Annotated in this window: 202 protein-coding genes, 3 tRNA genes, 1 other RNA gene, 6 pseudogenes, 2 riboswitches and 3 other annotated features (1 of these 217 cut by a window edge); of the genes and pseudogenes, 147 read left to right on the top strand and 65 right to left on the bottom strand. The window is 43.1% G+C overall.

What is annotated here, in order from left to right:
• The 7 genes from BN3261_RS13000 to BN3261_RS12955 form a co-directional block, all read left to right on the top strand.
• Nucleotides 1-413, top strand: partial view of a M23 family metallopeptidase gene (locus BN3261_RS13000; protein ID WP_059086467.1) — the 3' end only. The gene continues 556 nt to the left of window position 1, outside the view; 413 of the gene's 969 nt are visible here — the last part of the coding sequence; the start codon falls outside the window, past its left edge; its stop codon occupies nt 411-413.
• Between the two features lie 255 nt (nt 414-668).
• Complete coding sequence (locus BN3261_RS12990) at nt 669-1,649, top strand: LacI family DNA-binding transcriptional regulator (RefSeq protein ID WP_059086465.1); 981 nt, start codon at nt 669-671, stop codon at nt 1,647-1,649.
• Nucleotides 1,650-2,192: 543 nt separating this feature from the next.
• The gene (locus tag BN3261_RS12985) at nt 2,193-4,127 is read left to right on the top strand and encodes a PTS sucrose transporter subunit IIABC (protein ID WP_059086464.1); all 1,935 of its coding nucleotides are present in this window, start codon (nt 2,193-2,195) and stop codon (nt 4,125-4,127) included.
• A 1-nt stretch (nt 4,128) separates the two neighbouring features.
• On the top strand, nt 4,129-5,556 hold the full coding sequence (locus tag BN3261_RS12980) for a glycoside hydrolase family 32 protein (RefSeq protein WP_059086463.1): 1,428 nt from the start codon (nt 4,129-4,131) through the stop codon (nt 5,554-5,556).
• Between the two features lie 469 nt (nt 5,557-6,025).
• Nucleotides 6,026-6,268 carry a GIY-YIG nuclease family protein gene (locus BN3261_RS12970; RefSeq protein WP_015526744.1) on the top strand — a complete coding sequence of 81 codons (243 nt, stop codon included), beginning with the start codon at nt 6,026-6,028 and terminating at the stop codon, nt 6,266-6,268.
• Nucleotides 6,269-6,564: 296 nt separating this feature from the next.
• The gene (locus BN3261_RS12960; RefSeq protein WP_059086460.1) at nt 6,565-14,127 is read left to right on the top strand and encodes a leucine-rich repeat protein; all 7,563 of its coding nucleotides are present in this window, start codon (nt 6,565-6,567) and stop codon (nt 14,125-14,127) included.
• A gap of 10 nt (nt 14,128-14,137) precedes the next feature.
• On the top strand, nt 14,138-14,899 hold the full coding sequence (locus BN3261_RS12955; RefSeq protein WP_059086459.1) for a leucine-rich repeat domain-containing protein: 762 nt from the start codon (nt 14,138-14,140) through the stop codon (nt 14,897-14,899).
• Between the two features lie 164 nt (nt 14,900-15,063).
• Here the strand turns inward: BN3261_RS12955 and trhA are convergent, their stop codons facing one another.
• The gene (gene trhA / locus BN3261_RS12950; protein WP_021652575.1) at nt 15,064-15,729 is read right to left on the bottom strand and encodes a PAQR family membrane homeostasis protein TrhA; all 666 of its coding nucleotides are present in this window, start codon (nt 15,727-15,729) and stop codon (nt 15,064-15,066) included.
• A 342-nt stretch (nt 15,730-16,071) separates the two neighbouring features.
• Here trhA and ppk1 point away from each other — a divergent pair, with 342 nt between their 5' ends.
• Entirely contained in the window at nt 16,072-18,189 is a 2,118-nt protein-coding gene (ppk1, locus tag BN3261_RS12945) for a polyphosphate kinase 1 (RefSeq protein WP_227945656.1), read from the top strand.
• A 113-nt stretch (nt 18,190-18,302) separates the two neighbouring features.
• Nucleotides 18,303-18,851 carry a stage V sporulation T C-terminal domain-containing protein gene (locus BN3261_RS12940; protein WP_044962160.1) on the top strand — a complete coding sequence of 183 codons (549 nt, stop codon included), beginning with the start codon at nt 18,303-18,305 and terminating at the stop codon, nt 18,849-18,851.
• A 75-nt stretch (nt 18,852-18,926) separates the two neighbouring features.
• Here BN3261_RS12940 and BN3261_RS12935 read toward each other — a convergent pair whose 3' ends face one another.
• The gene (locus tag BN3261_RS12935; RefSeq protein WP_059086458.1) at nt 18,927-19,490 is read right to left on the bottom strand and encodes a M15 family metallopeptidase; all 564 of its coding nucleotides are present in this window, start codon (nt 19,488-19,490) and stop codon (nt 18,927-18,929) included.
• A 72-nt stretch (nt 19,491-19,562) separates the two neighbouring features.
• Nucleotides 19,563-21,023, bottom strand: a complete 1,461-nt coding sequence (locus BN3261_RS12930) for a nicotinate phosphoribosyltransferase (RefSeq protein WP_015526739.1) — start codon at nt 21,021-21,023, stop codon at nt 19,563-19,565.
• Between the two features lie 275 nt (nt 21,024-21,298).
• On the opposite strand from BN3261_RS12930, the gene BN3261_RS12925 reads away from it, so the two are divergent.
• From BN3261_RS12925 to BN3261_RS12815, 22 genes are all read left to right on the top strand, one after another.
• Nucleotides 21,299-21,370: transfer RNA gene (locus BN3261_RS12925), tRNA-Gln, on the top strand.
• 146 nt (nt 21,371-21,516) lie between these two features.
• Complete coding sequence (locus BN3261_RS12920) at nt 21,517-22,224, top strand: acyl-[acyl-carrier-protein] thioesterase (protein ID WP_059086457.1); 708 nt, start codon at nt 21,517-21,519, stop codon at nt 22,222-22,224.
• 64 nt (nt 22,225-22,288) lie between these two features.
• The gene (locus tag BN3261_RS12915) at nt 22,289-22,990 is read left to right on the top strand and encodes an L-ribulose-5-phosphate 4-epimerase (protein ID WP_059086456.1); all 702 of its coding nucleotides are present in this window, start codon (nt 22,289-22,291) and stop codon (nt 22,988-22,990) included.
• A 204-nt stretch (nt 22,991-23,194) separates the two neighbouring features.
• Nucleotides 23,195-23,437, top strand: coding sequence for a helix-turn-helix domain-containing protein (locus tag BN3261_RS12910; RefSeq protein ID WP_015526736.1), 243 nt, complete (start codon nt 23,195-23,197; stop codon nt 23,435-23,437).
• 193 nt (nt 23,438-23,630) lie between these two features.
• Nucleotides 23,631-23,801, top strand: a riboswitch (Lysine riboswitch).
• A 185-nt stretch (nt 23,802-23,986) separates the two neighbouring features.
• The gene (locus tag BN3261_RS12900; RefSeq protein ID WP_420313732.1) at nt 23,987-25,573 is read left to right on the top strand and encodes a Na+/H+ antiporter NhaC family protein; all 1,587 of its coding nucleotides are present in this window, start codon (nt 23,987-23,989) and stop codon (nt 25,571-25,573) included.
• 178 nt (nt 25,574-25,751) lie between these two features.
• Nucleotides 25,752-26,594: a CvfB family protein gene (locus BN3261_RS12895; protein WP_021652585.1), complete on the top strand. Its 843-nt coding sequence runs from the start codon at nt 25,752-25,754 to the stop codon at nt 26,592-26,594.
• A 105-nt stretch (nt 26,595-26,699) separates the two neighbouring features.
• Nucleotides 26,700-30,167: a DNA polymerase III subunit alpha gene (locus tag BN3261_RS12890; protein ID WP_021652587.1), complete on the top strand. Its 3,468-nt coding sequence runs from the start codon at nt 26,700-26,702 to the stop codon at nt 30,165-30,167.
• A gap of 68 nt (nt 30,168-30,235) precedes the next feature.
• The gene (pfkA, locus tag BN3261_RS12885) at nt 30,236-31,225 is read left to right on the top strand and encodes a 6-phosphofructokinase (protein ID WP_059086454.1); all 990 of its coding nucleotides are present in this window, start codon (nt 30,236-30,238) and stop codon (nt 31,223-31,225) included.
• Between the two features lie 8 nt (nt 31,226-31,233).
• Nucleotides 31,234-32,628, top strand: a complete 1,395-nt coding sequence (locus BN3261_RS12880; protein ID WP_021652589.1) for a TrkH family potassium uptake protein — start codon at nt 31,234-31,236, stop codon at nt 32,626-32,628.
• A 13-nt stretch (nt 32,629-32,641) separates the two neighbouring features.
• Nucleotides 32,642-33,301 carry a potassium channel family protein gene (locus tag BN3261_RS12875; protein ID WP_059086453.1) on the top strand — a complete coding sequence of 220 codons (660 nt, stop codon included), beginning with the start codon at nt 32,642-32,644 and terminating at the stop codon, nt 33,299-33,301.
• Between the two features lie 36 nt (nt 33,302-33,337).
• Complete coding sequence (locus tag BN3261_RS12870) at nt 33,338-34,114, top strand: TrmH family RNA methyltransferase (RefSeq protein WP_059086452.1); 777 nt, start codon at nt 33,338-33,340, stop codon at nt 34,112-34,114.
• Between the two features lie 15 nt (nt 34,115-34,129).
• Complete coding sequence (locus BN3261_RS12865) at nt 34,130-34,570, top strand: NfeD family protein (RefSeq protein WP_021652591.1); 441 nt, start codon at nt 34,130-34,132, stop codon at nt 34,568-34,570.
• A 3-nt stretch (nt 34,571-34,573) separates the two neighbouring features.
• Nucleotides 34,574-35,515 carry an SPFH domain-containing protein gene (locus tag BN3261_RS12860; protein WP_015526727.1) on the top strand — a complete coding sequence of 314 codons (942 nt, stop codon included), beginning with the start codon at nt 34,574-34,576 and terminating at the stop codon, nt 35,513-35,515.
• A 26-nt stretch (nt 35,516-35,541) separates the two neighbouring features.
• On the top strand, nt 35,542-36,540 hold the full coding sequence (gene argF / locus BN3261_RS12855; RefSeq protein ID WP_021652592.1) for an ornithine carbamoyltransferase: 999 nt from the start codon (nt 35,542-35,544) through the stop codon (nt 36,538-36,540).
• Nucleotides 36,540-37,346: a biotin--[acetyl-CoA-carboxylase] ligase gene (locus tag BN3261_RS12850; protein WP_059086451.1), complete on the top strand. Its 807-nt coding sequence runs from the start codon at nt 36,540-36,542 to the stop codon at nt 37,344-37,346. Before argF ends, BN3261_RS12850 begins: the two co-directional genes overlap by 1 nt.
• Before the next feature lie 131 nt (nt 37,347-37,477).
• Nucleotides 37,478-37,846 (top strand): DUF6145 family protein, encoded by a 369-nt coding sequence (locus tag BN3261_RS12845; RefSeq protein WP_015526724.1) that lies wholly within the window; start codon nt 37,478-37,480, stop codon nt 37,844-37,846.
• A gap of 9 nt (nt 37,847-37,855) precedes the next feature.
• Nucleotides 37,856-38,824 carry a tRNA dihydrouridine synthase DusB gene (gene dusB / locus BN3261_RS12840; RefSeq protein WP_059086948.1) on the top strand — a complete coding sequence of 323 codons (969 nt, stop codon included), beginning with the start codon at nt 37,856-37,858 and terminating at the stop codon, nt 38,822-38,824.
• A 115-nt stretch (nt 38,825-38,939) separates the two neighbouring features.
• A complete protein-coding gene (locus BN3261_RS12835) occupies nt 38,940-39,890 on the top strand; it encodes a glycosyltransferase family 2 protein (protein ID WP_015526721.1) in 951 nt (316 codons plus the stop codon).
• Between the two features lie 269 nt (nt 39,891-40,159).
• Complete coding sequence (gene greA, locus BN3261_RS12830; RefSeq protein ID WP_015526720.1) at nt 40,160-40,645, top strand: transcription elongation factor GreA; 486 nt, start codon at nt 40,160-40,162, stop codon at nt 40,643-40,645.
• Between the two features lie 64 nt (nt 40,646-40,709).
• Nucleotides 40,710-42,749, top strand: coding sequence for a lysine--tRNA ligase (lysS, locus tag BN3261_RS12825; protein ID WP_059086450.1), 2,040 nt, complete (start codon nt 40,710-40,712; stop codon nt 42,747-42,749).
• 224 nt (nt 42,750-42,973) lie between these two features.
• A complete protein-coding gene (locus BN3261_RS12820) occupies nt 42,974-43,426 on the top strand; it encodes a VOC family protein (protein ID WP_059086449.1) in 453 nt (150 codons plus the stop codon).
• A 248-nt stretch (nt 43,427-43,674) separates the two neighbouring features.
• Nucleotides 43,675-44,664: a tyrosine-type recombinase/integrase gene (locus tag BN3261_RS12815; RefSeq protein ID WP_059086448.1), complete on the top strand. Its 990-nt coding sequence runs from the start codon at nt 43,675-43,677 to the stop codon at nt 44,662-44,664.
• A gap of 124 nt (nt 44,665-44,788) precedes the next feature.
• Here BN3261_RS12815 and BN3261_RS12810 read toward each other — a convergent pair whose 3' ends face one another.
• From BN3261_RS12810 to BN3261_RS12795, 4 genes and pseudogenes are all read right to left on the bottom strand, one after another.
• Entirely contained in the window at nt 44,789-45,427 is a 639-nt protein-coding gene (locus BN3261_RS12810) for a DUF1847 domain-containing protein (RefSeq protein ID WP_059086447.1), read from the bottom strand.
• 542 nt (nt 45,428-45,969) lie between these two features.
• Entirely contained in the window at nt 45,970-46,815 is an 846-nt protein-coding gene (locus BN3261_RS12805; protein ID WP_059086446.1) for a MerR family transcriptional regulator, read from the bottom strand.
• A gap of 149 nt (nt 46,816-46,964) precedes the next feature.
• Nucleotides 46,965-47,165: a helix-turn-helix transcriptional regulator gene (locus BN3261_RS12800; protein ID WP_004611564.1), complete on the bottom strand. Its 201-nt coding sequence runs from the start codon at nt 47,163-47,165 to the stop codon at nt 46,965-46,967.
• 98 nt (nt 47,166-47,263) lie between these two features.
• A pseudogene (locus tag BN3261_RS12795) lies at nt 47,264-47,697 on the bottom strand (S24 family peptidase).
• A 39-nt stretch (nt 47,698-47,736) separates the two neighbouring features.
• Here BN3261_RS12795 and BN3261_RS18415 point away from each other — a divergent pair.
• Nucleotides 47,737-47,838 (top strand): annotated as a pseudogene (locus BN3261_RS18415) (methionine--tRNA ligase subunit beta); the annotation flags it as partial.
• Nucleotides 47,839-48,238: 400 nt separating this feature from the next.
• Here the strand turns inward: BN3261_RS18415 and BN3261_RS12790 are convergent.
• The 8 genes from BN3261_RS12790 to BN3261_RS12755 all read right to left on the bottom strand — a co-directional run bounded on the left by BN3261_RS12790 (nt 48,239) and on the right by BN3261_RS12755 (nt 54,785).
• Nucleotides 48,239-49,429, bottom strand: coding sequence for a tyrosine-type recombinase/integrase (locus BN3261_RS12790; protein ID WP_002322729.1), 1,191 nt, complete (start codon nt 49,427-49,429; stop codon nt 48,239-48,241).
• 78 nt (nt 49,430-49,507) lie between these two features.
• On the bottom strand, nt 49,508-49,711 hold the full coding sequence (locus BN3261_RS12785) for an excisionase (RefSeq protein WP_004613735.1): 204 nt from the start codon (nt 49,709-49,711) through the stop codon (nt 49,508-49,510).
• 313 nt (nt 49,712-50,024) lie between these two features.
• Entirely contained in the window at nt 50,025-50,258 is a 234-nt protein-coding gene (locus BN3261_RS12780) for a helix-turn-helix domain-containing protein (RefSeq protein ID WP_003431885.1), read from the bottom strand.
• Complete coding sequence (locus BN3261_RS12775; RefSeq protein WP_003431889.1) at nt 50,243-50,683, bottom strand: RNA polymerase sigma factor; 441 nt, start codon at nt 50,681-50,683, stop codon at nt 50,243-50,245. Before BN3261_RS12775 ends, BN3261_RS12780 begins: the two co-directional genes overlap by 16 nt.
• Nucleotides 50,684-50,957: 274 nt before the next feature.
• The gene (locus BN3261_RS12770) at nt 50,958-51,593 is read right to left on the bottom strand and encodes an ABC transporter ATP-binding protein (protein ID WP_003431891.1); all 636 of its coding nucleotides are present in this window, start codon (nt 51,591-51,593) and stop codon (nt 50,958-50,960) included.
• Nucleotides 51,594-51,606: 13 nt separating this feature from the next.
• Entirely contained in the window at nt 51,607-53,052 is a 1,446-nt protein-coding gene (locus BN3261_RS12765) for an ABC transporter permease (RefSeq protein WP_110925810.1), read from the bottom strand.
• Between the two features lie 3 nt (nt 53,053-53,055).
• Entirely contained in the window at nt 53,056-54,279 is a 1,224-nt protein-coding gene (locus BN3261_RS12760; RefSeq protein WP_059086445.1) for an ABC transporter permease, read from the bottom strand.
• Between the two features lie 11 nt (nt 54,280-54,290).
• A complete protein-coding gene (locus BN3261_RS12755) occupies nt 54,291-54,785 on the bottom strand; it encodes a hypothetical protein (RefSeq protein WP_005342377.1) in 495 nt (164 codons plus the stop codon).
• A gap of 162 nt (nt 54,786-54,947) precedes the next feature.
• Here BN3261_RS12755 and BN3261_RS12750 point away from each other — a divergent pair, with 162 nt between their 5' ends.
• Nucleotides 54,948-55,634: a response regulator transcription factor gene (locus BN3261_RS12750; protein ID WP_009264276.1), complete on the top strand. Its 687-nt coding sequence runs from the start codon at nt 54,948-54,950 to the stop codon at nt 55,632-55,634.
• The gene (locus tag BN3261_RS12745) at nt 55,628-56,920 is read left to right on the top strand and encodes a sensor histidine kinase (protein ID WP_059086444.1); all 1,293 of its coding nucleotides are present in this window, start codon (nt 55,628-55,630) and stop codon (nt 56,918-56,920) included. The genes BN3261_RS12750 and BN3261_RS12745 overlap by 7 nt, the downstream gene beginning before the upstream one ends.
• Before the next feature lie 45 nt (nt 56,921-56,965).
• On the opposite strand, the gene BN3261_RS12740 is transcribed toward BN3261_RS12745, so the two are convergent.
• From BN3261_RS12740 to BN3261_RS12720, 5 genes are read right to left on the bottom strand one after another with little or no spacing between them, the layout of a single operon-like run.
• The gene (locus tag BN3261_RS12740) at nt 56,966-57,190 is read right to left on the bottom strand and encodes a hypothetical protein (protein WP_003431901.1); all 225 of its coding nucleotides are present in this window, start codon (nt 57,188-57,190) and stop codon (nt 56,966-56,968) included.
• A 43-nt stretch (nt 57,191-57,233) separates the two neighbouring features.
• Nucleotides 57,234-57,518: a hypothetical protein gene (locus BN3261_RS12735; protein ID WP_003431903.1), complete on the bottom strand. Its 285-nt coding sequence runs from the start codon at nt 57,516-57,518 to the stop codon at nt 57,234-57,236.
• 6 nt (nt 57,519-57,524) lie between these two features.
• Nucleotides 57,525-58,289, bottom strand: coding sequence for an ABC transporter permease (locus tag BN3261_RS12730; RefSeq protein ID WP_003431905.1), 765 nt, complete (start codon nt 58,287-58,289; stop codon nt 57,525-57,527).
• A gap of 15 nt (nt 58,290-58,304) precedes the next feature.
• Entirely contained in the window at nt 58,305-59,030 is a 726-nt protein-coding gene (locus BN3261_RS12725) for an ABC transporter permease (protein WP_003431907.1), read from the bottom strand.
• The gene (locus BN3261_RS12720; RefSeq protein WP_003431908.1) at nt 59,027-59,791 is read right to left on the bottom strand and encodes an ABC transporter ATP-binding protein; all 765 of its coding nucleotides are present in this window, start codon (nt 59,789-59,791) and stop codon (nt 59,027-59,029) included. The genes BN3261_RS12725 and BN3261_RS12720 overlap by 4 nt, the downstream gene beginning before the upstream one ends.
• Nucleotides 59,792-59,953: 162 nt before the next feature.
• Between BN3261_RS12720 and BN3261_RS12715 the strand changes: the two genes are divergently transcribed.
• Nucleotides 59,954-60,664, top strand: a complete 711-nt coding sequence (locus tag BN3261_RS12715) for a response regulator transcription factor (protein WP_003431910.1) — start codon at nt 59,954-59,956, stop codon at nt 60,662-60,664.
• Nucleotides 60,664-62,040 (top strand): sensor histidine kinase, encoded by a 1,377-nt coding sequence (locus BN3261_RS12710; RefSeq protein ID WP_003431912.1) that lies wholly within the window; start codon nt 60,664-60,666, stop codon nt 62,038-62,040. The genes BN3261_RS12715 and BN3261_RS12710 overlap by 1 nt, the downstream gene beginning before the upstream one ends.
• 64 nt (nt 62,041-62,104) lie before the next feature.
• On the opposite strand, the gene BN3261_RS12705 is transcribed toward BN3261_RS12710, so the two are convergent.
• The 19 genes and pseudogenes from BN3261_RS12705 to BN3261_RS12620 all read right to left on the bottom strand — a co-directional run bounded on the left by BN3261_RS12705 (nt 62,105) and on the right by BN3261_RS12620 (nt 80,496).
• Entirely contained in the window at nt 62,105-63,016 is a 912-nt protein-coding gene (locus BN3261_RS12705) for a conjugal transfer protein (protein WP_003431915.1), read from the bottom strand.
• A 16-nt stretch (nt 63,017-63,032) separates the two neighbouring features.
• The gene (locus BN3261_RS12700; protein WP_003431918.1) at nt 63,033-64,040 is read right to left on the bottom strand and encodes a C40 family peptidase; all 1,008 of its coding nucleotides are present in this window, start codon (nt 64,038-64,040) and stop codon (nt 63,033-63,035) included.
• A complete protein-coding gene (locus tag BN3261_RS12695) occupies nt 64,037-66,247 on the bottom strand; it encodes a CD3337/EF1877 family mobilome membrane protein (RefSeq protein ID WP_059086443.1) in 2,211 nt (736 codons plus the stop codon). The genes BN3261_RS12700 and BN3261_RS12695 overlap by 4 nt, the downstream gene beginning before the upstream one ends.
• Nucleotides 66,247-68,697 carry a conjugal transfer ATPase TcpF gene (locus tag BN3261_RS12690; RefSeq protein ID WP_059086442.1) on the bottom strand — a complete coding sequence of 817 codons (2,451 nt, stop codon included), beginning with the start codon at nt 68,695-68,697 and terminating at the stop codon, nt 66,247-66,249. The genes BN3261_RS12695 and BN3261_RS12690 overlap by 1 nt, the downstream gene beginning before the upstream one ends.
• The gene (locus BN3261_RS12685; RefSeq protein WP_003061368.1) at nt 68,675-69,073 is read right to left on the bottom strand and encodes a conjugal transfer protein; all 399 of its coding nucleotides are present in this window, start codon (nt 69,071-69,073) and stop codon (nt 68,675-68,677) included. Before BN3261_RS12685 ends, BN3261_RS12690 begins: the two co-directional genes overlap by 23 nt.
• Nucleotides 69,074-69,182: 109 nt before the next feature.
• Nucleotides 69,183-69,686 carry an antirestriction protein ArdA gene (locus BN3261_RS12680; protein ID WP_059086441.1) on the bottom strand — a complete coding sequence of 168 codons (504 nt, stop codon included), beginning with the start codon at nt 69,684-69,686 and terminating at the stop codon, nt 69,183-69,185.
• A gap of 17 nt (nt 69,687-69,703) precedes the next feature.
• Nucleotides 69,704-70,207 carry an antirestriction protein ArdA gene (locus tag BN3261_RS12675; protein ID WP_059086440.1) on the bottom strand — a complete coding sequence of 168 codons (504 nt, stop codon included), beginning with the start codon at nt 70,205-70,207 and terminating at the stop codon, nt 69,704-69,706.
• Nucleotides 70,126-70,422, bottom strand: a complete 297-nt coding sequence (locus BN3261_RS17380) for a hypothetical protein (RefSeq protein ID WP_005339688.1) — start codon at nt 70,420-70,422, stop codon at nt 70,126-70,128. Before BN3261_RS17380 ends, BN3261_RS12675 begins: the two co-directional genes overlap by 82 nt.
• Before the next feature lie 99 nt (nt 70,423-70,521).
• A complete protein-coding gene (locus BN3261_RS12670; RefSeq protein ID WP_005339691.1) occupies nt 70,522-70,995 on the bottom strand; it encodes a GNAT family N-acetyltransferase in 474 nt (157 codons plus the stop codon).
• Between the two features lie 206 nt (nt 70,996-71,201).
• On the bottom strand, nt 71,202-71,798 hold the full coding sequence (locus BN3261_RS12665; protein WP_006857107.1) for a VanZ family protein: 597 nt from the start codon (nt 71,796-71,798) through the stop codon (nt 71,202-71,204).
• Between the two features lie 143 nt (nt 71,799-71,941).
• The gene (locus BN3261_RS12660; RefSeq protein WP_003060793.1) at nt 71,942-72,163 is read right to left on the bottom strand and encodes a hypothetical protein; all 222 of its coding nucleotides are present in this window, start codon (nt 72,161-72,163) and stop codon (nt 71,942-71,944) included.
• Nucleotides 72,164-72,277: pseudogene (locus BN3261_RS17760) on the bottom strand (DUF3789 domain-containing protein); the annotation flags it as partial.
• A 33-nt stretch (nt 72,278-72,310) separates the two neighbouring features.
• A complete protein-coding gene (gene mobT, locus BN3261_RS12650; protein WP_059086439.1) occupies nt 72,311-73,507 on the bottom strand; it encodes a MobT family relaxase in 1,197 nt (398 codons plus the stop codon).
• A 149-nt stretch (nt 73,508-73,656) separates the two neighbouring features.
• On the bottom strand, nt 73,657-74,148 hold the full coding sequence (locus BN3261_RS12645; protein WP_235812382.1) for a hypothetical protein: 492 nt from the start codon (nt 74,146-74,148) through the stop codon (nt 73,657-73,659).
• A complete protein-coding gene (locus BN3261_RS12640) occupies nt 74,141-75,532 on the bottom strand; it encodes an FtsK/SpoIIIE domain-containing protein (protein ID WP_059086438.1) in 1,392 nt (463 codons plus the stop codon). Before BN3261_RS12640 ends, BN3261_RS12645 begins: the two co-directional genes overlap by 8 nt.
• A gap of 98 nt (nt 75,533-75,630) precedes the next feature.
• The gene (locus BN3261_RS12635; RefSeq protein ID WP_010723735.1) at nt 75,631-76,395 is read right to left on the bottom strand and encodes an MBL fold metallo-hydrolase; all 765 of its coding nucleotides are present in this window, start codon (nt 76,393-76,395) and stop codon (nt 75,631-75,633) included.
• 101 nt (nt 76,396-76,496) lie between these two features.
• Nucleotides 76,497-76,880, bottom strand: coding sequence for a YdcP family protein (locus tag BN3261_RS12630; protein ID WP_059086437.1), 384 nt, complete (start codon nt 76,878-76,880; stop codon nt 76,497-76,499).
• 15 nt (nt 76,881-76,895) lie between these two features.
• On the bottom strand, nt 76,896-77,222 hold the full coding sequence (locus BN3261_RS12625; protein ID WP_059086436.1) for a YdcP family protein: 327 nt from the start codon (nt 77,220-77,222) through the stop codon (nt 76,896-76,898).
• Between the two features lie 223 nt (nt 77,223-77,445).
• Nucleotides 77,446-80,496 (bottom strand): SrtB-anchored collagen-binding adhesin, encoded by a 3,051-nt coding sequence (locus tag BN3261_RS12620; RefSeq protein WP_059086435.1) that lies wholly within the window; start codon nt 80,494-80,496, stop codon nt 77,446-77,448.
• A gap of 406 nt (nt 80,497-80,902) precedes the next feature.
• Here BN3261_RS12620 and BN3261_RS12615 point away from each other — a divergent pair, with 406 nt between their 5' ends.
• The 14 genes and pseudogenes from BN3261_RS12615 to BN3261_RS17980 form a co-directional block, all read left to right on the top strand.
• A complete protein-coding gene (locus BN3261_RS12615) occupies nt 80,903-81,112 on the top strand; it encodes a DUF6462 family protein (protein ID WP_235812381.1) in 210 nt (69 codons plus the stop codon).
• Entirely contained in the window at nt 81,102-81,329 is a 228-nt protein-coding gene (locus tag BN3261_RS12610) for a DUF6462 family protein (protein WP_059086434.1), read from the top strand. Before BN3261_RS12615 ends, BN3261_RS12610 begins: the two co-directional genes overlap by 11 nt.
• 14 nt (nt 81,330-81,343) lie before the next feature.
• Nucleotides 81,344-81,694, top strand: coding sequence for a TnpV protein (locus tag BN3261_RS12605; RefSeq protein WP_059086433.1), 351 nt, complete (start codon nt 81,344-81,346; stop codon nt 81,692-81,694).
• A gap of 42 nt (nt 81,695-81,736) precedes the next feature.
• Nucleotides 81,737-81,916, top strand: coding sequence for a hypothetical protein (locus BN3261_RS12600; RefSeq protein ID WP_055225720.1), 180 nt, complete (start codon nt 81,737-81,739; stop codon nt 81,914-81,916).
• A 48-nt stretch (nt 81,917-81,964) separates the two neighbouring features.
• Nucleotides 81,965-82,297, top strand: a complete 333-nt coding sequence (locus BN3261_RS12595) for a single-stranded DNA-binding protein (RefSeq protein WP_235812380.1) — start codon at nt 81,965-81,967, stop codon at nt 82,295-82,297.
• Nucleotides 82,298-82,443: 146 nt separating this feature from the next.
• Complete coding sequence (locus BN3261_RS12590) at nt 82,444-82,650, top strand: helix-turn-helix domain-containing protein (protein ID WP_005341250.1); 207 nt, start codon at nt 82,444-82,446, stop codon at nt 82,648-82,650.
• 15 nt (nt 82,651-82,665) lie between these two features.
• The gene (locus tag BN3261_RS12585) at nt 82,666-85,461 is read left to right on the top strand and encodes a DNA methyltransferase (RefSeq protein WP_059086432.1); all 2,796 of its coding nucleotides are present in this window, start codon (nt 82,666-82,668) and stop codon (nt 85,459-85,461) included.
• A 228-nt stretch (nt 85,462-85,689) separates the two neighbouring features.
• Nucleotides 85,690-86,586 (top strand): DUF6414 family protein, encoded by an 897-nt coding sequence (locus tag BN3261_RS12580; RefSeq protein WP_059086431.1) that lies wholly within the window; start codon nt 85,690-85,692, stop codon nt 86,584-86,586.
• Nucleotides 86,587-86,593: 7 nt separating this feature from the next.
• Nucleotides 86,594-88,480, top strand: a complete 1,887-nt coding sequence (locus BN3261_RS12575; RefSeq protein ID WP_059086945.1) for an AAA family ATPase — start codon at nt 86,594-86,596, stop codon at nt 88,478-88,480.
• Between the two features lie 217 nt (nt 88,481-88,697).
• A complete protein-coding gene (locus tag BN3261_RS12565; protein ID WP_059086429.1) occupies nt 88,698-89,207 on the top strand; it encodes a DUF4365 domain-containing protein in 510 nt (169 codons plus the stop codon).
• A complete protein-coding gene (locus BN3261_RS12560) occupies nt 89,204-90,361 on the top strand; it encodes a hypothetical protein (RefSeq protein ID WP_059086428.1) in 1,158 nt (385 codons plus the stop codon). The genes BN3261_RS12565 and BN3261_RS12560 overlap by 4 nt, the downstream gene beginning before the upstream one ends.
• A 276-nt stretch (nt 90,362-90,637) precedes the next feature.
• A complete protein-coding gene (locus tag BN3261_RS12555; protein WP_005339370.1) occupies nt 90,638-90,946 on the top strand; it encodes a type II toxin-antitoxin system RelB/DinJ family antitoxin in 309 nt (102 codons plus the stop codon).
• Nucleotides 90,943-91,281 (top strand): type II toxin-antitoxin system RelE/ParE family toxin, encoded by a 339-nt coding sequence (locus BN3261_RS12550; protein WP_059086427.1) that lies wholly within the window; start codon nt 90,943-90,945, stop codon nt 91,279-91,281. Before BN3261_RS12555 ends, BN3261_RS12550 begins: the two co-directional genes overlap by 4 nt.
• 86 nt (nt 91,282-91,367) lie before the next feature.
• Nucleotides 91,368-91,469 (top strand): annotated as a pseudogene (locus BN3261_RS17980) (DUF6462 family protein); the annotation flags it as partial.
• Between the two features lie 78 nt (nt 91,470-91,547).
• Here BN3261_RS17980 and BN3261_RS12545 read toward each other — a convergent pair.
• Both BN3261_RS12545 and BN3261_RS12540 read right to left on the bottom strand, forming a co-directional pair.
• Nucleotides 91,548-92,129, bottom strand: a complete 582-nt coding sequence (locus BN3261_RS12545) for a TetR/AcrR family transcriptional regulator (RefSeq protein ID WP_059086426.1) — start codon at nt 92,127-92,129, stop codon at nt 91,548-91,550.
• Entirely contained in the window at nt 92,116-92,766 is a 651-nt protein-coding gene (locus tag BN3261_RS12540) for a DUF3786 domain-containing protein (protein ID WP_199874117.1), read from the bottom strand. Before BN3261_RS12540 ends, BN3261_RS12545 begins: the two co-directional genes overlap by 14 nt.
• A 227-nt stretch (nt 92,767-92,993) precedes the next feature.
• Between BN3261_RS12540 and BN3261_RS12535 the strand changes: the two genes are divergently transcribed.
• The 11 genes from BN3261_RS12535 to BN3261_RS12480 all read left to right on the top strand — a co-directional run bounded on the left by BN3261_RS12535 (nt 92,994) and on the right by BN3261_RS12480 (nt 103,493).
• Nucleotides 92,994-93,368, top strand: coding sequence for a GntR family transcriptional regulator (locus tag BN3261_RS12535; RefSeq protein ID WP_015526677.1), 375 nt, complete (start codon nt 92,994-92,996; stop codon nt 93,366-93,368).
• Nucleotides 93,369-93,370: 2 nt separating this feature from the next.
• Nucleotides 93,371-94,219, top strand: a complete 849-nt coding sequence (locus BN3261_RS12530) for an ABC transporter ATP-binding protein (protein WP_059086424.1) — start codon at nt 93,371-93,373, stop codon at nt 94,217-94,219.
• Nucleotides 94,216-94,890 (top strand): ABC-2 transporter permease, encoded by a 675-nt coding sequence (locus tag BN3261_RS12525; RefSeq protein WP_059086423.1) that lies wholly within the window; start codon nt 94,216-94,218, stop codon nt 94,888-94,890. The genes BN3261_RS12530 and BN3261_RS12525 overlap by 4 nt, the downstream gene beginning before the upstream one ends.
• A 155-nt stretch (nt 94,891-95,045) precedes the next feature.
• Nucleotides 95,046-96,404 (top strand): MATE family efflux transporter, encoded by a 1,359-nt coding sequence (locus BN3261_RS12520; protein WP_015526673.1) that lies wholly within the window; start codon nt 95,046-95,048, stop codon nt 96,402-96,404.
• Nucleotides 96,405-96,551: 147 nt separating this feature from the next.
• Nucleotides 96,552-96,726, top strand: a riboswitch (cobalamin riboswitch).
• A 136-nt stretch (nt 96,727-96,862) separates the two neighbouring features.
• A complete protein-coding gene (locus tag BN3261_RS12510; RefSeq protein WP_015526672.1) occupies nt 96,863-97,792 on the top strand; it encodes an ABC transporter permease in 930 nt (309 codons plus the stop codon).
• A gap of 15 nt (nt 97,793-97,807) precedes the next feature.
• Nucleotides 97,808-98,671, top strand: a complete 864-nt coding sequence (gene nikC / locus BN3261_RS12505) for a nickel transporter permease (RefSeq protein WP_021650926.1) — start codon at nt 97,808-97,810, stop codon at nt 98,669-98,671.
• Nucleotides 98,652-99,443, top strand: coding sequence for an ABC transporter ATP-binding protein (locus tag BN3261_RS12500; protein WP_015526669.1), 792 nt, complete (start codon nt 98,652-98,654; stop codon nt 99,441-99,443). The genes nikC and BN3261_RS12500 overlap by 20 nt, the downstream gene beginning before the upstream one ends.
• A 9-nt stretch (nt 99,444-99,452) precedes the next feature.
• A complete protein-coding gene (locus BN3261_RS12495; protein ID WP_059086421.1) occupies nt 99,453-100,391 on the top strand; it encodes an oligopeptide/dipeptide ABC transporter ATP-binding protein in 939 nt (312 codons plus the stop codon).
• A 29-nt stretch (nt 100,392-100,420) separates the two neighbouring features.
• On the top strand, nt 100,421-101,989 hold the full coding sequence (locus BN3261_RS12490; RefSeq protein WP_059086944.1) for a nickel ABC transporter substrate-binding protein: 1,569 nt from the start codon (nt 100,421-100,423) through the stop codon (nt 101,987-101,989).
• Between the two features lie 3 nt (nt 101,990-101,992).
• On the top strand, nt 101,993-102,745 hold the full coding sequence (locus tag BN3261_RS12485; protein WP_059086420.1) for a class I SAM-dependent methyltransferase: 753 nt from the start codon (nt 101,993-101,995) through the stop codon (nt 102,743-102,745).
• Between the two features lies 1 nt (nt 102,746).
• Entirely contained in the window at nt 102,747-103,493 is a 747-nt protein-coding gene (locus tag BN3261_RS12480) for a class I SAM-dependent methyltransferase (protein ID WP_059086419.1), read from the top strand.
• Nucleotides 103,494-103,504: 11 nt separating this feature from the next.
• On the opposite strand, the gene BN3261_RS12475 is transcribed toward BN3261_RS12480, so the two are convergent.
• Nucleotides 103,505-104,278, bottom strand: a complete 774-nt coding sequence (locus BN3261_RS12475; protein ID WP_110925807.1) for an alpha/beta hydrolase — start codon at nt 104,276-104,278, stop codon at nt 103,505-103,507.
• Nucleotides 104,279-104,482: 204 nt separating this feature from the next.
• Between BN3261_RS12475 and BN3261_RS12470 the strand changes: the two genes are divergently transcribed.
• The 4 genes from BN3261_RS12470 (at nt 104,483) to BN3261_RS12455 (ending at nt 108,642) form a co-directional block, all read left to right on the top strand.
• Entirely contained in the window at nt 104,483-105,358 is an 876-nt protein-coding gene (locus BN3261_RS12470) for an FKBP-type peptidyl-prolyl cis-trans isomerase (RefSeq protein WP_059086418.1), read from the top strand.
• Nucleotides 105,359-105,432: 74 nt separating this feature from the next.
• On the top strand, nt 105,433-106,827 hold the full coding sequence (locus BN3261_RS12465; protein ID WP_059086417.1) for a hypothetical protein: 1,395 nt from the start codon (nt 105,433-105,435) through the stop codon (nt 106,825-106,827).
• A gap of 90 nt (nt 106,828-106,917) precedes the next feature.
• Nucleotides 106,918-107,922 carry a U32 family peptidase gene (locus BN3261_RS12460; protein ID WP_059086942.1) on the top strand — a complete coding sequence of 335 codons (1,005 nt, stop codon included), beginning with the start codon at nt 106,918-106,920 and terminating at the stop codon, nt 107,920-107,922.
• 237 nt (nt 107,923-108,159) lie between these two features.
• Nucleotides 108,160-108,642 carry a GNAT family N-acetyltransferase gene (locus BN3261_RS12455; protein WP_021650238.1) on the top strand — a complete coding sequence of 161 codons (483 nt, stop codon included), beginning with the start codon at nt 108,160-108,162 and terminating at the stop codon, nt 108,640-108,642.
• 118 nt (nt 108,643-108,760) lie between these two features.
• Here the strand turns inward: BN3261_RS12455 and BN3261_RS12450 are convergent, their stop codons facing one another.
• Nucleotides 108,761-109,780 carry a LacI family DNA-binding transcriptional regulator gene (locus tag BN3261_RS12450; protein ID WP_059086416.1) on the bottom strand — a complete coding sequence of 340 codons (1,020 nt, stop codon included), beginning with the start codon at nt 109,778-109,780 and terminating at the stop codon, nt 108,761-108,763.
• Between the two features lie 394 nt (nt 109,781-110,174).
• Between BN3261_RS12450 and malQ the strand changes: the two genes are divergently transcribed.
• Both malQ and BN3261_RS12440 read left to right on the top strand, forming a co-directional pair.
• The gene (gene malQ, locus BN3261_RS12445) at nt 110,175-111,683 is read left to right on the top strand and encodes a 4-alpha-glucanotransferase (protein WP_015526658.1); all 1,509 of its coding nucleotides are present in this window, start codon (nt 110,175-110,177) and stop codon (nt 111,681-111,683) included.
• 276 nt (nt 111,684-111,959) lie between these two features.
• Nucleotides 111,960-112,589 (top strand): metal-dependent hydrolase, encoded by a 630-nt coding sequence (locus tag BN3261_RS12440; protein WP_059086415.1) that lies wholly within the window; start codon nt 111,960-111,962, stop codon nt 112,587-112,589.
• A 164-nt stretch (nt 112,590-112,753) separates the two neighbouring features.
• Here the strand turns inward: BN3261_RS12440 and sstT are convergent, their stop codons facing one another.
• Both sstT and BN3261_RS12430 read right to left on the bottom strand, forming a co-directional pair.
• Complete coding sequence (sstT, locus tag BN3261_RS12435; RefSeq protein ID WP_059086414.1) at nt 112,754-113,962, bottom strand: serine/threonine transporter SstT; 1,209 nt, start codon at nt 113,960-113,962, stop codon at nt 112,754-112,756.
• A 235-nt stretch (nt 113,963-114,197) separates the two neighbouring features.
• The gene (locus BN3261_RS12430; RefSeq protein ID WP_059086413.1) at nt 114,198-115,553 is read right to left on the bottom strand and encodes an MATE family efflux transporter; all 1,356 of its coding nucleotides are present in this window, start codon (nt 115,551-115,553) and stop codon (nt 114,198-114,200) included.
• Nucleotides 115,554-115,791: 238 nt separating this feature from the next.
• Between BN3261_RS12430 and BN3261_RS12425 the strand changes: the two are divergent.
• Nucleotides 115,792-116,946 (top strand): annotated as a pseudogene (locus BN3261_RS12425) (FprA family A-type flavoprotein); the annotation flags it as partial.
• 106 nt (nt 116,947-117,052) lie between these two features.
• On the opposite strand, the gene BN3261_RS12420 reads toward BN3261_RS12425, so the two are convergent.
• Together BN3261_RS12420 and BN3261_RS12415 are read right to left on the bottom strand one after the other, a co-directional pair.
• On the bottom strand, nt 117,053-118,888 hold the full coding sequence (locus BN3261_RS12420; RefSeq protein WP_059086411.1) for an amylosucrase: 1,836 nt from the start codon (nt 118,886-118,888) through the stop codon (nt 117,053-117,055).
• Nucleotides 118,889-119,049: 161 nt separating this feature from the next.
• Nucleotides 119,050-120,078 carry a LacI family DNA-binding transcriptional regulator gene (locus BN3261_RS12415; RefSeq protein WP_059086410.1) on the bottom strand — a complete coding sequence of 343 codons (1,029 nt, stop codon included), beginning with the start codon at nt 120,076-120,078 and terminating at the stop codon, nt 119,050-119,052.
• Nucleotides 120,079-120,375: 297 nt separating this feature from the next.
• Here BN3261_RS12415 and BN3261_RS12410 point away from each other — a divergent pair, with 297 nt between their 5' ends.
• The 9 genes from BN3261_RS12410 to queF all read left to right on the top strand — a co-directional run bounded on the left by BN3261_RS12410 (nt 120,376) and on the right by queF (nt 129,940).
• Nucleotides 120,376-121,314, top strand: coding sequence for an ABC transporter permease (locus BN3261_RS12410; protein WP_015526649.1), 939 nt, complete (start codon nt 120,376-120,378; stop codon nt 121,312-121,314).
• An 11-nt stretch (nt 121,315-121,325) separates the two neighbouring features.
• The gene (locus BN3261_RS12405; protein WP_015526648.1) at nt 121,326-122,222 is read left to right on the top strand and encodes a carbohydrate ABC transporter permease; all 897 of its coding nucleotides are present in this window, start codon (nt 121,326-121,328) and stop codon (nt 122,220-122,222) included.
• A 70-nt stretch (nt 122,223-122,292) separates the two neighbouring features.
• Nucleotides 122,293-123,924, top strand: coding sequence for a type 2 periplasmic-binding domain-containing protein (locus BN3261_RS12400; protein WP_412667932.1), 1,632 nt, complete (start codon nt 122,293-122,295; stop codon nt 123,922-123,924).
• Nucleotides 123,925-123,976: 52 nt separating this feature from the next.
• On the top strand, nt 123,977-125,500 hold the full coding sequence (locus BN3261_RS12395) for a glycoside hydrolase family 32 protein (protein ID WP_059086409.1): 1,524 nt from the start codon (nt 123,977-123,979) through the stop codon (nt 125,498-125,500).
• Between the two features lie 122 nt (nt 125,501-125,622).
• Nucleotides 125,623-127,278: a YecA family protein gene (locus tag BN3261_RS12390; protein ID WP_059086408.1), complete on the top strand. Its 1,656-nt coding sequence runs from the start codon at nt 125,623-125,625 to the stop codon at nt 127,276-127,278.
• 273 nt (nt 127,279-127,551) lie between these two features.
• Entirely contained in the window at nt 127,552-128,001 is a 450-nt protein-coding gene (gene queD / locus BN3261_RS12385; RefSeq protein ID WP_059086407.1) for a 6-carboxytetrahydropterin synthase QueD, read from the top strand.
• A complete protein-coding gene (gene queE, locus BN3261_RS12380; protein ID WP_059086406.1) occupies nt 127,998-128,666 on the top strand; it encodes a putative 7-carboxy-7-deazaguanine synthase QueE in 669 nt (222 codons plus the stop codon). Before queD ends, queE begins: the two co-directional genes overlap by 4 nt.
• 19 nt (nt 128,667-128,685) lie before the next feature.
• Nucleotides 128,686-129,402 (top strand): 7-cyano-7-deazaguanine synthase QueC, encoded by a 717-nt coding sequence (gene queC, locus BN3261_RS12375; RefSeq protein ID WP_256164017.1) that lies wholly within the window; start codon nt 128,686-128,688, stop codon nt 129,400-129,402.
• A gap of 43 nt (nt 129,403-129,445) precedes the next feature.
• Entirely contained in the window at nt 129,446-129,940 is a 495-nt protein-coding gene (gene queF / locus BN3261_RS12370; RefSeq protein WP_059086405.1) for a preQ(1) synthase, read from the top strand.
• A gap of 85 nt (nt 129,941-130,025) precedes the next feature.
• Here queF and BN3261_RS12365 read toward each other — a convergent pair whose 3' ends face one another.
• Both BN3261_RS12365 and BN3261_RS12360 read right to left on the bottom strand, forming a co-directional pair.
• Nucleotides 130,026-131,105 (bottom strand): NAD(P)H-dependent flavin oxidoreductase, encoded by a 1,080-nt coding sequence (locus BN3261_RS12365; RefSeq protein ID WP_059086404.1) that lies wholly within the window; start codon nt 131,103-131,105, stop codon nt 130,026-130,028.
• A gap of 268 nt (nt 131,106-131,373) precedes the next feature.
• Nucleotides 131,374-131,793, bottom strand: a complete 420-nt coding sequence (locus tag BN3261_RS12360; RefSeq protein ID WP_059086403.1) for a PPC domain-containing DNA-binding protein — start codon at nt 131,791-131,793, stop codon at nt 131,374-131,376.
• 335 nt (nt 131,794-132,128) lie between these two features.
• Here BN3261_RS12360 and BN3261_RS12355 point away from each other — a divergent pair, with 335 nt between their 5' ends.
• The 4 genes from BN3261_RS12355 (at nt 132,129) to BN3261_RS12340 (ending at nt 135,154) form a co-directional block, all read left to right on the top strand.
• Complete coding sequence (locus tag BN3261_RS12355; RefSeq protein ID WP_059086402.1) at nt 132,129-132,455, top strand: L-rhamnose mutarotase; 327 nt, start codon at nt 132,129-132,131, stop codon at nt 132,453-132,455.
• Between the two features lie 34 nt (nt 132,456-132,489).
• Complete coding sequence (locus BN3261_RS12350; RefSeq protein ID WP_015526635.1) at nt 132,490-133,539, top strand: uroporphyrinogen decarboxylase family protein; 1,050 nt, start codon at nt 132,490-132,492, stop codon at nt 133,537-133,539.
• 14 nt (nt 133,540-133,553) lie between these two features.
• Entirely contained in the window at nt 133,554-134,369 is an 816-nt protein-coding gene (locus BN3261_RS12345; RefSeq protein ID WP_059086401.1) for a methyltetrahydrofolate cobalamin methyltransferase, read from the top strand.
• Nucleotides 134,370-134,515: 146 nt separating this feature from the next.
• Nucleotides 134,516-135,154, top strand: coding sequence for a corrinoid protein (locus tag BN3261_RS12340; protein ID WP_015526633.1), 639 nt, complete (start codon nt 134,516-134,518; stop codon nt 135,152-135,154).
• 120 nt (nt 135,155-135,274) lie between these two features.
• Here the strand turns inward: BN3261_RS12340 and BN3261_RS12335 are convergent, their stop codons facing one another.
• Nucleotides 135,275-136,522, bottom strand: a complete 1,248-nt coding sequence (locus tag BN3261_RS12335) for a uroporphyrinogen decarboxylase family protein (protein WP_110925806.1) — start codon at nt 136,520-136,522, stop codon at nt 135,275-135,277.
• A gap of 219 nt (nt 136,523-136,741) precedes the next feature.
• Between BN3261_RS12335 and BN3261_RS12330 the strand changes: the two genes are divergently transcribed.
• From BN3261_RS12330 to BN3261_RS12260, 15 genes are all read left to right on the top strand, one after another.
• Nucleotides 136,742-139,045, top strand: a complete 2,304-nt coding sequence (locus BN3261_RS12330; RefSeq protein WP_059086400.1) for an extracellular solute-binding protein — start codon at nt 136,742-136,744, stop codon at nt 139,043-139,045.
• A gap of 167 nt (nt 139,046-139,212) precedes the next feature.
• Nucleotides 139,213-140,805 carry a response regulator gene (locus tag BN3261_RS12325; protein ID WP_059086399.1) on the top strand — a complete coding sequence of 531 codons (1,593 nt, stop codon included), beginning with the start codon at nt 139,213-139,215 and terminating at the stop codon, nt 140,803-140,805.
• Nucleotides 140,806-140,808: 3 nt separating this feature from the next.
• The gene (locus tag BN3261_RS12320; RefSeq protein ID WP_015526628.1) at nt 140,809-142,617 is read left to right on the top strand and encodes a cache domain-containing sensor histidine kinase; all 1,809 of its coding nucleotides are present in this window, start codon (nt 140,809-140,811) and stop codon (nt 142,615-142,617) included.
• Nucleotides 142,614-143,621, top strand: a complete 1,008-nt coding sequence (locus BN3261_RS12315; RefSeq protein WP_059086398.1) for a sugar ABC transporter substrate-binding protein — start codon at nt 142,614-142,616, stop codon at nt 143,619-143,621. Before BN3261_RS12320 ends, BN3261_RS12315 begins: the two co-directional genes overlap by 4 nt.
• Nucleotides 143,622-143,776: 155 nt before the next feature.
• Nucleotides 143,777-145,333: a sugar ABC transporter ATP-binding protein gene (locus tag BN3261_RS12310; protein WP_059086397.1), complete on the top strand. Its 1,557-nt coding sequence runs from the start codon at nt 143,777-143,779 to the stop codon at nt 145,331-145,333.
• The gene (locus BN3261_RS12305) at nt 145,321-146,361 is read left to right on the top strand and encodes an ABC transporter permease (RefSeq protein ID WP_015526625.1); all 1,041 of its coding nucleotides are present in this window, start codon (nt 145,321-145,323) and stop codon (nt 146,359-146,361) included. Before BN3261_RS12310 ends, BN3261_RS12305 begins: the two co-directional genes overlap by 13 nt.
• Nucleotides 146,358-147,383, top strand: coding sequence for an ABC transporter permease (locus BN3261_RS12300; RefSeq protein ID WP_059086396.1), 1,026 nt, complete (start codon nt 146,358-146,360; stop codon nt 147,381-147,383). Before BN3261_RS12305 ends, BN3261_RS12300 begins: the two co-directional genes overlap by 4 nt.
• A gap of 84 nt (nt 147,384-147,467) precedes the next feature.
• The gene (locus tag BN3261_RS12295) at nt 147,468-148,724 is read left to right on the top strand and encodes a sugar ABC transporter substrate-binding protein (RefSeq protein WP_015526623.1); all 1,257 of its coding nucleotides are present in this window, start codon (nt 147,468-147,470) and stop codon (nt 148,722-148,724) included.
• 138 nt (nt 148,725-148,862) lie between these two features.
• Nucleotides 148,863-149,612 (top strand): alpha/beta hydrolase family protein, encoded by a 750-nt coding sequence (locus tag BN3261_RS12290; protein WP_059086395.1) that lies wholly within the window; start codon nt 148,863-148,865, stop codon nt 149,610-149,612.
• A gap of 240 nt (nt 149,613-149,852) precedes the next feature.
• Nucleotides 149,853-151,223 carry a putrescine aminotransferase gene (locus BN3261_RS12285; protein WP_015526621.1) on the top strand — a complete coding sequence of 457 codons (1,371 nt, stop codon included), beginning with the start codon at nt 149,853-149,855 and terminating at the stop codon, nt 151,221-151,223.
• Between the two features lie 178 nt (nt 151,224-151,401).
• Nucleotides 151,402-151,746, top strand: a complete 345-nt coding sequence (locus BN3261_RS12280) for a P-II family nitrogen regulator (RefSeq protein WP_059086394.1) — start codon at nt 151,402-151,404, stop codon at nt 151,744-151,746.
• 144 nt (nt 151,747-151,890) lie between these two features.
• Nucleotides 151,891-153,297, top strand: coding sequence for an APC family permease (locus BN3261_RS12275; protein WP_059086393.1), 1,407 nt, complete (start codon nt 151,891-151,893; stop codon nt 153,295-153,297).
• Between the two features lie 529 nt (nt 153,298-153,826).
• Nucleotides 153,827-154,227: a sequence feature (most likely nonfunctional fraction of RNA operon), on the top strand.
• A 245-nt stretch (nt 154,228-154,472) separates the two neighbouring features.
• A tRNA-Asn gene (locus tag BN3261_RS12270) sits at nt 154,473-154,545 on the top strand.
• 208 nt (nt 154,546-154,753) lie between these two features.
• Nucleotides 154,754-155,323 (top strand): NUDIX hydrolase, encoded by a 570-nt coding sequence (locus tag BN3261_RS12265; protein WP_021652971.1) that lies wholly within the window; start codon nt 154,754-154,756, stop codon nt 155,321-155,323.
• 6 nt (nt 155,324-155,329) lie between these two features.
• Nucleotides 155,330-155,890, top strand: coding sequence for a flavin reductase family protein (locus BN3261_RS12260; protein WP_015526817.1), 561 nt, complete (start codon nt 155,330-155,332; stop codon nt 155,888-155,890).
• A 92-nt stretch (nt 155,891-155,982) separates the two neighbouring features.
• Here the strand turns inward: BN3261_RS12260 and BN3261_RS12255 are convergent, their stop codons facing one another.
• Nucleotides 155,983-156,804, bottom strand: coding sequence for a Cof-type HAD-IIB family hydrolase (locus BN3261_RS12255; protein WP_059086392.1), 822 nt, complete (start codon nt 156,802-156,804; stop codon nt 155,983-155,985).
• Between the two features lie 273 nt (nt 156,805-157,077).
• Between BN3261_RS12255 and BN3261_RS18290 the strand changes: the two are divergent.
• The 3 genes and pseudogenes from BN3261_RS18290 to BN3261_RS12245 form a co-directional block, all read left to right on the top strand.
• A pseudogene (locus tag BN3261_RS18290) lies at nt 157,078-157,182 on the top strand (sugar O-acetyltransferase); the annotation flags it as partial.
• Between the two features lie 107 nt (nt 157,183-157,289).
• Complete coding sequence (gene hydF, locus BN3261_RS12250) at nt 157,290-158,591, top strand: [FeFe] hydrogenase H-cluster maturation GTPase HydF (RefSeq protein WP_059086391.1); 1,302 nt, start codon at nt 157,290-157,292, stop codon at nt 158,589-158,591.
• Between the two features lie 98 nt (nt 158,592-158,689).
• Nucleotides 158,690-159,382 (top strand): hypothetical protein, encoded by a 693-nt coding sequence (locus tag BN3261_RS12245; protein WP_059086390.1) that lies wholly within the window; start codon nt 158,690-158,692, stop codon nt 159,380-159,382.
• Nucleotides 159,383-159,581: 199 nt separating this feature from the next.
• Here the strand turns inward: BN3261_RS12245 and BN3261_RS12240 are convergent, their stop codons facing one another.
• Nucleotides 159,582-161,345: an ABC transporter ATP-binding protein gene (locus tag BN3261_RS12240; protein WP_059086389.1), complete on the bottom strand. Its 1,764-nt coding sequence runs from the start codon at nt 161,343-161,345 to the stop codon at nt 159,582-159,584.
• A complete protein-coding gene (locus BN3261_RS12235; RefSeq protein ID WP_059086388.1) occupies nt 161,342-163,108 on the bottom strand; it encodes an ABC transporter ATP-binding protein in 1,767 nt (588 codons plus the stop codon). Before BN3261_RS12235 ends, BN3261_RS12240 begins: the two co-directional genes overlap by 4 nt.
• A gap of 320 nt (nt 163,109-163,428) precedes the next feature.
• Between BN3261_RS12235 and BN3261_RS12230 the strand changes: the two genes are divergently transcribed.
• The gene (locus tag BN3261_RS12230; RefSeq protein ID WP_021652963.1) at nt 163,429-164,304 is read left to right on the top strand and encodes a LysR family transcriptional regulator; all 876 of its coding nucleotides are present in this window, start codon (nt 163,429-163,431) and stop codon (nt 164,302-164,304) included.
• A 32-nt stretch (nt 164,305-164,336) separates the two neighbouring features.
• Here the strand turns inward: BN3261_RS12230 and BN3261_RS12225 are convergent, their stop codons facing one another.
• Entirely contained in the window at nt 164,337-166,496 is a 2,160-nt protein-coding gene (locus tag BN3261_RS12225; protein WP_059086387.1) for a SulP family inorganic anion transporter, read from the bottom strand.
• A gap of 205 nt (nt 166,497-166,701) precedes the next feature.
• Between BN3261_RS12225 and mnmA the strand changes: the two genes are divergently transcribed.
• Both mnmA and BN3261_RS12215 read left to right on the top strand, forming a co-directional pair.
• Nucleotides 166,702-167,790, top strand: a complete 1,089-nt coding sequence (mnmA, locus tag BN3261_RS12220) for a tRNA 2-thiouridine(34) synthase MnmA (RefSeq protein WP_059086386.1) — start codon at nt 166,702-166,704, stop codon at nt 167,788-167,790.
• Between the two features lie 261 nt (nt 167,791-168,051).
• The gene (locus BN3261_RS12215; protein ID WP_059086385.1) at nt 168,052-169,359 is read left to right on the top strand and encodes an O-acetylhomoserine aminocarboxypropyltransferase/cysteine synthase family protein; all 1,308 of its coding nucleotides are present in this window, start codon (nt 168,052-168,054) and stop codon (nt 169,357-169,359) included.
• Nucleotides 169,360-169,536: 177 nt separating this feature from the next.
• On the opposite strand, the gene BN3261_RS12210 is transcribed toward BN3261_RS12215, so the two are convergent.
• The 4 genes from BN3261_RS12210 to BN3261_RS12195 all read right to left on the bottom strand — a co-directional run bounded on the left by BN3261_RS12210 (nt 169,537) and on the right by BN3261_RS12195 (nt 173,415).
• On the bottom strand, nt 169,537-170,394 hold the full coding sequence (locus BN3261_RS12210) for a polysaccharide deacetylase family protein (protein ID WP_059086384.1): 858 nt from the start codon (nt 170,392-170,394) through the stop codon (nt 169,537-169,539).
• Between the two features lie 548 nt (nt 170,395-170,942).
• A complete protein-coding gene (locus BN3261_RS12205) occupies nt 170,943-171,761 on the bottom strand; it encodes a sensor histidine kinase (RefSeq protein WP_059086383.1) in 819 nt (272 codons plus the stop codon).
• The gene (locus BN3261_RS12200; protein WP_059086382.1) at nt 171,758-172,690 is read right to left on the bottom strand and encodes a hypothetical protein; all 933 of its coding nucleotides are present in this window, start codon (nt 172,688-172,690) and stop codon (nt 171,758-171,760) included. Before BN3261_RS12200 ends, BN3261_RS12205 begins: the two co-directional genes overlap by 4 nt.
• Nucleotides 172,690-173,415, bottom strand: a complete 726-nt coding sequence (locus BN3261_RS12195) for a LytR/AlgR family response regulator transcription factor (RefSeq protein ID WP_059086381.1) — start codon at nt 173,413-173,415, stop codon at nt 172,690-172,692. The genes BN3261_RS12200 and BN3261_RS12195 overlap by 1 nt, the downstream gene beginning before the upstream one ends.
• 336 nt (nt 173,416-173,751) lie before the next feature.
• Here BN3261_RS12195 and BN3261_RS12190 point away from each other — a divergent pair, with 336 nt between their 5' ends.
• From BN3261_RS12190 to BN3261_RS12180, 3 genes are all read left to right on the top strand, one after another.
• Complete coding sequence (locus tag BN3261_RS12190; RefSeq protein WP_059086380.1) at nt 173,752-174,507, top strand: fibronectin type III domain-containing protein; 756 nt, start codon at nt 173,752-173,754, stop codon at nt 174,505-174,507.
• A gap of 209 nt (nt 174,508-174,716) precedes the next feature.
• Nucleotides 174,717-175,520 (top strand): leucine-rich repeat domain-containing protein, encoded by an 804-nt coding sequence (locus BN3261_RS12185; RefSeq protein WP_059086379.1) that lies wholly within the window; start codon nt 174,717-174,719, stop codon nt 175,518-175,520.
• A gap of 216 nt (nt 175,521-175,736) precedes the next feature.
• Nucleotides 175,737-176,363: a hypothetical protein gene (locus BN3261_RS12180; protein WP_059086378.1), complete on the top strand. Its 627-nt coding sequence runs from the start codon at nt 175,737-175,739 to the stop codon at nt 176,361-176,363.
• A 118-nt stretch (nt 176,364-176,481) separates the two neighbouring features.
• On the opposite strand, the gene BN3261_RS12175 is transcribed toward BN3261_RS12180, so the two are convergent.
• Entirely contained in the window at nt 176,482-176,868 is a 387-nt protein-coding gene (locus BN3261_RS12175; protein WP_265191075.1) for an ATP-binding protein, read from the bottom strand.
• Between the two features lie 134 nt (nt 176,869-177,002).
• Nucleotides 177,003-177,140 carry a hypothetical protein gene (locus BN3261_RS17755; protein WP_173739664.1) on the bottom strand — a complete coding sequence of 46 codons (138 nt, stop codon included), beginning with the start codon at nt 177,138-177,140 and terminating at the stop codon, nt 177,003-177,005.
• A 311-nt stretch (nt 177,141-177,451) separates the two neighbouring features.
• On the opposite strand from BN3261_RS17755, the gene BN3261_RS12170 reads away from it, so the two are divergent.
• The 21 genes from BN3261_RS12170 (at nt 177,452) to BN3261_RS12070 (ending at nt 199,911) form a co-directional block, all read left to right on the top strand.
• Nucleotides 177,452-178,765 (top strand): hypothetical protein, encoded by a 1,314-nt coding sequence (locus tag BN3261_RS12170; RefSeq protein WP_059086376.1) that lies wholly within the window; start codon nt 177,452-177,454, stop codon nt 178,763-178,765.
• Between the two features lie 35 nt (nt 178,766-178,800).
• Nucleotides 178,801-180,162, top strand: coding sequence for a zinc ribbon domain-containing protein (locus BN3261_RS12165; RefSeq protein WP_059086375.1), 1,362 nt, complete (start codon nt 178,801-178,803; stop codon nt 180,160-180,162).
• A 1-nt stretch (nt 180,163) separates the two neighbouring features.
• On the top strand, nt 180,164-180,520 hold the full coding sequence (locus BN3261_RS12160; RefSeq protein WP_059086374.1) for a hypothetical protein: 357 nt from the start codon (nt 180,164-180,166) through the stop codon (nt 180,518-180,520).
• Between the two features lie 15 nt (nt 180,521-180,535).
• Complete coding sequence (locus BN3261_RS12155) at nt 180,536-182,137, top strand: WG repeat-containing protein (RefSeq protein WP_059086373.1); 1,602 nt, start codon at nt 180,536-180,538, stop codon at nt 182,135-182,137.
• A 351-nt stretch (nt 182,138-182,488) separates the two neighbouring features.
• Complete coding sequence (gene eno / locus BN3261_RS12150) at nt 182,489-183,838, top strand: phosphopyruvate hydratase (RefSeq protein ID WP_059086372.1); 1,350 nt, start codon at nt 182,489-182,491, stop codon at nt 183,836-183,838.
• Between the two features lie 70 nt (nt 183,839-183,908).
• Nucleotides 183,909-184,142: a preprotein translocase subunit SecG gene (secG, locus tag BN3261_RS12145; protein ID WP_021652956.1), complete on the top strand. Its 234-nt coding sequence runs from the start codon at nt 183,909-183,911 to the stop codon at nt 184,140-184,142.
• A gap of 155 nt (nt 184,143-184,297) precedes the next feature.
• Nucleotides 184,298-186,589, top strand: coding sequence for a ribonuclease R (rnr, locus tag BN3261_RS12140; protein WP_059086371.1), 2,292 nt, complete (start codon nt 184,298-184,300; stop codon nt 186,587-186,589).
• Nucleotides 186,590-186,600: 11 nt separating this feature from the next.
• Nucleotides 186,601-187,071 (top strand): SsrA-binding protein SmpB, encoded by a 471-nt coding sequence (gene smpB / locus BN3261_RS12135; protein WP_021652954.1) that lies wholly within the window; start codon nt 186,601-186,603, stop codon nt 187,069-187,071.
• A gap of 54 nt (nt 187,072-187,125) precedes the next feature.
• On the top strand, nt 187,126-187,617 hold the full coding sequence (locus BN3261_RS12130) for an acyl-CoA thioesterase (RefSeq protein ID WP_021652953.1): 492 nt from the start codon (nt 187,126-187,128) through the stop codon (nt 187,615-187,617).
• A 150-nt stretch (nt 187,618-187,767) separates the two neighbouring features.
• Nucleotides 187,768-188,793, top strand: coding sequence for a hypothetical protein (locus BN3261_RS12125; RefSeq protein WP_022426542.1), 1,026 nt, complete (start codon nt 187,768-187,770; stop codon nt 188,791-188,793).
• Between the two features lie 14 nt (nt 188,794-188,807).
• A complete protein-coding gene (gene pyrH / locus BN3261_RS12120) occupies nt 188,808-189,503 on the top strand; it encodes a UMP kinase (RefSeq protein ID WP_021976283.1) in 696 nt (231 codons plus the stop codon).
• 44 nt (nt 189,504-189,547) lie between these two features.
• Nucleotides 189,548-190,099 (top strand): ribosome recycling factor, encoded by a 552-nt coding sequence (gene frr / locus BN3261_RS12115; RefSeq protein ID WP_015526785.1) that lies wholly within the window; start codon nt 189,548-189,550, stop codon nt 190,097-190,099.
• A gap of 66 nt (nt 190,100-190,165) precedes the next feature.
• A complete protein-coding gene (locus tag BN3261_RS12110; protein WP_015526784.1) occupies nt 190,166-190,873 on the top strand; it encodes an undecaprenyl pyrophosphate synthase in 708 nt (235 codons plus the stop codon).
• Between the two features lie 3 nt (nt 190,874-190,876).
• Entirely contained in the window at nt 190,877-191,671 is a 795-nt protein-coding gene (locus BN3261_RS12105) for a phosphatidate cytidylyltransferase (RefSeq protein WP_015526783.1), read from the top strand.
• A gap of 11 nt (nt 191,672-191,682) precedes the next feature.
• Entirely contained in the window at nt 191,683-192,825 is a 1,143-nt protein-coding gene (gene dxr, locus BN3261_RS12100; RefSeq protein ID WP_059086370.1) for a 1-deoxy-D-xylulose-5-phosphate reductoisomerase, read from the top strand.
• Nucleotides 192,826-192,835: 10 nt separating this feature from the next.
• Complete coding sequence (rseP, locus tag BN3261_RS12095) at nt 192,836-194,113, top strand: RIP metalloprotease RseP (RefSeq protein ID WP_286188484.1); 1,278 nt, start codon at nt 192,836-192,838, stop codon at nt 194,111-194,113.
• A 157-nt stretch (nt 194,114-194,270) separates the two neighbouring features.
• Nucleotides 194,271-195,095 (top strand): outer membrane protein assembly factor BamD, encoded by an 825-nt coding sequence (locus tag BN3261_RS12090; RefSeq protein WP_059086368.1) that lies wholly within the window; start codon nt 194,271-194,273, stop codon nt 195,093-195,095.
• An 80-nt stretch (nt 195,096-195,175) separates the two neighbouring features.
• The gene (locus tag BN3261_RS12085; protein ID WP_059086367.1) at nt 195,176-196,450 is read left to right on the top strand and encodes a peptidoglycan-binding protein; all 1,275 of its coding nucleotides are present in this window, start codon (nt 195,176-195,178) and stop codon (nt 196,448-196,450) included.
• 222 nt (nt 196,451-196,672) lie between these two features.
• A complete protein-coding gene (locus BN3261_RS12080; protein ID WP_059086366.1) occupies nt 196,673-197,731 on the top strand; it encodes an FUSC family protein in 1,059 nt (352 codons plus the stop codon).
• Between the two features lie 84 nt (nt 197,732-197,815).
• A complete protein-coding gene (locus tag BN3261_RS12075) occupies nt 197,816-199,084 on the top strand; it encodes a M18 family aminopeptidase (RefSeq protein WP_022426517.1) in 1,269 nt (422 codons plus the stop codon).
• Nucleotides 199,085-199,101: 17 nt separating this feature from the next.
• Nucleotides 199,102-199,911 carry a Cof-type HAD-IIB family hydrolase gene (locus BN3261_RS12070; RefSeq protein ID WP_015526778.1) on the top strand — a complete coding sequence of 270 codons (810 nt, stop codon included), beginning with the start codon at nt 199,102-199,104 and terminating at the stop codon, nt 199,909-199,911.
• A 182-nt stretch (nt 199,912-200,093) separates the two neighbouring features.
• On the opposite strand, the gene BN3261_RS12065 is transcribed toward BN3261_RS12070, so the two are convergent.
• Nucleotides 200,094-201,038, bottom strand: a complete 945-nt coding sequence (locus tag BN3261_RS12065; RefSeq protein WP_021652936.1) for an AEC family transporter — start codon at nt 201,036-201,038, stop codon at nt 200,094-200,096.
• Nucleotides 201,039-201,191: 153 nt separating this feature from the next.
• Here BN3261_RS12065 and BN3261_RS12060 point away from each other — a divergent pair, with 153 nt between their 5' ends.
• From BN3261_RS12060 to ilvC, 3 genes are all read left to right on the top strand, one after another.
• Nucleotides 201,192-202,232 carry a tyrosine-protein phosphatase gene (locus BN3261_RS12060; RefSeq protein WP_059086365.1) on the top strand — a complete coding sequence of 347 codons (1,041 nt, stop codon included), beginning with the start codon at nt 201,192-201,194 and terminating at the stop codon, nt 202,230-202,232.
• Between the two features lie 164 nt (nt 202,233-202,396).
• Nucleotides 202,397-202,894 (top strand): acetolactate synthase small subunit, encoded by a 498-nt coding sequence (gene ilvN / locus BN3261_RS12055; protein ID WP_021652933.1) that lies wholly within the window; start codon nt 202,397-202,399, stop codon nt 202,892-202,894.
• A 97-nt stretch (nt 202,895-202,991) separates the two neighbouring features.
• A complete protein-coding gene (ilvC, locus tag BN3261_RS12050) occupies nt 202,992-204,011 on the top strand; it encodes a ketol-acid reductoisomerase (protein WP_059086364.1) in 1,020 nt (339 codons plus the stop codon).
• A 163-nt stretch (nt 204,012-204,174) separates the two neighbouring features.
• On the opposite strand, the gene BN3261_RS12045 is transcribed toward ilvC, so the two are convergent.
• The 4 genes from BN3261_RS12045 to BN3261_RS12030 form a co-directional block, all read right to left on the bottom strand.
• Nucleotides 204,175-205,071, bottom strand: a complete 897-nt coding sequence (locus BN3261_RS12045) for a LysR family transcriptional regulator (RefSeq protein ID WP_059086363.1) — start codon at nt 205,069-205,071, stop codon at nt 204,175-204,177.
• Between the two features lie 86 nt (nt 205,072-205,157).
• Nucleotides 205,158-205,231 (bottom strand) — tRNA-Pro (locus tag BN3261_RS12040).
• Between the two features lie 134 nt (nt 205,232-205,365).
• Nucleotides 205,366-205,764: a hypothetical protein gene (locus tag BN3261_RS12035; protein WP_059086362.1), complete on the bottom strand. Its 399-nt coding sequence runs from the start codon at nt 205,762-205,764 to the stop codon at nt 205,366-205,368.
• 644 nt (nt 205,765-206,408) lie between these two features.
• The gene (locus BN3261_RS12030; protein WP_059086361.1) at nt 206,409-208,679 is read right to left on the bottom strand and encodes a glycoside hydrolase family 3 C-terminal domain-containing protein; all 2,271 of its coding nucleotides are present in this window, start codon (nt 208,677-208,679) and stop codon (nt 206,409-206,411) included.
• Nucleotides 208,680-208,936: 257 nt separating this feature from the next.
• Here BN3261_RS12030 and BN3261_RS12025 point away from each other — a divergent pair, with 257 nt between their 5' ends.
• The 18 genes from BN3261_RS12025 to BN3261_RS17855 all read left to right on the top strand — a co-directional run bounded on the left by BN3261_RS12025 (nt 208,937) and on the right by BN3261_RS17855 (nt 230,416).
• Complete coding sequence (locus BN3261_RS12025) at nt 208,937-209,617, top strand: VanZ family protein (protein ID WP_235812378.1); 681 nt, start codon at nt 208,937-208,939, stop codon at nt 209,615-209,617.
• Between the two features lie 148 nt (nt 209,618-209,765).
• Nucleotides 209,766-210,039: a binding site (T-box leader), on the top strand.
• A 97-nt stretch (nt 210,040-210,136) separates the two neighbouring features.
• A complete protein-coding gene (locus BN3261_RS12020) occupies nt 210,137-211,792 on the top strand; it encodes a 2-isopropylmalate synthase (protein ID WP_173722725.1) in 1,656 nt (551 codons plus the stop codon).
• Between the two features lie 123 nt (nt 211,793-211,915).
• Nucleotides 211,916-213,862: a DUF2142 domain-containing protein gene (locus BN3261_RS12015; protein ID WP_059086360.1), complete on the top strand. Its 1,947-nt coding sequence runs from the start codon at nt 211,916-211,918 to the stop codon at nt 213,860-213,862.
• 486 nt (nt 213,863-214,348) lie between these two features.
• A complete protein-coding gene (locus BN3261_RS12010; RefSeq protein ID WP_059086359.1) occupies nt 214,349-215,182 on the top strand; it encodes a cell wall hydrolase in 834 nt (277 codons plus the stop codon).
• A 216-nt stretch (nt 215,183-215,398) separates the two neighbouring features.
• Complete coding sequence (gene thrC, locus BN3261_RS12005; RefSeq protein ID WP_059086358.1) at nt 215,399-216,889, top strand: threonine synthase; 1,491 nt, start codon at nt 215,399-215,401, stop codon at nt 216,887-216,889.
• 82 nt (nt 216,890-216,971) lie between these two features.
• Nucleotides 216,972-217,149, top strand: a non-coding RNA gene (ssrS, locus tag BN3261_RS17360) — 6S RNA.
• A gap of 59 nt (nt 217,150-217,208) precedes the next feature.
• Nucleotides 217,209-218,267 carry an aldose epimerase family protein gene (locus BN3261_RS12000; protein ID WP_059086357.1) on the top strand — a complete coding sequence of 353 codons (1,059 nt, stop codon included), beginning with the start codon at nt 217,209-217,211 and terminating at the stop codon, nt 218,265-218,267.
• Nucleotides 218,268-218,302: 35 nt separating this feature from the next.
• Nucleotides 218,303-218,890 (top strand): GNAT family N-acetyltransferase, encoded by a 588-nt coding sequence (locus BN3261_RS11995; RefSeq protein ID WP_059086356.1) that lies wholly within the window; start codon nt 218,303-218,305, stop codon nt 218,888-218,890.
• Nucleotides 218,891-218,915: 25 nt separating this feature from the next.
• Nucleotides 218,916-219,809, top strand: coding sequence for a YihY/virulence factor BrkB family protein (locus tag BN3261_RS11990; RefSeq protein WP_059086355.1), 894 nt, complete (start codon nt 218,916-218,918; stop codon nt 219,807-219,809).
• Nucleotides 219,810-219,856: 47 nt separating this feature from the next.
• Nucleotides 219,857-220,078: a binding site (T-box leader), on the top strand.
• Nucleotides 220,079-220,172: 94 nt separating this feature from the next.
• A complete protein-coding gene (gene pheS, locus BN3261_RS11985; RefSeq protein WP_044962388.1) occupies nt 220,173-221,192 on the top strand; it encodes a phenylalanine--tRNA ligase subunit alpha in 1,020 nt (339 codons plus the stop codon).
• 66 nt (nt 221,193-221,258) lie between these two features.
• Nucleotides 221,259-223,676: a phenylalanine--tRNA ligase subunit beta gene (gene pheT / locus BN3261_RS11980; RefSeq protein WP_059086354.1), complete on the top strand. Its 2,418-nt coding sequence runs from the start codon at nt 221,259-221,261 to the stop codon at nt 223,674-223,676.
• Nucleotides 223,676-224,284, top strand: coding sequence for a histidine phosphatase family protein (locus BN3261_RS11975; protein ID WP_021652918.1), 609 nt, complete (start codon nt 223,676-223,678; stop codon nt 224,282-224,284). Before pheT ends, BN3261_RS11975 begins: the two co-directional genes overlap by 1 nt.
• A gap of 295 nt (nt 224,285-224,579) precedes the next feature.
• Nucleotides 224,580-224,792 carry a ferrous iron transport protein A gene (locus tag BN3261_RS11970; protein WP_044962386.1) on the top strand — a complete coding sequence of 71 codons (213 nt, stop codon included), beginning with the start codon at nt 224,580-224,582 and terminating at the stop codon, nt 224,790-224,792.
• A gap of 144 nt (nt 224,793-224,936) precedes the next feature.
• Entirely contained in the window at nt 224,937-226,598 is a 1,662-nt protein-coding gene (locus BN3261_RS11965; RefSeq protein ID WP_059086353.1) for a MotA/TolQ/ExbB proton channel family protein, read from the top strand.
• 14 nt (nt 226,599-226,612) lie between these two features.
• Complete coding sequence (locus tag BN3261_RS11960) at nt 226,613-227,707, top strand: OmpA family protein (protein WP_022427215.1); 1,095 nt, start codon at nt 226,613-226,615, stop codon at nt 227,705-227,707.
• 6 nt (nt 227,708-227,713) lie between these two features.
• Nucleotides 227,714-228,253, top strand: coding sequence for a hypothetical protein (locus tag BN3261_RS11955; RefSeq protein WP_059086352.1), 540 nt, complete (start codon nt 227,714-227,716; stop codon nt 228,251-228,253).
• Nucleotides 228,254-228,312: 59 nt separating this feature from the next.
• A complete protein-coding gene (locus tag BN3261_RS11950) occupies nt 228,313-229,641 on the top strand; it encodes an IS200/IS605 family element transposase accessory protein TnpB (RefSeq protein ID WP_059086351.1) in 1,329 nt (442 codons plus the stop codon).
• Between the two features lie 415 nt (nt 229,642-230,056).
• Complete coding sequence (locus BN3261_RS17855) at nt 230,057-230,416, top strand: hypothetical protein (RefSeq protein ID WP_059086350.1); 360 nt, start codon at nt 230,057-230,059, stop codon at nt 230,414-230,416.
• Nucleotides 230,417-230,686: the final 270 nt, after the last annotated feature.

Genomic DNA, 230,686 nt, shown 5'->3' with positions numbered 1-230,686 from the left:
TTACGGAGGATTCCATTATGGAATGGCCGGTCAGAGGAACGGTTCTTGTGGATTACAATATGGATGAAACCGTATATTATCCGACTTTGGATCAGTATCGTGTGAGCTCTGCCATTGCTTTGCAGGCAGTGGAGGATGCGCCGGTGTATGCGGCGGCAGATGGCCAGGTGCTTTCTGTTGTACAGGATGCCTGTACGGGAACGACTGTGACTATGGAGCTGGGAAATGGTTATCAGGCAGTATATGGGCAGCTGAAGGACCTTACTGTGGCAGAAGGTGACACAGTAAAGGAGGGCGAAGTGATCGGAAATATCAGCGCACCTACCAAATATTATTCTGTAGAAGGCCCGAATCTTTATTTTGCAATGAAAAAGGATGGCGTGCCGGTAGATCCGTTTGAATATCTGGAATGACAGGGAAAACCGAAAAATAGATATGCCGGGGAGATTTTTAGGAACAGAGTATGGAGGATACGGGATGGGAGGTATATGCATCCCGTATCCTCTGTGTTGTGAAGCGTATTAGTGAGAACGGAGTGAGCAGTAATAAAAATTTCCATTTACATAGGAAAAGAAGCTTTTTTACCGGAAAGAAACCGTGTATAATCTATATTATAAATATGCATACAAGGACAGATATAACAGGACAAAAGAAGAGGTACATAAGTTATGAACATTAATGAAATAGCTAGGCTTGCCGGAGTTTCCAGAGCTACGGTATCCAGATATCTGAATAATGGATATGTCAGCAGTGAAAAAAAGGAAGTCATCCGCAGGGTGATCCAGGAGACAGGATATCAGCCATCCTCCCAGGCACAGACACTGCGGACCAAAAAAACCAGTCTCATCGGTGTCATCCTTCCAAAGATCAATTCAGATACCATAAGCCGTGAGGTGACAGGGATCAGTGATATTCTTACACGGAGAAGATATCAGCTTATTCTGGCCAATACCAATAATGATGTGGAAGAAGAGCTGAAATACCTTTCTCTGTTTAAAGAACGTCAGGTGGACGGAGTGGTTTTTATTGCTACCATGTTTACCAGAAAGCATAAACAGATGCTGAAGGATTATAAGGTACCGATCGTGATCCTGGGACAGCATCTGGACGGATATCCATGTATTTATCAGGATGATCATAAAGCAGCTTTTCAGGTCACGGAGAAGCTGGCGGAGAAGGGGAAAAAGTTTGCCTATATCGGCGTTACAGATAAGGACGAGGCAGTTGGTGCCTGCAGGAAAAAGGGTTTTATGGATGCTATCCATAAAGCTAAGCTGGAGGTCGTGCCGGAGAGGATGAAGATCGGAAGCTTTACCATGGATTCCGGGTATGAGATGGCGAAGGAGCTTTTTGAGGAGGAGCCTTCCATAGATTCTCTTGTGTGTGCTACGGATACTATGGCGGTGGGAGCCATGACTTATTTGAAGGAGATCGGGCTTCGCATTCCCGAGGATGTTCAGATCGCAGGGATTGGGGATGGAGTTCCGGGTAAGATCGTGGAACCGAAGCTGACAACGGTACATTTTTATTATAAGACCAGCGGAATGGAGGCAGCAGCCATGCTGGCTGATCTTATTGAGAACGATACCGGGATCAGCAAGGAAATAAAAATGGGATGTGAGCTTGTGGAACGGGAATCTCACAGGTAACAGAGAATATCCTCGCAGACAGAGGAAGAAATTATAAGTTATTGTGGAACAGGAGCAGATCTTTTGGGAGAAAAAGACCTGCTTCTTTTTTGTGTGGTGCTGTGTTATGGCTGAGCAAACACAGAAAAATGCCAGATTTTTTCTGCGATACCTTGACTGGTTTGTCTGTTTTGCATCTGTTCTTATGGAATATGTACAATTTTGACCGAAGAAATTTGTGCGATGTTGCGGATTTACAAATAATAATGCAGTAGTTATAATACAAGTAAGATATGAGAACGATTCCACATAAGAACACAAGCAACGACATAAAACAAACCATTGAAAAGTGCTAAAATCATCAAAAAACTTAAAAAAATGGAAAGATTACCGTTCCTTGTATGAATAGATATATGAAATCAATCTCATAAATAAATGAAAAACAATGGATCAGAGATAATAAATCCCGGGAAGTTGAAGAAAGAACAGACAGATCTGATCCGAAGAAAGGGAAAGCAGAAAGAGATGACTGTCCGGGAACAGTAGCAGAAAAGGAGGAAGGACATGGATTACAGAAAGACAGCACAGGAAATCTATGATCATGTAGGAAAGAAAGAAAACATCATTTCCGCGGCGCACTGTGCAACAAGGCTTCGTCTGGTCATTGCGGATAATGACAAGGCGGATAAGGAATATGTAGAGAATATCGATGGTGTGAAGGGCGTGTTTTTCGCACAGGGACAGATGCAGATCATCCTGGGAACAGGAGTTGTAAACAAAGTTTATGATGAATTTATCCAGATCGCCGGAATATCAGAGAGTAGTAAGGATGAGCTTAAGAAGGTGGCAGCATCCAAGGCTAATCCGATACAGAGACTGATCAAGACACTGGGAGACATTTTTGTCCCGATCATCCCAGCTATCGTAGCCAGCGGATTTTTGATGGGAATCATGGAAGCCCTGAACTTCATGGTAAACAACGGCTTCCTGAATATTAACACCAATGGTTCCATTTATGTATTTGCACAGCTTTTCAGTAACACAGCGTATACATTCCTGCCGATTCTTATCGCTTACAGTGGTGCGAAGGTATTTGGTGCCAACCCTTATCTGGGTGCGGTTATCGGTATGATCATGATCCATCCAAATCTGCAGAATGCCTGGACTGTTGCAACAGAGGGTGTGCAGGCAACGCAGAAGGTATGGTTTGGACTTTACTCCATTGACATGGTGGGATATCAGGGACATGTGATCCCGGTTATCATTGCAGTATGGGTACTGGCACAGATCGAGAAAAGACTTCATAAGATCGTACCTGCAATGTTCGATCTTTTTGTAACACCACTTGTCAGTGTTTTTGTAACCGGTTATCTTACACTTTCCATTATCGGACCGATCTTCGTAGCTGTTGAGAACGGACTTCTGGATGGAATCCAGTGGCTGATCGCACTGCCATTTGGAATCGGAAGCTTTATCATGGGTGCCTTTTATGCACCGACTGTTGTTGCTGGTGTTCATCACATGTACACTATCATTGACCTTGGACAGCTGGCCAAATTCGGCGTTACCTACTGGCTGCCACTTGCATCTGCAGCTAACATTGCACAGGGTGGTGCAGCTCTTGCTGTAGGCCTGAAATCCAGAAATCAGAAGATCAAATCCATGGCTGTTCCTTCTGCCTTAAGCGCATGCATGGGAATCACAGAGCCGGCAATCTTCGGTGTAAACCTCCGCTTCGGAAAGCCGTTTATCATGGGCTGCCTGGGTGGTGCATGCGGAGCACTTTTTGCCTCCATTAGCAGTCTTGGTGCCACAGGAACAGGTGTTACCGGTATCTTCGGAATCCTGCTGTGCTTGAATAATCCGGTTTCTTATATACTCATGTTTGTCATCGCATTTGGTGTGGCTTTTGTACTCACATGGATGTTCGGATATAAAGACGAGGTACAGGAAACAGCTGGGAAAAATATTGAAACAGAGAAAAAGGCAGGTGCTCCGGCAGAGAATGCTGAGATGAAATCTGCGGAGAAAAAAACAGCTGAGAGCGGTGTGCAGACCCTCTACAGCCCGCTTGAGGGAACTGCAATCCCGCTTTCAGAAGTAAAGGATGCAACCTTTGCATCTGAAGTCCTTGGAAGGGGCATGGCAGTGATTCCGTCCAAAGGTGAAGTAAAAGCACCCTGTGACGCTACGGTTTCTACAATTTTTGACACAAAGCATGCCATCGGGCTTGCGACAGAAAGTGGTCTGGAGCTGCTGATCCATATCGGCGTTGATACCGTTGAGCTTGGCGGTAAATTCTACACCGCTCATGTAAAGGACGGTGACGTGGTCAAAAAAGGCCAGACACTGATCACCTTTGATATGGATGCTATTAAGGCAGCCGGCTATGATGTGACCACACCGCTGATCGTAACCAATACCGATGATTATGAAGAAGTAAAAATGTTTGCAGAAGGAACAGTAAATAATGGTTCTGAAGTACTGGAGGTAAAATAAAATGAGTTCTCTGACCAAGGTACTTGCAGAGGAAGTGCGAAAAATCGAGGAAACGGCAGCAGTTGATAGGACGATGCAGACAAACCGTCTGACCCATCATCTGATGCCGCCTGTGGGATGGCTCAATGACCCGAACGGATTATGCTGGTACAAGGGAAGATATCATGTGTTTTTCCAGTATTCTCCGTTTGAGGCCAACGGTGGACTGAAATTCTGGGGACATTACTCCAGTGAAGATATGATCAGCTGGAGATATGAAGGGGTTCCGCTTCTGCCGGACAGCATTTATGACTGTCATGGTGTTTACTCAGGCTCTGCCATTGCGGAGAAAGATAAGCTTCATCTTTTCTACACAGGAAACATCAAGATGGATGGAGATTATGATTATATCAATAACGGAAGGCAGTCCAGCACTCTTCATGTGGAGAGTGCGGACGGCCTTCATTTCGGAACAAAGGAGGTTGCAGTTTCCTGCGAGGATTATCCGGAGAATTACACCTGTCACATCCGTGACCCGAAGGTCTGGAAGGAGGGGGAAGAGTACCGGATGATCCTTGGCGGCCGTCAGAAAAGCGACCATGGCGCCGTACTTTTTTACAGATCCGAAGATCTGAAGAACTGGAAATTTGACGGTGAGCTTACTACAGAAAAGGCATTCGGATACATGTGGGAGTGCCCGGATTTTTTCACTCTTGAGGGACAGGAGGTGCTTTCTGTATCTCCCCAGGGACTGACCAGAGAAGAGTTCCGTTTTCAGAACATCTATCAGTCCGGATACTTTATCCTGAAGGATGGAAAGCCGGAGGAAAAAGCTTTCCGGGAATGGGACCACGGCTTTGATTTCTATGCACCCCAGACATTCCAGGATGGAAAGGGCAGACGGATCCTGATCGGCTGGATGGGAATGCCGGATGCAGATGAGGAGTATGTGAATCCTACAGCAGAGAGCGAAGGCTGGCAGCATTGCCTGACTGTTCCAAGGGAAGTTACGTATAAAAACGGAATGCTTTATCAGTATCCGGTGGAAGAACTGAACGGGCTGAGAAAGACTGGCGTTTCTGCCAGCGGTTCCAGCGCGGAGATTCCGGTGAATGGACCGTTTGATCTGGATGTTCAGGTAAAAGGTGAGCAGGGTAAAGTAAGCCTTGGGGAAAATCTCTTCCTGGAATATCAGGACGGAGATGTGATCTTAACTCTCTCCGAGAAGGCCGGTGCCGGACGAAAGGTACGTAAGGCGCATGTTCCGTCCGGTGTGATCGAAAGCATCAGAGTTCTTGCGGATACTACAGCTGTGGAGATTTATGTGAATGGCGGAGAGGTTGTTTTTGCTACCAGATATTATCCGGAAACGCAGGAGCAGGCTGTGAAGTTGGAGGCTGTGGAGTGTGATGGGAAGATTTATGTGCTGAAGAATTATGTGATGGAGTAGGCTGGGCTTATTGATCGTGAAATACAGCAAGATCAGAATACGAATACCTATAGAGCAGCTATGCAGTGAATTCCATATTCACAGAAATAAGAAATGACCGTATAATAAAGCAGGTGGGAAAATCCGCAGCCGGAATCCCAGCCTGCTTTATCTTTGTTATAAGTGAAATACATGAATTGTGCCGGCTGCTTGAGTATAGAAGGATGGCTGCTGAAGAAATGTTGGTGGCTGTCTTTACATAGAAAGAATGCGGCCGACTGGATGTTTGTTTTACAGGAGAGGAAATATCACGGAAGACAGATCACACTGTCCAGAAAAGTGTTCAGATATTTGTTTTACAGGAAGGCAAATCAGAAAAGTGTTCAGATATTTGTTTTACAGGGAGGCAAATATCAGGGTTGATGTTACTGAAGATGTACTGGCATTTGGCATTGTATTGCATAAATTTTTTACAGAAGAGGAGACTGCTATGAACTATACATACATCGTGCAGTGTGCAGACGGCACGCTCTACACCGGCTGGACAAACTGCCTTGTCAGGCGGATGAAAGCCCATAATGAAGGCAAAGCAGGCGCCAAATATACCCGGGCCAAAAGGCCGGTGAAGCTGGTGTATTACGAAGGCTTTGCCACAAAGGAGGAGGCCATGAGCCGGGAATACCGGATCAAGCAGCTGACCAGGGAGAAGAAGCTGGAGCTGATGAAGTTTTGAAACTGTCGGAAATCTTTTCAATTCCGGATGCAGACCCGTCACTGGAGCTGAAGGCAGTCATGCTGAATATCAATAAGAGTAGTTCAATAAGAGCGAAAAGTTCTGTACGATACCAATACCAGAGCTTTTCGCTTTTTTTTGTATACACGGCAGGCGAACAGCTGCAACGGAGGCAGAAAAAGAAGCTTTATGATAATAAAAATCAAATATTTGGAATTGTATGAATATTGTGAATATGGTAGAATAAACACAAAAATCAAAGAACTCAGTCAGCTGAGAAGAGGAAAGGAAAGAGGATGAAAAAGACAAAAGATTTCTGTCTCCGGCTTATGTGCTGTTTTCTGTTTCTGGGGTTATTTTGCGGAACAGAGGTTTTTGCAGCAGTTCAGGAGGGTAAGCCAGGAGAAACATTTTCCGGGGAATATGCAGTTATCATTAACACAGATACCACAAATCCCGGAAATACGGGAACCTTGCAGTTTGACGGGACATCGGCACAAGCGGCGGACTTTGAAGCAGAAGATTATGCAGTCGTGCAGGGTGGAAGCAATGCATCGGCGCAGGCGGCAACAGAGGGAATTGCGGGAGAGGCAGCAGATGTGGGGCAGGTACAGAGTCTGGAGGATGATCAGCTGCAGGCATACATGCAGGATGATCAGCCGATGCTGACTGCTGTACAGGCTGCGGCGACTACCTATCAGGTAGGTGAAGAAAAGTACATATATAGAACTAGCGGCCATGATACATATGGAAAAACATATGTCTGCATCGGAGTTGGGGAACACTGCTATGTGTGGATGGATAAGACCATGAAGGCAGATTACGATACCGCAGGGAAAACAGCTCTGATCGCTGCGGATATGGCAGCTGTCTACGATGGTCAGCCTTACCGTATCCTTAACCAGCTCTGTGCAGGTGATTTTCCGGCACAGGATGGCTCAGGCAAGCTGTCGATCCTGCTGGAGTCTTTAAGTAGCGCCAGCGGTATGTATATGTATGATGAAGGGATCACAGCGATCCATATCAACACACCGTCAGCATCCTCTTATGTTTCGGGGGAGATGTCAAAGCGAAATGGCCTTCTTGTTCATGAGGGACAGCATGCAATCCTCTGGCTGAAAACCGGATTTATGAGTACCGGCAGATATTCGTGGCTGAATGAGGGCCTTGCAGTGGCTGTCATGGACTATCTTTGGGGAGGAACGGACAGCAGCGGCTGGCTGAATGGTATTGGAAGTAATACGGCCATCCGTTCAGGGGCTTCGCTGATCTACGAGAATTACCGGGATGACAATGCACAGGACTATGGAATGCCGTATCTTTTTGTAAGATATGTTATCGACCGGATGGCAGGAAGCTATCAGCCTATGAAGGTGCTTCCAAAATTTTATACGATCGATGCTTCTTCTCTCAGCTGTGAGCAATATCTGGAGAAAGTAACCGGAGTTTCTTTTAAGGAGCTTATGGCGGATTTTTATACGGCAGTTGCAGCCGGTGAGAGCTCCGGTAAATACAGCTTTTACGGGGATACCATTGCTGCGGCAAAGGCAGCGACATTCCCGGTTTATGCAGGAGATAGCAATGAAAACCATACATTGCCGGCAGCATCGGCAATCCTGGTGAAGCTGTCGAACGGTAAGTTTACCGTTCCGACGGATGGCTCCGCAGGGATTGTTTATCGTATCATTGGAAGCAGAAGCTCTTCCCTTGCACCGGCAGAGGGAGATGGTACGTTTTCAAATCCATATAAGATATCTTCGATCGATGATCTTAATCTGATCCAGGCAAACCAGGGAGCATACTATCGTCTGACAAAAAATATCAGTACAGACGGAAGGACAAATTTTTCGGCATCGTATTTCAGTGGGACGCTGGACGGAGCCGGTTTCACAATAACCGGTCTCCAAAAACCTCTGATCCAGCAGAATGCAGGAACGATAAAGGATCTGAATATTGTTGCGGATTTTGATTATGACAGTCATGATATCCATGGTGTTGTGGCACAGTATAATACTGGTAAGATCCAGGATTGCAGGGTAACCGGAACGGTAACAGGACATATGGGCTCTACCAGTTCCATGAGCCATCCGGCTTTTGGCGGGATTGTCGGAGAGAATGAGGTGGCCGGTACTATCAGCGGCTGTTCGTCCGGAGTAAATATTTCCATATCCATGACAGCTACAGACAGCTATGTTGGTGGTATTGCAGGAGTAAACATTGGTACTATTGAAAAATGTGTTGCAGGAGGAAATCTTTCTGTCACACAGGCTAACGGAAATTCTTATCAGGTTTACCTTGGAGGCATTGCCGGCCGGATCGAACAGTTTGGAAACATGGGCGGATATGTGAAACAGTGTGCTTTTACAGGTACGCTTCGCGTGACTGGCGGAACAGCAGTTACAGGTCAGATCTGTGCACAGGTAAATGCAAATGTACTCAATTCTGCTATCGGTCTGAATGGACATGTTTCGGATTGTTATGGTAAAAACGGCCAGGGAGCGCTCATCGGGACAAACACGGAACAGACGCTTACAACAGGCGGTGTTCTTACAGCAGAGCAGATGAAGGATCCGAACTCATATAAAGGCTGGAGCTTTGACGGAGACTGGCAGATTTCCAAGGATGGACTGCCGGAACGTGCAGATGCATCGGCGATCAGATCACTTTCTGTTTCCCGTGTACCGACAGCGTGTTACGTGGGAGAGGTTCCGGCGTACTGGGGGACGCTTATTGTTAATAATTCTACATCAGTAACGATCACGAAGGATATGATCACCGGATTTGATAATTCGGAAACAGGGACAAGGGAACTGACGATCAATTATAAGGGAAAACAGACCAGCTGGTCAATGACAGTCAAAAAACCATCTGCCAGTGATATTACAAGTATTGTGCTTTCCGGGCGTCCGAAGACGACATACAGTGAAAACCAGAAGTTTGATCCTTCAGGCGCCAGCTTTTTTGCCACAATAGGTGGACGTTATGTATATATTTACAGTGGCTTTTCCTATGATAAAACAGGTCCGCTGAAGCCTGCGGATACATCCGTGATATTCAATTATTTTGGAAAAGAAATTCCGGTAAATATTACGGTGACAGCCAGAAAAGCAACGAAGCTTTCCGTGCTTGCAGCACCGGCAAAAACTCAGTTTACAGTTGGGAACACGCTGGATCTGTCCGGTGTGAAACTGCAGATCACATATAATGATGGGACGCAGACTCCGATATTTAAAGCGGATGAGCTGGAGAAATATGGTGTTCATGTTGCTTTTGGAAAGAATGGATCTTTTACAACGGTTGCAGCAGATAAGGTTCTGGAAAGTGCTGACAGCGGAAGTACGATCGTATTTTATGCGACGGATAAACTGCCGTCAGAGTATGGCTCGGTAGTTGTGGCGTCATCGACGATCACGGTGCGGAGTCCGCTGACTGTACCGGCACTGGATTTGTATGTCAGTGCAGGAAAAAGTGCGGCGCAGTATCCGTGCACAGATAATGTGACTGGTGGAAGTGGAACGTATGCGACTACAGTAATTGAGGAAAAGCTGCCGACAGGATTGAATCGCACGAATCTGCCCGGAGGAAAATATAATGCTTTTAGCTATACAGGTGTTGTTACGGCGTCAGCCGGAGATTACAGTTCACAGTATAAGATCAGCGATACAGAGACACAGGAGAGTATTCAGGTGACTGTGACGATCCATGTGGTTCCTTCTGATCAGGCTGCATTTTACAGTTTTGTGCTTAAGAAGGTGGAAAATCCTGGACTGAAGCAGGATGTTATCGGTGCGATCGGGGAGGATACGATCGTTCTTCGGGTGCCGAGTGGGACGAATGTTACAGAATTGAAGCCTTCGATTGATTATGGCTCAGGCATGGGAACTGAACTTCCTTCAGGATTCTGGAATGGTTCGAAGCATGATTTTACCAGCCCGGTTGTATATACGCTTACAGCGCCGGATGGGGTTACAAAGAAGTCTTATACGGTAAGTGTGGAATTTTATGATGATACTTCGGAGGAAGTACAGTCTGGTGACGAGATCCTTTCACCGGTTGATAATACGAAGATCAGCTGTAAGGACAGCGAAGAGATCACCCTTAAAGGCTGGGCGGGAGACAGCTCAAAAGAGATTTCTCTTTTCAAATATGTGGTAAATGGAATCAGTTATACTACATCTGCAAATAGCACTACACAGACAATTCCAAATGCCAGAGCATATGAAGTGAAAATTTCCGGAAGCAGCTTGAAGGAAGGAAATAATACTCTGGAAATCTGGGTGATGTATGCTGATAATTCAGGCACCGGAAGCGGTGGCACTTTAAAGAAACTCGGCACCAGAACTGTTGTTAAGGAAGGCCACAAAGCAGTGAAAGACGCAGCGGTAGCAGCTACCTGTGAGACCGCAGGAAAGACAGAAGGAAGCCATTGCAGCGTCTGCAATACAGTAATAAAGGCTCAGACTACAGTGGCGGCATTAGGTCACAACTGGGACAGCGGAAAAGTGACAAAGGCAGCGACCTGCACTGCAACCGGAACAAAAACTTACACCTGCAGCCGATGTAAGAAGACCCGAACAGAAACAATCGCGGCAACCGGCCACAAAGAAGTGAAAGATGCAGCAGTAGCGGCCACCTGCGAAACAACCGGAAAGACAGAAGGAAGTCACTGTAGTGTCTGCAACACAGTGATCAAAGCTCAGACTACAGTAGCAGCATTAGGTCACAGCTGGGACGGCGGAAAAGTGGCAAAAGCAGCCACCTGTACCGCCGCTGGAACGAAGACCTACACCTGCACTCGGTGCAAGAAAACATGCACAGAAACGATCGCAGCCACAGGCCACAAGGTAGTAAAAGACACAGCGGTAGCAGCCACCTGTGAGACAACCGGAAAAACAGAAGGAAGCCACTGTAGCGTATGCGGAACTGTACTCAAAGCCCAGACCACAGTGGCAGCGTTAGGTCACAGCTGGGACGGCGGAAAGATAACAAAAGCAGCAACCTGTACCGCAGCCGGAACGAAGACCTACACCTGTACTCGGTGCAAGAAAACACGAACAGAAACAATCGCAGCTACAGGTCATAAAGCAGTAAAGGATGCAGCCGTAGCAGCCACTTGCGAGACAACCGGAAAGACAGAAGGAAGCCACTGCAGTGTCTGCGGAACTGTACTCAAGGCTCAGACCACAGTGGCAGCATTAGGCCACAGTTGGGACAATGGAAAAGTAACAAAGGCAGTGACCTGTACCGCAGCCGGAACAAAGACCTACACCTGTACCCGCTGCAAGAAAACACGAACAGAAACAATCGCAGCCACAGGTCACAAGGCAGTGAAAGATGCAGCAGTAGCAGCCACCTGCGAGACAACCGGAAAGACAGAAGGAAGTCATTGCAGCGTCTGCAATACGGTAATAAAGGCTCAGGCCACAGTGGCAGCATTAGGCCACAGCTGGGACGGCGGAAAGATAACAAAGGCAGCAACCTGCACCGCAGCCGGAACAAAGACCTACACCTGTACCCGCTGCAAAAAGACACGAACAGAGACAATCGCAGCCACCGGCCACAAGGCAGTAAAAGACGCAGCAGTAGCAGCCACCTGCGAGACAACCGGAAAGACGGAAGGAAGCCATTGCAGCGTCTGCGGAACTGTACTCAAGGCTCAGACCACAACAGCAGCGTTAGGCCACAGCTGGGACAATGGAAAGGTAACAAAGGCAGCCACCTGTACCGCAACCGGAACAAAGACCTACACCTGTACCCGCTGCAAGAAAACACGAACAGAAACAATCGCAGCCACAGGCCACAAGGCAGTAAAAGACGCAGCGGTAGCAGCCACCTGTGAGACAGCAGGAAAAACAGAAGGAAGTCACTGCAGCGTCTGCAACACAGTACTCAAAGCGCAGACTACAGTGGCAGCGTTAGGCCACAGCTGGGACGGCGGAAAGATAACAAAAGCAGCAACCTGCACCGCAGCCGGAACGAAGACTTACACCTGTACCCGCTGCAAGAAAACACGCACAGAAACCATAGTAGCCACAGGCCACAAGGTAGTAAAAGACGCCGCGGTAGCAGCCACCTGCGAGACAACCGGAAAGACGGAAGGAAGCCATTGCAGCGTATGCGGAACTGTACTCAAGGCCCAGACCACAGTAGCAGCGTTAGGCCATGATTACGGAGAGTGGAAAACAATAAAGGCTGCAACTTATACAGAACCGGGACAGGCAGAAAGAGTTTGCAGGAGAAATGCATCACACAAAGAATACAGACAGCTTCCGGTACTGGAAAAAGCGAAGATTGATCTGTCAGCCTGCAGCATTCAGTTGTCAGAACAGACCTATGTATATGATGGAACCGAAAAAACACCGACAGTAACCATCACTTACAACGAAAAAACACTGACAGAAGGAAAAGACTACCAGGTATATTTCGCAGATAATGTAAATCCAGGAACAGCAAAGATCACCGTGATCGCCAAAACCGACAGCGATTATACAGGAACAGCCACAATAACCTTTGAGATTCGAAAATCACTTCCGGAAAATGCAACTGTGATCGAACCGGGCGCATTCAGCAACTGTACAAACCTGGTGGATCTGAATATCAAAGAAAACGTAACAGAAATAGGCGACAACGCATTTGCAGACAGCAAAAATCTGCAGAATATCTATTTCTACGGCAACAGCCCGAAACTCGGAAATAATATCTTCAAAAATGTAACTGCAACCGTATACTATCCATACACAGACAAAACCTGGTCCCTGGATATCCTCCGGGATTACGGCGGAAATATTACTTGGGTACCATGGGATCCAAAAACAGGCAGTCCGGCAAAACGAAGCCTTGCACTGTGCGATATCAGGATCACAGAGCAGAAATACACCTATGACGGAACCGAAAAAACACCGGAAATGGTTATCATGGATGGAAACTATACACTGCAGAAAAATACAGATTACACCGTAAAATGCAGCAATAACATCAATGCGGGAAATGCAGAACTGGAGATCACAGGAGCCGGAAATTACAGCGGAACCTATAAAGCAGGATTCCTCATCGAACAGACAGAGCCGAGCCTGAAATTTGACAAAAAAACAATAACTGTAAAATACGGCACAAAACCATTCCTCTGTGTGTTGTCTGAAAAAACAACAGACGGAACCATAACCTACAGCTCCAGCAATCCTAAAGTTGCTGTCGTAGATCCGACCACCGGTAAAGTAACCATCAAAGGCGGAGGAACCGCAGCGATCATGGCATACGCTGCAAAGGGAACTAATTATACCTCCGGTTCTACATTCTGCACCATCAAAGTAACGAAACGTAGCAATACCATCAAAGCATCCAATATCCGGCGTACCTGGTATGCAAAAGCCAGAAAGATCAGCATCAATGCAAAAGCTTCCGGAAAAGCTCCGCTGAAATATTCTTCCAGCAGTAAATCTGTAAAGGTAGACAAACAAGGAAGGATCACCATTGCGGCAAAATTCACCGGCAGTGCAAGGATCACGATCCGTTCTTCCGCCACAGCAGGATATAATGCCGCCACAAAGAGCATTACAGTTACAGTTGATCCGGCAGGAACTACCCTGACGACGGCAAAGAACCTGTCCGGCAGAAAAGCGCAAATCACATGGAAGAAAAACCGATACGTGACCGGATATGAGATCCAGTATTCCGTAAACAAAAATTTCAGATCCGGCAGCAAAAAAACAGTGTCTGGAGTATCCAAAACGAAATACACGCTGACAAAACTTCAGAAAAACAAAACGTATTACGTAAGGATCCGCACATACAAAAAATCAGGAACAAAGAAATATTATTCTTCCTGGAGCAAGGTAAAAGCAGTAAGGATCAGAAAGTAGAGGCATGGAAATGAGGATAAATAAAAAAATACTTGCAGGGCTTACAGCTGTCAGTATGCTGACCTGCGGGATATGGATGGAAAGTGTTTTTGCGGCGGATACATTCAGTGCGGAGGAGTCAGCAGAAGTTGTATCGGATACTGTAACGGATCCGTCGGCAGAATCCATTACAGGGACTGAAACAGGAGAAGCTCCGGCAATGGACGCAGCAGAAAGTCCCGAAGCAGAACCGGAAAATAAATCTGAGATCTCAGAGACACCAGACATGTCAGAGGAACCGGCAGCACCGGATGATCTGGAGACACAAGATACATCAGAAATACCGGAAGAAACAGAGCTTCCGGAAAATGAAGAAGCGGACATTCCGCAGGAAATGCTCCCGGATGATCAGGAAACTCAGCCGGAAGCAGCATTTGAGGAGAGCGCAGCATCGGAAGATATGGAAACAGAAACCGATCCGGCAGGAGAAAAGAGTGGTTTTTGCGGAGCGGAGGAGAATACCGTATCTTGGAGCCTTGATGAAAACGGAGTTCTCGAGATCGCAGGACAGGGAGCCATGAATGAATGGCAAAATGAGGAAGAAGTCCCCTGGAATGGATACCGCGACCAGATAACAGAGGTTCGGATCGAGGAAGGCGTTACCAGCATCGGAGCTTATGCATTTGCAGACTGCAAAAATCTTGTAAAGCTTGACATTGCGGACAGCGTTCAGACTATAGGTGCATTTGCATATTTTAACTGCAGTGGCCTTTCCACACTGACCATCGGCTGAGATCATCGGGATCACAGGCCGGATCAGGTATAATAAGAAGCCCCGGAACACGAGGCAACTTCAGAGAAGTCATAACTTCAACTTCCTGAGGTCTGCCCGTATTCCGGGGCTTTAAGTTTTGCAGATATTCGAGGAGGCTTTTATCCATCTGACTACAGAGTAACTCAGTGGATTGCCATACCGGCTACGAAGAAATACATTACAACAAAATGGCACACACTTCCCAGCATCACAAAAACATGAAATACTTCGTGGGAACCGAAATTCTTATGCTTCGCATTGAAGATCGGAAGCTTCAGAGCATAGATCACACCGCCGATGGTATAGATGATACCGCCGGCAAGGAGCCATCCGAAGCCTGCGCGGGGCAGATTGTGGAAAATCGGAACAAAAGCAAGTACACACAGCCAGCCCATTCCAATGTAGATCACAGAGGAAAGCCATTTCGGGCAGTTGATCCAGCAGCCCTTGAGGATCATTCCGATGATGGCAACAGTCCATACGAGGGCACAGAGGATATAGCCGATGCGTCCGTGGAGAACGATCAGGCATACAGGAGTGTAGCTGCCGGCAATCATCACAAAGATCATCATGTGATCCATTTTTTTCAGACGGCGGTTCACCTTGGCTGTAGAGTTTACGGAATGGTAAAGTGTGCTTGCCAGGTAAAGAAGGATCATGGTAAGGATAAAAACACTTACTGCAAAAACATGGAGAACGTCTGCGCTTCTGGCCGCCTTCACGATCAGCGGAGTGGCTCCGGCCACGGCAAGAAGCATGCCGATTCCGTGGGTTATGGCACTTCCCGGATCTTTTAATTTAAATTTCATATAAAAACACCTCCTGCAAAAAAACTGCTGTTTATATCATATGGACAACTTCATGATCAGTTCATCAATGATGGATCATAGTGACGTTTCACGATATAGCAATGTAGAAATTGATAAAATAACATGTAGTATTCAAAACTACATATCAAGTATATGAATACTATACCACTATTATTCAAAAATGCAACCCCTAATTTCAAAAAAAATTTTATCAGGATTTTACAAAGTCTTGTTATGGAATAAACATTCGATCAGTATACTTGTATGCAAACCGTGAAGAGAGAGCATTCATGAACCTGCATTCAGGCAAATCTGGATGCCTGCTTGATATGATACGGATAAATACAGACAAAGTCGGCCGAAAAAGAAAAATACATGGCGACGCAGGAGGAAAAAATGGCAGATACAATATACATGAACAGGGAATTATCCTGGCTGAAGTTTAATGAAAGGGTACTTGAGGAGGCTGAGAATCCGGAAAATCCGCTGTGTGAACGCCTCACATTTGCGTCTATCTATCAGAGCAACCTGGATGAATTTTACATGGTACGTGTGGGATCTCTGGTGGATCAGATGCTTCTGGCAAAGGATATCCGTGAAAATAAAACCAATATGACGCCGGAGGAACAGCTGGACGCGATCCTTGCCAGAACAAAAAAGCTGAACCGGAAAAGAGATGTTGTTTATGAAGAGATCATGGAAAATCTGGAACAATACGGCGTACATATGCTGAATTTCCATAAGATCGAAAAAGAGGACCGCAATTATCTGGAACGCTATTTTGAAGCAGAGGTGGCTCCGGTTATTTCTCCATCTATCGTCGGAAAAAGACAGCCGTTTCCATTTCTCCGGAATAAGGAGATCTATGCGGTAGTAGTTCTGGAAACAAAAAAAGGAAAAGAAAAGCTGGGTATCATTCCGTGCAGCAGTACAGGTATCCTGCGACTGATCCCGGTTCCGGGAAAAACCGGCACCTACATGCTGTCTGAAGAACTGATCCTTCACTTTGTTTCAAAAATCTTCAAGGGCTACCACATCAAGGCAAAGTCCCTGCTTCGTATTACCAGAAATGCGGATATTGACGCAGATGCTCTTTATGATGAAGATCTGGATTACCGTGAGTTTATGGTAGAACTGATCAAGGCAAGAAAGAAACTGGCACCGATCCGCCTGGAGCTGTCAAGAGAAATGGACGGAGATGTTGTTGAAACACTTTGCGAGTATCTGGAAGTGGACAAGAATTATGTGTTCCGGGGAGATATACCGCTGGATCTTTCTTTTGTATTCCAGATCCAGGACGGCCTGAGAAAAAGAACAGAGCTTTTTTATGAAAAAAGAATTCCTCAGAAATCTCCTCTGTTTAACAGCCACGAACCGATCCTTGACCAGATCGCGAAAAAGGACCGTTTTCTTTCCTACCCATATGAAAGCATCAAGCCGTTTCTTACAATGCTCCATGAGGCTGCCAATGATGAGGATGTAGTTTCCATTAAGATGACACTTTACCGTGTGGCAAAACAGAGTAAGGTTGTGGAAGCTCTGATCGAAGCAGCAGAAAACGGAAAGGAAGTTTTCGTTCTGGTGGAGCTGAAGGCACGTTTTGATGAGGAGAACAATATCGGATGGTCCCGACTTCTGGAGGATGCAGGCTGTCATGTGATCTACGGTCTGGACGGCTATAAGGTACACTCCAAGCTTTGCCAGATCATGAAGAAAAAAGACGGAAATGTGGAATATTATACACAGATCGGAACAGGAAACTACAATGAAAAAACAGCCCGTCTGTATACAGACCTTTCTCTTATGACTGCGGATCCGAAGATCGGAACGGAAGCGGCCAGAGTGTTCCAGGCACTGGCAATGGGAGAAACTGTTGAAGATATGGAGCATCTTCTTGTGGCACCAAGATGTCTTCAGAACAAAGTGCTTGCCATGATCGATGAGGAGATCGAGCATGCGAAGGCCGGAGAACAGGCATATATCGGTCTGAAAATGAATTCTCTGACAGATAAACGTATTATGAGCAAGCTTGTAGAAGCATCCTGTGCAGGAGTACACATTGATATGGTGATCCGTGGTATCTGCTGTCTGATCCCGGGAGTGAAAGGACAGACAGAAAATATCCACATTATCAGTATTGTAGGACGTTTTCTGGAGCATTCCCGTATTTATATTTTCGGAACACAGGAGAGAGCAAGGATCTATATTTCCTCTGCAGACTTTATGACAAGAAATACTCTTCGTCGTGTAGAAGTTGCGGCGCCTATCGAGGATCCGGATATCCGTATGCAGATCCAGGAAATGTTTGTGACAATGCTCAGTGATAATCGAAAAGCAAGGATCATGAACAATAAGGGAAATTATAAGATCGAACCATCCGATAATGCTCCGCTTAACTCTCAGGAAGTATTTCTGCAGCAGGCATACGACAATGCTGCTCCTGCAGCGACAGATAAATAAGAGATTTTTATGCATATTTCTCCCAGTTTTTCGCATAATAACCATATGAAAAACAAATAGTTAACATAACATTGACGTACAATGAACAGAAAATACAGGAGGAATTCAGGAAGATGAAAGCAACGGGAATTGTTCGCAGGATCGATGATCTGGGCAGGGTTGTGATTCCAAAAGAGATACGAAAGACACTGCGGATCAAGGAAGGAACGCCACTGGAGATTTTTACAGACAGGGAAGGACAGATCATCCTGAAAAAATATTCGCCCATTGGAGAGCTGAATACGTTTGCTGCGGAATATGCAGAAGCGCTGGTACAGACCACCGGACTGACTGCCTGTATTACAGATCGTGATCAGGTCGTGGCGGCATGCGGCAGCGGAAGCCGGGAACTGGAAGGAAAAGAGATCAGTTCTGATCTGGATGCAGTCATTGCCGGCAGGAAAGGCAGAATGGTCAGTCAGGACAGCAGGGAAAATATATCAGTCATTTCCGACGCTATGGATTCATTTTGCCAGAAAATGATACAGCCGATCCTGTGTGCGAGTGACGCCATTGGAGCAGTGATTCTTCTGACTAAAAGTGAAAAAACAGCACTGGGAGACACAGAACGTGCCCTTGTCCGCACAGCAGCCGGTTTTCTTGGCAGACAGATGGAGCAGTAAAAGTGCATCAGATGTACAGAAAAATGTGTGCAGATCAAGATATAAACATCAGATGCAGATGCCAGGAGCAGCAGATCAGGGAGGGTGCGGACACCGGGAAGGAAAGCAGTGGTATTCTTCCAGAGTCAGATTTGTGATAGTGAGCCAGGAAGCCAGAGGTTTGGTCACATAGCGGATGTGCCATGGCTCGTAAGGGATGCCGGTGATCTCCTCTTTGTTTTTTGGGTACCGGAGGATAAAACCATAGAGCGGAGCGTTCTTTTTCAGCCAGCGGCCTTCTCCTGTTGCGGAAAACCTTTCGGAGAGCTCCATATGGATGGAAGGGCAGGATACATCCAGAGCAAGTCCGCTCTGGTGCTCACTTGTTCCTGGCTCTGCAACGAAAGGACTTCCTGTAAAAAGCTCCTTCTGTCGCTGGTAGGAACGATATCCGGAAACTGCCCACAGGTTCAGACCGCATCTGTGACAGGCATGGAAAAGCTGGGAAGCGGCTTTTGCAGCCTGATACTCCAGAAGCCGCTTCGGATCTCCCGGTGCTGCTTCAAATGGAAGTCCGATATCGATAAGATGTTCCGGCACAAAGGCTTCCGGCAGAGGATGCTCCCTGCTGATCAGCCGGGTATAAAATTCTCTGTGCAATAAAAACCCTCCTTTCCTTATCCATAAGCTTATGATAAGAAAGGAGGGTTTATGAATGCTTATTTCTGTTTATCAGAGCTCTTTTTCACTCATTTCTTCCAGGAGAGCCTTCTTCATGTCATAGAGTGACTGGGAGAGATCTACATAAACCTTCTGCGGATTAACGAAACGTCTGGATTCATCCCACAGTGTGTTCTGCTCCTGTTTGCAGTAGTCGCGGAGTTCCATGACAGATGGAGACTTGTAAACGCTCTTACCATCTTTAATTACCGGAACAAGGAGCTCACGGAGTTCGTAGGTTCCGCCAAGAACCTTGGTCTTTTTCCAGGTGTCAACCGGGTCAAAGATCACCATAGTTTCTTCCGGATCGAATTTCTCATCTGCAAGGCAGATCAGATCGGCCTTGATCTTGCCGGTCTTCTTGCTGTAGATACGGTATACAGTCTTGTTGCCCGGGTTGGTAACCTTTTCTGTGTTTTCGGAAAGCTTGATCTTCGGCTGGAAGGCATCGCTGTCAGCGTCCTTTACAGCGGCAAGTTTGTATACGCCGCCGAATGCCGGATTGTTATCGGCTGTGATCAGCTTGGTTCCGACGCCCCAGGAATTGATCTTGGCATCCTGGGCCTTCAGGCTTTCGATAAGATATTCATCAAGATCGCTGGATGCGGAAATGGTAGCATCATCGAAACCGGCAGCAGCCAGCATCTTGTAAGCTTTTTTGGAAAGATATGCAAGATCACCGCTGTCGATACGGATTCCATAATTCTTCAGCTGGATACCTTCCTCACGCATCTCCTCAAATACACGGATCGCATTGGGAACACCGGATTTCAGGACATCGTAGGTGTCAACCAGAAGAGTACAGGAATTCGGGTAAAGTCTCGCATAGGTCTTAAAGGCTGTGTACTCATCCGGGAAACTCATGATCCAGGAATGAGCATGTGTTCCGAGAACCGGAACGTTAAACATCTGGCCGGTCAGTACGTTGGAAGTACCGGCACATCCGCCGATCACTGCAGCTCTGGCACCGAAGATTCCGGCGTCCGGACCCTGGGCACGGCGAAGACCGAATTCCATGATGGGATCGCCCTTGGCTGCGTGGCATACACGTGCTGCCTTAGTGGCAATAAGACTCTGATGGTTCATAATGTTCAGGATGGCCGTCTCTACAAGCTGAGCTTCCATGATCGGTGCGATAACCTTGACCATCGGCTCTCTCGGGAAGATCACGGTTCCCTCCGGAATTGCGTAGATATCACCGGTGAATCTGAAGTTGCTCAAATACTCAAGGAAATCATCCTCAAAGATGCCAAGACTTCTCAGATAGGTAATGTCTTCTTCTGAGAAACGGAGATTTTCGATGTATTCGATCATCTGCTCCAGTCCTGCACAGATGGCAAAACCGCCATCGCACGGATTGTTGCGGTAGAACATGTCAAAGACAACAGTCTGGTTGGTAGGGTTTTTGAAATATCCCTGCATCATGGTAAGCTCATAGAGGTCCGTGAGCAGAGTAAGGTTATTTGCTCGCATAGCGTTCTCCTTTGGATGCCTCCGGATATTGTGACCGGAGGGAAATACACGGTTGTTTCCGCTCTTTTTATTATACGGCTTATTATAACACAAAGGAGTGGATTGTAAAATTTTTTTTACTGCGTAAACCCGCATATAATAAGGAGTTTTAACAGCAGTTTAAGAAATTTTGAAAAAAAATAAAAAAAATTAAAAAAAGGGGTTGCAATTTCAAAAAAGCTGTTATATAATAACATCCGTCGCAAGCGATAAGGCAAGCGAAAAACAAAACACATAGGGCTATCGCCAAACGGTAAGGCAACGGACTCTGACTCCGTCAGTTCAAGGTTCGAATCCTTGTAGCCCTGCTTCTTAAGTACCTCAGTTGCGAGGTACTTTTTTTGTACTCAAAAATAAGAAGATATTCGCAATCCGCTGCGCCCCAAAAAAAACAAGTGCGTTTCTTCCTGCCAAGTGTTACAATAAAGTATAGACAGTATGACAGGAGGCATGAATGAGTTACAGTTTTGAGAGTCGAGTAAGATTCAGTGAGATCGGAGAAGATGGATGTCTGACGTTGCCGGGAATTCTGGATTATTTTCAGGATTGCTGTACCTTTGAATCCGAGCAGACAGGAGTCGGTATGGAAGTATTAAAGGAACAGAAAAGAGCCTGGGTACTTTCTGCATGGCAGGTGATCGTGAAGCGGTATCCGAAGCTTGGTGAAAATATAAAAGTAACAACAATTCCTTATGGATTCCGTGGATTTATCGGAATGCGTAATTTTATTCTTGAGACAATGGATGGTGAGAAGCTGGCATGGGCCAATTCCTACTGGTCCTTTATCAATACAGAAACCGGTCTTCCGGAAAAGCTGACACCGGCAGATACAGATCCCTATGATCTGGGCGAAAAAATAGAGATGGATTATGCACCAAGAAAGATTGCGCTTCCGAAGGAACGGGAAGTGCAGAATGCTTTTTCCGTACAGAAGCATCATCTGGACACCAATCATCATGTGAACAACTGTCAGTATATCCGGATGGCAGCGGATCATCTGCCTGAGGATTTTAAAGTTGGTCAGCTTCGTGTTGAATATAAACGTCAGGCAGTACTGGATAATGTTATCATTCCGGAAGTATATATGACAGAAAATAAAGAAGCTGTAGTTCTCAACGCGGAGGATAAAGAACCTTACGCAGTAGTTGAGTTTACAAAATAAATACAGGCGGTAGAGATTAGTACATCGTTTTTGAAACAACTATACCGTAAAAGGAGGGCGCGCTATGCTTGAAAAATTAAAAGAAGAAGTTTACAGAGCAAATATGGATCTGCCCAAATATGGTCTTGTTACCTTTACATGGGGAAATGTCAGCGGGATCGACAGGGAGCAGGGACTTTTTGTGATTAAGCCAAGTGGTGTGGATTATGACAAGCTGACACCGGAAGACATGGTAGTGGTAGATCTTGATGGAAATAAAGTAGAAGGAAGATACAATCCATCCTCTGATACACCGACACATGCAGTTCTTTACAGAGCGTTTTCGAATATCGGCGGCATCGTACATACCCACTCATCCTGGGCAACAAGCTGGGCGCAGGCAGGCAGATCGATCCCGTGTTATGGAACCACACATGCAGATTACATTTACGGAGAAGTACCATGTGTGCGTAATCTGACCAAAAGAGAGATCGAAGAGGCATATGAGAAGAACACGGGAGTTCTTATTGCTGATTATTTCAAAAACAAAGATTATGAAGCAGTACCGGCTGTGCTGTGCAAGAACCACGGACCTTTTACCTGGGGTAAGGATGCTCATGAGGCAGTTCATAACGCAGTTGTTCTTGAGGAGGTTGCCAAGATGGCATCTCGCTGCGAGCTGATCAATCCGGATGTAAAACCGGCACCGCAGGAGCTTCAGGATAAGCATTACTACAGAAAACATGGTGCAAATGCATATTATGGTCAGGTAGGACAGGAAGACTGATCAGAAGAAAAAACAGTTTGACCCGATGGTGGATCGTCAATATCCGCCTGAGTGGAAATGCCGCGGAACAGTACCGCGGCATTTTTTGTCGAAAAATGCAGAAAATGTCAGATTTGCTGACCTTTAACACAGGTGCCGCCGAAATATATGCTAATGTCAAGAAAAATGCAGAACATTAACACATTTATTAAAATAGGTGGCAGGATGAAAATATACACTTATCAGGGAAAAAAGAACGTTTCCGGAGAAAAAATACGCCAGATGAGGAATATGAAACGGATGTCGCAATCTGCGCTGGCAGCAAAAATGCAAGTAGAAGGAGTGATGCTGGAGCGTGACAGTATCAGCCGGATCGAAGGAGGAGAACGTTTTGTGGCAGATTATGAACTGCGGGTGTTTGCAAAGGTGCTGGGAGTGGATGTGAAGTGGCTGCTGAATGAGCAGTAAATAAGGCAATATTGGATTACAGTTCGCTGGTAATATTCTGCGAAGCGTGTTACTGAAAACGGAGTGAAAAGTAACAATATTGGTCTGAATGGCAGGAATCTGTGTAAACTACTTGATATTTATGTCGGAAACTGCTACAGTATAAAGAAAAAAAGATGGCCGGGAAGTCCTGCGGAGGGCAAACGGTCACGGATAAGAAGATAGAGGCGCGGATTTTATCAGTATTTATGGATGCAAGGCCCTGGCAGGCTGTTCATAAAGAAAGGAAAATTTGCCGAAGTGCTCTGGAAGGCCAGATGACAGGGTGCTGGGATAACGCAGAATATGCGTTGTACTGTCACGGATGTGGAGCGCTATCGGTAGCACTTCGGGAGATCTGCATTTAATATGCTGAATGGAGATTTTCTGACGGGCTATTAGTTAAATAAGGATTATTTAACCGGAGGTGTTCTTAAGAAGAGACAGCCTCCGTTTTTTTGTCCCCGAAAAGGGAGGAGAAAAATGAGTAAAAAAGCAGGAACAGCATTGTCTGTTATGGCAATGGTATTCATGGGCGCACTGGCAAGTCCCCTGACTGTGCTGGCTGCGGATGCGGAGGAGACTTACCAGCCTGCTCTGTATGCAACGATCTGGGCACTGCTTCCACCTCTTGTTGCGATCGTCCTTGCACTGATCACAAAAGAAGTATACAGTTCTCTGTTTGTGGGAATTGTAGTAGGAGCACTGATCTATTCCGGATTTAAATTTGAAGGAACGGTAACACAGATTTTTGAGGGAGGAATCATCAAGGTTCTTTCTGACAGCTATAACGTAGGTATCCTGATCTTCCTGGTAATCCTGGGATCTGTGGTATGTATGATGAACAAGGCCGGCGGCTCCGCCGCATTCGGACGATGGGCCAGCAAAAAGATCCACACACGTGTGGGTGCAGAGCTTGCAGCGATCATCCTTGGAATCCTGATCTTCATTGACGATTATTTTAACTGCCTGACAGTAGGAAGCGTTATGCGTCCGGTAACTGACAGACATCACGTATCCAGAGCGAAATTTGCATACCTGATCGATGCAACAGCTGCTCCGGTATGTATCATCGCACCGATCTCATCCTGGGCAGCAGCAGTCAGCGGATTCGTAAAGGGACAGGATGGACTTGCGATTTTTGTAAGAACCATCCCGTATAACTTTTACGCGATCCTTACGATTGTAATGATGGTTGGCATGGTACTGATGAAAACCGAGTTTGGTGCCATGAGAACACATGAGATCAATGCTCTGAACGGAGATCTTTATACAACATCTGCAAGACCGTATGAGAATGCAACGGATGATGAGACACCGAATCCGAGAGGAAAGGTGATCGATCTTGTGATTCCGATCGTTGTGCTTGTTATCTGCTGTGTCATCAGTATGATCTACACAGGAGGATTTTTCAGCGGAACAGATTTTGTTACCGCATTTTCACAGAGTGATGCCTCTACAGGCCTTGCAATGGGAAGTGCTTTTGGTCTGGTGTTTGCCATTATTTTCTATATGATCCGCCGTGTGGTCAATTTCAGAGACTGTATGGGATGCATCCCGGAAGGCTTCAAGGCTATGGTACCGGCGATCATGATCCTGACCTTTGCATGGACACTGAAGGCTATGACAGACTCACTTGGTGCAGCGGTATTCGTAGAAGAAGCAATGCGTTCTGTTGCCGGTGGTATTGAAGTTATCCTTCCGGCCATTATTTTCCTGGTTGGATGTGGACTTGCATTTGCTACAGGTACTTCCTGGGGAACCTTTGGTATCCTGATCCCGATCGTTGTTGCGGTATTTGAGAAATCCAGTCCTGAGATGATGATCATTTCCATGTCCGCCTGCATGGCAGGTGCAGTTTGCGGAGACCACTGCTCACCGATCTCCGATACAACGATCATGGCTTCCGCAGGAGCACAGTGTGATCATGTGACTCACGTTTCCACACAGCTTCCGTATGCGCTCCTGGCTGCGGCAGTATCTTTTGTAACTTATATTGTTGCAGGCTTTGTAAAAACAGCATGGATCGCTCTTCCGGTGGGAATCGTGCTGATGCTGATCGTACTTTTTGTCATTAAAATGATGAACCCGATGCCGGTTGAGAAACCAACAGAATAACAGACTGACCCAATGTGGGGACAGATTCCCCCATGAATGGCAAATAAAAGGCAGTGACGGAAAGAAATTTCCGAAGCTGCCTTTTTTGTGCTTTCTATAATAATTCTCTTATGTTATAATGCAGGACAGACAGCAAATAGTAAATGATCATATATAGTTTTAAGGAACAGGAGTAAGAATGATAGAATTAGGTAAAAAACAGAAATTACTGGTTGTAAAAACCGTGGATTTCGGAATATATCTTGGAGAGGACCGAAACGCACCTCAGAATGAGCGGGTGCTTCTTCCGTCCAAACAGGTACCGGAAGGAACCAAAGCAGGTGATGAGATCGAAGTATTCATCTATAAGGATTCCCAGGACAGACTGATCGCAACTACCCGTGAGCCGATGCTTCAGGTAGGACAGACAGCAGTCCTTAAGGTAAAACAGGTTACCAGGATTGGTGCTTTTCTTGACTGGGGACTGGAGAAGGATCTTCTTCTTCCGTATCATGAGCAGACCAACCGGGTCCGTGAAGGCGAGGAGTGTCTGGTAGCTCTTTATGTAGATAAGAGCAGCAGACTCTGTGCAACCATGAAGGTGTATCATTATCTTTCCACCAGAACTCCTTATGTACCGGGAGATTCGGTAAAGGGGCGTGTCTATGAGATCAGTGGGAATTTCGGCGTTTTTGTTGCGGTAGATGATAAATATTCCGCTCTGATCCCGGCACGGGAGGCAACAGGCAAGTACAGACCGGGAGCTATTCTTGATCTTCGTGTCACAGAGGTGAAAGAGGATGGCAAGATGAACGTCAGTGACCGCCAGAAGGCTTACATCCAGATCAATGAGGATGCAGAGAGCGTATTCAGCGTGATCGAGGAATTTGCAGGGGTGCTGCCATTTGATGATCATGCCTCACCGGAAGTCATCAAGAGAGAGTTTGGCCTCAGTAAGAACGCATTCAAGCGTGCAGTCGGTCATCTGATGAAGGAAGGAAAAGTAGAGATCCGTGACAAGAGGATCTACATTAAAAAATAACAAGGTGTTGACCGGCTCCGGATCAGACACGCTCCGGCACGTTCAGAGAAAAGTGCAGAGCGGGGAGGATCCGGAGCCCTGTTTTTTACGATAAGGAGAATAAATTTGGAGTTTACACATTTACATGTCCATACAGAATACAGCCTTCTGGATGGCTCCAATAAGATCAAAGAATATGTAGCCAGAGTAAAAGAGCTGGGTATGGACAGTGCGGCGATCACCGATCATGGCGTTATGTATGGTGTAATCGATTTTTACAGGGCTGCAAGAGAAGCCGGGATCAATCCGATCCTCGGATGTGAGGTTTATGTGGCTCCGGGCTCCCGTTTTGACAGAGAAGTGGGAAGTGGGGATGACCGTTATTATCATCTGGTCCTGCTGGCTGAGAATAATCAGGGATACAGCAACCTGATGAAAATTGTATCCAAGGCATTTGTGGAAGGGTTTTATTACAAGCCACGTGTGGATCTGGAGCTTCTGGAAAAATATCACGAGGGTATCATTGCCTTAAGTGCCTGCCTGGCGGGAGAGGTTGCCAGATATCTTGCACGTGGAATGTATGAGGATGCCAAGATCGCGGCATTACGTTATCAGGATATTTTCGGAAAAGGAAATTTCTTTCTGGAGCTTCAGGATCATGGGATCCCGGAGCAGCAGACTGTAAACCAGCAGCTTCTCCGTATGCACAGAGAGACGGGGATCGATCTGGTTGCCACCAATGATGTGCATTACACTATGGCAGAGGATGCGGAACCACATGATGTTCTTCTTTGTCTGCAGACTCAGAAAAAGCTCAGCGATGAGAACAGAATGCGCTATGAGGGCGGCCAGTATTATGTGAAATCGCCGGAGGAGATGGCGAGGCTTTTCCCATATGCGCTAGAAGCGTTGGAAAACACGCACAGGATCGCGGAGAGATGTCATGTGGAGATTGAATTTGGTGTGACCAAGCTGCCGAAATATGATGTGCCGGATGGACTTACCTCCTGGGAATATCTGAACAAGCTTTGTCATGAGGGACTTGAGCAGCGTTATCATCCGGTAACAGAGGAGCTGAAAAAGCGCCTGGATTATGAGCTGTCTACGATCAAAAACATGGGATATGTAGATTACTTTCTCATTGTATGGGATTTTATCAAATATGCCAGGGACAACGATATCATGGTCGGTCCGGGACGAGGCTCTGCCGCAGGAAGCCTGGTTGCCTATACACTTGGGATCACCCAGCTGGACCCGATCCGGTATGATCTGCTCTTTGAACGTTTCCTGAATCCGGAGCGAGTATCCATGCCTGATATCGATGTGGATTTCTGCTTCGAACGGAGACAGGAGGTTATTGATTATGTAAGAAGAAAATATGGTGATGACTGCGTGGTTCAGATCGTTACCTTCGGTACACTGGCAGCCCGCGGTGTCATTCGTGATGTAGGCCGTGTTCTGGATATGCCTTATGCCCAGGTGGACACCATCGCCAAGATGATTCCACAGGAGCTGAATATCACCATTGACAAGGCACTGGGAATGAATCCGGAGTTTCGCAAGGCTTACGAGGAACAGGACGATATCCATCGTCTGATCGATCTGGCAAAACGTCTGGAGGGGCTTCCGAGGCATACCTCCATGCATGCGGCAGGTGTTGTGATCAGCCAGAAGGATGTATCGGAATACGTACCCCTTTCCAGAGCACAGGATGGTTCCATTGTCACGCAGTTTACCATGACAACACTGGAAGAGCTGGGACTTCTGAAAATGGATTTCCTGGGTCTCCGTACCCTGACGGTTATCCAGAATGCTGTGAAAATGGTGGAAAAAAGTACCGGTATGCTTCTGGATATGCAAAAGATCGACTACAACGACAAAAAGGTACTGGATTCTCTCGGAACAGGACGTACTGACGGTGTGTTCCAGCTGGAGAGTGCCGGAATGAAAAGCTTCATGAAGGAGCTGAAGCCTCAGAGCCTTGAGGACGTGATCGCGGGAATTTCGCTTTATCGTCCGGGTCCCATGGATTTCATTCCGCAGTACATCCGTGGAAAAAACCGTCCGGATACCATCCGTTATGACTGTCCGCAGATGGAGCCGATCCTGAAGCCAACCTATGGCTGTATCGTATACCAGGAGCAGGTTATGCAGATCGTCCGTGAGCTTGCAGGCTACACCCTTGGACGAAGTGACCTGGTGCGCCGTGCCATGTCCAAGAAAAAAGCTTCTGTTATGGCAAAAGAACGTCAGAATTTCGTTTACGGAAACGTGGAAGAGGGAGTACCGGGATGTATTGCCAACGGTATTTCCGAGGAGATCGCAAACAAGATCTACGATGAGATGACAGATTTTGCAAAGTATGCCTTCAATAAGTCTCACGCTGCCGCTTATGCAGTGGTTTCCTACCAGACGGCATATCTCAAATATTACTATCCGGTAGAATTTATGGCTGCACTGATGACATCCGTTGTGGAAATGCCGAACAAGGTTGCCGAGTATATTTCTGTATGCCGTCAGATGGGGATCCGGATCCTTCCGCCGGATATCAATCATGGTGTTTATGGCTTTTCTGTTGACAATGGTTCCATTCGTTATGCACTTTCTGCCATCAAGAGTATCGGCCGTCCGGTAATCGAGGGGATTGTGCGGGAGCGTGAGGAGCACGGAGAATATACCTCCCTGAAAACATTTATTGAGCGAAATATCGACCAGATCAACAAGAGAGTTGTGGAAAATCTGATCAAGGCCGGAGCGCTGGATTGCCTGGAGGGAAACCGGAATCAGAAAATGACGGTTTATACGCAGATCATAGACAGTATCAACCAGGATAAGAAGCATACCATGGCGGGACAGCTGAGTCTTTTTGATATTGCGCCTGAAGAAGATAAAAAGGAATTTGAGATCCGTATGCCGCAGGCAGCAGAATATCCGAAGGAGACGATACTGACCTTTGAGAAGGAAGTTCTCGGCATCTATCTCAGCGGTCATCCGCTGGAGCGTTACCGGAATATGATGGAAAAAATGATCTCTGCAAAAACTTCTGATTTTCAACCGGATGATGAAACAGGGATACCGGAGGTTTACGATAACCAGAAAGTGATCGTGGGTGGAATGATCACGGATAAAACCATAAAATATACAAAGAATAATAAGGTAATGGCGTTCCTTACAGTGGAAGATCTGGTAGGCACCGTGGAGGTTGTGGTATTTCCACGTGATTACGAAAAATGCCAGATGTTCCTGAATGAAGATGCCCGGCTCTTTATTCAGGGAAGAGTATCCGCAGAAGACGACAAAGCCAGCAAGCTGATCCTGGAAAAGGTCCGTCTTTTTGATGATATGCCAAGAGAACTGTGGCTCCAGTTTGAAAGCCGGGAAGAGTACGCAAAAGCCGAGACCGGTCTGGTAGATGATCTGATGGAATCCAGAGGAAACAGCACGGTGGTTATTTATCTCAAAGATGTCAAGGCAATGAAGAAGCTTCCCCCTGCTTATCAGGTCCATATCGAGGATTCCTGGCTGGAGCGCATGTGTAAAAAATATGGAAGTTCCAATGTTAAAATTGTGGAGAGAGTATTGAAAAACTTATAAAAATGCTATAAACTATACCCGAATATGTGTATTACAATAGGTTGTTTCATAAGATGGAGGATAACAATATGGCAGAGAACAAAATCAAAACGATCGGCGTTTTGACCAGTGGCGGTGACGCACCTGGAATGAATGCTGCAATCCGTGCTGTTGTCAGAAGAGGATTAAGCAGCGGACTGAACGTAAAGGGAATCTATAAAGGATACAGCGGTCTCTTAAATGAGGAGATCAGAGATATGACAGCAAAGGACGTTTCCGATACGATTGAGCGAGGCGGAACAATTCTTTATACTGCCAGATGTGCAGAGATGAGAACAGAGGAAGGACAGCAGCAGGCTGCAGAGATCTGCAGAAAGCATGGGATCGACGGCCTTGTTGTTATCGGTGGAGACGGATCCTTCGCAGGTGCTCAGAAGCTTGCGAACCTTGGAATCAATACCATTGGCCTGCCGGGAACCATTGACCTTGATATCGCATGTACCGAGTACACCATCGGTTTCGATACTGCTGTAAATACAGCTATGGAAGCTATTGACAAGGTACGTGATACATCCACATCCCATGAGAGATGCAGTATCATCGAGGTTATGGGACGTAACGCCGGATACCTTGCAGTATGGTGCGGTATCGCAAACGGTGCTGAGGATATCCTGATCCCGGAGAAATATGATTACGACGAGCAGAAGCTTATTGACAATATCGTAGAGAGCCGTAAGAAAGGCAAGAAACACCATATCATCGTAAATGCTGAGGGTATCGGCCATTCAGAGGCTATGGCGAAGCGTATCGAGGCTGCAACAGGTATCGAGACACGTGCAACGATCCTTGGTCACATGCAGCGTGGTGGAAGCCCTACATGTAAGGACCGTGTATATGCGTCCATGATGGGTGCTCTTGCAGTAGATCTTCTTGTTGCCGGAAAACGCAGCCGTGTGGTTGGATACCGTCATGGTGAGTTTGTTGATTTCGACATCAATGAGGCTCTTGCAATGCAGAAGAATGTAGATTCCTACATGTGGGAGGTCTGCAATTCTCTTTCTCATAATTACAGAAAATAAAGATATTTATGAACTTAAAAAAAGTTTCAGACGGATTGCATAAACTGAATACGTCACAAATAATTGCCCTCGGCTTTGCGGGGGTGATTTTTGTAGGTGGACTTATTTTGTGGATGCCGTTTTGCAGTGCACCCGGGCAGGCTGTTACCTTCCCGGATGCTGTTTTTACAGCGGCGACCAGCGTATGTGTGACAGGACTTTCCACAGTTGTTATGGCAGTCCAGTGGAGCCCCATTGGAAAAGCGGTTATCCTGTGCCTGATACAGATCGGCGGGATTGGACTGATCGCACTGGCGAATATGATATTCATCAGCCTCCGGAGGAAAATTTCCCTGAAAAACCGGCGGATCATCAAGGAATCCTATAACCTGGATGAAATGGGTGGAGTCGTGGCTGTAGTCCGCAGTGTGGTGAAATGCGTGTTTCTTGCAGAAGGAATCGGTGCGGTCCTGTATGCGTTTTGCTTTGTACCGGAATTTGGAATAAAAAAAGGTCTGGTGCATGCCATATTTCTGGCGGTATCTGCATTCTGCAACGCTGGGATCGATCTTTTCGGGGAAACAAGCCTTTCGGTATATGTGAGCAATCCGCTGGTCAATATCACTACGATTGGCCTGATCATTGTGTCAGGTCTTGGATTTATCGTCTGGTGGGATCTGTGGGATAAATTCCGCAAGGTTCTGAGAAAAGAGCTTTCCCCATCCAGAGTTTTTCGTGTACTGCGGCTTCAGAGCAAGCTGGTCCTTACGATGACCGGGATCCTAGTATTTTCAGGAGCATTTCTGGTATTTATCTTTGAATCCGGAAACCCTTCCACGCTGAAGGGGGCACCACTGGGAACAAAGCTCATGGCATCCTTTTTCCAGTCAGTGACAACACGTACGGCGGGATTTTATACCATGGATCAGTCGCTTTTGTCCACACCTACCGTGATCATTTCCCTGCTGTGGATGTTTATCGGAGGATCACCCATGGGCACTGCCGGTGGTGTGAAGACTACTACCATTGCGGTTCTGATCCTTTCTATTGCAGCATATCTTCAGGGAAAAAAGGATGTAGAGGTATACGGCCGCAGGATCCGTGAGAGCTATCTCCGTTCTGCCATGGTTGTTGCAGGAACCAGTGTGCTGATCCTTTTTACCATGACGGTGCTTTTGTCCGCAGTAATGCCGGGAGTGGATTTGGCAGATGTTTTATATGAGATCACTTCTGCGGGGGCTACAGTAGGACTTTCCAGAGGACTGACACCTCAGCTGAATGTGGCAGGCAAGTGGATCGTGATCCTTACCATGTATCTGGGACGTATCGGACCGCTGACACTTGGAACAGCAGTTGTGATGCGTGTACGCAACAGGCCGGGAAGCACCACGCATCTCGGTGAAGAAGATATCATGATCGGTTAAACAGGAGAATAGAATGAAAAATAAATCTTTTGCCGTGATCGGGCTTGGACAGTTTGGAATGACTCTGGCGGTGACGCTGGCAGAGTCAGACTGCGATGTTCTTGCCATTGATGACAAAGAAGAAAATATCGAAGAGATTTCCGAAAAAGTAACCTATGCGGTAAAAGCAGATGTCCGTGAACCGGGAATCCTGAAGGCTCTGGGAGTTCAGAATGTGGATGTAGCCATTATCGCAGTTGCCGAAAATCTGGAAGCCAGTATTTCCGCAACCATGCAGGCCAAAGATCTGGGAGTGCCCTTTGTAGTTGCAAAAAGTATGAATTCTCTTCATGGACGTATACTTGACAAAATCGGTGCAGATAAGATCATTTATCCGGAACAGTCCATGGGACTGCGGGTTGCCAGAAATCTTATGTCCGGCGGGTATCTGGATGTGTTTGAGCTTTCAGCGGAGTTCAGTATGGCGGAGTTTTCCATGCCGGTATCCTGGATTGGAAAAAATCTGGTAGATCTGAATGTACGGGAGCGTTTTCACATTAATATCATTGGCATCAAGCTGGGTGAAAATGTCACGGTAGATCTGGATCCTTCCGAACCGCTTCCGGACAACTGTTCCATAATCGCCATCGGAAAAAACAAGGATCTGAATGCAAGTCGTGAGGAATTACGTTAACCGAATACGGATTGCCGGAAGGAGAGAAATAAAAGTATGATAACCAGTGTATCAAATGCAAAAATAAAAAATGTCATGCAGCTGAACCAGAAGGCAAAAGCCAGAAGAGAGCAGGGACTTTTTGTGGCAGAGGGCCGGAAAATGTTTCTGGAAGCACCGGAAAGCTGGGTTTCCCAGGTGTTTGTTTCCGAGACAGTTTCCCGGGATGGAGAGCTGATGTCTCAGGCAGAAAAATATCCCTGTGAGATCGTGAAGGATTCCGTATTCCGTCAGATGTGTGATACCAAGACTCCCCAGGGGATCCTGACAGTTCTGAAGTTGCCTTCCTGGAGCGAGGAAGAGGTACTGGCGGGAGAAAATCCTCTGGTCATGGTTCTGGAGGATCTTCAGGATCCGGGAAATGCGGGAACCATTCTCAGGACCGGTGAGGGCGCCGGCGTAAGCGGAGTTTTCCTCACAAAAACCTGCGTGGATATCACAAATCCCAAGGTGATCCGTTCTACCATGGGCTCCATTTACAGAATGCCTTTTCTATACGTGGAAGATGTGGTATCATTAGAAAAGAAGCTGAAAGAAAAGGGAATCCGCAGTTTTGCAGCTCATCTGAAGGGCGAGAATTCCTATGATCAGGAATCCTATAAGGGCGGTACCGCATTTTTCATCGGAAACGAGGGAAAGGGCCTGACTGATCAGGCGGCGGAGGCAGCAGACTGTCTGATCCGCATTCCCATGTGCGGAAAGGTAGAATCGCTGAATGCTGCCATGGCATCGGGAATTCTGATGTACGAAGCTGCAAGACAGAGAAGAGAATAAGAGAGGAGGGGTTTTATGACACCTTTGGCCTGGCTTGGAATACTGGCAATTTTACTGGTAATTGAAGCAATCACGGTAGGACTTACCACTGTCTGGTTTGCAGGCGGTGCGCTTGTGGCGTGCATTGCCTCGTGGCTTGGTGGGGGAATTGTTGTACAGCTCCTTTTATTTTTCGGAGTTTCCGTGGTGCTTCTGATCTTTACCAGACCTCTGGCGGTCCGCTACATGAACAAGGGCGTGGAAAAGACCAATGCAGAGAGCCTTCTGGGAAAAAGAGCCGTAGTGATACAGCCGGTCAACAACCTGGCCCAGACCGGGCAGGTGAGGATCAATGACATCGAGTGGACTGCACGGACCGCAGATGACGGGGAAGAAATTCCAACAGGTGCAGTGGTTGAGATCGAAGAGATCCGCGGAGTGAAGCTGATCGTAAAAGAAATTAGCAAGGAGGGCTAAATTATGGGTGGAGTTGTTGTTTTGCTTGTAGTCATCGTTCTTGTGCTGTGGGTACTTGCATCCTGTATCCGCATTGTACCGCAGGCCTATGCAGTGGTACTGGAACGTCTTGGCGCTTACAAGGCTACCTGGAGTACAGGAATCCATTTCAAGGTTCCGTTCATTGAGCGTGTTGCAAGAAGAGTAAACCTGAAAGAACAGGTTGTGGATTTTCCACCGCAGCCGGTAATTACCAAAGATAATGTAACCATGCAGATCGATACGGTTGTATTTTTCCAGATCACAGATCCGAAGCTTTACGCATATGGCGTTGAGAATCCGATCATGGCGATCGAGAATCTTTCTGCTACAACACTTCGTAACATCATCGGTGATATGGAGCTGGATGAGACACTGACATCCCGAGAGGTTATCAATACCAAGATGCGTGCTTCCCTTGATGTGGCTACAGATCCATGGGGAATCAAGGTTAACCGTGTGGAGCTTAAGAACATCATTCCTCCGGCAGCCATCCAGGATGCCATGGAGAAACAGATGAAGGCTGAGCGTGAGAGACGAGAAGCCATTCTGAAAGCAGAAGGAGAGAAACGTTCCACCATCCTTGTTGCAGAGGGTAAAAAACAGTCCGCTATCCTGGATGCGGAGGCTGAGAAGCAGGCGGCGATCCTTCATGCGGAGGCTCAGAAGGAGCGTATGATCAAAGAGGCTGAAGGACAGGCACAGGCAGTCCTTAAAGTACAGCAGGCAACTGCAGAAGGACTTCGTATGATCAAGGAAGCAGGAGCAGATGAATCTGTTCTTACTCTGAAGAGCCTGGAGGCTCTTACAAAGGTTGCTGACGGCAAGGCAACGAAGATCATCATTCCGTCCGAGATACAGGGCATCGCAGGGCTGGCAACATCCCTGAAGGAAATCATGACAGATAAACCGGCAGAGCAGAAATAAATCTGCAGCCATGAGGAGGACATATTATGAATCTTAAAGGAAGAAATTTCCTGACACTGAAAGATTTTACACCGGAAGAGATCACTTACATGATCGACCTTGCAGCAGATCTGAAGGCAAAGAAAAAAGCAGGAGAGCTTCATGAGTATTACAGAGGTAAGAATATTGCCCTGATCTTTGAAAAAACAAGCACAAGAACACGCTGTTCCTTCGAAGTGGCAGCTCATGATCTGGGAATGGGTTCTACCTATCTGGATCCCACAGGCTCCCAGATCGGAAAGAAGGAGAGCATTGCAGATACTGCAAGAGTTCTCGGAAGAATGTATGAGGGAATCGAGTACCGTGGCTTCGGTCAGGATATTGTTGAGGAGCTTGCGAAGCATGCAGGTGTACCGGTATGGAATGGCCTGACAAACGAGTATCATCCGACACAGATGCTTGCAGATATGCTGACAGTACGTGAACATTTCGGCAAACTGAAAGGCCTGAAGCTTGTATACATGGGCGATGCCCGTTACAACATGGGTAACTCCCTGATGGTTGTATGCTCCAAGCTTGGTCTTGATTTCGTAGCCTGCACCAATAAGAAATATTTCCCGAATGATGAGCTTGTAGCACAGTGTCAGCAGTGGGCAGAAGAGGCAGGTTCCACCATCACTCTCACAGAGGATGTGGAGGTAGGAACAAAAGATGCGGACATCATCTACACAGATGTATGGGTATCCATGGGCGAGCCTGACGAAGTATGGACAGAGCGTATCCACGACCTGACACCATACAAGGTTACCAGACATGTAATGGAGAACGCCGGTGAAAAGGCGATCTTCCTTCACTGTCTGCCGGCATTCCATGATCTTAAGACAAAGATCGGAAAAGAGATGGGCGAGCGTTTCAACCTTACAGATATGGAGGTTACAGACGAAGTATTCGAGTCTCCGCAGTCCAAGGTATTCGACGAAGCTGAGAACCGTATGCACACCATTAAGGCTGTGATCGTTGCAACATTAGGAGAGCCGGAGAAATAATGTCAGATTTATTTAATGAAGAAATAATTTCACAGGCAACACATACAAAATGGGCGGGCAAAACCGTCCATTTTGCAAGAGAAACAGATTCCACCAACCTCTGGGGAAAACGTGCCTGGAGGGAAGAAGGCGCAGGACACGGAGAGCTGTTTGTGGCAGAATATCAGTCCGCAGGACGCGGACGTTTTACAAGACGATGGAGTGCGCCGCCGGACAGTGCCATTACTATGAGTATCCTTATCTGCCCGGAATTTTCTCCGCAGAAGGCGCCGATGCTGACACTTGTTATGGGACTTTCAGTTGCACAGGCAGTAGCAGAGCTCGGTCTTGAGGTAGGGATCAAATGGCCTAACGATGTAGTTGTTTCCCGCAAAAAGATCTGCGGTATCTTAACCGAAATGACCATGAAGCAGGATAAGATCGGCTGTGCAGTTATCGGAGTCGGGATTAACGTAAATATGGAAAGCTTCCCGGAAGAAATGGCAGATAAGGCTACCTCTCTGTATCTGGAAAGCGGACATCCCTTTGACCGGGCACAGGTAGTCGGACTTGTGATGAAGCATTTTGAGGAAAATTATGAGAGATTTGTACAGACAGAGGATCTCAGCGGCCTGAAACCGGATTATGAGAAAATGCTGGCCAATCTGAACCAGCCGGTACGTGTACTGGATCAGAATGATCCATATGAGGGGATCGCAAGAGGGATCAATGCCGGCGGAGAGCTTCTGGTAGAGCGTGCAGACGGTACAGTCGAGGAAGTAAATTCCGGAGAGGTTTCTGTACGTGGTTTATACAGCTATGTGTAAAACATGCAGCACAGATCGGATAAAATTTCCGGCAGCGATTTTCCGTTGATGTTTTATTGCAGTAGTGGAAAAAACAAGAATCTCCCTGCTTTAGCTGTGGGGAGTGTCAAGTTATAAATAAAGGAGATTTTATGTATCAGGATAACATTGTGCTCTGCGGAGCAAGCTCTTATGAGCAGAAATATTATTTTAACCAGGATTTTGCGTCTCTTCCTGAGACGGTAAAGCAGGAGCTGCAGATCATGTGTGTGCTTTTCACAGAGGATGTAGGCGGGATCCTGACACTGGAATTTGATGAGGACGGCAGTCTGCAGTTTAAGACTGAGGCCCTGGAGGCAGATGCCCGTTTTGACGAGATCGGAAGTGCACTGAAGATCAAGGAACTCCAGCGGGACAAAAGAGAGCTTCTGGAATCTCTGGAAATGTATTACAAGGTATTTTTCCTGGGAGATATCCCGGATGAGGAACTGCAGAAAAAAGCAGATGCCGTTGAGGAATGATCCATGAAGATGCAGTGGAAGATCGGAAATGTGGAGATACCGAACCCCTTTGTGCTTGCACCGATGGCAGGGGTTACGGATCTGGCATTTCGAAGACTTTGCAAGGAGCAGGGTGCAGGCCTGATCTGTATGGAAATGGTCAGTGCCAAGGCGATCTCTTTTCATAATAAGAATACAGAGGCGCTGATGGAAATCGATCCCGGGGAGCATCCGGTATCCATGCAGCTTTTCGGCAGCGAGCCGGACCTTATGGCAGAGGTGGCAAAAAGCATTGAGGAGCGTCCCTTTGACATTCTCGATATCAATATGGGATGTCCGGTTCCCAAGGTGGTAAATAATGGCGAGGGCTCAGCTCTTCTGAAGGATCCTCAGCTAATCGAAGAGATCGTCCGCAGTGTTTCCGGAGCAGTTTCCAAGCCGGTAACGGTGAAGGTCCGCATTGGCTTTGATGAAAATACGCCGGTGGATGTGGTGGAGATCGCAAAACGGGTGGAGGATGCCGGTGCAGCAGCCATCGCAGTTCATGGAAGGACCAGACAGCAGTATTATTCCGGTCAGGCGGACTGGGATGCTATCCGCAGGGTGAAGGAAGCGGTGACTATTCCGGTGATAGGAAACGGAGATATCGTTTCACCGGAAACTGCAGAAGCCATGTTTAAAGAAACTGGCTGCGATGCGGTGATGATCGGCCGTGCAGTACGTGGGAACCCGTGGATCTTCCGGGAGCTGAATCACTATTTCCGCACCGGGGAAAAGCTTTCCAGACCAACCGCAGAGGAAGTCTGCGAGATGATCCTGCGCCATGCCGAAGATCAGATCGCGATAAAGGGTGAGTATATCGGGATCCGCGAAATGCGGAAGCATGTAGCCTGGTATACAGCCGGTATGCGGCACAGTGCGGGAATCCGGAGAGAATCTAATAATATTTCAAGCTATGAAGAATTGAAAAAGCTTACAGACATGGTACTGGAGCGATAAAAGAGAAAAGTATGTCGGAGAAAACGAAACGTTCTATTGACAAGGAACGGGGCGCGTGCTACAGTCAGTTAGCGGGAATCCGCAGAAAGTTTTTTTGTTTTACAGGAGAAAAATAATGGCAGATAAAATAGCAGTTTTAATTCCTTGCTACAACGAAAGCAAGACGGTAGCAAAGGTTATCCGCGATATGAAAAAAGCACTTCCGGAAGCTGTGATCTACGTATATGATAATAACTCTACAGATGGAACAGACGAGATCGCCAGAAAAGAAGGGGCAGTTGTCCGTTATGAGTATCAGCAGGGAAAAGGAAACGTGATCCGCAGTATGTTTCGGGATATCGATGCGCAGTGTTATCTTATGGTAGATGGCGACGATACTTATCCGGCAGAGTTTGCAGCTGAAATGTGCAGCAAGGTTCTGGAGAAAGGCACAGACATGGTAGTTGGTGACCGCCTTTCTTCTACATATTTTACAGAGAACAAGAGACCTTTCCACAACTTTGGAAACAGCATCGTAAGAGGTTCCATTAACCGTCTTTTCAAAAGCAACATCAAGGATATCATGACAGGTTACCGTGCCATGAGTTACCGCTTTGTAAAAACATTCCCGGTACTTTCCAGGAATTTTGAGATCGAGACAGAGATGACGATCCACGCCATCGATAAGAACATGCAGGTTGAGAATGTAGTCATTGAATATCGTGACAGGCCGGAGGGAAGTGAGTCCAAGCTGAATACTTATGCAGATGGATTTAAGGTCCTGAAGACTATTGTGAAAATGTTCAAAAATTACAAGCCGCTGGAGTTCTTCTCCCTTATCGCAGCAGTGCTGTTTGTGGTGGGAATGGTATTCTTTATTCCGGTGCTGGTACATTTTCTGGAGGTTGGGACAGTGGAAAAGATCCCGACACTGATCGTCAGCGGGTTTGTGATCCTGACAGCTATCATCTGCTGGTTTTCAGGGATCATCCTTTCTACACTGGTCAATCAGCATAAACAGGATTTTGAGTATCAGACACAGATGGTGACTAATCGTTATAAAGATCTTTTTCCGGAGAAGAAATAAGGAATCAGACCGGGCAGGATAATACAGAAAAGCCGTGTTGAAATCTGAGATTTCGCGCGGCTTTTTTTGCATATTTCAGGGACCCTTTTTCGACGTGGAATGCTTGACAATACTGGGGCTTTTCGGTATAATACAGGAATTGTGAATATCCTGAGATTTTTACGCCCTTTTTTAGAAAAAAGAGCTCTTGGGAATGGTAGCAACAGAAATATCCGAAGCTGTATTTTTTTCAGAAAAAACAGCACGGTTTTGAAAGGAAGTAAGGCAAAATGGAAGAAGCAAAGAAGAACTTACTCACATACGCAGGACTTAGAAAACTGGAAGACGAGCTGCACGATCTGAAAGTTGTTAAGAGAAAAGAAGTAGCAGGAAAGATCAAAGAGGCCAGAGAGCAGGGAGACCTTTCTGAGAACGCAGAGTACGATGCAGCAAAGGATGAGCAGAGAGATATCGAGGCACGTATCGAGGAGATCGAGAAGATCCTCAAGAACGCTGAGGTTGTAGTAGAGGACGAAGTCGATCTTGACAGAATCAGCGTAGGCTGCAAGGTTAAGGTTCATGATTATGAATTTGAGGAAGATATGGAGCTGAAGATCGTAGGTTCCACAGAGGCTAACAGCCTTGAGGGAAAGATCTCCAATGAGTCTCCGGTAGGTAAAGCACTGATCGGTGCACACACCAACGATATCGTTGAGGTTGAGATGCCGTCCGGAATCATGAAATACAAGGTTCTTGAGATCCAGAGAAACGTATAAAGCAGACAACGGAGCGGATCGCACAGATCCGCTTGAACGACAGATAGATTAAGGAGGCCAACAAGTGGCAGAGCAGAAGAAGCAGGATGTAAACCAGCTGCTTAAGGTACGTCGTGACAAACTGGCAGACCTTCAGGCAAATGGCAGGGACCCGTTTCAGATCACAAAATTTGATCAGACACATCATTCCCTTGAGGTAAAGAATCTCTATGAAGCACATGAGGCAGAGCTTCTCAAAGATCGCAAGGAGCTTGATGTAACAGGTCTTGATGAAGAGCAGACAAAAGAGGCTCAGAAGAAGGATTATGAAGAAAGAAGAAGCATCATGGACGCAAGCCCGATCCATGTATCGATCGCAGGACGTATGATGTTCAAGCGTGTAATGGGAAAAGCTTCTTTCTGCAATATCCAGGATTTACAGGGTAACATTCAGGTTTATGTGGCAAGAGATGCCATTGGAACCGATTCCTATGCAGATTTCAAGAAATCTGATATCGGTGATATTTTTGGTCTGGAGGGATTTGCTTTCAGAACAAGAACAGGTGAGATCTCCATTCATGCAGAGAAGATGACTCTTCTTTCCAAGAGCTTACAGATCCTTCCTGAGAAATTCCACGGACTGACAGATACAGATACCCGTTATCGTCAGAGATATGTGGATCTTATCATGAACCAGGACAGCAAGAATGTATTCATCAAACGTTCCCAGATCCTTAAGGAGATCCGTAACTTCCTTGCAGGACGTGACTTCATGGAAGTTGAGACACCAATGCTGGTTTCCAACGCAGGCGGTGCAGCTGCAAGACCATTTGAGACACATTACAACGCACTGAACGAAGACGTTAAGCTTCGTATTTCCCTGGAGCTTTATCTTAAGAGACTGATCGTAGGCGGACTTGAGAGAGTTTACGAGATCGGCCGTGTATTCCGTAACGAGGGTGTTGATACCCGTCACAATCCGGAGTTCACTCTGATGGAGCTTTATCAGGCATATACTGATTATGAGGGAATGATGGAGCTGACAGAGTCCATGTTCCGTTACCTTGCAGAGAAGGTCTGCGGTTCCACAAAGATTTCCTACAATGGTATCGAGATCGATCTTGGAAAGCCTTTCGCACGTCTGACCATGAACGATGCCATCAAGAAATATGCAGGAATCGACTTTGACGAAGTAGCAGATGATGAGGCAGCCAAGAAGCTTGCTGACGAGCATCATATCGAGTATGAGGATCGCCATAAGAAGGGTGATATCATCAACCTCTTCTTCGAGGAGTACTGTGAGAAAGAGCTGATCCAGCCGACATTTATCATGGATCATCCGATCGAGATCTCTCCGCTGACCAAGAAGAAACCTTCCGATCCGAACAAGGTAGAGCGTTTCGAGCTCTTTATCAATACATGGGAAATGTGTAACGCATATTCCGAGCTCAACGACCCGATCGATCAGAGAGAGCGTTTCAAAGCACAGGATGCTCTTGCAGACGCAGGTGATGAGGAAGCCAACCACACAGATGAAGACTTCCTGAATGCACTGGAGATCGGTATGCCGCCAACAGGTGGTATCGGATACGGAATCGACCGTCTCGTTATGCTCCTGACAGACAGCCAGGCAATTCGTGACGTACTTCTGTTCCCGACAATGAAGTCCCTGGACGCTGATAAGAAAGCTTCCAAGACTTCCGAAGCAGCTCCGGCAGCTGCAGAAGTGAAAGCTGAGCCTGAAAAGATTGATTTTTCTAAGGTAAAGATTGAGCCTTTGTTTGAGGAAGCAGTTGATTTTGACACATTCAGCAAGTCAGATTTCCGTGCAGTAAAAGTTAAAGAGTGTGTTGCAGTACCGAAGTCAAAGAAACTGTTACAGTTCACTCTTGATGACGGAACAGGCACAGACAGAACCATTTTAAGTGGTATTCATAGCTTTTATGAGCCTGAAGAACTGGTTGGAAAGACGCTTATCGCTATCACAAATCTTCCACCGAGAGCTATGATGGGCATTGACTCTTGCGGTATGCTCCTCAGTGCTATCCACGAAGAAGAAGGCGAAGAAAAGCTCCATCTTCTGATGGTTGATGACCATATTCCAGCAGGTGCAAAGCTCTATTAAGATGATGTAAAGATGTACCGTTTTACCGAATAGACGGGACGTACTTCATTTGATAAAAAACTAAAAAAACAGCGATTTACATCAAACTTACATCATTTGATGCAGAAATCGGTGCAAGCAAGAAAAAATCGCATAATTAGTACAATGAGTGGGCAATTCCAATCGGGATTGCCCATTTTTTAAACAAACAAAAATACATATCGAAATTTACAGGAGAAATATATATGTTTGGAAGAATTTATCATGTAGGACTAACGGTTTCTGATTTGGAACGCTCAATTGCATTCTACAGAGATGTCCTTGGGCTTGAGTTTCAAGGAGAGATTTTTATGGAAGGCGAAGAAACAGATAAAATGTTTCGTAGAGTAAATTGCAAAGCAAGGGTCGCTTATTTGAATGGCTCCAAGGCTGTTGAAGCACCGCCAGTTGAGCTGATTCAGTTTGTAAACAACGAAGTAAAGAAAGTTCCCTCTGATTTGTTTACAACATCTATCTCGGAAGTATGTTTCTACACAGATGATATTGATTCTGCTTACAAACATCTCGTAGATAATAATGTGGAGTGCTTGTCTGAACCGCAGTATTTCGATTTTAGAGCAGATGGATTTGGGGAAAGTAGAGCTTTTTATTTTAGAGACCCGGATGGAATCATTCTTGAGCTGATGCAGCCGCTTTAATGAAAAATGGTAAGTACAGGAAAGCGGCAACTTTCAGTTTGTCAGGTTGCCCTTTGAGAGAGGAGAAATCCTTTTCTCAAAGGGCTTTTTCTATTTATACGGATATTCGCAAACTACAAGACAAAGCTAAAACTTCATATACTCTAAGCACAAGGAGGTTGAGGTTTGGCTATGAATAACAGTTTAGCAGAAGTACATCCGGAACTTGTTTCGGAGTGGTCGGAGAAAAACTTACCGCTTGGGCAAATATGAAAAGAGGGCTGAAGAATAATACCTTTGAAAATTACAAATATATGTACAATACTTTTGTGCGACCAGTGATTGGAAGTAAAAGAATATCAACGCTGAAGAAATCGGATATTAAGAAATACTACAATTATCTTGTTGATGAAAGAAATTTGAAGCCTTCAACGATTGATAATATACATACGGTTCTTCATCAGGTTTTACAGATTGCTGTCGATGATGACTTTATCAGAAATAACCCGTCAGATAATGTGTTGAGAGAATTGAAAAAAGCACATTGTTTTCAGTCGGAAAAGCGTAGAGCGTTGACGAAACCGGAGCAGGAGCTATTTCTGAATTTCCTGAAAACCCACCCTGTATATGAACACTGGTATCCGGTCTTTGCAGTAATGATAGGAACTGGACTTCGTGTGGGGGAAGTAACTGGATTGAGATGGTGTGATATTGATATGGAAAGTGGAATGATTGATGTTAATCATACTCTTGTATATTATGACCACAGAACCGAGGGAAGTAAAAGTGGCTGTTATTTCAATGTAAATACAGCGAAGACTCCGGCGAGTATGAGGCAGGTTCCAATGCTCGGTTTTGTGAAAGAAGCATTTGAACATGAGAAACAGAAGCAGGAATATTTAGGACTTCATTGCGAGTTCACGATTGACGGATATACAGATTTTATTTTCATCAATCGTTTTGGTCAGGCACAGCACCAAGCCACACTCAACAAAGCAATCCGAAGAATTATCCGTGATTGCAATGATGAGCAGTTTTTGCACAGTGATGAACCTGATGTGTTACTTCCTCATTTTAGCTGCCACTCGCTTAGACATACATTTACAACAAGAATGTGTGAAGCTGGAGTAAATATAAAGGTCATTCAAGACGCACTCGGACATTCAGATATTTCAACTACACTGAACATCTATGCTGATGTTACAAAAGAAATGAAAGCGGAAGAGTTCAAAGGATTGGATAGCTACTTCAAAGTATAATATTGGACTTCACATACAGAAAGAGAACATACAGAGTGTTGTGTGTTCTTTTTTTCGTTGGATAAAAAGAGAAATGCTTGAATGGGATATCTTTATGTATCTTTAAACGCCCAAATTAGAAATATTACTCTTCTTCACTCTTCTTCAACTTCGAATAATAACTATCCGCAGTATAAAGCGCCGCCACCGGATTATGCCCCAATACACGGTCTTTCGTCACTGCTGTCGTAGTCAGTGCCTCGGAATATTTGTAAAACAGACTGTCATGCCCCACACAAAGTCCGACCACAACATTCAGGTCCGTCTTCGCCTTGTTCAGAAGCTTTGCCTGCAGGATCGGATTACACATATTCACACCGACACCTTCGCAGCATTCCGGGATGCCGACCGATGTCTTCTTCTGTGTTCCGGCTTTACAGCCGACACCATACACCTCAAAGCCATGTCTGCGCAGGATATCTGCCAGGATACGGCTTTCTTTCAACAATCCGACACAGGTTGCGATCCCGATCTTTTTCGCATTAATCTTCTTTGCAAAATCCATGATTTCTTCGACACGGGTATGTTTGCAGTAATTCTCATACTCTACTTCAGCTGCAGCGATTGTTACTTTGCGGTTCTCGTCTTCATTGTAGCATTCCATAGCTTCATTTAGAACTTCTTCATCCATGTGTGTTGTCAGACAGAAATCCGGATATGTTTTATCCATTTTACTGCAGTTTTTTACTGCGCAGTCGATACAGGACATGGCTTCTTTTTTCATTTTTTCACTCTCCTTTTGTATACCTTGGTATCTACAGAGGCCTGCCACTGGCAGATTCTCTAGATTAAGCTTTACTTTGTAAAATATCCTCTATTTACTTCATAATAACAAATACTTATACTACAGACAATGGTTTTCCGTTTTTATTTTCTTATTTTTTGTAGTTCTTTTCTATGAGAAACGTTCCCCGATTCAGGGTTGATTTGTCATGAATTGTCGATTCTGATTTTTGAAAAATTATTGAAAATTATCTTTTTAAACTTGAAGATATATAACAGTCTCTCTGATAGACCATCATCTTTGGATTTATACTATCATGTATAGGTTATTTCGTCAATCAAAACATTTATCCACTTCCCTCATTTCAATCCCAGCTCTTTCAATACCTCAGCCGAATACCAGCTACATGGAAGCCAATAAACCATGCAACAGCGGTTCTTTTATTCGCCAGTATATGCAATTTCTATCTCATAGCCGCCGTTCTCATAGTAGGCGTGGGAAAAATAGTATCTTATTGTTATTTCTGAAATATAAAATTTGAATCATAAAACTTCTTTCCCTCTCAAATCCATTTTTACCAAACCAACTACTAACAATCCAATAAAAATTGCCGTGTCCACAAATAACAGTACAACAACACTTTTTACCACTCCGAAAGTAAAAAGTATGGAGAAGATTTCCACTGACAACACAATAAAACACATATAATTTGTCAAATACTCTGTTATAATTTCTCCATAATAATTGTTCATCTGCAATTTCGCATAGATAAAAGGTTTTAATAAATAACGGATTATGATACATATAACAGGACAAATAAAAATCCAGTTTTTATTAACTAGGGATGTTGCCACTCCTTTACTCCATTGTACTGGAATTTCTGTCGGCAACTTAGAATAAGACAAAGCCCCAATAATCAAGCATAGTGCGGTAATCATAGTCCAGGTAAGCATACTTCCCCATATATACAAAAAGCTGACGGAATCCAGTTTGAAAACAGTTCGATTATCTTTCCAATAGTCATGCAAATCTGTTACATATTGTTCTACCTGTAATTTTTCATAACTAATACTTTCTTCATCCAGCATTTTTTCGCACATGAGTTTCGCCTTATTCAAATCAGTAATCTGATTTTTTAATACTTCCTTTTGCTTCTCAAGCATTTCCTGCAATGTTACTTTTTCGGATATAATACTTCGTATATCTTCAATAGAAATTCCCAATGTACGTAGATATGCAATCTTCTTTATATTTTCCACATCATTTTCAGAATAATCTCTATAACCATTACTTTCATTTCTCGAAGGCTCAATAAGTTGTTCCTTTTCATAAAAACGGATATTAGAACGGGATAAACCTGTTCGCTCTTCTACGTCTTTTATAGTCATATTATGCCCTCCTTTCGAGCAACTCTATTTTACTTAATAATAAGCTATAAACAAGGTTTACAGTCAAGCATTTATCAAAAAACTATAGTTGTTGATAAGGACATGAAAAGCTGTCCAAAATAGAAGGTGAACCGGATTGCTGCTCCGACTCAATCTTCCACGTGGAATACATCTTCCACCAGCATATTAAAGTATTTTGATATCCGCAGCATAAATTCGGCAGATGGGGTGCTGTCCCCACGTTCTATCCTGCCAACAGTTTTGGTGCTGTATCCGATAGCAGCGGCAAGGTCATCCTGGTAAATGCCACGCTGTTCCCGGATTTCTCTGATATTATTGGTAACCGCCATAAAAATCCCTTCTTTCAGTTCTATAGATATTTTCTTATTGTCAATTATGCAAAATAATGTGTCCAATAAAAAGGACTTGCAATTTTATCGGCAATGCTTTATCGGCAATGTCCTGTAATAGCAGAAGCATCAGATTTTCCAAGAACTTTTCCAAATATGTCTAAGCGGTCATTTTCACTAACCTTGATAGGTGCATACTTTTCATTAAGAGAGATAAGGAAAATTCCGTCTTTATCGTTTTGTAATTTCTTAATATAGGTTCTCCGTTAAGAGCGAAGATGCCGATTTCTCCATTAGCAACAGATTCCTGTTGTAATACCCATGCAATCTGACCACCATGGAATTCAGGTTCCATACTGTCACCACTAATACGGACACCGAAAGTAGTATCTTCCGGCAGGATAGATTCATCTATGCGTACAGTCTCTTTCTGTCCGTCTACAAGGAAGTTACCGGTTCCGGCTGATGCGGCATTTTCAAAAATATCAATGCTACGGAATGGAATTATCTTAGCAGTCTGCTTTTCATACATTCCGGATGCGTGGAGCAGATTGATATAATCCATAGCTTTTGCGGCATGCTCCTCAGTGCTATTCATGAAGAAGAAGGCGAAGAAAAGCTTCATCTTCTGATGGTTGATAACCATATTCCGGCATGTGCTAAGCTGTACTAAAATTAAATATAAAATCTCTAAAACCATGATGTCAGACCACAGTTGACAACAATTTGACAACAAAATTTGGGATAATAATGAATCGTTATGAAGCATGACGAATTTCAGGTGAAAGGACACAGGTTTGAGAATGAAATCAAAATTGATTCACTGGATCAATGATTGATATGCATGACAACAAGAGCACTTCTTAGAGTTAATCTGAGAGGTGCTTTTTTTTTATATAAAAACTTACTAAATTTCTGATTATCTTTTCATAAGTTGGTAAATGCCGATATATCCCGTATTTTAGGACTTTATCGGTATTTTCTTTTTGGAAGATACCTTGCATAAGCTGGCATTTACCAGCATGAAAATGCAACCAAAAGTAGTAAATGAGTAGTAAATATAAGCTCCGATATTAACAAGCCAGCCTTTCCAGCTCCGCTTTTGCAGATTGAAATGTCCCGTGTGCGTAATAACCAAGTGTCATGGTTATGTTAGCGTGTCCCATGAGATATTGCAGAGTGTTAGGGTTCATTCCTCTGTTTGCCATATTCGTACAATAAGTATGTCTGAATGAATGTGGTGTGATGTTCGGTAACTTGTCCGTGTGATATTTGTTATACTTCTTAATCAATCCTCGCACCATGCCCTCATAGTTTCCTGCAACTTTAGGCAAGCCCTCACGGTTTAAGAATAGGAAATTGCTGTAACCACCTACAATCAGCGGTTGTGCTTTTCCTCTGTTCTTTAGTATTCTTTGGATTGCTTGATAAGCCCGTTCTGTCAATGGAAGTTCCCGTTTTCCGTTTTTGGTCTTTGGTGTTTCAATATAGTAGCCCATTTCGCTGTCTTTCAATAACTGGTGGTCTATATTGAGTATTCTGTTCTGCATATCAATATGCGTCGTCAGTCCGCAAAATTCAGAAATACGAAGTCCCGTTTCCAGCAGAAGCACAACCTCATCATAATACTTACTATAAATCTTGTCCTTTTCCATAAAGGCAAGCAGGCGTTCTTCCTGCTCTGGTGTAAGGATAACTTTCTGCTCTGTATCATCTTCCAGAACATCACTTAGCTTAAATTCAAATGGGTTCTTTCTGATACAGTCGTCTTGTATCGCCATGTAAAATGAAGCTTTCAAGGAACGCTTATAGTTATCAATCGTTTTATAGGCATATCCTTTTTCGCTCATTCTGATAGCCCATTCTTTAGCGTCCGACTGCTTAACAGTATCAATCGCCCTCATACCCAATGGGTCATTTTTCAGAGCATTCATAAGATACTGTCGTCCCTTTTCAGTAGCCCTTTTGATGTTCTTTCTTTGGCTGTTTTTCTTGTCGTAGAGCTGGCAGACTGTCATTTTACCGCCGACTGTGTCGATACCGTCGTTAAGGTCTTTTTTTATCTGTGCTTCTTTTTCCCTCAATGAAATATCATCACGCTTTCCAGCAGGTGTCTTGTCTGTCGGTACAAGTTTCCAAGAATAGATAAATTGTGGCTTTCCGTATATATCGGTATATTTATAAACGTATCTTCCGTCTTTTCGCTGGCTCTCTCCATTACGCAAATTGCGATTTTTACTGTCTTTTCGTTTTACATTAGACATAGTGTAAAGCTCCTTTCCGTCATGGAATGAGCCGTGATACGCTATACCTTATTATACCATATCTACGGCTCAATGACATTAGATTTCGTCCAATGTATCTATGATTTTTTCAAATTGTTTTCGCTTAATCTGAATACGATTACCGTTCACGATAACCCAGCCAGCGTCAATATTTTCTTCGGCTAATTTACGCAATTTCTTTTCGCCAATGCGGAAGTATTTAGACGCTTCTTCAATCGTCAGAGTATATTTTTCCCAGATAGGCACATCAGTATTGTTCATAATCTATGCACCTCCTTTACTGTGTGTCATTTTTTACAAGCAGGCAGACGGCTTTGGAAAGCTCCGTTAGTATCTCAACTATTCCCATTCTTGTGGGCAGAACCGCACCATGCGGACGTATCATTATTCTGTGAGGATAGGTCGTGGCAAAGCGACTTTTCCAACGGTCGCTCTCGGATCACTGCGTGGGTCGCTCGCTTTCTTTTGGAAAGGTCATGGCGTACAGTCCCCGTGGCTTGCTATCTCACAAACGTATCTGTCTGCTTTATTCAGTTGTCAAAGACCAGACGGGCATAATCAATCCCAATATGAATTAGAAGCGTTTAATATCAAAGTTTAAGATTTTACGAATAATCGCTTCTTTGATAAAACCTTTCATTTCCAAATCTACCGCAAGACGTAAGTTGTTGTTATCGTCGTAAAACGGACGCATACAGCACTGATTGATATATGGGTCATAAAATTCCAAGATTTTTGAAATTGCTGTTTCGTCGCCGTCGCAGGCTTTGGAAATAACCGTGAAAGTCGGTGTCAGCTCTTTTGGCATTTTTCTTTTTCCTCCTCAATCAGTTGCTTTAACTTGTCTAGTGCTTGTATTCTGCACTTCGTTACATTCGCTCTGGAACAGTCAAGCATTTTCCCAATGTAAGTGTCCGTGTCGCCAATGAAAAAATACTGTAAAACGATATTACGCTTTCGTTCTTCAATAGCTTTCAATGCACGAGCCAGTTGTTCATCTTCGATTGATACTTTTTCTCCACAGACTTCAAATACCGCAACATAATCCGTAGAATATGTATCTTCTGTACCTATGGAATTTAAGAGGTCGTCCATAATTTCGGCGAATGGCATTTCTTTTTTCTCTGAACGACGTATCGCTCGATAGAAGTCAATCGCTCTATGACGTATAACTGTTTTAATAGCACAATCGAATTGATGACAGGTTTTTTCTTGTAGTTCTGACGGTTTCATTTTCCTCACCTCCTTTCGCTAGTCGAAAAGAGGTGTCTGCCCCTTTTCATATATACCGCGTTGAAAGTGGGGGACAGCGTAACCAAAATCGAAAAAACTTTAAAAAATTTTTTTCTGGCATGAAAAAAGCCCGCACAAAACATATAGTCTGTACGAGCTTTTAAAACTGTGCTATATTCAGTTGTTATAAAAATGCCGTTAGGTTCAAACTGATTGCGTCGAGGTATATCTAAAATATTCCATAATGACAACTCCTTTACGGCACTATTCTAATTTAATCAGACAGAAAAGAAATTGCACCGTTTTTAATTTCTAAGATTTCGTCGGCTTCTTCTGCCAAATGCTTACTGTGTGTAACCACAACAACACATTTTCCTAATTCATGTGCAGTCTTTTTCAGCAAAGCAATGATTTCATCAGCGGTAGTTTCGTCAAGATTTCCCGTCGGTTCGTCTGCCAAAAGTACATGAGCGTCGCTGGCTAATGCTCTTGCAATCGCTACACGCTGTTGCTGTCCGCCAGATAGTTGCAATACATTTCTCTGCCAGTATTCTTTTCCAATGCCGACTTCTTCCAATAATTTTTCAGCATTTCCACTACCACCTAATTTGACATTTTCAACCGTTGTCAAATAATCAATCAGATTATAATTTTGAAATACCAATGAGATATTATGCTTTCTGTGGTAATTCAGCCCTTTTTTTGTAATGTCCTCGCCATTGCAAAGGACAGTCCCTTTTACCGCTGTGTCTAAGCCTGCTAACAACGATAAGAGTGTTGTTTTTCCTGCACCACTCGGACCGACAATAGTATAAAAAATACCCTCCTCGAAAGTAGCAGATACATTATTCAAAATGGTTTTATCTTTTTTTGTTTTGTAAGCATAGCTTACATTCTTTACTTCTAACATTTTCGTCGTCCTCCTAACTCATTTCCGATAAAATATCTTTCGGGTTTCTCTTTAGTATTACAATTCCAGATACCAGAACAGAAGCCGTTATCAACACAAGAACACTTGCTCCGTCCAACAGATACATTTCTGGCGTAACCTCTACGCTGATATTCTGCACGTCCTGCTTTGGTGCAACATATTTTGTGGATACTTTTCCCTCGTTATTTTTTTCTTCTTCCTGCATTTGCTGAACCTGCTGTGATACCAGATAATTTGCAGTTACTTTGGAAACGGCAGGAGCGACAGCAAAGGATAGCATAAGGGAAAGAACAGCAATCATAATCGCTTCACTCCAAATCTGCCCGATAATTCTGAATTTCGGAACACCGAGAGATAAGAAAATGCCGACTTCCTGCACTCGATTTTTCAGCCAGAAAAGAAATACGAAAACAAGGATAACAAAACTTGCAACAGAGATTACCAATATCATCATTTCGCTTACTTTTGCTAAATCATTGAAGTTTGAGGACATGGTTTCGGAATTTCCGTTATTGTCAATCAAATCATATTGCTCCCAGTTGATGTCTACTTTTTGCAGATTTTCTTTTACTTCGTCGTAAGCTTCCACATCTTCTACTTTGAAATAGGCTCTTTCATATAATGGACTTGTTTCACCCTCTGCCTTTTCTGGAAATCTCAAATCTGTAAATATTACATTTTCCGAACGGTAAGTATCTCCCTGCATAAGTGGGGACATCTTTTGATCCACTTGATAAATTCCAACAATCTCAGCTTCTGATACCTTTGAATTTTCAGTATCGTGGTAATCATTAAAAGAAATCTTATCGCCGATTTTCAGATTATTTTGATTTGCAAGTTCCTCTGAAATGACACACATATCTTTATCCTCTGGGGTTATCATTCGCCCCTCTTTGATATGCAGGTTTCCAGATAAAACATTTCTGTCAAGTTTCATATCTTTGTTTCCAATTAAGCTTACACCTCCCTCATCTACACTTTGGTCTACATCTTTATCTTCAATTCTTTTGAAATTTACAGGGTTTACAGGAGTTGTTGCTGTTGTAATATTGTAATCAGCAATTCCTTTTGTTTTTGCCAGTTTCTCAATGTCTTTTATATCTAAGCTTTCAAATTCATTTGTTGTCCAGCCTGACCAAGTCTCCACACCATTGATAATCTCTTTTTCCTGATGGTAGCCACCAAAACTACCTTCCTTATCATTACCAATCTTTTCTGAGTATTCACGAACTCGTTTTGTTCGGTACTCTGCATTTCTTTCTAAAAGAAAGCCTGCACCTATGGCTTGTCTGGTTTTGTCCTGCACCTCAATACTGGCATTTTTGCTCGCCACACCTGCAAGAAGCAGGGTACTGATTGCAAAAACAATCAACAATAAGAGAATACTTTTTATGGGCTTTCTGAACACAGAACGCCTTGCCAATCCAAAAAAATTCATGTACTATCCCTCCATTTTCGCTAATATATCTTTTGGGTTTGCTCGTAATATCGGAAGAATGGAACAGCACAATGCCACCAGAATAACTGCACCACCTAAAAGGAACAACATTCCAATATCTTGTATCTGCAACACCACTTTCAGATTTTCTGTTACTGTTTCTGAACCAGTAATGACATTTTGCAAAACGCCCGAGAACAATTTACCAATGGCTGTTGCTCCTAAAACCGAAAGTGTAAATACACTGCCTGCTTCTAATAAAGTTTGCAGGAAAATTTCACTTTTTGTCTTGCCGAGGCTCATAAAGATTGCCACCTCTTTTTGCCTTGTCCGCATCCACATACATAACAGCAGGGAAACAACAACAGTACCAGTTACCAATGTAAGTACCAGCATAAGATTTGCCACCTTACTGATTTGCTCTAATGGAGCAGACATCTGTTGATAAAGGGTATCGGAAGTGCTAAGTTCTACATCATTTCCGAATATTTTTTGCAGGCTGGTTTCCAGCACATCTAATTTTTCTGGTCTTTTTGAATAAACGCAGAGTTTTTCAAATTCAGCTTCTTTGAACAATTCTTTATAAGTGCTGTTGTCAATAAAGACTTGATTTTCTATTCGATTGACCGCCGTAGTTTTTGACGGCTGGTCTTTTTCCGCATTTCCTGCGGACATGAAAATTCCAATAATCTGAACAGATACTTTTGTTCCGTTTTCTGTACCTAGTTCAATCGTATCTCCAACCTTTAGTCCATTTTGATTTGCAAGGTTCGCATTGATAACAGCACCTTTTTTCTCATGTTTGATATAATCGCCAGAAGCTAAGCGGTACTGCATTTCTGAAAAAGGGCTGTCCTTTTCCAAATCATCATAGGAAAGCAGTGCTATTTTCAAATTTTCCTCATTCGTAGAAGTATTGAGCGTAACGGGAGCAAAATTATTCGGAAATACCTCTTGTCTACCAATGCGGTTGATAGACGAAACATCTTCTAGCGTTTCAATCTTGTTTACTTCATTCTCTGTTATCTTGCTGTCCTTACTTGTAATTTCAGCCACAATCTTAGAGTTTGTCTTTTCCTGCATGGCTTGTTTGGACTCATTTGTAGTCCTTAAAATCATGCTTGTACCTAAAATCATACTGTTTACAAGTATCAAAACAATCAACAGAAGAATGGTTTTCCCTTTTTTTCGCTGTAAATAGCGAAAACCAAGTTGATAAAACTTCATACTTCACACCTCTATTCCCAATGGGCTATGACAACCTTTGTTGCATTGAAATGATTTGTGTCTGCAAACTCTCCATAGAGATATACTTCAGATTGCTTTTTCACATCGGATATAGAACCCGTTGTTACATTTGTAACACCAGACTGTGCATTTACTGTGGCAATGACAAATTCACAATCTGGGTTATAGGTTACAGAAACAGCATTCTCTTTTTTTTCCATTCCCGGTGCTTCTATTTTTATCCCAGCTCCACCCTCAATATCTTTTGCTTGATTTACCAAGCAACCATTGTCTGTAAATTCCAAAACACTTCCTATCAAATTAGCAGAATCTAATATGTCGTTTCCTTTATTTTCTGAAGAACCATTTGCATTTTCTTCATTCGTATTAGAATTGACAATAGGATTAGACGTATCTGGTTTTTCATCTGGACTTGCACCACACCCCGTCAATGCACAGATACATAATCCAACTGCTATGAATTTACTGATGTTTGTTTTTTTCATTTTTGTATTCCACCTTTCTTGTTCGATATGCCCCTATTGTAAAAGCAAACCATTCTAAAAATCCTGTAAAAAAGTAAGAAAATCATCATCATTTTTTAGAGGATTTTTACAGACTTTTCTGTTATACTGTCTATAATTTATATAGAAAAGGATTGATACATTATGAAAATACTTCTTCTGGAAGATGATTTAGAATTATGTAAAAATATAAAAATTTCGCTGGAAAAAGAAAACTATATGGTTGATTGTTGCAATGACGGGGAAACCGCTATGCTGTATGCTTTAAATACAGACTATGCTTATGACATTGCCATTGTAGACCGTATGCTACCGATTATTGACGGTTTGACAATCATAAAATCTATGCGTAGAAAAGGAATATCTATTCCTATCCTTATCATTACTGCCATGAGTACCCTTGACAATCGGGTTGAGGGTTTAGACGGCGGTGCTGATGATTACTTAGTAAAGCCGTTTCATATCAAAGAATTGCTTGCAAGAGTTCGAGCATTGACAAGGCGACCTGCCAATATCCAGTTATCGTCTAAATTACAATATGGAGATTTAACTTTCGATAAAGACAGTAGAACCTTATCCACACCAAATAATTCTCTTTTATTAACTTCAAAAGAAACCGAGTTGACTTTTGTATTTATGCAGAACCCAGAAACACTATTTTCCCGTGAACAGCTTATCCTTAAAATCTGGGGCAGTTCTTCCGAAGTAGAAACTGGCAATGTAGACAGTTACATTTCTTTTCTGCGAAAACGCCTAAAAGAATTAAAAAGTTCATGTAAAATAACAACGGTCTACGGTGCAGGGTACAAACTGGAGAAAGAAACATGTTAAATAATTTATACCGAAAACTTCATATTCTGTTTGCAAGTTCTGTTATGCTGATTATTACCCTTGTGATTTCCTTTGTCGTTGCGAACACAGTTCATACAGAGAAAATCAACGAAAGCACCTTGTTTCAAAGATTGACAACCTTGCTGATTTATCAAGTTGAAAGTGCTTCTTCGGATATGGATAAATCACTCACAGCCTACGAAAAAAGTTATCATATTTTTTCTTTGATTAACGATACAAAAGGGAATACCATTTATCAAAGTGATTTTCCATTTCCAACGCCTGCGGACAATCTCTTGCATGATGTAGAAAAGCAGATTTCCACACAGCCATTATCCCGAACAGAAAGCGACACAACTTCTCAAGGCGGTTTTCTGGAAATAAGAGGAAAACATCACGATACTTATTTTGTTATTCCTGCTACCATTCGGACAGCAAATGATACCGTATATCATGCAACCTTTCTTTATCAGACAGCCAGTTTGACGGATATTTTACAAAAGACATTGCCTATCTATCTTCTTATCTGGTTTTTGGCTTGTATCGTTGTTATCGTGCTGACCCGTTATCTGCTGAAAAAGTCGTTTGCTCCAACGGAACGGATACTGCAAAGCCAAAAAGATTTTGTTGCAACAGCGTCCCATGAATTAAAATCTCCACTTGCTGTTATGATTTCCAACACGGATATGCTTCTTGATAATGTTTCCTTAAACGAGCAGGCAAGGCAAGCCGTACAGACCATAGATTTTGAATGTATGCGGTTATCCCGTTTAGTCAAAGATATGTTGCTTCTGGCTTCTTCCGACGCTAAAACATGGACATTGCATAAAAGCACAATCAATGTAGATACCTTACTCATCACGTTATATGAAACCTACGAACCCGTCTGCATGAAGCAGAATTTAGAACTAAAACTGCATTTATCCGAGGAAAGTTATCCTGCCATGCTTACCGACAAAGACCGATTATTTCAAATCTTGTGTGTCTTTATGGATAATGCCATTCAACATTCCAAGAATAATTCTTTGATAGAGATAGAAGTAATCGCCACCGAAAAGAATATTGCTTTTTCTGTGGCAGACCACGGACAAGGCATTTCTGATGAAGATAAGCAGTATATTTTTGACCGCTTTTATAGTGGCGACAAGTCCCATACGAACAAATCAAATTTTGGACTGGGACTAAGTATCGCCAAAGAATTAACCCAAATGCTGAACGGCACAATAACTATCAATGATACTGCTGGTGGCGGTGCTACTTTTACTGTTAAATTTCCTCTGAAATAGATTAAGGCTTGCAGATCATACAATATGTATGGAGCAAGCCTTTTTTCAAATCTTTGTCTTTTTGGTAATCTTGTAAATATATTCTTCTGGGGTAGGGCGTTTATTACCAAAATATTTTTTGAAATTTGCCTGCACCTCTGGGTCTGGGCTGTTCATGGCTTCATCAATCGTTGCTTCAATATCAGCCCGTATATCAGCCAATGAAACACCGCCAGCCTTTGCACCTGCTTTCAAAGCTTTTTTAATATCTCGTTTTTTTAGACCTATCATATTTCAAATAACCTTTAATCTATATATTTTTCATAAACATTTTTTACATAAAAGTGGCTATTAAGCCAAAAGCTAAAATACCAAACATAAGAAAACCGAAAAAAGCACTAACACATAAAGCGACGATTGAAAATACATCTCGTCGTTTGGGATTTTTTACTAACGAAACCGAAAGAACAAAACCAGATAATATCGAGATTACATTTAATACAATCAATCCCGTTTGAAGTCCTCCTGTAATTTCTTCTGTAAAAAGAGAAATCAATAACGTGATAAATGGTAACAGCGAAATGATAAATGTAATAACACTTAATTTATTTTTTTTCATTTTATATTACCTCATTTCTTTTCGTCCAAAGCATTTAATAGAAACATATAGTGCAAGGGCTGATATGATTACAGCACACGGTATAAAAGGAAATAGCGATATTGTACTTCCTGTTCCCGTCGTTGTTACAGTATGTAATGCGTCTGATACGACATAACCACTATAACAATAAGGGTACACTAACCATAAAGGCGTATTAGCAATTAAAACCCCCGGAATTATTAAGAGTAAATTTAATCCCATAGACAATAGTGGTTTTTCAAATAGTACAGTAATCGCCCACATACAAGCAATAGCTGGAATCATTGTTGCAAACAATTTTAATGTCCATGTGAGTAAGTAGAAAACAGGAATATTTTCTGCCACATTCATTATTTTAGTAGCAATAATGCCTGCAATGATGAATGAACTGAAAAAGATTAATAATTCAATCATTAAAAAACTTAATAATACAAAGAACTTTGCCAATGCAAGTTTTCCTTTACTGATGGGCAAAGCAAGCATTTTTAATATACCATTATTCTTTGTTTCTCTGTTGGAAATCATAACGCAAACAATTACCATTGAAAATGGAAGTAAATAATATCCAAAAAGTAATGCACTTTGAATGAACATTGCCGACCAAGCGTCTGTATATTCTGGCGTCATATACATACTAATACTAGATACGCCAGAAATCACAACTAAGATAGGCGGAATTAAAAGCAAAGGTAAAATCATAGACCTTTTTACTTTCATAAATTCTATTTTTAACAATTCAATAATTGACATACGATTGCCCCCCTTTTATTCATAATGCTTTATTTTGCAAAGATACCAGCCAATCATAAAGAATATGATTGTTTCAAAAACTCCCAATATTAAAATACCTGTATCAATACTTGCTGTTGAAGCTACCGCAGGTTTCATCATCAGTACAAATGGATTGACAAGAAATAGTGATATATCTGAAAGGGACATTGCCATACCGCTAAAAAAACCTGCTACTCCAATACCTAATGTAAACCATATATTTTCACATCGTGATGACACCAAAAGCATAAATGCCAATACAGGTAAAGATGATACAAAGCAATATCCTGTATATTTGACAAGTGTTAGTAACTCAAAAGTTCCGTTGGGTAAAAAGATATTTCCAATAATACACAATGCTCCATTTTGCAAGACGATACAAAAAGTAAGCAAGACAAATAATATATAAAATTTATTTTTGAAAATAGATGATGTCTTAAAAGGAAGCATATACATCTTTTTAATTGCATTTCCTTGAAACTCCATATTATATGTTAAAGTTGTTGCCACGATAATGCCGAACATATTAAGAACCATAACCATTCCATAAAGTTGTGTCAGCAAAACGTCCATAGGCGGAAGCGGTAAACTCAACAAAACCTCTTTACGAACTATAAAATTTACAAAAGCGTATAATGCACCAAGAAGTCCAACAAGCGGTAAAACCACTAATATTCCAGTACGTTTACATTTTTTTAATTCTACGGTTAAATTCTTCATAATTTTAACCTCTGCTTTCTATTGGCATTGTCCTCATCAATCATAGATAAAAACATTTCTTCTAAGTTATCATTTTCAAAGCCAGCTTGATGTGCCGTCAATTTCAAATCATCAAGACTTCCTTCAAATAATAATCTTCCATGATTTAAAATACCAATATTGTCTGCTAATAATTCAATTTCTGACAGCATATGTGACGAAATTAGAACCGTACAGTCATATCTTTTTGGAAGTGTTTTAATGAGATTGCGAATTTCGTGAATACCTGCTGGATCTAAACCATTGGTTGGTTCATCTAAAATTAAAACTGGTGGTTCGCCAAGTAGAGCAGAAGCAAGACCTAAACGCTGTTTCATTCCTAAAGAATATTTTTTTGCCAAGCGATTACCAAATTCAGATAATCCTACTAATTCTAATGCTTTATCAACACTTGACGCTGGAAGTTCTAAAATTCTACGAATAATATCAAGGTTTTCTCTACCTGTTAAATTTGGATAGAATGACGGAGACTCGATAAATGAACCAACTTCTTTCAAAATACGAACACGGTCATTCGGGAAAGTCATGTTATCAATTTGAAATTCTCCATCAGTAGGTGCAGTCAAACCCAAAAGCATTTTCATAGTCGTAGATTTCCCAGCACCATTTGGTCCGAGAAAACCGTAAATACTACCTTTCTTAATGTGTAAAGATACGTGGTCTACTGCAATAAACTCTTTGTATGTTTTTGTCAAATTTTTAGTTTCAATCATGTTTTTCATAATTTTTAACTCCTTTCTCGTTACTTATAATATAAAACACCGACATTACAGCAACATTCTCTCTACCTTACATTTACCTTACAAATGCGAAAATGACTGTTCAACTTTTTTCAGAATGTTATAATAGGATAAAGAAAAAGATAAAGAGAGTGTGACAAACAAATGAAAGATACATACTTAAAATCAAAAAAAGTATTAATAGTTGATGATGAAGAAAGTTTAAGAAGTATGCTCATTACCATATTAGAAGATGAAAACTTTTTTAATATTATTACCGCTGATTGTGTAAAATCAGCTTTGGAAATCTGCCAACAGGAAAAACCAGATATAGCTATATTAGATGTTATGCTTCCAGACGGAAACGGTTTTGAACTTATGGACGCACTAAGAAGTTTCACTAATATTCCAGTAATATTTTTGACTGCAAAAGATGATATACAAGATAAATATTCTGGTTTTGGGTTAGGAGCTGACGATTATATAACAAAACCCTTTATGCCAAAAGAACTTGTCTTTCGCCTAAATGCCGTATTACGCAGATGTTATAAGGAAGATAGCCCTCTTATAGAATTACATGATTGTAAAATTGATTTGGCTAATGCACAAGTTATAAAGAACGATGAAGTTTTACCTCTTACCGCAAAAGAACATGATATTTTAGAAACACTTGTACGAAATGCTAATCATATTGTAACAATAGACGCTCTTTGTGAAGCTGTATGGGGCGATAACCCATTTGGATATGGAAATTCTCTCCTTGCTCATATTCGACGTATAAGAGAAAAAATTGAACTTAACCCCTCAAAACCAAAATCATTAATAACTGTTAAAGGATTGGGATATAAAATAAACGTGGAAAGCAGGTTACAATAATGCGTAATTTTGGAAAATTTATCAGTAAACATTTCTTTATATACTTATCAGTAGTAATTCTTATAGTGCTTTTAGATTTATTAATTTTCTTCCTAACTTTTAATGGTACTGTCAACAGTATAAGCAAAGATAATCCTATTCAAATACTAGAAAAAGTATCTAATAACCTTACTATTCAAAATGGAGAATATATATTAAATAATAAATGTCAAAAAGATTTAGTTACAAACAATATCTGGGGAATAGTAATAGATGATAATGGTAATGTAGTATGGAAACACAATCTACCAAAAGAAATACCATTAAACTATTCATTACAAGATGTTGCTACCTTTTCTAAGGGGTATATCGAAAATTATCCCGTATTTACATGGAAACAAGGAAATGATTTATTAGTATTAGGTTATCCAAAGAACAGCTATTCAAAATTTATGACTAACTATCTTCCCTTATCAGCAATACAGAAAACACCCTTTCTTTTTTTGATTATGTTAGTATCAAATATTGCCATTCTATTTATTGTGTACTACTTATCAAAACGAAATGTGATGTTAAAAATTTCCCCTATACTCAATGGAATAGATAAACTATCACACGGCGAAACGGTTACACTTAATATAAATGGAGAATTGGAAGAAATTGGAAATCGTATCAACGAAACGTCATTGCAATTAAAAAAACAAAATCAAGCAAGAGCAAACTGGATAAGTGGCGTTTCACACGATATACGAACACCCCTTTCCATGATTATGGGATATGCAGATAGAATATCTTCTTCATTAAATGTTGAGGAAAACGCTAGAAAACAAGCTAATATTATCAAAATTCAAAGTGTAAAAATCAAAAATTTGGTTCAAGATTTAAACCTTGTAAGCCAATTAAATTATAATGTGCAACCACATCAAGAAAAACCAGTTCATTTCTGTAAATTGATACGAGAAATTGTTGCTGAATATCTAAACAGCAATATAAATAATAAGTTTGAATTTGAATTGAACTTAAACCATAATACAGAACAAATCACTATTATAGGCGACGAAAGATTGCTATGTCGAGCAATACAAAATATTATTTCTAACAGTATCAATCATAATGAAAACGGCTGTATAATTTCAGTTAGATTAGAAATAAATGGAAATAATTTAGAATTAGTAATCAGCGATAATGGAAAAGGAATTTCCGAAAAAGAACTACAAAAAATACAATCGACACCTCATTATTTACAAAGTACAGATAATAGGTTAGATTTGCGACATGGTCTAGGACTTCTTCTTGTGAAAGAAATCATTTCTATTCATAAAGGAACAGTTTCCATTTCAAGTGCATTAAATAAAGGCTTTTCTACAACTATTTCCTTACCTATAAATAATCAATGACAAAACCGTAGCTTGTATATCACATCAGAGTGTTATATTACAGGCTACGGTCTTTTTATATCATTTATCCTACAATCTTCCAGTTACTATCCTTTTGTAACACAAGCTCATACTGTGATACCTGCGTCGCCTTTGTCTGATTATCAAGGAATTTTACCGCTACCTTGACTTTCACATTATCCCCGTTCTTTGTAAAGATAGGGTTTACCAATTCAGAATAAAGGTAGTCCCTGCCGATAGGTTCAATCACATTTCCAGCTACATAGTAGGCAAGCTCTTTTTCTGTGGCTGTTGGGTAGAGCTTAAAGAATGTTTCCAGAAATGCGGTAGCGTCATTGACGGTATCAGCGTCTACGCTTGCGTCTGCTTCTGGTGTCTTTAGCTCATAGTCTGATTTTTCGATTGCTGGTGCAAGGGTAGGGTTCTGAACGATTACCATATCCCCGTCAGCGTCTACATGGACTTTTACGGTATAGGTTGCCTTGACATTTCTTGTCTGTTCTCCCTCTTTTATCTGCTGATCTACTTCGTAGGTAGCAGAAAAAGTGTCCGTTCCCGATTGCTCGATATGCCACACAATCACATCTGTAACTGTGGAGCTGGTCGGTATATCGGTTCTAATGGTATCTATATTCAAGTCCTGCAATTCCTTTGTCAGATAACCGTTGATTGCCTGCGTCCTTGCTTCAATCGCTTCTTTACTGTTACTCCATGTGTAGTAGGACTTCGCAAAGTTCTTCACGAAATTTTCTATCCCGTTGGTGTCCTGTAAGCGAAGCTCAATGATTTCTTTTTCGTGGGTCGTGTGCTGGTCGATAGCCGTAAAATTCTTATACACTCCAAAACTCACGCTTGCGATAAGCACCACCCACAACGCAATCACGGTTTTCTGATGTGTGCCTACCTTGACAGTACGCACCTTTTTTTCTTTTGGTTCTTTGATAGTTTCTGTCTGTTTCTTATTCTTCTTAAACATATTTTTCAAGTCCTTTCTATTGTTTTACTCGTCCTGCACCGATTAAGTGCTGTTGCCAGTAACTACTGCTTAGGTCTGCATATCCTATCGGGTCGCCTGCATGGTACATCTGGTTATTTCCCACATATATTCCCACATGGGTTACATACGAACCAGCATTATAGGTGGAATGGAAAAACACCAAGTCCCCAGCCTTTGCCTGCGAGAGTGGAAGATGTTGGGTAGCGTCATACTGTGCTTGTGCTGTTCTCGGTAAGGAGATACCAGCTTTTCCATAGCACCATTGCACAAGTCCGCTACAATCAAAGGAAGTGTTCGGGTTACTGCCACCATACACATACTTCCAGCCTTGATATTTCAACGCTTCATTCATAATCGCTTGTGCCGTCGCATTATCAAAATGTGCCACAGTCAGATATTGATTGACTAATTCCACATAGAACATATTTCCATAGCCATACCGCCAGCCCCCGTTCTTCGCAACAGCTATCGGGTTGGTGTAGGTTACTTTCTTTCCGCCCGATTTCTCACGGGCGAAGCTCTCTGCAAGATTGTAGGTATGTTTCTTTCCTTTTCCTGCCACATATCCCACATAACCACCGCCATAGTTATAGGACTGTATCGCTACATTCAAATCGTCGATACCTTGATTTTTGCAGGAAGAAAGCAGGGACGCAAAATATTTACACCCCTGCTTGATTGAGCTTTCTGTATCTAAAGAGTTGGGCGGTAGTCCCAGACTTTCTGAACTCTGCATAACATCTTCTGCCGTACCGCCACTTTCTACTTGAATGATAGCCAGTAGCACATTGACATACTCGGAAATGCCGTATTCCCTGGCATATTTTTCCACCATAGGCTGATGTTTCAAGACTTCTGCGGATAAGTTCATACCCGTAATGCCAGAAGAAAAGTTACTGTTCTCGTCGTCGCTGTCCGCACTAATCAAGACACCAAAGAAAAGCACCAGAGAAAAGAGGATAGGAAACAGACTGCCAATGATAGCGATATGTTTCAGTTTCATTTTTTCTTCTGTCCTTTCTTCATTACAAGACTACGGTTCTTTTCGGTATGTTCTGTTGTACGCTTTGATTGTTCAAAGGTCTGTGTCTTTGTAGTACGCTCTGCTTTGTAGTTCTGGCGTGTTTCCTGCGATACCACTTTTTCTACATTCTGCCTATGTACTGGCTGTACAGACTGGGTCGCTTTTCTATCAGAAGCACCAGAAGATAGCGGACGCTCTTTCACAATATTTGTCTTGACTGGCTCGCTTGCTTTTGAAGTGGTCGCTGTGGCAGGGCGTTTGACTTCCTGCGTCTTTTCCATACTCGGCTTTGGAATGGTTGAAGCCGTGGCTGGTCGCTCATGGGGACGGGTAGCTCCCGTTGTCGCTGATCCGTCAGCCTTTCGCTGTGCCTGCCTTGCTTCTTGTGCCTTTTGAAGCTCCATACGCTTATCGGCGATATTTTGTCTATGCTGTGTCTGCTTTTCCAATCGTCCCGTTTGTCTGGACTGCTGTTCCTGCACCATACCACGCTTGAAGTCAGATACGCTGGACTTTGCCTTTTCCTTTGCGGAATATACCGCATAAGCGGTCTGTGTCGGCATATCCTTGATGTTTTCTTTGACAGCATTTGCCTTGTCTTTCACTTTATTTTTCGTATCTAAGACAGCACCCACCTTTGAGCCTGCTCGCTGTCCCATGCTGGAAGTGGTATTGCCCCGATTTTCTTTAGAAGCTGTATTTTTTCTTTCCGCTCGTTTGCCAGCAACGGCACTTCCAGCCACCGCACCAGCCACACCACCCGAAATACCGCCAGCACTTACTGCCCTTGCAATACGGTGTTCCATACGCCTAGCCCTATGTCGCATAAACAGATACGGTCTGCGGAAAATCCTGCGTCCCATGCTTTGACTGTCGTTAGCATTCAAAGAGAACATACTCATTAAGTCGCCCAGCTTCATGTAGATACCAGCGAAACACACTATCTGCAAGAACGCCACCATGAAAAACGGATAGTCCGTAGATATGTTATAAAACATACTGGAAATACTGAACGCCACCGTTACAATGAGCGTTATTCCTGCCCGTGTCATTATGGTATTAAATACCCTTACGATTGCCTGCTTTGCCATGCTTTCATAGCTCGGTATCATAGAGAGCAAGAAACTAATAGGCAGGAACATAGCGAAGATAATAAAAAGTATCTGGCTAAATAACATCATGCCCGTAAGCAAGAATACAAATATTGTTATCCCTAAATTGAAGAACAATAGGAAGAACACCATACCTAAACGGTTTACCACCTGCGGTATCGTCAGATTGTTGTTGTCGTTGTCCTCGATTTCTGTTTTCACGACTTCCTCTCTGGTCTTTCCGTCCTCGTCCTCTGGGCTTGCCGATACGAGAGCTTCTACACGGTCTGCCCCGATTTCCTCTGCGTTGCTGTTTCCAAATTGCAGAAGTAGCCACGGCTGTTCCACTTGAATAGAAAATAAGCTGTCCCGTATCAAGTCTACGCTGTCCTTGCCCTCGCTGTCAGAGTTGGGGAGCATGATTTTTGTTCCCAAATCAAGTGAAGCGGTACTGATGTCTGATGAAAATTCATTTATCTTCTTGATGTAATCGGGAGCATAGGCGATAAACGAAGCGGACAGTACGAACACCACTACAAAGTTGATAACGGCGTGAAGTGCCTTGCTGGTTTCCCGTTTGATAAGTCCCGTATAGGCAACATAAAGTCCCACCACTAAGATAATGAGAAGCAGGAAACCAACATAAAAGCCCGTAGAAGAAAAGCCGTTCTGTGTTACGCCTGCAAGGGTCTGTATGCTCTTTCCGATACTGTCTGCCATATCGTTAATGAAGTCCAGCTTATAGGCTTCCTGCACCACATAGCCCGTAGCATTGCTTAAATAAAGGCTTATCGTCCAGACAAAGTTGGTAATGCAGTAAAGCCCGTACTGCACCGATTTTCCAATCCCGTCCAGCCAGTTCCACGGCAACCACGACCAGCTATTATCCACATAAAAATCAAGCTGGTAGTTGGAAAGGGGATATTTTGAGTAAAGATTTTCTGCGTTTATGGTATCGTCCACAAGCCCCGTTGCATGAGCCACCGTCCCCAGAAGTGAAAGCAGGATAAGGGAGAGTGCCACCACGAACAGAGCCATTTTGAGAAAGTGGAAAATCTTCTTTTTTGTGAACGCACCTTTTATCCTTTCTTTCATCACTCCACCTCATTTCTCTGTACGGGCGGTCTGGTATCAAAGGCGTGTAGCAGTTCTTCAAAGACGGGGTGTATCTGCACCACACCGACACGTCCGTATAAGTCCTGTAATAAACATTGTCCGTTCTCCAAATCACGCAGGCGTTTCTGGTTGTTCTCATCGTCCTTGTCGATACCGAAAAATTCTAAGGTCTGTTTTATCTCGTTGATGTCAGTAGAACGAAAGGCAAACTTCAAGCCGATATTGTTTTTCAGACTTTCCTTTGACACGTCCCCAGAAGATTGTGTAACAAAATAAACGCCTGCCTGCATAGCTCGTCCAGCACGAACCAGCTTGTTAGAGAGCGTTTCTCCTTGTGCTACATTTAAGAACGCCCACGCTTCATCAAGGTCTACAATCTTAAAAATGCTTCTGTCGCTGTGAATGAAGTCGAGTGCAAAGGTACTAATCACAATCAGCATAGACACCGACAATAATTCAATGGTCGTGTATTCATTAAAAGTGGTGTCTTTATCTGGCAATACTAAGTCCGCTACTTGAATGATATTGAGCTGATTATCTAGGCTGATTGTATTTTTTACTGTCCCGTCTGAAAACAATAAATGTGCAAAATCATAGTTCGTAAAACTGGCAATATGATTTGCAATATGGTTCGCAATCGGCGTATTTTCTTTCCGTAATTCTGTGATAACATTTAACAGCCCTCGGTGTTCGCTTTCAGATACATTGCTGATTGCACTAATAAGCACAGGAAATTTATCTCCGTCACGGGTAGAGATACCCGTTAAGAATGTTAAAATTTCTTTTGCCAGCGTCGCTCCGTCCTCTTTGTCTTTCATAATCACAAATGGGTCAAGAAGTCCTGCATTGTCCTTGTCGCTGGTTAAGTTTACGATATTGATTTCATGGGCGATTTCTGGGAGCGTTTCTTTCCAGTTGCCACGCTCTGATTTTGGGTCTAAGATAACCGCTTGTCCCCCAAAGAGAACCGAATAATACACCAGAAGATTGTTGCAGAACGACTTACCACCGCCAAGCGAACCGACAAAAGCAGAAGCAAGGGCATTTGTAACTGTGCCTTTTACGCCCTGCGAAGCTAAAGACGGTTGCAGGTACACATTTCTTCCCGTATCAACGGAATAGCCCATATAGATACCCGTAGTTTCCCCTAACTGCTGTGTCGCTCCAAAGCCAAGCCCTGCCAAGAAATCTGATTTTACATACTGCACATAGTCGTTGATATATCGCTTGCTGGCAGGTAAAAATTCAGAATGAAGCCCCAGCATATCCCCAGCAGGACGCACCAGCTTTACATTGAGGTCGTCGTAAAAGTCCTTGACTTCATCACAACGGCGTTTTAATTCGTCCAAATCATCAGCCGATACACGCACTACATAAGAGAGCTTATACATACTTTCTTTTGTCTGGTCTAAGTCTGTTTCCAGCTCGTCCACGCTGTCTAATGCGTCCACCACGTTGGAGCTGGTTTCACTTCCTGCTTGATAAGCGTGATTGTCAAGGTCTTTCAATTCCTTTTTCTTGTTGCGGACGGTTGTTAATGCTTTACGGTTCTCCACGATTTCTACATTCATAGAAGTATCAACGGGGAATGTGAATTGCTGTTGCTGGAAATAGAAGATTTCAGACGACGGAAAATCAAGCTCCCCGACAATCGCATTGACGGTAAAATAGGACACATAGCTTTCCTTGTCCTCATGCTCCAAGCGTAAATACCGCTGGCTTTCCTCAATCACACACCTTGTCGGACGGATAAGGTCGTAGTATTTTATCAGCGTTTCTTTGTTCAATTTTTTCTTTGGTAGCTGGTACTCATAATCTTCATAGGCGATACCGTCCCTGCCGTAAAGATGTTCCATGAGATACCCAAAATCATTGATTTCCAAGCGACGCACCTTAAAGCGACGGGAGATTTTATTTTCCAGTAACTTTTCCATTTTCATGTAACGGTTGATTTCATCATTCGGCATGGAAACAAAGTCATTCATCAGCGTGTGGTTCACTTCATGGAGAAATTCCGTGAACGTCAGCCATGCCGATTTTTTGATGTTCTTCAGATTGAGCTGTTCTTCCGTAACCATGAGCTTAAAGCCAAGAAAAAAGCGGTAGTCCACTTGATTGTCCCCAATCATAGATACTAACGCTTCGGTCTGCTCGTCTATCTTCTGGCAGGCAACTTCCTTTAATTTTCCAGTTACCAGTTTCTTTGACTGTTCCTGCTGACTTCGGATTGAGCTTTCTGTGGCAATCTGCAAGGCATGAATTTTACCCTCACGGGACTGTGCGATAAGCTGTCGAAAGCTGTCATGCACGATAAATTTCTGCTCTGCGGATAAGAAAGAATAGTTGTACGGTATCAGCTCATAGTAAGCGAACACCTCATTGTCCTTGTTCCAGACAAGGTTATTGTCAATATATTTTATCGGGAACATAGTTCACACTCCTTACTGCCGTGATTGTTTCATTGAGTATCTGCTTATGCAGTTTTACGGCTTTTCCTGCATAAGTGATTTTTGGTCGCAGGGCATAGGTTATCTGTGATTTCAAAAAGCTGTACGGCTTCTTTCCGTCAAAGGTTTTCTGCGACATAAACCATGTGAGAGCAACGGGAATACCAAAGTATTTGAGAAATGCTCCCTCAATCATGGAAAGTGGGGGAATATCCCCAAACAGAATGATGATAAATTCCGTAATCACAAACCATGTAATCTGTGTAAAGGTAACGGGAAAGGGCAAGTTAAAGTCATTGATTGCATACAAGACTTTTTCCACGTTCCAGATACCCGTATAAGATTTAATCTTTTTCAAGTTCTTTCAGCTCCTTTCAAAATAGAAAAGGACAGCCATGTTTCAGACTGTCCCTTAAAAGAGAAATACGCTGTCAGTAGCAACAATGCTTGTCGCTGATCTTCCAGCGTTAGTATGGTATCTCGCACATACCTCGGCTTGTTTCAATAAAGCAACCACCCATATCCAAATCTCGCCCGTAGGCTTCATAGTCAATGTAGTTCTGTAAGTGGGGTGGAATGTCGCCAAGTGCCTGCAATTCGTCTATGTAGTAGTAGGCAACGTCTGTCATGGTTTCACAGTCGGGATAATAATAAATATCGTCCTTGTGTTCCACGACTTCTTCCAGCGTCCCATAGTGGCTGATAAATTCGTCCAGACACTCTATGATATAATCGGGAAGTTCCTCTATCATTTCATACATAGAGTTCAGTTCTTCAATGGAAACATACTCGCCAATCGCAATGGGGAAGTTGTCGGTATCATGGATTGCGTATTCCTCATACTGTTCATTCAAGCCGATTTTTTCTTTTACATCTTCCTCGTCAATGGGAAACGTGAACCAAGCGCCGACTAAATAGCCCTCATTGTATTTGCCAAGATTAGTAATGTAAACCGCCATATCATCAATCATAAGCACCACCTCATTTCCTACTCTGGCAGTTCAAAGATACCGTGTTCTGTTACTAAAAATTTTCCGTGTTCCTGCAAGTGAGAAGCGTAGGCTTCAAAGTCAAAATAGTATTCTTGACAGTCCTCGGATAAATGTTTGAACGTCGGGTCGTTCATCAGCTTTTGCCTTGCAACATCAATCATGCTTTTGCAGTCGAGATAAACCGTAATCACGTTCCTGCAAATATAAAGTGCTTCTAAATTCTCAAACACCGTAAGAAGTGATACATATTCTTCCTGCATATCGCTTGAAAGCTGGCGGTACATAAAATCTAATTCGTTGAGCTGATACACTCTTGTATGTTCGTGGACTTCATCAGCATAAGGCAACACCTTTTCGATAATACGGTAATCCCCACTTTCTGCACCGATACCTAACTTTTCTTCAAACTCGGCAACATCTATCGGCAGGTCGAACCAGTATGATATTGTTTCTTCGCCAGTTGTTCCTTTCGTTTCCACCAGCACCCTTGTTTCCTGCATTGTTCCTCACGTCCTTTCTGTTGTTTCATCACATCTTTTAAGGTCTGGTACGACATACCAAACACATACTTTGAAAAATCTTCTAACTGTCTTTCTTCATAGTTGGCAGGGTTCAGTCGTTTCATTTCCTGCCACACCTTACGTTTGTAAGAGGGCAGGTCGGAAATGTATTCACAGCCGACTTTTGCCTGCATATCCTTAAAAATATCGTTCATGTCATCACTCCAATCTGATTTTAGGTAAGAAAAAAGCAGTCAATCCTAAGACTAACTGCTTTGTGTGTAGGGATATGAAATTGTAAACTAGATTGTTTGTTATAGATTTATAGTCATAATATATTCTTCGCTGTTTTCATCAACAACAAGAAAACCTGCTTTCTTATACATTTTTACTGCATAATTATTTTTCTGAACAGATAAGGAAATTTTTGAATAACCAAAAGATTTTTCCACCAACAATAACTGTTGCAATAATGAAGTTCCAATCCCTTGTCCTCTATACTTTTGAAAAACAGACATAGCAAGGGACGGTGTATCATTGTCAATGTGTCCGTAATCGTTCATTATTCGTACCCAAATAGCACCTACGACATTTCCTTGAACTTCCGCAACTAAAGCCCTATCATCTTTTCGCTTTCCAAATTCAAAAACATATTCTTGTAATTCTGGACAGTTAATTATTGATTTAGGTGGTGGCTCAACACCGTCTGGAATATAAATTGCTTCATACAAAAAGTCATTGAGTAAATCATATTCTGCTTTTTTAATTTCCCTTATGATATAATCCATAACTTGACTCCTAATCTATTTTATCTTTTTTCATACCCCGATTATACCATTCACATATAAGCACTACAACAAAATTTTATGCTTCGATAATCTTGTTGAAAAGTTCTAAGAGTATATCATTTCATCACTCCAATCTGAAATTTAGGTAAGAAAAAAGCAGTCAATCCTAAGACTAACTGCTTTTTGTGTAAATATTTTTGTTAGCACTAGAGAAAAATTCTCCAGTTGAATAATAGAAATTCTCCTAAAACTGCAAGAGTTAAATATACAATAGGTTCTAGTTTAGAAAGAGAAATAGATTTATGGTTAATATTTTTAAATAACCTTTTTGTCAATTTCCAAATAAAATATCCAATAACTGCCCCTAGCGTATTCATCATTAAATCATCAATATCTGTATTTCTCCGATTGAATAACTGGCAAAGTTCAATGGATAATGAAAAACCGAAGCCTATCATAAAAATTTTCAGAGGATTTCTGTATCGTTTCCAAATTAAAGGAATTAAAAAGCCCAGAGGTAAAAACATTATAATATTTAAAACATAAGTCATTATCCCCTCAGACTGAAACGGTAATAAATTGATTTCCTCTAATCTTATAATCGTATCATAATGTCCAATATCCCAAATACTACCTATACCTGCAACAGAGAACGTCAAGTAGATATATAACAGAAAAATATATACCCATACAAAATGAATTGCTTTGTTTTCTTGTTTTTTGTTTTGACGCTTGCAAATGATAAGCTGGTATAAGGAACAAGGAACTATAATACATAGCAAAGCATAAATTGTAGATAACATAGTAATCGTCCTTTCACAGTAATTTTAAATAAAATGATACAGTAAAAATCTTAAAAAGCACGAAAGAATGTATTTTGTTTTTATGAAAGATTTTATGTTATCATATCATTTTTTGCTCTGCAATTAAAGATAATTTCAATATTTTATGCACCGATAATCTTATTGAACAGCTCTAACAGTACATCTTTCACACCGCCAGCATTGAATACCAAGCCGACAGCAATTAAGGCAACTACCAAGAAGCCGATAAGTTTGGAAAACTCACGCTTGAAACCTAAGTAGATACCGATAACCACGATCGACATAAGCACCAAGCTCTGTGCATTTGATAAAAACCATTGATACAAATTTTGTCCGAAATTCATTTAATTGTCCTCGCTTTCTTTTAATTGTTTCATTTCATAGTCAGCTTCTTTACCGACATTCAAAATACACATCAAGACTACGCCGATACCCATTCCCATAGATACCAGCAGGAAGTCTTTTAATAATACCCACATTTTTTATCACTCCTAACTTTCCACCAAATCTTTTGCAGGGGTCGTCTGCTGTTTGATTATCATTTCATGCTTTTCTGTGAGTTTTGCCTGCTGTTCGATTGTTTCCATGTAGTCTGTACCGTTTCCCTTATCAATCTTTTTCAGCATTTTCAAGGTTGGTGCTACCTGCCTTTGTACCCAACGCAATGTACGGTCTAAGGTATAAGGCTCTGGCTTTGTCGTCAGCTTCAAACTCTGTCTGTTATCGCCGATAAACCAAGCCCAGCGGTCATTGAGTTTCCAGTCATTTTTTCGCTTGTCTGGTTCTTCATCAACAAACCGCACATACTGGTTGATGATAGAAAAGGCGGTCTGCTCTGCGTCATAATAGGTCAGCAAATCTCGTACTGCATAATAGGCACGTTCATTTCTAAGCCGTATCTCAAAACGGTTGATAATGTCGGCTTCTTCAAGCGGTGTCCCTAACTTGACGTACTGCTCATAGTCCTTTTCATAGATACAAAAATACACATCTGATTTCAGCGAACCAAGATAAAGGGTACGTCCCATATATTCTCTGTCGTCCTCTCTGTGCTTGATAAGCTCGCCCGACTGATAAAACTTATAGCTTCTGGACTTTCCGATATATTCCCGTTTCCTGCATTTTTCCGCAAGCTCTGGAATATCTAAAATGCCCGTATGGTCGTTGATAGCAAGGTCGATACGTTTCATCACGCCCCCGTCTATGAGTGCGTCCATGAGGAAGTCATACCAGCTTCTTTGCTGTGCCAGCAGGTAACTTTCAAACTGCCTGCAACCACGCCCCTTTAACTCTAAAAGGACACCTTTTTCTTCGTCAGCCGAAGTATAAATAAAGATGTCCCCTAAAGAGTAATGCTCCGTATAGCTGTAACGCCCGTAATCTTCATGGAGCATATAATTGATATTCAGTTTTAATATATCTTTGATGATGTGCTGTATATCCAATGTGGGAAAACGAATTTTCACATAATCAAACAGCATGGTAAGCGGTGCTTCTGGATTGAACCTTTCCAGTTCCTTATGCAGAGTATTAAGAAGTTCCTTTGACGGCTTCATTTTTCTACTTTCTATCTTGTTGAGATATTCCCTTGTGATACCAGAAGCCACCGCCAGCTTTCCTTGTGAGATACCGTAAGCAATCCGTTTCTCCCGTAATTCTTTTATCCATTGTTCTTCATTCAGAACCATACCCCCAATCTGTCAAGTGTGAAGTTTTTTAAGGCGACTTCACAGCCGATTTTTGCTAGAAAATCATGCCAGAAGCCTTATGTTTCCTATGTTTTTTGTCTATTGTCTATTTGCAAACGTACCCCTCTGTTAGATACCGAGGGGTTTAATCAGCGGACGGGACAAGTCCCGTCCGCCAAGAACGGAACTTGCGGTTGAGAACCGCAAAACCCGTCCTTGTCGTCCGTGTCTGTGTCCTGCTGTGAACCTTGTATGCCCTCATAGAGAACCGCAAAATCTATTCTTTCATCTGAAAGTGCTTCTTTCATTTCATCAGACAGTCCTCTAAGAAATACATTACATTGCAGACAAGACTTATCTAAAACTCGAAATCGAAAATAAATTATCCTGCTTTCAATGCAATGTCTGCTTTCCAACCTCATTCTAAACTTATGAGGAATGTTGATTTTTTCACGAATAACATCATCAATGATTTTATCTATCCTTGAATGAAATCGTAAATTTGGATTGACAGAATAATTTAAGAAACAATCTAACATATATTTCCTGCAATCCGCTGTAAAAATATCTGTATTCAAGCACAAACAGAGGTAATTTTTCTCTGTGGGTGTGTGATAAATATTTAATGTGTCCTTATTCAATCACATCTTCCTTTCCTTGTTGTTCTGGCATAGCTTGTCTTTCTTGTGCAAGCCTGCCGATAGTTTGTAAAAAATCATGTCCTTTTGGGACTAAAGGCGTGTAAAACTCACTTATAACACTTGTCCCCACATCACAGTAGCCACGCCCCTTGATACGCTTCTGGAAAAACTGCTTTTTCACATCTGAACCGAACAGCATACCGTAACCTAATTCGCTGATACGCCCCAATCCCACACGGAAATTGAAGTTATCTCTGATACCGTCCGAGAAATACTTTGCGTCTGGACGCTGGCAGGCAACAATAAGGAAATAACCTGCTTGTCGCCCTAACATAACGATTTTCTTTAACTGGCTAAGTAAACTCACGCTTTCTTTCGTCCCCAGCATTTCAAAAAACGCCACATATTCATCAAAGATAAGAAAGCAGGGTGGCAGTCCCAGATAGGCGTAGTTTTCACCCGTCTTATAGTTCGGGTGTCGTTTCATTTCCTCGCTTCGCTGTACCATGCCCTCATAAAAGGCATTGACGCAATCTATCATTTCTTCTTTGGTATGGTAGACGTTTGGCATGACCGTTCCTAAGTCCGCAAGGTCGCTATTCTTCGGGTCTAAGATATAAAGGACAGCGTTGGTATGGAGTAAGGCTTCAATGAGCGTCAGCAGAAAATAAGTTTTACCGCCACCAGTCCCACCAGCAATCAGAGCGTGAGGGAGTGCGTCATATTCCCAGACAAGATTTTTCATCAGCTTTAAACAGCCGTTTTCTGCCCGTACTTCATCAATGGTAATGCGGTTTGCTATCATATCATAAAGCAGGGTATATTCGATATAGCCGTCATGCAAAGTCTTGTCGGTCAGCTCACAATATAAACCACTTTCCAACTTATCCTCTAACCGTAAAAGCTGGTCTTGATATTTTCCCAGCGTGATTTCACAGCGGATATGAAGCAGTCCCTTTTCCATTTGATAATAAATCTTCGGAAACCAGACGATTTTTTCCCTTGATCTGCTTTGCAGGTCAGTAAAAAAACCGCTGTCTTGTACGGTATCGGCTTCATACCACTTATTTTCCAGTATCATTCTTGCCAGCTTTTGACGGTGCAGGAGCTTCTTGAAACCGTCGTAACAGAAGCGGTAATACCCAAAAGCGACCAATGCACAAACACCAGTCGCTATCCCTATGGTTATGAAGTTGTAAGGGGAAAGCGTCAAGCCGTTCTCTAACAAGCTGAAATGCTCCCAATCGGTACACATGAGCTGTTTCATATTCAGTAACAGGAGAACCGTCACGAATATAAACAGAAGCGTTCCTATGGAAAAGTGGTAGACAAGGTGCTTGTCGCTGGCTCTGATACGGTGTCCTTTGTTCCAAATCATACGCATAAATCAATCACTCCTTTCTGGGTATGAAAAAAGCAGTCAATCCTAAGACTAACTGCTTTGTGTGTAGGGATATAAAATTGTAAAACTAAGATTGCATTTCAGATATGGATTTGAAACCCCTCATAGCTGAAAATACCATTCCCTTGTTTTAATTTCCCTTCATTTGACAAGTTGTGAAAAGCTGTCTCTATCTTGTCAATTATAGTAACTGGAATAGATAAATGATGATGTCCTGGCAAAATTCGACTTATCTTTAAAGATTGAATTTTTCTAACAGACTTCCAAAATTCTTGTGGGTTTGTTGATGGATAAAAAGCATCAAGGCAACCGCTATATATCAAATCGCCGGAATACAGATATTTTCTATCCGCTTCATAGAAACAACAATGTCCGGGAGAATGACCGGGCGTGTGAATAACTACCAACTTTCTGTTCCCTAAGTCAATACAATCTTCATCATGTAAAATCATTTGCGGAACCCCTTGAAAAATCTGATATTTCTCTACATTAAAATCCGAGGGGAAATCACATGGATTGCACATAATATTGTTTTTTACCACTTGCAAAGGTATAGGGAATTTGACCGATAGCCATTCTTTTTCTGCTTCATGAACTGCAATAGACCGAAAATATTTATGTCCACCGATATGATCCCAATGAACATGAGTAGTGATTACTGTAACGGGCAGTTTCGTCAATCCATCAATAACCTCTCTGATGTTGGAAACACCTAAACCTGTATCAATCAGAATGGCTCTTTTTGTCCCACACAATAGATAACAATGTGTTTCTTCCCAGTGTCTGTATTCGCTGATGACGAATGTATCTTGGTCTATTTGTTCGACGGTAAACCAACTGTCCATATACTATTCTCACTCCCTAAAAATTTTAATTTGTCGCTTTCTTCATACCCATATTATAACAGTTCCGTATATCCTCTACAACGAAAATCTATTCAGCAAGTCTATTTTTTCGGTTGTCCCTGCGGTGCATGGTTTTGTGAAGTGCCTGTGTTCTGATTGCCTTTATTCTTCAGTACAATATCCTCTGCCTTTACATACCAGTCCACATCTGCACCACCAAACGTCTTTCTTGATACCGTATCGGCTACGGGATTGACAAGCTCCACAACTGCATTGTACGGAAATTCCCTTAGCGGTACTTCTGGCGGTACAGACACGGGGATAATTCCACCATGCAGACTGCACTTCAAATCATAGATACGCTTTTTAAGCTGGGTACTCGGTGTCCCGTCCTCATTCTGCAAGAACACATCACGCACCGCTGTAAATTTTAATTCTCCAAATGTTTTCTCTTTGTCAATAACAAATCCGTTTGATAATCTCATAAATGCTTCACTCCTTTACTTTTCTTCAACTGCTACAATATCATCAGCAAGCAACACATAATCGGTATGTCCCATATCCCCGATTGCGTAACCTCTGCCGTATAACTTCGGATTGACAAGTTTTACTTTCTGTTCATACTTGAACTTCTTTTCGCCAGCCTGCACGGGAATTTCCACTACAACATTTTCGCCTTTCTGTACGTCAGAATAAAGGTTATAGCTTCGTCTGGCTAAGACCCTGCGGTTATTTTTATCTCTTTCAAAGACTGGCTCGCTTTCGCCTGCAAATTCAAGAGTTCCAAAAGACTGTGCCATATCTGGCACGACATATTTCATTTCCATATTGTTTTACCTCGTTTCTTTCTATATTTGATTGTGATTTCTTATTCTGGCGGTTTGGAAAGTACCAGCAATCCCACAGATAGTAAAGGGTAAAATCAATGCTTCGCACCCTTGACTATCCGTGTTCTTGCAGGTTGTTGGCAGACAAGCCAGAATAAGCGGAAGTCTGCCGATACGGTATCGGCGGAGAGCGTGATTTTCCTTTTCTCATACTGTTACCGCCTTATGATTTCTTCATTTTACGGCGTTTATAGAAGAAAATACCTGCCAGCCCAGCACCAGAAGTCATAAGAAGTGCAAGCAGTCCGTAAAGGTTAGTACTATCGCCAGTTTTTGGACTGTTTGTTTTATGTGGTGTATCTGGTGTCTGCGGTATTTCGGGTTTCTCTGGTTCTTCTGGGACTTCTGGTTTTTCCTTAAAGGTAATCGTCTGTCCCTCGTCCTCAATGTCTTTATGCTCGGTAACTTTCTTCGGCTCGTCTGGATTGCTTAAATCGTATAATTCTTCAAAAGTTACCAGCTGTTTGCCGTCAAGAGAAGTAGCGTCAAACGTAAAGGCAACTTCTACTTTCATAGTTTCGCTGTCAGCAGTAAACGTATAATCACTTTCCACACGCTTTCCATTGATAAGAAGCTCTGTATTTTCTTCTTTCAACATCTGCCAGCCCACAAGTTTGTACTGTGTACCGACTTCTAAGCCCTCTAAGGTTACTGTATCAATGATTGTAACGTCTTTTCCAGCTTCAAGCTCTTTGTTGCCGTCCTTATCAGTAGCAGTCGTATGAATTTTGATGATACGCTCTGTGATAAGTACCGTTTGCCCGTCGTCCGCAATGTCTTTGTGTTCTGCAACTTTCACGGGTTCGTCTGGATTGCTTAAATCATACAATTTCTCAAAGGTAACAAGGTTTTTGCCACCTAAAGCAGACGCATTAAATGTATAGGAAATTTCCACTTTCATAGCTTCATCATCAGCGACAAAGGTATAATCGTTTTCTACACGTTTCCCGTCAATGATAAGCTCGGTGTTTTCTTCTTTTAACATCTGCCAGCCTTTGAGCTGGTATTTTGTGCCTTTTGTAAGTCCGTCTAATTTGACAGTATCAACGATTGTTACCTCTTTTCCTGCAAGGATAGTCTTTTCGCCGTCCTTGCTGGTCGCTGTGGTATGGATAGAGATTTCTTTTTCGTATTCATCAGTCAAAGTCCCTAAATCAATCACAAGGTTATTTCTTGATACCACGATTTCAAAAGGTGGGATAAGTTTAAAACCTTTGTTGCTGTCGCATTTCATTTCTTCAATGATGTAAGTATCATAAGGTAATGCACCCTTGCTGTCGTCTGGTTCAGAAGTCCCAAACCATATACCGTCCTCGCTGGTCTTGCCTGCGTTGGTATTGTGCTTATGAGAAGCCCATTCAGCAGAAGTGGAGAATTGCCCGTTATCATCAGTTACCACAACATGATTTTCGCCCGTCGTCTTGCTTGTGATCCTAAAGGGAACATCAGCAAGACGCTTGTGTGTGCCTGCACCGATTTTCACGCCCTCAATATCCCCACGCTTAATCTGATTGTAGATAGAATGGGCTTTGTCGGTTAAGTCCACAATTTTTCCATTTTCTGTGATTGTAAAATCAATCGGTTTTGCACCGTCAGTCAAATATCCGTTTGGAGCTTCACTTTCAACGATACGAAACTTTCCATAAGGTAAGAGGTCAGAAGAAGTAGAAGCGACACCCTCAATATCGGTACGAATTGTCTTTACCACTTCATTTTTTTTGTATAGCTTGCCCTCAACCAATACTGCATTATCATTTAAGGAAATGATGTCAAAGGCAGTATCTTTCAAAGTGGCACTTCCTTGTGGCTTTGTATCGCCCGTTTCTAAATCTCGTTTCTGAATTTTGACACCGCCACGGATAACCTTGTCAGAAACGGAAAACTGGTTACTTCCAGATAATACGGCAAGGTCGCCGTCCTCGGTAATCTGTGTTACATATAAGCCCTTAATCTGTTCGGACTTATCGCCAGCCTGCATATATGCACCGTCAAGTAAGTAGCCATTTGGAGCTTTCGTTTCTTCAACGGTTAGTGTTCCAAGTGGAAAAACGGCTTTACCGTCTTGCATATAGAAGCTGTCGCCAGACACCTTGTATGCGTCCGCTAATTTTGTGATGTAGTGGGTTGTCCCGTCGCTGTCTGTTTCAGCGATTGTCTTTGTAACCCATGTACGAGTAGCTTCGGCAGGGAGATTGTCTTTAGTATAGAAGCCTGCATAATACTTCCATGTAAATTCCGCACCTGCTAGAGAAGCGTTTCCTTGCGGATTGTCTTTCTGTGTTTCCATGTCAATCTTGAAAAGCTCAATCAAAGTGTCCGTTACTTTTGGCGTATCAGATACGTTCAATGTCGCTGTCTTTCCAGCTTCAATCTTTAAGGAATATACAGTTTTATCTACTTTATATCCTGCTGGTGCGGATAATTCCTTGATATAGACTGTGCCTGCTTTTACCTCTACAACATCTGTATTTCCGTTTTCATCAGTCGTAAGGGTGGCAAGCTGTTTCGTGCAGTCCTTATCAGAAAAGACACCGTAGATTGCACCAGCGACAGAGTAATTCCCGTTACCGTTTGTAATGCTGGTATTACTGGAAGTCTTTTGTAGTTTCGCATTTCCGACATTCAGTTTCGCCCAGAATTGTCCTAATTCCTGCCCCTCGCCAGAGTAGATATAACCGCCACATTCATAGCGTCCTTTATTCTCTTTGACAAAGGCTTTTGCACCAGAGAAAACTTCGTCCTGTGTTGCCTTTGGTATTTCATCATAAGAAGCTCGCACGTTATCACATTGCCAGCCAAGATGTACGCTCAATCTCTGCCAGACAACACATTGTTCCAACAGATAGACTTGCTTGTAATTCAGTTCCTTGTGAGCTTCGCCATACTGTTTGACATACTCTAAGGATAACGCCACATCTGAAATCTGGTCGGCACTCATGCGTGAGCTTGCGTCAGCTCTGGTCTTGTAACCATTTTTGAAATCTGTATTGATGTCAATACAATAGGCAGTTTCGCCCTCAACTTTCATCATGCCCTCATTGAATGTAGAACCGATAGAACCGTCATTCATTACTTTTTCAATGATACCGACACGCTCTGCACTTTCCGTCCAGTATTGCTTACTTTCTGCATGAACGGGTGTACTCGGTAAAGCAGTAACGACAGTTGCAAGAGCTAAGAAGCCCGTACACAATCGCTTTAATATCTTTTTCATAAGTCTAATGCTCCTTTCGTTTTGAGTAATAAAATAGCCGTCCAATAAGAATGGCTGGAAATAGAAAAGGAACGTCATGTTAGGCGTTCCATAGTCTATGAAATATTAAATTTTTCTTGTTTCAATACTGATGTGCTGTACCATATCTTTGCATATCTAAGAAAACTAGCGTATCAAAGCTCATTCGTTAGTAGTAAATAAGTAGTAAATTGATGTGTTTGTTTCCTTGAAAATGCTGATAGATACTGTGTTTTAGCGGATAATCAGATTTTTATTGTGTTTTTCGCACTAAAAAATATATCCCGGCAGTCAACTTCTGTAAAACAGTGAATTACGCGAAAATATCATGGATAAAAATTATAAACCAATCACAAGTATGAAGGAAGTATCGGAGTAGCTTAGAAAATTGCGCCGACAGTATCTGCGTTATCAACAGGCAGAGATTATTTACAGTATTTCTCATAAGAAATTATTTGAACTTGCCAGTGATGCAGGTGCGATTTACAGAATAGATGGAACGGTACTGATTAATCGGGATATTTTTGATACTTATCTGGAACGATTCCATGAACCGGCGACAGGAAAAGGCAGGGAGGAAATGATGGATGAGCGGTAATGTATGGATGTTTTCAGATGAGATTGACGATGAAGATCTGGAATTTATGAGCCATGACTACGTGACCTACAATATGGCATGTGAATATTACAGACTGGGAATCAAGCCCGTAGTTCGTATGGCACATGAAGCCAGAGCAGTATATAAGATTGGGAAGAAAGTACTGATTCGTAGAAGTATATTTGAAGCGTATCTGCGAGAGCAGAGGAAGATTTGATAGAGGAGAAGAACATGAGTGAACAGAGAAAAATAATACATGATGATAACAATGGATTGGATTATGTGCTGGTGGGAGATTATTACATGCCGATGTTAGCCTTGCCGGAGGAAAACCGACCGATTGGTTACTGGGGAATACTTCGGAAACAATATCTGAAAAAACATAAATCAGGGATGTATTCTTATCTTTTGTTGACCGGAAAACTGGATCGCTATCTGGCAGATCTTAACGAACAGGCACAGGAACGGTATGAGCTGATTGAAACACAAATGAGAATTGCGGATGGAGTTACCGAGAAACTGAAGAGTCAGAATCCTATGGAATGGGTGCGACAGTGTAACAACATCAGGAATCGTGTGTAGGAAATTGTATTGAGTGAATTGGTATATGTATAGGAGGAGCGTATGAGATACAGGATTGAATATGCAGATGGAAGATGCTGCAATTTTGCAAACAGCAGAAAAGATTTACTGGATTGGTTGAAATTGCTGAAAGATGAACAGATTGTTGATATTCGTAAAATATATAAAAGTGGTGTTACTGATTCAGTTCTAGATAGTTACCGGAGTTATCTGAAACAGTGAGATAACATGGAAAGGGCAGGTGTAAATCTATGAAATTGACAGAGGAGATTGAAGAATTATACTCTGGCAGTGAACAGAAGATATAAACGTGACGGAGAACAGGAAGCAGATTTTATTTCGTGTATCACGTTTGGTAAGAGTGCAGAGTTCGCACAGAAATATCTTCACAAAGGAATGAGGATTGTGATTGGCGGTCGTATCAGTACCGGTAGTTATAAGGATAAGGACGGGAAAACAATTTATACTACAGATGTGATTGTGGAAGAACATGAATTTGCCCAGAACAAGGACAGCGGTGCTGGGGTAGATTCATCAGAAACATCGAAAACAGATAAGGACGGATTTATGGAAGCATCTGAAGGAGAAATTCCATTTAATTAATTTAGAATAAATGGTTGGAGAGGATGCCTAGACAAAATGCATCCTCTTTTCCATTTTTACAGAAGATATCAAAAACACAGATATTCAACCTAACGAAATCGTGATATAATCAAAATATGTTTGAACGAAAAATACGGAGGTAGCTTATGGGCGTAAGTTATAACAGATTATGGAAAATGCTCATAGATAAAAATATGAAGCGGATAGAAATGCAGTACCTTACTGGGATCAGCGGAAACATTCTTGCACGGATGGGGAAAAACCAATATGTATCAATGGAGACGATTGAGAAAATTTGCAAGAAACTGGACTGCACCGTGGATGAGATGATGGAATTTACAGATGATGAATAATAGGAGGTTGCTGCAATGACAGATACACAACAAAGAGTAGCTGCGAAAGCATTTGCGAAAAACTGGAAAGACCGTGGATATGAAAAAGGCGACAGCCAGATTTTCTGGGTGGAGCTTCTCACAACGGTATTTGGTGTGACGGAAATATCACAGTTTATTTCTTTTGAAGATCAGGTACACCTTGACCATACCAGTTTTATTGATGGGTATATCGAGAAAACCCATGTCATGATTGAACAGAAAAGTATCAACAAGAGCCTGACAGCTGCTATCCGACAGTCCGATGGATCTATGCTGACACCATTTGAACAGGCAAAAAGATATTCTTCTGAATTGCCGTATTCAAAAAGACCGAGATGGATTGTTACCAGTAATTTCCAGTCATTCTATATTTATGACATGGAAAAGCCGGGCGGTGATCCGGAGATTATCCAGTTGGAGAATCTGGAAAAAGAATATTATCGGTTACAGTTCCTTGTGGACGAGGGAAACACAAATCTTCAGAGAGAAATGGAAGTTTCCATTGCCGCAGGTGAAATTGTAGGGTTGCTGTATGATGCACTGGCAAAACAATATGCCGATCCAACAACAGAGCGTGCAATGAAAAGTCTGAATATCCTTTGTGTCAGAATGGTATTCTGCCTGTATGCAGAGGATGCCGGCATTTTCGGACAGCATGGTATGTTCCATGATTATCTGGAAGAATTTGATGCAAGAAAAATGAGAAAAGCAATGATTGAACTTTTCCAGATCCTTGATACAAAGCCGGAGGATAGAGATCCTTATTTGAAAGATGATAACCCACAGCTTGCAGCTTTTCCGTATGTAAATGGTGGACTTTTTGCAAATGAAGATATTGAGATTCCGCCTTTTACGGATGAAATCAGAAATCTTTTATTAGAAAAAGCATCAGCAGATTTTGACTGGTCAGAAATCAGTCCGACCATATTTGGTGCTGTGTTCGAGAGTACGTTGAATCCAGAGACAAGACGCTCCGGCGGTATGCATTACACCAGCATTGAGAATATTCACAAGGTCATTGATCCACTGTTTCTGGACGATCTGAAAAATGAGCTGAAAGAAATTCAGCAGATAACCGTGCAGAGAACAAAAGATAAAAAGCTGAGAGACTTCCAGATGAAGCTGGCAAATCTCCGGTGGCTTGATCCGGCATCGGGAAGTGGAAATTTCCTTACGGAAACATATATCAGTATACGGCGATTGGAGAACGAAGTCATAAAAGAATTGCAGAGAGGACAGATTACTTTTGGCTTTGATGAATCTTCCCCGATTCATGTTTCTATTGATCAGTTTTATGGAATTGAGATTAATGATTTTGCTGTTACAGTTGCCAAGACGGCATTGTGGATTGCAGAATCCCAGATGATGAAAGAGACAGAAGATATCGTTCATATGAATTTGGATTTTCTGCCGTTGACGACAAATGCGTTTATTGTAGAAGGTAATTCTTTGCAGATTAACTGGGAGAGCGTTGTACCGAAATATCAGGTGTCATATATTATGGGAAATCCTCCGTTTGTTGGTGCCAGAGTAATGAGTTCTGAACAGAAAGATGATGTAAGAGAAATTTTTAAGGGATGGAAAAATGTCGGAAATATGGATTACGTTTGCTGCTGGTATAAGAAATGTGCAGATTTTATGAAGAATACATCAATACGAGCTGCATTGGTTTCGACAAATTCTGTTTCCCAAGGAGAAAGTGTTGCTAATTTGTGGAAACCACTATTGGAAAATGACGTACATATTGATTTTGCATATCGAACATTTCAGTGGGATAGTGAAGCAAAGATAAAGGCCCATGTGCATTGTGTGATCATTGGATTTAGTATTGCTCCTTATAATAAACCAAAGAAAATATTCATAGATGAACGATATCAAATTGCAAAAAACATCAATGGTTATCTTTTGGATGCAGCGAATGTATATGTCGAGAGCAGAAATAAGCCTATCTGCAATATTCCAGAAATCGGAATTGGAAATAAGCCAATTGATGGTGGATATTATCTTTTTGAAAAAAAAGAAATGGAAGAGTTTATAAAACAAGAACCGGAAGCTCAAAAATACTTTCACCAATGGTATGGCTCGAGAGAATTTATAAACAGATCGCCAAGATATTGTCTTTGGTTGGGAGAATGCAGCCCGACTGAATTAAGAAAACTTCCTTTGTGTATGGAACGGATTAAAGCAGTTAGAGAATATCGATTATCAAGTCCGAGCAAAGGTACGGTTAAATTGGCTGAAAAGCCAACAAGATTCCATGTGGAGAATATGCCAAAAGGACAGTATATAGTAATTCCTGAAGTCTCATCTCAGAGAAGGAGATATGTTCCGATGGGATATATGGATAGCTCGGTTTTATGTAGTAATAAGGTTCGATTGATGCCAGATGCTGACTTATATGAATTTGGAATCTTAGAATCAAATGTACACATGGCATGGATGCGGGTTGTTTGTGGGAGACTAAAAAGCGATTATGATTATTCGATAAAAATCGTTTACAATAATTTCCCATGGCCAGAACCGACCGCTCAGCAACGGCAAAAAATCGAACAGACTGCACAGGCAGTCCTTGATGCCAGAGCATTATATCCGGATAGCAGCCTTGCAGATCTTTATGATGAACTGACCATGCCGCCGGAACTGCGAAAAGCACATCACCAGAATGATATGGCAGTCATGCAGGCATACGGATTCACAAAAGGCAGTGAAGCCTATAAAAGCGAAGCTGCCTGTGTTGTGGGACTGATGAAACTTTATCAGAAGAAAGTAGAAGACCTTGAAAAAAGATAACACGCCGGATACGGCATAATTCTCTTAGCAAAGCTAAGAACGCACTTCTATACAGGTGATGGGATCTGCCTGTATCGTGCGACCAGCGGTGCTGTTTATGGATTTGAAAAATTTCAATTCAGAAATATAGCAAAATCGTAGATTTCGGATAATGGTGCGTCTTCACCTGTGCATCATGAATTTTTATTCAAAAAATATGCTATAGATAAATGAAGGAAGGGTAAAATTGTGGAACATAATATAAAATCAGATAGACTTATTATTCCGATATATATAAATGAAAAAATTGTTTTGGATATGCTTGCTATTATGGAAGATGGATTTTCAATGGTAAGTCAAATTAATTATACAGAGCATAAAGAAAATAGTTCTTCACAGAAAATTGATGCGGGAATTTCAACATCTGCCAGTATCTTAAGTAAGTTATTAAAAATTGATGTTTCTGGTGGAATAAGCCATGAAGGAAATAAAGGCGAAAATGAAAGTATTGTTAAAGAAAAGATACATACAAATGTTTCTCTTTTATCAAAGTTTCGAGGATTTTTAGTACAACAAAAGATATTAAAATCTGATTTGGATTTTTTAAAAATGCAAGTAGGTGATTTTATCGAAGTTGAAGGAGAATTACAAAAGAATCCGATAATAAATTATATGGATAGTTTCATTGATTTATTTCGTATGGCAAATATTTTCGCAGAACAACCTCAAGTAGGGGGTAAAACACAGGCAAAAAATCAAAAGAAAAAAGATGATGAAATGGTAAAGCAAATTAAATTATTTGCGGATGAATTAAAACATAGTGGAACAATAGATTTTATATTATCAGATAACAAAGGAACGACTGTCTTGTCAGTCCAAGAACAATATCTTGCGAATGATAATATATCAGAAATCATTGGTGGGCATTTTAAAGTTCTTGGAAAAGTAATATTCATATGCAAAGAGGATACAGAAAACATTGATTTACTCAGAAAAACATCGTTGTCGATTTTGCAGGAAGACTTATTAAATGAAATGTTTGCAGAATTTAAAACGGAGGATATGAAACAATTTAATTTGCCGGAATTAAAGACGAAAATAGAAGGACCGGCTGCTATTGTGATCCCAATTGCTATTTATGCATAGGGAAAAAATGTTTTTTAATCGATGTATATTTTATGTGGAGGTTGCAAGAGCAAACCAGACCGATCTTGTGTCTTTTCTGAACGAACAAGGGGAACAGTTGATGAAAAGTGGCAGAGAATACCGTTGGAAAAAGCATGACAGTGTAACGATATCCGGAAATCGATGGTATCGGCATAGTCAGAGTAAGGGCGGTTATCCGGTAGACTTTGTGATGGAATTTTATTATGCAACATTCCCGGAAGCAGTGAAAATTCTGATTGGGGAAGAAGGCGAAGGCAGGCAGAAGTCCTGCCCCGCCCCGTCTAAAGACTTCCGATTACCGGAGAAAAATGAGGATAATGAAAAAATCATGAAGTATCTGACAGAAAAAAGAGAGATTGAGAAAACACTGGTGGAAGATTGGATTGACAGAGGTGATATTTACGAAGAAAAGAAACATCATAATGTTATATTTGTCGGCAGAGATGCAGATGGTATTCCGAGATATGCACACTGCCGGGGAACTGGTGAAATAAAATATCGAGGAGATGTAACAGGTTCTGGTAAATCTTATGGATTCAGTTACAGAGGAACGGATAATCAGTTGTTTGTATTTGAAGCAGCTATTGATTTGCTTTCATTTATCCAGTTATTTCCAAAAGATTGGAAAAAGCGCAGTTACCTGAGTCTGGGTGGAGTCTCCAGTGTGGCACTGATGACTTTTCTTTCTGAACGCCCTCAGATTACTTCTGTTTTCCTGTGCCTGGATAATGACCAGGCAGGGAATGAGGCTTGTAAGAAACTGGCAGAAGAAATTCCGGAGGGGTACAGTGTAATTCGTCTGAAACCATCACGAAAAGACTGGAACGAAATTCTCTGTGATAAAAACGCCGACAGAAAGAAAGCAATTGCAGAAACAATCACAATTAAAGTACCGGAAAAGGAAGAATTAGTGCCGATGTTGTGTTATGAAGACATTGAACAGACCAGTGTGGAATGGCTGTGGTTTCCTTATATTCCATTTGGAAAACTGACAATCATTCAGGGAAATCCGGGAGAAGGAAAAACTTATTTTGCTATGATGCTGACGGCAGCCTGTACCAACAGAAAATTGTTTCCGAATATGGAAGATATCGAACCATTCAATGTAATCTATCAGACTGCGGAGGATGGCATGGGCGATACCATTAAGCCAAGATTGGTAGAAGCAGGTGCTAATCTAAGCAGGGTTATGGTGATTGATGATTCGGAAGAAGCGTTGACTTTATCCGATGATCGAATTGAAAAGGCAGTCAGGCAGAATCATGTGAGGCTTGTAATCATTGATCCGGTACAGGCCTTTATTGGAGCAGATGTGGATATAAACCGTGCAAATGAAGTGCGTCCGGTGTTCCGAAAACTGGGAATGATTGCAGAGAAGACCGGATGTGCCATTGTGCTGATTGGACATCTGAATAAATCTTCCGGAACACAGAGCACGTATCGAGGACTTGGTTCTATTGATATTATGGCAGCAGTGCGAAGCTTGATTTTCATCGGGAAAGTAAGAAAAGATCCAACCACAAGGGTATTGATACATGAAAAAAGTTCTCTTGCGCCACCAGGGGAGACAATGGCATTTAAACTGGGAGACGAAGAAGGTTTCCGATGGGTGGGAGCCTATGAGATTTCCGCAGATGAATTGTTAGATGGAAAAGAAGGAAAAGCAACAGAAACAAAGCTGGAGAGAGGGGCAAAGTTAATCAGGGAACTTCTTGCTGATAAAAAAGAAATTTCAATCAGGGAATTAGATGAAAAAGCAAAGGAACAGGGAATATCCGGGCGAACAATGCGTGATGTGAGAAGCCGGATGAAGAATGAGTTGGAGTACCAAGTAAATGAAAAGCAGGAGAATAGTATTCAATTAAAAGAATGATGGGTGGCAGAGTCATTGAAGTAAATACAGATTTTTATAGATACCTTATCTGTTGTCTGCCGGTGTATAAATATTTCAAAGTACACAGAGATAAGTTGAAGAAGGAATCTGTAAGGTATAGAGGAGAATTAATACCTGACAAAATAGATATTATGTGTTCCATCTGTTCAGAAGTGTGGTATAATTTCATCAATAATAAATGAACGGAGGGATAAAAATGCTCACGACAAATGATAAAGAGGATATCCATATTAGTTATCTTTCAGCGGTTTGCGCAAGTGCAAGCGTTTCTTTTGATCTCCAAAGACATGATGATGATAGTACAGACGGCATTATGAAGAAATTAATAACTCTTGATGATGGAACGAAATATATGTCTTCTTTAAGAATTCAGTTGAAATGCACATCATCGGTATCTCAATATACAGATGATGAAGAAATACTTCATTATAAATTAAAAGTAAAGAATTTTAACGATTTATGCACAAGATGTACGACTCCTATTATTTTGGGATTGCTTGTGTTGCCTGAGGACGAAGATACCTGGGTAAAGTGGTCAGAAAAAGATTTGCTGATTAATGGATGTATGTATTGGGCTGATTTTTCTAATGAGTCACCATCTGATAACAAAAACACGGTTACGGTATCTATTAATAAGAAAAACTTGATTAATAAAGATACTTTGTTAGAGATACTTGAAAAAATAGCAAAGGAGGAGTGGCCATGATCTATTCAGTTAATTTCATGGACCTGACAGAAAAGATAAATCCTCATGCTGTAGTAAGATACCTTAAAGATACCGGTTGGATGCAATATAAAACCAAAAAGGAATATATTAAAATCTTTCAAAAAATTACAGAGAAGGAAGAATTCTATCAGGTAATAATACCAATTGATAAAACATTAGCGGATTATAAAAAAGCAATGTTTGATGCAATTGAACAGATTGCATTTTTAGAAGGACAATCAACAGAACAGTTGATGTTATATTTATTAAACCCTAATACAGATATATTGAAAATTAGATTGCAGAAAAAAGACGTTGAAGCTGGTAGTATATTTTTTGATGATGCGATTAATTTATTTGAAAATGCTAAAAAGCTGATAGCAGCAACGGCTCTAGATGTTCTTCATCCGAAGCATATTCATCAAGGAAGACCAGAAGAAGCGGTTTCTCAATTTATAAATAATTGCAAATTTGGTCAAACAGAAATTGGTAGCTATGTTATTTCTGTAGTATGCCCTTTTGCTGAATTAGATGAATCGGAAGAATATAGACAATTAAGTATTTTTTCTGATGAAGAACAATGTGCAAATTCGCTAACACGCAAGGTGACAAAACGAATTATGTCAAATGTTTCAAATATTAAAGCAAATATAGACAATGGGGAAATTGATAAATTGATTTCTGAAGATGAAGGGGCGATGATAAGTGCTAATTTTTATGAAGCCCTAACAGGAATGAATATCTCAGAGCAGGATACGGCAGTAGAGTTTATTGCACAATGGTCTCCTGTTGTTAAAACAAATCGTTGTGATCAGGACAGAATTACTTTAACACATGATTATTATCAACCGATAACCATGGCTATAGAAAAATTAAGAGAAACTATAAATACTCATACCAAAATTGTTGGAAGAGTAAAAAAGCTAGAATCTATACCGGATGCCTCCAAAAGAACAAATGGAAAGGTAACGATAGTATATTTAGATGAGAACGATAGCAAAAAAACAGTAAGTGTACAATTGGCTAAAGATGATTATAATAAGGCAATAGAGGCGCATGAATCGGGTAGTCATGTCGAAGTGATTGGGGAAATTGAAGATAATGGTAAAAGGAAAAAATTAATGACGGCAGAGTCATTTTCCATTATTGATTAGCGCAAAGTAATTAAATAGTAGGGTACGAGAGACCATTTTTGTAAAAATACAGAAGTGGTCTTTTTGTATCCGAAATATCGGATTAATTAAAAACAAGAAAAGCGTATCAGACTAAAAGATTGATAGTGGCAGAGTGCTTACAAAAATACAGAGTTTTATAGATAACCTCTCTGCCGTCTGCCACCTGCCAGCGTATTAATGATAAAAAAGATTGCGAACTGCTTGCAATTTGCAATCAAACGAAATATAATGAAGAAAAAAGAGGAGGCGATATCTATGGCAAGAACAGCAAATGTATTTGCACGTGTTGAGCCTGAAGTGAAAGAACAGGCAGAGCAGGTGCTTGATCGACTTGGAATTCCAATGTCCAATGCAGTAGGAATGTTTCTGAGACAGATTGTACTCCAGAGAGGAATTCCTTTTGAGATGAAACTTCCAGCTTATGAGGAGCCTGTTGCATATGGCTCTCTGACAAAGGAACAGTTCAATGCAGAAATAGAAAAAGGCATGGAAGATATTAAGGCTGGCAGAGTGTATTCAGCAGATGAAGTTGAAGCAGAAATGAAACAGGAATTTGGTATATGAAATATAAAGTGATGTATACAGCAGGAGCAAAGAAAGATCTGCGAAACATTTTCAGATATATTTCAGAGGAACTGTTAGCTCCGGAGAATGCTGCAGGACAGGCAGAGCGGATTATGACGGCAATTCGGAAGCTGGATACTATGCCGAATAGAAATCGGCTCTATGAGGAAGAACCGTGGCACAGCAGAGGACTTCGATTCTTTCCGGTGGATAATTATCTGGTATTTTACAAAACAGATGATGAAACTGAAATAGTATATGTAGTGCGAATTATGTATGGTGGACGTGATATTCATAAACAGTTAAGCCAAACAGAAGACGTTTCAGTAAATTAAAACAGAATATGGAACAAAAACACGAGCAGTTAGTCTATGAAAAATAGGTTAGCTGCTTTTTTTATGCAAAAAAGGAGGTGCCGTGTATGGGATATGCACGTAAAGATGTAGAGAAAACAAAGAAAATAGCAAAGAAATTTGTGCGCTATCAAGAGGGTGCAGAGCTTTATAGCATTGGACTGACGAAATTGAATAATACGGAGTGAAAGCCGTTACTACGACTGGGCAGTTACAAGCCCGAATTACCGTACTCATGTAAGTTCCTCTCAGATTCCATGAAATGCCCGGTATTCCCGGTACATTTCAATCATATTTTTTTTGGCATTTTTCAAATAAGAAGTATCGGCGCTGATTCGTCCAAGAAGAAAATATCCCTGATAGATAGAAAGCATGCGCTGCGAAAGAATTTTTGCATGATCTGGAGACAATCCGGAGAATAACAATACTTCCTGAAAAATCTGCTCAAATTTTTTCAGTCCTTCCATAAATACAGATGCAACTGCAGGCTTGCTAAGTGCTGTTTCCATGCCCATCACCGCATACGGGCAGCCTGCAAATGTTTGTCCATTTGTCCTTTCAGATAAAAAATCAAAGATTTCTTCAATAAAACTTTCCCAGTCATTTCCCTGAGAACTATTTTGAAATTGTTCCAGTAAGATTTTTTGATAGTATTCCGTTACCGCTGTTGCCAGGTCATCCTTGCTTTTGAAATAAAAATAAAAAGATCCTTTTGGAAGGTCTGTTTGTTTGAGGATTTCGCTGATTCCAGTAGTAGAATACCCATTTTTCCAAAATAATTCAGCAGCACACTCGATCAGGCGTTGTCTGGATTCTTCACCCTTTTTCAATTCGCATTTCCTCCTTCAGTCTGGAAAACAGATGTGTAAGTGCAAACATAAGCGTTTCATAATGCATGTAATCTAAAGTATTCCTATCTGCAAGAATTTGAAGACTTGCCGGGAACTCGTCATCAGCTTCCCAGAAACGGATGATAATCGGCAAAAAAGGAAAAAGATTTAATTTAAAAGCAACATCTCCTTTTTCCAGTTCCTTTCCGGAAAGTGATATACAGGCATTACGCAATTCAACGGTTTTTCCATTAAAAAAGTCAGCGGTATTCTGAAAAAATCCTCTGTTCGGTGAGAGATTTCCTGTTCGGACAGAGGAAAGGCTGTTTATATTTACAAATTCATGTGACAGATGACATCTATCCTTTGAATAACATAAAACATCATAAATAGTCATTGCTTCATTATGATTGGCTTCATGAACTATTTCAAAATCATTATCTGACCACTGAACACTTCCCGTTTTTCGGTTAATACGATAGGTACGGTTAATAAAAGTAATATATAACCAGTCAGAATTGTAATCTAATGAATATTTATGTATCATTGTAGCCTGATCATATTGCAGGAAAACATGTGCCATTGAAATTTTTGTTTTATCATAATTATTGATAGCTTTCGTCATATATTTCTCCAAGAATATTTTTGTTGTAGTTATTTACAAAATAGACTAATCGGTCTATAAAATCAATACATTTTGCGTAACAAATAAAAATTAATGATCATGAAAAGTAAATGACTAAGACTTCCCATACCTTCTAATGGCAGATGACAGAATCCCGGCAGTCAACTACTGCAAAACAGTATATAACAGTTGACAACAGTATTACACTGTTGTATACTGTTTGCAACAGGAGGGAACATATGAAGATTATAATCAATAATACATCGATGGTACCAATTTATGAACAGATCATGGAGCAGATCAAGGCGCAGATCATCTCCGGAGAGTTAAAAGAAAATGATATATTGCCGTCCGTGAGAACAATGGCAAAGGAACTGAAGATCAGTGCACTTACTGTGAAGAAAGCATATGACAATCTGGAAGCAGAGGGCATGACAGTCACAGTTCATGGGAAAGGAACGTATGTAGCGGCTTCGAATACACAGCTGATGGAAGAAGAGCGCAGGAAAGAGGTTGAGGCGGATCTGGAAGCAGCAATTCAGAAGGGAAGGCGCTGCGGAATGAAAGAGGAAGAGATCCGTTCGTTGTTTGAACTCATCATGGAGGATGAATGATTATGTTGGAGATCAAAGGAGTAAAGAAAAGCTACGGTGAATTTCAGTTAGACTGTTCGTTAAATGTAGAAAAAGGAAGAATCACCGGTCTGGTTGGAGAGAACGGAGCCGGTAAGAGTACTTTGTTCAAGGCAGTGCTCGGACTCATTTCTTATGATGCCGGTGAGATAAAGATCCTGGGAAAAATACCGGAAGAGTTAAGTGAAAAAGAGAAAGAAGAGCTGGGAGTTGTCCTGGCAGAAACCGGATTCAGTGGATACTTGAAAGGGAAAGATGTTGAGGCAGTCCTTGCCAAATTATATCCAAAGTTTGAAGCAGAAAAATTTCATCAGATGTGTGAAGAATATCAGATTCCGTTGGATAAATTTATAAAAGAGTACTCAACAGGAATGAAAGCAAAGCTGAATCTGATCGTTGCATTGACACATCAGGCAGAATTCCTGATGCTGGATGAGCCGACAGCAGGGCTTGATGTCGGAGCGAGGGAAAGGATGCTGGATATTTTAAGAGAGTATATGGAAGAAGAGCCGGAGAGAAGTATCCTGATCAGCTCACATATTTCTTCGGACTTAGAACATCTGTGTGATGACATTTATGTGATACATAAAGGAAAGATTGTACTTCATGAAGCGATGGATACGATTCTTGAAAAATATGCAGTGTTGAAGGTCAGTGAGGAACAATATCAGGCAGTGGACAAAAGGTATCTTTTGAAAGAGAAAAAAGAGTTTTTTGGAGTTGCCTGTCTGACGAACGAGAAGCAGTATTATATAGAAAATTATCCGGAAATCGTAGTAGAGAGCGGATCACTCGATCAGGTGATCCTGATGTTGACAGGAGGCGAAAGATGATGAAAGGAATCAGAGGGCTTTTGGAAAAGGATTTTCGATTGTTTTTTCGACAGGGTGGTAATCTTTTTTTGGTGTTAGTGTTTGTAGCATTGTTTTTTATACTTACAGGAAAAAAGGCAGCTGCTTTCATTGCAATGTATATCCCATCTGTTCTGGCGATATATTCAGGTAATACGATCAGTTATGATGAAAATGGCCATGGTTACACATATTTATTTTCTTTACCCGTAAATAAAAAAATATATGTCAGAGAAAAATATATTTTTTCCTTTATCATGACAGCATGTGGATGGTGCATTGGAATGATCTGTGCAGGAATTATGGTACTCATAAATCCTGAAGAGGTGTTTGATCTGGAAATGCTGGCAATGGAGTTGATCACATTTTTTGTGTTTCAGGCAATTGCGGGAATTATGATCGCGATCAGGATAAGGTTCGAAGGAGAGAAAGGGCGAATTGTGCTGCCAATCGCAATTTTAATTATTTTTGCGATTTGTTATACAATTAGATCTTTTGTGAAGACTAACTTGGGATTAAAAGAAAGTATTCTGCATATGATAGGGGGAATAGGGGATCTTGAAATCGGGATTGCCCTCATTGTGCTAAGTCTGCTTATATGGTTTGCTTCGTATAAGTATAGTATGAGCGCCATGAAGAAGAAAGAGTTTTAAGATAGGCGTGGCAAAGATGATCCATTAAAAATAATGATTATAAAGATGTAATAGCTACCAAAAATATGAGAAAAACTTTGTGAAAAAATAGGCTTGTGTTTCGTAAGAGTCCCTTGTAAAATAGCGGTCAAGGATGAAAAGAAAAGGAGATTCTTATGGGAACTAATGAAAAAGATATGACTGCCGGATCTCCCGGAAAACTGATCATAACTTTTGCCATACCAATGATGCTTGGAAATATTTTTCAGCAGTTTTATACAATGGCAGACACCATGATCGTCGGACAAGTGGTAGGAGTTAAAGCACTGGCGGCAGTAGGTGCCGGAGATTGGCTGGTATGGCTGGTGTTGGGGATTATGACAGGTATCACACAGGGTTTTTCTATTCTTGTATCTCAGTATTATGGAGCAAGGGAAAAGGAAAATCTGAAATGTGCAGTAGCGAAAAGCTATATCATGACAGCATTACTGTCTGTGGTCGTACTCGCAGTAAGTGAAGGTACAGTTTATCATGTTCTTTTATTTTTACAGACACCGGATAATGTCATTGATCTGACAATGCTATATTTGCGGCTGATCTTTGCAGGAATCCCGATCATAGCTGCTTATAATATATTTGCAGCGATCCTTCGGGCACTTGGAAACAGCAGATCTCCGTTGATCGCAATGACAGTGGCAGCAGTGATCAATGTGGGACTGGATTTGTTATTTGTGGCGGTTTTTGGCTGGGGTATAGCCGGAGCAGCAGTGGCGACCGTTATCGCGCAGGGATTTTCTGCCTTGTACTGTTTGATCGTATTACGTAAAATCCCGGATATCCGCCTGGAAAAGAAGGACTTTTACAGGCAGCCCTCTATGAGCCTGCGGCTTTTGGAACTGGCGGTTCCTCTTGCGATACAGAATGTGATCATCTCCGTGGGAGGACTTGTGGTACAGTATGTGATCAATGGATTTGGTTTTCTGTTTGTGGCGGGATTTACGGCATCGAACAAGCTGTATGGGGTTTTGGAGATGGCTGCCGTTTCATATGGATATGCTATTACAACCTATGTGGGCCAGAATCTTGGTGCAAAAAAATACCAGAGGATTCGAAAAGGCGTGCGCAGCGGCACTTATATGGCAGTGCTCACTTCGGCTTTCATTTCCGGCATGATGGTACTGTTTGGACGTAATGTACTGTCCCTGTTTGTATCCGGTGAACCGGATCAGACCCGACAGGTATTGGATATAGCATATAAGTATTTGTTTATCATGGCTGTCTTTTTGTGGGTGCTGTATCTGCTGTATGTGTATCGTTCCGCTATCCAGGGCCTGGGTAATACTTTGATTCCGCTTGCCAGCGGCATTGCAGAATTTATAATGCGTGTCAGTGTTGCGCTGCTGCTGCCAAAACTGATCGGTGAAGATGGAATATACTATGCAGAGATCTGTGCATGGAGCAGTGCAGCTGTTTTATTATTCGTAAGTTATATGATCATTATACGGAAATATAAAGAAGTCACCGTTCATACATAATGTTATTTACTTAAGGGATCTATAATAATACAGGCAGAAAATATCCGGGTTTCACTATGAAATGTTCAGATATTTTATATTTGACAAAAAACTATTTATATAAAAAGAAAAGTATGATATTATAATATTTATTCATTGCAACTATGAAAATTGAATAGTCAGAAGGGTGTACAAAGTACTTAATAAGGAATCTGGTGAAATGCCAGAACAGCCACCGCTACTGTGACAGGGACGAAAACCAAAATATCACTGGAGAGATCCGGGAAGATGGTAAGTAGGAAGAACTGGAGTCAGGAGACTTGCCTTTTTGACAGAAGAATTCTGATTCGGATGGGATACAGAAGGAATAAGCTCTGCCTGAGGTGGAGGTTTGTTTTTTGTGCTGATATGATGCTGGATCATATCAGCTTTTTTTATTTTAAAAACAATAAACAGATAAAAAATGAGGAGAGATGAAGATGGGAAAAGTAATTGCAAAGCGTTTTATATTTATGATTCCGGTAGTGCTGGCGGTTACATTTATTATTTTTATGCTGAGTTTTATATCGGCAGGTGATGCTGCCAGAGTGCTGGCGGAGAAAAAATATGAGCATCCGTCACCGGAGCAGGTAGAAGAAGTACGGCATGAGGAAGGACTGGATCAGCCGGTGCTGGTACAATACGGGAAATGGCTGGATCAGGCACTTCATGGCGATTTTGGAAAATCATATTCTACCAGAAAACCGGCTTTTGAGGAATTAAAAAGATATTTTCCACAGACATTTAAACTGGCAGTTACTTCGTTTTTATTGTTGATGATCGTATCAGTCCCTCTTGGAATTTTGTCGGCAATTTATGAAAACAGAGTTCTGGATAAAGTCATTCGCATTTTGTCGTCCCTCAGTGTATCTATGCCATCTTTCTGGATCGGTCTGATGCTGCTCTATATATTTGGAGTAAAGCTAAAAGTGATTTCCGTGATCGGAGGAGATGCCGGAGGCATCCCGATTCTTGCGGCATTTGCCATGGATATCAGTTTCTTTGGAATTATGACGAGATTGATTCGTACCAATATGATACAGGTGCTGAAGCAGGATTACATACGTGCCAGCAGAGCTAAGGGATTGTCATCTGTAAATGTAATTTTGCGTCATGGTCTGAAAAATATCCTGATTCCTGTGCTGACACGTCTGGTATCAATTGTGATCGGTTTTTTCTGTGGCTCAGCTGTGATAGAAAGTATTTTTTCAATTCAGGGAATCGGAAATCTGGCATTGAAATCCGTGATCTCAAAAGATACTCCGGTGCTGCAATGTTTTATCTTTATTCTGGCTGTTGGCATTGTAGTATTAAATTTTCTTGTGGATATCGCCTATTCTGCGATTGACCGGCGAATCCAGTTAAAGTAAAGGAGAGATCATAGAATGGGAAGCAGAAGAAAGCAGAAAACAGAAAAAAGCATGATCCAGAATCTGTACTGGAAACAGGTATTCCGGTCACCGAAAACAAAAATAGGATTGATGGTGGTCATAATTTTTGCATTGGCAGCTATTTTTGCACCTGTATTAGCGCCGCATGATCCACTGCTTGTGGATGTTTCGATAAAATTAAAGAATCCGTCGGCGGCATATCCTTTAGGTACTGATCAGCTGGGACGATGTATTTTATCAAGACTTCTCTGGGGCAGCCGGTATTCACTGAGCTATAGCTTTACGGTGCTTCTGATCACTGTATGTGTCGGGGTGCCGATCGGACTGTTTGCCGGATATGTAGGTGGAAAAATCGATTCCATAATTATGAGGATCATTGATGTATTTATGGCTATGCCGGTCTTTATTGTGGCACTTGCCATTGCAGGAACCGTAGGAGCCAGCGGCGCTCATCTGATTCTGTCCTTATCGGTCGTATCCTGGGCAGAATATGCAAGGCTTGCCCGAGCATTGACACTTCAGGAAAAAAATAAAAATTATATGACCGCACTAAAAGCCGGCGGCTGCGGCCACGCAAGGATCATATTTAGGCATGTATTGAGAAATATCCTGCCATCTGTGATCGCACTGGCAACAATGGAAATCGGTTCGATCATTCTGTCAATTGCCGGTTTTTCCTTTATCGGCCTTGGTGTGCAGGCACCGACACCGGAATGGGGGATCATGCTCAGTGACAGTAGAAGTTATATCCAGACTTATCCAAGACTGATGTTTTATCCGGGCATACTGATCATGATCATTGTTCTGGCATTTAATTATCTGGGGGAGGGAATACAGAATGGAACAGCCCAAAAATGATGTCCTAAGGGTAAAAAGACTACATGTGGAGTTTCAGACATCTCACGGAATGGTTCATGCAGTAAAAGATGTCAGCCTGGAAGTAAAACGCGGAAGGATCCATGCTCTGGTGGGAGAAAGTGGAAGCGGCAAGTCAGTTACCTCTCTGACGATCATGAATCTGCTTGCAGGAAATGGAAAGGTGATATCCGGAGATGTGACACTGAACGAAAAGAGTCTTCTGAAGTTATCAGGAAAAGAAAAACGACAGTTATACGGAGACAGGATCGGAATGATCTTTCAGGATCCGACTGCTGCTCTTGATCCGCTTTTTACAGTTGAACAACTGCTTCTGGAAGGACTGAGAAAACATCGCAGAATGAGCAAAAAACAGGCAAGGGAAGCAGCGTTGGAAAGTCTGCGGATGATGAATCTGCGTGATCCGGAAGAACTGATGAAGAAAAAACCTTACGAATTGTCTGGTGGTATGTGCCAACGTGTTATGATCGCCATTGCCATGTCCATGAAACCGGATTATCTGATCGCAGATGAGCCGACGACAGCCTTGGATGTAACCGTACAGAAGCAGATCCTGGAAGAAATCTATCAGCTATCCAGGAAAGAAAATCTGGGCGTGTTATTTATTACGCATGATCTGGGTGTGGTGGCAGAGATCGCAGATGATGTTTCGATCATGAAAGACGGCGAAATAGTGGAAAACGGAACGGTTGAAGAGATCTTTTATCATCCGCAGCATTCATATACAAAAAAACTGTTGGATGCAGTTTTATAGGGGAAAAGTATGAGTACGTTACTAAAGACAGAACATTTAAAAAAATATTATGGCAAGAAAAAAATTGTGAAGGCAGTGGATGATGTAAGTCTGGAAATCCATGCAGGATCATCCATGGCCCTGATCGGTGAAAGTGGAAGTGGTAAAACTACATTCGGAAAGCTGATCGCCGGCCTGGAGAAACCTACAGATGGAAAATTCTGGTTTCAGGGACAGGAAATGCAGGATTTGTCTGAAAAGCAGTTTCGTCCATATCGCAAGAATCTTCAGATGGTCTTTCAAAGCAGCAGCGGGGTATTTGATCCTGGTTATACCATTGGAGAAAATATTCTGGAAATTTTGAAATTACATGAAAAACTGCAAGAGGGTGAGTATGAAGAGCGAGTAAAGGAGGCTTTGATCCAGACGGGGCTTGATCCGGATATCCGCAACCGTTATGTTGGACAGATTTCAGGAGGTCAGTGTCAGAGAGCTAATATTGCGAGAGCATTGGTATTAAGACCGGAACTTGTGATCTGTGATGAACCGGTATCCAGTCTGGATTATTCCATACGAAAGCAGATCCTGCATCTGTTAAATGAGCTGCAGGAAAAATATGAGATGACCTATTTACTGATCACTCACGATCTGTCCAATGTTCCATATCTCTGCAAAGAGGTGGCTATTATGTATCAGGGACGCGTGGTCGAGTTTATCGATCATACGGACAGCTTAAAGGAGACTGCCGTGCATCCTTATACAAAAGATCTGTTTGATTCTATTCCGGTAAAAGAACCGAAAATGCGAAGAATCGGATCGCAGGAAAAGAAAATATTTTCAGATACCATTCCGGAACAGGGCTGCCCATACCAGAACCGGTGCAGAAGATGTACAAATATATGCAGAGAGCATATACCGGAATTGACAGAAATTGAAACAGGACATTTTGCGGCATGTCATATGTTGTAAAATATAAAACAAACAAAGGAGAGGAAGAAATGAAGAAAAGACGTGTAGCAAAACTGATAGCATTGAGCATGGTGGCGGCAACTTTACTGACAGGTGTCAATGTACAGGCAAAAGAGGAAAAAGTAGTTACGGCAATGACATCCATTGATCTGACTCCTGAACTTTGTGACCCTATAAAAAGTGGTCCGGACTTTCGTCTTTATGAAATGATCTATGATCCACTGGTGCGTTATGGAGAAAATGGAGAAATTAAACCGGCATTGGCAGAATCTTGGGATATCAGCAAAGATGGCACAACCTATACGTTTCATTTAAGAAAAGATGTGAAATTCTCAGACGGTACAGTGTTTAATGCAGACAATGTGATGTGGAATTATAACAGATGGGTGGAACAGGATGTGACCGGTAACTTTTCAGCCAAACTGGAAAATGTTACAAAGGTAGATGATTATACTGTAGAATTTAAGTTCGCAGAACCATGCTATACCCTGCTGATCGAATTCAGCTATCCAAGACCATTCCGTTTCACCTGTGAAAGTGCACTGGATGAAGACGGAGAATTTTGTCAGGAAGTGGGTACCGGAATGTGGATGATCGACAGTTATGAAAGCGGTCAGGAGGTTGTCCTGGTACCAAATCCTAATTATTACGGTGAGAAACCAAATATTGATAAAGTAGTTCTGAAACAGGTGGTAGACGGTGATGCCAGAGTGATGGCACTTCAGAGTGGAGAGGCAGATCTGAATCTTCAGGATATTCCATCCGAAAGCTTCAGTATTATCCAGGCAGATAAAAATTTATCGACAGAACAGCAGGTTTCCACACTTTCTTACTATTTGATCGAAAATTATGATACACCGGCGCTTCAGGATGTAAACGTACGTCAGGCACTGAATTATGCAACAAATAAAGAAAGCATTGTAAATGATCTGCTGGATGGTTACGGCAATCCGGCAACCGGACTTATGTCTTCGACAGTTCCTTATGTAACAGAAGAAAACAGCAAGGGCTATCCATATGATCCGGATAAAGCAAAGGAACTGTTAAAGGAAGCAGGATATGAGGATACAGATGGAGATGGTATTGTAGAAAAAGACGGAGAACCACTGAGCCTCAGACTGGTATTCCAGACTGAAGAATATGCTTCATGGAAATCTCTTTGTGAATTCCTGAAATCTGAATATGAGAAGGTTGGTGTAGGTATTGAACTGGTAGAAAAAGAATCCGCAGCTTACTATGATGAGATCTGGAACACCAGAGATTATGATCTGTGCATTTACCGCAGCTATGAAGATTCCTGGATGCCTCATGGATTCCTGAAATCAATGTTCTATGCGGAAGATGGAGCAAAGGCAGTAAACTGGTACGATGAGGAGCTGAACAAAGATCTCGGAGAAGTATTAAAGACACAGGATGAAGAAAAGCGGACGGAATTATACGATAAGATCCTCACACGTATCAATGATCAGGCAGTAACAGTGCCGCTGTATTATCCGAACCGTGATTATATCTATAACAATACCAGACTGACCAATGTAGAGCTTGCACCGACTGCCTATGAAGGCATTAACTGGGCAACACTGGATGTAGTGGAGTAAAAAATGTTTGAAAAGATCGAGAATAAATGGACAGAAGATTCCGGTGATTATGATGATATGATCCAAAAACAATTGAGTAACAAAAGAACGGTATCTTACTGGACAAAAGAATTGAAAAGACTTCTTGGACCTGAGCCCCTTCGTATTTTAGAAGTGGGCTGCGGCCCGGGTTTTATGAGCATCATAGCAGCGCGTCTGGGACATGATGTAAAAGCGATCGATGGTTCATCAGGAATGGTAGAAAAAGCCAGAAGGAATATGCGGCAGTATCATCAGCAGGTGGAAATCTGTGAGGAAGATGGTGTAACTTTGCCATTGGAACAGGAACAAAGCTATGATGTGATACTTTCCAGAGATGCGGTGTGGACATTATATGATCCGGAAAAAGCTTTTAGGCGCTGGAAGGCGGTATTAAAACCAGGTGGAAGGATCATTTATTTTGATGGGGATTATCGTACCATTGAACCCACGTTAAAAAATAAGATTCGTATGAAAATTGCTGATTTTCTTATTTATGTTACAGAAAGAAAAACATATGGATCTGACGTGAAGGAAAACAGCGGAATTTATGAAAAGCTGCCATTTACATCGCAGAAGCGTCCGGAAGCGGACTTTCAGATATTAAAGAAGGTACGCTTTGCCAGGATCCAGATCAGAGAGAACCGCTGGTTAAACAGACCATGGACGATGGATTTCTGGAAATACGGATATCAGGGAAAAAAATTTATTGTAGTAGCCACAAAGAAGGAGAAGTGACATGCAAAACGATAAGATCAAAGAGTACTGGGAAGGAGAAGCCGGCATTTACAGCGAAGGGATCAAGGCAGAACTGAAAAGTGAAACAGCAGAAAACTGGAAGAATCTGATTCTGGAGTATGCGCCGGAAAAAGAACATCTGGAAGTACTGGACGTAGGCTGCGGGCCGGGATTTTTTGAAATTATGCTGGGAAAAGAAGGACATCATGTGACCGGGATCGATATTACTGAAAATATGATCCATGAAGCAAAGGAAAATGTAAAGGCAGCAGGTTTATCCGCAGATCTGATGACTATGGACTGCCACAATCTGAATTTCCCGGATGAGACATTTGATATGGTTATCTGCAGAAATATCACATGGACGCTGGACGATCCACAGAAGGCTTACAAGGAGTGGCTGCGTGTACTGAAAAAAGGCGGACGTCTTTTGGTATCGGACGCCTGCTGGTATCTGCATCTTTATGATGAAGAAAAGAAAAAGATTTACGAGGCACATGATGCTGCTATGTGGGAAAAATATGGAAGAGGTATCCATGCTCATGAAGATGCGGAAACAGGGAAAGAGCTCAGCAGTAAGCTGTTTATGAGTGATAAAAAGCGTCCGGCATGGGATTTGGATTACATGATGGAGATCGGCTTTTCCAAAGTGTTTGCCCTGAAGGACATCAGTGATATTTCCAGAACTTCCATGGAACGTGAGCTGAACAAGCTGACACCTCAGTTTTTAGTGGGTGGAGAAAAATAAGCGGACCGGCGTTAAATAAAACGCTGGACCCGCTCCATTGTGGTTTTTAGAATAAAGATATCCGTCAGTACATCACCGGTTTCCAGAGAATGGTTGGCGTTTTGGGTGAGAAAGAGAGGTACATCTTTCTGCGCTGCCAGTTCCCGGATGGAATTGGTTTCGGCCCAGGGATCTGCGGTGCCGTGGAAGGCGATGCTTCCGGCAAGTGGGAAGGAAAAGGTCTCTGCAAGAGGCGTGAACAGGATGCTTTTTACAGTCAGATCGTGTCGGGAAGCATAGGCTGAGGAGATGACTGTACCAATGCTTTTGGAAATAAACAGAATGCTGCCATAGGAATTCCAGTCGATGCTGCCTAAGGAGCGTTCTGTTTGTTCCAGGGCAAGGTCAAAGGCCTGTTTCATTTTTTCAGGATCTCCTTTGACATTTTCCGGGAGGGTGCCATAGGATACAGTGCGGATTTTGTAACCGTGTTTGCTGGCAAGGCGGCTGGTATAGTACAGAAGCGGCTTGTCGGCAGTGTATCCGATGCCCGGAAAAACAACTGCTAATTTCGGGGCATTTTTATCTGCTCCGGCTGTATGAGCGGAAACTTTTGCATAGAGCATCTGCAGTTGAAGCTTTTCCTGAAGTTCCTTTAAGGTAATGGAGATCGTACAGGAATCGGATGGAAGATAATCATAATCAGTAACAACGCCGTCCTCTTCCATGGAATAAACAATGTGTGAGGAACCCATGAGCTCCATGTCTTCTTCAATATCTGAAAGTAATTCTTCGTATGATTTCATTTTAATTCAAACCTTCTTATTTAAAAAATCGTTTATTTTTACAGATTCTTCTATTATACTGGATTCATTGAATGACAGCAAGAGGTTACTGTTCACTGGCAATGTCCCGCGAGGTGTTTTTGTGAGAGAAGTTAAACCTTGCTTTTATCCTGCCTGCACGATATACTAATATAATACATATCTGATTAATGGAGGGTTTTACAAATGAAAATTGCAGCAACATACGACAACGGAAATATTTTCCAGCATTTTGGAAAAACGGAGTTTTTCAAGGTGTACGAGGTAGAGGATAACAAGGTTGTTTCCAGTGAAGTGATCAGCTCCAATGGCACCGGACATGGTGCACTTGCAGGACTTCTTGCAGAGCAGGGAATCAGCGTTCTGATCTGTGGAGGAATCGGCGGCGGAGCACAGAGTGCACTTGCTGAGGCTGGCATTGAGTTATGTTCCGGAGCACAGGGAGATGCAGACACAGCTGTGGATGCTTATCTGAAGGGCGAGCTGGTATCCACAGGTGTGAATTGTGATCATCACCATCATGAGGATGGACATTCCTGCGGAAGCCATGAGAATGGACACTCCTGCGGCGGTCATGAAGACGGACATTCCTGCGGAGGCTGTGGCGGAGGATGTGGTTCCCAGCCATCTATCACAGGCCCTAATGTCGGAAAAACCTGCCGTACACATTACAGAGGAACCTTTAATGACGGAACACAGTTCGATTCTTCCTATGACCGTGGCGAGCCACTGGAATTCATCTGCGGAGCAGGACAGATGATCAAAGGCTTTGATACGGCAGTTGCAAACATGGAGGTTGGCCAGGTGGTAGATGTTCATCTGATGCCTGAGGAAGCTTACGGTATGCCGAATCCGGATGCGATTTTTACACTTGAGATCGAACAGCTTCCGGGTGCTGAGGATCTTACTGTAGGACAGCAGGTATACCTCTCCAATCAGTATGGTCAGCCGTTCCCGGTTAAAGTTAACGCAAAAGATGAAAAAACCATTACTTTCGATGCTAATCATGAGATGGCAGGTAAAGAGCTGAATTTCAGAATTGAATTAGTAGAAGTGAAATAAGAAGGAACAGTGGGAGGTGCTGTATGGGAGCATATGGCATCTCCTTTTTTGTCTGAAGGGAGGAAGCTTTCCTTATGAGGATCGCTATGATACCATTTGGATTACTATCCGGTTTTATGGACAGCAAAGAAATCCGGATCACAGAGCTGGGTGAAGATGGATTTCGATTTCGGCTGGCAGAGGAATGCCCGGAACCGGAGCAGTTTCTGATCTGTTTTTACGATATGAAAAAAGCCGGGTACAGGAGAGTGGAGATCCGGAGGTTTGGGATGAGTGCAGCAGAGGAGCAATGCCTGCAGGATCAACAGCCAGTTGAAAAGAAAACCGGAAAATATTTTTACAGGGAATATTCTGTGAGAGTGGAACAGAAGGATTATGTACAGGAGGTTCGGCGTCTGGCCGGAGAGTACAACCGATATATCCGTCTGAAGCTGGATGGAGACGATGGAGAGCTGGCGAAATCACTGACCGGTTATCCTGCGGAGCTGGATGAGATGCACTGCAGGAGTCTGGAAGAACAGAAGAGACAGTGGTTTTTCAGAGAGGGTGAAAAGGCTTCCGGAAATCCACAGGATACAATGGGTGAAGAAGAATTAAAGCTTTTGGATAATACAGAGTTTGCCCTGGAATTAAACTGCACTTCCCTGTATGAAGAATATCTGCGCCAGCCGCTGCAGGCTTTTCTGGCGTCTTACTGGCAGAAGAATTATCTCACTCACAGTTATTTTGCAGGCCGGACACCGGACAGATTTTATATTGGAAATCAGTTCTGCCATAATCTGTTTCCGACAGAAGAGCAGCTTTTTTCTATCATGGATAAAATGTATTCGGAGGGATCAGAGATCACACTGGTATTTTCTTATATCCGGGAATTTATGCTTTCGTCTGTGGGAAAGCTTCTGGAAAAGGTGGATAACTGGTGCTGTATTCATGGGTTGAATGTGGAAATCGTAGTCAATGACTGGGCCATGATGGAAATGCTCTGTGGAAAAAAATCTCGCCTGCGTCCTGTTCTGGGGACATTGCTCAATAAACGAAAAAAGGATCCGCGAATGAAATATAAATCCGGTGATACCTTATTATTTCAGCAAAACAGCCTGAATGCGGGGTTTTATCGGGATTTTCTGGCTGAAGAATTTCATATCCACAGATACGAATGGGAGTCCTGCGGATATCCACAGGAGTTTCCGCCGGGAAAAAACAGTCTGCATCTGCCTTTTTATCAGACAAACACTTCGCAGTACTGTCCATTGTATGCTTTGTGCACCACTGGGGATCGTGGTACACAGCAGCTTGCGGAGCACTGTCCGAAATTTTGTGAAAAATACGCACTGCTTTATCCGGAACATTTACACATGGCAGGGCGGTATAACTCCCTGTTTGGTGTGGATAAAACACTTCCGGAGTCAACGGAAATGTGGAAAAATATAAAAGGCACAAAGCCGGATCGCATTGTTGTTAATATATGACAGGTGATGAGCAGGCTTCGAAGGTGGATCGCGAATATCCGTTTGACAAAAATACATTGCGGAAAAAAGGAACAGGACATGGAGAACAGTATGAAAATAACAGCCGGGTTAGGCTCCATAGATGAATATGAACGTTTCGTGCAGGCAGGAGCAGATGAATTTTTCTGTGGCTATGTACCCTTTTCCTGGGCGGAAAAATACGGCACAGTAATGCCGTTAAATCGCAGGGAGGTTCTCTGCTGTAATGTTCAGCTTGGAGCATACAGTGAGCTGGAGATCCTTTCCCGGATGGTAAAAAAATATAAAAAGCCGGTGCATCTCACCTTCAATTCCCTGTATTATCTTCCGGAACAGTATCCGGAGATCGGAGATATCATAGAAAAGTGCATGGGAATTGGATTTCGAAGCTATATCATTGCAGATCCGGCGCTTCTTGTTTATCTGAAAAACAGGGGGATTTCCTGTGAGATCCATCTCAGCGGAGAGACAGGGGAAGTGAACAGCGAAATGCTGAAGATGTTCCGGCGCTTTCCTCTGAAGAGATTGATCTTTCATCGGAAAAACACGTTCCGGGATATGCAGTCTGTTATTGCATCTCAGAGAGAAGTGGAAAAACAGGCCGGGATCCGACCGGAGGCGGGAATGGAGTTCGAGGCCTTTGTGCTGAATGAAATGTGCCAGTTTACGGGAGCATTCTGTAATTCTCTTCACTGTGATGAGATGGGATATCTTTGCAGGGTGTCCTATTGGCTTGGAACTGTACGGAATGGTGATGCTGTTCCGGAAAAAATAATGGCTCTTCAGGAGCAGGCGTGGGATCAGGAACCGGATCTGAAAGCATATGATGAATTCGGATATCTTTGTGGTGAGACAGGCTGTGGACTGTGTGCACTGTATCAGCTGAAGCAGGCAGGGATCACGCATCTGAAGCTGGTTGGCCGGGGAAACTATGTGGATCACATGGAAAAAGATATCCGGAATTTGCGAAAAGCGTTGGAAATTCTGGACGCTGCAGAAAATGAGAGGGAATTTCAGTATACATTAAAACGGACAGTGTTTCCGGCGGGGTGTAGCGGAAGATGTTATTATCAGTAACAAAAAGGGAAGCTTTTTTGAGTTAGAATAAATGATAAATGGGATGAAAACCAGAATCAGGAAAAGACATGGTGCAGATTGCAGATTTGACGGTCCTGGGAAAAAGCTATTTCCGGATTATTTGGGATCAATGGCGTGTGTCCTTCCTGAGTTCAGAGATCATTACATTTGCTGTGATCCTGATACTGGCGAGATCCGGGCGGAAAAAGAATGTATTTTCAGGAGAAAGGATATAAAATGAATTTCGAGCGTGTAAAAAGAGAAGAAGCAGATACAGTTCTGAAGCTGTACCGTTCATTGCTGGGGACGCCCTATTGTGTGTGGACAGAGGAGTATCCTTCAGAAAAAGAAGTGGAATTTGATCTTTCCAGAGATGCGTTGTTCTGTATGCGGGACGATGCGGGAAATATCGCAGGTGTGATCTCCATTGATGATGATCCAAATGTGGAATGTCTCACATGCTGGTCAGAAACCATGGTGCCGTCAGCGGAGGTCTCCCGGGTGGGAGTATGTCAGGAATTCCAGAATCAGGGGATTGCCGGGAAACTTCTTAAGGGTGTGATGGAAGAACTGAAGAAGCGGGGCTATAAAGCTGTACATCTTCTTGTTGCGAAGGACAATGTAAAAGCACTCCGTTCTTATGATAAGCTGAATTTTGAGAACGTGGGAGAGTGTGAACTCTGGGGACATATGTACTGGTGTTATGAGAAAGCATTATAAAAAATGAAAAACAGGTATCTTTTTGCCGGGCGGTAGATCGACCACCAATGTCAGATCGATAAGTGGTGGTCAATACACAGTCAGCAGAGAAGATACCTGTTTTTTGTTTGAAAGCAGATCAGATCCTCCGGCAGCTGTCCCTTTCGATCAGCTGGTGAGGTACAATGATCTTTGTGGCTGGAAGGCTCGGATTTTCGATATGACTGATCATCTGCGTGGCTGCTTCCATTCCAAGCTGCCCGGAGTTAATATCAATGGAGGTCAGCTGAGGCGAAGTCAGTCTGGCAAAAAGTGAGTTGTTAAAGGAAAGAATAGACAGATCCTCCGGTATGGAGATATCTGCTTCTATACAGATCCGCTCCAGGGAAAGCGCCAGAATATCATCACTGACAAGCACAGCTGTAGGGCGCTCCTCACTTAAAAGCAGCTTTCGAAGCTCCTGAAACTCATTCTGGGAAGCGGCAGGAACCTCTATACAGTATTCGGGCTGTACGGTTAATCCGTGGCTGATCAGCGCAGTCATGTAGCCGGTTTTGCGGTCTGCGGAAAAGACCAGGGAATTATCTACACCCAGATAAGCGATCTTCCGGTGGCCCAGAGCATAAAGATACTCCGTTGCCTCCTGTCCGGCCAGAAGGTTGTCATTATCGATATAGATCGTATGATTGGTGTATTGTGCCGGTTTTCCGATCAGGATATAGAGAAGTCCTTCACTGAAAAGAAAATCAATAACAGAATCATTCACACGGGAATAAAGAACAATAAATCCGTCAACCTTACCGCTTCTGGACATGGAACGTACTGCGTTAAGGATCTCTTCTTCATTCTGACCGGTAACAATGGTGCTGATATACTGATGTGCGTTACAGTAGTGGCTGATCCCCCGGATCGTCTCAAGGTAAAAGGAATTCTCGTATGTCTCCTTTGGGGATGGAGGCAGGATGATACCGATGGAGCGGGAAATCTGTGCTGCCAGGTTGCTGGCCTGGAAATTCGGCTCATAGCCAAGCTCCGCCATGGCTCTGCGTACACGTTCCTTGGTTTCTTCACTGATAGATGGATTATTTTTGCAGGTTCTGGAAACGGTGGACGGGGATACCCCGGCCAGAGCTGCCACATCTTTGATGGTTACTGCCATAAATTTGCCTCCTCACGGATATGCCGGATCAAAGCGGAAGTATGCCTCTGATCCGGCTTTTTTTATCTCAGTCTGATAGAGATATTGTAGTTCATAACAAGGATACTGTCAAACATATTGCACGGAAAATTGCATGAAATTGCGTAAAAACAGATGCACAGAAAATCAGGTAGTGAGATGCAGACAGATTCTGTTTGACATAATGAAAAACTGCACAAAATCAGGATGTAAAAATTGTAAGAAAGGTAGAAAAGACAAAAACGCATTGCACTTCATGCAAAATGGACGTATAATTTACGCAAACGATTGCGTAGATTATATGAATATGTATCCGTGAGAGGATAATAGATAAGATGCTCTGAGATGCAGGGCTCAACATAAGGAGAGAAAAGATATGGATAAAAGAGCAGCCGGCATTTTGATGCCGATCACAAGCCTGCCGTCAGAGTACGGCATCGGATGTTTTTCAAAGAGTGCCTATGATTTTGTGGACTGGCTGAAGGAAGCGGGACAGAGCTACTGGCAGATCCTCCCGCTGGGACCTACCAGTTACGGAGATTCTCCGTACCAGTCCTTCTCCACTTTTGCGGGAAATCCGTATTTTATCAGCCTGAAGGCACTGGTGGAGGAAGGCGTCCTTACAAAGGAGGACTGTGATAAGGTCAGCTGGGGAAGAAGAGCAGACAGCGTAGACTATGAAAAAATCTACAAAGGCCGTTACAAGCTTCTCCGCAAAGCTTACGAAAACAGCAACATCAGCGAGAATCCGGATTATCAGAAATTTGTTGCAGAAAACAGCTGGTGGCTTTCCGACTATGCACTTTTTATGGCAGTAAAGGATCAGTTCGGCGGTGTTGAGTGGACAAAATGGGCAGAGGATATCCGCCTTCGCTGGGCAAATGCCATGGACTACTATCGCAGAGAATTATATTTTGATATTGAATTCCAGCAGTATATGCAGTTCAAATTCTATGAGCAGTGGATGAAACTGAAAAAATATGCCAACGAAAAAGGCATTCAGATCATCGGAGATATCCCGATCTATGTAGCTATGGACAGTGCAGATACCTGGGCTCATCCGGAACTTTTCCAGCTGGATGAGGAGAATGTGCCGGTGGCTGTAGCCGGATGCCCGCCGGACGGTTTTTCCGCAACAGGACAGCTTTGGGGAAATCCACTGTACCGCTGGGATTACCACAGAAATACAGGATATCAGTGGTGGATTTCCAGACTGAGCTACGTATTCCGCCTTTATGACGTGGTAAGGATCGATCATTTCCGTGGCTTTGACGAGTATTTTTCCATTCCATACGGTGCAGAAAATGCCATTGGCGGTCACTGGGAAAAAGGTCCCGGGATCGATTTGTTCCGCAAAGTGGAGCAGGCCCTTGGCTGGAAGCAGGTCATTGCGGAGGATCTTGGCTATGTGACAGATTCCGTGCGTCAGCTTGTCCATGACAGTGGATTCCCGGGAATGAAGGTCCTGGAGTTTGCGTTTGATTCCAGAGATTCCGGTTGTGCCAACGATTATCTTCCGCACAACTATCCGGAGAACAGTGTGGCATACACAGGAACCCATGATAATGAGACCATCGCCGGATGGTGGAAGAGCATTATGGCAAAAGAGCGTAAGCTTGCCAGGGATTATCTCTGTGATAACTATACACCGGATAAAGAGCTGCATAAATGCTTTATCAGCCTGGTTATGAGAAGCAGTGCAAAGCTCTGTGTGATCCCTATGCAGGATTATATGGGCCTGGATAACAGCTGCAGAATGAACCAGCCTTCCACAGTAGGAAAGAACTGGAAGTGGAGGATCCGCAAAAGGGAGCTGACTGTGAAGCTTCAGAAAGAGATCCAAGGTATTGCACTTCGCTACGGACGTATGAACTGGTCTGATTAAAAGAGAGATCCAAGAGACATATTCCATTTAAACGGGACGTGAAAGAAAGTAGAAAGATTTTAGATAGAATCGTAATTTTTTATGTGATATAATGCTGTTTCGTGGAGGCAGCTGTCAGTAAAAGGTAAGGCTGACAGCTGCCTTATTGTATTTTTAGATCTGCGGTAAATGATAAAGTGATACATTTATATATGCAGAAGATCAGAAGAGAGTGTCTGATCTGTAGCAGTGGATAATCCTGAATAACGGAAGATTTTTTACAATAAGGGGAGAATTATGACAGGAAAAACACACGCGGCAGTCGGACTCGGAACAGTGCTGGCAGTTACACAGCCCTCTACGGTTTCCGGTCTGGTACTTGCGGCAGGAACAGGAATGCTTGGAGCATTGATCAGCGACATTGATGTAGGAACCTCCAAATCCCATAAGGATGCGAACCGGATCACGCTGATCGCGGTACTGCTTGTGGCAGCAGAGATCGCATTGAATTATTTTTATGATTTTTCTATCTGGGAAAAGGTCCGCAATAACCAGTCTATGGCGCCGGTTGCCATGGGAGTTATTATTTTTATTGCAGTCTGCGCCTTTGGAAAAAATCAGCCGCACCGGTCATTTATGCATTCGATCATGGCTATGGCCATTTTAAGTGCAGCCATATCCATGGTGTCCGTGAAGCTGGTCCTTTATTTTGTGGTTGGATTCGCATCACATCTGGTGCTGGACTGCTTTAACCGGAAACGGGTACGGATCCTGTATCCGCTGCCGGGCGGCATTGCGCTGGATTTCTGTAAGGCAGGAGGCTTTGTGGATTCCCTGCTTTTTAAGCTTGGATCTGTAGCTGTGATCTTTGAAATCGTATATCTGGCTGTGCAGATGGGAGAGAACTGGAAGCTTTTTCGAATGTAGAGGATGTTTTATTTACCGATTACGGATAATTTTATATGGGGCAGATATTGTTAAGCCAAAAAAGGAGCAGATTTTCCAAATACGGAAGATCTGCTCTTTTTAACCGAATCAAGGGAGTTCCCTGTTTCAATTACGAATATCCGCCTGACGGTTTATAAGTGTGATCATTTATTCTTTCTGATCCTGCAGGCGCATGCTGTGTAAAGTACGTCTGTGGAAGAGTTCAGTGCTGTCTCACAGGAATCCTGGATCACGCCTACGATGAAACCGACACCAACTACCTGCATGGCAACATCATTGGGGATTCCGAAAAGGCTGCAGGCCATCGGGATCAGAAGAAGAGAACCGCCGGCAACTCCGGAAGCACCAGCCGCACTTGCAGCAGCCAGGATGCAGAGGATCAGAGCGGTCGGGAAGTCTACGCTGATACCGAGTGTATGTGCAGCTGCCAGAGCCATGATGGAAATGGTGATCGCTGCACCACCCATGTTGATGGTCGCACCAAGAGGGATGGAGATGGAGTAGGTATCCTCATCAAGTCCGAGATCCTTGCACAGCTCCATGTTTACCGGAATGTTGGCGGCAGAGCTTCTTGTGAAGAATGCTGTGATACCACTGTCCTTCAGGCAGCGCAGAACCAGCGGATATGGATTCCGGCGTGTGCAGATGAAAGTAATGATCGGGTTGATCACCAGTGCGACAAAGAGCATGGTTCCCACCAGTACACAGATCAGACGGCCATAGCTTAACAGTACACTAAGTCCCTGCTCGGAGATGGTTGTGAAGATCAGGCCCATGATACCAAATGGAGCAAGGCTGATGATCCATCTTACGGCTGTGGAGGTTGCATCGGAAATGTTTTCGATGACAGTCTTGGTAGTTTCACTTGCGGCCTTCAGTGCGATACCGAAGATGATGGCCCATGCAAGGATACCGATATAGTTGGCGTTGACAAGTGCGTCAACCGGGTTGGAAACAATGTTCATCAGAAGGTTTTTGAGGACCTCTGCAACACCGCTTGGCGGAGTGACGTCGGAAGTATTTGTACTTTCGGAAAAAGTCAGCATGATCGGGAACAGGCGGCTGGAGATCACAGCTGCCAGTGCTGAGAGTATATTTCCCAGAAGATAAAGTACAACAACGAATTTCATGTTTGTTTTCTGGCCTTTTCCCATGTGGCACAGAGAGCTCATTACCAGGAAGAACACCAGAAGCGGAGCAATTCCACGAAGAGCACCGACGAACAGATCACCGAGAATGGAGATCACAGATGCCTGAGGGATCGCAAGTCCGAGAATGATACCAACGATCAGACCACAGATGATGCGCTTGATCAGGTTGATGCTGTTCCATTTTTGAATCAGTTTTTTCATAACTAGTTTCCTCTTTCCTATTGTGTGAGTGTGCTAAAAAAATGCTGAGCCGCAAAGCAACGATCCAGTGTAAAGGGCGGATCGTTCTAAGCCGGTATTACTGCATCGCGTAAAAGCACAACAGGATAATTATATACAATTATGTCCGCCTTGTAAAGACAAATGTACATAAAACGCGAGAAAGATATAAAAAGCGCCAGATCAATGCTTCGTCTGGCGCTATATATTTGAAGTATCAGGTCCGAATTTTCCGGAAGCTTACAGCAAAGAACAGAACCTCCGCAAAGCCTGTAATTCCCCATGAGAAAATATACAGGAGATAAAGTGAGGAAATGGTTTGGAAGTGTGCGAACACCGTATAGAACCAGATGACACGGAATACACAGGATCCCAGAATGATGATGATGGTCGGTGGGATACTTTTTCCGATGCCACGGGAAGCGGCGATACTGCAATCCATAAAACAGCTGAAGGCATAGCTGAAGCCCATGATCCGGATCCTCTCCATGCCGGCATCGATGACTGCCGGTTCTGTGGCAAACAGTGACAGAAACTGCGGACCGAAAACAAGAAGCAGTCCACCAAGGATCGCGCCTGCGATGAAGGCATAGGTAAGGCTGATCCCATAAGTTTTCAGCATACGTTTTTTATTTCCGGCACCCCAGTTCTGACCGATGAAGCTTGCGCATGCAGTATAGAAAGCAAACATGACGTTGTAGATCAGAGAGTCTGCATTTGCGGCAGCGGCATTTCCGGAAACCGTGACTGCATCGAAGGAGTTGACACCGGCCTGTACGAACAGATTTGCAATGGCAAAAATCCCATTCTGCAGACCTGTGGGAATACCAAGAAGCAGTACTGCTTTACAGGCCTTCGGGTGAAGACGGAGCTTACGCAGGGATACCCTGCATTCGTCTTTTCTCCGAAGGAGGTGGATCATTACCAGCGCTGCGGAGATATACAGTGCGATCGCGCTGGCAGTTGCCACACCTGCGGCGGCCATATGACAGACGATAACGAAAAACAGGTTCAGAAGAACGTTGATCACTCCGGCAATGGAAAGATAGATCAGCGGTCGCTTCGTATCGCCGCGGGCACTTAATACGCCGTTACCGAAATTGTATACAGCCATGGCCGGCATACCCAGAGCATAAATCTTCATATATAAAACAGCCTGGTCCATCAGCTCCGGTTTCGTATTCATCATGGACAGCATCTGTCCGGAAAACAGAAGACAGACGACACAGACCAGAAGTCCTGCGATGGCACAGAGAAGAAGAGATGTATGAATCGTTTCTTCGGTACCTTTTCTGTTTTCGGCACCCAGCTCGTGTGCTACACGAACATTGACTCCGGCGCCCATGCCGATCAGGATTCCGGTAAATAAAGTGACCAGCAGAGTTGTGGAACCCACAGCTCCAAGTGCCATGTAATCTGCAAATCGCCCTACAACCGCAACATCACTTAAATTAAAAAGAACCTCCAACACCTGGGACCCCATCAGGGGAAGGCTAAAGAGGAGGATATTTTTCCAGAGAGAGCCGGAGGTCATCTCAATGGAAGACGTTTTCTTTTTTTCATTTTCACACATAGTTTACCTCATAAAAATTATAAAAAATTCCTTCATCCAAGGTATACAATACTATGTTGGAATAGGTTTGTAAAGAGGGGAAAATAGTTCTTTTACCAGGCGCAGAGGTTTGTTTTTATTTATAGATTCTACATTGATTTCAGTACGAACAATGATATAATAAATGAGAGCAATAAGAAAGTATTTTCAGAAATATTGGAAATATAAAATACAGCAGACCAAGGAGGAACTCAATACAATGAAAATCGGAAATGATATTTATTATGTAGGAGTAAACGATCATCAGGTAGACCTGTTTGAGGGACAGTATGTAGTGCCAAACGGAATGTCCTACAACTCCTATGTGATCAAAGATGAGAAGATCGCAGTTATGGACACTGTAGATGCCGGCTTCACAGAAGAGTGGCTGGGAAAAGTTGCAGAGGTTCTGGATGGTGCGAAACCGGATTATCTTGTAGTCCAGCATATGGAGCCGGACCATGCAGCAAATATTGAGAATTTCATGAAAGCATACCCGGATACAACTGTTGTTGCCAACACAAAGACCTTTACCATGATGGAGAATTTCTTCCGTGGAATGGATCTGGAAGGAAAGAAACATATTGTAGCCAACGGTGACATCCTGACACTTGGAAAACACGTCCTTACCTTTGTATTTGCACCGATGGTTCACTGGCCGGAGGTTATGGTTACATATGACAGCACAGACAAAGTTCTGTTTTCCGCAGACGGCTTTGGCAAATTCGGAGCTCTTGATGTAGAAGAGGACTGGGACTGCGAAGCACGTCGCTACTATATCGGAATCGTCGGAAAATACGGTCCGCAGGTACAGAAGCTTCTCAAGGCAGCAGCAACTCTTGATATCCAGACCATCTGCCCGCTTCACGGACCGATCCTTACCGAAAATCTTGGACATTATTTGGAGAAATATGATATCTGGTCTTCTTATAAAGTAGAGAGTGAAGGAGTAATGATCGCCTACACATCTGTATACGGACATACAAAGAAAGCAGCAGAGCTTCTTGCACAGAAGCTGGAGGAAAAGGGCTGCCCGAAGGTTGTTGTCTGCGATCTTGCAAGAGAAGACATGGCAGAGGCAGTGGAGGATGCTTTCCGCTACGGCAAGCTGGTACTGGCCAGCATTACATACAACGGAGAAGCATTCCCGTTTATGCGTACATTCATCGAGAACCTGACAGAGCGTAATTACCAGAACCGCACCATCGGCCTCATTGAGAACGGAAGCTGGGCACCGACTGCAGCTAAAGTCATGAAAGGAATGTTCGAGAAGAGTAAAAATATCACATGGCTTGAGAACAATGTAAAGATCATGTCCTCCCTCAGCGATGAGAATGTGGCAGAGATCGATGCAATGGCAGAGGAGCTCTGCAAGTAATTTCTGAATACCAGAACAGCTTATAAAAAATAAAGATATAACATAATAAAAAGACGTGGACCCGTAAGACCACGTCTTTTTTATTTACCGAGCAACAGTTACGTTACATCCTCTTACACCACATAAATCCATAAGCCGGAAGCTCCACGTCCTTAAGCTCCAGTGTCTGGTCAGTGATCAGATCGCGGAAGGTTCCTTCCTCCTGCATCCAGGCAGTTTTTTCACTGTCACTGAAATTGAAGATTCCGATGAAACGTTCGTTTCCTTTCTGGCGGAGGATGCAGAGAATGCTGTCATCATGAACATCGTATGTATATACATCACAGTCCTTATCAAAAACAGATTCCTGGCTGCGGATCTGCTCCATGCGGCTAAGAGTCTGGAAGATCTGTCCCTCAACGGAGGATTTGGAGTTTCTTTTTTCGGCAAGCTCCCACTGGAAAGCACCACGGTGGATATAGCGGGAATCTGCAGCCTTATCCGGATCCTCTTTATAGGAATAATCATTGAGACGTCCGATTTCATCGGAGCTGTAAAGCATCGGGATCCCGGACTGGGTAAGCATATATGCGTGAAGCATCAGATCCTCGCGGATACCCCTTTTCAGCTTCTCGTCATCTTTTTCAAAAAGAGCAGCCTCGATCCCGCACATGGAAGCAGTAGTTCCGCAGAAACGAGCATCCTGAGTTACCGGGTCATCATTATAGAGCTCTCCGCGGCTGTCGCTTCCCGGGTGCTTTCCTGTAAAGAAATCATTCAGGTAACGCTTATGAGATGGCTCATCCATGCCCCAGTCTTTCAGAGTGGCGAAATCAAGTCCCCAGCCGATATCGTCATGGCAGCGGAGATAATTCAGGAAGGTGTACTGCTTCGGAAGGCTGTTTACAATATCCATCTGTTTTTTCAGAAGTCGGATATCACGAGTGGCAATGCTGTTCCAGGTTGTAGCCATGGTTGTTACATTGTAAAGCATATGGCATTCCGGTTTCTCTACGGTTCCGAAATAGGGAACAACCTTCTCCGGCTCCATAACGACCTCACCCAGAAGTACGACACTTGGGCAGACGATCTCGGCGATCATACGCATCATACGAACGATCGTATGCACCTGCTTCAGGTTACGGCAAGGAGTTCCCAGTTCCTTCCAGATATACGGAACCGCATCGATACGGATCACGTCCATTCCCTGGTTTGCAAGGAAGAGGAAGTTGTACATCATCTCATTGAAAACACGGGGATTGCCGTAGTTCAGATCCCACTGGTACGGATAAAAGGTAGTCATGACATAGTGACCGATATCCGGAAGCCAAGTAAAGTTCCCCGGAGCAGTGGTTGGGAATACCTGTGGTACGGTCTTTTCGTACTCGTCCGGGATCTCACGGTTGTTGTAGAAGAAGTAACGGCTCATATATTCGCCGTCACCCTGGCGTGCTTTTTTGGCCCACTCATGATCCTCGGAAGTGTGGTTCATAACAAAATCCATACACAGGTTCATTCCGTTTTTGTGGCATTTATCTGCAAGGGCAGCCAGGTCCTTCATAGTACCAAGGTCCGGGCGGACTTTGCGGAAGTCGGCTACTGCGTAACCACCGTCGGAACGGCCCTTCGGGGTATCCAGGAACGGCATTAGATGAAGGCAGTTCACGTTGCATTCCTTGAGATATGGAAGCTTGGCAGAAACTCCCTTGATGTTGCCGGCAAAATTGTCAATGTAGAGCATCATGCCAAGCATATCCTTCTGGCGGAACCAGTCCGGATTTTTTTCTCTTTCCAGGTCGCGGTTTTTGAGCGCGCGGCGGCGTGCTGTAAAATACTGGTACATCTGGTCGCAGAGCTCTGCAAACATATCGTCATTGTGATAAAGCTCTGTGTACAGCCATCGAAGCTCGTCGTGATGATGGTTTAAACGTTCCTGAAAAATTTCCTGATCTTTTTTCATGATTTCCTCCCTGAATAGATATTTATAGATGCCGGGAAACCTGTAAAATATTTCCCGGCGGTAATGGTTATCTGACATTTTTCCACAGAATTATAGCATGAAGTTTCCGGTACATGAATATACGGGTTGTTATGGAATATGGAAAAATGTTGTAAGTATTTTCAGTCTCCGGTTGTCTGTCGTCGTATCAGAACCGGAGTGATCTTTTTGTGGATCGGTTTTTGAAGCGGTGCCGGTTTTCTTTTCTTCATTTCGTTCATCTGTTCCACAAGCAGTTCCATGGTAGTCTGTGCGATCACATCAATCTGCTGTCCAATAGTAGTGATCGGAATGATGGACTCCGCAGCAATGGGTGAATTATCGAATCCGATGATCTGATATTCATCCGGCAGACAGTTGTATTTCTGGAAGATCAGATTGAGAAATATATTTGCGTAAGTATCATTGGATAAAAATATGCCTTTTTTCTGACCGGAATATTTACTGTCAATATCCTGAAAGATCACACGCATCTGTTCAAAAAGCTCCTGATAGGAATCACCGGAAACATTAAGGTTCAGTTCATAAGGAACATGATATTCCCGGCATGTTTCCTCAAAGGCACGGATACGGTCATAAGCCGGAATATTCTCAGGTACATGGACATTGATGTGGATCAGTACATCACACTGATTACGTATCAGCAGAGAAGTAGCCTGCATGCCGCCCATGTAATTGTCTGTTGTAACGCTGCATATATGTTCTGCTTCACGTTCAATGGCGATCACAGGAATATTATAGGAAGCCAGTTTTTCAGAGGAAAGAGTATGGCTGAGAACAATAAGTCCTTCAATCTTATAAGCCATCAGCTCGTCCAGATACTGCATTTCTTTCTCCGGGCCGCCATCACTGACAAAAACCAGAAATTTGTAATGATAATCGGAGTAACTTCGAAGAAGCTGTGTCAGCATTTCGGAATAATAATGAAGATAAAGGTTCGGGACAATGATCCCTACAAATTCGCTTTTTCCATTGGCAAGAACCCTGGCAAGCTTGTTTTTTCTGTAGCCGAGCTCATCAAGGGCTTTTGCGATCTTTTCCTGATTTTCCAGGGTCAGAGAATCCGGATGATTGAAATATCTGGAGATCGTAGTCTTGGAAAAACCAGTGTATTCTGCAATATCGGCAAATGTTACCTGTTTTTTAGCCATAAAAAAATAGTCTCCTTTTAACAGCAGAAAGTTATGGTACGGAATGCAGATGTGATCATATAAGAGAAATCTGCAGACCGTACAAGATAATTGGATTGATGTAATTAAGTATAACAATACAGACGTTAAATAGCAATAAAAAAATAACCAGTTAAGTTACCGGTAACTTTTCTTGAATAAATTAACAAAAAAGGTTGACAGAAGCTATGTCATATAGTAGTATCAAATTATAAAGTAACCGGTTACTTTACCGGTTACTAAACAAGAACGAAAGAACAAAAAAGGGAGGAAAAGAGAATGAAAAAAGGTTCTGCGAAAGCTGTTCCGGCAGGAAAAAGAACTGCTGCAGAAAAGCTTCAGTATGTGAAAAAGAACTGGCAGCTGTATGTGTTTTTTCTGCTGCCTGCACTTCTTCTGACGATCATCTTCAAATACGTGCCCATGGGTGGCGTACTGATCGCTTTTGAGGACTACAATGTCATTGATGGTGTATTTGGAAGCAAATGGGTAGGACTGGAATACTTCCGGAGATTTCTGGCATCACCGGATTTTATGAATTATCTTGTGAACACTCTGAAACTGAGTATTTACGGACTACTGTGGGGATTTCCGATTCCGATCATCCTGGCACTTCTTCTGAATCAGATCCGGAGAGCTGGGATCAGGAAAAAAATTCAGCTTCTGATCTATGCGCCGAATTTTATTTCCGTTATCGTACTCTGTGGTATGGTTCGTATGTTTCTTTCACCGGTAGGTCCGCTGAATAAACTGATCGGTTCCGATGCCAACTGGATGACTATGCCGGCAGCATTTCGTACCATTTACATAGCCAGCGGAATCTGGCAGACAGCCGGATGGGCATCCATTATGTATACTGCAGCACTTGCCAATGCAAGTAAGGATCTGGAAGAGGCAGCAGTGGTGGATGGTGCAAATATCCTGCAGCAGATCTGGTATGTACAGCTTCCGGCTATTAAAAACATCATTGTGATCCAGTTTATCCTTCAGGCCGGAAATATTATGAGCATTGGTTTTGAAAAAGCATATGCACTGCAGACAGATATGAACCTTCCTGCATCTGAGATTCTTTCTACTTATGTATACAGAATCGGTCTTCTGAATGGAGATTATGGATATTCTACAGCAGTGGGGCTGTTTAATTCAGTGATCAATGTAATTCTTTTGATCTTTGTAAACTGGGTAGTCAAGAAACTGAATGACGGAGAGGGATTATAGGAGGTGCTGTTATGGCAAAAGCAAAGAAAAAGAAATATTCGGCATCTGATAAAGCCATTTTAGGAATCGGATACGTACTTCTGGGTGCATTTGTACTTTCCATTCTGGTTCCGCTTTTATATGTTGTGATCGCATCCTTTATGGATCCGAATGTGCTGAACAGCCAGGGGATCAGCTTTGATGTGCGGAAGTGGACGATCGATGCGTACCGCAGAGTTCTTGAAAATAATATGATCTGGAGAGGCTTTGCAAACTCATTTTTTTATTCCCTGGTGTTTACCATTATTTCAGTTCTGGTAACTCTGCTGGCAGCATATCCAATGTCCAAGAAAGAATTTGTGGGAAGAAATTTCTTCAATGTTATTTTTCTCATTACCATGTTTTTCGGTGGAGGAATGATCCCGACTTTTATCCTGATCAATCAGTTGCATCTGGTAAATACAATCTGGGCAATCCTGCTTCCGGGTGCGTTTAATGTCTGGAACATGATCCTTGCCAGAACCTATTATCAGTCTATCCCCAAGGAACTCAGAGAGGCATCTGCCATTGACGGTGCCACGGAAATCGAGCATTTTTTCAAGATTATGATGCCGGTATGCAAACCGATCATCGCAGTGCTTGCACTGTGGTCCTTTGTAGGAATGTGGAACAGTTATTTTGACGCTATGATTTATTTGAATGATGCGAAACTGCAGCCATTGCAGCTGGTACTTCGTTCCATCCTTGTACAGAATACACCGCAGCCCGGAATGATCGCAGATATCCAGAGTACTGCACAGATGGCAAAGGTAGCGGAACTTCTGAAATATGCTACGATCATTGTATCAAGTTTACCGCTTCTGATCATGTATCCATTCTTCCAGAAATATTTTGACCAGGGCATTATGGTTGGTTCTGTAAAAGGCTGATGACAGGAGGTTGATAATGATGAAAAAAAGAATGAAAGCATTATTGGCAATCGGGCTTTCTGCAATTATAATGGTATGCAGTGCCGGATGTGGAAATGGAAAAGAACACATGAAAGCAGAAACAGATCCGGATATCCCGGTGGAAGATGTGTCCTTTCCTCTGAAAGAAAAAGCAGAGCTGTCTTTTATTACCAGTGCACCTGCAACATCTACACAGGAACCTAATGAAAGAACGATTTTTAAAAGACTGGAAAAGCAGACCAATGTCCACATTGACTGGACCTGTTTTGTATCGGATCAGTTTGATGACAAAAAAAATCTGGCGCTGGCACAGTTCGGAAATCTTCCGGATGGACTTTTTAACGCAGGGATGAGTGATTATGATCTTCTTCGTTATGCCAAACAGGGAATCATTATTCCGGTAGAAAATCTCATTGATAAATACATGCCGAATCTTAAGGCTGTATTTGAAAAATACCCGGAATACAGAACAATGTGTACAGCACCGGACGGACATATTTATTCTTTCCCATGGATCGAGCAGCTTGGTGCGGGGAAAGAAGCCATTCAGGCAATTGGAGATATTCCCTACATTAATAAAAAATGGCTGGATTATCTGAAGCTGGACGTTCCGACTACAACTGAGGAACTGGAACAGGTTCTGGTCGCTTTCCGCGACAATGCAGATAAACTGGAAAAGAAATTCAACATTGAGGGTGGTGTGATCCCGATGTCCTTTATCATCAATAATGGTGATCAGGATCCTGCAATTCTCATCAACGGATTCGGAGAAGGATATGGTGACACCGGTGATCATTTTGCAGTAAAAGATGATGGAACCGTTATTTATACAACTGTACAGGAAGGCTATAAAGAAGGTATTCAGTGGCTCCATCAGCTGGTAGAAGAAAAGCTGGTGGATCCGGAGGCTTTTACCCAGGAATGGTCAACTTATGTTGCAAAAGGTAAGAACCACAGATATGGTCTGTGTTTCACCTGGGATATTGCAAATATTGATAACAATGAAGATTATGTAATGCTCCCGGCGCTGGCCGGTCCGGATGGTCTTGTAAATATCACAAGACAGAATAACAGTGAAACCAGTGGCTTTGACAGAGGACGTTGCGTTCTGACTACAAGCTGTCGGAATACGGCACTGGCAGCAGCATGGATCGATCAGATGTATGCACCGATCCAGTCTCCGCAGAATAACTGGGGTACTTACGGGGAAAAAGATTCATTTAATATCTTTGAGATGTCCGAGAATGCAGAAGGTGGTCAGATGCTGAAACATATGGATCTGGGAGATGCATCTCCGGTAGAGGTTCGTGAAGCACAGTCTGTAAACGGACCGTTGGCAATACTTAACGAGTATTACGATGTATATGTAACAGAGCCGGCAGATGCAAAATGGCGTCTCGACAATATGCATGAAACATATCTTAAGGATATGAACAGTAAATATGTGTATCCGAATGTATTTATGAGTATTGATGATACCAATAAGGTATCTCAGTACGACACAGATATCAAGAAGTATGCGGAACAGAAAAAAGCAGACTGGATCCTGAATGGCGGCATCGATAAAGAATGGGATTCCTATCTGAAAAAGATGGAGCAGTATGGACTGTCTGATTATCTGGCAATCAAACAGAAATATTTTGACCAGTATCAGAAGTCTCTTAGTGAGACAGAGAAATAAAAACAGAAAAAGATACCGGTCAGAAACATAAAAAGGAAAGAGAGAGCAGAGTATGAGTGAAAAACTTGAAAAAGCACGTCTTTATGAAATAGAGGAAGCAAAAAATATCCCGCAGGAAGAGAAACCGGCCTTTCATGTATCTGCACCGGTTGGCTGGATCAATGATCCCAATGGATTTTCTGTTTTTAAAGGAAAGGTACATCTTTTTTACCAGTATCATCCTTACAGCCGTGACTGGGGCCCTATGCACTGGGGCCACAGTGTGACGGAGGATATGATCAGATGGGAGCAGCTTCCTACAGCGCTTGCACCGGATCAGGAATATGATCGAGAGGGATGCTTTTCCGGAAGTGCTATTGAAGCGGATGGAAAACAGGCTTTGATCTACACAGGAGTTACAACAGAAAAGCTGCCGGATGGAAAAGAAGAAGTCCGGCAGAATCAGTGCCTTGCCTGGGGTGACGGAAAAGATTATGTAAAGGCAGAGAAAAATCCGGTAGTCACCGGGGATATGCTTCCGGAGAAATGCAGCAGAGTTGATTTCCGTGATCCGAAGGTATGGGAAGATAACGGAACATACCATATGCTCGTAGGATGCCGCAGCGAAGAAATTCCTGGACAGGTAGTTCTGTTTTCCAGTAAAGATCTGAAAGAATGGAAATTTGAAACAATTCTTGCGGAGAACTCCACAGGAGAAATCGGTGTTATGTGGGAATGCCCCGATTTCTTTCCGCTCGGGGATAAACATGTGCTGATCTGTTCTCCGCAGCATATGCGGGCAAAAGGGTATGAGTTTCATAATGGACATAATTCCCTATATTTTACGGGAGATTATGACAGCGAAAAACATACATTTGAAAAAGACGCACCGGTAAGTCTGGACTACGGACTTGATTTTTATGCGCCGCAGACAACCCTTCTTCCAGATGGAAGAAGAGTGATGATCGCCTGGATGAAATCCTGGGATAGCTGTGTGATCAAGGAAAAGCAGAGATGGCAGGGAATGATGACTCTTCCGAGAGAGCTGGAATATCGTGACGGAAAGATCTGGCAGAAGCCGGTCCGAGAAATTGAGAATTATCGGAAAAACCGTTGCTGTTATGAGAATGTAAAAGTGGGTGAGAGCTTAAGCCTTGAAGGCGTCCGTGGCCGAATGATCGATCTGACTGTGGAACTGCAGAACGCAGATGGCATCATGGATGGAAGCAGGAACTCCGGAAATCCAAATCAGGAAGCATTGGATGTGTACAATGAGTTCCGGATCGAGCTTGCACGCAATGAAGAATATACAACGGTCTTTACCTATGATCGAAAAAGACAGATACTGGAGATCGACAGAACCTGGAGCGGGGTGCAGCGTGATGTTGTATGTACAAGAAAGCTCCAGATCACAGATGACAGACAAAATCTGAAGCTGCGTTTTATCCTGGATCGAAGCTCCATAGAGCTTTTTATCAATGATGGAAGCAAAACTGCGACTACCGTGATCCCAACACCAGTGGAAGCAGATGAGATCCTGTTTCACAGTGACGGAAATGCTGTGATCCAGGTTGAGAAATATGATATTGTGTTGTAGAAGCCTCTCAAATATTGACAATTTCTCTATTTTTGTATAACATAGGGGAAGTTGCTTACGCCGGATCAGGAGTTATTCGTATCTCCTGATCCGGCATATATTTACAGGAGAGGAACACAGGAATGTTTTATCAGTTAAAAATCACAAGAAAAGGAACGAAACCGCCGGTATGGAGACGTTGTACTGTTGCGGCTGACGTTACATTTGCAAATATGGCAGCCATGCTTGAAAAACTGGTTCAGTATCCGGCAGGCAGCCTATATGAGATTGAATTTTTTCAGAAAAAAGTACAGATCCGTGAGAACGGTGACGGAGAAGCGAAGAATAATTTCACATTATTAAATGCAGGCGAGACAGAGACTGCAGAGCTTATGGATTCCGAGAAATGGTTTACCTTCCGTCAGTATGGCGCGGATAAGGAAGCTCCGGAATACAGAGTTGATATTGAGAAGAAAGACGAGGGAACAGCAGAAGCTCCTTCTATTGTAAAAGAAGTAAAGGGTGAGGATGATCCGTACTGGACAGAGGCACCGGAGCTGGGATGCACTGCAGCAGTTGAGACAGAGGCGGAAACAGCCAAAGCATCGGAAGACATTGCTGCAACAGTAGCAGCAGTAGAGGCAGCAGCCAGAGCTGCAAAAGCAGATGAGGCAGCCACAGGCAGCAGAAGAAATCCTACAGTAAAAGATTTCCTCATGTCCTATCGTAAAGAAGACCTTCTCAGCATTGCAGGTGAGCTTGGACTTCACTGCAGGGGAATGGAGCAGGAAGAGATCGCCGCAAAGGTTGCCGCAGAGGTTCTTAAACCGGAGGTTATGAAAGCAAGCTTCCTCGTAGCAGACGATCAGGAAGTACTGGCTTTTGAGGCGGCTATTCAGAGAAAATGCTTCCATGTTGCAGAGGATGAGTGGAATACATTAGAGTGGCTGAACGATATGGGCTACCTTGTTTCCTACAGTGATGATTACGCAGAAGTTCCGGCAGAGGTTGCAGCTGTTTACGACCAGATCAATACACCGGAATTCCGGACACTTCGCAGCCAGGTAAACTGGCTGAAGGATTGCCTTATTATGGTAAGCTATCTGTATGTATCTGCACCGGCAAAGACCGTATATGAGATGTTTAAGCAGAGAAAAGGCTTTGACATCGGATATGACAGCTTCATCGAGCTGTATCATACCATTCCGGAGAAGGCCTGTATCTGTGAGCTTGCGGGGGATCAGCTGATCCTGAAATCCGCACTGGTCAATAACATCTACAAGGATATCGAGAGACGTCAGGGTGGACGGAAATTCTATATTCCGTCTGTAGATGAGATCCTGGATTATTCCGAAAACGGGTATCCGACAAAATCTGCTTCTTACCAGAGACTGGGCAGATTCCTGCTGGATGAGATGAAGGTTTCCGATGCAGTGAAGGATCAGGTACTGTTCTTTATTTACAAAGAATGCTCCATGGATGGCAGAATGTCAGCGATCATGGAAAACCTGAACCAGAAGGGGATCCAGTTTAACGATGAGCAGCTTGAGAAATTTACAAAGCTGATCATGGAGGCAAACAATAACACAAGAATGCTGGAATTCCGCGGTTACACACCGAATGAGATCTCAGGAGCAGTATGGCCGTTTGCCACAGGCAAGCCGCACACTGCAATGCCGAACAGCTTTGTGCCGACAGCAATGCCGATGCAGCCGGCATCTGCAAGAAAAATCTACCCGAACGATCCGTGTCCGTGCGGAAGCGGTAAGAAATATAAGAAGTGCTGCGGAAGAAGATAGTTCCGCAGGAAATTCACAGAGGTTCCGGAGCTGATACAGCTGAGCTTTTGAGATAGTATCGCCGGGATATCATACAAATTAAATATAAGACAGTTCGTTTGTACCATCCTGTCTATAAATAAAACCAGGGCTGAAGAAGATGTGAGAATCAGGGCAGACTCGTGGCGGGTCTGCCCTTTTTTTACTTTAACTGGATCAAGGCCGGGAATCCCGGTTTTTTTTATTTATGGAAATATTCGGGTGGTGTGACAGATCCAGAAGGAGGAAAAATTTATGTATCAGTTAAAAACAGAAGCAGATTTTGATTCTGCACATTTTCTGTCCGGTTACACCGGCAAATGTTCCAATATCCATGGCCATCGCTGGCATGTGGAGATTGAGATCGAAAGCCGAAAGCTGGAGAAAAACGGCCAGGAGCGAGGGATGCTGGTAGACTTCGGAGATCTGAAAAAGGATCTGAAGGAGCTGGCAGATTCCATGGATCACACACTGATCTATGAAGAAAAAACATTACGTCCGAAAACCCTGGAAGCACTGGATGAAGAAGGCTTTCATCTGGTGAAGGTTCCCTTTCGCCCTACAGCAGAGAATTTTTCAGAGTATTTTTTCAGAAAAATGAAAGAAAAGGGCTATCCTGTAAAAAGAGCTGTTGTTTACGAAACACCAAATAACTGTGCAGCTTACCGGGAAACGGAAGAAGAAACGGAGGCGGTATGGCTATGAGTACCTATCAGGTTGTAGAGAAATTTGTCAGCATCAACGGAGAGGGCAGACGGGCAGGAGAGCTTGCCGCTTTTATCCGGTTTAAGGGCTGCAATCTTCAGTGCAGCTATTGTGATACCAGCTGGGCAAATGAGCCGGGATGTGAGAGTGAAAGGCTGACAGAAGAAGAGATCCTTTCCTGGATCCGTGAAACAGGCGTAAAAAATGTGACACTTACAGGCGGGGAACCACTTTTACGGAAAGGCATGGAGGAGCTGATCGAGGCAATCCTGGAGGATCCATCCCAGCGGGTGGAGATTGAGACCAATGGAAGCGTAGATCTGAAGCCTTATCATATATTAAAAAAACGTCCGTCCTTTACCATGGATTATAAAGCACCGGACAGCGGCATGGAAAAAGAGATGCTCCTTTCCAATCTGGAGCTTCTGGGCAGTGAGGATACGCTGAAATTCGTGGTCAGCAGCCGCAGAGATATGGAAAAAGCTCTGGAAATCCTGGAAAAGTACAGGCTGGTCGGAAAAACGGCAGTTTATTTCAGCCCTGTTTTCGGCAGGATCCAGCCGGTGGAGATCGTGGATTTCCTTATGGAAAAAAAGCTCAACGATGTAAAGCTTCAGATCCAGCTTCATAAGGTGATCTGGGACCCGCAGAAACGTGGAGTATGACAGGAAAACATATCACAATATAACAAGAAATACCGCAGAAAAGGAGAACGCTATGAAAGCACTTGTACTTGCAAGCGGCGGTGTGGATTCCACCACCTGCCTGGGGCTTGCCGTAAACAAATATGGAAAAGAGAATGTAATTGCATTAACAGTAGCTTACGGACAGAAGCACACAAAAGAAATCGAGGCTGCCAGAAAAACAGCAGAATATTACGGAGTGGAGCATCTTTATCTGGATCTGGAGCCGATCTTCCGGTACAGTGACTGTTCGCTTCTGAAGCATTCAGACAGAGAGATCCCGCACGAAAGCTATGCAGAGCAGCTGAAGGAAACCGATGGCTCACCGGTTTCAACCTATGTGCCGTTCCGGAACGGATTGTTTCTTTCTTCGGCAGCAAGTATTGCGCTGTCAAAAAACTGCAGTGTGATCTATTACGGAGCACATGCGGATGATGCAGCCGGAAATGCATATCCGGACTGTAGCAGTGCGTTTCACAATGCGATCAACGAGGCAATCTATCAGGGAAGCGGCGGCCAGCTGAAGGTTGAGGCGCCTTTTGTCAGCTGCACAAAGGCAGAGGTCGTAAAAACCGGCCTGGAGCTGAATGTTCCTTATGAACTGACCTGGAGCTGTTACGAAGGCGGCGAAAAGCCCTGCGGTGTGTGTGGAACCTGTATTGACAGAGCAGAGGCATTCCGGCTCAATGGAGTGAAGGATCCGGCACTTGACAGATAGATCGGATCATAAATATCCGTTTGACCATAGAAAGGAAAAAAATATGAGCAGAGAAAACCTGGAAAAAGAAGGGATCACCCTTCTCGGAAATCAGAAAGTAAAATATCCGGACAATTATGCTCCGGAGGTACTGGAAACATTTTTGAACAAGCACCCGGACAACGATTACTTTGTAAAATTTAACTGCCCGGAATTTACAAGCCTTTGTCCCATTACCGGACAGCCGGATTTCGCGACGATCACGATATCCTACGTACCCGGTGAAAAAATGGTGGAGAGCAAATCTCTGAAGCTGTATCTTTTCAGCTTCCGCAATCACGGAGATTTTCATGAGGATTGCGTGAACATCATTATGAAGGATCTGATCCGTCTCATGGATCCGAAATACATTGAGGTCTGGGGAAAATTTACGCCGAGAGGCGGCATTTCCATTGATCCATACTGCAATTACGGAAAAGCCGGAACCAGATGGGAGGAGATTGCCTGGAAACGCCTTGCAGAGCATGACATGTACCCGGAAAAGATCGATAACCGGTAGAAAAACTAAAAGTCCCTGTTTTCACTGCGAAAAGCAATGAAAGCAGGGGCTTTTTGTTTAGGTGCCTGACAGCGCAGGTTTATCTTTATGACAGCCGGATGCACTCCGATTCTGTGCCAAACAGATCAGCGATCACATCGTGCACGGTTTCGATCTTATCTGCCATATAGGCCTTTGCTCCGCAGAACAGCAGGCCGTTTTCCACGTCGCCCTTTACGGCGGCGATCAGCTTGTCTGTAATGCAGTAAGGGATCTCGCCGGGGGAACATTTGGCAAGGCAGCGGTGGCAGGGACTGTGCGGGATCTTTTCTCCGGCCATGACGTGCTGCATGAAGGGATTCATAATGGCACGTCCCGGCATACCTACCGGACTTTTTACAATGGCAATGTCGTCCTTTGCGGCGTGGATCAGGGATTCTTTCAGCCGGATGTCTGCGTCACATTCTTCCGTTGGGATAAAACGGGTGGCGACCTGAACGCCGTCCACACCAAGATCAAGGACATGCTTTACATCCTCGTGCGTGGCGATGCCGCCGGCAGCTACTACAGGGATTTCCGTGCCGAATTTTGCGGCATAGCTTTTTACAGTCTGGACGATCTTTCGGATCTCATTGTCGTAGGCTTCCGGTGTATAGGAATCCAGATCTTCCTTGTGGAAGCCCAGATGACCGCCTGCCTGGGGACCTTCGATCACCACAAGGTCTGCAGTGCGCTTGTACTTTCTTTCCCAGTATTTCAGGATGACCTTTGCAGATTTGTCCGTTGAGACGATGGGGGCGATCTTTGTTTTGCTTCCGCTGACAAGAGCAGGGAGCTCTGTAGGAAGTCCTGCACCGGAGATGATCAGGTCAGCGCCGGCATGGACAGCGGCTTTTACATGAGATGCGTACTCCTTCAGTGCAACCATGATGTTGTAGCCGATGATACCGTCAGGAGAAATCCTGCGTGCTTTTTTCATCTCGGACAGGATAGCCCGCTGGTTGGCTTCTTCGGTATTCCGGTCGAAATCCTTTTCCCGGTAGCCGATCTGAGCGGTGGAAATGATTCCGATCCCGCCTTCCTTTGCAACGGTGCCTGCCAGACGGCCAAGGCTGATGCCAACGCCCATTCCACCCTGGATCAGGGGAAATCTTGTAAGTTTATCACCGATTTTAAAATTCTTCATAATGATCAGATCCTCACATTCATTTGCGTTCTTTAAATGATTTTAATATAAAATAGTTTTATCATCAAAGTATATCATAACAGGGAAATTTGTCAATGTATATGTAGGAAGGTTGAATCAGGGAGATGTGATGATTTGTCGGTATAGCTTTTCGGAATAAGAAAAGGGTGAGCTGACAGCATTATGCTGAGTAGTTTCACCCTTTTTATGTGTGATGAAATTTTAAACTGTAAAGCAGTAGACAGTGGTCGAAATCCCTCTGACAAAATCAGAACTTAAACAGATTCAGTCCGATATCCTCGCTGAACTCACGACCGATCTCTCCGTCGATCACCTGGATCTGGATCTCGGCGGTAGCACTGATGATGGCACGGTTCAGATGACCGCCGTGTACAAGGCCTTCTTCGTCACCGGCTGCGATGTGGAGATGAAGATAAACTTCGCCGTCCTTGCGGGTAACGGTACCAGTAAGAGAAACAATCTCATAAGCTCCCTGAAATTGGATAGAGTGGTATTCCTTTGTTACGGTGTTGTATACACCTGCGGTGAAATCATTGATGGCACCAAGGCCTGTGACTTGTGCAAGGCGGATGTTCTCTTTCTCTGCAACCTTGCCGATCTCCTCCAGGATCTCTTCCTTCGGATCAAGTCGAAGATAGATCGTGTTTCCAAAACGTCTGTATTCCATGATAAAAAACCTCCCTGTAAATTCTTTGATTTTCCCATTGTCTGAGTATGATTTCAGTATAATACATTCCTGTTTTTATTCAATAGTTACATTAATCAGATTACAGCACTTCCGGAGATTGTTGCATCATGCTCTGTTCAACTTCTTTTTAATGTATTAATTTCTGGAATTGCTATAGGTGTATTTTTTACATGTTCAGATTTTTTACATGAAAAAAAGGACTAAACCGATGAAAATATTGAATTTATATTTTTACCGGCTTTTTTTATAATGATTTTCATAAAGAACGGAATGTAAGAACTGTAAACTGGAAGCAGCAGGGAAAGGGTGAAAGTATGAAAAAAAGATTTGGTCAGATGATCAAGGTAAAACCGGAAAAGCTTGCCGAATATAAAAAATGGCATGCAAATCCAATGCCGGGCGTAAATGAAATGATCAAAGAATGCGGCCTGAAAAATTATTCTATCTACAGCAGAGGAGAATATCTTTTTACATATTTTGAGTACGAAGGCGAAGATTTTGATGCAGATATGGCAAAGATGGCAGCAGATCCGGCAACACAAAGATGGTGGGATGTTGTAAAACCGCTGATGTCACCCCTTCCTGACAGAGCAGAGGGCGAATTCTGGTCAGATATGGAAGAAATTTATCACCTTAACTAATAAGCAAAAGCAATAGATATGGAGGAAAAGAAACATGAACAGTAGAGAAAGATTTATCGCAACTGTAGAAAGAAAACCGGTAGACAGACCGGCCTGCTGGCTTGGTGATCCGACACCGGAGGCAGTTCCTGCACTTTGCGATTACTACCATGTAGACAATATCAAAGAACTGAAAAAAGTATGCGGAGATGATTTCTACGCAGTAGAGATCCCGTACAAATCCCCGACATGCTCCGCAATTTTCGCGGCATTTGACTGGTATATGAACGGAAGCAACGTAGATACAGAGCACAGAACACTGACAGCAGACGGATGCTTTGCACAGTGTGAGGATCTTGAAGATGTGGAGGCAGTGAATTTCCCATGGCCGGATCCGGAGCTTTATATCGATCCGGAAGAGTGCCGCCGTCTTGTTGATGAGGCACCGGATGATAAAGTAGTTATGGGTATGCTCTGGGCCTGCCACTTCCAGGATACCTGTGCTGCATTCGGAATGCAGACATGCCTTATGAACATGGTTGCAGAGCCTGAGATGGTACATTATGTAGATGATCATATTGTAGATTTTTATCTGAAAGCCCTTAAGATTTTCCTTGAGGCAACAAAAGGTAAAGTACAGGCAATCCTCATCGGTGATGATGTAGGAAGTCAGAGAGGCCTGATGATCAGCCCGGCTCTTATCAGCGAGTTCGTTATTCCCGGAGCAAAGAAACTTATCGATCTGGCACACAGCTATGGCGTAAAGGTTGTATATCATTCCTGCGGATCTATTGTTGAAGCTATCCCGCTTCTCATTGAGGCTGGCGTTGATGTTATCCATCCGATCCAGGCACTTGCAGCAGGTATGGATCCTGCAAACCTGAAAGATAAATTCGACGGAAAGATTTCTTTCTGCGGCGGTGTTGATACACAGGATCTTCTTCCGAACGGAACACCGGAGCAGGTAGCTGCAAAGGTTAAAGAGCTTCGTACCTACTTCCCGACAGGCCTTATCGTATCACCAAGCCATGAGGGATTACAGCCGGATGTTCCGCCAAGCAATATCAAGGCGCTGTTTGACGAAGCAACCAAGATCTACGAATAGGGAGGAAGAAAAATATGATTATTATTGGAGAAAAAATCAACGGTTCCATTCCTTCTGTTGCAGAGGCTATTGCAAAAAGAGATGCGGAGTTTATCAAAGACCGTGCAAGAAAACAGGCAGAAGCCGGAGCAACATTTATCGATTGCTGTGCATCTGTTCCGGAGGAAGAGGAAGTTGAAACACTGAAATGGATGATCGACTGTATTCAGGAAGTAACAGACCTTCCGATTTCTGTGGACAGTCCAAGTGCTGATGTACTGATCCAGGCTTATAAATTCTGTAAACGTCCGGGACTTTTCAATTCTGTATCCGGCGAGGGCGACAAGATCGACAAGATTTTCCCTGTTATGGCACAGGAAGAAAATAAAGGCTGGGAAGTTATCGCTCTTCTCAGTGATGATACCGGAATCCCGAAAAATGCAGCAGACAGACTTCGCGTATTTGATAAGATCATGGCAAAAGCCAAAGAATACGGAATCGCTCCATCAAGGCTCCACATTGATCCGCTGGTAGAGATGCTTTGTACATCTGAGAACGGAATTGAGACAAATATCGAGGTTATCACTTCTGTTCGTGAGCAGTATCCGTCCATTCACATTACAGCAGCGATCAGCAATATTTCTTTCAACCTGCCGGTTCGTAAGCTGATCAACCTTGGATTTATGGTACTGGCTATGAATGCCGGACTGGACAGTGGAATCCTTGATCCGACAAACAGAGACATGCTTGGCCTTATTTATGCAACAGAAGCTCTTCTTGGAGAAGATGACTACTGTATGGAGTACATCGGAGCATACAGAGAGGGTCTTATTGGACCTGTAAAAAAATAATCAGGATCCCTTCAGGTTTGCAGAGCCTGCGGAGGACTCTGCAAACGAATCCCATAAAAAATACGATAAAAGCTGAGATGAGTGCGAAAAATTATCAGCCTGTCCGTAGCAAATAATGAATATACATAATATTTGGAGGTAGAACAATGTCAAAAATCGAAGAAGTTGCAAAATTAGTAGAAATCGGTAAAGCGAAACTGGTAGGAAAAGCAGTGCAGGAAGCTCTTGATGAAGGCTGCGATCCACAGGAGATCTTAAATAAAGGTATGATCGATGCCATGGCTGTTGTAGGTGAGAAGTTCAAAAATAATGAGATCTTTGTACCTGAGATGCTGGTAGCAGCAAGAGCCATGAAAAAAGGTGTTGAGGTTCTGAAACCGCATCTTGCATCCGGAGCTACAGGCGTAAAGGGTAAACTTATCATTGCAACAGTAGCAGGAGACCTTCATGATATCGGTAAAAACCTTGTTGCCATGATGATCGAGAGTGCAGGCTTCGAGGTTATCGACCTTGGTGTTGACGTTTCCAATGACAAGATCATCGAGTGCTACAGAGAGAACCCGGATACAAAGATCATCGCTCTTTCCGCTCTTCTTACAACAACAATGCCTGCACTTCGTGATGCTGTAGATGCACTGAACAAATCTGATTTCAGAAGCAATATCAAGGTTATGGTCGGCGGAGCACCGATCACTCAGGAATTCGCAGACGAGATCGGCGCAGACGGATATTCCGAGGATGCTGCAAGTGCTGCAACACTGGCAAATCAGCTGATCGGAGCATAACTGAATAATCCAACCGCTTATGATAAACCTATGCCATCAGGGATACCGTATGGAACAGAATTCAGAGATTCTGTTCATGCGGCATCCCTTTTGGGGTTTTAGAAACATATTGTCTGTACTTTATCTTCTGGCATCCTCAACAGCTTTATACATAGCCATGATATTCTGAGGAGGAACATCACCGAGGATGTTGTGCTCCTGGTTGAATACGAATCCGCCATCCTGGAAGAAGATATCGATCATGCGTCTGCAGTAGTCGTAAACCTCTTTTTCAGTTCCCATGTTCAGAATTTTTCTGGTGTTGCATCCGCCGCCCCAGAAGGTGATATCTTTGCCGTATTCCTGTTTCAGTCTGGCAGGATCCATATTGGCTGCTGATGTCTGAACCGGATTAAGGATATCGAAGCCTGCTTCTGCCAGATCTCCGATGACCGGGAAGATGGAACCGCAGGAGTGGAGGAATGTCTTCATGCTGCTGTGTTTATGTACATACTCATTAATCTTTGTATGATACGGTTTGAATAAGGTACGGTATTTTTCCAGGGACATGAACATGTTGTTGTTCATTCCGAGGTCATCACCGAAACGGACGATATCTACGATTCCGTTAAGGTACTTACATGTGTTTTCCAGGTTTTTCAGGTGGCGTTCCAGAAGCTGGTCATTAAGTGCAAGAACCTGCTCCGGTTCCTCATAAATATCCATGAGATAATTTTCCATTCTGCGAAGGAAAGTTCCCCATTCGAAGAAGTTGCATCCGCAGGTGATCATCAGGGCACGGTCTGTGCTGTTCTTCAGTACAAGACATCTCTCACGAAGTGTTTCCCAGAAATATTTTTCGTTGGAATGATCCCATGGACTGTGAACCATAGCACTCCAGATAACCTTTCCCATCTCTTTATCCAGATCATTGTAGTTTTTCGGGTAATCTTCTTTATATGGGAAGTACTGCTGGTCAAAACACATTCCGCCGTTTGGCATCTTGGCAATGAGTGTGCCCTCGCAGTCAAAATATTCATAAGAGCCATCTTTGTTATGTCTCGGCCTGAACCAGCCCGGCCACTGTGCGGCAACGCCGTTTGATAAGGTTACATCGTACCAGTTGGAGTCTTCTGTGTTAAATACACGGCCAACGTCAAGGACGTCAGCTCCGATGATATCAAGAACCTGGATCTCAGGCTGAGCTACCTGCTGTACCACATCGTAAATACGGTTGTGGCCTGTTGTGATTCCAAGATATTCTTTTAATTTTCCGTAAGCCATACCACTGATTCCGGCACTTACGTTGCTTCCCAGATCCATTGGAAGGGAATCAGGATTCTGATGATTGACAGACGCCATTACACGTTCTCTGGGTGTCATTTTCATATATATTTACCTCCTGTAGTTTTTCATTTGCTTCAACTTATAACTACATTATGTGAAAAAAAAGTGTGTGTTTCAATACGATTGCCGGAATAAAAATCTAAACGTTTTACTACGAATTTTACTATGTTGAATGAAGCGGATCTCATAGGACATATAATGAAAAACAGATAAAAACAGAGAGAAAAACGACGAAACAGAAGCATTTGAAGGGACATAAAAATGATAACATTAAAAGACGTTGCAAGGGAAGCAGGTGTATCCATAGCAACCGTTTCCTGCGCACTGAGCGGAAAGAAAGCAGTCCGTCCGGAAACCTATACAAAGATAATGGACGCTGTGGAGAAGCTGAAATATATTCCGAATTATTCTGCCAGAAATCTGAAAAAAAAAGCCAGTAATATGGTAAGCGTGCTGCTTCCGGGAATGAGGAGCCAGTTTTACTCAGGGCTCTTTGACGGAATATCTTCTTATCTTCAGTCCCATGGATATTCCATTAATATTGCGTTTTCCAATGATTCCGCAGATGTTGAATGTACGAAGATCGACGAATTTATTACCCAGAATTCAGCAGGGCTTATTATCGTGACGACACAGCCCGGTAATACAGCTTTTTTTCAGAACCACATTATGGATTATCAGATTCCGGCGGTTTTTGTTGAACGTGAGCCGGATTCGGTGTTCTGTAATTATGTAGGATTTCGTCATTACGATACCTTTTACAGCATAACAAAACAGGTTCTGGAACAGGGATACCGGGATATCAGTATTGTCTGTGGTCCTCTTGAGTTTTCTTCTGAGCGGAATTATGTCCGGGCATGCAGAGATGCCATGGAAACACTGGGAGAAGATTTGGCACCGGAGAAGATATGTGCGACGAATTTTACCAGAGAAGATGCATTCAGCAGTTTTATGAAAATTTTTTCCAGGAAGCCGCCGGAGGTTTTGCTGTCAACAAGTCGTGAGATCACATATGGAATTCAGACTGCCATGGAATACTGCGGATTGCGAACCCCGGAGGATATTGTTCTGATCAGCTGTTCCGAGGAATCCTGGATCAACATCAATCAGAATGATGGTGTGATCAAAATCTCCAGAAACAGTACTGTTCTGGGGGAGCAGGCAGCCAGGATACTTTTGCAGAATATCCATAACCCAAGGCTGTATGAGCAGATTATACAGGAGATTGATTTTTCGGAAAAGGATATCCGGCTTGTGAGTCTGCCGGAAAAAGAAAAGCAGCAGAAACAGAGCTTCCGGATATCCTGCAGAGAGAAAATCCGCTTTCTGTCAGTGGACAATCCGACTATCCAGGCACTGCAGCTGCTTACCGGACATTTTGAAGCGGAAACCGGGATTCAGGTAGAGTTTCATTGTGTACCTCAGAACCAGCTGCTTTCCATGATTTCAGAGTCCTGTGCTACGCTGACGCAGACCTATGACTTTTATACCTATGATGTTCCGTGGCTGGAATATATGGTTCAAAATATGTGTCTTGCAGATATTTCTTCCTTTATTGAAAGTGACAGCTTCAAAAAGGATCAGTTTTTTCAGTCAGGCTTCCGGAACTGCCAGTTGAACGGACGGTATTTCGGAATCCCGGTGAGCGGAGGAACACAGCTTCTTTTCTACAGAAAAGACCTGTTTGAAAACAGGGAGCTTCAGACTGAATACCAGAAAAGGAGTCTGATATCACTTCGGGCACCGAGAACATGGAAGGAATTTAATGATGTGGCTGCCTTTTTTACAAGGAAGGAGAATCCTGCGTCACCTACAGAATACGGAGCTTCTTTTGCGGGAGCGATCGATGAAGAACTGGCACCGGAGATCCTGATCAGGCTCTGGGCCTGCGGCGGAAAGCTGTGGGATAATTATCATAGGCCAACCTTTCATACGAAGGAGAACAGAATGGCTTTTGAGAGTATTCTCCATACGCTGGATTATATACCGGAGAAAGATATGAACAAATCTATCACTCAGACAGTAGATGATTTCTGTACAGGCAGGACAGCTATGCTGATCACATATTCAGAGTTTGCCCATGGAATAAACCAGCGGGTGAAAGAGAATGTATCCGGTCGGATCGCTTCCGGTATGGTTCCGGGAAAAGCACCTGCCAGTGTAGGATGGAATCTGGGACTGAATCCTTTTTCCTCACACAGAGAAGCTGTCTGCCGATTTTTTTCCTGGCTGTGCAACAGTGATACGAATCTGTATCTGACTATACTGAATGGTGCGTCAACAGTTGTGACACCGTACCGCAACAGTGAGCTTCTGAAGCTGTATCCCTGGCTGGTCAGCACTGAGGAGAGCCTTCAGTATGCAAAAAGACGAAACAGTCCGTATCGAAAGAATCGCCTGATTATTCCTGTAGAGCAGATTGAGAAGATCATGTGTCAGGCTCTGCGAAAAATATACCAGGGAGATATCTCTATTGAGGAGGCTCTGAAAGCAGCACAGGAAGAGGCGGATCACCTGTTCAGCATGTATGGATATCCAACGATTCACGAAATATTCAGAAGATGACGAAAAACCACGTTTAATAATTTTTGTAATATGCAATATACACAAGAATAATTGTGGGAAAAGTTGTAACTTTTGTGAAAATATAGTATAATCAACAAAAAAGTGCACGAAAAACAGACAAAAATTATATATAATCACGGGCGATGTACAGATGGGAGGGGAAGAAAATGTATACACTTCTGATTGCTGATGATGAACCTCTTATCCGCAATGGGGTGAAAAAGATCATAGACTGGGAATCTCTGGGATTTTCGGAGATTTTTCTTGCGGAGGATGGACAGGAGGCACTGGATATTATACGGAAAAATCATGTGGATCTTGTGCTGACAGATATTGTGATGCCGTTTATGGATGGTCTGGAGCTGACGGAGATCCTTTCAAGGGAATTTCCGCAGATCCATGTTGTGATCCTCACTGGACATGAGGATTTTCAGTATGCACAGAAATCTGTCGGACTTGGAGTGAAGAACTATATCCTGAAGCCTATCGGTGCCGAAAGCCTTTATAAGGAAATGAAGGAGATCTGCGAGAAGCTTCATATAGAGAACAGCCAGAGACAGTATATCCAGTCAATGAAGAATCAGCTTCGCCAGAGCCTGCCTGTACTTCAGGAACAGACACTGAACAAGATTGTCTGTTCTGCAGACCGTAATCTCAGGCTGTATCTGGAGAGGGCAAAAAGCCTTCAGCTGGATATGAGCCAGGCACCATATGAGATTGGAGTCATGGATCTTGATATGGAAAATATTTCAGGGGCAGATTATGATCTTTATCTTTTTGCATCGCGGAATATTGTGAAAGAATGTCTGGGAAAAGAACATTATGTTTTTGAAGATGGAAAAGACAGAGTGGTAATTTTGTTTCGCTGCGGTACACTTGAAGCAGAATCGCATGATCTTATTTATGATGTCCTCTGTATTATCCAGAAGTCTATCTATAACACGATCCGGCTGAAAACCACCTGTGCACTGGGGACAACGGCAGCCACCCTGGATGAACTGAACCAGGCCTACCGCAATGCAAAGAAAGCACTGGAGTGTAAATATTCACTGGGAAGCAATAATGTTTATGATATTGAAGACCTGAATTATCTGGAGCGTTCCTTCTATTATCCGCAGCAGGAACTTCACCATCTTACTAAGAGTATCATGATCGGCAATACGGAAGAAATCGAACGAGCAGTACGTTCTGTATTTCGTGACAATGGAAAGGACGGTTCCCTTTCCGGAAAAAATGTCAAGGTTATTTATATGGAGGCAATGAATGCGCTTTTGAGAGAACTTGCCGGGCTTAAGGATATCCCGGATGAAATGTGGAACAGAGGATTTGTATTATACCAGAAATTTGAAACATACAGTTCCCTAAGAGAGATGGAGGATGAGCTGATCCGTTTTGCATGCAGTATCCGTGACGAAATGAATTCTGCTCAGACAAACAGTGGAATGCAGGTTATTGACAAGGTGAAGGATTATGTAATGAGAAATTATAAAAATCCGGAGATTTCCCTTACATCAGCAGCGGAATTTGCATCTGTCAGCACAGGATATTTAAGCGGACTCTTCAAGAAAGAAGCGGGAACGAATTTTGTAAAATATCTTACAGATGTCCGTATGGAAAAATCCATGCAGCTGCTTCGATCAACAGATATGAAAACCTATGAGATTGCTTATGAAACAGGATTTTCCAATCCTCATTATTTCAGTGTTTCTTTCAAAAAATATACAGGAATTTCTCCTTCCGAGTTCAGGGCAAAGGAGTAAGCCATGAAGAAAAAACAGAAAAGCAGCCTGAAAAACCGGGCCCTGAGTCAGACAGCGGTGCTGATTATTGTTACCATGTGTATTATGGTTACTGTTTTTTATATGGTCTTTCATTCAAGGGCATTTAATGAACGGGGAAAGTACGAAGAAGAAAATCTGGTAAATATGGAAGCCTATCTGAACAGCTATCTGGAGGAAGTGGATTCCATTGCAAAAAATGTAAATTATAATTATTATCTTCAGGATTATCTGGAAACTGTGATCAAAGAAGAAGATGATTATGTGGATAGCGGAATCGGAAAAAATATGCGTTCTTATGAGATGAGCTCCCAGGCATTCAGTGACACCTTACTTTCCAGGGCAGATATTTCCTCCATTATGATTTTTGGAAAGAAAAAAATGCTCCTGAACAGATCTATGTATACCTATCAGAAGGTCGCATTGGATTATTCCAAGCTGGACTGGTATGCGAAGGCAGTGGCAAAGCCACAGGATGCAATTATCACAGGACCTAACAGACATTCATTTTTTGACACAGATGATGAGGTGATCTCACTGAGCAGGGAAGTCCAGAGCTATGAAAACGGAACCTTCCGAGGTGTGATCCTGATCAATCTGAATATGAATAAGATCACGGAGATCTGTAATTCTTTTCAGGAAAAACAGGAGAATTTTATATGTATTATAAATGATAAGGGCGAGCTGGTTTATGAGCAGCAAAATGGAAGAGAACGCTTCGCTTTTGATGAGAAGGAAAACCGTCAGGAGCTGAATACAGCACTTGGGAAAACGAAGGAGAGCTGTTTCAGGCTGAACTACAGAGGAGAGAAATATCTGGTAACCAGAACCGATATGAAAACAACAGGGTGGACTCTGGTAAGTATGGTTCCGTACAAGTCTGTGATGGCAGAAACAATGGCAATCAGTGGGGTAATGATCCTGGCTGTGGCAATTACTCTTATAGTAACCCTGCTTCTGCTTAACCGGATTCTTACAGGAGTAGTAAAGCCTCTGAAAAAACTGGAAAAATATATGGTTCAGGTTAATCCGGATAATATGGATCAGCGTATGGAAATTCTTACAGACGATGAGATCGGACATTTGTCAATGAAATTTAATCAGATGATGGACCGTATCCGGAATCTGAAAGAGCAGGTGATCGAAGAACAGGAAGATAAGCGAAAGTACGAGCTTCAGGCTCTGCAGGCACAGATCAATCCGCATTTTCTGTACAATACGCTGGATTCCATTATATGGATGGCAGAGACAAATGACTCAAATATCGTGGCAATGACAGAAGCACTGGCAAAGCTGTTCCGGATATCCCTGAACAAGGGAAATGAAGAAATCTCTCTGGAAAGGGAGCTGGAGCATGTGAAAAATTATCTGATCATTCAGAGTATGCGTTATGCAGATAAATTTACATATGAAATTTCAGCAGAGCCTGGTGTGGAACGGTGCAGGACGATAAAGCTGATCCTGCAGCCGATAGTGGAAAACTGTATTTATCATGGCATCAAAAAGAAACGAGGAACAGGAAAGATCACTATCCGGGCGTACAGGCGGGAACAGAATCTGATCATAGAAGTCAGCGATGACGGATGCGGAATGCCGGAAGAAATATGCAGGAAAATCCTTTCTGATGAGATCGAATCTGAGAATATCAGCGGTTCCGGAATCGGAGTCAAAAATGTAAATGAACGCATCCAGCTCCGTTTTGGAAAGAAATACGGTCTGAGCTATTCATCAGAAGAAGGCGTTGGAACGACAGTGACTTATGTTCTTCCATATAATGAGGGAGGCAGTATATGAATAAGAAGCATATGAAAAAAAGGCTCCTGATTTTTGCGGCGGCAATTTTGATGATAATAACGACAGTAACTGTTCATTATAAAACAGAAGTCAGATCTGAGGCAGCCGGTATAAAAACGCAGCAGGAAACAAAGAAAAAAATAATCGGTGCCACCCTTGCATCCAGTCAGGCCAGTTATCAGTATGCTATTGGAAATCTTCTTGTTGCAGAAGCAGAGAAAGATCCGGATTATAAGTTGGAAATCCAGTATGCAGAATGGAATGTAAAAAACCAGGAAGAGCAGATGAGGGATTTTATCCGGAGAAAGGTTGATGCCATCATTTTTTGTCCGGTTAATGCGAAATCCTATCTGAATGTACTTCGCGAGGCAAAGAACGCCGGAATCCCTGTGATCAATCTGAATATGAAGGTGGATACTGTATCTGCGGAATATATTACAACTTATGTAGGGGCAAGTATGTCGGAAGAGGCTGATCTGGCAGGTCAGCTGGTGGTGGAATGTCTTAATGGAAAAAAAGGAAAAGTGGGAATCATAGAAGGTTCTCAGGGAACAGATCCCCAGATTTACAGAACACAGACATTTCTGGAATATCTGTCCAGTTATCCGGACGTTGAAGTTGTGGGGATTGAAGAAGCCAACTGGTCCCGGGCAAAAGCAGGTCTGGCAGCATCCAGACTTCTTTCCCAGAATCCGGATATCAATGTATTTTACTGCCATGACAGCAATATGGCACTGGGAGTTTATGATATGCTGAAGGCAAGAGGAATACAGGACAAGATCCAGGTAATAGGAATTGGAAATGAAACAGAGCATATGGAAGCGGTAAAGAGTGGAAAGCTTTATGGTATTGTAACCCAGCCGCCGGAATATGAAGCGGAATATGCATGGAGCTGTGCAAAAAGAGCTGCTTCGGGAGAAATCCTGAGACTGTGGTATAAGAACCTGGTGGTAAGCCTTACAAAAGATAATATAGACACTTATTTCAGACCGTCACTGGATTAAAAAAAGGACTGTCACTGATGTGAAAAATAAGACTAAACCGATGAAAAAATTGAATTTCAATTTTCATCGGTTTTTCTTATTATACTAATAAATACTTCGTAATGATCGGATTTGTTACTCAGAAAGATGAACTGACATTGGCGGAGGTGTCATTCATGGGAAAGGAGATAAATATGAGCAGTGGAGTAAACAGCACGGGACAGACATATGCTCTGGATATGCAGAAGGTTTCAAAACGTTTTCCAGGTACACTGGCTGTTGATAAGGTAGATTTCCGTGTGAAAAAAGGTGAAGTGCATGCTCTGATGGGAGAGAATGGTGCGGGAAAATCAACTCTGATGAAAATGCTGAACGGTTTGTTTAATGACTATACAGGAGATATCTACATTAACGGAGAGAAGAAACTTCTCCATTCCCCGACAATGGCCAAGGAAGCAGGAATCGGAATGGTATATCAGGAACTTTCTCTTGCAAGAAGAATTTCCATTTATGAGAATCTTCTGGTGGGAAGACTTCCGAAGAAAGGTATTTTTGTAGATAAGAAGAAAGCAATTGAGGAGTCAAAGAAACTTCTTGCAAGAGTGGGACTGGATTATATTGATCCGACTATGGATGTTTCTGAAATCAGCCAGTGCGAAGCACAGCTTGTCGAGATTGCGAAAACTCTTGGCTTTAATCCATCCATTATTGTTATGGATGAGCCCACATCCGCTCTTTCCAGCGACGAGGTTGAACGCCTTTACAAGATCATCCGTCAGCTGAAGGCAGAGGGGCTTGCAGTGGTTTATATTTCCCATCACCTGGCAGAGATCTTTGAGATCGCAGACAATGTTACAGTTATGCGAGATGGTAAGCTGGTAGGCTCCTGTGCAGTAGCTGATACGAATCCGGACAAGCTGGTTGAGATGATGGTAGGAACTCCTGTAAAGAATTTCTATGAGAACCATAAATCCATGGTACAGGATGAAGTTGTACTGAAGGTTGAAGATTATACACACTGGGGATTTTTCCATCATGTAAACTTCGAGCTTCATAAGGGTGAAGTACTTGCTATCTGCGGACTGGCCGGGGCAGGAAGAACAGAGATCGCAAGAGCACTGATCGGTGTGGATAAGGCCGATGGTGGAAAAGTCTATATACATGGAAAAGAGACGCATTTCAGGAACTTCGGAGAAGCTATCGCCGGAGGACTTGGATATCTGACAGAGGATCGAAAAGTCGTAGGTCTGGCACTGAACCAGACAGTTGGTGATAATGTGACCTCCTGTATTATTGATCGGAATTCCAACGGTATTTTCTACAATCAGAAGAAACTGAACGGACTGATTGATGAGAAGATCAATGAGATGAGCGTTTATCCGGCAGACAGAGACCATCTGGTAAACAGCTTCTCCGGTGGAAACCAACAGAAGGTGCTGATGGCCAAATGGCTGGCAGCAGGTGTTGATATCCTGATCCTGGATGAACCTACACGAGGTGTTGATGTTAATGCCAAGCAGGTTATCCATAATGTAGTTAAGGATTATGTATCAAAAGGCAATTCCGTAATTCTTCTTTCTTCTGACCTTCCGGAAGTTGTGGGACTTGCAGACAGAGCAGTGATCTTACGTGAAGGACATACGATCGGAATGATCCGGAAAAAAGATATGACGGAAAATTCAATACTGATTGCAGCTAATGGGGAGGGAGAGTTCGTATCATGTCAGAAGTAAATAAAAATGGAAATACTGCCGCTCCAAAGGTAGATACAAGAAAAACAGAGATCAACAAAGCCAGCCTGATCTTTAATCAGCTTGGCATCTGGATCATTGTTGCAGGACTTATCATTCTGGGAATGATCATTTCGAAAGGACAGTTCTTCGGAAAAAGTAATATCCAGTCTATTCTGGAAGCAGTAGCCCTGACCGGTATGGTCTGTGCAGGACTGTTCTACGTTACATATTCAGGAAACATGACAGATATGTCTGTGCCGATCACAATGGCATTCGGCGGAGTTATGGCAGTACAGTGCATTAACTTCGGTTTTGTGGGATCTATTATTGCAGGACTTCTTGCAGGTGCCCTGATCGGTCTGATCAACGGTTTCATGATCGGTAAGATGAGAGCCAACGCCATCATCTGGACACTGGCGGTAAATCTTTTGATATCCGGTGTCATACGAGTAGTATGGCAGGGAAAAATGCTCTACGCAGAGGATATCGCGAAAGAGAGCATGCAGTCATCTGCTGAAAAGTTTTACGCGATTTCCAGAACCTATATCGGTGGAGCAATCTCCCTGATGGCAATCGTTATGCTGGTTATGTTTGTGATCTCATGGGTGATTCACACAAAAACAGCATTCGGACAGAAACTGAAGATCATCGGTACCAATTATGAAGTAGCGAAATTTTCAGGAATCAACTGTACAAAACAGATCATTATCGCATATGTGATCAATGGTCTCTGCAGCGCAACAGCTGGTATCTTTTATGCAGCTCTCAGAAAATGTGCTTCCTACGAAAACGGAACCGGTTATGATTTTGATGCTCTGACTGCGATCCTTCTGGGTGGCGTTTCCCTGAACGGTGGAAAAGGAAGTATTGTTGGAACCTTCGGTGGTGTTCTTGCTTATGGTATCCTCAACAATATTCTTTCCTGGATCGGTCTTGGGACATACACCAAGTATCTTGTCCAGGGTATCGTATTCCTGTTCATCGTATGGTTAAACACACATTCAAACAGAAAGTTGGGTAAAGCATGATGGAGAAGAAATTTAAGCTGAATGCAGCAATGATCAACAAAAACCGCGCATTTTTATTACTTGCGATCGTACTTTTCTGTGGACTGTTTGTGGACAATTTCTATACAGCCTACAATATCCGGGCAGTAACAGGTAACGGAAGTCTTGTTATCTGGCTGGGACTTGGATTTACTATCGTCCTCATTGCAGGGCATATGGATATGACAGTTATGTACATGTCAACCTTTGCAGCACTTCTTACACTTGGGCTTCACAGCAACCAGAAGCTTCCGTGGGCAATCTGCATTCTCATCGGTGCTCTGATGGGTGTTGTAAACGGCCTGATCATGGGACTGCTTGTTACAAAGCTGAAGATCCACGCATTTATCGCAAGTATCGGTATGCAGCTGGTTCTCAAGGGAATCATGTATGTGTACTGTAACGGAAGTGAGCTGAGTATCGGAAGAGATTATGATCTGAATGAGAAGCTGAATAATCAGCTGCTTCCATTTCTTCCATTCTCAACGTACTTTATTATCACAACACTTTTTGTAATCCTGGTAATTGTAATTCTTCGTTACACAAGACTTGGAAGAAATATCCATATGGTAGGTGGCAATGCAGAGACAGCATGGCTTGCAGGTATCCACAGTGACCGTGTTGTAATAGCAGCATTTATCATTTCCGGACTTGCAGCAGGACTTGGCGGAGCATTGAACGGAATCTATTCCGGCGCGGCGAATGTAACCATGGGTGAAAAAGGAATCTCACCTTTCTATATGGCATTTACAGCAACTGTTATCGGTGGAACAGATATCTACGGCGGCAAAGGAAGCGTAGGCTGGACCTACATTTCTCTTCTGATGATCGCGTTCCTGAAATCTCTCTGTAAATCCACAGAGCTTCAGGTACTGGTTATCGGTGCAGCACTTGTGCTTTGCCTGATCTATGAGACAGTTGCAAAATACAATAAAGATAAGATCCTTGGACGTCGTCCGAATCTTCATCTGGAACATCTCAAAGAGATGAAAGGTGCAAAATAAGTAATGAAAAATAATAGGGGAAATTAAAAGCGGAGGGAGCTTTTAATAAAATAAAAACTATATAAGGTATAGGAGGAAGAAAACATGATGAAAAAGAGACTGGCGGTTCTGTTATGTGGTGCTATGTTGTTAGGTACGGGGTCTGTAGCATTTGCAGAGGAGAACACAGACGCCCAGGCAACTGAGGCAGAGGCAAGTGATGAGAGTGCAGAAGAGGAAGCAGTAGAAGTTCCGGACGCTGCAAAAGATTCTTACGACAAACTGCAGGAAGCAGAAAAAACATTAAAAACAACAGATGACCATCTCATGATGGAAGCACCGCTTAGCTTCGATGTTCCGGAAGTAGACGGAGATGCTGCATATTGTGAAGACAATTACGAAGAGACAGATGCCAATCACTGGCATTACAAAGAGTATCTTGACTGGGACGAGGCAAATGATGCAAAATTCCCGGAGTCACCGGCAGATGGACAGGAAGGCAAAAAAGTTATCCTGATCGTTCATGGTGCACATGCCTGGACAACATGCTACACAGAGGCTTTCCAGAAAGCATGTGATGCAGTCGGAATGGAAGTAACTGTTTATGATCCAAACTGGGATCAGGGAAATCAGGACAGCTACATTGACCAGGCGATCAACGAGCATCCGGATGCAATCGCATTGATTCCGCTTTCCGCTGACCATGCAACACAGCAGTTCAAGAAGATCACAGACGCTGGAATCCCGGCATTCTGTGTAAATACAACACCAGAAGCAGAAGCTATGAACTACATCATTTCCTACACTGGCCCGAATGACTGGTACCAGATGAGAACACTTGCCGATATGCTTGGCGAGAAGATGGAAGGCAAAGGAGGAGTTGCTTACATTACACATAACGTAGGTGGATCTCCTTACTATGCACGCTGCTATGGACCTATGACAGAGCTTGCTGAGAAATATCCGGATATCGAGACACTTGATATCCAGTCTCCTGGATTTGAGGCTTCCAAGGTTAAACAGGTCGTATCCGACTGGATCACAAAATATGGCGATAAATTAAATGCTATCGTTCTTGCAGATGACTCTGACCAGGCTATCGGTGCAGCTGAGGCTTGCGAGGCAGCAGGACGTGACGATATCGTAATCGTTGCAGCTGGTATCTCCAAACAGGGTCTTGATCTTGTAAAAGACGGAAAACTTTATGGTATGTCCTATCAGACCTGCCAGGGTGATGCTGGTCTTGCAGTTCGTACAATCTCCGAGTGGTTCTGTGGCATTGATGTAAACCGTGTAAACTATCTGAGAACAGACGTTGTTACTTCTGAGAACACAGCAGACTTTGAGCCGTGCCAGTGGTAATAAAAAAGAATAAACATGTCTGCTGATGCGGATGTCTGGATGCCGTCTCCTTTGAGGGAGGCGGCATTTTCAAACTGTGGATTGTGAAGAGCTTATGCAGCAGTGGCTTGTGTGGGCATGAATAATGGAGGTAATGGAATGAAAGCAGAAGAAGTTAGGATCTCCGAATGGGAAGGATATCAGAGAAAGGATTTTAAACTGGATGGCCATGAGTGTATCCTGGTCATGCCGAAAGAAGTGCATCCGGGAAAACCATGGGTATGGCGCGCAGAGTTTTTCGGAGCTTTTGATTATGCAGACAGAGCACTTCTTGAAAAAGGCTGGCATATTGCATATATGATGATCAGCGACATGTACGGATGCCCGGAATCCATAAGCCTTATGGAAATGTTTTATCAGTATATCACAGAGGAAGAAGGCCTTAATAAAAAAGCAGATCTTTTCGGCTTCAGCCGAGGCGGTCTTTATTCTGTCAATTATACGGTGAAAAATCCTGAAACGATCTCCACGCTGTATCTGGATGCGCCGGTTATGAATGTGACGAGCTGGCCGGGAGGATATGGAGCAAGTGAGCGTTATTCGAAAGAATGGGAAGAGTGTAAGGCAGTTTATCATCTCACAGATGAGAATGCTCTGGAGTTTAGGGGGAATCCTCTGGACAAAATGCCTCAGCTTCTTAAAGCGGGGATCAGGATCATGCTGGTAGCGGGTGCGGTTGACAGTGTTGTGCCTTATCAGGAAAACGGTGCCAATCTGGTCAGATATTATGAGGAAAACGGCGGCCAGATCAAAGTGATCGTAAAACCGGACTGTGACCATCATCCGCACAGTCTGGAAGATCCTGCACCGATCGTAGAGTATATTGCAGATAATTTCGAGAGAAACTGAGAAGAGATATACTTAAAAACAAGTATGCCTACCAGAAACTAATCATAAACAGCCAGAAATTAAGAATTGTACACATTGGCTGACCGGGGTACAATATAGGCAATTCAAAAAACAATTAAACGAAATGCAAAGGCGCATTTGTTGTAGAAATACAGCGAATGCGCCTGTTTTTTTACCAGAATGAACGCAGGATGCAGAGGCAGATCGCGGGATGATTTTCAGAAAGAGAGGGAATGTATTATGGCAAAGAGCGAACAGGTAATCAAAGATCTTGATAGAGTGATCGGACTGATCAACACAGATATGAAAGATATTCCGGCAGAGGAGAAAAAACAGATGGTGGCAGATACCATCGATCATTTTGACAACTATGTAAGCCCGGGCTGGCTGAAATACCGTAAATCTGTTTCTTCTGACTCTGAGCAGGGTGCAGTTCTTGAGTGGCAGGATGAAGGAGCTTATTGCTATGGACTGAACGGAGAAAAATTTATCGACTGTCTTGGCGGCTTCGGTATTTACACCTGTGGTCACAGAAATCCGGAGATTCTGAAAACCGTAAAAGCGCAGCTTGATCATCAGGCACTTCATTCTCAGGAACTTCTTGATCCGCTTCGTGGATATCTTGCAAAAGCACTTGCAGATATCACACCTGGCGACCTGCAGTACTGCTTCTTCACAAACGGCGGTGCAGAGGCCGTTGAGATGGCTCTGAAGCTTGCACGTATCGCAACCGGCGGAAGATGGTTCATTTCCACAGTAGGTGCTTTCCATGGCAAGAGCATGGGTGCAATCTCCATGGGTGGTAAAAGTACATACCGTACTCCTTATATTCCGATGGTACAGCAGGTACAGCATGTGCAGTATGGTATTGCAGATGATGTAAGAAAAGCGATCAAGAACCTTCAGGCAGTTGGAGAGAAGGTTGCCGGTGTGATCCTTGAGCCGATCCAGGGCGAGGCTGGCGTTATCGTTCCTCCGGCAGGATACCTTCAGGAGGTTCGTGAGATCTGTGATGAGACAGGTGTGGCGCTGATCTTTGATGAAATCCAGACAGGTATGGGACGTACCGGTACAATGTGGAGATGTGAGGCAGAGGGTGTTACACCGGATATCATGACATATGGTAAAGCTTTCGGCGGCGGTATCATGCCGATCACAGGTATCATCTGTAAACCGAAGATGTGGGTTCAGGATCTGATCGACAACCCATGGCTTCTTGGCTCTCCTACATTTGGCGGAAACCCGGTATGCTGTGCAGCAGCTATCGCAACTATCAAATATATGCTTGAAAATGATATCCCGGGTGTCTGCAAAAGTAAAGGTGAGATCCTGAAAGCAGGACTTCAGAGCCTTGCGGAAAAATATCCTGAGATCATCCAGGAGGTTCGTGGTACAGGTCTTATGCTTGCAGTTGAGTTCCATACATGTGAGCTTGGCTATGAGACTGCAAAGGGTCTGTTTGCAAGACGTGTCATGACAGCAGGAACACTTGTTAATGCGAAAACCATCCGTTTCGAGCCTACAGCTGTTATCTCCGAACAGGATATCAAGGATGTTATCTCCAGAATGGACGAGGCTCTTGCTGATACAAAGAAAGAACTTAATGTATAAGATAAGACAGAATTTTACAGAGAGTATTTTTTATGCGGAAAGGCATCGGCTTAGCTGGGCTGATGTCTTTTCTGAATGAATTACAAAGCATTTATATTGATGGATATGCTGCAGAGATAGACGTGAATATCTGAGTTAATGATCAATGTATTTTTTCAGAAAGGGATGATATTATAAGATGAGCTTATGCAGAATAGAAGTCATCACAAGCCTTGCAAAATTTTCCAGCCTGAAATCTGCACTTAGTAAAGCCGGTGTCAGAGGTATGACTGTTATGCAGGTGCTTGGATGTGGCGTTGAAAAAGGTACCCGTGAGTACGAGGTGGATGAAAATTACGAGATGGAGCTCCTTCCGAAGCAGCAGATCAGTGTTGTGGTAAAAAAGGAGCAGGTGGATAAGATTGTGGAAGTGATCAAGCATGAGCTTTATACTGGGCATATTGGCGATGGCAAAATTTTTATCTACGATATTGATAATGTGATCCGTGTAAGAACGGGTGATGAAGGTGTAGATGCTCTGTAAAGGGTAAGCAGAGAATCGTGATGGCAGGCGAGGGTGTCCGCAGATAAAGCGGAACTTCGCCTGTTTCTATGTTGTCTGTTTTGGGCTGCTAAACGAATGCGGATCGCGAATATCCGTCTGACTTATTGGGAGGTGACTGGGATTATGAGTGAAGATAAGAAATTAGGGCTGGGAAGTGTTGTATCTATATCAGTAGGGTTGGTCATTGCCACCAGCTGTCTGGTCTCACTGGGGCAGGGTGCAGGTACGGTTGGTGTTGTGTTTATTTTTTCCATGATTATTGCGTGTCTTTTGAATATGACTACGGTGGCTTCGCTTTCGGAGTTGAATGCCATTATGCCGAATACGACGGGTGGCCTGGCGCAGTATACGCTGGCATGTCTGGGGCCTTTTCCCACGCTGATCTCCATGGTGGGCGGTTATCTGCTCTGTAATATTTTGTCCTCTGGTGTGGAGGCTTCGATTTTTTCCTATGCGATGGCGCAGACGATCAAGCTGCCGGTTCCCAGTATTGCGTATACGCTGATCATGACCATTGTGATCATGATCGCAAATCTTCGTGGTGTGGATATGTTTGCAAAGATCCAGGATCTGGTCGCGTTTCTTCTGGTTGGTTCCATGATCATCATGGGACTGATCGGTATGCTTAAGCTGGGGACAGGGCAGGTGGTTTCGCAGCCGTATACAATGGCCACGAAGCCTTCGGAGCTGTTTTCTGCTACAGCTACGGCGTTCTGGCTATTTATCGGGGCGGAGTATGTGATCCCGGTTTCCAAGAGTGTTAAGAATGCGAAGAGGAATGTTCCTCTTGGTATGATCATAGGTCTTGCTCTGATCTGTGGTGTGCAGTCGATCATGGTGTTTGGTTTTCATAATTATACGCCATGGCAGGAGCTTATGGATTCCCCGGCTCCGCATCTGCTTTACGGAGAAAATCTTCTTGGCAGTGCAGGTAAGATCTGGATGACTTTGGTGGCTGCGCTTGCAGTTGTGAGTACGCAGAATTCTACGGTGAATGGTCTGGCGAGTATCTGCCAGGGGATGGCGAAGATGAATATGATGCCGAGGATTTTTGCGAAGACGAATAAGCACGGGGTTCCCTGGTGTGGCGTTGTATTTGTCAGTGTGACGATTTTTATTTTTGCACTGATCAGTAATGATTCTTCTTCTATTATTTCGTTCCTGATCCTGGTGGGTTCGGTGTTCTGGATGATTTCTTATGTGCTGGCGCATGTGGATGTGCTGATTCTGAGAAAGCGGATGCCGAAGGTGCCGAGGAGCTTCAGGGTTCCTGGTGGGCCGGTGTTTCCGCTTGTTGGTATTGCGGGGACGTGTTATATGATCCTGAATATTTCTTCTGATCCGGTGGAGCGGAATATGATCTGGCTGGTTGTGGTGATCACTTTTGTGGTTCTGGCGGTTTATTCTTTCTGGTGGATCAGGACTAGGATGAAGATGCCGGTGTTTAAGAGTGTGCCGATCCAGAAGGTTATGGCGATGGAGAATGAGTTGTTTTATACGATCCGGAAGAGAAAGGGGATTTGGAGATAGTGTGGTGGAAGGACGCTGCTTTTATTGGCAGCGTCTTTCTTAATAAACGGGATAAACGAAATATTTTAAAAAAATTGAATTTTATGGTTGACAAGCATAACTCCCAGTGGTATTATAACTGAGCTGTCGCAAATAATTGTTTTTGAAAAACAAACAATTAAAAAGAATTTCAGAAAAATGAAATTCATAGTTGACAAAAGACAGAAGATATGATAAAGTATCCGAGTCGCCAACAAAGCGGCAACAAAATCTTAACTCAAAAATGTTTGAAAAAACTTAAAAAAGTGCTTGACAAACAAAAAGAGATGAGATAGAATAAACGAGCTGTCTGAGAGACAGACACAACAAACCTTGATAACTAAACAGTGAAACACATACGATTCTCGAAAATTTCTTTACATTTAAAGAACGGTTTAAACAAACCAAAAGCAGTAAAAACGAGAGATAGCCAAACGGTTGTCTTGAGTAAATGAATCAAACATTTTATCAGAGAGTTTGATCCTGGCTCAGGATGAACGCTGGCGGCGTGCTTAACACATGCAAGTCGAACGGGAATTACTTTATTGAAACTTCGGTCGATTTAATTTAATTCTAGTGGCGGACGGGTGAGTAACGCGTGGGTAACCTGCCTTGTACAGGGGGATAACAGTCAGAAATGGCTGCTAATACCGCATAAGCGCACAGGACCGCATGGTCCGGTGTGAAAAACTCCGGTGGTATAAGATGGACCCGCGTTGGATTAGCTTGTTGGCAGGGTAACGGCCTNGCCAAGTCCGGAAGGGATAAACGCTGAAGGCATCTAAGCGTGAAGCCCCCCTCAAGATGAGATATCCCATTCTTATGAAGTAAACCCCCTTGAAGACGACGAGGTAGATAGGGCAGAGGTGGAAGTGTGGTAACACATGGAGCTGACTGTTACTAATCGGGTGAGGGCTTGACCAAAAAGCCGAGGAAGCGGGCAGGATGTAACAGAAATGGGGCGGAACAAGCTTGCTTGTGGAGAACCATTTATGGTACAGACTGAACATTTGCGAAGCAAATGACATCGAACGACGGAGTCGTGAGATGACCACCGCTGGAGTATCGGTACGCAGGTTAGAATTGATTCAAAGAGTTTGATTAACGATCAACAGGCATGTATGTAGTTTTTAAGGTATAATCCTTAAATTAAATATTCCTCCTTAGCTCAGTCGGTAGAGCATGCGGCTGTTAACCGCAGTGTCGTTGGTTCGAGTCCAACAGGGGGAGTTTTTTTATGCCTGTAAACAAGGAATTGTTTACAGGTACTTTTTATATGTTTGTATAAATATCCGTTATATATATCGTAATATTTGACCGAATCAAGTAATCCTCTATAGAATGTTTTCTGATAACAGACTGGAAATTATTTCGAAATCATGCTAGAATGAAATTGGTTTGGTTAAGAAAGAATAATTTATGAGAAAGAAGCAAAAAAATGGAATTATTTGATATCATAGATGAAAACGGAAATCCCACTGGAAAGATTGTAGAACGGAGTATTGCTCACGCAGAAGGAATCCCTCATCGTACTGCTCATATCTGGATCATCCGTCGGAGGAATGAAAAAACAGAGATCCTTCTTCAGAAAAGATCCAGAAACAAGGACTCCTTTCCTGGAAAATTTGATACTTCATCTGCAGGTCACATACAGGCAGGAGATGAACCAATGGAATCGGCATTACGGGAACTGGAAGAAGAACTGGGAATCCATGCAGAATCAGCTGATCTGCAGTTTGCAGGAAAATTCCCCATATCTTTTGCCAGAGAATTTCATGGAAAAATATTCCGGGATGAAGAAATCGCTTTTGTTTATATCTACGATCACCCGGTAGAGATCGATCATCTTACACTTCAAAAGGAAGAAGTAGAAGAGGTACAGTGGTTTGATCTGGAAGAAACGTATCAGCAATGCAGTCAGCACAGAGATAAATTCTGTGTTCCGCTGGGAGGTCTGCAGCTTGTACGTCAATTTATAAAAAGTAACGGCAATACAATAAAGGAGTGAAAGATCATGAGAAAAGATTTCGGAGCAAAGCCTTACACTTATCCACAGCCGGTATTAATGATCGCTACATATGGTGAAGATGGAAAACCGGATGTTATGAATGCAGCCTGGGGAGGAATCAGCGATGATAAGGAAATTTCCATCTGTGTCAGTGAAAATCATAAAACAACTGAAAACATCCTGAAAAAAGGCGCTTTTACAGTAAGTATGGCAGATGTGGAGCATATGACAGCCTGCGACTATGTAGGAATTGTTTCCGGAAACAAAGAGCCGGATAAATTTGTAAAAGCCGGATTTACAGCAGAAAAATCTGAAAAAGTAGATGCACCTATTATCAAAGAGCTTCCAATCTGTATAGAATGTAAGCTGAAAAGCTATGATAAAGACACCTGCCGGCTGATCGGTGAGATCGTAAATGTCAGCGTGGATGAGAGCGTTCTGGATGAAAATGGAAACGTAGATGTTGCAAAAGCAGCACCGATCACTTTTGATCCGTTCAACAATGCATATATCCGTCTTGGCGAAAAAGTCGGCGATGCTTTTAAAGCCGGAACGGCACTGAAATAAATAATATCTACTGAAATACAGAAAGTCTCTTTCACAGGTACAGATAAAAAATTATCTTCTGGAAGAGACTTTCTATTTGTTATAAATATTCTTTAATTCAGAACTCCCAATTCTTTAAAGGCCTGAAAAATCCCGTCCTGATCATTACTCTTTGTTACAAAAGAGAAATGTTTTTGCAGCTCAGAAGGTGCATTTCCCATCAAAACTCCACATCCTACTGCCTCCAGCATTTCCAGATCATTATAATTATCTCCGAATGCAATAGTACTGGTAAGAGGGATTTTTCGAAGATCACAAAGATATTTTACAGCTTCCGCTTTGTTTATGCCGCCAGCCATGATCTCCAGAAGAGAATCGGAAGATCTTGCAATAGATAATTCCGGAAAATATTTGCGAAGAAGTGTTTCTGACGGTGACATATATTCAGAATCGCACATACACAGGATTTTATCTACCATAAGCGTATCTGAGAGAGACTGAAGGGATCCCTCTATAGAGGTAGTTTCCACAACCGTTTCTTCATGGATCACATGAGGGTCTGTCCGGTCTTTTACGATCCAGTCTTCTGAGGTAAAAACATTCCAGGTCACGTGAGGACATTTTTTTTCGATCACATCAATGATTTTGGAAGCGTCGGAAATGCTTATTCCTTTTTCGTAAAGGATATTTTGATTTTCATCCAGGATTAGTGCACCACTGAATGCAATGGTACAACAATGGAAATCATTTTTTTTAATAATAGGACGGATGCCGGAAGGGCTTCGTGCTGAAGAAATAGTAAACAGAACGCCCTGATCTGTCAAAGTATGAATGGCGGAACTAGTCAGCGGAGATACCACATGTTCTGAGGTTAGTAAAGTGCCGTCAATATCGCTGAAAACAGCCTGTGGCTTAAATGAAGATAATGGTTTCATATTCGAGATCCTTTCTGCAAAAGATGAGTATCGGTGTTTCTGCATATAAAAATAGCACATAAATAACAAAATAAAAATGTTTGTTTATGTTTTGTTCATGATATAATAAAGAAAATAGTGTTTAATTAAACATAATTATCTGGTTAATATATCTATGAATAAATCGCAAAGTGGAATGCGGATATCCGTTTTATTAGACAGAAAGAGGGATAAAACAATGAAAAAACAGGAAAAAGAACTTTCTTCCATAAAAAGACGGGAACAGATCCTTAAAATATGGCAGGGACTTATGTCCATTTTGGAAAAAATGTCTATGCCAACTTTAACCTGACACTGGTAGATGACAGCCATATCTACGTAGGAGACTACACTATGATATAAGAGTGGAAGGAATGTCCGGCTTTTGAAAAATCAAAAAGAAGCAGGTTGATAGGAACAGGAATGGATGAGGACCTGTCTGATGCTGAAAGAAAAGAGGATAAATTATGGGAATGAATGAAACACCGTCAGCAGACCGTGTACATATCGGTTTTTTTGGCAGAAGAAATGCAGGAAAATCCAGTATCGTAAATAAGGTGACAGGCCAGGAGCTGGCTGTGGTATCCGATGTAAAGGGAACTACTACAGATCCGGTAAGTAAGGCCATGGAACTACTTCCTATGGGCCCGGTGGTGATCATAGATACACCAGGTATTGATGATGAAGGACATCTTGGAGAACTTCGCGTCCGCAAGGCGAAACAGGTGTTGAATAGAGTGGATGTAGCAGTTCTTGTAGTAGATGCCACTGTGGGAAAAACCAGTGTGGATGAAGAATTGATCCATATTTTTAAAGAGAAGGAGATTCCATATCTGGTTGTTTATAACAAGGCAGATCTGCTGAAAACAAAAGATGGGAACCGGCTTTCTTCAGATAATAACTTAAACCGGAATATCCATGCGGGTGCGGTCAAAGAGAGCAGTGTCAGCCAGAAACAGGATCATGAAAACCAGAACACAGAGCAATCTATTTATGCCAGCGCCGCCACCGGTCAGAATATCTACGAATTGAAAGAAAAGATCGCTTCGCTGGCAGTAACGGATGAACTGAAATTGCGTCTGGTAGGGGATCTCCTTGAACCATCAGATTTTGCGATTCTTGTAGTTCCCATAGATAAAGCTGCACCAAAAGGGCGTCTGATCCTTCCGCAGCAGCAGACGATCCGTGATGTGCTGGAAGCCGGAGCAGCAGCCATCGTGATCAAAGAGGATGAGCTTTCCAATACACTGGAAACTCTGGGGAAAAAACCAAAGCTTGTGATCACAGACAGCCAGGTCTTTGCCAGAGTCAGTGAAGAAACTCCAGAAGACATCTGGCTTACTTCATTCTCTATTCTGTTTGCCAGATTTAAAGGAAATCTAAAGACAGCGGCAGCTGGGGCAGCAGCACTGGACCGGCTGAAAGACGGTGACAAGATCCTGATCTCAGAGGGATGTACCCACCACAGGCAGTGTGATGATATCGGAACAGTCAAGCTTCCACGCTGGATCCGTAATTATACGGGGAAAGAGCTGGAATTTGAGTATTCTTCCGGAAGAGATTTCCCGGAGGATGTGACGAAGTACAGTCTGATCGTGCATTGTGGCGGATGTATGCTTAATGAGAGAGAAATGCGTTACCGTCAGAAATGTGCATTGGATCAGGAGATTCCTATCACCAATTACGGAATTGCCATTGCGTACATGCAGGGAATCCTGAAACGTTGTGTGGAAATGTTCCCGGATGTGAGGAAAGAACTGGAACAGTAATTTTTTTCAGGTGTTTACATTTTTTCCGAAAAATGATATAGTAGCGATTGTTCATTTTATAAATTTGCAAAAGGTGACGATAAGGAGTTGCAGATACAATGATCGATCAGACACTTTCACAGGCCCTGCAGAAAGAAATTCCAATACTTACAGCTCAGATCCGAAGTCTCTATGCAGAATTCGATAAAAAATTTCATCTTAACGGAGCAAAGATCCCTATAACTTTTGGCATGGAGCCGGATCTGCTGGGATCTTATACAAGAGGCAGCTGCCACGAAAAAGAGCATTTCCATTTTTCTCTGCTGTTTATCGGCTATGCGGTAAAAAATCCTCTGAAAAAAGAAGACCGACTGGATCTTTACAAACATGAATATGCCCACTATATGCAGTATAATTTTCACATTCCCTCAGAGTATCAGTGGCAGCACGGAACCCACGGAAGCGCCTGGAAATACTGCTGTTCCCTGACTGGTGCGGCACCAACGCCATATTATAAGGCAGGGGAAGCTCTGATGAAACACAACTATGAGAAAAAACTCCGAAGCCCGATCCATGACCGTACTGTAACGGTGCGGGATACTTACAGAAGAGAGCAGCAGCACAGGAATACTCAGAACAGTATTGTACGCTATGAGATCGGAGAGGATGTCAGTCATCCGAAATGCGGAACCGGAAATATTGAGCATGTAGAGCAGCTTCCGGGTTCTGTAAGGCTTCACATCCGTTTTGGAGAAGAGCTGAAAGTGATCGATCAGAAATGGCTTCTTCGGACAAAATATAAAAAGATCTGAATATAGTTTTATAAAAATAGACATCATCCTGGATATCAAAATAGATATCATATGGAGATGTTTATTTTTTTTATATCATTGATACAGTATAAAAAAATTCTCCGGTACAGAAAATCTGTGTTCCGGAGAATTTTAAGTCAGGCGGATATTTGCGATCCGTATTTAGCCAGTTGCCTGATTCGGTTAAAATCAGCTTATATTATTCAGAAACCTTCACAAACTGGCTGTTATAAAGATTCTGATAGAATCCGCCTTTTGCCATAAGCTCTTCATGGCTTCCCTGCTCGATGATGCTTCCGTCTTTCATGACAAGAATCTCATCTGCATTGCGGATGGTAGAAAGACGGTGTGCAACGATAAAGCTTGTTCGTCCCTGCATCATCCGGTCAAAGGCCTCCTGGATCAGCATTTCTGTTCGGGTATCAATACTGGAGGTTGCCTCGTCAAGGATCAGCATCGGCGGCAGACACAGCATGACACGGGTGATGCAGAGAAGCTGCTTTTGTCCTTGACTTAAGCTGTCTTCATAAAGAATGGTATCCAGGCCATTTGGAAGACGGCGGATAAATTCCCAGCTGTGGGACATTTTAGCTGCCTGGATCACGTCCTCATCAGAAGAATCCGGCTTTCCGATACAGATGTTGTCACGGACAGTTCCATGCTTGATCCAGGTATCCTGGAGAACCATGCCATAGCTTCCGCGGAGGGCATGTCTGGAAATATCGGTGATGGGGGTTCCGTCCACGGAAATACTTCCACCGGTGACGTCATAGAACCGCATCAGCAGGTTGATAAAAGTTGTCTTGCCACAACCGGTAGGGCCTACGATGGCAATACGTCTGCCTGGTTCTGTATGAAGATTAAAGTTTTTAATGAGAGGTTTGTCCGCTTCGTAGCGGAAGGAAACATTCTGGATATCCACTGCACCTTTTACATCGACAAGAGTTCCGGACGGATCCGGGCTTTCTGGCTCTTCCTCCAGAAGATCAAAGATCCTGGTAGCGCAGGCCAGAGCGTTCTGAAGCTCTGTGATCACGGAGCTGATATCGTTGAAGGGCTTCATATACTGGTTTGCATAAGCCAGCAGTACGGAAAGTCCACCGACAGTCAGATGACCGCCCGGGATCAGAAAGGCACCTGCAAGAGCTACACCTGCGTAAATGATGTTGTTGACACATCGTGTGGACGGGTTGGTGAGGCTGCTGTAAAAAACAGCTTTCTGGCTGGCATCACGGAGTTCTTCATTGATCGCAGCAAAACGTTCGGAAGAACGATTTTCGTAACCAAAGGCCTGAACTACTTTTTGATTTCCGATCATTTCCTCGATCAGTGCAGTCTGACGTCCACGGGCATCACTCTGCGCACGGAACATCTGGAAGGAATGGGAGGAGATGAATTTCGCCACAAAAAAGCTTACAGGTGTCAGGACAATGATCATCAGAGTGATCCACACATTTTTGGAGAACATGAAGAGCAGGGTTCCGATGATGGTGATGACACCGGAAAACAGCTGTGTAAATCCAAGGAGCATACCATCGGAAAGAATATCCGTATCTGCGATGACACGGCTGATGATATCACCGGTGCTGTGTCCGTCCAGGTAGGACAGAGGAAGCTTCTGGATATGGCGGATGGATCTTGCACGGATATCCTGTACTGTGCGGTAGGTCATACGGTTGTTGATGACACTCATGATCCAGGTGGCAATGCCGGAAAATACGATCATGACAAGAATACGGGAAAGATAGAATCCCATTCTTGTAAAATCAACTTCGTGGGCAGCAACGACCTCATCAATGGCATAACCAAAAAGTACGGGAACATACAGCTGCAAAATTACAGTGACTGCTGCTAGGATCACACTTAATACGAGAAGAAAACGGTATTTTCCAATGAAACGTAGTACCTTGAAAAAGGTTGCCATGCTGTTTTTGCTTTTGGCGGTTGTATCTGTTTTACTCATGACAGGATCTCCTTTCCAGTCGCTTTTTCATATTTGGTACGCTCTTCCGGGAACTGTGAGAAAAAGATCTCACGGTAGGTTTTACAAGTAGAGATCAGTTCCTGATGGGTTCCTTTTCCGGAAAGCTGACCGTCATCCAGTACCAGGATCAGATCAGCCTGGCGGATGCTGGCGGCTCTCTGAGATACCAGGAAGGTGGTTGTTTTTCCACCAAGCTGGTGAAGGGATTTCCGAAGTGCCGCATCTGTGGCAAAGTCAAGAGCACTGGCACTGTCATCCAGGATCAGGATCTCTGGTTTTTTCACAAGGGCGCGGGCAATGGTAAGTCTCTGACGCTGGCCACCGGAAAGATTCCGGCCGTTCTGTTCCAGACGGAAATCCAGCTGACCGTCCTTTTTCTCTACGATTTCACGAGCCTGAGCGGTGGTAAGTGCTTCCCACATTTCTTCGTCCGTGGCATCTTCCCGTCCCCAGCTTAAGTTATCGCGGATGGTTCCCTGGAAAAGTGCTGCTTTTTGAGGAACTACGCCGATTTTTTCCCTGAGTTCCTGCCTGGAATAGGTCTGTACATTCTGACCGTCGAGGGTAATGACTCCGGAGGTTGCGTCGTAGAAACGGGCAATCAGATCCACAAGAGTGGATTTACCGCTTCCGGTACCGCCGATGATTCCGATCGTAGAGCCTTTTTTTGCGGAAAAAGTGATATCAGAAAGGCTAGGTGCGCCGGTTCCTGCATAGGAGAAACTCACATGGTCAAAGGCAACTGCATAGTCACTGTTTTCCGCAGTCGGTAAGGAAGCTTTGTCCGGGTAAGTCATGGTGGAATCGACCTTCAGGATTCCGGCAACGCGATCTGCACAGGCCATGGATTTGTTCAGGGTGATGATCAGGGACGCAAGCTTGATCAGTTCTACGATCATCTGTGCCATATAGTTGTAAAGAGCAACTATTTCACCCTGCTGCATGTTTCCGAGGTTTACCTGTACACCTGCAGTCCGGATCAGGATTACTGTTGCGATATTGATCAGTACATAAGTTGCAGGATTTAAAAGTGCAGAGATTTTTCCGACAAATTCGTTCAGTCTGGTAAGTGCAAGATTGCTTTCGTCAAACTCCGCAACGGCATCAGCTTCACGGCAAAATGCACGGATCACACGGACACCGGTCAGGTTTTCTCTGGTAAGACGGGTGACGGAATCCAGACGTCCCTGTACTTTTTTGAAAAGCGGGATACTTAAAAACATGATCACAAAGACAACCAGGAACAGTACCGGAATGGCAACTGCGAAGATCAGTGCACAGCGCACATTGATGGTAAAAGCCATTACCATAGAGCCTAGAACAATAAACGGGCTTCGAAGAAGAAGACGGAGTCCCATGTTTACTCCGTTCTGTACCTGATTGACATCGTCTGTAAGACGGGTGATCAGCGTGTCAGTGCCAAGGGTGTCCAGCTCCGTATAGGAAAGCTTCTGGATATGGTCAAATACAGCCTGACGCACTTCTGTGGCAAAGCCTACGCTGGCTTTTGCAGCAAAAAACTGTGCAGTAATGCTGACTGCAAGTCCTGCAGCAGCCATCAGTATCAGGATAAAAAACTTCTGAACGATATAGCCGTGGTCATTATTTGCAATTCCCACATCGATGATCTGGGCGATGACGACAGGCACCAGCAGATCAAATACAACTTCCAGAAACTTGAAAAAAGGAGCCAGAACGCTTTCTTTTTTGTAGTTTTGAAGATATTTTGCAAGTGTTCGCATTTCTTTTTCTTCCTCCGTTTCCTTATTTTTCTATAATAAACCTCTGTTATTATACTCCTATGGAGATAATACGTATAATATTGTTTTTAATGTATGATAATATAATTTTGCTATTGCCTGGGACGGAAATCTGTGGGATGATAGAAGTATGGTTTTTCGGATAATTGCGTGGGAAAGATATTCATAGTATTTACAAAGTATTGCAGATATAGTATTTCTTAACCGAATTAAGAAAGTACTCTGTGGGACAGCGAAAAGCAATAAGCAGTAGATGGGTTTTGCCTGTGTTATATACCAGATAAAGAAAGAAGGATTTATATATGGAAATCAGACAGCTGGAATATTTTCATGAGATCGCAGCAACAGGAAGCATCAATGAAGCCGCAAGGAGACTGAACATGTCCCAGCCGCCGCTGAGCTATCAGATCAAGCAGCTGGAGGCAGAGCTGAAGGTGAAGCTTTTTGAGCGGACCAGGGCAGGCGTGACACTGACAGAAGCAGGAAAGCTTCTTTATGACAGGACAGAGAACATTTTGAGCTACGTTCGTTCCACAGAACTGGAAGTATCCAAAGCAGGGAAAAAACAGGTTTTACGTATCGGGATCACGCCAACCACAGTGACCACCATTATGCCTTATATTTCCAGATTTTCCAGGGAAAATTGTGATGTAAACTTTGAGGTAAGGGATGCGATCACCTTTACACTTCTGAATTATCTGATGGATGGGATCATTGATGTTTCGGTAGTGCGTACACCTATCAAGCTGGAAGGTTTAAATTATCTGGAACTGGATGAGGAACCCATGATCGCGGTCCTTCCTCCGGAGATCCCGGAAAATGAGACAAAAAAAGAGGGCATCAGCCTTAAAGAGCTGACCGGATGCCCTCTCATTATTTACCGGCGGTACGAAGAATTTCTGATGAAAGCCTTTGGAGAAAAAAATCTCCAGCCGGATATTTTCTGTGTCTGCGATGATCCCAGAGACGCCATGCTCTGGGTGCAGGAAGGTCTTGCAACCGCCGTTTTTCCAAGATCCATGGAAGATCTCTGTACAGATCTTCCGATCCGCATCATTGAAGAAGAGAAGCTGAAGACCAGGATCCTTCTTGCCTGGAAAAAGGATCGCAGGCCTTCTGCCGTGATGCAGGATTTTATCAATATCTGTGAGAAATATGCAGGAAACCCTGCAATCTGATCATGGACCTGGAAAGGGGATGTATGCAGAAATCAGTCTTTGAGATGCTCTTCCTTCCAGTGCTTCCATTTCTGAACAGCTTCCGGATTCTGCTTTTCCAGCCGTTCTTCCAGCTTTTTCCGGCGCTGTTCCAGCCGTTCTAGGACTTCCGGATGCTCGGCAAGGATTTTTTCTTTCAGCTTGCCACGGCGCTTTTCTAGAAGATGAAGGATCAGTTTCCGGTCGGAAGTTAATTCCTCAGGCAGCTCATCCATATGTAATTCAATTCTTCGAAGCAGTTCATCCTCATCCAGAACACCCAGCCCATGCCAGTTATCCAGAAGCTCTTCCAGACCTTCTTCGGAGAGACGTTGGATATCCGGGATCTGATGCAGCTGTTCAATAATGTGATGGACAGATTCTTCGATCTCTTTTACTGCATCATCACCAAAAGCCCAGGCGAACTCTTCCAGGGTATTTTCTTCCTCTGCCGGAAGAAAAGCGATACTGCGGCGCAGAAGCTTTGTCTCGTCTTCCTTTGGAACATCCAGTTCATAAGGGGCTTCGATCCCTGCGTCATGCAGAGCAGCAAGAATGGTACGGCGGACCATACCGTCCTTGATCATATGACCGATGCCGAACTGACGCAGCTGGTCATTGATCTGGGTGGAATGCTCTGTGAGGTAAAAACGGATCCCACGTTTTTTCAGGCTTGCGGAGATGGCATCCAGGCGGTCTGCTGCTGTGACATCAATGCTGTTGATAGCACTGGCATCTACGATCACTACCCTGGTGTCTTTTTGGATGCTGTTTTCAATATCTTCCTGAAAAATCTTTATATTTGCAAAAAACAGGTTTTCACTGAAACGGTAGATCACAACGCCCTTAATAGGGTAGGCGAAACGGTTTTTGGACAGATCAAAATAAGCATCTCTTCCAGGGATCATACCACGGAAGGAGCGCGGCGGGTTGGTGGCCTTCAGGATCACAGCTACGAAAGAGAGCAGGATACCAATGATAACCCCATAAATGGTTCCAAGACAGAGCACACTGAAACCGGCAGCCATGAAGATGTAGAATTCTGTACGGCTTACTTTGAAAAGACGTACAGCCAGATGGGTTTCCACCACATCCATCAGAGCAGAGATCACAATGGCTGTCAGTACAGGAACCGGAAGATATCCGATAAAACCGGTGCCGAAAAGAAGGATCAGAGCCATGGTGATCCCGGCAGTGATGGAAACCGCCTGAGATTTTCCACCGTACTGTTCATTGAGGGAGGTGCGGGAGATACTGCCATTTACCGGGCAGCAGCCTACTGCGGCGGCAGCAATATTTCCGGCGGCACAGGCCAGGATTTCCTGACGGTCGTTCAGCTTATAATCATTGCGGAACGCAAAGGTATTCTCTGCAAGAAGAGTTTCTGCCATAATGACAACAGCAACCATAAGACCGCGGCCTGCCGCCTGGGTCAGATCAACATTTCCGAAATCCGGGATCACCAGGGAGGGAAGTCCACGTTCTACAGACTGCAGGAGGACTACGCCTTTTTCGTCCACATGAAAAACAACGGTGGAAAGAACACCCAGAGCCATAATAACGATAGCCATGGGGAATTTCGGCGCCAGCTTTTTAAATGTGCGGATCAGCACCAGAGCACCAAGCCCCATGAAGAGGGAAAGCCAGCTGATATTTTTGGCAGCAGCGAAGATATGCTCTGCCAGTTCCAGGAGCTCTCCGGATCCTGCAGGACTTCCCATAAGTTTCGGGATCTGCATCAGGATGATGGTAACTGCGATACCGCTGATAAAACCGCCCATAACAGGTGTGGAGATAAAGTCCACGATCTTATCTGCGTGAAGCAGAAAGAAGATAAACAGCCACAGACCTGCAAAAAGTGCGATGGCAGGAACATAATCCATGGCAGCTTCTGACTCTGCAGCAATGCCAAGAGTAGACAGTGCACCACCTACAATGGCAGCAGGTGCCGCATCAACTCCGAAGATAAACTGTCTTGAAGTGGAAAATAGAGCAAACAAAAGGATCGGCAGAACAGAACCGTACAGTCCGTATACCGCCGGGATCCCGGAAATCTGGGCATATCCCATGGAAATAGGGATGGAAACAGCTGCTATGATGATGCCGGAGAAAATATCTTTGGGAAGATATTCTTTACGGTAACCCCGCAGCGTGGAAAACAGGGAAAGTTTCATATAGTCACATCCTTTTCTGAAAAATATTTTCTATTATATACCAAAGAGAGCCTGCAGGAAAGAAGCAAAGCAAAGGTTCCGGGTGAAAAATCGTGGACAAAGAATAACTGCCATATTATAATAAATGCGAAATTGCAGTAACCGTAAGAGAATACAGGCTGCAAAGCTGAGAAATCATCAATCATCAGGAAAGGTTAAGATATAAATGAAAAAAGCGATCATAGCAATGAGCGGCGGTGTAGACAGCTCCGTGGCAGCTCTTTTGACAAAGGAATCCGGTGACGAGTGCATCGGCGCTACCATGAAACTTTACAACAACGAAGATATCGGTGTCCACAGGGAAAAGACCTGCTGTTCCCTGGACGATGTTGAGGATGCCAGAAGCGTAGCCTATCAGATGGATATGCCTTACTATGTGTTTAATTTTACCGCAGATTTCCATACAGAGGTTATGGACAGGTTTGTAGATGCCTACGAAAACGGCTGCACCCCTAATCCATGTATCGACTGTAACCGATATCTGAAATTTGATAAAATGTTTCACCGCATGCAGGAGATTGGCTACGATTATATTGTAACCGGACATTATGCAAGAGTGGAGTACGATGAGAAACGGGACCGCTACCTTCTGAAAAAAGCAGTGGACGATACAAAGGATCAGTCATACGTTCTCTATATGCTGACCCAGGAACAGCTGGCACATGTAAAGCTTCCGCTTGGAGGTCTCCGGAAGGACCAGGTTCGTGTCATTGCCGAAAAACATGGCTTTATCAATGCCAGAAAGCATGACAGTCAGGATATCTGCTTTGTGCCGGACGGCGACTATGCGAAATTTATTGAGAAGTACACAGGCAAAAAAACACCGGAAGGTGATTTTGTAGATAAAGAGGGAAACTATATCGGACGCCATAAGGGAATCATCCATTACACGATCGGCCAGCGCCGCGGCCTTGGCATTCCGGCGGCCAGCCGTCTTTATGTCTGTGAGATCTCTCCGAAGACCAATACGGTAGTTCTCGGGGACAACGCAGATCTTTTCAGTAGTGAACTGGAGGCAGACAGTGTAAATCTGATCTCTGTGGACAGCTTAGCTGAGCCGAAAAGAGTGACTGCCAAGATCCGTTACCGTCACAAAGAGCAGCCTGCCACTGCATGGCAGACACCGGATGGCATCCTTCATGTGAAATTTGATGAACCGCAGAGAGCCATCACAAAAGGTCAGGCTGTGGTGATGTATGACGGAGATGAGGTTGTAGGCGGTGGCGTTATAAATAAAATCTATAGCCAGTCATAAATAAAGGTGAGAACCTAAATAGATAAACCCCATTGACATACTAGGAAAAGGGTGATATGATTGCATCATCAAAAAACGGAGCACACAAAACAAGGTGAGCAACGTGATGATCAGGAGGAAATCATGAAGGTTTTACAGAAGTCAACAAGGGTGTTTATCGAAGAAAAGCGAATGTGTTGTTGTCGCTGATAAGCAGATGATCATAAGATAAGAAATTACTATTTTACCGAATATAAGAATAAAAGAAAAGAGGACAAACACATGAGCAAAATTACAAGAGATCAGAGAAAATTCAAATTTGAGACATTACAGCTTCACGTAGGACAGGAACAGCCGGATCCGGTTACAGATGCAAGAGCAGTACCAATCTACCAGACATCTTCCTATGTATTCCGCAACTGCGATCATGCAGCAGCACGTTTCGGACTTGCAGATGCCGGTAACATTTACGGACGTCTTACAAACCCGACAGAGGACGTATTTGAGAAGAGGATCGCAGCACTTGAGGGTGGCTCCGCAGCACTTGCAGTAGCATCCGGTGCAGCAGCTATCACATACACGATCGAGAACCTTGCACAGCAGGGAGATCACATTGTAGCAGCCAAAAATATTTACGGCGGTACAACAAACCTTCTGGAGCATACGCTTCCGGCATACGGAATCACAACAACATTTGTTGATGTATTCAATCTCGAGGAAGTGGAGAATGCGATCCGGGAGAACACAAAAGCTGTTTATATTGAGACTCTTGGAAATCCAAATTCTGATGTTGTAGATATTGAGGCTCTTGCAAAAATTGCTCACAAACATAAAATTCCGCTTGTTGTAGATAATACATTTGCAACACCATACCTCGTAAGACCGATCGAGTACGGCGCAGATATCGTTGTTCATTCCGCAACAAAATTCATCGGTGGCCACGGAACTACTATTGGTGGTGTGATCGTAGAGAGTGGTAAGTTCGACTGGGAGGCATCCGGCAAATTTGCATCTCTTACAGAGCCAAACCCAAGCTATCATGGCGTAAGCTTCACAAAAGCATGCGGACCGGCCGCATTTGTTACAAAGATCCGTGCGATCCTTCTTCGTGACACAGGAGCAACAATTTCTCCGGTGAGCTCCTTTATCTTCCTTCAGGGACTTGAGACACTGTCTCTCCGTGTAGAGCGTCATGTTGAGAACGCACTGAAGGTTGTACAGTATCTGAATGATCATCCGCAGGTAGAGAAGGTTCATCATCCGTCTGTATCCACAGATCCAAGCCAGCAGGAGCTTTATAAGAAATATTTCCCTAACGGCGGCGGTTCCATCTTTACATTCGAGATTAAGGGAGATGCACAGAAGGCAAAGGATTTCATTGATAACCTTGAGCTGTTCTCACTTCTTGCAAACGTTGCAGATGTGAAATCCCTTGTTATCCATCCGGCTACTACAACACACAGCCAGTGCACAGAGGAAGAGCTTCTTGATCAGGGAATCAAGCCAAACACGATCCGTCTTTCCATCGGAACTGAGAATATCGATGATATCATCCAGGATCTTGATGAGGCATTCAAGGCTGTCCAGTAAATAAGACAATTAAATAAGAAGAACACCTTCTAAAATCAATAGCACAGAAAAATCTGTCCCGGGACATATGAGAACATAGTCCCGGGGCAGATTTTTTGTGTGCTTATCTGGAAAATCCAAAAGTGGGAAGATCCGTGTCGATGGCACTGAGGATGCATGGATCATGTGCGCTTTTTTTCAGGCGGATCCCGATGCCACAAGTTCTTCTAATGTTCCGAAGGTATATCCCATCTCTTCCCATTTTGTCAGCAGCTCATCCAGAATGGAAGCATTGGTGGAAGAGGTGCTGTGCAGCAGCACGATGGCACCCGGATGGATCCGTCCCAGAAGCTTTTCAAAAGCTTCTTCTTTCGAAGGCTGCTTATCCTGATACCAGTCCACATAAGCCAGACTCCAGAAAAAGGTGTGGTATCCCATCTCTTTTGCCATCTCTAAATTTTCCACGCTGTAAATGCCCTGGGGCGGGCGATAAAATTTTGTCATTTCTTTTCCGGTGGCTTCCTTATAAAGAACCTCCACATCCTCAAGCTGCTTCTGAAAGGCTTCCTTTGTAGAGATGCCGGACATATCCGGGTGTGTCATGGTGTGGTTGCCTATGGTATGGCCTGCATCTACGATCTCACGGATCAGTTCCGGTTTTTCACGGATCAGAGTCCCCACAACAAAAAATGTGGCATGTACCTGATGCTTATGTAAGGCATTCAGAATGGCAGGCATATTTCCATTGTCATAGCCTGCGTCAAAGGTAAGATAGATTTTTTTCTCATCGCTATCGGCTGCATACCAGGCATTGTATTTTTTTAATTCTTCCATAGAAGCATTTCCTGTGGGCCGTTTGCCTTCTTCCTGAAAACCGAGCCCCCAGTTTTCATTTTGGAATGTCATAGAAGCAGAAGAGGTCTGGCTGTTTTTGGCAGAATTCGGATCGGATCGTGGGTCGGAAGTAAAATGAGAATAGATCTTTCCTACAAGACTGCCAAGAGCAAAAGCCATGACAAAGAAAAAAATAAGACGGTAGATGTGTTTTTGTTTCATGGGAACCTCAGAGAAAATGGAGTTATTAATATGTTTATGAACACGAAGAAGAAGATATGAAAGCAGAAGATCATGAGATCATGTCTGTGAGACAAAGGTCAAAATAAGCAAAAAATAAGAGTCATCAGCGATTGATTTCTTCTGCCGATGACTCTTTTAATTTTCATTATCCAATGGAATATACCTCTCATTTCTTAGATTTAAAACTTATACGGAATTAAAATTTACGTTCTCGGTGGTCCGTACCTCCTTGTTTTAATTATGATGGAAAATCTTTAAATCTTCTGGTGGACTGTACCTCTCTTTCTTAGATTATGGGAAGTAAGTTATGTTTTCGGTGGGTTCACGCTCCTTTTTGATTTAGTTTTTTGTTTTCCGTTTGTTTTATTTGATGGTTAAACTATAACAGATAAAATGGAAAATGTCAACACTAAATTTTAAAAACAATAAAAATAAATTAAAAAAGAAATATAATAACAGCCATACATGCAAAATAATCAGATAATATTAAAGCGTCAACAATACAGGAAAAATAAATAGATGTTTTATTAATAGCGCAAAAGAATGACAGATTCAAAAGTATTTCCATAGTCATGCCATTGCCAGCTTCCGTCATACTTGTGGCAGATATCTTCAATAATAGAAAGTCCTAATCCGTGATTAAAAGAATCTTTTTTTGTAGTAGTATGATCAAATACTGTTTGCGGATTTTTACTATTTTTAACCAGGATAGAAATAAATCCTTTAGAGGTTGTCAAGGACAGGGAAAGATATGGTTCCGCAGATTCAGAAGAACGGCATGCTTCAATAGCATTATCTAATATGTTAAATAAAACACTGCATAAATCTGAGGACTGAATATTTGATTTTTCAGGAAGAAAAATCTTGTAGTCTGTATGGATACCTAAATGCTGAGCAAACAGTCGTTTGGATTCCAGAAAGGCAAGAATAAGATTATCTTCGCAATAAGGATGAAAGCGGTCACGCTGGAAAGCTTCAAGGACCTCGTAAACGAGTTTCTGTGCATTTTCGCAATCATTTTCATGCAGAAGTTTTTGTATTGACTGGAGATTTTTTGAAAATTGTTTCTGGGCTTTAAGTGAGGTGGCTTCCTGTTGATTCATTAATAGCAGATGTTCAGAGTTTAAAAGTTGTTGCTTTTTTAACAGATTAAGCTCTGCTTCTACTTTTTCGCTTGTAAAAAGTTGCATTAAAAGCTGATATAAATTGTAACATAAGATAGTTGCAGTCAGACAGGTCAGTAAAAAAAATGAATTCAAATATTGTCCGGTATAAGTAGACAGAAGATAAAATATTTGAAAAAAAGCTAAAGATATAATAAAAATTATTTTTTGTTTAAAAGTCATAATATGGAATCCTCCTGATTGAGTGATTTACAGACTGATGTATGATTATTATGGTCTATGTTATTGCTTAACACAGAATTACAATATTTTTCTGCTGCATCTGTTTTTTTCATATCTATAAGATAAGCTAACGAAAACAGATGGTTTTCTATATCATGATTCCATTTGCGGATTTTAATGTATTCTTGTTTCATTTCTTCTGATACTTCCATTTGTTTTTTCAGTAATTCCATTTTATGGAGATTCTGTTTGAAATTTATCTGCTCTTGTTCTAAGGATTTAAGACCATGTATAAATAACAGAAAACTTATACAGCAGCAAGTGATATATAAAATAACAGGAATAAACTGGTTGCTGAATTTATAATGCTGTAGGAATTCTGTTGCAATCATGGGCAGGAAAATAGGAAGAATAATAAACAGCAGTAAAGTAAACTTCAGATAATTTATACATTCCCGTAAAAGAGAGAAAACATTTTTATAAAATAGATAAGCAAAAGAAAAAATGAGCAATTGTATGATCAGCTTTTCATGGAAAGTGCATAGAGAATAAATATTTATTGCAGTATATGTATGCTGGTGAATAAACCGGTTGTAAATTTGTATGTAAATATTCAGTGCCAGAAGTTCAGTTAATATACTGGTAAAAAGAATGATAAAGTAAGCTATCAGCTTTTTTTTAAAGGAGCCTCTGAATAAAGAAAAAAGATTCAGAAACATGACTATTTGTGTTAACATCGTCATTTCGTTATTGTGCCCATATACTTTGATCATATGAAAAGAAGACAGTAAAACAAAACAAACTAAAATATGGACAAAAGCTTTCGCTTTTGAACTTATTCGTCTGGGAAAAAGCTGCATGAAACAATATACAGGCATAGTTGAATGATATGCAGCAATAAGCATTGCAAATAACAGGTTTTTTAACATTACAGAACCTCACTTGAATTTTGGAGTAACAATTGTGCAAAGGCATCTTTAGTTGCCTGGTAATAGTTTCGGCTTACAGGAATATGGGTTCCATCAGAAAGTTCAATGCCAGCATGGCTGAAAGTATGTATGGTATTTATGTTGACCGCAAAACTTTTATGACATATACAAAAATCAGGTTTTAATTGTTCGATAAGAATCGGAATTTTTTCACGACAATAGTAAATCTGCGATTTGGTATGTATTTCAGTATTTCGTAGTTTTCGCTCCATATAAAAAATATCGGATCGAAGGAGACGGTAATCTCGGGACTGATAATTAAAACAAAAATACTGTTGACGGAGTTTATTCAGTTTGCGGCAGGAAGCAGAAAGTGCTTTAGGAAGATATTCTTCCATTTGCTGTTTATAAACAAAATAAATATGATCTGTTTCATAAACAGAAGATGCATATTGCAGATATTGGCTGATAAAAATTATCTGTGTATTCGGATTTAATAAATTGATTCTCTGAGCAAGTTTGATTCCAGACACAGATTCAGATCCAAGTTCAATATCCATGAGAATAATATGATAAGGGCATTGTTCATTGGATATTTGATTGAGAAAATCAGTGGCCGAAGAAAAGGTATCAATTTCGACTGGAATTTCAAGAGAAGAACAGGATAATGTATGAATTTGTCTGCATTGAATGTCATTATCTTCACATATTGCGAGTTTCAGCATAGAAATCTCTCCTTGAAATAAGTGATTTTGAAAGTATTATAACACAATTTTTCAATTGATAGTAAAAATTCAAGTAAAAAATCTATGACAAATGAAAAATTTAAAAAACTGATGCTTGTAGAAATAGTAAATGGTTAATTATGTACTTTACTATGTCTGTTTATGCAAATGACTAAAAAAAAGAAAAAAGTATGGTAAAATTAAAGTTACAAAATTTAGGGGAGGGGAATGAGAAAATGGATAAAATAAAAAGATGTTTGCAATGTGGAAGAGGTGTCTCAGATTCTGTGGACAATGTGGTAAGAGAGTAAATTGAGAAAAGGAAGGAGCGATTTTATGTATTCAAGGATGAAAAGAAAATGTAGTTTTATTGTACTAGTAGTAATGGTAGTTAGTCTGCTTATGGTTTCTGGAACGCCGGTACATGCTGACAGTTACAGCTGGATGGAGAGTGCAAAGAAGGTAAAAATCAATAGTACGATCAAAGGAGTGGCACGGAATAATCAGCCCCCGACTCTCATGGATCCATGGGATAGCTATGAAGAGTACTTTTATTTTAAGGCCCCGGTAAAAATGAATATCACTATTACAGTAACTATGAAAGGAACCCAAGGTGTTTCAATGTCGTTATATAATAGCAGAGGAAATTATATGAGGGATAGTAACGATTGGTTATATAACAGATCTAAAAATCAGAATAGTACAATTCTGCGGAGTACTTGTAATGCAGGAGAATATTATATTCGTCTAACGGAACTTTATAATTCTAATTCAGAAAAACATCCGTATTCATTAACAGTCCAGGGAAAACTTTTAAATTCTGCAAAGATAACTAAAATACGAAAAGTTTCTTCCACAAAAGCTAAAATAATATGGAAAAATCTTGGAAATGTTACGGGATATGAGTTATTTAGAAAGAATTATGGAGGCAGTTATAAGAAGGTTGCAACAATAACGAGAAGGAGAAATTATTACATAGATAAAGGATTGAAACGCAGAAAGAACTATTATTATATTGTTCGTGCTTACAAAACAATTGATGGTAAAAAGGTATACAGTAATAATTCTGCAGTAACAAGGATTAAAATGTAGATACTTTAACCGAATCAAGTAAGCTCACTGTTTCAATTGCGAAAATAAATAAGCAGTGGGCGGAGACTTGCTTGTATCAGGAGGAGGGCAGGCTCCTTCTGATAAACTGCGAGGCAGTTATCCGGTTATGAACAAGTAGCGAAGCGGATTGCGAATATCCGTTTGACTAGAAATGAGAGAGAAAATATAAGAAAAATCAAGAGCTTTTGTTGGATGTTTTTTTACTTTCAATAGTTATTTCAACAAATAAGACAGAAGCAGCAGTACAGGATACTAATGAAGGTACATTGAATGTTCAATGGGAAGATGAAAACTTTGGTGAGTCAATTTGCAATGCTTTGAAAAAAGAAGAAGTCACATATGCAGATATTGAAGGAATAACAGGCATCAGTATCGATTCGCAGTATGTAGTGAAGTTGGATTGGAAAGATAAGACAGAAGAATACGTTTACAATTCAGGGAATGATATGTGTGAAATACTTGCATTGCAGGAATTTTCTACATTAGAGGATTTAAAGAAATTTCCTTATCTTCGTGAATTATGTCTGAATGAATGCATAGTTGATGATAATACTGCATTAGGAGAATTGACTAAATTAGAAAACCTGAAGTTGGATGGATATTCCATAGATTCCCTTGATCGTTTGAAAAATCTGACTGCATTAAAAAGTCTGATCATTCAGGGTGCGGAGTTCGAAGATTTACAGGCATTAAAAGAACTGACTAATATGGAAGAACTAAGGCTGCCTAATAATAATATCAAAAACATCGATGCTTTGGAGAAAATGACAAACCTGGAAGAACTCATATTATACGGGAATCAAATAAAGAATATATCTGCACTCAGAAAACTCTGCAAACTTAGGGTGTTAAAACTGGAAGGGAATCTGATAGAAGACGTAGAACCATTAATGAATTTAAAAAATCTTGAGAAATTAAGCTTAGGGGATAATCCAGTTAAAAATGTACAACTTCTTGAAAATCTTACGGGAACGGATATAGATTTGGAGTGAATGTAGAAAAAGAAGGAGATTATGTGGATTTGAGTACAGATAAAACACCACACTATGGAGTTGTAACAAGAGTAATTGATTCGAATAGTTTTGAAACCATAGAGTGTAATATATTTGGAGCTCCTTGCAAAATTATTGCAATGACACGCCGGAAATCCGATGAGAGAGGTATAGTTCGTTCTACGAAAACAAGATGATGATTAAGGGAGGGATATGATGAGAAAGATTAAAAAGTATTTTATTATAATATTACTAAGTATATTCACTTTAACAACTGTAGAAACTTCATCACTGAATTTTAGTGCATATATCGTTCAGGCAAAGGTTTCTTCTTCGACGAAGAGAAAAGCTCAAGAGGCATATCGAAAATTTCTGACGCAAAGGAGATACAGATATTTTACATTATGGGATATTGATAAAGATGGCTTGAAAGAACTTCTTGTTACCGATGGAAGAGAGCGAGTTGGAAATTCACCGATCAAAGCATATGCATATACTTATACACGGGGAAAACTGAGATATGCAGGTGAGATTGGGAGTCCTATGTCAGGAATAAGCTATAATTGTATAACAAAGCGTTTGCATGCATCTTGGGGTGGATGTGGAAATGTTGAATATTGGTATTATACCTTGACAAAGAATAAAAAAGTAAAACAGGTAATATGCGGTGCGTATGTAAATGGAGTAAAAAATGGAAATGTACAATACAAATGTTTATATAACAAGAAAAAAATTTCATTAAAAAAATGGAAACAGATAACAGATAAATGGATTAAACAAACAAGCACTTTGAAATATTATAGAAATACTACAAGTAACAGAAAAAAACATATGAAAATGTAAAAGTAATAATCACAGTAAAATAGGGAAGAGGTGCAAATTACGCTCAAACGGAATGCCAGTTCCGCTACTGCGGAACGGCTATTCCATTTTTAACGGTACGAAGTACCGCTAGATGATATCATTCTGTTTCACGCATATTTATACCGTTCATCTCCAGACGATATGTATGATGTTTATCTGTGATTCGTGTAAGGCACGCATCAGCGTAGGTATTATCAGCAAACATATCAAACCATGTACTGACTGGAAACTGTGAGATGACTACAGTTGATTTTCTTCTATCCCTGGTGTCAAGGATTTCAAAAAGATCCCGGCATTTATCAAGATTGAGATCCATAAGGCCAAAATCATCGATCACAAGAAGATCCAGCTTGGTCAGCTTATTCAGGTAATCCAGATTTGTGGATTTGATACGTGCCTGTTCCATTTCGCTCATAAGAGTGTTCACTTTTATATACTTTACACTCTTAGACTGCTTCATTGCAGTTACACAAAAAGTATTGATTGAAACAATCTCAAACCCTCAGCAGAACTGGGGAGACTCGTGGACACAAGGAGCGATAAATGTAGTATCAAATTAGAATGTGGGTCTAGCAAACCACATAAAAGACAACGGAGGTATCCATGGATAATCAAAGTTTAGCACATAGTAGGTATAATTGTACGTACCATATAAGAAGTGATGCCTTTATTGTTAGTAGAAGCAATACAGGCAACTACAAAAGTCTTGTGGATATCAATGCCACAGCAGATTTTGTACACGATTTTTAAAGTCATAGGGATTCCTTTCGGAACCGTGAGGTTCAGAGAATTATAGGGAGTAACGGCATTGACTGAACGCCTAAGCCATAAACGAGATTGTTTATACAAAGATAAGATTACGTGTTCAAAGTCACACTTATTTGTGCTTGAAAAGGCGGACTACACATATAAAAATACGGTCATCCGGCAAGCCGGACAGCCCACTCACCTCCCCGTGATTTACAGTATACCGAGATCCCTATAAGAAGAATTATAAAGAAAAAAACTCAGGAAAACATTTTCATAACGTTTTTTGTCTGAGTGAAGCGAAAGGAATGGATATAAATATGAAAAGAATAGTACAAATATGTTTGATAATGACAGGAATTTTTTTGGGAGTTTTTAATGTTTATGGATCTTCGACGTATCAGATTCTAAAAGATCAACAAATCGAATTTACGGATATTCTGGTAGAGGGAGATAGTTTAGTTCTGGTAAGAAATGAAAAAAATGGTTTTTCATCAGAAGGAATATATTTAGGTGTGTATAACTGTGTTGAGAGAATGTGGACTGTAGAATATCAGGCCTATGATGAATATTTGAAATCATCCTATTATGCAGGAGATGGAATATTCGCTTTGTCGGATGGAGAGACCACTACGTTATTAAATACTAAGACGCAGAAATTTTTGAAATTGGATATAAATGTTAATTTTAATGATCTTCATTTTTATAATGGATGTGCGGTGAGCGGAGCCAGAGAATCCTATGGAGATCAATTGTATGGAATTTATGAAATCGACGAAGATGGAAATTACCAAAATACCGGTATTACTGATTTTATTACCGAGGATAAAATATTGAGCCCGGATGATTTTGAGTTTGTATATGCGGATGGAAAGCAGGTTGTTTATATTTATGATGGGGAAGAGTTTTATATATATGATGTTGTTGCTGCAGAAGTTTACGACATTTACCATCCGGATTATGCTGATAAGTTCTGGCATGGGTGGACTGATACATTAAAAGTAAGTATATGTGGAGAAAAATATCTCGTTCTTTTAAATATGGAAGGTACTGATGGACAAAATTATTATGCGGTTATGGATTTTTATGGAAGTATGATTACGGAGGCAACGAAATGCGATTTGGCAATAGCAACGGAAAAAGGAAACATTGTAGTAAAAAATGGTAATGAATTAAATGAGATTGAGCTTGCTAAATTGGAGACACCAGAAAAACAGTCGTTAAATTTGATGCCTTTATTGGAAACAAACTGTTCTTGGAGAAATGAGCAAACGGCTGGAATGGATATTCAGGGAAATACTTATGGAAATGCAATAGAGTATTCTTTTGTCACTGATCCGTTTGGTACAGAAGAATACAGTACGTGCGATGCGTGGTATTTAGGGGAAAATTATTCAAGACTTACGGGAACCTGGTATTTTCCTGCAGATCAGATTCAAGATGGATTTGCACATATAAGATTAATAGGCGATGGAAATGTAATATATGATAATTCAGAGTTAAATGCAGATAATTGTCGGATCGATTTTGATATAGATGTAAGCGGAATCAGAGAGCTTAGTTTTGAATATAACGGGATTTGTGATATGACGGATATTTTGTTTGGCATGTCTGATGCTAAATTATGTAGTTGAGAGATTTTTAAATAAATGATAAAGGGGAAGAGAAAATGACAAAAGTTAAAAGGTGTTCACAATGTGGAAAAGAAGTGTCTCAAGGTGGTTCGTTTTGTCCGTTCTGTGGAAACATTATAAATGAGAATGTGAAGAGTGAAAGTAGAGAATCAGCTATATATGGGTTAGATGATGATACTCAAAAGAAATATCAAACTGATATAAATAAAAAATTACAAAAACAAAAACATCTGGAATATCAAAAAGAAAATTTATTAAAAAAGAAAAAGAGTTTGGGACTGAAAATTGATAATTACAGCAAGATTATACAAAAAGAGATTCCGAGTTGTGAACGAAATAAAACGGCACCGAATATGCCAGTTATAAAAATTGAGAATTCTAAAATGGACGTCAAATGGTATATAGCAGCATGTATTGCTGTTTTGGAATTTATTTCAGGATTCATGCCATGGGTGAGTTTATATTATGCGGATCTGTTTCAAGGTCAAACAATAAGTTGCGCAGGTATTTTTGATCTATTGAACGATATTTCAAAATTTGAAGATTGGACGAACTCAACACCAGAAGTGTTAAGAGTATTTGTATTTATTATTATGTTTGGTTTTGTAATGCTGTTTATTAATGGCTATTTTATAGCACAGGTCTTACAAAAAAGGGAATCTGAGGTAAGTGGAACGATAGCAGGTATCAGCGGAATTGTAGTATCAGTGGCTATCTTATTGTATAAAATTAGTATGGAAGAAGATGACTGGAGATGGATTTCAATTAATACGCAGGTTGGCGTTTGGCTGATGTTGCTTGCAGGAATCGCTTTGATTTGTGTGATTGTATTTTATAAAAGTGATACAGAAGCAGAGACAAAGAATAAATCAAACTTCGAATTTGAAGTGATGAATTATGATCCAGTTCTGCCGGTTCGAATGAAAACTCTTAAAATCAGAAAAGAAAATGATAAATTAATACTTGAATTGACGTATGCGGAATTTGAATGGGCAGGTATTGAGGAATTTATAGTAGATATTCAGTTAGTAAGATACGATGGCACTGTTAATACGTTTGTCCAAAATGCACTATTTGAGAAAAAAGGACAAAATTTCGCAAGATTCCAATTGCAGGATGCGGGATATGATCTGGATGGCATTGCAAGTGCAAGAGTAAACATTTTAGTTTATAACATATATAAAAGTCAGAAGAAACATGTGGAAAAAGGAAGTGGCTTTTCAGCATACAGTGATTATTCTGTTGATGAACTGCGTAGTGCAAGATTCGCGAATTCGAATATGGTGATGTGTATGGAAAAAAATATCGGGAAAAACCATCAGTGCTGCTGTGGACAGGTGTATTCCAATAAAAATAATAAATGCCCGCTTTGCGGAAAGGAAAGAAGGGATAAGTAGTATGAATGATACAGAATATAGAGAAAGATGCAGAGAGTTAGAAAAAAATATACATATGTTAGAATCTGAAGTCAATGTATTAAACAATGAATGTGAAAAGTTGTTGGATTTAAAAGAAAAGAGTCGAAATAGTCTGCAGATGTCTTCTTGTGGGAATAATCCGATATTTGTGGAAAAAGCACAAGTTAATATGGAGAAAGAAATTCCAACAATAGGTAAATCTCAAGACAAAAAAACAGAAGATAAATCTGAAATTTCACAAGACAAAAAAACGCAGATAAATCAATTCTGCCCGTATTGTGGAGCAGTAGTAAAAGGAATGCAATTCTGTGGACAATGTGGAAAAAGAGTAAACTGAGATAGAGAGGTGCGTATGAAGAAATGTCCGAAGTGTGGGAAAGAAAATATAGATGAGGCAAGATTTTGTACATGGTGCAGAGCAGAGTTGCCGGTGATATCAGAGAAAAAGAAAAATGATCTGGGAAGAATAATAGCAATCGTAATACTTATATCAGTTATTTGTGCATGTCTGGCCGGAGTATTTATGCTTTTTAAAGATAAAAACTCTGGGAAAGATCAAGGTGAAGCAATAGCACAGAAAGAAGAAAATAGACAAGTGGATAAAGACATATCTGCTGAAAAGAAGAGTTCTGGTGTATATGTGGCTCCTTTTATGAATAATGAAGGAAAGTGGGGCTATATAAACACAGATGGAGATGTAGTTATTGAATGTAAATATGATTCAGCATATGAATTTGATCAGGATGGATATGCGGTAGTTGGAATGCAGACAGATTCAGATGCAAGTGAATATTATACGATTTATGGATTGGTAAATACAGAGGGAGAAGAGATTATTCCTTTAGACTATAGCTATATTAACAGTTCAATTGGTTCTACTTGTGATAATTATGGATATAGAACTATAACCAGACTTCCGTATCCATTTGATTATGATGAGCAATATTCAGGAGTTATGGATAAGAATGGAAACATTATGATGTCTCCAGAGTATAGCAGTATATATAATATAGGTGATTCTGGATATTTTATTGCTTGTGAGTCTGAAACGGGAATGTATGGAATTATAGATGAAAATTACGAGTGGATTTGTGAAGCAGAATATTCAGATATTTATAAAGTGTGGGAGGATTCTACTGATAATTTAGTGAAAGTAAATGGAGAGTATCTGCTGATAGCAGAGTATGATTTTCAGGAAGGGCATGGTGCTGAGATTATAAATGAATATGGAGAAACTATTGTGCCAATGGAATATTATGATATAAATTCACAATGTGGAATGAATCGTTTAGTTGTTGAAAATTCTGAAGGATATTATGGCGCTATAGATTTGGAAGGTAATCTGGAAGTACCATGTCAATATGATGAATTAGGGAATTTTTCGTATGATAATGAGACCTATGCAATGAAAGATAATGCTGTTTTTATAGTAGACATTTATGGAAATGAGCGTTTTCTTACAAATGCAGATGAGTGTTGGCAGATGGATTCAAATCTTTATGAAGTAGGGATTAATGAGAACTGGAATGTTATTGATTCAAATGGTGAATATCTGTTTTCAGAAACTCATGATAATCATGAAGTAAATGAGAAGTATATTGCTGGCAATAACGAAGAGAAAAAACATGGTATGTTGATCTTAAAGTCAGGCGAGGTAGTTAACACAGAATATCAGAAATATATGCTTTCATATACAGTGCCGGATATAGTGGGAGTTTATGATGGGGCAAATTACGGAATGCTTGGTTCGAATGGAGAATTAATAGTCCCATGTAGCTATGATAGTTGTGAAATATCTGAAGATGGTGCATATATTACTGCTGACAGACAGAAGGATGAGTATGGAAATTATACAGAATGTACTTTGTTTGATAGCAATGGTAATAAAATAGAAACTTTTGATACGGGAATTTATAATGTAGGTGTTTTTCGGAAAATTTCAAACGCTGCATAAGTGAGTTAATAGAAATAAGAGAAGAAGTTTGAAACAAATAAGTAGAGGACAGCCAAAGAATAAAGGGCATGACAAATAAACCATCGTAAGAGGTGGTTTTGAAAAGTAAATATGGACACAACAACCTAAGTCAGTACCACCAGCAAAGCTGGTGGTACTGACTTTGTCCTGTGCTTTTTTATAGTAAGCATTTACCGTATACGTAAATTAGTGTAATATCCTCGTCCTTATCAACAGAACACGTATAGACCCAACCCTTTTCGGACAAGCTACCCTCATAAACATAAGAAAAAAATCAGAAAGTGCAGGAGATCATAAACAGTATTATTATTTTCAAGGAGGGAAAAACTTATGCTACGTTATCTGCCTGTTCGAAAAGTTCATGCAAGACAGGTCCTTGATTCCAGGGGGAATCCTACGGTGGAAACGGAAGTGACTGTGGGTGAAGGAATCGTGGGGATTAACGGATACACAGGAAGAGCCATGGTGCCGTCCGGAGCATCCACAGGTAAATTTGAGGCTGTGGAGCTGCGGGACGGAAACCGGGAGGAATATCTGGGCCAGAGTGTGAAAAAAGCAGTGGAAAATATCAATACACGTCTGGCAGATGCCATTATCGGAGAGAATGCCCTGAACCAGGCATGGATCGATCATCTTCTGATCGAAACCGACGGAACGGAGAACAAAAGCAGCGCAGGAGCCAATGCCACGCTGGCAGTATCTCTGGCAGCAGCCCGTGCAGCAGCCGGGGCCCTTCGGCTTCCTCTTTATCAGTATCTGGGCGGCTGTCATACCCTGCAGCTCCCTGTGCCGATGATGAATATTTTAAACGGGGGAAAGCATGCGGACAATACGGTAGATCTTCAGGAGTTTATGATCATGCCAACAGGAGCTTGCTGTCTGGAAAAGGGTATCCGCATGTGTGCGGAAGTCTACCAGCACTTAAAGCTTCTTCTCCGGGAAAAAGGACTCTCCACAGCAGTTGGAGATGAAGGCGGCTTTGCTCCGGATCTTTCTGATTCGGAGGAAGTGCTTACCCTGATCGTTCATGCCATAGAAAAAGCAGGATATAAGCCAGGAGAAGAGATCACCATTGCCATTGATGCAGCCTCCAGCGAGCTTTATGATGAGGAAAAGGGTGTGTACTTTTTCCCTGGGGAGAGCCGCATGAAAGGAGAAAAGATCTACCGGGATGCCGGTGAGATGACAGCGTATTATGAAAAATTGGTGGAAAAATTTCCCATTGTTTCCATTGAAGACGGTCTCTGGGAGGATGACTGGGAAGGCTGGAAATATCTGACGGAACACCTGGGGAAAAAGATCCAACTGGTAGGTGACGATCTGTTTGTCACCAATATCAAACGGCTGCACTGTGGCATCGGACTTGATGTTGCCAATGCTATCCTTATCAAGGTAAACCAGATCGGAACTCTCACGGAAACTCTGGATGCGGTGGAGATGGCTCAGCATGCCGGGTATCGTGCAGTGATCTCTCACAGGTCCGGGGAAACAGAGGATTCCTTTATCGCAGATCTGGCAGTTGCCTGTGGGGCGGGACAGATCAAAACAGGCGCACCCTGCCGTTCGGACCGGAACGCCAAGTATAATCAGCTTCTGCGGATCCACGAACAGCTCGGAGCTCTTGGAAGATATAAAGATCCTTTTGCAAAAAAATCTCAGAAAAAGCCCTGCATAAAATAAACGGAAAATGGTTGAAATCCCGGTTTAGCTATGGTAAAATAACCTCTAGTTGATTAGGAGGTGTAACCGCGTGAACATTTTGAAGATTATTCTGACTGTAATTTATGCAATAGATTGTATCGCTCTGACTGTTGTCGTACTGATGCAGGAGGGCAAGCAGCAGGGTCTTGGCTCTATCGCCGGAGTAGCTGATACTTACTGGGGTAAGAATAAGGGCCGTTCCATGGAAGGTGGTCTTGTAAGAGGTACCATTATCATGGGAGTTATTTTCTTTGTACTGTCAATTGTACTGAACATTATCTGATCTGTCAGGGGCAGAACAGAGGTTGGTAACACTCTTGCTGCGTTAGCATGCAGAAGAAACTCGGATGGGGACTTCTTTTGTTAATCAGCAGGAGTGTTTTTGCGTTGATACAGGGGCACGGGTGAGCCTTCCTCCAGAATGATAACAGGGTAAAAATGAAATATAGATATGAAACAGGAGAAAATGTGAAAAGATCGAAAAATTTTGAAAAAAGAAAAAAGTTTATAATGGAGCTTCTGGGAGATCCGCTGTATAAGCCCATGCGCCTGCGTGAGATCGCATCTCTTCTTCAGCTGGATAAGAGTGAGAAAAAAGAGCTTTTTGACGTGCTGGACGAGCTTTGCGCCCAGGGCAAGGCTGAAGTAGATAATAAAGGAAGATACAGCAAGGTTTCCGGCAAGCGCAGAGACAGACGAAAGAATAAAGAAGCTCTGAAGGCAGAAAAGCCGGAGCGTGGCCGTAAGGGAAGAGAACGCAGAGAGAAGAATCATGAGGAATATCGTTTCTCCGAGAAGGACGGAACCCTCATGGAGGGGACTTTTATTGGCCATTACAAGGGCTTTGGCTTTGTGGAAGTGGAGGGTCAGGAACAGGATATTTTTATTCCGGAAAATGACACGGGAAGCGCCATGCATCAGGATAAGGTGCAGATCCTTGTACGGAACGGACATAAAGAGGGAAAACGTCAGGAAGGCGTTGTGCTGAAGGTTCTGGAAAGGGGAATGCCTTCGATCGTGGGAACATACCAGAGCAGCCGTGATTATGGCTTTGTGATCAGTGATAACCCCAAATTTTCTAAAGATATCTTTATTTCCAGAAAAAACTCCATGGGAGCAAAGGACGGAGACAAGGTAGTTGCAGAGATCACAGATTACGGCTCCAGAAACCGGAAGCCGGAAGGAAAGATCACAGAGGTGCTGGGAAACTTACGTTCACCTGGAACAGATATCCTTGCTATTGTGAAGAGCTTTAACATACCAAGTGTATTTCCTGACAAAGTACTTCGTCAGGCTGACCGTGTGTCGGATCATGTACAGGAAGCGGATCTGGATGGAAGACTGGATCTCAGAAATCTTGTTACAGTTACCATTGACGGTGAGGATGCAAAGGATTTGGATGATGCCATTTCCCTGACAAAGGAGGATGGAATCTACCATCTGGGTGTGCACATCGCAGACGTGAGCAACTATGTTCAGGGCGGCAGTGCCCTTGACAGAGAGGCACTGAAGCGCGGAACTTCCGTCTATCTTGCAGACCGTGTCATTCCCATGCTCCCGGAGCGGCTTTCCAACGGTATCTGTTCTCTGAACCAGGGACAGGACCGTCTGACCTTAAGCTGTCTGATGGATGTTAATGAAAAAGGAAAGGTGATTTCCCATAAGATCGCAGAAACCGTGATCCGTGTAGATGAGCGTATGTGTTACACAGATGTGAAAAATATTCTGGAAGATACCGACGAGGTGGCGAAGAAACGCTATGAAGCTCTGATCCCCATGTTTTTCCTGATGAAAGAGCTTTCCGGGATCCTGCGCAGCCGTCGGCATACAAGAGGTTCCATTGATTTTGATTTTCCGGAGAGTAAGATCATCCTGAATGCTGCAGGAAGAGCTATTGATGTGCAGCCTTATGAGGCCAATGTGGCAACCAGGATCATTGAAGATTTTATGCTTCTTGCCAATGAAACCGTGGCACAGGAATACTGCACCGGAGATTATCCCTTTGTATACAGAACGCATGAAAATCCGGATCCGGAAAAGATTGAAAGTCTTTTGATGCTTCTTCATAATGAAGGAGTCAACATACAGAAATCCGGACAGGAGATCACGCCTGGTGAGATCCAGGAGATCCTGGAAAGTATTGAGGGAATGCCCAATGAGGCACAGATCAGCCGCCTGACCTTGCGTACCATGAAACAGGCAAAATATACTACGGAATGCAGCGGACATTTCGGACTTGCAGCGAAGTATTACTGCCACTTTACTTCTCCGATCCGAAGATATCCGGATCTTCAGATCCACAGGATCATCCATGACCGTCTGAGAGGCAGACTGGTAAGGGAAGGACGTACCGAGCATTACAAGGAGATCCTGGATGAAGTGGCACGCCAGTCCAGTGTGTGCGAACGGCGTGCAGACGAAGCGGAAAGAGAATCCGATAAGCTGAAGAAAGCAGAGTATATGTCTTATCATCTCGGTGAGGAGTATGAGGGGATCATCTCCGGCGTTACAGGATGGGGACTTTATGTGGAGCTTCCGAATACCGTAGAAGGACTGATCCATATCAATACATTACGAGATGACTATTATGTATTTGACCAGGATGCATATGAACTGCGGGGCGACATAACAGGAAAGATCTTCCGTCTTGGGCAGAAGGTCCGTGTCCGTGTGGCAGATGCGGATAAAATGCTGAAAACCGTGGATTTTGTCCTGGTTGAGGAAGACTGAGGGAGCGCGAAATGGCAAAAAAAACAGGAATGAAACTGATCGCAAATAATAAAAAGGCTTTTCATGATTATTTTATCGAGGATACTTATGAGGCCGGGATCGCACTTGCAGGAACCGAGGTGAAATCCTTACGTTCCGGTAAATGCAGCATCAAGGAGGCCTTTGTCCGTGTGGAAAACGGAGAAGTTTATGTATATGGAATGCATATCACTCCTTATGAGAAAGGAAACATTTTTAACAAAGATCCTCTTCGTGTGCGTAAGCTTTTGCTGCATCGCTACGAGATCAATAAGATCGAAGCTAAATTAAAGGAAAAAGGATTGACTTTGGTACCACTGAAGGTTTATTTCAAGGACAGCCTGGTAAAAATAGAGATTGGCATGGCACGTGGTAAAAAGCTTTATGACAAGCGCCAGGATATTGCGAAGAAGGATCAGAGAAGAGAAGCGGAGCGAGACTTTAAAGTAAAAAATCTTTATTGATCGGCTGGTTTCAACTGAAAAAGTAAAAGTATGATAAAATGCGGGGAATGAGAAATGACAGAGGTACAGGAAAGACGTAAAAAAACGGTAGAAGCATCGATGACGGAGCAGGTTCATCTGATCATGCAGCAGCATCTGAACGGAGGCGGAAGACTTTTTGGCGGAGCACTGATGCAGTGGCTGGATGAGGTTGCCGGAGTGGTAGCTATGCGTCATGCGGAGACATATCGGGTGGTAACTGCGGCAGTGGACAATCTTCAGTTCAAGCATGCGATCTATGAGGGAGAGATCGTAGTACTTAAGGGATATGTGACTTATGTGGGAAGAACTTCCATGGAGGTCGAGATCGATACGTATGTGGAACAGCCGGATGGCATGCGTCATACTGTAAACCGGGCATTTTTTGTGATGGTGGCTGTAGATGAAGACCAGAAACCGATCCAGGTGCCGGAATTGATCATTACCACAGAAGCGGAAAAAGCCCGGAATGAAGCTGCGAAAATGCGCCGTGATATGCGCAGACAGCGAAGGGAAAACGGGTTCTGACCTCAGCTGTTCCAATTTTTGACATAGTTTAAAATATCTAAAGATTCTGTGAAATTCAGAACGGTCAGGTTGACAAGAAAGTGATACTCTGTAATAATAGAAAAGGAAAACCTGACAGCGAATAGGACCATTTTATATGGAGGAGATATAATGAAAAAACGTTATTTGATTCTTGCCGGAATTCTTGCAGCGAGCATGCTTGCAGCCGGTTGCGGAAAGAAGAACTCTGTGGCACCGGAGCAGAAGGTGGAGGCAACGGCAACCCCGACGGTAACGGAAGCTGCGAAAACGGATGTGGTGGAGATGCAGACCTCTACGGATGAAACAGCAAATATCAAGAACGTAATGGGAACCAAGAGTGAGACCACTACCAGTATTGTATTTACCAATAAGATGAATTCCACGATTTCTGCAATTTATGTCCGTCCTACCAGAGATGATGGCGATGACAGTGATGAGACCTGGGGAAGCGATCTTGTAAATGGTAAATTCACACTGGCTTCCAACGACAAGGCTGTTTATTATATGGAGAAGAGCCAGAAGGACGATAACGGAGATACAGCAACAAGCTTTGATGTAAGGATCACATTTTCTGACGAAGAGCAGAATGAATGTTTCTTCCGCCAGCTGCCGCTTCTGACGATCTCACAGCTGAGCCTGTGTATGGATGGTGAGGGTGAAGACGGAATCCCATATGCTACATATCTGGCGAGCGGAAGCACCAAGGAGGTGTCTACCCTGAAGGATGTAAAGGCAAGGCTTGGCATTGAGGATGACAGTGAAAGTGACAGTGACAGTACAGATTCTTCAGACAGTACGGCTGTGACTCCGACTCCGGAGAGTTCTGATGATAATGGAGACAGTACAGACAGCAGTTCGTCCGGCAGTTCGGACTCCACATCCACACCGGATCCAACATCTGCACCAGCTTCCTCTGATTCTTCCGATGCGGATCCTACGGAAGCACCATCCGGCGAGGATGATCCGGCATCTGTAGCAGCAAGATATATCGGTCAGTCCATGTCTGAGCTTGAGAATGCATGCGGCAGCCCAAATGGCAGTGATTATGAGGACGAGCCGGAGTCCGGTAAGACAGGTTATTATTATTATGATACGTTTACGGTATCCACAACTTTTGACAATGACGGCAATGAAGTTGTATCCGGCGTATGGTAAAGGAGAATAAACATATGAAAAGAGTATTACTGAAATTAAGCGGAGAGGCTCTTGCAGGAGAGCAGAAGAGAGGCTTTGATGAAGCAACTGTTACAGAGGTTGCCAAACAGATCAAGACGATCGTGGATGAAGGACTTCAGGTTGGTATCGTGATCGGAGGTGGAAACTTCTGGAGAGGACGTACCAGCGGAGCCATGGACAGAAGCAAGGCGGATCAGATCGGCATGCTTGCTACTATCATGAACTGTATCTATGTGTCTGACATCTGCAGATATGTGGGACTTAAGACAGAGGTGTTTACCCCGTTTGTATGTGGTGCATTTACCACACTTTATTCCAAGGATGCTGTAGAAGAGAGCTTCGCAGAAGGAAAGGTTGTATTCTTTGCAGGTGGTACCGGCCATCCGTATTTCTCTACAGATACAGCTACTGTACTTCGTGCTGTTGAGATCGGCGCAGATGCCATTCTTCTTGCCAAGGCTGTTGATGGAATCTATGACAGTGATCCGAAGGTAAATCCGGATGCCAAGAAGTATGATGAGATTTCCATCGATGAAGTAGTTGCAAAGAAGCTGGCAGCTATGGATCTTACCGCTTCCATCATGTGTATGGAGCAGAAGATGCCGATGCTGGTATTCGGTCTTGATGAAAAGGACAGCATCGTCAATACCGTACATGGCAAGTTCTCCGGAACAAAGGTAACCGTGTGATCAAAAGGGAATAATAAAAAAAACCATACAGGGAGATATGTGAAATGGATGAGAGAATTCAGGTATACGAAACAAAAATGGGAAAAACACTGAATGCTTTGGAGAGTGAGCTGACAACCATCAGAGCCGGCCGTGCAAACCCGCATATTCTTGACAAACTTACCGTAGATTATTATGGAGCACCGACTCCGCTCCAGCAGGTTGCAAACATTTCTGTACCGGAGGCACGTATGATCCAGATCCAGCCGTGGGAATCCAGCATGATCAAAGCAATCGAGAAAGCGATCCTTTGCTCTGATCTGGGATTAAACCCGAGCAACGATGGAAAAATGATCCGTCTTGTTTTCCCGGAGCTTACCGAGGAGCGTCGTAAAGAGCTGGTGAAGGACGTTAAGAAAAAAGGCGAGGGTGCCAAGGTTGCAGTAAGAAATATCCGTCGTGATGCCAACGATGCATTTAAGAAACTTGCAAAACAGGATGTTTCTGAGGATGAGATCAAAGAGCTTGAGGATCAGATCCAGAAACTTACAGATAAGTACATCAAGGAAGTTGACAAGGCGATCGAGAACAAGTCTAAAGAGATTCTGACTGTATAATTGTAAGAAATACGAGGATAGAGAGGGCTTCTTTGAAGAAGCTCTCTTTCTGTATGGAGGAGATTTATGAACGTACCAAATCATATCGCGATCATTCTGGACGGAAACGGACGTTGGGCAAAGGAACGAGGAATGCCGAGAACCTACGGACATGTAAAGGGATGCGCCAATCTTGAAAACATTTGTTATGATATCAAAGACCTTGGGGTGAAATATCTTACGGTTTACGCTTTTTCCACAGAAAACTGGAAACGCTCCAGAGAAGAAGTGGAAGCACTGATGAAACTGTTCCGCGGTTATCTTAAGAAATGTATCAAGATTTCCAAGAAAAATAATATGAAGATGAAAGTCATCGGAGATGTTACTGCCTTTGCACCGGATATCCAGCAGAGTGTCCGGGAACTGGAGGAATATTCCAAAGATTTTGACGGTATTTATTTTCAGCTGGCATTAAATTACGGAAGCCGTGATGAGATCCGCCGTGGAATGCAGAAGATGGCACAGGATGTAAAAGACGGAAAAGTTGAGCCGGATGGCATTACAGAAGATACGATTGAGAGCTATCTGGATACTGCAGGTGTACCGGATCCGGATCTTTTGATCCGCACAAGCGGTGAGCAGCGGCTTTCCAATTTCCTGCTTTGGCAGCTTGCCTATTCCGAGTTTTATTTTACACCGGTTGCATGGCCGGATTTCAATAAAGAAGAGCTGATCAAAGCCATCGAGAAATACAATCAGAGAGACAGACGCTACGGTGGCGTCAAGGAGGAGTAGATCATGTTTAAGACAAGACTGATAAGTGGTATCGTCCTTGTCATTATTGCCCTGGCAACTATCATTTCCGGAAGCTGGATCTTATTTTTTACACTTCTGGCTGTTTCACTGATCGGAATGAGAGAGCTTTACAAGGTAATGAAGGTAAGCGATGAGCATGTTACTGTGCTGGAACTTGTAGGATATCTTGGAGCAGTGCTTTATTATATTGCCATGAAAGCTGATTTTGGAAATTACGGAACAATGGCGATCATCATCAGTATGATCCTGATCCTGTTTGTTTATGTATTCGGTTATCCGAAATACCATGCAGAACAGGTGATGGCAGCATTTTTTGGAGTTGTATATGTTGCTGTGATGCTTTCCTTTATCTATCTTACCAGAAGCCTTCCGGACGGAAAATTCCTGGTATGGCTGATATTCCTGTGCTCCTGGGGATGTGACACCTGTGCTTACTGTGTGGGAATGCTTATCGGAAAGCATAAAATGGCGCCGGTTTTAAGCCCGAAGAAATCCATCGAGGGAGCTGTAGGAGGCGTTGCGGGAGCGGCGCTTCTTGGAGTGATTTATGCAGCAGCAACACAGGGAAAAATGGCTGAGTATGCCTTGATCTGCGCAGTTGGAGCTCTGATCTCCATGGTGGGTGATCTGGCTGCATCTGCGATCAAAAGAAACCAGAACATCAAGGACTATGGAAAGCTGATCCCGGGCCATGGAGGAATCCTGGACCGTTTTGACAGTGTGATCATCACAGCCCCTGTTATTTACTATCTTGCAAAAATGATTCTTGGAATTTAGGAGACATTAAAATGAAGAATATTGCAATCTTAGGTTCTACCGGCTCCATCGGGACCCAGACACTGGATGTGGCAAGAAAAAACGAAGACCTTCGGGTTGTTGCAGTCAGTGCAGGCAAAAGTGTGGAGAAGCTGGAAGAGCAGATCCGTGAGTTTCATCCGCTTCTGGCAGCAGTCTGGGATGAAGAAGCAGCCTGGGATCTGAAAACGCGTATTGCGGACACGGATACAAAGGTAGTCAGCGGAATGGAGGGACTTCTGGAGCTTGCGTCCATGCCGGAATCAGAAATTCTTGTCACTGCGATCGTGGGAATGATCGGGATCCGTCCTACCATGGAGGGAATCCGTGCCGGAAAGGACATTGCCCTGGCAAATAAGGAAACCCTTGTCACAGCCGGTCATCTGATCATGCCCATGGCAAAGAAATATGGCGTATCTATCCTTCCGGTAGACAGTGAACACAGCGCTATTTTCCAGGCTATCCACGGAGAAGAAAACAAAGAGATCCACAAGCTTCTGATCACGGCATCCGGTGGTCCCTTCCGCGGACGTACCACAGAAGAGCTGCGAAGGGTCACTGTTGCAGATACTCTGAAGCATCCAAACTGGGTAATGGGACGAAAGATCACCGTAGATTCCGCAACCCTGGTAAACAAAGGGCTGGAAGTTATGGAAGCCAAATGGCTGTTTGACATGGATCTGGATCATATTCAGGTGGTGGTGCAGCCGCAGAGTATCATCCATTCCATGGTGGAGTTTAAGGATGGTGCGATCATGGCACAGCTTGGAACTCCGGATATGAGACTTCCGATCCAGTACGCTCTGTACTATCCGCACAGACGATATCTGGACGGAGACCGCCTTGATTTTACGAAGCTTCATGAGATCACATTTGAGGTTCCGGATATGGAGACATTCCGGGGACTTCCTATGGCGATCCAGGCATCCCGGGAGGGCGGAAGTATGCCGACTGTCTTTAATGCAGCCAATGAGCTTGCAGTAAAGAAATTCCTGGAGGAAAAGATCGGCTTTCTGGATATTTATGAGATTATTGCACAGTCTATGGAAAGACATAAAAAAATCGCACATCCGGATCTGGATGAGATCCTTTCTGTAGAGCAGGATACTTATCAGTGGATCGAAAGCAGGTGGTAAATTGAAATTTGTGATTGCTGTAATTATTTTCAGTGTTGTGATACTGATCCATGAGCTGGGACATTTTCTTCTGGCAAAAAAGAACCATATCGAGGTATTGGAATTTTCTCTTGGTATGGGACCCAGGATCATAAGTACGGTAAAGGGCGGCACACGTTATTCCGTGAAACTGTTTCCTCTTGGAGGTTCCTGCGCCATGGCCGGAGAGGATGCGGAAGATGACAGTCCGGGAACCTTTAATTCGGCTCCTGTGTGGGGCAGGATCGCAGTGGTTGCTGCAGGTCCGATATTTAATTTTCTGCTGGCATTTGTTTTGTCTGTGATCATTGTAGGCTGTATGGGCTATGATCCGGCAACCGTATTAGAAGTAACCCAAAATTCTGCTGCGGAAAAGGCAGGATTGAAAAAGGGTGATGTGATCACGGAATATCAGGGCTATCATATTGATCTGGGGAAAGATCTTTATGTATATTCGTATCTCAACGAACTGAAAGAGGGAGATACCATCCGGCTGAAAGTAAAACGTGATGGAAAGGAACAGGAGATTTCCTATAAACCAGATGTAAATGTGCGGTATCTTCTTGGCTTTAACCGTTCCGATGTAAATTCCATGACAGTGGAATCACTGATCAAGGGAATGCCACTGGAAGAGGCAGGTCTGGAAGCCGGCGATGTGATCACGAAGATCAACGGTGTGGAGGTTCCGGACGGAAATGCATATGAAAAATACATCGAGGAGCATCCGTTATCCAAGGAACCTGTGACGATCACCTATGAGCGTAACGGACTGGAATATGAGGCAGAGATAACACCAAGGGAATACAGAACACCGGTTTCCGGTTTCGGATATAACACATACAGTGAAAAGACTTCCGGCTTTAATGTTCTGAAATATGGTGCTGTGGAAGTGAAATACATGATCCGTACTACGATCTTAAGCCTGAAAGAGCTTGTGACCGGTCACCTTGGAATGAAAGACTTAAGTGGTCCTGTGGGTATTGCGGATGCCATTGGCGACACTTACGAACAGTCCAAGAGTGAGGGAACGCTGATGATCTGGATGAATTTGTTGAATATGGCAGTTCTTCTTTCTGCAAACCTGGGAGTGATGAACCTTCTTCCTCTTCCTGCACTGGATGGAGGAAGGTTGGTATTTCTGGTGGCAGAAGCGATTCGGAGAAAACCGGTAAACCGTCAGGTAGAAGGCATGATCCATTTTGCGGGGTTGATGCTTTTGATGGCGTTGATGGTTATCGTTATGTATAATGATATTCTGAAGATATTCTGATATCTGGCGGAAGAAGGTAAATATCAAGTGTTACTGAGAACGGAGTGAACAATAACTATCAAGTGCTGTATGATCTGTGAGTAGATGATACAGCACTTTTTTTGTGCAGATATTTATTATATAATAAAGGCATCAGAGTAAAGGGGGATATGTAAATTTGAAAAAGGATATTTTAATACTGGCGGCATTGATAGCAGTTGTTATAGCAGTTCCTTTTCTGGCTACAAAGGCAGAAGAGGCAATCCAGATCAAAAATGAGGAATTTAAGGAAAAACAGAACAGGGAATGTTATGAAAAAGCGGAAGAATGCATGGATGCAGGCAAATATGATGAGGCGATAGAGCTGCTGGAAAAACTTCCGGGATATTATGAGGATGTAAAATATATTATCCAATATGCAAAGTTTTGCGATGCTGTTCAGAATGGAGAAGGAATTGAGGAGCTGCATAAGCTTATATGGTATGTTCCAAAGGGAGATGAGTACAGTAGCAAATATATAGAAGAAATGAGGAAGGCCCAGAAAGATACAGAAGAACAATACAAAAAATATATGGCACAGAAGGAAAAAGAAGAGGAAGAAAGAATGCGAAAGGAGGATGAGCCATATAAGGGAATGAAAGAAAAATACATAAACATTACGCTTCTGGGAAGGGCAAAAGAGAAAAGAACAGAACATTACTGGCGGGACACACCGGGAAAAAGAACACAGGACATTCAGTACAGATATATGTGGTATAACAGCAATGGAGCAAAAAAATTCATGGCAGTCTGCAGAAACGGACGGGTCAGCAGTGTAGTGGAATTTGTTTCATCCACAACATCCGGGAAAAAAACTTACCGTGGAAATACCAGCAGGAATAATGACAGAAAAGATATGTACGATGTGCAGGATTATGATGATCCGGAAGATTTTTATTATGATCATGCAGATGAGTTTGATGATATCCAGGATGCGGAAGATTACTGGGAGGAAGCACAGTAGGAGATATGGCATTTTGAGATTCTGTACATATACTAGCAGAGAACCAGTGTGCTTTCAGGCACAAAAAGGAGCCTCTGTTTATGAAAAATCATTCTTATATTTCCATGCAGCAGGATATGCCGGATCAGGGACAGCTGCAGGTGACGGTGCTGGACAGTGCCAGTAACCGTCCGGTGGAAAATGCTACAGTGCGGATCTCGTACACAGGAGTCCCGGATACTGTGATCGAAGAAATCCGTACGGATTCCTCCGGAAAAACGCCCATGCTGGAGCTAGCAGCTCCTCCACTGGAATACAGCATGAAACCGGTGGAGCAGCAGCCTTATGCAGAATATACAGTTCGGATCAGTGCAGAAGGTTTTACACCAAAAGAAGTTGCCGGGACAGAAGTTCTTCCCCATTCCATTGCCAGGCAGGGAGCATCCCTTAGCAGACAGCAGGGTAGTGGAGAGGACTATCAGCGGATCGTCATCGGACCCCATACGCTTTTTGGGGAATATCCTCCCAAAAATCCGGAAGCAGAGATCAAGCCGATAAATGAAACCGGCGAGATCGTATTAAACAAAGTGGTGATCCCGGAGTATATCGTAGTCCACGACGGGCCAATAGGGGATACCTCTGCACAGGATTATTATGTAAGATATAAGGATTATATCAAAAACGTGGCCAGCAGTGAGATCTACGCAACTTGGCCGGAGGACACGATACGTGCCAATGTTCTGGCAATTATGTCGTTTACTCTGAACAGAGTTTATACAGAGTGGTACCGAAATAAGGGTTATGATTTCACCATTACATCCTCCACAGCATACGACCACAAATGGATCCATGGCAGGAATATTTTTGAGAGTATCGACCGGATCGTGGATGAACTTTTTGAAAACTACCTTTCCAGACCGGATGTACGTCAGCCGATCCTGACCCAGTACTGTGACGGACACCAGGTGCAGTGCAGGAACCGGGGATGGATGACCCAGTGGGGAAGCAAAGCTCTGGGAGATCAGGGATATTCCGCAATTGAGATCCTGCGGAGCTTCTATGGAAACGATATGTATATCAATGTGGCGGAAGCAGTTTCCGGGATTCCCGCGTCCTGGCCGGGATATGACCTGACTATCGGTGTTACCGGAGAAAAGGTACAGCAGATCCAGGAACAGCTTAATGCCATAGCAAAAGCCTATCCTGCCATCCCGTCAGTGACTGTGGATGGTATTTATGGTCCGGCTACTGCTGCATCTGTAAAAAAATTCCAGAATATATTCGGACTTCCCGCATCCGGAGTGGTGGATTATCCAACCTGGTATAAGATACAGGACATTTATGTAGCAGTGACTAGGATAGCGGAGCTGCAGTAAATATAAAAATAATAAAAATGTTCCTGGCCATTTTCGGAGTGATCTGATCGGGGCTGAGGTGTAATGCGTGAACATGATTTCAGAAAAAATATTTGACGTTTTAGAATAAACCAAGTATAATGGCTGTTTGTATCTTTGAACGTAAATTGTAAAGAGATTGCGTTTATGAGCATGTGAAAAAAGCGAAATGAGAATGTCTGCTTTACAAAAGGAGTGATGAAAATGACATTTTATCAGGAACTGCAGTTAAGCTCAACCGGATCAAAACAGCTGATCAGAAATACCACAGACAAAAAGGAGAAAAGAAGGCATATTCTGATCTATAATTTTAAAGTGTATCTTGTCATGGTATTTTGTGTGGCGGTTGTGACATTGTACAGTAAGATAACCGGCAATGACAACAGTGTTGTAGGAGTAACCGTACTACTGGCAGTGCTGGTTTTAAGACAGGCGGATTTCGGAATCCGGACGTCCCACGGATTGTTGTCTATTGCCGGGATTTTCTGTATTCTGATCGCAGGACCGAGATTATCCAATATGGTTTCACCGGTACCGGCATTTTTTGTTAATGCGATAAGCATCCTGTTACTGATGATCCTGGGATGCCATAATGTAATTATGTATAACCATTCCACATTTGTTCTCGGATATCTGCTTCTGATGGGATATGACGTAACCGGAAAGGCGTATCTGCTTCGTGTAGAGGGGCTTTTGGCCGGAATGGTTCTCTGCATGGTAGTTTTTTATAAGAATCAGAAAAACCGCCCGTATCGCAGGACATTTCTGGACCTGTTCCGGGAATTTGACCTGCATTCTGCAAGAGGCAGGTGGTATTTAAGACTGACGCTGATCGTTTCCAGCGCTATGCTGATCATGTCTCTTTTGGGACTTCCAAGAGCAATGTGGGCCGGAATTGCTTGTATGTCCGTGTGCTTGCCGTTTACCGAGGACTGCAAGGGAAGAGCCGGAAAAAGGGGGATGTTCAATATCGTTGGCTGTATTTTGTTTGCAGTGCTTTATCTGATACTTCCGGAATCTATGTATCCCTATATTGGAATGATCGGAGGAATCGGTGTGGGATATTCCGCAGGTTATGCGTGGCAGACTGCATTTAATACATTTGGAGCACTGTCCATTGCATCAGGACTGTTTGGAATGCCGGCAGCAGTGCTGCTCCGTATTGGAGCCAATGTATTTAGTTCAATTTATACTATGCTCGTAAATAAGCTTGGGGATAAGCTTGTGCAGCATATGTGGGTACGAAAGAGTGCAGAAATCTGAGATATTGCCCTGAAAAAAGTTTTGCCGTATAATGGGTAATAGCATAACAGCCTGGATATTACCGGGCCGACAGAGGAGAAGATTATGTACGAAGAAACAACAGAAAAACTGCTGGAATTTATCAGTAAAAGTCCTACAGCCTTTCAGGCGGCAGAGGAAACAAGAAGACGTTTTTTGGAGGAAGGCTTTACAGAATTGAAGGAAGAGGAGCGCTGGGAGCTGGAAAAGGGCGGAAAATATTTTGTCATGAGAAATCATTCCGCGATCATCGGATTTTCCATTCCTGTCAATGACTGCAGGAGATATCATATCATTGCAAGTCACAGTGACTCTCCGTCTTTTAAAATAAAAGAAAATCCGGAGATGTCTGTAAACGGAGCTTATGTGAAACTGAATGTGGAGCGGTACGGAGGAATGATCCTTTCTACCTGGTTTGACCGTCCCCTTTCTGTGGCAGGCCGCATGATCGTCCACAAAAACGGAAAAATTCTGGAAAAGCTTGTAGATATTGATAGAGATCTGGTCATGATCCCGAGCCTTGCGATCCATATGAACCGAGATATTAACGGAGGCTATCATTATAATGTCCAGAAGGATATGCTTCCATTGTACAGTGGCAGTGGCGAAAAAGGAAACTTCATGCGGATGCTGGCAGAAGAGGCAGAGATCCGTCCGGAGGATATCCTGGGCCATGATCTGTTTCTCTATAACCGGATGCCCGGAACGATCTGGGGATCCAGGAATGAATTTGTTTCCAGTCCAAGATTAGATGATCTGCAGTGTGCTTTCGCTTCAATGGAAGGCTTTCTTCAGGCAGATAAGAAGAAGGTCATTGCAGTCCACTGTGTACTGGATAATGAAGAAGTGGGAAGCACTACCAGGCAGGGAGCTGCATCCACATTTCTTAAAGATGTACTGTTTCGTATCAATCTGGCCCTTGGCGGAGATCAGGAAAGTTATCTGATGGCCCTTGCAGAGAGCTTTATGATCTCTGCGGACAATGCACATGCATTACATCCGAATTATACAGACAAGGCAGATCCTGTAAACCGTCCGGTGATGAATGGTGGAATTGTGATCAAATATAATGCCAATCAGAAATATTGTACCGATGGGATTTCCACAGCAATCTTTAAGGAACTCTGCAGAGAAGCAGATGTGCCATATCAGACATTTGTGAACCGTTCCGATATTGCCGGTGGTTCCACTCTGGGAAATATTTCCAATACCCAGGCAGCCATAAATACGGTCGATATCGGTCTGCCGCAGCTGGCGATGCATTCCGCTTATGAAACAGCCGGAGTGAAAGATACGGAAAGCCTGATCCGTGCGGCAAAGGTATTTTACAGGTGATATCGGAGGACAGGAAAATGAGCAGAAAAGCAGTATTTTTTGATGCGGACGGAACAGTCTGTGATATGAAAAAAGGAGTGCCGGACAGTGCCATAGAAGCCATCCGTGCGCTGGTAGATAACGGACATGAAGCGTGGCTCTGCACAGGAAGAAGTCGTGCGTTTGTATCCTGGTATCTGGAGCAGATCCCTTTTACCGGAATGATCAGTGCCTGCGGATCCACCATTGAGAAGGACGGGAAGAGACTTTTTAATAAAGAGATGACGCCGGAGGTTGCAAAGCTTTCTGTGGAGGTTCTCAGAAAATACGGACTGATCCCGGTAATGGAAGGCGCGGATTTTATGTATTATGACAAAGAGGAGTATACCGATGAAGTGAACTGGTATGCCAGTCTGATCACAGAATCCCTGGGCGATAAATGGAGGCCTATCCGTGGAAATGAGGATTGTATGCGGATCAATAAGATCAGTGCAAAAATGACGGAGGGATGTGATGCGGAGGCAGCGTTATCCATTTTATCAGAATACTATGATATCATCCGCCATGAAGGCAGCAGTTCGTTTGTGGGAAATACCATTGAACTGGTGCCAAAGGGCTTTAACAAGGCTGTTGGGATCGCAGCTGTGATCCGCCTGTTTGATATTCCGTGGGAGAATACCGTTGTTTTTGGAGACAGCAACAATGATCTTGCCATGTTTGAATACGCTGCAACAAAGGTTGCCATGGGAAATGCTTCTCCGAAGATCAAAGAACTGGCAGATTATGTTACGTCTGATATGTTCCACTACGGCATTCGGGATGGCTTGAAATATCTGAAGCTGATCTGAGAGAATGCTTCGTTTGTTTTGTAAGCTATGAGATTGTAAGAACAGAAACATCCACATCAGAAATGATAGCTTTATGTGAATATGCTTTTATAAAAAAATGCTGTAAGAACCAGAAATCATAGTTCTTACAGCATTTTATGTTACAGATTTTTTCGGGTAGATAATATGCAGAAGCTGCAATATCAGATCAGTCCCAGACCTTTGCAGATAAACAGCCAGAGTGTCAGGGTAAAGGCACTGAATAATGTGGTAAGAAGCACGACTCCCGAAGAAAAAGAACCCTCATGTCCCATGTTTTTTGCCATGACAAAGCAGGTAACGGTGCTGGCAGACCCCAGCATGATAATGATGGAAACCAGCTTGTCCTTTGTAAAACCGCAACGGATGGCAAGAGGAAGAAAAAGTGCTTCATAACCGACAAGTTTCATAAATGTACAGGCAACAGATGCTTTCAGCCGGGAAAAGGCTTTTCCGAAGTGCAGAGATCCGCCCATAGCCATGAGGCCAAGAGGAGTGGCGGTTTTTGCAAGATTGCCTGCCGTAGAGTCCAGGATCTTCGGAAATGGAAGACGAAGAAGGGACCAGAGTGTACCGGCTGCAATGCCGAGAATGATGGGATTGGTGACAATTCCCTTTAAAGTGCGCTTCAGAACGGTACCATCTATTTTTCCCTGACCTGGTTTAAAGACAGAGAGAACTACAACAGCCATTACATTGTAAAGAGGGACGCTGGCAATGATCATCAGTGGTGCCATACCTGCATTTCCGTAAAGGTTCTGGATAATGGCGATACCAAGGATCGCTGCGCTGCTGCGGTAGGATGCCTGGATAAACTCGCCCCGGATATCGGAAGGGTGGAGAAAACGGGACAGGAGCACGGAGATCATAATACTGAGCGATGTGATCGCAAAACAGAAAAGAACCATCTTGGGATCCCAGGCCTCATAGATATCGATTTTAGCGATGTCCTGAAACAGAAGCACAGGCAGGGGGATGACAAACACAAATTTGTTCATACGATTGACAAATGTTTCATCAAACAGTCCGATCCTCCGGAAAAAATATCCCAGGAGCAGTGTAAGAAAGATGGGCACGGTAACATTCAGACAGAAAATAAGATTGTCCATAAAAGAAAGCCTCCCTGTGGTAAAATTTCTCTGTTTATTATATCCAAACTACGAAAATTGTCAAACGAGGTATACGGGACTGGAGATTTCTGGTATGATAAAAAGTGTTGCGAAGAAAGCAGCACAGGGGTTGAGAAGGAGAAAGGAAAGAAAATGAGATACGGAAAAATACGGATCGAAGATGGCTTTTTTGTGTTTACCAGACATATGATGCTCAACAGTCTTCCGTGTAAAGATATTCTCTGGGCGTACATGCGCCGTGAGGGAACCGATAAAACCGGTGAAAAGCAGCTGATCATCAATTATCTGGTGATCATAACCAGACGTCAGAAGCGTTATAAATTTGATATGACAGAGCAGGAGGTACAGGATTGCCTTCAGCTTCTTAAAGTACTGAATCCGGATCTTGCGGTTGGTTTTCCAAAAGGAAGCAGGCTTCCGCTTCAGAATCTTCCGAATACAAGAGATCTGGGTGCATTGATGACAGTAGACGGTTCGCATATTCTTCCCAGAAAGCTTTTGCGCAGCGGAGAAATCTATCATGCTTCTGCTGCAGACAATCGGATCCTTTCAGAAGAATATAATGTAAAAACAGTGATTGATTTCCGGTCAGATGCAGAAGTAAAGAAAAAACCGGATGATATCATGGCAGGAGTGGAGTATTATCACATTCCAATCCGGGATGAGGACAGCAGCGGAAATAGCTTTTTTGAACATGTGATGTCCTGCTATGGTGATGTAGACCAGTATATGCAGGACTGGTACCGGAATTTCGTTACGGATGAGTATTCTCTGAAGCAGTATGCACGTTTTCTGGATGTCCTGCTTCATGTAAAGAATGGAGCTGTTGTTTTTCACAGTGCCACAGGAGAAGACCGGACAGGAGTCGGAACAGCACTTTTGCTCTTTGCTTTGGGTGTACCTAAGGAAACGATACGAAGGGATTATATGCGGTCGAATCCATGTCTGGAAGATGAACTGAAATATATGCGCAGGCTTTACCGGGCAGACTGGCCGGAAAACAGCCGGAAGCTTGCAGATCTGAAAGCCTTCTATCAGGTGAAGGAGTCTTATATCAATACAGTTTTTGATGTCATCGAAAAAGAAAACGGAGGAATTGAAAGATTCCTTCGGAAAAAACTCTATCTGACACCAAAGGCATCCGAGGAGCTTAAGAAAAAATATCTGATCTGAGGATAAAAACATTTCTTATCATCCTGAAGGAATTTTGCAGGAAATTTTGATTGACAAAATTTTCGAAGTTGTTATAATGGTAAGAAAGCAAGGGTTTATTAGATTAAAGCGTTAACTGACGAAGTCGGTTTTCTATACATAAAAGTGTTGAAAGCAGGTGTATTATGGAAAAGAGAATACTATCCATCCTTGTGGATAATACCTCCGGAGTCCTTAGCCGTGTGGCTGGTCTTTTCAGCCGCCGTGGATATAATATTGACAGCATTACCGCAGGAGTGACTGCAGATCAGAGATATTCCCGTATGACAGTTGTCTGTGAGGGAGATGATCAGATGCTCCAGCAGATCACCAAGCAGCTGGCGAAGCAGGAAGATGTACGGGATGTTAAGGTCCTTGAACAGGACGACAGCGTTGCCCGTGAGCTGATGCTCGTCAAGGTTGCTGTGAAGCCGGAACAGAGACAGGGAGCTCTTTCTGTTGCAGATATCTTCCGTGCCAAGGTGGTGGATGTAAGTAAGGATTCTCTTATTATGGAGATGACCGGAAGCCAGAACAAGTTGCAGGCGTTTGTGGAGCTGATGGCTGACTATGAGATCCTTGAGCTTGCAAGAACGGGAATCACAGGTCTGTCACGAGGCAGTGACGATGTCCGGTACCTGTAAAAATTTTTACATATGTTTGCTAGGAGAGCAGCTACTCTCTTAACGATAAATAATTTTTATGAAGAAGATGTTGTAAACATCAGAGGAGGAAAGTAAAATGGCAAATAAGATTTTTTACCAGGAAGACTGTAATCTTGGATTATTAGATGGTAAGACAATTGCGATTATTGGATACGGAAGCCAGGGACATGCACATGCACTGAACCTTAAAGAGTCCGGATGTAATGTAATCATCGGTCTTTACAAAGGAAGCAAATCCTGGAAAAAAGCTGAGGAGCAGGGCTTCGAGGTATATACATCTGCTGAAGCAGCTAAAAAAGCAGATATCATCATGATCCTGATCAACGATGAGAAACAGGCTGCACTTTACAAGAAGGATATCGAGCCGAACCTTGAGGAAGGCAACATGCTTATGTTCGCTCATGGCTTCAACATTCATTTCGGATGCATCAAACCACCAGCATATGTTGATGTTACAATGATCGCGCCGAAAGGACCTGGACATACAGTAAGAAGCGAGTATCAGGCTGGTAAAGGTGTTCCTTGTCTGATCGCTGTAGAGCAGGATGCTACAGGTAAAGCTCAGGATATCGCACTTGCATATGCACTTGGAATCGGCGGAGCAAGAGCTGGTGTTCTTGAGACAACATTCCGTACAGAGACAGAGACAGACCTCTTCGGTGAGCAGGCTGTACTTTGCGGTGGTGTTTGCGCACTTATGCAGGCTGGTTTCGAGACACTTGTTGAAGCTGGTTATGACCCAAGAAACGCATACTTCGAGTGTATCCATGAGATGAAACTGATCGTTGACCTGATCTACCAGTCAGGATTCGCCGGAATGAGATATTCTATCTCCAATACAGCTGAGTATGGCGATTACATCACAGGACCGAAGATCATCACAGAGGATACAAAGAAAGCAATGAAGAAAGTTCTTTCCGATATCCAGGATGGTACATTCGCAAAAGAGTTCTTACTCGACATGTCCGATGCAGGTGCACAGGTACACTTCAAGGCTATGAGAAAATTAGCTTCTGAGCATCAGTCTGAGAAAGTCGGCGAGGAGATCCGTAAACTCTACAGCTGGAACGGCGAGGATAAGCTTATTAATAACTAAGCAAAATTTATTGCAGGTGCAATAAATTTTGTGCTACTCGAACGAAGCGTAGCGAAGTTTGAGTCAAAAAAGTCACACACGTAATACAGTGGCAGGAAACTTTTTTGAAATTTAAAAATCCCATCTGGTCGCAATGATCAGATGGGATTTTTTTTACATTCCTTTATTTATCCGGATGCTCTGTTTCATCATCAAAAAATGGCGCGATCAAAGCCGAATCAGCATCTTTCTGTCTGCATACAAACCCGATCTCACGCAGCGGAAAAGAAAATCCTACCAGTACTTCCACCAGAGTTCCTTCTTCCAGCTCTTTTTTTACAAAATCACGGATCACACATGCAATCCCAAGACCAATTTCCGCAAACTGGATCAGAAGATCCATAGTTGTTACTTCCAGAATATGGCTTAATTCCACATGATGTTCTTTCAGCTGAGTGTTTACGGTCTGACGTGTAATATTGTCCTCATCTAGCATCATGAAAGTTGCTGCCTGGATCAGAGGTTCATCCGGATAGAGCTTTTTCTGATTTTCCAGATACTGCTGTGTACAGACAAAGGTATCCTGGATTTTCAAAAGAGGCTGAAAATAATATCCCCGAAGCTTCTGCGGCCGTCCGATGAGTCCCAGATCGATTTTTTCCTCATCCAGAAGCTGCAGCGTCTGATAAGTAGACTGGCAGGAAATTGTGATACGTACATGAGGAAAACGTGCAATATAGTTTTCCAGGTGGGAGAGCAGTACATATCTGGTAAGAGTAGAACTGGCGCCCAGACGCAGCTTTGGAATGTCCCGGGAACGGTTATGGCGAATGGAATTTTCTCCTTCATCCAGAAGTGAAAGAGCTTCTTTTACTTTTTCAAAAAGAAGCTCACCGTCCGGGGTCAGAGTGACACCCCGGGAACTGCGTTTAAAAAGAATGGTATCCAGATTCTGCTCCAGCTTCTGGATCGCCTTGCTGATAGCAGGCTGACTGATATAAAGGTCCCGGGAACTGTGGGAGATACTGCCGGTACGTGCTACCGTATAAAAAATATGATAAAGAGACAGATTATCCTGCATGCAAAACCTTCCTTTCGAAAAATAGTAAGGTAATAAAAAAATCCGAAGTCATCAGACCTCGGAAATCCTTGAATTTGTTAGAAATATCGGGGCAACAGGATTTGAACCTGCGACCTCACGGCCCCCAGCCGTGCGCGCTACCAAGCTACGCCATACCCCGCAACGCATATAACTATAACATAAACGAATTGTAAATGCAACCATTTTTTGAGGAGAAAGATGGTTGTATGGATGATAATAAAGAGCGTGATCCCTTGATACTTTCATAGGCTTCACACTCTTTACATGATATGATCAGGCTGTCTGTATTGTGTTACCTGGGTCAGGTAAAATACCTCTTCCCTGAAGTACAACGACAAGAGTTTCTGTTGTGTCCTGTAAATTCTTGATATCTTTTCGGATATCTCGTTCTGCAAGCTTAACATCCAGTGAAAGGTCGTCCAGGCGTTTTCTGTTGGTATCACATTTCAGATCGATCATTTCAAGTCTGTTTTCTACCCGGTTGAAGCGGGCATCTATTTCATCAAAACGAACATCCATAGCATCAAGACGAGCGTCGATACCGTCAAAACGAACATCCATAGCATCGAGACGAGCGTCGATACCATCTAATCGGTTATTTATATTGCCCAACTGGACATTGATCGGGTTTATCATACCGGCTAATAATTCCAAATCTTTCTGATCTAGCATATGCGCATCCTCCTATAAAAATTGTACCGCATATTTCTCTGTGCGGATATTGTATCATGTTTCGAGTGTGAAGTCTATGAAATTATCAAAGAACAAAATGGACGTAAATTTTTTATTTAAATTCCACCGCCTCTTTCACTGGAATTTAAATTTTCAAGTTAGCAGAACAAAATGGACGGGAACAATAAGTTCTTAACTAGTATAATATATATAATAAGAAAAAACAAGACATATTTTTATATCTTTAATAATAATAGAAAATGCAGGCGAATTACCTGAAGAATAAAAAAAGGAGGCCGGGAGTTGTGCGGACTCCCGGCAAAAAAGTATGAAAAAGAAAAAGATTGTTTAGCATTTGCTATCTACAGTTAATAATATAGTAAAAAAATGTGTGCATTGTGTGAAAGGAAAATGAAGAGAATGTGAAAACTGCCGCTTAATGTTAAATTAAGCGACAGTGATTTTTTTCGGATTATTCTGTTGTTTGATCCAAGATTTTGAACCATATGTAATGATAACATCCGCTTTAATGCTTGTCAAGCGATCTGAAACTGCCATAGCGGTCCAATTATGTCGCTTTTTATGCCGTTTTATGCAGCTTTTTATGTAAGTATAATTCGTTCGGCGGATGATGTCCTGTGAAATTATACCAGTTTATTTAATTTTTCAATAATTTCTGTAAGTTCTTCTCTGGAGTACCCGCCAAAACTTACCAGCGCACGTAATGGCATGGAGTCGGTCATGGCTTCTGTCATTTCTTCGGTGACCGCTTCGGAAGCGGCTTCAGAAGAAGATTCTTCACCAACGTTCATGGCTGAGATATATTTTGCTGTCAGTTCTTTTGCTGTTTCGCTTGTTTTCGGGTTGCGGAACAGTTCGCCCAGGGTAGTATTCATATGAACATGCATCGGAAGTTCCTGGCTGCTGTTCAGATGGATCCTGCCTTCAAGAGGGATATCTCTGGAAGAGGTACCAACAAGGAGCTTATATTCGCCGCTGGCTGCGAACCAGTCGTGAAGTTCTGTATTGTACCATGCGAAGCTTCTCTTGTCCAGCTCCATGGTTACTGTTTTGGTCTCGCCTGGGTTCAGGAAAACTTTTTCGAAGCCCTTGAGCTCTTTTTCCGGACGGATCGCGGAACTGGTACAGTCTTTGACATAGAGCTGTACGACTTCTTTTCCTGCCATATTTCCTGTGTTTGTTACATCAACCGAAACGGTGATGGTGTCTTTGTCTGTAGGATTTTCATTGGAGATCTTCAGGTCGCTGCAGGCAAAGGTAGTGTAGGAGAGTCCATAGCCAAACGGATATGCTACATCCATTTCTTTTGTATCGTAGTAGCGATAGCCTACGAATACGCCTTCACGGTATTCAACCTTTTCACCACCGCCGAAGTTCAGGTAGGATGGATTGTCGGAGAGCTTGAGCGGCATTGTCTCGGCAAGCTTGCCGCTGGGATTTACTTTTCCGTAAAGGATGTTTGCGACAGCGGTACCGCCTGCCTGACCGCCGAGGTATGCTTCCAGAAGGCCTTTTATATCATTGAGCCATGGCATCTCCACGGGGGAACCGTTGTGGAGGACGATCACGGTATTCGGCTGTACTTTAAGGATCTCAGCAATGAGACGGTTCTGGCATTCAGGAAGCCTCATGTGGGAACGATCGTATCCTTCAGATTCAAAGCTGTCCGGAAGTCCGGCGAAGATCACAACCTTGTCAGCGGCGGCAGCAGTTTTGATCGCTTCAGCTGCAAGTGTGTCATCGTAGAGATCTTTGTCTGCAGGAAAACCTTCTGCATAAGTAACCTGTGCATCGGAAGGAACGGAATCCAGTGCATTTGTGATATTGAAGCAGTTAATATGAGAGCTTCCGCCGCCCTGGAAACGAGGCTTCTTTGCAAAACCGCCGATGAAAGCAATTTTCTCGGATGCTTTCAGAGGGAGGATCTGCTCATCGTTTTTCAGAAGAACCATAGATTCTTCGGCAATGTGGCGTGCTTCTTCATGGTCTTTTTCCATGGTGAATTCCTGCGGTGCCCGGTTGTCTGCATATTCAAAAATTATGCGTAGAATGCGTTCAACAGCCTGGTCAAGAATGTCTTCCTTGAGGGAGCCGTCTTTTACGGCCTGTACGATGAGGGCATCGTTGACCCCATTGGAGGAAGGCATTTCCAGCTCAAGACCTGCCTCAAGACCTTTGACGCGGTCATTGACTGCACCCCAGTCGGACATTACATAGCCCTTGAAGCCCCAGTCACCGCGGAGAACATCTGTGAGAAGCCATTTATTCTCAGATGCGAAAGTGCCGTTGATCTGGTTGTAGGAGCACATGAAGGTGTATGGCTGAGCTTTTTTTACTGCGGTTTCGAATGCAGGGAAATAGATCTCACGTAAAGTGCGCTCATCAGCCTCGGAAGAATTGCTCATGCGGTGATATTCCTGGTTGTTTGCTGCAAAGTGCTTGATAGAGGTTCCTACATGCTGGGACTGTACTCCGTTTATAAAAGCGGCTGCGATCTCACCTGCGAGATATGGATCCTCAGAATAATATTCGAAGTTTCTTCCGCAGAGAGGAGAACGTTTGATGTTTACGGCCGGTCCGAGAACTATGGATACATCGTTGGCCTGAGCTTCTTTTCCGATGGTTTTGCCCATTTCTTCCACCAGCTTGCGGTCAAAGGAGCAGGTGCTTAAAGCGGCCGGCGGGAAGCAGACGGCTTTGATGCTGTCATTCATTCCAAGATGATCGCCCTTGTCATCCTGCTTACGAAGTCCGTGAGGGCCGTCGCTGACCATTACTTCCGGGATCCCCAAGCGTTCCACATGTTTCAGATGCCAGAAATCAAGACCTGAGCACATGCCGGCTTTTTCTTCCAGTGTCATCTGGCTTACGATTTTTTTCAGATCACGTTTCATTAAAAATACCTCCGAAATGTTTTTCTTACTATGAACTATAGCATGTTTTGCTGGTAAAATATAACAAAAATTTGTTAAAAATAAAAAAATATTGCAGTTTAGCCGAATTAAGTAAGTCTCTTACTTCAATTGCGAATATCCGCATGACCCTCACATTTTCAGGAATATAAAAACGATATGCAGGTCGATTGACAGAGCGGTGAGAGATATCTTTTTCTGGCTTTTGTGGGAAGAGTGTAGTAATATAGGTAGGAATAATGACAGAGCTGCCGGACAGAAGAATGGTCGGCTGTCTGGCTTATGTGAAAGGACTTATAATGAAAGACATCATATCAAGTATTATTACAAGTGTACTGACAGCTTTGTACCAGCCATTTTGGTTTTCTGTGATTCTGTCTGTGATGGTACTGTTTTTTTATCTCTTTGCCTACCATAATGAGACAGGTGGAAGGGGAATCAGGGGCGCTTTTTCCGTGTGGTGGCAGTATTTCAGAGGAAATGCTTTTTTTCGGAAGCTGTTTTTTCTGACCTTTTATACAACCATGATCTTGTTTCGCACGCTGCTGAACCGGGATATGTGGATGAATCCCCTTTCGGATGTGATGGCGAACTGGTGGATCTGGAAATATGGAGAGGATGGTACCAGATATCTCACAACTGAGTGTATTGAGAATCTGATGCTGTTCATTCCGTTCACGATCCTGCTGTTCTGGACCGCAGGAAAGAAAATATTGAAAAAAACAACATTCTTGAATATTGTGTGGACCGGACTTAAGATTACCTTTGTATTCTCACTGTCCATTGAACTTCTGCAGCTTTTCCTGAGGCTTGGGACGTTCCAGGTTTCTGATCTGACATATAATACTCTTGGAGGAGGTATTGGCGGGGCTGTGTACTGGATTGGTCATCAGCTTTCAGTCAGGCGGGGAGCCGAATAATGTCTGCCGCAGATAGCAGGAAGACAGAGAAACGGATCAGCCCGGATTGCTGTTCGTGAGTGATGCACTGAAATTTTTGCGCGGTGCATCGTTAAAATTTCGTTGACAAATCTTCCATAACGTGTTAACCTAATACCAGTTTCAAAAAGAAAATGCGTAGATGAGGAATAGTACACAAGAGAACGGAGCACAGAGAGCTGCTGGCCGGTGAGAAGCAGCGGAAGGGATTTGTGGAACTCGCCTCGGAGCATCTGCCTGAAATCTTTATATATTATATAAGAGAGTAGACGCAGACGGTGTCCGCCGTTATCCGGAGAGGATATAAGGATGTATATACATTCCGTATCTGTCAAGTGTGTGAATTTTTATTCATGAAATAAGAGTGGTACCGCGTAGGACAGCAGTTGTCTTTCGTCTCTTGCAGAATCTGCAGAGTCGGAAGATTTTTTTTATGTCTTTATATCAAAAACAGAAACCAAAGAGAAATTTTAATGGAAACAGAAAGTGGAGGAAAACAAAATGATGACACCATCCAAGTACAAACGTCAGTATTACATGCCGCCGGTGAAATGTATGAAATGGGCGGAGAAAGAATATGTAGATAAGGCCCCGATCTGGTGCTCTGTAGACCTTCGTGACGGAAATCAGGCACTTGTGATCCCGATGAGCCTGGAGCAGAAAGTGGAATTTTTCAAGCTTCTTGTAAAGATTGGTTTTAAAGAGATCGAGGTTGGATTTCCGGCTGCTTCTGAGACAGAGTATGAGTTTCTCCGTACGCTGATTGAGCAGGATCTGATCCCGAAGGATGTAACGATCCAGGTGCTGACTCAGGCAAGAGAGCATATTATCCGTAAGACTTTTGAAGCTGTTAAAGGCGCCCCAAAAGCGATCGTTCATGTATACAATTCCACATCCGTATCTCAGCGAGAGCAGGTATTCAAAAAATCAAAAGAGGAGATCCTGAAGATCGCAGTAGATGGCGCTGCACTTCTGAAAAAACTGGCTGATGAGACAGAAGGCAATTTTCAGTTTGAGTACAGCCCGGAGAGCTTTACGGGAACAGAGCCGGAGTATGCACTGGAGGTGTGCAATGCGGTTCTGGATGTATGGCAGCCCACTGCAGATAACAAAGCGATCATCAACCTGCCTGTTACGGTTGAGCATTCTATGCCGCATGTGTATGCAAGTCAGGTGGAATACATGTGTGATAATCTGAAATACCGTGAAAACGTGATCGTTTCTCTTCATCCGCACAATGATCGTGGATGTGGCGTTGCAGACTCCGAGATGGGTCTTCTTGCAGGTGCTGACCGAATTGAGGGAACTTTGTTCGGAAATGGTGAGCGTACCGGTAATGTGGATATTGTAACGCTTGGTATGAATATGTATTCCCAGGGTGTGGACCCGAAGATTGATTTTTCTGATATGCCGCATATTTGTGAGGTTTATGAGAAATGTACCGGAATGCAGATCTATGAAAGAAGTCCGTACAGTGGAGCTCTTGTATTTGCTGCATTTTCCGGATCGCATCAGGATGCCATCGCAAAGGGTATGCACTGGAGAGAGAACGGAGATCTGGAGCACTGGACTGTTCCGTATCTGCCGATCGATCCGACAGATGTGGGAAGAAACTACGACGCAGATGTTATCCGTATCAACAGCCAGTCCGGAAAGGGCGGCGTAGGCTATATACTGGAGACAAAGTTTGGCCTGAACCTTCCTCCGAAAATGCGCGAGGCTATGGGCTATGCAGCCAAAGCAGTGTCCGATCACAAGCACAAAGAGCTTCATCCAGACGAGATCTTCAGCCTGTTCAAATCTACCTTCGAAAATGTGGTTGAACCATACAGCATCAATGAGGCTCATTTCCAGCAGAAGGAAGACGGCATCGTAACACGGGTTACTTCTACATTCCGTGGAAAAACCATCGTTACAGAGGCTTCCGGAAATGGTCGTCTGGATGCGGTAAGCAATGCACTGAAGAAAGCTTACGAACTGAAATACACACTGGAGACTTATCAGGAGCATGCTCTGGAGCAGAGTTCTTCCTCCAAGGCTATCGCTTATGTGGGAATCCGTAAACCGGATGGAACGCTTGCCTGGGGAGCGGGTGTTGATCAGGATATCATTCGTGCCTCTATTGATGCACTGGTAACTGCGATCAACAATCGATAAGCATCCGGTTCCGGATAGGTTTACAAAAAATGAGAAGCTGCCATAAAACGCAGCTTCTTTTTTTGCCGTGCAGATGCTATAATAGTGCGGAATGTGAAAATAACAGTGAGTAAGAGGGATATTATGAAAAATAAGAAAAAAAACAGGAGCTCATACAGCCTGTCTGCAGAGCTGAAAAACGCTCTGAAATATCTGCTGATATGGGGAATGATCCTGATCTTTTCCGCATATCTGCTTAGTGATTCGGAGATCCTCGGAAATGTAAAGCAGCAGGCAAGACCGGATACCTGGTCTATGATCGGTGCGGGAGGAAGCTTTGAAGAGGAGTTTACCTGCAAAACGAACCGTCTGTCCGGTGTGGAGCTTTTTCTTTCTACAGAGAGTGCATCGGTTGCTGGAACGTTTCAGATAACGCTGTATCAGAATGAAAGGGAGATCCAGAGCTGGCAGGCCAGCAGACTGACCATATCGTCGGGGGGTGCCACGTATTTCCGGCTTGACCAGAAGCTTACGGAATGTAAGGGGCAGAAATTCCGGATCGTTTTAGATGGCGCAAAAGGGGATACCGGAGTAGCTGCAGGGTTGGTGAGCCAGAAGGATGATACACAGACACTTGCCTATCGGATCATTTCCAGGCCATTTCCAAAATCACTGGTGTTTCTGGTGATTGGAGCGGCGGCAGCTGTGATGCTGGTGATCTTTGCATTTCTGAAACGCAGACAGCTCCGGGCAGAAGTGGTGTTTGCCGTTGTTTATATTTTTATGAGTATCTGTACGCTGGCGGCGGTTCCGGCCTTTAATTCGCCGGATGAGTACAGCCATTATCTGAGAAGCTATGAGGTTTCCAGAGGATATCTGACGTCGGAAGGCAACGGAGGAAACGACTTATTCTCATATGGAAGGACGTTTAACAGTGGTCTGGTTCCGGAATTTTCCGCCAAGGATCATGTATCATTATGGGATATCGGAGAGAATGCAGATCAGCGTATCGACCGGGAAAAAACACAGTTTTACGGATTTGGAAATACAGCCTTGTATGCACCTACTTCGTATCTTCCCCAGGCAGTAGGGATCCGCATTGCAGATCTGTTTACGGACCGGCCGATGGTTCTTGCCTATGCGGGAAGGATCGCCAATATGCTTATGTTTGGACTGTTCTTTTTCTTTGCCATTCGTCTGACGCCTGTTGGGAAAAATTTCCTCGTACTTCTGGGGCTGGTACCTGTGAATATCCAGTCAGCAAATTCCATGTCAGCAGATGCCCTGGCCCTGGCTCTGACGGTTGCTCTGGCTGCCTTTGTACTGGCTATGCGATATAAACAAAAAGAAGTGATGAGTAGAAGACAGCTGATATGGATGTACGTGCTGACCGGATTCCTGTGTCTTTGCAAAGTGGTTTACATGCCGTTTTGCCTGCTCCTGTTCCTGATTCCGAAAGAACGGTTTAAAAGCAGGAAAAATTACTGGTTTCATGTGGTCTGTGCAGGAGCTGTGATCCTGATCTTAAGTTTCGGCTGGCTGGCCATTGCGTCCCGATATCTCTGTGAGTCACAGCCAGGTGTGGATACAGCTGCACAGCTTGTGGGGATCCTGAAGGATCCGGCTGCCTTTGTCCTGACTTTTGTGCGGAGCCTGGATAATTTTGGTGTGACCTATCTTACAGAAATGATAGGAAGTAATCTTGGATGGCTGAACATTCCTGTCTGTGCCCTGCTGGCAATGGGATATCTTCTGGTCCTGGTCCTTCAGGTTTCCGGGAATGATGATATGTCGGGAATCCGTCTGGATCTTCCGGTAAAGAGCATTCTGGGAGGAGTCAGTCTCCTGGTATTTGCGCTGATCTTTGTAACGTTATACGGACAGTGGACAGCCTATGGCTACGATAAGATCCTGGGCGTTCAGGGACGGTATTTTCTGCCGCTTCTTTTTTCGCTGATCCTTGCGCTGAAGCCCAAACGGTTTGCCGAAGGAGCCGGGGAAACACCATGGGGGCTGTTTCTGGGAGCCTGGAGTATTGATCTGTGCGTTTATGCGACACTTTTCGTGCAGGCATTGTGCCGTTTTGCATAAGGTGTCGGATCTGGTCGAGCAAAAATCCTTGACTGGATGAAAACAAAATATTATAATCAAATCCGTAAATAACAGAAGAAAAAACTGTTCTGAAAAAGGATAAACAGGCAGATAGAAGTACGATTTCCGGAAAGTGGGTGTACAACATTGGACGGAGATGGAGACGCTATCTGCCTTTTTTTCTGAAATGAAATATGGCATGAGTGTGGATAACTCTGCGATTTTATGTGGATTTTATGTGGAATACATGTGGATAAGGTGTGGATAAAACACAAATACCGCCGTTGAAGCGTTAAATACGGGAAAAAGCTTGACATATTCAATATTATTAAATATAATTTTCCCATACATTACAAAAATGTTACAAACATGTAAAGGAAATCGTAATGATCCGTATTTATCCGGGAAGCGATGATAATGGGGGCTGTGATGTCGCATCGGAGGATTATGGGCTGTTACAGAAAATGAAACGCAAGGAATGAGATTATGAAAGTTGAGAAAGATTTACGTGAGACTGACGGAGTCCAGGATGAACGTAGAAATGGAAAAACCGGAGGAAATTCCGCGCGCAGTTTTGCAGTGCTGACATTATGTGCAGTTTTGGCGATGGTTATTTCTCTGGGGACAAGGACATTTGCAGAAAGTGAGGGAGGCAGGGTTTATGCAGCTTCAGATGGAGGAGAGAGCTCTCCCTATGAAGAGGTTGCTGTTCCTACCGGGATCGCAGGTGTGGTTTCAGGAGTTACGGATACACCATTATCCGGAAGTACGGTTACAAGGATCGGAAGTTCCTGTGAGCAGGTGATCGTAGGCCAGAGAGTACAGAAAGTAACCAATACTGCTGCAGATCTTAATGTAAGCTCCTCTATGGAAAACAAAGTAAATGAACTTGATGCAAGGTCGATCACACTGGCAGAAAATCCCACACTGATGTCAGATGAAGACTATGATACACTTCTGAGGATCGTGGAGGCAGAAGCAGGAAGTGAAGATATCAAGGGCCGTGTTCTGGTGGCTAACGTCATCATGAACCGTGTAAAAAGCGAAGATTTTCCGAATACGGTGACAGAGGTTGTCTGGGATAACAGTGACGGCGTTCCGCAGTTTTCACCGACCTATGATGGCAGGATCAATGAAGTTGCAGTTTCCGATGAAACAAGGGAAGCGGTCAAGCAGGCGCTGAAGGGTACTGATTATTCTGAAGGTGCACTGTTCTTTATCCAGAAATCTGCAGCAGAGGAACATAATGTGAAATGGTTTGAAAAGGACCTGAAGAGGCTCTTTAAATACGGGGTCCATGAATTTTATACATATAAATAGGAAGAACTGATGCAGTACAGAAGGAACCAACCGCCGGCAGAAACAGACCGGCGGTTTCTTTTTATCCGAAAGCTGTGAATATCTGTCTGATCTCAGGGTGGGATTGGGCAAGACAGATTCTTTTTTAAAAGTGGTGGCATTTTCCATAATTCCATGCTATAATGTGATAACGTTGAAAAGAAAACGAATATCTTACAATAGAAAGGCGGAACACCAATGCAGGTATTGTACAAGAGCACCAGAGGAAAAGAGCAGGCAGTTACAGCGTCTATGGCCATACTTAAGGGCCTTTCTGAGGACGGCGGACTGTTCGTGCCTGAAAGCATTCCACAGCTGGATGTACCAATGGACAAGCTGGCACAGATGACCTACCAGGAGACAGCATATGAGGTAATGAGCCGTTTCCTTACAGATTTTACCGAGGATGAGCTTAAGAACTGTATCAACAAAGCATACGACAGCAAATTTGATACAGAAAAGATCGCGCCTCTTCATGAAGCGGATGGGGCATATTTCCTGGAACTGTTCCATGGCGCGACCATTGCATTTAAGGATATGGCACTTTCCATTCTTCCGCATCTGATGACAACTGCAGCGAAGAAGAATAATGTTAAGAATGAGATCGTGATCCTTACCGCAACATCAGGAGATACCGGTAAAGCTGCCATGGCAGGCTTTGCAGATGTGCCGGGAACGAAGATCATTGTATTTTATCCGAAGCATGGTGTCAGCCCGATCCAGGAGAAACAGATGGTAACTCAGAAGGGTGCCAACACTTATGTGGTAGGTATTACCGGTAACTTTGATGATGCCCAGACTGCAGTTAAGAAGATGTTCAATGATCATGAGCTGGCAGCAGAGCTGGATCAGGCAGGCTTCCAGTTTTCTTCTGCAAACTCTATCAACATCGGTCGTCTTGTTCCTCAGATTGTATATTATGTATATGCCTACGCATCACTGGTACGCGACGGCAGGATCAAAGACGGACAGGAGATCAATGTGGTAGTTCCTACCGGAAACTTCGGAAATATCCTTGCAGCATACTATGCGAAACAGATGGGACTTCCGATCCACAAGCTGATCTGTGCATCGAATGAGAACCGTGTTCTTTATGATTTCTTCCGCACAGGAACCTATGACAGAAAGAGAGATTTCATCCTTACGACATCTCCTTCCATGGATATCCTGATCTCCAGCAATCTGGAAAGACTGATCTATCGTCTTACCGGAGAAAATGCTGAAAAATGTGCAGAGCTTATGAAATCCTTAAGTGAGGGCGGCGAATATACCATTACTGACGATATGAAAGCACAGCTTGTTGATTTTTATGGTAATTTCTGCAGTGAAGATGAGACTGCACAGGCCATCAGTGATATCTACAAAAACAGCAATTATGTGATCGATACGCATACTGCAGTTGCAGCCGGCGTATATAAGAAGTATGTAAGTGAGACAGCGGATCATCTTCCGACAGTGATCGCCTCTACTGCAAGTCCGTATAAATTCACAAGAAGTGTTATGGAAGCACTTGGTGAGGAGCATAAAGATCTGGATGATTTTGGCCTTGTAGATGCATTAAGTGCGCTTTCCGGAGTACCTGTTCCACGTGCAGTTGAAGAAATCCGTACTGCTCCGGTTCTTCATGACAGGGTGGTAGATGCAGTGGATATGCCGGCAGCAGTAAAGGATATCCTTAAGATCAAATAATAATTGATAATAAAATCAGTAAGAAAATGTATTTTCTGTTGAAAAAGCACAAATACTGGTTTATAATAAAAACAACGAAAACCGAATCCTGGAATGTTCGATCCCCCTTTTCTTTTTGAACCTACATTGACATTTTGGGAATCCAAAATCGCAGGTTGGATGTCAGACCTCACGTCGTGGTAGGCAGAAGACACTGTTGAGGATACCCACCTAGCATCTGCTAGGCGTCAAAAATAAGGGAACGGCATCCCGGGATTAATCGGTTAAAGACATAGAGCCGGTTAGTGGCTCTTTTTTCATATATGGGAGGAATTACAGCATGAGTGTTTCTGAAAGGAAATTTGGGACACTTCCTACAGGGGAAGAAGTAAAAATCTATCATCTTGAGAATAAAAAAGGTGCCTATGCTGAAGTGCTTCAGTATGGTGCGATCCTGGTGAAGATATGTGTTCCGGATAAGAAGGGAGATCTGAAGGATGTGGTCCTTGGATATGACGATATCCGGGGATATGAGATTAATGGATGCTTTTTCGGTGCGATCATTGGAAGAAGTGGAAACCGTATCGAGAATTCCAGATTTTTTATTGATGATAAAGAAGTGGTTCTTGCAGAGAATGAGAATCACAACAATCTTCACAGCGGTCCGGATGGTTTTGAGAAAAAGCTGTGGGAAGTAAAAGAAATTTCCCAGGAGAAGAACAGCGTGGATTTCTTCCGCATCAGTCCGGATGGAGAGAACGGATTTCCGGGAGAATTTTCCATTGTTGTGAAATATGAATTCACAGAGGAAAACGAACTGAAGATTTTTTACAGAGGACGCTCTGATGCAGCTACCGTTGCCAATATGACCAACCATTCTTATTTTAATCTGAACGGAGAAGGCAGCGGAGATGTGCTTGACCAGGAAGTATGTATTCATGCGAAGTATTTTACTCCGGTAAAAGACAGCCAGTCCATTCCTACCGGTGAATATGCACCGGTGGCGGGAACGCCGATGGATTTCAATGTTTCCAAACCGATCGGCAGAGACATTGAGGCGGACTTTGAACAGCTGAAGTTTACAGGCGGTTATGACCATAACTATGTAACCGATAATTATGCAAAGGGCAATGTCCGTTCGATCGCTACTGCATACTGCAGGGAATCCGGTATCGGTATGGAGGTTTCCTCCGATTGCCCGTGTGTGCAGTTCTATGCAGGCAATTTTGTTAAGGATGAGAAGGGAAAGAACGGTCATATTTATCATGAACGTTATGGATTCTGCCTGGAGACACAGGTGGAGCCAAATGCAGTCAATGTAGAGGATTTCCATTCTCCGATCCTGCTTCCCGGTGAAGAGTACAGCTCCGAAACGGTTTACCGTTTTTTTGTGAAATAACAGATAAACAGAAATAAAAGAGGTGCGAGAAGGCAATGCAGATACGTGTGGCAGAAGAGAGAGATGCAGCAACACTTTTAGAGATTTATTCCTACTACGTAGAAAAAACTGCGATCACATTTGAATACGAAACACCTTCCATAGAAGAGTTTACGCAGCGAATCCATGATATAAAGGTGAAATATCCGTATATTGTGGCAGAAGAGAACGGAGAGATCCTGGGATATGCCTATGGTTCGGCGTTTCACCCGAGGGCTGCTTATGGCTGGTGTGCGGAGATGTCTGTTTATGTGAGACATGACCGGCGGGGCAGCGGTGCAGGAGGCAGACTCTATCGAGCCTTGGAGAGTCTTCTTGCAGAGATGGGAATTCTGAACCTGAACGCCTGCATTGCAGTTGCACCAAAAGATGATGAATACCTGACCAGTGCCAGTGTGGATTTTCATAAGCATTTCGGCTATAAGCGTGTGGGAGAGTTCCACAGATGCGGCTATAAGTTTAACCGCTGGTATAATATGGTATGGATGGAAAAGATGATAGGCGAACATAAGAGCCTGCAGCCGGAAGTAAAGCTTTTTCCGGAAATCCAGGATAAGATCGGATTTGAACGTTTTTCCTGGTGAAAAAAGAAACCTGAGGGAGGTCAGCATGGACGAGGAAAAGAAAAATATAATCCAGCTCATGCTGGGATTTGTGCGCAGGGCAAACGGAGATCATGTCAGTGCATATGCGGCCCAGGCAGCGTATTTTCTGATCATGTCTTTTATCCCGTTTATACTGTTTCTTACAACGCTGATCCGTTATACACCGTTAAGCTATAATGTTGTCAGGGATGCCATCATCGGGTTTGTGCCCGGAAATCTGCAGACCTTTGTGCTGAGCATTGTGGTAGAAGTATACAAAAGAAGTACAGCCATCGTGCCGTTGTCTGCGTTGATGGCGCTCTGGGCGTCCGGAAAGGGAATGCAGGCGATCACCAATGGCTTAAATACCATTTATCATGTAAAGGAAACCCGAAACTGGCTGATGACCCGAATCTATTCGGTTTTTTATATGCTGTTGTTTGTGCTGGCGATCATTGTCACTCTTCTGGTCCTGGTTCTTGGTAATCGAATCCAAGTAGCTGCACAGAGAACCATTCCGATTCTCGGGAGACTGCTGGCCAAGGTTATAGGGGCCAGGACATTGCTTGTATTTGCCGTGCTGTTTGCAGTGTTTCTGGTCCTTTATAAAGTGCTTCCAAACCGAAAGGCAACCTTTAAAAGCCAGCTTCCGGGTGCATTTATGATCGCAGTGGCATGGATGATATTTTCCTATGGATTTTCCCTGTATTTTGAATTTTTTCCGAGTTTTGGAAATATGTACGGAAGTCTGACTGCGCTGATCATGGTAATGCTGTGGCTGTATGTGTGTATGAACCTGCTTCTTTACGGGGCGGAGATCAATGCCTACTTCGAAAATGAATTCCGAAAGGCCCAGAGATCTGTAAAAACACTTCTTTCCAAGAAAGAAAATGAAAAAAACAGTTCCAAAGAATCCTGACTTTGCGCTTGACAGAAGGCAGACCTTGTGGCATAGTATTAAAAGACAGAAAAGCTGTGAAGGTGTTTATAGAGGATCATTTTCTCGCAGAGAAGGGAAGTCACCGGCTGTAAGCTTCCCCGGGTTCAGATGGTTCTTGAATTTCCCACCGGAGCTTCCTCTCTGAAGTAACAGTAGGAGATGACGTAAGCTGCGCGTTAAGCAGACAAGAGGTGCCCGTGATCTTTTCATGGGAAACTGGGTGGTACCGCGGATATTCCGTCCCTTTTATGAGGGACGGTTTTTTATTGCCCATATCTGGATCTTCGGGGTGGGCGGCGGATCATTTGATCATTTTAATTAAAGGAGAAATAGACCATGGATATGAAAGAAAGACTTCAGGAACTGGCTGAAAATGCCAGAAAACGGATCGAGGAATCCGAGGGCCTGGATAAGCTGAATGATGTGCGTGTTGCATATCTTGGAAAAAAAGGTGAGCTTACTGCAATCTTAAAAGGTATGAAGGATGTTGCTCCGGAAGAACGTCCGAAGGTTGGACAGCTTGTCAATGAGACAAGAGCTAAGATCGAAGAACTTCTGGAAGCCTCCAAAAAGGATTTCGAGGAGAAGGTCCGTGAGGAAAAAATGAAGGCAGAAGTGATCGATGTAACACTTCCTGCAAAGAAAGCGAAGATCGGTCATCGCCATCCGAATACTATTGCTCTGGAAGAGGTTGAGCGTATTTTCATCGGAATGGGCTATGAGGTTGTGGAAGGTCCGGAGGTTGAGTATGCGGACTACAACTTTACAAAGCTGAATATTCCGGAGGATCATCCGGCAAGAGATGAGCAGGATACATTCTTTATCAATGATTCCATTCTGCTCCGTTCCCAGACATCACCGGTGCAGGCACGTGAGATGGAAAAAGGCAAGCTTCCGATCCGTATGATCGCACCTGGTCGTGTATTCCGTTCTGACGAGGTAGATGCAACACATTCACCTTCCTTCCATCAGATCGAGGGCCTTGTTATTGATAAGAACGTTACGTTTGCAGATCTTAAGGGAACCCTTCAGGAGTTTGCAAAAGAGCTGTTCGGACCGGAGACAAAGACCAAATTCCGTCCGCATCATTTCCCGTTCACAGAGCCGAGCGCTGAGGTTGATGTTTCCTGCTTCAAATGCGGCGGAAAAGGCTGCCGTTTCTGTAAAGGTTCCGGCTGGATTGAAATTCTTGGCTGTGGTATGGTTCATCCGAATGTTCTCCGTATGTGTGGGATCGATCCGGATGAGTATACAGGATTTGCCTTTGGTGTAGGTCTGGAGCGTATCGCACTTCTGAAATATGAGATCGATGATATGCGTCTTCTCTATGAGAACGACAGCAGATTCCTGAAACAGTTCTAAAACAGTGAACACGGATCATGAGTATCCGTCTGACAGTAAATATAGAAAAAAGAAGGGACAACCAAAATGAATACTTCATTATCTTGGATTAAAACATATGTGCCGGATCTGGATGTAACGGCACAGGAATATACAGATGCCATGACCTTAACAGGCACAAAGGTAGAGGGCTTTACAGAGCTGGATGCAGATCTCGATAAGATCGTGATCGGCCAGATCGATAAGATTGAGAAGCATCCGGATGCAGATAAGCTGATCATCTGCCAGGTAAACATCGGAACTGAGAGTGTGCAGATCGTAACAGGCGCTCCGAATGTAAAAGAAGGAGATAAGGTTCCGGTTGTTCTTGATGGCGGACGTGTTGCAGGCGGCCATGATGGAAAAATGACTCCCGGAGGGATCAAGATCAAAAAAGGCAAACTCCGTGGCGTTGAGTCCTTTGGTATGGTGTGCTCTATCGAGGAGCTTGGAAGCACCAGAGAAATGTATCCGGAAGCGCCGGAATACGGAATCTATATTTTCCCTGAGGACGCAGTTGTGGGTGAGAGCGCTGTTAAAGCACTTGGCCTTGACGATGTGGTATTTGAGTATGAGATCACTTCCAACCGTGTAGACTGCTACGGTGTTCTTGGAATCGCAAGAGAGGCAGCAGCAACCTTCCAGAAGAAATTCTGCCCGCCGGTTGTAGAGGTTAAGGAAAATGATGAGAAAGCTTCCGATTATGTAAAAGTTACTGTAGAGGATCCGGAGCTTTGCCCGCGTTACTGCGCAAGAGTTGTAAAAAATGTCAAGATCGGTCCGTCCCCGAAGTGGATGCAGAGATGTCTGGCTTCCAATGGAATCCGCCCGATCAACAACCTGGTTGATATCACAAACTATGTAATGGAAGAGTTTGGACAGCCAATGCATGCATATGATCTGGATACCATCGCAAATCAGGAGATCGTTGTACGCCGTGCAGGAAAAGATGAGAAATTCGTCACACTGGATGGCCAGGAGCGTATCATGGATGAGAACGTTCTGATGATCTGTGACGGTGAGAAGGCTGTCGGCATCGCAGGTATCATGGGGGGAGAGAATTCCATGATCACAGACGATGTAAAAACGGTTCTTTTTGAGGCGGCGTGCTTCGATGGAACCAGCATCCGTCTTTCTTCCAAGAGGATCGGACTTCGTACAGATGCATCCGGTAAATTTGAGAAGGGTCTTGACCCGAACAATGCACAGGCTGCAATTGACCGTGCATGCCAGCTGATGGAAGAGCTTGGTGCAGGTGAGGTTGTAGGCGGAATGGTTGATGTCTGCAGCGAAACAAGAGAGCCATCCAGAGTAAAATTTGAGCCTGAGAAGATCAACAAGCTTCTTGGAACCAGCCTTACAAAAGAAGAGATGATCGATTATCTTGGACGTGTAGAACTGGTTTATGATGAAAAAACAGACGAGATCGTTGCACCGACATTCCGTCAGGATATCCACTGTAATGCAGATGTTGCAGAGGAGGTTGCAAGATTCTATGGCTATGATAAGATCCCGATGACACTTCCTACAGGAGAGGCTACTACGGGTAAGCTGCCATTTAAGCTTCGTATCCAGGAGGTTGCAAGAGATATCGCAGAATACTGCGGATTCTCAGAGGGAATGTCCTATTCTTTCGAAAGCCCGAAGGTATTTGACAAGCTTTGTATTCCTGAGGACAGTGATCTTCGTAAAGTCATCACCATCAGCAATCCTCTTGGAGAGGACTACAGTATCATGCGTACAAGCACACTGAACGGTATGCTGGCATCCCTTTCCACAAACTATAACAGACGTAATAAAGATGTTCGTCTTTACGAGCTTGGAAATATCTATCTTCCGAAGTCCCTTCCGGTTACAGAGCTTCCGGATGAGCGTACCATGTTTACACTTGGAATGTACGGAAAAGGCGATTTCTTTGATATGAAGGGTGTATGCGAGGAGTTCTTCGAGAAGATCGGAATGAAGAAAAAGGTTACCTACGATCCAAACAGCGGAAAACCATTCCTTCATCCGGGAAGACAGGCTAACATGATCTATGAGGGTAAGGTAGTTGGATATTTAGGGGAGGTTCATCCGGCTGTTGCAGATAATTACTCTATCGGAGAAAAAGCATATATCGCAGTGATCGACATTCTGGATGTTCTGGAATTTGCTGGTTTCAACCACAAATATACAGGAATTGCCAAATATCCGGCTGTAACTCGTGACCTGAGCCTTGTAGTTCCCCATGCAGTTCTCGCAGGACAGATCGAGGAGATTTTTGATCAGAGAGGCGGAAATATTCTTGAGAGTTATCAGCTGTTCGATATCTACGAGGGCGCACAGATTGAGAAAGGTTTCAAATCCATGGCTTATTCTCTGGTATTCCGTGCCCATGACAAGACTCTTGGTGAAAACGAGATCTCCGCAGCAATGAAAAAGATCATGAATGGTCTTAACGGACTTGGAATCGAGCTGAGAAGCTGATGCTGATCTACATTGTAAGACATGGCCTTACTGAGTGGAATAAATTAAAAAAGCTTCAGGGTGCAGCGGATGTACCTCTTGCGAAGGAAGGGATCCTTCTTGCGGAAAAAACCGGAGAAGCTCTCCGTAATGTGAAGTTTGATATCTGTTTTACAAGTCCGCTCTCAAGGGCAAAACAGACAGCAGAATATGTTCTGGGGAAACGTGATGTTCCGATCATACCGGATAAGCGGATCCAGGAGATCGATTTTGGTGTGTTGGAGGGTGATCAGGTAAGAGATGCAGATGGTAATTATATCGATCCGCAGATCGAGACTTTTTTCCGTGATCCGGTAAATTTTAAACGACCGGAAAAGGGCGAGGATATTTTTGATGTAATCGCCAGGACAAAGGATTTCTGGGATGAAATAACATCAGATCCGACTCTTGCGGATAAAACAATTCTTGTTGCCTCTCATGGATGTGCAGTCCGTGCTCTTCTTCAGAATGTAGATCCTGATCCGGAGAATTTCTGGAGAGGCTCCGTGCCGCCAAACTGCTGTGTTAATCTTGTGGAAGTAAAGAATGGAAAGACAACGCTTCTGGAAGAAGATAGAGTTTATGCATAGAAAATAATGAGAAACGCAGAATAACTGTAATGGCTGTTCTGCGTTTCTTTTTTTGCTTGTTTTTATTGGTGGAATTTCACAGGTTATGATTGACTAATTGAGATAAAATGAGATAAAATATATAAAAACATAAATAATTCAGAAAAATAAAAGTTAAACTTTACTAATTATATAAAGATGCAGAATTGTGTTGGAATTATATGAAATCATTTAACCAAGTGCGGATTGCGAATATCCGCCTACGGATAGAGGATAATTACGGATAGTGATGTGATATATGGAATGGGGTGAGTATATGCAGTCATTAAATGAGACAAAAGCAGGGGAAAGCTACACGATCAAGTGGATGACCGGAATGCCGGAGACTATGGAACAGATCAGGCAATATGATGTCAGTGAAGGAAAGACCGTACAGATCATAAGCAGGATACTTGGCGGAGTGATCGTAGGTGTTTGCGGACGCAGGATCCTGATCAGCGATGATGCAGCCTGCCGTATAAAAGTATAAATAAAAGTATAAATAGAAAAAAGACGAAAGGACAATTCTTTTGGCGAAGGAATTGTCCTTTCTGGTTGTTTTAGGGAAGATGTTATGATAGTATGGGAACAAAAGAGTAACTTTTTTCAAAAATAAAGACAGGGGAGGCATATTATGGGAAAAAAGTTTATGAATACAGCGCTGTTTCTGGCAGTAACAGTGGCCGCGGCAACCCTGACTGCTTATGTTGGAAAAGGCTCCGGGAATGTGTTGCTTTATAATTTTACATTTCTGGGACTTATGCTGATCATATACGCAGTGGGGCTTTTTGCAGGTTTATATCGGATGGATAATCTGTCAAGAGCACTGAAGCATGGCGCTGGTGAGATCACAGAAGTGTTTCAGCTTCCGGGAAGAGCCAGAAAAGAAGAGATTGGGCAGCTGCGAGGGATTTTCGGTGACCGCTATCTCGACAAAAAGATGGATGATTTTGTTGACAGCATCAGCAGAACGGAAGAAGGGATCGCTGAAGTAGAGGATTTTGTGAATATTGAGGATGTAGATGTACATATCCACAAGAGACTCCTTGAGATGGCTCCGGACATTTTTACAAGCCTTGGTATCCTTGGAACATTTATCGGTCTTGTGTGGGGACTTAAGAATTTCCAGCCCACAGATTATGAAGTGATGACAAGCTCTGTATCCGCTCTTGTAGATGGCATCAAAGTTGCGTTTCTGACTTCCATTTATGGAGTTGCACTTTCTGTTGTGTACACATTTGGGATGAAAAGCGGATATTCTGCGATGTCCCAGGCGATGCAGGATTTTCTGGATCGTTTTCACGCACTGGTGCTCCCTACTGCGGAGAATGAGTCCTGGAATCTCCTTGTTTCCAGCCAGAAGACGCAGACAGAAGCCATGAAACAGATGGCGGAACAGTTTTCTGTGCAGATGGCAGATAGCTTTGAGAAAGTGATCACACCTACTTTTCAGAAGATGAATGATTCTCTGGACGTTCTTACCGCATCTGTGACAAAAGGGCAGCAGGATGCGATCCGGGAGATCCTGGATACGTTTTTAAGCGAGATGCATGGTTCCTTTCAGATGCAGTTTGAAGATTTTAATGATGCTCTGGCAGAACTTAAGAAGGTGCAGAAGGAGAATACAGAATATACATCAGAATTGTACAAGACCATGAGCAGTCAGCTGAGTGAAACTTTTACGAAGCAGGAACGTGCCATGAAGGATGCCATTAAGGAAATCGATGAGATGCAGAGCAGTTATATGAAGACTGCAGACCGTATTATCCGGGATAATCAGATGATCCAGCAGCTGCAGAAACAGGATTACGAAAAGTTTGCCCGGCATATGCATGAAAATGAAAAAGAATCCGCAGATCTCTGGAAAAACTGCAATGCATCTATGCGTCAGTATGTGGACAGTGCTGCAGAAGGGATGAAAGCAGTTGCGGATTCCAATAGGATCAGCGAGGAGCTTCTTCGTGAAGATAAGAAGATGATCGAAGATTTTGAAGCCAGAGTGAAAGAATTTACCGAGAGCCAGAAGATGGTCAACGGTGTTCTGGATGAGGTACGCAGGCTTCTTTCTGAGATCAAGACGGCAAAAAATAACCGTGATATCCATCTGATCGCCGGACAGCCCTGGGGCTATGGAAGCAATGCCGGTATCCAGGAACTTAAGGATAAGCTGACGGGTCTGGAGGATCTTCTGGAAGGACAGGGTGCAAGACAGGAAGCGCTGCTGGATGAGATCGAGCGCAGTATCCGTGAGGCAACGAAGGCAGCACAGAAAAGCCGTTTTGGTTTATTTAAATAAGAGAGGAATTGTCAATGCGCAAAAAAAGAAAGCCGGAGGAGCATGGGTTTAATGTCTGGCGTTCTTATTCGGATATGATGGCAGGAGTTTTGCTGCTTTTTGTTCTGATCATGTGTGTGACACTTTTTCAGGCACAGAAGAGCTATCAGGACAGTCTGAAGGAACGGGATGAAAAAATCGCTCTTCAGGAAAAATATACAGAAGAGCTTCTGGAAAAACAGAATGCGCTGGATGAGCAGGCAGGAACATTAAAGAGCCAGGATGAGCAGATCAAGTCCAAGGACAAGCAGATCAAATCTCAGGATGAAGAACTGTCTTCTCTGGCGGAGAAGCTTGCCAAACAGCAGGAAACACTGGAGGCACAGCAGAAGAAGCTGAAAGAACAGCAGAAAAAGCTGTCCTCTCAGAAAAAGAAGCTTTCCAGCCAGCAGGATACACTGAAAGAGCAGCAGTCTGCGCTGGATGAAAAAACAGAGCTTCTGGAAGAACAGCAGGAGAAGATCGACAAGATCATCGGCGTGAAAGCTGAGGTTGTGGAAGCTTTGCAGAAGGAATTTGAGAAAAAGAACCTCAATGTGGATATTGATCCACAGACAGGTGCGCTGACGCTGAATGCCAATGTTATGTTTGATTATGATCAGGCAGAGCTTACCGATTCCGGTAAGATGACATTGTCTATGGTACTGCCGACATATTGTAAGGTATTGCTGGATGATTCCTATAAGAAATATCTTGGCGAGATCATTATTGATGGTTATACGGATACAGACGGAGATTACAGTTATAACCTGGAGCTGTCACAGAAGAGGTCTCTGGCGGTAGCGCAGTATCTTTTGGATATTAAGAGTGATTTTCTGAAGGATTCACAGGTTCAGGAACTGAAGGATTGTCTGACAGTGAATGGGCATTCCATGTCAGATCCGGTTCTGGATGCAGATGGAAATGTAGATAAGGATGCGTCCAGACGTGTAGAGGTAAAATTCCGTTTGAAGGATGAAGAGATGATCCAGGAACTGAATAAGATCATGCAGGGAGATTCTGCAGAGTCCGACAGTACTGCTCAGAAAAAAGAAAAGAATCAGAAAGAAAATCAGGATAATAAGCAGTAATAAAATATGGCTGCTTTATATTTTTTAAGGAGGATTGGGTATGAAAAGAAAACTGGCATTGATGAGATGTTGACGAAGGTTCTGGATACAGTATGGACTCATAAGGGGTATACTGGCAGCTGTTATGTTGAGAATGTGGAGATGATCTTTAAAGTTACCGGTACAATGATCCCGGGACCGACGATCGAGGGTTATAAGCAGGCGTGGGTTTCGGTGTCAAATACGATGATTTTGATGAATTCTGTTATGCAGCTTTGTAATGAGATCATTGTGGCGAAGAATAATGGTGGAGCTTCGAATCAGCAGATGGGGGATTGTCAGCTGCTGATGAGGACTTATCTGGACTGTCTGAAGAAGTCTGGGGGATATGTGGCGTCAGTTATGAGGAACTCATTTGTTATGCAGGGGTATTTGGCTCGTTATGATAGTGCGTTGAATAACTGCGCGTCGCATTCTCGTTACTTTAGTGATGAGTTAGACGCGCAAATTTTTTGCTTAAAGAAAGAACATATGTTTACTTACGGCACTATATGTGTTAAAATATAGCCATGGGTAGTAGAAAAAACAACAGAATCTGAGAAAAGAGTTATCAGGGAGAAATAAAAATGCAGATAATATCCAGTTATGGTGTAGAATTACGAAAACAGAATATCCCGATCCGCCAGACACTGGAGATTTATCGTTCTGCTGTCAGCTATCTGATTGGAATTTATGTGCAGGTATGGGAAGAATTAGCAGAAATCCCGGATGCAAAGAGGCGTTTTAATGCTGCAGAACATCTAGTACATACTACGAAGAAAAACCATGCCTGTTTTGATTTTGATATCCGGTTCCCAAAGATGCCTTCCTATCTGCGAAGATCTGCCATCCAGCATGCACTGGGGACAGTATCCTCTTATAAAACACGGCTGGATCTATGGGAAAAGACAGACGGAAAGAGGGGGGAACCAAAGCTTGTATATGAAAATCACGCCATGCCGGTCTTCTACCGTGATGTTATGTACCGTGAAGGAGTGGAAGGGAAAGACGAAGCATACCTGAAACTCTATGACGGTCATGACTGGAAATGGTCCTGTGTATGTCTGGAGCATACAGATATGGAATATCTGAGAAGATACTGGTCAGGGAAAAAGGCATCTGCCCCGACTCTGGAAAAGAGACACCAGAAGTATTTTTTGCGTTTTTCCTATAAAGAGGAAGTAACACTTACTAAAACACCTGTGAAAGAACAGGTCATCTGCAGCGTAGACTTAGGGATCAATACCGATGCAGTCTGTACCATCATGCGGGCAGACGGAACTGTCCTGGGAAGAAGATTCATAGATCATCCCAGTGAAAAAGACCGGATGTACCGCACACTGGGACGGATCCGCAGATCCCAGAGGGAACATGGCTCTGCGCAGACACAGGGAAGATGGGCATATATGAAACGTCTGAACACAGAACTTGGAAAAAAGACTGCATGTGCGATTGTAAGATATGCGGAAGAAAACCATGCAGATGTGATCGTGTTTGAGTATCTGGAGATGCAGGGAAAGATATCGGGAAAGAAAAAACAGAAACTGCACCTGTGGAGAAAGCGGGATATCCAGAGGCGCTGTAGACATCAGGCACACAGGAAAGGGATGCGGGTATCCAGGATCTGCGCATGGAATACCAGCAGACTGGCTTATGATGGTTCCGGAGCGGTAACACGTGACTGGGAAAATCACAGCCTCTGTACTTTCCAGACAGGAAAACGATATAATTGTGACCTGTCAGCAGCCTGTAATATAGGAGCGAGATATTTTATCAGAGAACTTTTAAAACCCATTCCGGCAACGGAAAGGTCTTTACTGGAGGCAAAAGTCCCTCCTGTAAAGCGTAGAACCTCATGTGTCTATGCAGATCTGAGAAAACTCCATTCAGAAATGGAACTCTTAAAAGTAGAATAGATACAGGCAGATATACAGCGGACTACCTGTAATGTGGGAACCAGCCATATCTGGCATGGGAAATGCGCATAACTGCGCACCTAAGTTATAGGTGTATCCGCCGATATTCAGTCTGACGCCTAAAGCGTCTGGAAGCACGCGACTTCAGTCGTGTGAGGTTCACTTATGAAGCTTATATTTCGGGGTGTATGTCTAATGCAGTGTATGGGAAGTGATTGAGATTTAACTGAATCAAGTGAGTCTTCTGCGGGGTTGTGACTTATTTGTTCTTTTGGCTCTGGTGTCTGGCAATGTTGTATTTGCTGGGCACCGGGGCTTTTTTGTTTAGGTGGATGGAGAGAGGAACGCCAGAGGAAGGCGGCATCGGTCCGGGGGCGGATGCAGTCGGGGATGTTTTTGAGGATTTGTGAGGAGGATGGAGAGCAGGACGCCAGAGGAAGACAGGAAAAAAGCCGGAGCATGGAACGGAAGCATACATCAAAAAAACATCAAAGAAACATCAAAGGATTCAGAATCCATGATCCAGAATCCAGGAACTAGATCGGCACAGTATACCACCATAAATATTGAAGAATCTAGAAACCAGATCGGCACAACGTTCCATTCTGAGTACCGCAGCATACAGACAAAAGTCAACAACGTAGCACACACAACAACGCAGAACTCCTTCCGTGCCCAAGAGGGTGGGGGTGCAGGGGGAGGGCCTTCGGGCTTACGGAACTCTGAGATGGCCTTCCCCCTGCATATTCCCGCATTGAAAATGCGACCGGCGTAGCGCCATCCAGCGAAGAGACTTATCAAAAAACAACATATATAAAATAATAAACAGGAAGACAATAGTATAATAGGATAATAGCAGAAAAGAAATTGCCTCTTTAAGATAAACTTCCAGGAAAATCTAAAAAAATTGAATTTTATGGTTGACAAGCATAACTCCCAGTGGTATTATAACTAAGCTGTCGCAAATAATTGTTTCGGAAAAACAAACAATTAAAAAGAATTTCAGAAAAATGAAATTCACAGTTGACAAAAGACAGAAGATATG

The organism is Blautia massiliensis (ex Durand et al. 2017), assembly GCF_001487165.1.
Taxonomy (GTDB): Bacteria; Bacillota; Clostridia; order Lachnospirales; family Lachnospiraceae; genus Blautia_A; species Blautia_A fusiformis.
Note: the sequence above shows the minus strand (reverse complement) of the source record. Positions and strands in the feature narration are given on the sequence as shown.

Bases quoted from the DNA above. Each gene is read 5' to 3' on its own strand.
- BN3261_RS12990 (WP_059086465.1), top strand. From the start codon at position 669: ATGAACATTAATGAAATAGCTAGGCTTGCCGGAGTTTCCAGAGCTACG.
- BN3261_RS12985 (WP_059086464.1), top strand. From the start codon at position 2,193: ATGGATTACAGAAAGACAGCACAGGAAATCTATGATCATGTAGGAAAG.
- BN3261_RS12980 (WP_059086463.1), top strand. From the start codon at position 4,129: ATGAGTTCTCTGACCAAGGTACTTGCAGAGGAAGTGCGAAAAATCGAG.
- BN3261_RS12970 (WP_015526744.1), top strand. From the start codon at position 6,026: ATGAACTATACATACATCGTGCAGTGTGCAGACGGCACGCTCTACACC.
- BN3261_RS12960 (WP_059086460.1), top strand. From the start codon at position 6,565: ATGAAAAAGACAAAAGATTTCTGTCTCCGGCTTATGTGCTGTTTTCTG.
- BN3261_RS12955 (WP_059086459.1), top strand. From the start codon at position 14,138: ATGAGGATAAATAAAAAAATACTTGCAGGGCTTACAGCTGTCAGTATG.
- trhA (WP_021652575.1), bottom strand. From the start codon at position 15,729: ATGAAATTTAAATTAAAAGATCCGGGAAGTGCCATAACCCACGGAATC.
- BN3261_RS12940 (WP_044962160.1), top strand. From the start codon at position 18,303: ATGAAAGCAACGGGAATTGTTCGCAGGATCGATGATCTGGGCAGGGTT.
- BN3261_RS12930 (WP_015526739.1), bottom strand. From the start codon at position 21,023: ATGCGAGCAAATAACCTTACTCTGCTCACGGACCTCTATGAGCTTACC.
- BN3261_RS12920 (WP_059086457.1), top strand. From the start codon at position 21,517: ATGAGTTACAGTTTTGAGAGTCGAGTAAGATTCAGTGAGATCGGAGAA.
- BN3261_RS12915 (WP_059086456.1), top strand. From the start codon at position 22,289: ATGCTTGAAAAATTAAAAGAAGAAGTTTACAGAGCAAATATGGATCTG.
- BN3261_RS12910 (WP_015526736.1), top strand. From the start codon at position 23,195: ATGAAAATATACACTTATCAGGGAAAAAAGAACGTTTCCGGAGAAAAA.
- BN3261_RS12900 (WP_420313732.1), top strand. From the start codon at position 23,987: ATGGGCGCACTGGCAAGTCCCCTGACTGTGCTGGCTGCGGATGCGGAG.
- BN3261_RS12895 (WP_021652585.1), top strand. From the start codon at position 25,752: ATGATAGAATTAGGTAAAAAACAGAAATTACTGGTTGTAAAAACCGTG.
- pfkA (WP_059086454.1), top strand. From the start codon at position 30,236: ATGGCAGAGAACAAAATCAAAACGATCGGCGTTTTGACCAGTGGCGGT.
- BN3261_RS12880 (WP_021652589.1), top strand. From the start codon at position 31,234: ATGAACTTAAAAAAAGTTTCAGACGGATTGCATAAACTGAATACGTCA.
- BN3261_RS12875 (WP_059086453.1), top strand. From the start codon at position 32,642: ATGAAAAATAAATCTTTTGCCGTGATCGGGCTTGGACAGTTTGGAATG.
- BN3261_RS12870 (WP_059086452.1), top strand. From the start codon at position 33,338: ATGATAACCAGTGTATCAAATGCAAAAATAAAAAATGTCATGCAGCTG.
- BN3261_RS12865 (WP_021652591.1), top strand. From the start codon at position 34,130: ATGACACCTTTGGCCTGGCTTGGAATACTGGCAATTTTACTGGTAATT.
- BN3261_RS12860 (WP_015526727.1), top strand. From the start codon at position 34,574: ATGGGTGGAGTTGTTGTTTTGCTTGTAGTCATCGTTCTTGTGCTGTGG.
- argF (WP_021652592.1), top strand. From the start codon at position 35,542: ATGAATCTTAAAGGAAGAAATTTCCTGACACTGAAAGATTTTACACCG.
- BN3261_RS12850 (WP_059086451.1), top strand. From the start codon at position 36,540: ATGTCAGATTTATTTAATGAAGAAATAATTTCACAGGCAACACATACA.
- BN3261_RS12845 (WP_015526724.1), top strand. From the start codon at position 37,478: ATGTATCAGGATAACATTGTGCTCTGCGGAGCAAGCTCTTATGAGCAG.
- dusB (WP_059086948.1), top strand. From the start codon at position 37,856: ATGCAGTGGAAGATCGGAAATGTGGAGATACCGAACCCCTTTGTGCTT.
- BN3261_RS12835 (WP_015526721.1), top strand. From the start codon at position 38,940: ATGGCAGATAAAATAGCAGTTTTAATTCCTTGCTACAACGAAAGCAAG.
- greA (WP_015526720.1), top strand. From the start codon at position 40,160: ATGGAAGAAGCAAAGAAGAACTTACTCACATACGCAGGACTTAGAAAA.
- BN3261_RS12820 (WP_059086449.1), top strand. From the start codon at position 42,974: ATGTTTGGAAGAATTTATCATGTAGGACTAACGGTTTCTGATTTGGAA.
- BN3261_RS12815 (WP_059086448.1), top strand. From the start codon at position 43,675: ATGAAAAGAGGGCTGAAGAATAATACCTTTGAAAATTACAAATATATG.
- BN3261_RS12810 (WP_059086447.1), bottom strand. From the start codon at position 45,427: ATGAAAAAAGAAGCCATGTCCTGTATCGACTGCGCAGTAAAAAACTGC.
- BN3261_RS12805 (WP_059086446.1), bottom strand. From the start codon at position 46,815: ATGACTATAAAAGACGTAGAAGAGCGAACAGGTTTATCCCGTTCTAAT.
- BN3261_RS12800 (WP_004611564.1), bottom strand. From the start codon at position 47,165: ATGGCGGTTACCAATAATATCAGAGAAATCCGGGAACAGCGTGGCATT.
- BN3261_RS12790 (WP_002322729.1), bottom strand. From the start codon at position 49,429: ATGTCTAATGTAAAACGAAAAGACAGTAAAAATCGCAATTTGCGTAAT.
- BN3261_RS12785 (WP_004613735.1), bottom strand. From the start codon at position 49,711: ATGAACAATACTGATGTGCCTATCTGGGAAAAATATACTCTGACGATT.
- BN3261_RS12780 (WP_003431885.1), bottom strand. From the start codon at position 50,258: ATGCCAAAAGAGCTGACACCGACTTTCACGGTTATTTCCAAAGCCTGC.
- BN3261_RS12775 (WP_003431889.1), bottom strand. From the start codon at position 50,683: ATGAAACCGTCAGAACTACAAGAAAAAACCTGTCATCAATTCGATTGT.
- BN3261_RS12770 (WP_003431891.1), bottom strand. From the start codon at position 51,593: ATGTTAGAAGTAAAGAATGTAAGCTATGCTTACAAAACAAAAAAAGAT.
- BN3261_RS12765 (WP_110925810.1), bottom strand. From the start codon at position 53,052: ATGAATTTTTTTGGATTGGCAAGGCGTTCTGTGTTCAGAAAGCCCATA.
- BN3261_RS12760 (WP_059086445.1), bottom strand. From the start codon at position 54,279: ATGAAGTTTTATCAACTTGGTTTTCGCTATTTACAGCGAAAAAAAGGG.
- BN3261_RS12755 (WP_005342377.1), bottom strand. From the start codon at position 54,785: ATGAAAAAAACAAACATCAGTAAATTCATAGCAGTTGGATTATGTATC.
- BN3261_RS12750 (WP_009264276.1), top strand. From the start codon at position 54,948: ATGAAAATACTTCTTCTGGAAGATGATTTAGAATTATGTAAAAATATA.
- BN3261_RS12745 (WP_059086444.1), top strand. From the start codon at position 55,628: ATGTTAAATAATTTATACCGAAAACTTCATATTCTGTTTGCAAGTTCT.
- BN3261_RS12740 (WP_003431901.1), bottom strand. From the start codon at position 57,190: ATGATAGGTCTAAAAAAACGAGATATTAAAAAAGCTTTGAAAGCAGGT.
- BN3261_RS12735 (WP_003431903.1), bottom strand. From the start codon at position 57,518: ATGAAAAAAAATAAATTAAGTGTTATTACATTTATCATTTCGCTGTTA.
- BN3261_RS12730 (WP_003431905.1), bottom strand. From the start codon at position 58,289: ATGTCAATTATTGAATTGTTAAAAATAGAATTTATGAAAGTAAAAAGG.
- BN3261_RS12725 (WP_003431907.1), bottom strand. From the start codon at position 59,030: ATGAAGAATTTAACCGTAGAATTAAAAAAATGTAAACGTACTGGAATA.
- BN3261_RS12720 (WP_003431908.1), bottom strand. From the start codon at position 59,791: ATGAAAAACATGATTGAAACTAAAAATTTGACAAAAACATACAAAGAG.
- BN3261_RS12715 (WP_003431910.1), top strand. From the start codon at position 59,954: ATGAAAGATACATACTTAAAATCAAAAAAAGTATTAATAGTTGATGAT.
- BN3261_RS12710 (WP_003431912.1), top strand. From the start codon at position 60,664: ATGCGTAATTTTGGAAAATTTATCAGTAAACATTTCTTTATATACTTA.
- BN3261_RS12705 (WP_003431915.1), bottom strand. From the start codon at position 63,016: ATGTTTAAGAAGAATAAGAAACAGACAGAAACTATCAAAGAACCAAAA.
- BN3261_RS12700 (WP_003431918.1), bottom strand. From the start codon at position 64,040: ATGAAACTGAAACATATCGCTATCATTGGCAGTCTGTTTCCTATCCTC.
- BN3261_RS12695 (WP_059086443.1), bottom strand. From the start codon at position 66,247: ATGAAAGAAAGGATAAAAGGTGCGTTCACAAAAAAGAAGATTTTCCAC.
- BN3261_RS12690 (WP_059086442.1), bottom strand. From the start codon at position 68,697: ATGTTCCCGATAAAATATATTGACAATAACCTTGTCTGGAACAAGGAC.
- BN3261_RS12680 (WP_059086441.1), bottom strand. From the start codon at position 69,686: ATGATTGATGATATGGCGGTTTACATTACTAATCTTGGCAAATACAAT.
- BN3261_RS12675 (WP_059086440.1), bottom strand. From the start codon at position 70,207: ATGCAGGAAACAAGGGTGCTGGTGGAAACGAAAGGAACAACTGGCGAA.
- BN3261_RS17380 (WP_005339688.1), bottom strand. From the start codon at position 70,422: ATGAACGATATTTTTAAGGATATGCAGGCAAAAGTCGGCTGTGAATAC.
- BN3261_RS12670 (WP_005339691.1), bottom strand. From the start codon at position 70,995: ATGGATTATATCATAAGGGAAATTAAAAAAGCAGAATATGATTTACTC.
- BN3261_RS12665 (WP_006857107.1), bottom strand. From the start codon at position 71,798: ATGTTATCTACAATTTATGCTTTGCTATGTATTATAGTTCCTTGTTCC.
- BN3261_RS12660 (WP_003060793.1), bottom strand. From the start codon at position 72,163: ATGAATTTCGGACAAAATTTGTATCAATGGTTTTTATCAAATGCACAG.
- mobT (WP_059086439.1), bottom strand. From the start codon at position 73,507: ATGGTTCTGAATGAAGAACAATGGATAAAAGAATTACGGGAGAAACGG.
- BN3261_RS12640 (WP_059086438.1), bottom strand. From the start codon at position 75,532: ATGCGTATGATTTGGAACAAAGGACACCGTATCAGAGCCAGCGACAAG.
- BN3261_RS12635 (WP_010723735.1), bottom strand. From the start codon at position 76,395: ATGGACAGTTGGTTTACCGTCGAACAAATAGACCAAGATACATTCGTC.
- BN3261_RS12630 (WP_059086437.1), bottom strand. From the start codon at position 76,880: ATGAGATTATCAAACGGATTTGTTATTGACAAAGAGAAAACATTTGGA.
- BN3261_RS12625 (WP_059086436.1), bottom strand. From the start codon at position 77,222: ATGGAAATGAAATATGTCGTGCCAGATATGGCACAGTCTTTTGGAACT.
- BN3261_RS12620 (WP_059086435.1), bottom strand. From the start codon at position 80,496: ATGAAAAAGATATTAAAGCGATTGTGTACGGGCTTCTTAGCTCTTGCA.
- BN3261_RS12610 (WP_059086434.1), top strand. From the start codon at position 81,102: ATGAGCGGTAATGTATGGATGTTTTCAGATGAGATTGACGATGAAGAT.
- BN3261_RS12605 (WP_059086433.1), top strand. From the start codon at position 81,344: ATGAGTGAACAGAGAAAAATAATACATGATGATAACAATGGATTGGAT.
- BN3261_RS12600 (WP_055225720.1), top strand. From the start codon at position 81,737: ATGAGATACAGGATTGAATATGCAGATGGAAGATGCTGCAATTTTGCA.
- BN3261_RS12590 (WP_005341250.1), top strand. From the start codon at position 82,444: ATGGGCGTAAGTTATAACAGATTATGGAAAATGCTCATAGATAAAAAT.
- BN3261_RS12585 (WP_059086432.1), top strand. From the start codon at position 82,666: ATGACAGATACACAACAAAGAGTAGCTGCGAAAGCATTTGCGAAAAAC.
- BN3261_RS12575 (WP_059086945.1), top strand. From the start codon at position 86,594: ATGTTTTTTAATCGATGTATATTTTATGTGGAGGTTGCAAGAGCAAAC.
- BN3261_RS12565 (WP_059086429.1), top strand. From the start codon at position 88,698: ATGCTCACGACAAATGATAAAGAGGATATCCATATTAGTTATCTTTCA.
- BN3261_RS12560 (WP_059086428.1), top strand. From the start codon at position 89,204: ATGATCTATTCAGTTAATTTCATGGACCTGACAGAAAAGATAAATCCT.
- BN3261_RS12555 (WP_005339370.1), top strand. From the start codon at position 90,638: ATGGCAAGAACAGCAAATGTATTTGCACGTGTTGAGCCTGAAGTGAAA.
- BN3261_RS12550 (WP_059086427.1), top strand. From the start codon at position 90,943: ATGAAATATAAAGTGATGTATACAGCAGGAGCAAAGAAAGATCTGCGA.
- BN3261_RS12535 (WP_015526677.1), top strand. From the start codon at position 92,994: ATGAAGATTATAATCAATAATACATCGATGGTACCAATTTATGAACAG.
- BN3261_RS12530 (WP_059086424.1), top strand. From the start codon at position 93,371: ATGTTGGAGATCAAAGGAGTAAAGAAAAGCTACGGTGAATTTCAGTTA.
- BN3261_RS12525 (WP_059086423.1), top strand. From the start codon at position 94,216: ATGATGAAAGGAATCAGAGGGCTTTTGGAAAAGGATTTTCGATTGTTT.
- BN3261_RS12520 (WP_015526673.1), top strand. From the start codon at position 95,046: ATGGGAACTAATGAAAAAGATATGACTGCCGGATCTCCCGGAAAACTG.
- BN3261_RS12510 (WP_015526672.1), top strand. From the start codon at position 96,863: ATGGGAAAAGTAATTGCAAAGCGTTTTATATTTATGATTCCGGTAGTG.
- nikC (WP_021650926.1), top strand. From the start codon at position 97,808: ATGGGAAGCAGAAGAAAGCAGAAAACAGAAAAAAGCATGATCCAGAAT.
- BN3261_RS12500 (WP_015526669.1), top strand. From the start codon at position 98,652: ATGGAACAGCCCAAAAATGATGTCCTAAGGGTAAAAAGACTACATGTG.
- BN3261_RS12495 (WP_059086421.1), top strand. From the start codon at position 99,453: ATGAGTACGTTACTAAAGACAGAACATTTAAAAAAATATTATGGCAAG.
- BN3261_RS12490 (WP_059086944.1), top strand. From the start codon at position 100,421: ATGAAGAAAAGACGTGTAGCAAAACTGATAGCATTGAGCATGGTGGCG.
- BN3261_RS12485 (WP_059086420.1), top strand. From the start codon at position 101,993: ATGTTTGAAAAGATCGAGAATAAATGGACAGAAGATTCCGGTGATTAT.
- BN3261_RS12480 (WP_059086419.1), top strand. From the start codon at position 102,747: ATGCAAAACGATAAGATCAAAGAGTACTGGGAAGGAGAAGCCGGCATT.
- BN3261_RS12475 (WP_110925807.1), bottom strand. From the start codon at position 104,278: ATGAAATCATACGAAGAATTACTTTCAGATATTGAAGAAGACATGGAG.
- BN3261_RS12470 (WP_059086418.1), top strand. From the start codon at position 104,483: ATGAAAATTGCAGCAACATACGACAACGGAAATATTTTCCAGCATTTT.
- BN3261_RS12465 (WP_059086417.1), top strand. From the start codon at position 105,433: ATGAGGATCGCTATGATACCATTTGGATTACTATCCGGTTTTATGGAC.
- BN3261_RS12460 (WP_059086942.1), top strand. From the start codon at position 106,918: ATGAAAATAACAGCCGGGTTAGGCTCCATAGATGAATATGAACGTTTC.
- BN3261_RS12455 (WP_021650238.1), top strand. From the start codon at position 108,160: ATGAATTTCGAGCGTGTAAAAAGAGAAGAAGCAGATACAGTTCTGAAG.
- BN3261_RS12450 (WP_059086416.1), bottom strand. From the start codon at position 109,780: ATGGCAGTAACCATCAAAGATGTGGCAGCTCTGGCCGGGGTATCCCCG.
- malQ (WP_015526658.1), top strand. From the start codon at position 110,175: ATGGATAAAAGAGCAGCCGGCATTTTGATGCCGATCACAAGCCTGCCG.
- BN3261_RS12440 (WP_059086415.1), top strand. From the start codon at position 111,960: ATGACAGGAAAAACACACGCGGCAGTCGGACTCGGAACAGTGCTGGCA.
- sstT (WP_059086414.1), bottom strand. From the start codon at position 113,962: ATGAAAAAACTGATTCAAAAATGGAACAGCATCAACCTGATCAAGCGC.
- BN3261_RS12430 (WP_059086413.1), bottom strand. From the start codon at position 115,553: ATGTGTGAAAATGAAAAAAAGAAAACGTCTTCCATTGAGATGACCTCC.
- BN3261_RS12420 (WP_059086411.1), bottom strand. From the start codon at position 118,888: ATGAAAAAAGATCAGGAAATTTTTCAGGAACGTTTAAACCATCATCAC.
- BN3261_RS12415 (WP_059086410.1), bottom strand. From the start codon at position 120,078: ATGGCTAAAAAACAGGTAACATTTGCCGATATTGCAGAATACACTGGT.
- BN3261_RS12410 (WP_015526649.1), top strand. From the start codon at position 120,376: ATGAAAAAAGGTTCTGCGAAAGCTGTTCCGGCAGGAAAAAGAACTGCT.
- BN3261_RS12405 (WP_015526648.1), top strand. From the start codon at position 121,326: ATGGCAAAAGCAAAGAAAAAGAAATATTCGGCATCTGATAAAGCCATT.
- BN3261_RS12400 (WP_412667932.1), top strand. From the start codon at position 122,293: ATGGTATGCAGTGCCGGATGTGGAAATGGAAAAGAACACATGAAAGCA.
- BN3261_RS12395 (WP_059086409.1), top strand. From the start codon at position 123,977: ATGAGTGAAAAACTTGAAAAAGCACGTCTTTATGAAATAGAGGAAGCA.
- BN3261_RS12390 (WP_059086408.1), top strand. From the start codon at position 125,623: ATGTTTTATCAGTTAAAAATCACAAGAAAAGGAACGAAACCGCCGGTA.
- queD (WP_059086407.1), top strand. From the start codon at position 127,552: ATGTATCAGTTAAAAACAGAAGCAGATTTTGATTCTGCACATTTTCTG.
- queE (WP_059086406.1), top strand. From the start codon at position 127,998: ATGAGTACCTATCAGGTTGTAGAGAAATTTGTCAGCATCAACGGAGAG.
- queF (WP_059086405.1), top strand. From the start codon at position 129,446: ATGAGCAGAGAAAACCTGGAAAAAGAAGGGATCACCCTTCTCGGAAAT.
- BN3261_RS12365 (WP_059086404.1), bottom strand. From the start codon at position 131,105: ATGAAGAATTTTAAAATCGGTGATAAACTTACAAGATTTCCCCTGATC.
- BN3261_RS12360 (WP_059086403.1), bottom strand. From the start codon at position 131,793: ATGGAATACAGACGTTTTGGAAACACGATCTATCTTCGACTTGATCCG.
- BN3261_RS12355 (WP_059086402.1), top strand. From the start codon at position 132,129: ATGAAAAAAAGATTTGGTCAGATGATCAAGGTAAAACCGGAAAAGCTT.
- BN3261_RS12350 (WP_015526635.1), top strand. From the start codon at position 132,490: ATGAACAGTAGAGAAAGATTTATCGCAACTGTAGAAAGAAAACCGGTA.
- BN3261_RS12345 (WP_059086401.1), top strand. From the start codon at position 133,554: ATGATTATTATTGGAGAAAAAATCAACGGTTCCATTCCTTCTGTTGCA.
- BN3261_RS12340 (WP_015526633.1), top strand. From the start codon at position 134,516: ATGTCAAAAATCGAAGAAGTTGCAAAATTAGTAGAAATCGGTAAAGCG.
- BN3261_RS12335 (WP_110925806.1), bottom strand. From the start codon at position 136,522: ATGAAAATGACACCCAGAGAACGTGTAATGGCGTCTGTCAATCATCAG.
- BN3261_RS12330 (WP_059086400.1), top strand. From the start codon at position 136,742: ATGATAACATTAAAAGACGTTGCAAGGGAAGCAGGTGTATCCATAGCA.
- BN3261_RS12325 (WP_059086399.1), top strand. From the start codon at position 139,213: ATGTATACACTTCTGATTGCTGATGATGAACCTCTTATCCGCAATGGG.
- BN3261_RS12320 (WP_015526628.1), top strand. From the start codon at position 140,809: ATGAAGAAAAAACAGAAAAGCAGCCTGAAAAACCGGGCCCTGAGTCAG.
- BN3261_RS12315 (WP_059086398.1), top strand. From the start codon at position 142,614: ATGAATAAGAAGCATATGAAAAAAAGGCTCCTGATTTTTGCGGCGGCA.
- BN3261_RS12310 (WP_059086397.1), top strand. From the start codon at position 143,777: ATGGGAAAGGAGATAAATATGAGCAGTGGAGTAAACAGCACGGGACAG.
- BN3261_RS12305 (WP_015526625.1), top strand. From the start codon at position 145,321: ATGTCAGAAGTAAATAAAAATGGAAATACTGCCGCTCCAAAGGTAGAT.
- BN3261_RS12300 (WP_059086396.1), top strand. From the start codon at position 146,358: ATGATGGAGAAGAAATTTAAGCTGAATGCAGCAATGATCAACAAAAAC.
- BN3261_RS12295 (WP_015526623.1), top strand. From the start codon at position 147,468: ATGATGAAAAAGAGACTGGCGGTTCTGTTATGTGGTGCTATGTTGTTA.
- BN3261_RS12290 (WP_059086395.1), top strand. From the start codon at position 148,863: ATGAAAGCAGAAGAAGTTAGGATCTCCGAATGGGAAGGATATCAGAGA.
- BN3261_RS12285 (WP_015526621.1), top strand. From the start codon at position 149,853: ATGGCAAAGAGCGAACAGGTAATCAAAGATCTTGATAGAGTGATCGGA.
- BN3261_RS12280 (WP_059086394.1), top strand. From the start codon at position 151,402: ATGAGCTTATGCAGAATAGAAGTCATCACAAGCCTTGCAAAATTTTCC.
- BN3261_RS12275 (WP_059086393.1), top strand. From the start codon at position 151,891: ATGAGTGAAGATAAGAAATTAGGGCTGGGAAGTGTTGTATCTATATCA.
- BN3261_RS12265 (WP_021652971.1), top strand. From the start codon at position 154,754: ATGGAATTATTTGATATCATAGATGAAAACGGAAATCCCACTGGAAAG.
- BN3261_RS12260 (WP_015526817.1), top strand. From the start codon at position 155,330: ATGAGAAAAGATTTCGGAGCAAAGCCTTACACTTATCCACAGCCGGTA.
- BN3261_RS12255 (WP_059086392.1), bottom strand. From the start codon at position 156,804: ATGAAACCATTATCTTCATTTAAGCCACAGGCTGTTTTCAGCGATATT.
- hydF (WP_059086391.1), top strand. From the start codon at position 157,290: ATGGGAATGAATGAAACACCGTCAGCAGACCGTGTACATATCGGTTTT.
- BN3261_RS12245 (WP_059086390.1), top strand. From the start codon at position 158,690: ATGATCGATCAGACACTTTCACAGGCCCTGCAGAAAGAAATTCCAATA.
- BN3261_RS12240 (WP_059086389.1), bottom strand. From the start codon at position 161,345: ATGAGTAAAACAGATACAACCGCCAAAAGCAAAAACAGCATGGCAACC.
- BN3261_RS12235 (WP_059086388.1), bottom strand. From the start codon at position 163,108: ATGCGAACACTTGCAAAATATCTTCAAAACTACAAAAAAGAAAGCGTT.
- BN3261_RS12230 (WP_021652963.1), top strand. From the start codon at position 163,429: ATGGAAATCAGACAGCTGGAATATTTTCATGAGATCGCAGCAACAGGA.
- BN3261_RS12225 (WP_059086387.1), bottom strand. From the start codon at position 166,496: ATGAAACTTTCCCTGTTTTCCACGCTGCGGGGTTACCGTAAAGAATAT.
- mnmA (WP_059086386.1), top strand. From the start codon at position 166,702: ATGAAAAAAGCGATCATAGCAATGAGCGGCGGTGTAGACAGCTCCGTG.
- BN3261_RS12215 (WP_059086385.1), top strand. From the start codon at position 168,052: ATGAGCAAAATTACAAGAGATCAGAGAAAATTCAAATTTGAGACATTA.
- BN3261_RS12210 (WP_059086384.1), bottom strand. From the start codon at position 170,394: ATGAAACAAAAACACATCTACCGTCTTATTTTTTTCTTTGTCATGGCT.
- BN3261_RS12205 (WP_059086383.1), bottom strand. From the start codon at position 171,761: ATGACTTTTAAACAAAAAATAATTTTTATTATATCTTTAGCTTTTTTT.
- BN3261_RS12200 (WP_059086382.1), bottom strand. From the start codon at position 172,690: ATGTTAAAAAACCTGTTATTTGCAATGCTTATTGCTGCATATCATTCA.
- BN3261_RS12195 (WP_059086381.1), bottom strand. From the start codon at position 173,415: ATGCTGAAACTCGCAATATGTGAAGATAATGACATTCAATGCAGACAA.
- BN3261_RS12190 (WP_059086380.1), top strand. From the start codon at position 173,752: ATGTATTCAAGGATGAAAAGAAAATGTAGTTTTATTGTACTAGTAGTA.
- BN3261_RS12180 (WP_059086378.1), top strand. From the start codon at position 175,737: ATGAGAAAGATTAAAAAGTATTTTATTATAATATTACTAAGTATATTC.
- BN3261_RS17755 (WP_173739664.1), bottom strand. From the start codon at position 177,140: ATGACTTTAAAAATCGTGTACAAAATCTGCTGTGGCATTGATATCCAC.
- BN3261_RS12170 (WP_059086376.1), top strand. From the start codon at position 177,452: ATGAAAAGAATAGTACAAATATGTTTGATAATGACAGGAATTTTTTTG.
- BN3261_RS12165 (WP_059086375.1), top strand. From the start codon at position 178,801: ATGACAAAAGTTAAAAGGTGTTCACAATGTGGAAAAGAAGTGTCTCAA.
- BN3261_RS12160 (WP_059086374.1), top strand. From the start codon at position 180,164: ATGAATGATACAGAATATAGAGAAAGATGCAGAGAGTTAGAAAAAAAT.
- BN3261_RS12155 (WP_059086373.1), top strand. From the start codon at position 180,536: ATGAAGAAATGTCCGAAGTGTGGGAAAGAAAATATAGATGAGGCAAGA.
- eno (WP_059086372.1), top strand. From the start codon at position 182,489: ATGCTACGTTATCTGCCTGTTCGAAAAGTTCATGCAAGACAGGTCCTT.
- rnr (WP_059086371.1), top strand. From the start codon at position 184,298: ATGAAATATAGATATGAAACAGGAGAAAATGTGAAAAGATCGAAAAAT.
- smpB (WP_021652954.1), top strand. From the start codon at position 186,601: ATGGCAAAAAAAACAGGAATGAAACTGATCGCAAATAATAAAAAGGCT.
- BN3261_RS12130 (WP_021652953.1), top strand. From the start codon at position 187,126: ATGACAGAGGTACAGGAAAGACGTAAAAAAACGGTAGAAGCATCGATG.
- BN3261_RS12125 (WP_022426542.1), top strand. From the start codon at position 187,768: ATGAAAAAACGTTATTTGATTCTTGCCGGAATTCTTGCAGCGAGCATG.
- pyrH (WP_021976283.1), top strand. From the start codon at position 188,808: ATGAAAAGAGTATTACTGAAATTAAGCGGAGAGGCTCTTGCAGGAGAG.
- frr (WP_015526785.1), top strand. From the start codon at position 189,548: ATGGATGAGAGAATTCAGGTATACGAAACAAAAATGGGAAAAACACTG.
- BN3261_RS12110 (WP_015526784.1), top strand. From the start codon at position 190,166: ATGAACGTACCAAATCATATCGCGATCATTCTGGACGGAAACGGACGT.
- BN3261_RS12105 (WP_015526783.1), top strand. From the start codon at position 190,877: ATGTTTAAGACAAGACTGATAAGTGGTATCGTCCTTGTCATTATTGCC.
- dxr (WP_059086370.1), top strand. From the start codon at position 191,683: ATGAAGAATATTGCAATCTTAGGTTCTACCGGCTCCATCGGGACCCAG.
- BN3261_RS12085 (WP_059086367.1), top strand. From the start codon at position 195,176: ATGAAAAATCATTCTTATATTTCCATGCAGCAGGATATGCCGGATCAG.
- BN3261_RS12080 (WP_059086366.1), top strand. From the start codon at position 196,673: ATGACATTTTATCAGGAACTGCAGTTAAGCTCAACCGGATCAAAACAG.
- BN3261_RS12075 (WP_022426517.1), top strand. From the start codon at position 197,816: ATGTACGAAGAAACAACAGAAAAACTGCTGGAATTTATCAGTAAAAGT.
- BN3261_RS12070 (WP_015526778.1), top strand. From the start codon at position 199,102: ATGAGCAGAAAAGCAGTATTTTTTGATGCGGACGGAACAGTCTGTGAT.
- BN3261_RS12065 (WP_021652936.1), bottom strand. From the start codon at position 201,038: ATGGACAATCTTATTTTCTGTCTGAATGTTACCGTGCCCATCTTTCTT.
- BN3261_RS12060 (WP_059086365.1), top strand. From the start codon at position 201,192: ATGAGATACGGAAAAATACGGATCGAAGATGGCTTTTTTGTGTTTACC.
- ilvN (WP_021652933.1), top strand. From the start codon at position 202,397: ATGGAAAAGAGAATACTATCCATCCTTGTGGATAATACCTCCGGAGTC.
- ilvC (WP_059086364.1), top strand. From the start codon at position 202,992: ATGGCAAATAAGATTTTTTACCAGGAAGACTGTAATCTTGGATTATTA.
- BN3261_RS12045 (WP_059086363.1), bottom strand. From the start codon at position 205,071: ATGCAGGATAATCTGTCTCTTTATCATATTTTTTATACGGTAGCACGT.
- BN3261_RS12035 (WP_059086362.1), bottom strand. From the start codon at position 205,764: ATGCTAGATCAGAAAGATTTGGAATTATTAGCCGGTATGATAAACCCG.
- BN3261_RS12030 (WP_059086361.1), bottom strand. From the start codon at position 208,679: ATGAAACGTGATCTGAAAAAAATCGTAAGCCAGATGACACTGGAAGAA.
- BN3261_RS12025 (WP_235812378.1), top strand. From the start codon at position 208,937: ATGACAGAGCTGCCGGACAGAAGAATGGTCGGCTGTCTGGCTTATGTG.
- BN3261_RS12020 (WP_173722725.1), top strand. From the start codon at position 210,137: ATGATGACACCATCCAAGTACAAACGTCAGTATTACATGCCGCCGGTG.
- BN3261_RS12015 (WP_059086360.1), top strand. From the start codon at position 211,916: ATGAAAAATAAGAAAAAAAACAGGAGCTCATACAGCCTGTCTGCAGAG.
- BN3261_RS12010 (WP_059086359.1), top strand. From the start codon at position 214,349: ATGAAAGTTGAGAAAGATTTACGTGAGACTGACGGAGTCCAGGATGAA.
- thrC (WP_059086358.1), top strand. From the start codon at position 215,399: ATGCAGGTATTGTACAAGAGCACCAGAGGAAAAGAGCAGGCAGTTACA.
- BN3261_RS12000 (WP_059086357.1), top strand. From the start codon at position 217,209: ATGAGTGTTTCTGAAAGGAAATTTGGGACACTTCCTACAGGGGAAGAA.
- BN3261_RS11995 (WP_059086356.1), top strand. From the start codon at position 218,303: ATGCAGATACGTGTGGCAGAAGAGAGAGATGCAGCAACACTTTTAGAG.
- BN3261_RS11990 (WP_059086355.1), top strand. From the start codon at position 218,916: ATGGACGAGGAAAAGAAAAATATAATCCAGCTCATGCTGGGATTTGTG.
- pheS (WP_044962388.1), top strand. From the start codon at position 220,173: ATGAAAGAAAGACTTCAGGAACTGGCTGAAAATGCCAGAAAACGGATC.
- pheT (WP_059086354.1), top strand. From the start codon at position 221,259: ATGAATACTTCATTATCTTGGATTAAAACATATGTGCCGGATCTGGAT.
- BN3261_RS11975 (WP_021652918.1), top strand. From the start codon at position 223,676: ATGCTGATCTACATTGTAAGACATGGCCTTACTGAGTGGAATAAATTA.
- BN3261_RS11970 (WP_044962386.1), top strand. From the start codon at position 224,580: ATGCAGTCATTAAATGAGACAAAAGCAGGGGAAAGCTACACGATCAAG.
- BN3261_RS11965 (WP_059086353.1), top strand. From the start codon at position 224,937: ATGGGAAAAAAGTTTATGAATACAGCGCTGTTTCTGGCAGTAACAGTG.
- BN3261_RS11960 (WP_022427215.1), top strand. From the start codon at position 226,613: ATGCGCAAAAAAAGAAAGCCGGAGGAGCATGGGTTTAATGTCTGGCGT.
- BN3261_RS11955 (WP_059086352.1), top strand. From the start codon at position 227,714: ATGGCTGCTTTATATTTTTTAAGGAGGATTGGGTATGAAAAGAAAACT.
- BN3261_RS11950 (WP_059086351.1), top strand. From the start codon at position 228,313: ATGCAGATAATATCCAGTTATGGTGTAGAATTACGAAAACAGAATATC.
- BN3261_RS17855 (WP_059086350.1), top strand. From the start codon at position 230,057: ATGGAGAGCAGGACGCCAGAGGAAGACAGGAAAAAAGCCGGAGCATGG.